This is a genomic window from Arthrobacter sp. UM1 (genome assembly GCF_020483305.1).
GTDB lineage: Bacteria > Actinomycetota > Actinomycetes > Actinomycetales > Micrococcaceae > Falsarthrobacter.
Map to the genome: position 1 here is coordinate 1 of NZ_JACWAB010000001.1, position 226,035 is coordinate 226,035.

The 226,035-nt window shown below is 71.0% G+C and carries 205 protein-coding genes, 10 tRNA genes, 1 rRNA gene, 1 other RNA gene and 4 pseudogenes (1 of these 221 only partly in view); 134 read left to right on the forward strand and 87 right to left on the reverse strand.

Annotated elements, in window-relative coordinates:
• The first annotated feature begins 157 nt into the window (after positions 1-157).
• Positions 158-274 (forward strand): 5S ribosomal RNA (gene rrf / locus H9I38_RS00005).
• Positions 275-503: 229 nt separating this feature from the next.
• Here rrf and H9I38_RS00010 read toward each other — a convergent pair.
• The 3 genes from H9I38_RS00010 to H9I38_RS00020 form a co-directional block, all read right to left on the reverse strand.
• Positions 504-1,163 (reverse strand): TetR/AcrR family transcriptional regulator, encoded by a 660-nt coding sequence (locus H9I38_RS00010; RefSeq protein ID WP_226336591.1) that lies wholly within the window; start codon positions 1,161-1,163, stop codon positions 504-506.
• 47 nt (positions 1,164-1,210) lie between these two features.
• Entirely contained in the window at positions 1,211-2,164 is a 954-nt protein-coding gene (locus H9I38_RS00015; protein ID WP_226336592.1) for a phosphotransferase, read from the reverse strand.
• A 171-nt stretch (positions 2,165-2,335) separates the two neighbouring features.
• Positions 2,336-3,226: a hypothetical protein gene (locus H9I38_RS00020; RefSeq protein WP_226336593.1), complete on the reverse strand. Its 891-nt coding sequence runs from the start codon at positions 3,224-3,226 to the stop codon at positions 2,336-2,338.
• On the opposite strand from H9I38_RS00020, the gene H9I38_RS00025 reads away from it, so the two are divergent.
• The 9 genes from H9I38_RS00025 (at position 3,215) to xerD (ending at position 12,248) form a co-directional block, all read left to right on the forward strand.
• A complete protein-coding gene (locus H9I38_RS00025) occupies positions 3,215-4,018 on the forward strand; it encodes a hypothetical protein (protein WP_226336594.1) in 804 nt (267 codons plus the stop codon). The genes H9I38_RS00020 and H9I38_RS00025 overlap by 12 nt on opposite strands.
• Positions 4,015-4,854, forward strand: a complete 840-nt coding sequence (locus H9I38_RS00030; RefSeq protein WP_226336595.1) for an HAD-IIA family hydrolase — start codon at positions 4,015-4,017, stop codon at positions 4,852-4,854. The genes H9I38_RS00025 and H9I38_RS00030 overlap by 4 nt, the downstream gene beginning before the upstream one ends.
• The gene (locus tag H9I38_RS00035; protein WP_226336596.1) at positions 4,851-5,114 is read left to right on the forward strand and encodes a hypothetical protein; all 264 of its coding nucleotides are present in this window, start codon (positions 4,851-4,853) and stop codon (positions 5,112-5,114) included. Before H9I38_RS00030 ends, H9I38_RS00035 begins: the two co-directional genes overlap by 4 nt.
• Before the next feature lie 10 nt (positions 5,115-5,124).
• A complete protein-coding gene (locus tag H9I38_RS00040; protein WP_226336597.1) occupies positions 5,125-5,949 on the forward strand; it encodes a TlyA family RNA methyltransferase in 825 nt (274 codons plus the stop codon).
• A gap of 95 nt (positions 5,950-6,044) precedes the next feature.
• Complete coding sequence (locus H9I38_RS00045) at positions 6,045-6,986, forward strand: NAD kinase (protein ID WP_226336598.1); 942 nt, start codon at positions 6,045-6,047, stop codon at positions 6,984-6,986.
• Positions 6,983-8,701, forward strand: a complete 1,719-nt coding sequence (gene recN / locus H9I38_RS00050; protein ID WP_226336599.1) for a DNA repair protein RecN — start codon at positions 6,983-6,985, stop codon at positions 8,699-8,701. The genes H9I38_RS00045 and recN overlap by 4 nt, the downstream gene beginning before the upstream one ends.
• Positions 8,702-8,732: 31 nt before the next feature.
• Positions 8,733-10,481, forward strand: a complete 1,749-nt coding sequence (locus H9I38_RS00055; RefSeq protein ID WP_319002155.1) for a CTP synthase — start codon at positions 8,733-8,735, stop codon at positions 10,479-10,481.
• A gap of 1 nt (position 10,482) precedes the next feature.
• Positions 10,483-11,190: an NUDIX domain-containing protein gene (locus H9I38_RS00060; RefSeq protein ID WP_226336601.1), complete on the forward strand. Its 708-nt coding sequence runs from the start codon at positions 10,483-10,485 to the stop codon at positions 11,188-11,190.
• Positions 11,178-12,248 carry a site-specific tyrosine recombinase XerD gene (xerD, locus tag H9I38_RS00065; protein ID WP_226336602.1) on the forward strand — a complete coding sequence of 357 codons (1,071 nt, stop codon included), beginning with the start codon at positions 11,178-11,180 and terminating at the stop codon, positions 12,246-12,248. Before H9I38_RS00060 ends, xerD begins: the two co-directional genes overlap by 13 nt.
• A gap of 12 nt (positions 12,249-12,260) precedes the next feature.
• On the opposite strand, the gene H9I38_RS00070 is transcribed toward xerD, so the two are convergent.
• The 8 genes from H9I38_RS00070 to H9I38_RS00105 form a co-directional block, all read right to left on the reverse strand.
• The gene (locus tag H9I38_RS00070) at positions 12,261-12,674 is read right to left on the reverse strand and encodes a fluoride efflux transporter FluC (protein WP_226336603.1); all 414 of its coding nucleotides are present in this window, start codon (positions 12,672-12,674) and stop codon (positions 12,261-12,263) included.
• Positions 12,671-13,072: a FluC/FEX family fluoride channel gene (locus tag H9I38_RS00075; protein WP_226336604.1), complete on the reverse strand. Its 402-nt coding sequence runs from the start codon at positions 13,070-13,072 to the stop codon at positions 12,671-12,673. The genes H9I38_RS00070 and H9I38_RS00075 overlap by 4 nt, the downstream gene beginning before the upstream one ends.
• Complete coding sequence (locus H9I38_RS00080; protein ID WP_226336605.1) at positions 13,073-13,798, reverse strand: metal-dependent transcriptional regulator; 726 nt, start codon at positions 13,796-13,798, stop codon at positions 13,073-13,075.
• Between the two features lie 112 nt (positions 13,799-13,910).
• Complete coding sequence (locus H9I38_RS00085; protein ID WP_226336606.1) at positions 13,911-14,702, reverse strand: class I SAM-dependent methyltransferase; 792 nt, start codon at positions 14,700-14,702, stop codon at positions 13,911-13,913.
• Positions 14,702-15,640, reverse strand: coding sequence for a histidinol-phosphatase (gene hisN / locus H9I38_RS00090; RefSeq protein ID WP_226336607.1), 939 nt, complete (start codon positions 15,638-15,640; stop codon positions 14,702-14,704). Before hisN ends, H9I38_RS00085 begins: the two co-directional genes overlap by 1 nt.
• A 63-nt stretch (positions 15,641-15,703) precedes the next feature.
• Entirely contained in the window at positions 15,704-16,825 is a 1,122-nt protein-coding gene (locus H9I38_RS00095; RefSeq protein ID WP_226336608.1) for a ribosome small subunit-dependent GTPase A, read from the reverse strand.
• Entirely contained in the window at positions 16,822-18,174 is a 1,353-nt protein-coding gene (gene aroA / locus H9I38_RS00100; RefSeq protein ID WP_226336609.1) for a 3-phosphoshikimate 1-carboxyvinyltransferase, read from the reverse strand. The genes H9I38_RS00095 and aroA overlap by 4 nt, the downstream gene beginning before the upstream one ends.
• Positions 18,171-18,770 carry a DoxX family protein gene (locus tag H9I38_RS00105; protein ID WP_226336610.1) on the reverse strand — a complete coding sequence of 200 codons (600 nt, stop codon included), beginning with the start codon at positions 18,768-18,770 and terminating at the stop codon, positions 18,171-18,173. Before H9I38_RS00105 ends, aroA begins: the two co-directional genes overlap by 4 nt.
• Positions 18,771-18,951: 181 nt before the next feature.
• Here H9I38_RS00105 and H9I38_RS00110 point away from each other — a divergent pair, with 181 nt between their 5' ends.
• On the forward strand, positions 18,952-19,587 hold the full coding sequence (locus H9I38_RS00110; RefSeq protein WP_226336611.1) for a sigma-70 family RNA polymerase sigma factor: 636 nt from the start codon (positions 18,952-18,954) through the stop codon (positions 19,585-19,587).
• Positions 19,588-19,637: 50 nt separating this feature from the next.
• Positions 19,638-19,895, forward strand: a complete 258-nt coding sequence (gene rsrA, locus H9I38_RS00115; protein WP_226336612.1) for a mycothiol system anti-sigma-R factor — start codon at positions 19,638-19,640, stop codon at positions 19,893-19,895.
• 192 nt (positions 19,896-20,087) lie between these two features.
• On the opposite strand, the gene H9I38_RS11030 is transcribed toward rsrA, so the two are convergent.
• The 3 genes from H9I38_RS11030 to H9I38_RS00125 all read right to left on the reverse strand — a co-directional run bounded on the left by H9I38_RS11030 (position 20,088) and on the right by H9I38_RS00125 (position 24,786).
• Positions 20,088-20,162, reverse strand: a complete 75-nt coding sequence (locus H9I38_RS11030; protein ID WP_104061284.1) for a 50S ribosomal protein bL37 — start codon at positions 20,160-20,162, stop codon at positions 20,088-20,090.
• Between the two features lie 99 nt (positions 20,163-20,261).
• Complete coding sequence (locus tag H9I38_RS00120; RefSeq protein ID WP_226336613.1) at positions 20,262-20,864, reverse strand: GDSL-type esterase/lipase family protein; 603 nt, start codon at positions 20,862-20,864, stop codon at positions 20,262-20,264.
• Positions 20,865-20,973: 109 nt separating this feature from the next.
• Positions 20,974-24,786 carry a multifunctional oxoglutarate decarboxylase/oxoglutarate dehydrogenase thiamine pyrophosphate-binding subunit/dihydrolipoyllysine-residue succinyltransferase subunit gene (locus tag H9I38_RS00125; RefSeq protein WP_226336614.1) on the reverse strand — a complete coding sequence of 1,271 codons (3,813 nt, stop codon included), beginning with the start codon at positions 24,784-24,786 and terminating at the stop codon, positions 20,974-20,976.
• 340 nt (positions 24,787-25,126) lie between these two features.
• Here H9I38_RS00125 and H9I38_RS00130 point away from each other — a divergent pair, with 340 nt between their 5' ends.
• A complete protein-coding gene (locus tag H9I38_RS00130) occupies positions 25,127-26,443 on the forward strand; it encodes a hemolysin family protein (protein WP_226337297.1) in 1,317 nt (438 codons plus the stop codon).
• The gene (locus H9I38_RS00135; RefSeq protein ID WP_226336615.1) at positions 26,440-27,495 is read left to right on the forward strand and encodes a hemolysin family protein; all 1,056 of its coding nucleotides are present in this window, start codon (positions 26,440-26,442) and stop codon (positions 27,493-27,495) included. The genes H9I38_RS00130 and H9I38_RS00135 overlap by 4 nt, the downstream gene beginning before the upstream one ends.
• A gap of 53 nt (positions 27,496-27,548) precedes the next feature.
• Here H9I38_RS00135 and H9I38_RS00140 read toward each other — a convergent pair whose 3' ends face one another.
• The 6 genes from H9I38_RS00140 to H9I38_RS00165 all read right to left on the reverse strand — a co-directional run bounded on the left by H9I38_RS00140 (position 27,549) and on the right by H9I38_RS00165 (position 34,122).
• Complete coding sequence (locus tag H9I38_RS00140; RefSeq protein WP_226336616.1) at positions 27,549-28,697, reverse strand: hypothetical protein; 1,149 nt, start codon at positions 28,695-28,697, stop codon at positions 27,549-27,551.
• Positions 28,694-29,638, reverse strand: coding sequence for a hypothetical protein (locus H9I38_RS00145; RefSeq protein ID WP_226336617.1), 945 nt, complete (start codon positions 29,636-29,638; stop codon positions 28,694-28,696). The genes H9I38_RS00140 and H9I38_RS00145 overlap by 4 nt, the downstream gene beginning before the upstream one ends.
• The gene (locus H9I38_RS00150) at positions 29,635-30,483 is read right to left on the reverse strand and encodes a glycosyltransferase family 2 protein (protein WP_226336618.1); all 849 of its coding nucleotides are present in this window, start codon (positions 30,481-30,483) and stop codon (positions 29,635-29,637) included. Before H9I38_RS00150 ends, H9I38_RS00145 begins: the two co-directional genes overlap by 4 nt.
• Before the next feature lie 4 nt (positions 30,484-30,487).
• Positions 30,488-31,711: an arylsulfotransferase family protein gene (locus H9I38_RS00155; protein WP_226336619.1), complete on the reverse strand. Its 1,224-nt coding sequence runs from the start codon at positions 31,709-31,711 to the stop codon at positions 30,488-30,490.
• A gap of 30 nt (positions 31,712-31,741) precedes the next feature.
• Positions 31,742-33,220, reverse strand: a complete 1,479-nt coding sequence (locus H9I38_RS00160) for an Ig-like domain-containing protein (RefSeq protein WP_226336620.1) — start codon at positions 33,218-33,220, stop codon at positions 31,742-31,744.
• 188 nt (positions 33,221-33,408) lie between these two features.
• A complete protein-coding gene (locus H9I38_RS00165; RefSeq protein WP_226336621.1) occupies positions 33,409-34,122 on the reverse strand; it encodes a hypothetical protein in 714 nt (237 codons plus the stop codon).
• A gap of 176 nt (positions 34,123-34,298) precedes the next feature.
• Between H9I38_RS00165 and H9I38_RS00170 the strand changes: the two genes are divergently transcribed.
• The 3 genes from H9I38_RS00170 to H9I38_RS00180 are packed head-to-tail and all read left to right on the forward strand — an operon-like array spanning position 34,299 to position 36,956.
• Complete coding sequence (locus tag H9I38_RS00170; protein ID WP_226337298.1) at positions 34,299-35,300, forward strand: metal ABC transporter solute-binding protein, Zn/Mn family; 1,002 nt, start codon at positions 34,299-34,301, stop codon at positions 35,298-35,300.
• Entirely contained in the window at positions 35,293-36,120 is an 828-nt protein-coding gene (locus H9I38_RS00175; RefSeq protein ID WP_226336622.1) for a metal ABC transporter ATP-binding protein, read from the forward strand. Before H9I38_RS00170 ends, H9I38_RS00175 begins: the two co-directional genes overlap by 8 nt.
• 47 nt (positions 36,121-36,167) lie before the next feature.
• Positions 36,168-36,956 (forward strand): metal ABC transporter permease, encoded by a 789-nt coding sequence (locus H9I38_RS00180; RefSeq protein WP_226337299.1) that lies wholly within the window; start codon positions 36,168-36,170, stop codon positions 36,954-36,956.
• A gap of 73 nt (positions 36,957-37,029) precedes the next feature.
• Here the strand turns inward: H9I38_RS00180 and H9I38_RS00185 are convergent, their stop codons facing one another.
• Positions 37,030-37,455 (reverse strand): Fur family transcriptional regulator, encoded by a 426-nt coding sequence (locus H9I38_RS00185; RefSeq protein ID WP_226336623.1) that lies wholly within the window; start codon positions 37,453-37,455, stop codon positions 37,030-37,032.
• 61 nt (positions 37,456-37,516) lie between these two features.
• On the opposite strand from H9I38_RS00185, the gene H9I38_RS00190 reads away from it, so the two are divergent.
• A complete protein-coding gene (locus H9I38_RS00190) occupies positions 37,517-38,236 on the forward strand; it encodes an MBL fold metallo-hydrolase (protein ID WP_226336624.1) in 720 nt (239 codons plus the stop codon).
• Here H9I38_RS00190 and H9I38_RS00195 read toward each other — a convergent pair.
• Positions 38,209-39,216 carry a PLP-dependent cysteine synthase family protein gene (locus H9I38_RS00195; protein WP_226336625.1) on the reverse strand — a complete coding sequence of 336 codons (1,008 nt, stop codon included), beginning with the start codon at positions 39,214-39,216 and terminating at the stop codon, positions 38,209-38,211. The two genes, H9I38_RS00190 and H9I38_RS00195, sit on opposite strands and share 28 nt — an antisense overlap.
• A 60-nt stretch (positions 39,217-39,276) precedes the next feature.
• On the opposite strand from H9I38_RS00195, the gene H9I38_RS00200 reads away from it, so the two are divergent.
• Together H9I38_RS00200 and H9I38_RS00205 are read left to right on the forward strand one after the other, a co-directional pair.
• Positions 39,277-40,428, forward strand: coding sequence for an NAD(P)-dependent alcohol dehydrogenase (locus tag H9I38_RS00200; protein WP_413463491.1), 1,152 nt, complete (start codon positions 39,277-39,279; stop codon positions 40,426-40,428).
• 33 nt (positions 40,429-40,461) lie between these two features.
• Entirely contained in the window at positions 40,462-40,854 is a 393-nt protein-coding gene (locus H9I38_RS00205; protein ID WP_226336626.1) for an HIT family protein, read from the forward strand.
• Positions 40,855-40,928: 74 nt separating this feature from the next.
• Here the strand turns inward: H9I38_RS00205 and hrpA are convergent, their stop codons facing one another.
• The 4 genes from hrpA to H9I38_RS00225 all read right to left on the reverse strand — a co-directional run bounded on the left by hrpA (position 40,929) and on the right by H9I38_RS00225 (position 47,047).
• Entirely contained in the window at positions 40,929-44,972 is a 4,044-nt protein-coding gene (hrpA, locus tag H9I38_RS00210) for an ATP-dependent RNA helicase HrpA (protein WP_226336627.1), read from the reverse strand.
• A gap of 112 nt (positions 44,973-45,084) precedes the next feature.
• Positions 45,085-46,563: a dihydrolipoyl dehydrogenase family protein gene (locus H9I38_RS00215; RefSeq protein WP_226336628.1), complete on the reverse strand. Its 1,479-nt coding sequence runs from the start codon at positions 46,561-46,563 to the stop codon at positions 45,085-45,087.
• 123 nt (positions 46,564-46,686) lie between these two features.
• On the reverse strand, positions 46,687-46,875 hold the full coding sequence (locus H9I38_RS00220; protein ID WP_226336629.1) for a hypothetical protein: 189 nt from the start codon (positions 46,873-46,875) through the stop codon (positions 46,687-46,689).
• 96 nt (positions 46,876-46,971) lie between these two features.
• Positions 46,972-47,047: transfer RNA gene (locus H9I38_RS00225), tRNA-Arg, on the reverse strand.
• Between the two features lie 82 nt (positions 47,048-47,129).
• Between H9I38_RS00225 and argS the strand changes: the two genes are divergently transcribed.
• The 9 genes from argS to H9I38_RS00270 all read left to right on the forward strand — a co-directional run bounded on the left by argS (position 47,130) and on the right by H9I38_RS00270 (position 59,055).
• Positions 47,130-48,779 carry an arginine--tRNA ligase gene (gene argS / locus H9I38_RS00230; RefSeq protein WP_226336630.1) on the forward strand — a complete coding sequence of 550 codons (1,650 nt, stop codon included), beginning with the start codon at positions 47,130-47,132 and terminating at the stop codon, positions 48,777-48,779.
• Positions 48,780-48,781: 2 nt separating this feature from the next.
• Positions 48,782-50,215, forward strand: coding sequence for a diaminopimelate decarboxylase (lysA, locus tag H9I38_RS00235; protein ID WP_226336631.1), 1,434 nt, complete (start codon positions 48,782-48,784; stop codon positions 50,213-50,215).
• A gap of 104 nt (positions 50,216-50,319) precedes the next feature.
• Complete coding sequence (locus H9I38_RS00240) at positions 50,320-51,633, forward strand: homoserine dehydrogenase (RefSeq protein ID WP_226336632.1); 1,314 nt, start codon at positions 50,320-50,322, stop codon at positions 51,631-51,633.
• A gap of 1 nt (position 51,634) precedes the next feature.
• Entirely contained in the window at positions 51,635-52,735 is a 1,101-nt protein-coding gene (thrC, locus tag H9I38_RS00245; RefSeq protein WP_226336633.1) for a threonine synthase, read from the forward strand.
• A complete protein-coding gene (thrB, locus tag H9I38_RS00250) occupies positions 52,732-53,709 on the forward strand; it encodes a homoserine kinase (protein ID WP_226336634.1) in 978 nt (325 codons plus the stop codon). Before thrC ends, thrB begins: the two co-directional genes overlap by 4 nt.
• Before the next feature lie 344 nt (positions 53,710-54,053).
• Positions 54,054-56,222, forward strand: coding sequence for a transcription termination factor Rho (rho, locus tag H9I38_RS00255; protein ID WP_226336635.1), 2,169 nt, complete (start codon positions 54,054-54,056; stop codon positions 56,220-56,222).
• A gap of 33 nt (positions 56,223-56,255) precedes the next feature.
• Entirely contained in the window at positions 56,256-57,338 is a 1,083-nt protein-coding gene (gene prfA, locus H9I38_RS00260) for a peptide chain release factor 1 (protein WP_226336636.1), read from the forward strand.
• On the forward strand, positions 57,335-58,270 hold the full coding sequence (prmC, locus tag H9I38_RS00265; RefSeq protein ID WP_226336637.1) for a peptide chain release factor N(5)-glutamine methyltransferase: 936 nt from the start codon (positions 57,335-57,337) through the stop codon (positions 58,268-58,270). The genes prfA and prmC overlap by 4 nt, the downstream gene beginning before the upstream one ends.
• Positions 58,267-59,055, forward strand: coding sequence for an L-threonylcarbamoyladenylate synthase (locus tag H9I38_RS00270; RefSeq protein ID WP_413463492.1), 789 nt, complete (start codon positions 58,267-58,269; stop codon positions 59,053-59,055). Before prmC ends, H9I38_RS00270 begins: the two co-directional genes overlap by 4 nt.
• Positions 59,056-59,058: 3 nt before the next feature.
• Here the strand turns inward: H9I38_RS00270 and H9I38_RS00275 are convergent, their stop codons facing one another.
• The 3 genes from H9I38_RS00275 to H9I38_RS00285 are packed head-to-tail and all read right to left on the reverse strand — an operon-like array spanning position 59,059 to position 62,197.
• Positions 59,059-60,123 carry an NAD-dependent epimerase/dehydratase family protein gene (locus tag H9I38_RS00275; protein WP_226336638.1) on the reverse strand — a complete coding sequence of 355 codons (1,065 nt, stop codon included), beginning with the start codon at positions 60,121-60,123 and terminating at the stop codon, positions 59,059-59,061.
• A complete protein-coding gene (locus tag H9I38_RS00280; protein WP_226336639.1) occupies positions 60,120-61,247 on the reverse strand; it encodes a glycosyltransferase in 1,128 nt (375 codons plus the stop codon). Before H9I38_RS00280 ends, H9I38_RS00275 begins: the two co-directional genes overlap by 4 nt.
• A complete protein-coding gene (locus tag H9I38_RS00285) occupies positions 61,244-62,197 on the reverse strand; it encodes a glycosyltransferase (protein WP_226336640.1) in 954 nt (317 codons plus the stop codon). Before H9I38_RS00285 ends, H9I38_RS00280 begins: the two co-directional genes overlap by 4 nt.
• Before the next feature lie 178 nt (positions 62,198-62,375).
• Between H9I38_RS00285 and H9I38_RS00290 the strand changes: the two genes are divergently transcribed.
• From H9I38_RS00290 to H9I38_RS00350, 13 genes and pseudogenes are all read left to right on the forward strand, one after another.
• Entirely contained in the window at positions 62,376-64,202 is a 1,827-nt protein-coding gene (locus tag H9I38_RS00290; RefSeq protein ID WP_226336641.1) for a polysaccharide biosynthesis protein, read from the forward strand.
• Positions 64,203-64,209: 7 nt separating this feature from the next.
• The gene (locus H9I38_RS00295; RefSeq protein ID WP_226336642.1) at positions 64,210-65,241 is read left to right on the forward strand and encodes a UDP-phosphate glycosyltransferase; all 1,032 of its coding nucleotides are present in this window, start codon (positions 64,210-64,212) and stop codon (positions 65,239-65,241) included.
• Entirely contained in the window at positions 65,238-65,696 is a 459-nt protein-coding gene (locus H9I38_RS00300; protein WP_226336643.1) for a hypothetical protein, read from the forward strand. Before H9I38_RS00295 ends, H9I38_RS00300 begins: the two co-directional genes overlap by 4 nt.
• Before the next feature lie 25 nt (positions 65,697-65,721).
• The gene (locus tag H9I38_RS00305) at positions 65,722-65,949 is read left to right on the forward strand and encodes a hypothetical protein (RefSeq protein WP_226336644.1); all 228 of its coding nucleotides are present in this window, start codon (positions 65,722-65,724) and stop codon (positions 65,947-65,949) included.
• Between the two features lie 170 nt (positions 65,950-66,119).
• Positions 66,120-66,914 carry a F0F1 ATP synthase subunit A gene (atpB, locus tag H9I38_RS00310; protein ID WP_226336645.1) on the forward strand — a complete coding sequence of 265 codons (795 nt, stop codon included), beginning with the start codon at positions 66,120-66,122 and terminating at the stop codon, positions 66,912-66,914.
• A gap of 112 nt (positions 66,915-67,026) precedes the next feature.
• Positions 67,027-67,233: an ATP synthase F0 subunit C gene (atpE, locus tag H9I38_RS00315; RefSeq protein WP_226336646.1), complete on the forward strand. Its 207-nt coding sequence runs from the start codon at positions 67,027-67,029 to the stop codon at positions 67,231-67,233.
• 56 nt (positions 67,234-67,289) lie between these two features.
• Complete coding sequence (locus H9I38_RS00320) at positions 67,290-67,844, forward strand: F0F1 ATP synthase subunit B (RefSeq protein ID WP_226336647.1); 555 nt, start codon at positions 67,290-67,292, stop codon at positions 67,842-67,844.
• Positions 67,841-68,650, forward strand: coding sequence for a F0F1 ATP synthase subunit delta (locus H9I38_RS00325; RefSeq protein ID WP_226336648.1), 810 nt, complete (start codon positions 67,841-67,843; stop codon positions 68,648-68,650). Before H9I38_RS00320 ends, H9I38_RS00325 begins: the two co-directional genes overlap by 4 nt.
• Before the next feature lie 109 nt (positions 68,651-68,759).
• Positions 68,760-70,292, forward strand: a pseudogene (gene atpA, locus H9I38_RS00330) (F0F1 ATP synthase subunit alpha); the annotation flags it as partial.
• Between the two features lie 92 nt (positions 70,293-70,384).
• A complete protein-coding gene (locus H9I38_RS00335) occupies positions 70,385-71,281 on the forward strand; it encodes a F0F1 ATP synthase subunit gamma (protein WP_226336649.1) in 897 nt (298 codons plus the stop codon).
• 72 nt (positions 71,282-71,353) lie between these two features.
• Complete coding sequence (gene atpD, locus H9I38_RS00340; protein ID WP_226336650.1) at positions 71,354-72,814, forward strand: F0F1 ATP synthase subunit beta; 1,461 nt, start codon at positions 71,354-71,356, stop codon at positions 72,812-72,814.
• Between the two features lie 2 nt (positions 72,815-72,816).
• Entirely contained in the window at positions 72,817-73,113 is a 297-nt protein-coding gene (locus tag H9I38_RS00345) for a F0F1 ATP synthase subunit epsilon (RefSeq protein WP_226336651.1), read from the forward strand.
• A 42-nt stretch (positions 73,114-73,155) separates the two neighbouring features.
• Positions 73,156-73,620, forward strand: a complete 465-nt coding sequence (locus tag H9I38_RS00350; protein ID WP_226336652.1) for a DUF2550 family protein — start codon at positions 73,156-73,158, stop codon at positions 73,618-73,620.
• A gap of 363 nt (positions 73,621-73,983) precedes the next feature.
• On the opposite strand, the gene H9I38_RS00355 is transcribed toward H9I38_RS00350, so the two are convergent.
• Positions 73,984-74,187 (reverse strand): cold-shock protein, encoded by a 204-nt coding sequence (locus tag H9I38_RS00355; protein ID WP_226336653.1) that lies wholly within the window; start codon positions 74,185-74,187, stop codon positions 73,984-73,986.
• Positions 74,188-74,409: 222 nt separating this feature from the next.
• Positions 74,410-75,105, reverse strand: coding sequence for an endonuclease NucS (gene nucS / locus H9I38_RS00360; protein WP_226336654.1), 696 nt, complete (start codon positions 75,103-75,105; stop codon positions 74,410-74,412).
• A 135-nt stretch (positions 75,106-75,240) separates the two neighbouring features.
• On the opposite strand from nucS, the gene H9I38_RS00365 reads away from it, so the two are divergent.
• Complete coding sequence (locus H9I38_RS00365; protein WP_226336655.1) at positions 75,241-76,017, forward strand: alpha/beta hydrolase; 777 nt, start codon at positions 75,241-75,243, stop codon at positions 76,015-76,017.
• Positions 76,018-76,024: 7 nt separating this feature from the next.
• Here H9I38_RS00365 and H9I38_RS00370 read toward each other — a convergent pair whose 3' ends face one another.
• Complete coding sequence (locus H9I38_RS00370; protein WP_226336656.1) at positions 76,025-77,092, reverse strand: AI-2E family transporter; 1,068 nt, start codon at positions 77,090-77,092, stop codon at positions 76,025-76,027.
• Positions 77,093-77,152: 60 nt separating this feature from the next.
• On the opposite strand from H9I38_RS00370, the gene H9I38_RS00375 reads away from it, so the two are divergent.
• From H9I38_RS00375 to H9I38_RS00395, 5 genes are all read left to right on the forward strand, one after another.
• On the forward strand, positions 77,153-78,187 hold the full coding sequence (locus tag H9I38_RS00375) for a co-chaperone YbbN (RefSeq protein WP_226336657.1): 1,035 nt from the start codon (positions 77,153-77,155) through the stop codon (positions 78,185-78,187).
• 119 nt (positions 78,188-78,306) lie between these two features.
• Positions 78,307-79,071, forward strand: coding sequence for an ABC transporter ATP-binding protein (locus tag H9I38_RS00380; RefSeq protein WP_413463505.1), 765 nt, complete (start codon positions 78,307-78,309; stop codon positions 79,069-79,071).
• A complete protein-coding gene (locus H9I38_RS00385; RefSeq protein WP_226336659.1) occupies positions 79,056-80,636 on the forward strand; it encodes a hypothetical protein in 1,581 nt (526 codons plus the stop codon). Before H9I38_RS00380 ends, H9I38_RS00385 begins: the two co-directional genes overlap by 16 nt.
• Before the next feature lie 104 nt (positions 80,637-80,740).
• Positions 80,741-81,034 (forward strand): DUF3039 domain-containing protein, encoded by a 294-nt coding sequence (locus H9I38_RS00390; protein ID WP_226336660.1) that lies wholly within the window; start codon positions 80,741-80,743, stop codon positions 81,032-81,034.
• Positions 81,003-82,790 (forward strand): DEAD/DEAH box helicase, encoded by a 1,788-nt coding sequence (locus tag H9I38_RS00395; RefSeq protein WP_226336661.1) that lies wholly within the window; start codon positions 81,003-81,005, stop codon positions 82,788-82,790. Before H9I38_RS00390 ends, H9I38_RS00395 begins: the two co-directional genes overlap by 32 nt.
• 22 nt (positions 82,791-82,812) lie before the next feature.
• On the opposite strand, the gene H9I38_RS00400 is transcribed toward H9I38_RS00395, so the two are convergent.
• Together H9I38_RS00400 and H9I38_RS00405 are read right to left on the reverse strand one after the other, a co-directional pair.
• The gene (locus H9I38_RS00400; protein WP_319002156.1) at positions 82,813-83,460 is read right to left on the reverse strand and encodes an isochorismatase family protein; all 648 of its coding nucleotides are present in this window, start codon (positions 83,458-83,460) and stop codon (positions 82,813-82,815) included.
• Between the two features lie 4 nt (positions 83,461-83,464).
• Positions 83,465-84,790 (reverse strand): nicotinate phosphoribosyltransferase, encoded by a 1,326-nt coding sequence (locus H9I38_RS00405; RefSeq protein WP_226336662.1) that lies wholly within the window; start codon positions 84,788-84,790, stop codon positions 83,465-83,467.
• A 118-nt stretch (positions 84,791-84,908) separates the two neighbouring features.
• Here H9I38_RS00405 and clpS point away from each other — a divergent pair, with 118 nt between their 5' ends.
• Genes clpS through rdgB form a run of 6 tightly spaced genes read left to right on the forward strand, consistent with a single transcriptional unit; the run spans position 84,909 to position 89,005 of the window.
• Complete coding sequence (gene clpS, locus H9I38_RS00410; protein ID WP_226336663.1) at positions 84,909-85,220, forward strand: ATP-dependent Clp protease adapter ClpS; 312 nt, start codon at positions 84,909-84,911, stop codon at positions 85,218-85,220.
• Positions 85,213-85,767, forward strand: coding sequence for a DUF2017 family protein (locus H9I38_RS00415; RefSeq protein ID WP_226336664.1), 555 nt, complete (start codon positions 85,213-85,215; stop codon positions 85,765-85,767). Before clpS ends, H9I38_RS00415 begins: the two co-directional genes overlap by 8 nt.
• A 60-nt stretch (positions 85,768-85,827) precedes the next feature.
• Positions 85,828-86,793: a glutamate racemase gene (gene murI / locus H9I38_RS00420; RefSeq protein WP_226336665.1), complete on the forward strand. Its 966-nt coding sequence runs from the start codon at positions 85,828-85,830 to the stop codon at positions 86,791-86,793.
• Positions 86,790-87,575, forward strand: coding sequence for an MBL fold metallo-hydrolase (locus H9I38_RS00425; protein ID WP_226336666.1), 786 nt, complete (start codon positions 86,790-86,792; stop codon positions 87,573-87,575). The genes murI and H9I38_RS00425 overlap by 4 nt, the downstream gene beginning before the upstream one ends.
• 24 nt (positions 87,576-87,599) lie before the next feature.
• Positions 87,600-88,388, forward strand: a complete 789-nt coding sequence (gene rph, locus H9I38_RS00430; RefSeq protein ID WP_226336667.1) for a ribonuclease PH — start codon at positions 87,600-87,602, stop codon at positions 88,386-88,388.
• Positions 88,385-89,005, forward strand: coding sequence for an RdgB/HAM1 family non-canonical purine NTP pyrophosphatase (rdgB, locus tag H9I38_RS00435; RefSeq protein WP_226336668.1), 621 nt, complete (start codon positions 88,385-88,387; stop codon positions 89,003-89,005). The genes rph and rdgB overlap by 4 nt, the downstream gene beginning before the upstream one ends.
• 76 nt (positions 89,006-89,081) lie before the next feature.
• Here rdgB and H9I38_RS00440 read toward each other — a convergent pair whose 3' ends face one another.
• Complete coding sequence (locus tag H9I38_RS00440) at positions 89,082-89,825, reverse strand: VTT domain-containing protein (protein ID WP_226336669.1); 744 nt, start codon at positions 89,823-89,825, stop codon at positions 89,082-89,084.
• 126 nt (positions 89,826-89,951) lie between these two features.
• On the opposite strand from H9I38_RS00440, the gene H9I38_RS00445 reads away from it, so the two are divergent.
• The gene (locus H9I38_RS00445) at positions 89,952-90,968 is read left to right on the forward strand and encodes an exonuclease domain-containing protein (protein WP_226336670.1); all 1,017 of its coding nucleotides are present in this window, start codon (positions 89,952-89,954) and stop codon (positions 90,966-90,968) included.
• Positions 90,969-91,087: 119 nt separating this feature from the next.
• Here H9I38_RS00445 and H9I38_RS00450 read toward each other — a convergent pair whose 3' ends face one another.
• Entirely contained in the window at positions 91,088-91,882 is a 795-nt protein-coding gene (locus tag H9I38_RS00450; protein WP_226336671.1) for an alpha/beta fold hydrolase, read from the reverse strand.
• A gap of 216 nt (positions 91,883-92,098) precedes the next feature.
• Complete coding sequence (locus H9I38_RS00455; protein WP_226336672.1) at positions 92,099-92,896, reverse strand: hypothetical protein; 798 nt, start codon at positions 92,894-92,896, stop codon at positions 92,099-92,101.
• Positions 92,897-92,940: 44 nt separating this feature from the next.
• Here H9I38_RS00455 and H9I38_RS00460 point away from each other — a divergent pair, with 44 nt between their 5' ends.
• From H9I38_RS00460 to H9I38_RS00470, 3 genes are read left to right on the forward strand one after another with little or no spacing between them, the layout of a single operon-like run.
• On the forward strand, positions 92,941-94,194 hold the full coding sequence (locus H9I38_RS00460) for an exonuclease SbcCD subunit D (protein WP_226336673.1): 1,254 nt from the start codon (positions 92,941-92,943) through the stop codon (positions 94,192-94,194).
• Positions 94,191-97,373 carry an AAA family ATPase gene (locus tag H9I38_RS00465; protein ID WP_226336674.1) on the forward strand — a complete coding sequence of 1,061 codons (3,183 nt, stop codon included), beginning with the start codon at positions 94,191-94,193 and terminating at the stop codon, positions 97,371-97,373. The genes H9I38_RS00460 and H9I38_RS00465 overlap by 4 nt, the downstream gene beginning before the upstream one ends.
• Positions 97,370-98,587 (forward strand): MFS transporter, encoded by a 1,218-nt coding sequence (locus tag H9I38_RS00470; RefSeq protein WP_226336675.1) that lies wholly within the window; start codon positions 97,370-97,372, stop codon positions 98,585-98,587. Before H9I38_RS00465 ends, H9I38_RS00470 begins: the two co-directional genes overlap by 4 nt.
• A 34-nt stretch (positions 98,588-98,621) precedes the next feature.
• Here the strand turns inward: H9I38_RS00470 and H9I38_RS00475 are convergent, their stop codons facing one another.
• Complete coding sequence (locus H9I38_RS00475; RefSeq protein ID WP_226336676.1) at positions 98,622-99,362, reverse strand: alpha/beta fold hydrolase; 741 nt, start codon at positions 99,360-99,362, stop codon at positions 98,622-98,624.
• 77 nt (positions 99,363-99,439) lie between these two features.
• Positions 99,440-100,165 (reverse strand): IclR family transcriptional regulator, encoded by a 726-nt coding sequence (locus H9I38_RS00480; protein WP_226336677.1) that lies wholly within the window; start codon positions 100,163-100,165, stop codon positions 99,440-99,442.
• Between the two features lie 265 nt (positions 100,166-100,430).
• Here H9I38_RS00480 and H9I38_RS00485 point away from each other — a divergent pair, with 265 nt between their 5' ends.
• Complete coding sequence (locus tag H9I38_RS00485) at positions 100,431-101,783, forward strand: MFS transporter (RefSeq protein ID WP_226336678.1); 1,353 nt, start codon at positions 100,431-100,433, stop codon at positions 101,781-101,783.
• 118 nt (positions 101,784-101,901) lie between these two features.
• On the opposite strand, the gene H9I38_RS00490 is transcribed toward H9I38_RS00485, so the two are convergent.
• Genes H9I38_RS00490 through H9I38_RS00505 form a run of 4 tightly spaced genes read right to left on the reverse strand, consistent with a single transcriptional unit; the run spans position 101,902 to position 104,959 of the window.
• Positions 101,902-102,633, reverse strand: coding sequence for an alpha/beta fold hydrolase (locus tag H9I38_RS00490; RefSeq protein ID WP_226336679.1), 732 nt, complete (start codon positions 102,631-102,633; stop codon positions 101,902-101,904).
• 2 nt (positions 102,634-102,635) lie between these two features.
• Positions 102,636-102,968, reverse strand: a complete 333-nt coding sequence (locus H9I38_RS00495; protein WP_226336680.1) for a biotin/lipoyl-containing protein — start codon at positions 102,966-102,968, stop codon at positions 102,636-102,638.
• A complete protein-coding gene (locus tag H9I38_RS00500; RefSeq protein WP_226336681.1) occupies positions 102,961-103,950 on the reverse strand; it encodes an alpha-ketoacid dehydrogenase subunit beta in 990 nt (329 codons plus the stop codon). The genes H9I38_RS00495 and H9I38_RS00500 overlap by 8 nt, the downstream gene beginning before the upstream one ends.
• A complete protein-coding gene (locus H9I38_RS00505) occupies positions 103,943-104,959 on the reverse strand; it encodes a thiamine pyrophosphate-dependent dehydrogenase E1 component subunit alpha (RefSeq protein WP_226336682.1) in 1,017 nt (338 codons plus the stop codon). The genes H9I38_RS00500 and H9I38_RS00505 overlap by 8 nt, the downstream gene beginning before the upstream one ends.
• A 142-nt stretch (positions 104,960-105,101) precedes the next feature.
• Here H9I38_RS00505 and H9I38_RS00510 point away from each other — a divergent pair, with 142 nt between their 5' ends.
• Both H9I38_RS00510 and H9I38_RS00515 read left to right on the forward strand, forming a co-directional pair.
• Positions 105,102-105,590, forward strand: coding sequence for an Lrp/AsnC family transcriptional regulator (locus H9I38_RS00510; RefSeq protein ID WP_226336683.1), 489 nt, complete (start codon positions 105,102-105,104; stop codon positions 105,588-105,590).
• A 12-nt stretch (positions 105,591-105,602) separates the two neighbouring features.
• A complete protein-coding gene (locus H9I38_RS00515; protein WP_226336684.1) occupies positions 105,603-106,496 on the forward strand; it encodes a transglutaminase-like domain-containing protein in 894 nt (297 codons plus the stop codon).
• Positions 106,497-106,585: 89 nt separating this feature from the next.
• On the opposite strand, the gene H9I38_RS00520 is transcribed toward H9I38_RS00515, so the two are convergent.
• From H9I38_RS00520 to H9I38_RS00545, 6 genes are all read right to left on the reverse strand, one after another.
• A complete protein-coding gene (locus H9I38_RS00520) occupies positions 106,586-108,073 on the reverse strand; it encodes a malate:quinone oxidoreductase (protein WP_226336685.1) in 1,488 nt (495 codons plus the stop codon).
• Positions 108,074-108,192: 119 nt separating this feature from the next.
• The gene (locus H9I38_RS00525; RefSeq protein WP_226336686.1) at positions 108,193-109,872 is read right to left on the reverse strand and encodes an ABC transporter substrate-binding protein; all 1,680 of its coding nucleotides are present in this window, start codon (positions 109,870-109,872) and stop codon (positions 108,193-108,195) included.
• A gap of 69 nt (positions 109,873-109,941) precedes the next feature.
• Positions 109,942-110,023, reverse strand: a tRNA-Leu gene (locus H9I38_RS00530).
• Between the two features lie 55 nt (positions 110,024-110,078).
• Positions 110,079-110,558 (reverse strand): thioredoxin-dependent thiol peroxidase, encoded by a 480-nt coding sequence (gene bcp / locus H9I38_RS00535; protein WP_226336687.1) that lies wholly within the window; start codon positions 110,556-110,558, stop codon positions 110,079-110,081.
• 108 nt (positions 110,559-110,666) lie between these two features.
• A tRNA-Lys gene (locus H9I38_RS00540) sits at positions 110,667-110,739 on the reverse strand.
• Between the two features lie 123 nt (positions 110,740-110,862).
• Positions 110,863-111,327: a hypothetical protein gene (locus tag H9I38_RS00545; RefSeq protein ID WP_226336688.1), complete on the reverse strand. Its 465-nt coding sequence runs from the start codon at positions 111,325-111,327 to the stop codon at positions 110,863-110,865.
• 297 nt (positions 111,328-111,624) lie between these two features.
• On the opposite strand from H9I38_RS00545, the gene ilvD reads away from it, so the two are divergent.
• From ilvD to metG, 6 genes are all read left to right on the forward strand, one after another.
• Entirely contained in the window at positions 111,625-113,364 is a 1,740-nt protein-coding gene (gene ilvD, locus H9I38_RS00550; RefSeq protein ID WP_226336689.1) for a dihydroxy-acid dehydratase, read from the forward strand.
• A 339-nt stretch (positions 113,365-113,703) separates the two neighbouring features.
• The gene (locus tag H9I38_RS00555) at positions 113,704-115,521 is read left to right on the forward strand and encodes an acetolactate synthase large subunit (protein WP_226336690.1); all 1,818 of its coding nucleotides are present in this window, start codon (positions 113,704-113,706) and stop codon (positions 115,519-115,521) included.
• On the forward strand, positions 115,522-116,037 hold the full coding sequence (ilvN, locus tag H9I38_RS00560) for an acetolactate synthase small subunit (protein WP_226336691.1): 516 nt from the start codon (positions 115,522-115,524) through the stop codon (positions 116,035-116,037).
• A 59-nt stretch (positions 116,038-116,096) separates the two neighbouring features.
• Complete coding sequence (ilvC, locus tag H9I38_RS00565) at positions 116,097-117,122, forward strand: ketol-acid reductoisomerase (RefSeq protein WP_226336692.1); 1,026 nt, start codon at positions 116,097-116,099, stop codon at positions 117,120-117,122.
• Positions 117,123-117,304: 182 nt separating this feature from the next.
• On the forward strand, positions 117,305-118,900 hold the full coding sequence (gene serA / locus H9I38_RS00570) for a phosphoglycerate dehydrogenase (protein ID WP_226336693.1): 1,596 nt from the start codon (positions 117,305-117,307) through the stop codon (positions 118,898-118,900).
• A gap of 38 nt (positions 118,901-118,938) precedes the next feature.
• Positions 118,939-120,501 carry a methionine--tRNA ligase gene (gene metG, locus H9I38_RS00575; protein WP_226336694.1) on the forward strand — a complete coding sequence of 521 codons (1,563 nt, stop codon included), beginning with the start codon at positions 118,939-118,941 and terminating at the stop codon, positions 120,499-120,501.
• Between the two features lie 100 nt (positions 120,502-120,601).
• Here the strand turns inward: metG and H9I38_RS00580 are convergent, their stop codons facing one another.
• The 4 genes from H9I38_RS00580 to H9I38_RS00595 form a co-directional block, all read right to left on the reverse strand.
• Positions 120,602-123,076 carry an FtsX-like permease family protein gene (locus H9I38_RS00580; protein WP_226336695.1) on the reverse strand — a complete coding sequence of 825 codons (2,475 nt, stop codon included), beginning with the start codon at positions 123,074-123,076 and terminating at the stop codon, positions 120,602-120,604.
• Positions 123,073-123,819, reverse strand: coding sequence for an ABC transporter ATP-binding protein (locus H9I38_RS00585; protein ID WP_226336696.1), 747 nt, complete (start codon positions 123,817-123,819; stop codon positions 123,073-123,075). The genes H9I38_RS00580 and H9I38_RS00585 overlap by 4 nt, the downstream gene beginning before the upstream one ends.
• 191 nt (positions 123,820-124,010) lie before the next feature.
• Positions 124,011-124,682, reverse strand: a complete 672-nt coding sequence (locus H9I38_RS00590) for a response regulator (RefSeq protein WP_226336697.1) — start codon at positions 124,680-124,682, stop codon at positions 124,011-124,013.
• Positions 124,679-125,929: a sensor histidine kinase gene (locus H9I38_RS00595; protein WP_226336698.1), complete on the reverse strand. Its 1,251-nt coding sequence runs from the start codon at positions 125,927-125,929 to the stop codon at positions 124,679-124,681. The genes H9I38_RS00590 and H9I38_RS00595 overlap by 4 nt, the downstream gene beginning before the upstream one ends.
• Positions 125,930-126,073: 144 nt before the next feature.
• Between H9I38_RS00595 and H9I38_RS00600 the strand changes: the two genes are divergently transcribed.
• The 9 genes from H9I38_RS00600 (at position 126,074) to thiL (ending at position 135,954) form a co-directional block, all read left to right on the forward strand.
• Entirely contained in the window at positions 126,074-127,138 is a 1,065-nt protein-coding gene (locus H9I38_RS00600; protein WP_226336699.1) for a 3-isopropylmalate dehydrogenase, read from the forward strand.
• Positions 127,139-127,195: 57 nt separating this feature from the next.
• Complete coding sequence (locus H9I38_RS00605) at positions 127,196-128,281, forward strand: branched-chain amino acid aminotransferase (protein WP_226336700.1); 1,086 nt, start codon at positions 127,196-127,198, stop codon at positions 128,279-128,281.
• Between the two features lie 104 nt (positions 128,282-128,385).
• Positions 128,386-129,165, forward strand: coding sequence for a fumarylacetoacetate hydrolase family protein (locus H9I38_RS00610; protein WP_226336701.1), 780 nt, complete (start codon positions 128,386-128,388; stop codon positions 129,163-129,165).
• A 74-nt stretch (positions 129,166-129,239) separates the two neighbouring features.
• Positions 129,240-130,745, forward strand: coding sequence for a glutamate--tRNA ligase (gene gltX, locus H9I38_RS00615; protein ID WP_226336702.1), 1,506 nt, complete (start codon positions 129,240-129,242; stop codon positions 130,743-130,745).
• 115 nt (positions 130,746-130,860) lie between these two features.
• A tRNA-Gln gene (locus tag H9I38_RS00620) sits at positions 130,861-130,932 on the forward strand.
• A gap of 190 nt (positions 130,933-131,122) precedes the next feature.
• Positions 131,123-131,195, forward strand: a tRNA-Glu gene (locus H9I38_RS00625).
• Between the two features lie 208 nt (positions 131,196-131,403).
• Positions 131,404-133,287, forward strand: a complete 1,884-nt coding sequence (locus H9I38_RS00630) for a dynamin family protein (protein ID WP_413463493.1) — start codon at positions 131,404-131,406, stop codon at positions 133,285-133,287.
• The gene (locus H9I38_RS00635) at positions 133,271-134,941 is read left to right on the forward strand and encodes a GTPase (RefSeq protein WP_226336703.1); all 1,671 of its coding nucleotides are present in this window, start codon (positions 133,271-133,273) and stop codon (positions 134,939-134,941) included. The genes H9I38_RS00630 and H9I38_RS00635 overlap by 17 nt, the downstream gene beginning before the upstream one ends.
• Positions 134,938-135,954 (forward strand): thiamine-phosphate kinase, encoded by a 1,017-nt coding sequence (thiL, locus tag H9I38_RS00640; RefSeq protein ID WP_226336704.1) that lies wholly within the window; start codon positions 134,938-134,940, stop codon positions 135,952-135,954. The genes H9I38_RS00635 and thiL overlap by 4 nt, the downstream gene beginning before the upstream one ends.
• Positions 135,955-136,002: 48 nt before the next feature.
• Here thiL and H9I38_RS00645 read toward each other — a convergent pair whose 3' ends face one another.
• A complete protein-coding gene (locus tag H9I38_RS00645; RefSeq protein ID WP_226336705.1) occupies positions 136,003-136,743 on the reverse strand; it encodes an IclR family transcriptional regulator in 741 nt (246 codons plus the stop codon).
• 137 nt (positions 136,744-136,880) lie between these two features.
• On the opposite strand from H9I38_RS00645, the gene leuC reads away from it, so the two are divergent.
• The 6 genes from leuC (at position 136,881) to H9I38_RS00675 (ending at position 143,346) form a co-directional block, all read left to right on the forward strand.
• Positions 136,881-138,350, forward strand: coding sequence for a 3-isopropylmalate dehydratase large subunit (leuC, locus tag H9I38_RS00650; protein WP_226336706.1), 1,470 nt, complete (start codon positions 136,881-136,883; stop codon positions 138,348-138,350).
• Between the two features lie 9 nt (positions 138,351-138,359).
• Positions 138,360-138,959 carry a 3-isopropylmalate dehydratase small subunit gene (leuD, locus tag H9I38_RS00655; protein ID WP_226336707.1) on the forward strand — a complete coding sequence of 200 codons (600 nt, stop codon included), beginning with the start codon at positions 138,360-138,362 and terminating at the stop codon, positions 138,957-138,959.
• A 98-nt stretch (positions 138,960-139,057) separates the two neighbouring features.
• On the forward strand, positions 139,058-140,380 hold the full coding sequence (gene murA / locus H9I38_RS00660) for a UDP-N-acetylglucosamine 1-carboxyvinyltransferase (protein ID WP_226336708.1): 1,323 nt from the start codon (positions 139,058-139,060) through the stop codon (positions 140,378-140,380).
• Between the two features lie 79 nt (positions 140,381-140,459).
• Positions 140,460-141,191: a lysophospholipid acyltransferase family protein gene (locus H9I38_RS00665; RefSeq protein ID WP_226336709.1), complete on the forward strand. Its 732-nt coding sequence runs from the start codon at positions 140,460-140,462 to the stop codon at positions 141,189-141,191.
• Entirely contained in the window at positions 141,188-142,198 is a 1,011-nt protein-coding gene (locus H9I38_RS00670; RefSeq protein WP_226336710.1) for an NAD(P)H-dependent glycerol-3-phosphate dehydrogenase, read from the forward strand. The genes H9I38_RS00665 and H9I38_RS00670 overlap by 4 nt, the downstream gene beginning before the upstream one ends.
• Positions 142,195-143,346, forward strand: a complete 1,152-nt coding sequence (locus H9I38_RS00675; RefSeq protein ID WP_226336711.1) for a D-alanine--D-alanine ligase family protein — start codon at positions 142,195-142,197, stop codon at positions 143,344-143,346. The genes H9I38_RS00670 and H9I38_RS00675 overlap by 4 nt, the downstream gene beginning before the upstream one ends.
• A 66-nt stretch (positions 143,347-143,412) precedes the next feature.
• Here H9I38_RS00675 and H9I38_RS00680 read toward each other — a convergent pair whose 3' ends face one another.
• Both H9I38_RS00680 and H9I38_RS00685 read right to left on the reverse strand, forming a co-directional pair.
• Positions 143,413-143,883 (reverse strand): DUF3515 family protein, encoded by a 471-nt coding sequence (locus tag H9I38_RS00680; RefSeq protein ID WP_226336712.1) that lies wholly within the window; start codon positions 143,881-143,883, stop codon positions 143,413-143,415.
• Positions 143,880-144,974 (reverse strand): LCP family protein, encoded by a 1,095-nt coding sequence (locus tag H9I38_RS00685; protein ID WP_226336713.1) that lies wholly within the window; start codon positions 144,972-144,974, stop codon positions 143,880-143,882. The genes H9I38_RS00680 and H9I38_RS00685 overlap by 4 nt, the downstream gene beginning before the upstream one ends.
• A gap of 187 nt (positions 144,975-145,161) precedes the next feature.
• Here H9I38_RS00685 and H9I38_RS00690 point away from each other — a divergent pair, with 187 nt between their 5' ends.
• The 3 genes from H9I38_RS00690 to rsmD are packed head-to-tail and all read left to right on the forward strand — an operon-like array spanning position 145,162 to position 149,013.
• The gene (locus tag H9I38_RS00690) at positions 145,162-146,157 is read left to right on the forward strand and encodes a DAK2 domain-containing protein (RefSeq protein ID WP_226336714.1); all 996 of its coding nucleotides are present in this window, start codon (positions 145,162-145,164) and stop codon (positions 146,155-146,157) included.
• Positions 146,154-148,349, forward strand: coding sequence for an ATP-dependent DNA helicase RecG (locus H9I38_RS00695; protein WP_226336715.1), 2,196 nt, complete (start codon positions 146,154-146,156; stop codon positions 148,347-148,349). Before H9I38_RS00690 ends, H9I38_RS00695 begins: the two co-directional genes overlap by 4 nt.
• Before the next feature lie 49 nt (positions 148,350-148,398).
• Positions 148,399-149,013 (forward strand): 16S rRNA (guanine(966)-N(2))-methyltransferase RsmD, encoded by a 615-nt coding sequence (gene rsmD, locus H9I38_RS00700; protein ID WP_226336716.1) that lies wholly within the window; start codon positions 148,399-148,401, stop codon positions 149,011-149,013.
• A gap of 7 nt (positions 149,014-149,020) precedes the next feature.
• On the opposite strand, the gene H9I38_RS00705 is transcribed toward rsmD, so the two are convergent.
• The gene (locus H9I38_RS00705; protein ID WP_226336717.1) at positions 149,021-149,863 is read right to left on the reverse strand and encodes a spermidine synthase; all 843 of its coding nucleotides are present in this window, start codon (positions 149,861-149,863) and stop codon (positions 149,021-149,023) included.
• Positions 149,860-151,125, reverse strand: a complete 1,266-nt coding sequence (locus H9I38_RS00710) for an aminotransferase class I/II-fold pyridoxal phosphate-dependent enzyme (RefSeq protein WP_226336718.1) — start codon at positions 151,123-151,125, stop codon at positions 149,860-149,862. Before H9I38_RS00710 ends, H9I38_RS00705 begins: the two co-directional genes overlap by 4 nt.
• 78 nt (positions 151,126-151,203) lie before the next feature.
• Between H9I38_RS00710 and coaD the strand changes: the two genes are divergently transcribed.
• From coaD to ftsY, 6 genes are all read left to right on the forward strand, one after another.
• The gene (gene coaD, locus H9I38_RS00715) at positions 151,204-151,680 is read left to right on the forward strand and encodes a pantetheine-phosphate adenylyltransferase (protein ID WP_226336719.1); all 477 of its coding nucleotides are present in this window, start codon (positions 151,204-151,206) and stop codon (positions 151,678-151,680) included.
• Between the two features lie 161 nt (positions 151,681-151,841).
• Positions 151,842-152,411: a YceD family protein gene (locus H9I38_RS00720; RefSeq protein ID WP_226336720.1), complete on the forward strand. Its 570-nt coding sequence runs from the start codon at positions 151,842-151,844 to the stop codon at positions 152,409-152,411.
• 31 nt (positions 152,412-152,442) lie between these two features.
• Positions 152,443-152,646: a 50S ribosomal protein L32 gene (gene rpmF / locus H9I38_RS00725; RefSeq protein ID WP_226336721.1), complete on the forward strand. Its 204-nt coding sequence runs from the start codon at positions 152,443-152,445 to the stop codon at positions 152,644-152,646.
• A 10-nt stretch (positions 152,647-152,656) separates the two neighbouring features.
• A complete protein-coding gene (gene rnc / locus H9I38_RS00730; protein ID WP_226336722.1) occupies positions 152,657-153,346 on the forward strand; it encodes a ribonuclease III in 690 nt (229 codons plus the stop codon).
• 3 nt (positions 153,347-153,349) lie between these two features.
• Entirely contained in the window at positions 153,350-156,871 is a 3,522-nt protein-coding gene (gene smc, locus H9I38_RS00735) for a chromosome segregation protein SMC (RefSeq protein ID WP_226336723.1), read from the forward strand.
• Between the two features lie 31 nt (positions 156,872-156,902).
• Positions 156,903-158,003, forward strand: coding sequence for a signal recognition particle-docking protein FtsY (gene ftsY / locus H9I38_RS00740; protein WP_226336724.1), 1,101 nt, complete (start codon positions 156,903-156,905; stop codon positions 158,001-158,003).
• 23 nt (positions 158,004-158,026) lie between these two features.
• Here the strand turns inward: ftsY and H9I38_RS00745 are convergent, their stop codons facing one another.
• Both H9I38_RS00745 and H9I38_RS00750 read right to left on the reverse strand, forming a co-directional pair.
• Positions 158,027-159,265 carry an MFS transporter gene (locus H9I38_RS00745; RefSeq protein WP_226336725.1) on the reverse strand — a complete coding sequence of 413 codons (1,239 nt, stop codon included), beginning with the start codon at positions 159,263-159,265 and terminating at the stop codon, positions 158,027-158,029.
• Between the two features lie 95 nt (positions 159,266-159,360).
• Entirely contained in the window at positions 159,361-160,944 is a 1,584-nt protein-coding gene (locus H9I38_RS00750) for a glucose-6-phosphate dehydrogenase (RefSeq protein ID WP_319002157.1), read from the reverse strand.
• Positions 160,945-161,078: 134 nt separating this feature from the next.
• On the opposite strand from H9I38_RS00750, the gene ffh reads away from it, so the two are divergent.
• The 17 genes from ffh (at position 161,079) to H9I38_RS00835 (ending at position 175,038) form a co-directional block, all read left to right on the forward strand.
• Positions 161,079-162,662: a signal recognition particle protein gene (ffh, locus tag H9I38_RS00755; RefSeq protein ID WP_226336726.1), complete on the forward strand. Its 1,584-nt coding sequence runs from the start codon at positions 161,079-161,081 to the stop codon at positions 162,660-162,662.
• 1 nt (position 162,663) lies between these two features.
• Complete coding sequence (locus H9I38_RS00760; RefSeq protein WP_226336727.1) at positions 162,664-163,215, forward strand: hypothetical protein; 552 nt, start codon at positions 162,664-162,666, stop codon at positions 163,213-163,215.
• Positions 163,216-163,235: 20 nt separating this feature from the next.
• On the forward strand, positions 163,236-164,450 hold the full coding sequence (locus H9I38_RS00765) for a hypothetical protein (protein ID WP_226336728.1): 1,215 nt from the start codon (positions 163,236-163,238) through the stop codon (positions 164,448-164,450).
• 206 nt (positions 164,451-164,656) lie between these two features.
• Positions 164,657-165,085 (forward strand): 30S ribosomal protein S16, encoded by a 429-nt coding sequence (gene rpsP / locus H9I38_RS00770; RefSeq protein ID WP_226336729.1) that lies wholly within the window; start codon positions 164,657-164,659, stop codon positions 165,083-165,085.
• Positions 165,086-165,088: 3 nt separating this feature from the next.
• Positions 165,089-165,328, forward strand: coding sequence for an RNA-binding protein (locus H9I38_RS00775; protein ID WP_226336730.1), 240 nt, complete (start codon positions 165,089-165,091; stop codon positions 165,326-165,328).
• 161 nt (positions 165,329-165,489) lie between these two features.
• Positions 165,490-166,005, forward strand: a complete 516-nt coding sequence (gene rimM, locus H9I38_RS00780) for a ribosome maturation factor RimM (RefSeq protein ID WP_226336731.1) — start codon at positions 165,490-165,492, stop codon at positions 166,003-166,005.
• A 2-nt stretch (positions 166,006-166,007) separates the two neighbouring features.
• Positions 166,008-166,811: a tRNA (guanosine(37)-N1)-methyltransferase TrmD gene (gene trmD, locus H9I38_RS00785; protein ID WP_226337313.1), complete on the forward strand. Its 804-nt coding sequence runs from the start codon at positions 166,008-166,010 to the stop codon at positions 166,809-166,811.
• Between the two features lie 180 nt (positions 166,812-166,991).
• Positions 166,992-167,342, forward strand: coding sequence for a 50S ribosomal protein L19 (gene rplS / locus H9I38_RS00790; RefSeq protein WP_226336732.1), 351 nt, complete (start codon positions 166,992-166,994; stop codon positions 167,340-167,342).
• A 54-nt stretch (positions 167,343-167,396) separates the two neighbouring features.
• Positions 167,397-168,017, forward strand: a complete 621-nt coding sequence (gene lepB, locus H9I38_RS00795) for a signal peptidase I (RefSeq protein ID WP_226336733.1) — start codon at positions 167,397-167,399, stop codon at positions 168,015-168,017.
• Between the two features lie 63 nt (positions 168,018-168,080).
• The gene (gene lepB / locus H9I38_RS00800; RefSeq protein WP_226336734.1) at positions 168,081-168,803 is read left to right on the forward strand and encodes a signal peptidase I; all 723 of its coding nucleotides are present in this window, start codon (positions 168,081-168,083) and stop codon (positions 168,801-168,803) included.
• Positions 168,804-168,810: 7 nt separating this feature from the next.
• Entirely contained in the window at positions 168,811-169,479 is a 669-nt protein-coding gene (locus H9I38_RS00805) for a ribonuclease HII (protein ID WP_226336735.1), read from the forward strand.
• A gap of 28 nt (positions 169,480-169,507) precedes the next feature.
• A complete protein-coding gene (locus H9I38_RS00810; protein ID WP_226336736.1) occupies positions 169,508-169,822 on the forward strand; it encodes a DUF2469 domain-containing protein in 315 nt (104 codons plus the stop codon).
• A 121-nt stretch (positions 169,823-169,943) separates the two neighbouring features.
• Positions 169,944-170,297 (forward strand): YraN family protein, encoded by a 354-nt coding sequence (locus H9I38_RS00815; RefSeq protein ID WP_226336737.1) that lies wholly within the window; start codon positions 169,944-169,946, stop codon positions 170,295-170,297.
• Positions 170,294-171,829 carry a YifB family Mg chelatase-like AAA ATPase gene (locus tag H9I38_RS00820; RefSeq protein ID WP_226336738.1) on the forward strand — a complete coding sequence of 512 codons (1,536 nt, stop codon included), beginning with the start codon at positions 170,294-170,296 and terminating at the stop codon, positions 171,827-171,829. Before H9I38_RS00815 ends, H9I38_RS00820 begins: the two co-directional genes overlap by 4 nt.
• Positions 171,822-173,099: a DNA-processing protein DprA gene (locus tag H9I38_RS00825; RefSeq protein WP_226336739.1), complete on the forward strand. Its 1,278-nt coding sequence runs from the start codon at positions 171,822-171,824 to the stop codon at positions 173,097-173,099. The genes H9I38_RS00820 and H9I38_RS00825 overlap by 8 nt, the downstream gene beginning before the upstream one ends.
• A gap of 152 nt (positions 173,100-173,251) precedes the next feature.
• Complete coding sequence (locus tag H9I38_RS00830; RefSeq protein ID WP_226336740.1) at positions 173,252-174,322, forward strand: tyrosine recombinase XerC; 1,071 nt, start codon at positions 173,252-173,254, stop codon at positions 174,320-174,322.
• Positions 174,323-174,492: 170 nt separating this feature from the next.
• On the forward strand, positions 174,493-175,038 hold the full coding sequence (locus H9I38_RS00835) for a DUF3145 domain-containing protein (protein ID WP_226337315.1): 546 nt from the start codon (positions 174,493-174,495) through the stop codon (positions 175,036-175,038).
• 248 nt (positions 175,039-175,286) lie between these two features.
• Here H9I38_RS00835 and fabF read toward each other — a convergent pair whose 3' ends face one another.
• From fabF to aceE, 6 genes are all read right to left on the reverse strand, one after another.
• Entirely contained in the window at positions 175,287-176,522 is a 1,236-nt protein-coding gene (gene fabF, locus H9I38_RS00840) for a beta-ketoacyl-ACP synthase II (RefSeq protein WP_226336741.1), read from the reverse strand.
• Between the two features lie 86 nt (positions 176,523-176,608).
• Positions 176,609-176,854 carry an acyl carrier protein gene (locus H9I38_RS00845; protein ID WP_226336742.1) on the reverse strand — a complete coding sequence of 82 codons (246 nt, stop codon included), beginning with the start codon at positions 176,852-176,854 and terminating at the stop codon, positions 176,609-176,611.
• A gap of 144 nt (positions 176,855-176,998) precedes the next feature.
• Positions 176,999-178,042, reverse strand: a complete 1,044-nt coding sequence (locus H9I38_RS00850) for a beta-ketoacyl-ACP synthase III (RefSeq protein WP_226336743.1) — start codon at positions 178,040-178,042, stop codon at positions 176,999-177,001.
• On the reverse strand, positions 178,039-178,977 hold the full coding sequence (locus H9I38_RS00855) for an ACP S-malonyltransferase (protein WP_226336744.1): 939 nt from the start codon (positions 178,975-178,977) through the stop codon (positions 178,039-178,041). Before H9I38_RS00855 ends, H9I38_RS00850 begins: the two co-directional genes overlap by 4 nt.
• A gap of 79 nt (positions 178,978-179,056) precedes the next feature.
• Positions 179,057-180,244, reverse strand: coding sequence for a PucR family transcriptional regulator (locus tag H9I38_RS00860; RefSeq protein WP_226336745.1), 1,188 nt, complete (start codon positions 180,242-180,244; stop codon positions 179,057-179,059).
• A gap of 7 nt (positions 180,245-180,251) precedes the next feature.
• On the reverse strand, positions 180,252-183,005 hold the full coding sequence (gene aceE, locus H9I38_RS00865) for a pyruvate dehydrogenase (acetyl-transferring), homodimeric type (protein WP_226336746.1): 2,754 nt from the start codon (positions 183,003-183,005) through the stop codon (positions 180,252-180,254).
• 305 nt (positions 183,006-183,310) lie between these two features.
• Between aceE and H9I38_RS00870 the strand changes: the two genes are divergently transcribed.
• Positions 183,311-183,742: a DUF3052 domain-containing protein gene (locus tag H9I38_RS00870; protein ID WP_226336747.1), complete on the forward strand. Its 432-nt coding sequence runs from the start codon at positions 183,311-183,313 to the stop codon at positions 183,740-183,742.
• 133 nt (positions 183,743-183,875) lie between these two features.
• On the opposite strand, the gene H9I38_RS00875 is transcribed toward H9I38_RS00870, so the two are convergent.
• Positions 183,876-185,345: an amino acid permease gene (locus tag H9I38_RS00875; RefSeq protein WP_226336748.1), complete on the reverse strand. Its 1,470-nt coding sequence runs from the start codon at positions 185,343-185,345 to the stop codon at positions 183,876-183,878.
• A 255-nt stretch (positions 185,346-185,600) separates the two neighbouring features.
• Positions 185,601-187,049 (reverse strand): NADP-dependent phosphogluconate dehydrogenase, encoded by a 1,449-nt coding sequence (gndA, locus tag H9I38_RS00880; protein ID WP_226336749.1) that lies wholly within the window; start codon positions 187,047-187,049, stop codon positions 185,601-185,603.
• A 116-nt stretch (positions 187,050-187,165) separates the two neighbouring features.
• Here gndA and H9I38_RS00885 point away from each other — a divergent pair.
• A tRNA-Val gene (locus H9I38_RS00885) sits at positions 187,166-187,238 on the forward strand.
• A gap of 15 nt (positions 187,239-187,253) precedes the next feature.
• Here H9I38_RS00885 and epsC read toward each other — a convergent pair.
• The 3 genes from epsC to msrA form a co-directional block, all read right to left on the reverse strand.
• The gene (gene epsC, locus H9I38_RS00890; RefSeq protein ID WP_226336750.1) at positions 187,254-187,871 is read right to left on the reverse strand and encodes a serine O-acetyltransferase EpsC; all 618 of its coding nucleotides are present in this window, start codon (positions 187,869-187,871) and stop codon (positions 187,254-187,256) included.
• 61 nt (positions 187,872-187,932) lie between these two features.
• Positions 187,933-188,889 carry a cysteine synthase A gene (cysK, locus tag H9I38_RS00895; RefSeq protein WP_226336751.1) on the reverse strand — a complete coding sequence of 319 codons (957 nt, stop codon included), beginning with the start codon at positions 188,887-188,889 and terminating at the stop codon, positions 187,933-187,935.
• Between the two features lie 42 nt (positions 188,890-188,931).
• Positions 188,932-189,465 (reverse strand): peptide-methionine (S)-S-oxide reductase MsrA, encoded by a 534-nt coding sequence (gene msrA / locus H9I38_RS00900; RefSeq protein ID WP_226337317.1) that lies wholly within the window; start codon positions 189,463-189,465, stop codon positions 188,932-188,934.
• A gap of 91 nt (positions 189,466-189,556) precedes the next feature.
• On the opposite strand from msrA, the gene H9I38_RS00905 reads away from it, so the two are divergent.
• Positions 189,557-190,435 carry a Nif3-like dinuclear metal center hexameric protein gene (locus H9I38_RS00905; RefSeq protein WP_226336752.1) on the forward strand — a complete coding sequence of 293 codons (879 nt, stop codon included), beginning with the start codon at positions 189,557-189,559 and terminating at the stop codon, positions 190,433-190,435.
• Positions 190,436-190,514: 79 nt separating this feature from the next.
• Here H9I38_RS00905 and H9I38_RS00910 read toward each other — a convergent pair whose 3' ends face one another.
• The gene (locus H9I38_RS00910; RefSeq protein ID WP_226336753.1) at positions 190,515-191,315 is read right to left on the reverse strand and encodes a YaaA family protein; all 801 of its coding nucleotides are present in this window, start codon (positions 191,313-191,315) and stop codon (positions 190,515-190,517) included.
• 37 nt (positions 191,316-191,352) lie between these two features.
• Between H9I38_RS00910 and rnpB the strand changes: the two genes are divergently transcribed.
• Positions 191,353-191,728, forward strand: an RNA gene (gene rnpB / locus H9I38_RS00915) — RNase P RNA component class A.
• A gap of 115 nt (positions 191,729-191,843) precedes the next feature.
• Positions 191,844-193,340 carry a glyceraldehyde-3-phosphate dehydrogenase gene (locus H9I38_RS00920; protein WP_226336754.1) on the forward strand — a complete coding sequence of 499 codons (1,497 nt, stop codon included), beginning with the start codon at positions 191,844-191,846 and terminating at the stop codon, positions 193,338-193,340.
• A 136-nt stretch (positions 193,341-193,476) separates the two neighbouring features.
• Here H9I38_RS00920 and def read toward each other — a convergent pair whose 3' ends face one another.
• The 3 genes from def to orn form a co-directional block, all read right to left on the reverse strand.
• Positions 193,477-194,049: a peptide deformylase gene (gene def / locus H9I38_RS00925; RefSeq protein WP_226336755.1), complete on the reverse strand. Its 573-nt coding sequence runs from the start codon at positions 194,047-194,049 to the stop codon at positions 193,477-193,479.
• 101 nt (positions 194,050-194,150) lie between these two features.
• Positions 194,151-194,223 (reverse strand) — tRNA-His (locus H9I38_RS00930).
• A 108-nt stretch (positions 194,224-194,331) separates the two neighbouring features.
• On the reverse strand, positions 194,332-194,967 hold the full coding sequence (gene orn / locus H9I38_RS00935) for an oligoribonuclease (RefSeq protein ID WP_226336756.1): 636 nt from the start codon (positions 194,965-194,967) through the stop codon (positions 194,332-194,334).
• A gap of 144 nt (positions 194,968-195,111) precedes the next feature.
• Here orn and mptB point away from each other — a divergent pair, with 144 nt between their 5' ends.
• The 7 genes from mptB to ettA all read left to right on the forward strand — a co-directional run bounded on the left by mptB (position 195,112) and on the right by ettA (position 204,886).
• Positions 195,112-196,830, forward strand: coding sequence for a polyprenol phosphomannose-dependent alpha 1,6 mannosyltransferase MptB (gene mptB / locus H9I38_RS00940; RefSeq protein ID WP_226336757.1), 1,719 nt, complete (start codon positions 195,112-195,114; stop codon positions 196,828-196,830).
• Between the two features lie 27 nt (positions 196,831-196,857).
• Positions 196,858-197,277 carry a DUF3224 domain-containing protein gene (locus tag H9I38_RS00945; protein ID WP_226336758.1) on the forward strand — a complete coding sequence of 140 codons (420 nt, stop codon included), beginning with the start codon at positions 196,858-196,860 and terminating at the stop codon, positions 197,275-197,277.
• A 49-nt stretch (positions 197,278-197,326) separates the two neighbouring features.
• Positions 197,327-197,399 (forward strand) — tRNA-Arg (locus H9I38_RS00950).
• 328 nt (positions 197,400-197,727) lie between these two features.
• Positions 197,728-198,348, forward strand: coding sequence for a single-stranded DNA-binding protein (locus tag H9I38_RS00955; protein WP_226336759.1), 621 nt, complete (start codon positions 197,728-197,730; stop codon positions 198,346-198,348).
• 55 nt (positions 198,349-198,403) lie between these two features.
• A complete protein-coding gene (locus H9I38_RS00960) occupies positions 198,404-202,273 on the forward strand; it encodes a DUF11 domain-containing protein (protein WP_226336760.1) in 3,870 nt (1,289 codons plus the stop codon).
• Positions 202,274-202,738: 465 nt separating this feature from the next.
• Complete coding sequence (locus tag H9I38_RS00965; protein ID WP_226336761.1) at positions 202,739-203,194, forward strand: class F sortase; 456 nt, start codon at positions 202,739-202,741, stop codon at positions 203,192-203,194.
• Positions 203,195-203,203: 9 nt separating this feature from the next.
• Positions 203,204-204,886 carry an energy-dependent translational throttle protein EttA gene (gene ettA, locus H9I38_RS00970; protein ID WP_226336762.1) on the forward strand — a complete coding sequence of 561 codons (1,683 nt, stop codon included), beginning with the start codon at positions 203,204-203,206 and terminating at the stop codon, positions 204,884-204,886.
• A gap of 107 nt (positions 204,887-204,993) precedes the next feature.
• On the opposite strand, the gene H9I38_RS00975 is transcribed toward ettA, so the two are convergent.
• Positions 204,994-205,929 (reverse strand): acyl-CoA thioesterase, encoded by a 936-nt coding sequence (locus H9I38_RS00975; protein WP_226336763.1) that lies wholly within the window; start codon positions 205,927-205,929, stop codon positions 204,994-204,996.
• An 86-nt stretch (positions 205,930-206,015) separates the two neighbouring features.
• Between H9I38_RS00975 and H9I38_RS00980 the strand changes: the two genes are divergently transcribed.
• Together H9I38_RS00980 and H9I38_RS00985 are read left to right on the forward strand one after the other, a co-directional pair.
• Entirely contained in the window at positions 206,016-206,486 is a 471-nt protein-coding gene (locus tag H9I38_RS00980) for an acyl-CoA thioesterase (RefSeq protein WP_226336764.1), read from the forward strand.
• Positions 206,483-207,169: a hypothetical protein gene (locus H9I38_RS00985; RefSeq protein WP_226336765.1), complete on the forward strand. Its 687-nt coding sequence runs from the start codon at positions 206,483-206,485 to the stop codon at positions 207,167-207,169. The genes H9I38_RS00980 and H9I38_RS00985 overlap by 4 nt, the downstream gene beginning before the upstream one ends.
• Here H9I38_RS00985 and H9I38_RS00990 read toward each other — a convergent pair.
• From H9I38_RS00990 to pepN, 4 genes and pseudogenes are all read right to left on the reverse strand, one after another.
• Positions 207,153-207,680 carry a globin gene (locus tag H9I38_RS00990; protein WP_413463494.1) on the reverse strand — a complete coding sequence of 176 codons (528 nt, stop codon included), beginning with the start codon at positions 207,678-207,680 and terminating at the stop codon, positions 207,153-207,155. The two genes, H9I38_RS00985 and H9I38_RS00990, sit on opposite strands and share 17 nt — an antisense overlap.
• The gene (locus H9I38_RS00995) at positions 207,677-208,420 is read right to left on the reverse strand and encodes a mechanosensitive ion channel family protein (RefSeq protein ID WP_226336766.1); all 744 of its coding nucleotides are present in this window, start codon (positions 208,418-208,420) and stop codon (positions 207,677-207,679) included. The genes H9I38_RS00990 and H9I38_RS00995 overlap by 4 nt, the downstream gene beginning before the upstream one ends.
• Positions 208,417-208,917, reverse strand: coding sequence for an OsmC family protein (locus H9I38_RS01000; protein WP_226336767.1), 501 nt, complete (start codon positions 208,915-208,917; stop codon positions 208,417-208,419). Before H9I38_RS01000 ends, H9I38_RS00995 begins: the two co-directional genes overlap by 4 nt.
• 24 nt (positions 208,918-208,941) lie before the next feature.
• Positions 208,942-211,495, reverse strand: a pseudogene (gene pepN / locus H9I38_RS01005) (aminopeptidase N).
• A gap of 122 nt (positions 211,496-211,617) precedes the next feature.
• Here pepN and H9I38_RS01010 point away from each other — a divergent pair.
• Positions 211,618-212,082: a ribose-5-phosphate isomerase gene (locus tag H9I38_RS01010; RefSeq protein ID WP_226336768.1), complete on the forward strand. Its 465-nt coding sequence runs from the start codon at positions 211,618-211,620 to the stop codon at positions 212,080-212,082.
• Here the strand turns inward: H9I38_RS01010 and H9I38_RS01015 are convergent.
• Both H9I38_RS01015 and H9I38_RS01020 read right to left on the reverse strand, forming a co-directional pair.
• The gene (locus H9I38_RS01015) at positions 212,079-212,585 is read right to left on the reverse strand and encodes a hypothetical protein (protein WP_226336769.1); all 507 of its coding nucleotides are present in this window, start codon (positions 212,583-212,585) and stop codon (positions 212,079-212,081) included. The genes H9I38_RS01010 and H9I38_RS01015 overlap by 4 nt on opposite strands.
• A 93-nt stretch (positions 212,586-212,678) precedes the next feature.
• Complete coding sequence (locus H9I38_RS01020; protein WP_226336770.1) at positions 212,679-213,110, reverse strand: Lrp/AsnC family transcriptional regulator; 432 nt, start codon at positions 213,108-213,110, stop codon at positions 212,679-212,681.
• Between the two features lie 149 nt (positions 213,111-213,259).
• Between H9I38_RS01020 and H9I38_RS01025 the strand changes: the two genes are divergently transcribed.
• On the forward strand, positions 213,260-214,288 hold the full coding sequence (locus H9I38_RS01025) for an ornithine cyclodeaminase (RefSeq protein ID WP_226336771.1): 1,029 nt from the start codon (positions 213,260-213,262) through the stop codon (positions 214,286-214,288).
• 169 nt (positions 214,289-214,457) lie between these two features.
• Here the strand turns inward: H9I38_RS01025 and H9I38_RS01030 are convergent, their stop codons facing one another.
• Genes H9I38_RS01030 through H9I38_RS10875 form a run of 3 tightly spaced genes read right to left on the reverse strand, consistent with a single transcriptional unit; the run spans position 214,458 to position 216,675 of the window.
• Positions 214,458-214,715: a hypothetical protein gene (locus H9I38_RS01030; protein ID WP_226336772.1), complete on the reverse strand. Its 258-nt coding sequence runs from the start codon at positions 214,713-214,715 to the stop codon at positions 214,458-214,460.
• 19 nt (positions 214,716-214,734) lie between these two features.
• Positions 214,735-215,622, reverse strand: a complete 888-nt coding sequence (locus H9I38_RS01035; protein WP_226336773.1) for a polysaccharide deacetylase family protein — start codon at positions 215,620-215,622, stop codon at positions 214,735-214,737.
• 21 nt (positions 215,623-215,643) lie between these two features.
• Positions 215,644-216,675 (reverse strand): asparaginase, encoded by a 1,032-nt coding sequence (locus H9I38_RS10875; protein WP_226336774.1) that lies wholly within the window; start codon positions 216,673-216,675, stop codon positions 215,644-215,646.
• A gap of 498 nt (positions 216,676-217,173) precedes the next feature.
• Between H9I38_RS10875 and H9I38_RS01045 the strand changes: the two genes are divergently transcribed.
• The 4 genes from H9I38_RS01045 to H9I38_RS01060 all read left to right on the forward strand — a co-directional run bounded on the left by H9I38_RS01045 (position 217,174) and on the right by H9I38_RS01060 (position 220,561).
• Positions 217,174-218,076 (forward strand): YciI family protein, encoded by a 903-nt coding sequence (locus H9I38_RS01045; protein ID WP_226336775.1) that lies wholly within the window; start codon positions 217,174-217,176, stop codon positions 218,074-218,076.
• A gap of 434 nt (positions 218,077-218,510) precedes the next feature.
• Positions 218,511-219,263 carry an SDR family NAD(P)-dependent oxidoreductase gene (locus tag H9I38_RS01050; RefSeq protein ID WP_226336776.1) on the forward strand — a complete coding sequence of 251 codons (753 nt, stop codon included), beginning with the start codon at positions 218,511-218,513 and terminating at the stop codon, positions 219,261-219,263.
• A 219-nt stretch (positions 219,264-219,482) separates the two neighbouring features.
• Positions 219,483-219,851, forward strand: a complete 369-nt coding sequence (locus H9I38_RS01055) for a prevent-host-death protein (RefSeq protein ID WP_226336777.1) — start codon at positions 219,483-219,485, stop codon at positions 219,849-219,851.
• 245 nt (positions 219,852-220,096) lie between these two features.
• A complete protein-coding gene (locus H9I38_RS01060; RefSeq protein ID WP_226336778.1) occupies positions 220,097-220,561 on the forward strand; it encodes a hypothetical protein in 465 nt (154 codons plus the stop codon).
• Between the two features lie 62 nt (positions 220,562-220,623).
• Here H9I38_RS01060 and H9I38_RS01065 read toward each other — a convergent pair.
• Positions 220,624-220,697, reverse strand: a tRNA-Gly gene (locus H9I38_RS01065).
• Between the two features lie 193 nt (positions 220,698-220,890).
• Between H9I38_RS01065 and H9I38_RS01070 the strand changes: the two genes are divergently transcribed.
• A tRNA-Pro gene (locus H9I38_RS01070) sits at positions 220,891-220,968 on the forward strand.
• 75 nt (positions 220,969-221,043) lie between these two features.
• Positions 221,044-222,372 (forward strand): annotated as a pseudogene (gene tig / locus H9I38_RS01075) (trigger factor); the annotation flags it as partial.
• Between the two features lie 144 nt (positions 222,373-222,516).
• Here tig and H9I38_RS11035 read toward each other — a convergent pair.
• Positions 222,517-222,717, reverse strand: a pseudogene (locus H9I38_RS11035) (hypothetical protein); the annotation flags it as partial.
• A 206-nt stretch (positions 222,718-222,923) separates the two neighbouring features.
• Between H9I38_RS11035 and H9I38_RS01085 the strand changes: the two are divergent.
• The 4 genes from H9I38_RS01085 to H9I38_RS01100 all read left to right on the forward strand — a co-directional run.
• Complete coding sequence (locus tag H9I38_RS01085) at positions 222,924-223,553, forward strand: ClpP family protease (protein ID WP_226336779.1); 630 nt, start codon at positions 222,924-222,926, stop codon at positions 223,551-223,553.
• Between the two features lie 43 nt (positions 223,554-223,596).
• Entirely contained in the window at positions 223,597-224,256 is a 660-nt protein-coding gene (locus H9I38_RS01090; RefSeq protein ID WP_226336780.1) for an ATP-dependent Clp protease proteolytic subunit, read from the forward strand.
• A 183-nt stretch (positions 224,257-224,439) separates the two neighbouring features.
• Complete coding sequence (gene clpX, locus H9I38_RS01095) at positions 224,440-225,717, forward strand: ATP-dependent Clp protease ATP-binding subunit ClpX (RefSeq protein ID WP_226336781.1); 1,278 nt, start codon at positions 224,440-224,442, stop codon at positions 225,715-225,717.
• 88 nt (positions 225,718-225,805) lie between these two features.
• Positions 225,806-226,035, forward strand: the beginning of a protein-coding gene (locus H9I38_RS01100) for a DsbA family protein (RefSeq protein ID WP_226336782.1). 364 nt of this gene lie beyond the right edge of the window; 230 of the gene's 594 nt are visible here — the first part of the coding sequence; the start codon lies at positions 225,806-225,808; its stop codon lies off the right edge, out of view.

Sequence of the window (226,035 nt, forward strand, 5' to 3'; positions counted from 1 at the left end):
TCCGTGTGCTCGCGTCCCTGTGTGGTTCTCGACCAACAACCACACCCCCCCTCCTTGTTGTGTCCGGGCTCGCGCCTGGGTGTGGCAGTGGAGTGGTGCGGGGTGTGCAGGCGGTTTGAAAGGTGTCCCGCCCCCTCGTGGGGGTTGGGTATAGTGTTACGGCTGTCATAGCGTGGGGGAAACGCCCGGTCCCATCCCGAACCCGGAAGCTAAGGCCCACAGCGCCGATGGTACTGCACTCGTGAGGGTGTGGGAGAGTAGGTCGCAGCCGGACAATTCTTTTGTGTGTGGAAGGCCCGTCACCCGGGCGGCCGCCCCCTTGCTGGGTGGCTGTTCTGGGGGCGGGCCTTCCCCCGTTTAACACGAGCTTCGACTGGTGCGCTCGTGTCCTGGGGCGTCGCACCGTCCTGATGGACGGGCCCGGCGGCTGCGCCCAGGGGGGGGCTGGGTACGAGTGCCGAGGCCGCGCACTCGCTACAGTTCAACCGCGTGGGCGGCGGGCCCTAAGACGCGTGCTTGGACTCTTCAGGGGTCAGGACCAGGTCGAGGTACGCGAGCAGGCCGCCGGCTACGTCCACGTGCTCGTCGAGGAGCCATTGCAGCTGCAACCCGTCCCACATGGCCGCGATGCCGGCCGCGGTGGCGGGAATGTCAACGCCCGGCAGCAGTCGTCCTGCTTCCTTCTCTCGGAGCAGGTCGTCGGTGAAGTCCTTCCGGGACTTTCGGAATCGACGCTGGAAATACGGCTTGGCAGGGTGCTCGTCCGTCACCGATTCCCCCACGAGCACGGTGTAGAGGGCGATCAGTCCCGCGATTCGCTCGTTGATGAGGCACTGCCTGCGGATGACATCTCGCAAGGGGAGAGTGCGGTCGACTGGGTGCGGTGTGTCCTCGCCCGTATAGGCGTCGCGCAGCTCCAGTACGGCTTGGAGCAGATGCGTCTTGGTCGGGAAGTGGTGCAGGAGAGTCGCTTGGCTGATGCCCACGCGGTCGGCGACGGCTTGAATCGAACCAGAGTGGTAGCCGTGGCAGGCGAAGACGTCGAAGGCCGCTCGGATGATCTGCTCGCGCCGTTCCCGAGTCTTTCGGTAGGGACCGCGTGGTCCACGGGCGCTCTCCGCCTGAGCCGGTTTGGCGCTGGCTCCATCTCGGGACTGAGTCATGTGCTCAAGGGTACCGATCGCCTGTCGGTGCGCGCTTCACAGCGCGTTCAGCGACCTTCGTGGAGGAGGGGGAGCAGCCACGCGTCTCGGTTGAGGATCTCCGTCTGAAACTCAGATTCCCCGTGCTGTTGTGCCCATTCCAGGCCCCCGAGGAACAAGGCGGCCGAATGGAGTGTGAAGGCACGGCGGTGGGCGTCGTCCCATTCTTCGGCCCTGCCGGTCATCCCGAGCCCGGCGCTGAACGCGCTGTGCAATTCCGGATCGCTTCCGTAGAGCATTTCGAATTCCGCGAATCGCGGTCTGACACCTGCCCTTCCGAAATCGATGAGCCGCACTTCTCCGTCGGGTGTCACCATCCAGTTTCTGGGGGAGTTGTCTGCGTGAGTCGTATAGAGCGGGAGCACTTGTGGCTCGTAGCCCCGGAGGAATGCCGTGCTGGTGGAGCAGACGGTTTCAATCCTCTTCTGCTCCTCAGCCGAGCGGGGCACGTATGCCTCGCCGCTGCGGAACGCCTCGATCCGTCGTGTCAACAGGGAGATGTTTCCGCCGTCGAAGGAGGAATTGCGAGTCTTGGGCTGTCCGTTGAACGCGCGAGTCGCCGTGCCGGCGGCGTGCCAGATGTCCGGATCTTTTGCCTTCGGAGTGTTCAGGGCGATCTCACCGGGCACGTACTCGAGGACGAGTATGCCAAGCTCTCGCGAACTCGCTCTGAGGGCAGGCGCGAACGGCGCACCGGGCTCGATCCACTGCTCGTAGGCCCGGATTTCCCGCAGCATGTGCGGATGGACAGCCGCGAGATGTGGGGAGAGATCCCGGCGTTCGTTCAACGCAGCCCTCGGCCCGGCCGGGTCCTTCGGAGAGGGCCTCGTCGGTGAATTCCATTCCGGCACGGTGTTCTTCACCACCGCGTCACCGAAGATCGAAGAGCAGATCCGTGTCACTGCGAGCCCTTGAATGCCCCAGGAGAGGTCCGCGACGACGTGGAAGGAGCCGACGTTCATCTCCAGCCACGCCAGTTGCGAGGCTGTCCAGGGGCGGCCTGGGCGAGGGCTTTCAGCTGTGCAGGGATCCACTCAAGCACCTTAGCGTCCTCCGATCTGAGTCCCAGATCGGTCGATAGACTAGGGGTTCCGCGCGGGTTCACTGCGCGCCACGATCTCAACGGAGGACATTCACCCATGGCTGGTTTCGGCGATCGAGACTACAACGCCCGCGACGGCCGAGACGGATTCTCTCGCCGAGACGACAGCCGAGGCGGATTCGGCCGTCCGAGGCGCGACGACGACCGCGGTGGCTTCCGTGGCCCGCGCCGGGACGATGATCGGGGCGGTTTCCGTGGACCCCGTCGCGACGACGACCGCGGTGGGTTCCGCGGCGGTCGGGATCGTGATGAGCGAGGCGGTGATCGGCGCGAGTTCCGGCCGCGCCGCGACGACGACCGCGGTGGCTTCCGTGGCCCGCGCCGGGACGACGATCGGGACGGTTTCCGTGGGCCGCGTCGGGACGACGATCGCGGTGGGTTCCGTGGCGGTCGGGATCGTGATGAGCGCGGCGGCGATCGGCGCGAGTTCCGTCCCCGTCGCGACGATGACCGCGGTGGTTTCCGTGGCCCGCGTCGGGATGATGACCGCGGTGGTTTCCGTGGGCCCCGCCGGGACGATGACCGTGGCGGTTTCCGTGGCGCGCGTCGGGATGATGACCGCGGTGGGTTCCGCGGGGGTCGGGATCGTGATGGGCGCGGCGGTGATCGGCGCGAGTTCCGCCCGCGTCGCGAGGACGACCGCGGTGGTTTCCGTGGCCCGCGTCGCGAGGACGACCGCGGCGGCTTCCGTGGGCCGCGCCGGGATGATGACCGTGGCGGTTTCCGTGGTGGCCGGGATCGTGATGAGCGCGGTGGCGATCGCCGCGAGTTCCGTCCCCGCCGCGACGACGACCGCCGTCGCCCCACGGGCCCCAAGGCCCCGTCCATCGACAAGGACGTGACGGGCAAGGAGCTGGACAGGGCCACGCTCGCCGAGCTGCGGACCCTCGAGGCGAAGAACGCGGAGCGCGTGGCGAAGCACCTCGTGATGGCGGGACGCTACCTGGACGACGAGCCTCGCAAGGCGTTCGAGCACGCCTCGGCAGCAGCGTCGAGCGGTGGCCGCGTCTCGCTTGTCCGCGAGGCTGTGGGCGTGGCCGCTTACGCCGCCGGTGAGTACGCCGCCGCCCTCCGGGAGCTGCGCACGTTCCGCCGCATCAGCGGCTCCAGCATCCACCTGCCGCTCATGGCGGACTCCGAGCGCGGCCTGGGCCGCCCCGAGAAGGCCCTGGAGCTCGCGCAGAGCGACGAGGCCAAGGAGCTCGACACGGCAGGCCAGGTCGAGATGGCGATCGTGAGGTCGGGCGCGCTCGGCGACCTCGAGCGCTTCGACGAGGCCCTTGCAGCCCTTGAGATCCCGCAGCTGGACATCAACCGCGGGTTCTCCTTCAGCCCGCGCCTCTTCCGCGCCTACGGGGAGGCCCTCACGAACGTGGACCGTGCCGAAGAGGCGGAGCGCTGGTTCAGCCAGGCCGTCGTCGCGGAGCGGGCCCTCGGTCTGACTGAGGAGGACGAGGACGACGTGGACTTCTTCGACGCAGAGGAGGAGTTCGAGGACGAGGCGCCGTCGGGCACGCGGAAGAGCGAGGACAGCGCGCGCGGCGGCGAGACCGCGGAGCGCGTCGACGAGGACGCCCCGGAGGCCGAGGCCGCCGAGACCCACCCGGGCGGCGCCACGAGCATCCCCCAGCCCGCCGAGCGTGAGCGCGGAGCAGCGGACGAGAACCTTGAGGGCCGTGAGAAGGACCAGGGCGGGGAGACCCCAGGCGCATGACGTTCCGGGACCTGTATGACGGCTTCCTCTTCGATCTCGACGGCGTGGTGTACGCCGGCCAGGGCGCCATCCCGGGGGCGGCCGAGGCGATCTCGGAGCTCAAGGTCAGCGGCTTCGGCATCGGGTTCGTGACGAACAACGCCTCTCGCTCCGAGGCGGCCGTGGCCGAGCACCTGCGCGAGCTCGGGGTGCCGGCCGACGAGTCCTGCGTCTTCGGCTCGGCGCGGACGGGCGTCGAGCTGCTCGGCGAGGAGGTGGAGCGCGGTGCCTCCGTCTACGTCGTGGGGTCCGACTACCTCTCCGGCCTCGTGGCCGAGGCGGGGTACGAGGCCCTCTCCCTCGAGCAGATGGAGCACGGCGCCCGCGCGGACGCCGTCATCCAGGGCTTCGACCCGGGCCTCGGCTGGCGGCACCTCGCCGCGGCGAGCTACGCGATCGCCGGTGGAGCGGCCTGGGTGGCCACGAACAAGGACGCCACGATCCCGCGGGCCGAGGGGATCGCCCCGGGCAACGGCGCGCTCGTGGGAACGGTCGAGACGGCCACGGGCAGGATGCCGGCGGTGGGCGGCAAGCCCCAGGCTCCGATCTTCGAGCGGGCCCAGCGGGAGCTGGGCCTCGAGCGGCCGCTCATGTGCGGCGACCGCCTCGACACGGACATCGCCGGGGCCAACGCCGCCGGCATCGACTCGGCGCTCGTCCTCACGGGCATCGACGGCCGCCAGGACGCGGAGCGCGCGGAGACCGGTCTCCGGCCGACGTACGTCGTCGACTCCCTCACCGCGCTGGTCTCCGGCGACGACCCGGAGCGCCTGCGCCTCGGCGGGGGAGAGCAGTGAACGACGACGGCGCTGCGCGCGAGCCCTCAGCAGACACGTCCCGGGCGGCAGAGAACCGGCCAGAAGAGGACTGGTCGGACGAGGACTGGGCAGAAGCGGACCCGGAGTGGACGCGGAAGGCCGACCGGCTGGAGTCCCGCCTGCGCCGGGGCGAGGTCTCCATGACGGAGGCTGAGGCCGAGCTGCGGCGTCTGCTGGACGACCAGTCGCTTCCGCCGGAGGCCCCGGCGCGCGAATCCGAGCGCGGGCGGATGCGATGAGGGCGCCCCGATGAGGCTGGACCGCGCCCTCGTTGACCGCGGTCTGGCCGTCTCGCGGACGGCTGCGGCGGCGCTCATCGCCGAGGGGCGGGTCGAGCTCAACGGCTCCGTCGCCGCCAAGGCCGGGCAGAAGACGTCCGACTCCGACTCGATCGGCGTCCGCCCCGGTCAGACCCCCGATTTCGTCTCACGGGCCGGTCAGAAGCTATACGGGGCCCTGCGGGCCGTCGGAGACCTCGACGTGCGCGGACTGCGCTGCCTTGACGCCGGCGCCTCCACCGGCGGCTTCACGGATGTCCTGCTGCGGGAGGGCGCGGAGCGCGTCGTCGCCGTCGACGTGGGGCACGGGCAGCTCGTGCCGAGCCTTCGCGGGGACGCGCGCGTGGAGGCCATCGAGGGCCTCAACGTCCGGTTCTTGGAGCCGGAGGAGATCGGCGGGCCGGTGGACCTCACGGTGGCGGACCTGTCCTTCATCTCGCTCACGCTGGTCCTCGAGCCGCTGGTCCGGGCGACGGCGGAGGGCGGCGTGCTCCTGCTCATGGTCAAGCCGCAGTTCGAGGTGGGGCGCGAGCGGATCGGTGCGGGCGGGGTGGTGCGCGAGCCCTCCGAGCGGAAGCGCGCCGTGCGGGCCGTCCTGGAGAAGGCGGAGTCCCTGGGGCTCGAGCTGCGCACGGTCAGCCGCTCCGCCCTTCCGGGGCAGGACGGGAACCTGGAGTACTTCGCCGAATGGGCGCGGCCGGCCGCGCCCGGGAGAGCGGGGCGGAGGCCCGCCCGTAAGATCGGAGTGGACGAGGCGCTGGCGCAGCTCGAGAGCTCCGGCGCCTTCGAGTCCTGACAGCGGACACCTGACAACAGAGAACTGACATCAGGGTCCAGACAGCAGAGCGCACCGCGGACGCCCGGCGAGGCGGCCGCCGAGAAGGGGAGAGCATGAGCGGAGCGGAACAGAGGCGAGTGCTCGTCCGCGCACACCTCGGGCGCCCCGAGGCCCTGCGGGCGGCGTGCGAGACCCTGAGCCAGCTGGAGGCGGCCGGCCTGACGCCGGTCCTGCTCGCGGCGGACGCGGCGGAGTCGCCGCGCCTGACCGAGTCGGCGCCGTCGGCCCTCGTCGTCGAGGCCCTCGCGGACGCGGAGCCGATCGAGGTGTGCATGGTCCTCGGCGGGGACGGCTCGATCCTGCGCGCCGCGGACATCGTGCGGGGGCACGGCATCCCGCTCCTCGGCGTGAACCTGGGGCACGTCGGCTTCCTCGCGGAGAGCGAGAGGGCGGACCTGGCGGAGACGGTGAGGACCGTCTCCGAGCGCCGCTACACGGTGGAGCGGCGCATGGCCCTGGACATCACGGTCTTCGAGGGCGCGCGGCAGGTGCACCGCACGTGGGCTCTCAACGAGGCCGCCATCGAGAAGGAGAACCGCTCCCGGATGATCGAGGTGGTCATCGGAGTGGACGGACGCCCGGTGAGCAGCTTCGGGTGCGACGGCATGTGCGTCTCCACCCCGACGGGCTCGACCGCCTACTCTTTCTCTGCCGGGGGACCGGTGGTGTGGCCGGAGGTGGAGGCGCTGGTCATGACCCCCATCGCGGCGCACGCGCTCTTCGCGAAGCCGCTCGTCATCTCCCCGAGCTCAGAGATCTCCATCCGGATTCTGCAGCGCACGGACGCCCGCGGCGTCCTCTGGAGCGACGGGCGGGACGAGATCGAGCTCGCCCCCGGCTCCCTTGTGAGGATCGTCCGGGCGGACGAGCCCGTGAGCATCGCCCGCGTCAACGCCACGCCGTTCTCCGAGCGGCTCGTGCGCAAGTTCCACCTGCCCACCACGGGGTGGCGGGGCCCCGTCGACGAGTCGAGCGGAACGGAGGAGACCGCGTGATCGAGGAGATCCGGATCAAGGACGTCGGAGTCATCGAGGAGAGCAGCCTCGAGCTCTCGGGAGGGCTCAACGTGCTCACGGGCGAGACGGGCGCCGGCAAAACGATGATCCTCACGGCCCTGTCCATGATCCTCGGTGGCAAGGCGGACGCGTCCCGCGTGCGCGTAGGCTCCGAGAAGGCGAGCGCCGAGGCCGTCGTCGGCGTCTCGACGGCGTCCCGCGCCTGGCGCCGGGCCGAGGAGGCCGGCGCGGTGGACGAGTCCGAGGAGGGGGAGGAGCCCCGCGAGGAGGAGCTCATCCTCGCCCGGACCATGGGCGCGGGCGGCCGTTCCCGGGCCTTCCTCTCCGGGCGCACGGTGCCCGCGGGGGTGCTGGCCGACGTCGGGGGCTCGCTCGTGGCGGTCCACGGCCAGGCGGAGCAGCTGCGCCTCAAGTCCCCGGCGGCCCAGCGCAGGGCACTCGACCGTTTCGGGGGCGAGCGCCTGGCCGAGCTCAAGGAGCGGTACCGCGAGGCGTTCTCCCGCTGGCTGCGTGCCCGGGACGAGTACGAGCGGATCTCTTCCACGTCCCGCGAGCGGCGGGAGGAGGCGCGCCAGCTCCAGGAGGCGCTCGAGGAGATCGATGCGCTGGAGCTGCAGCCGGGCGAGGACGAGTCCCTCAAGGCCGAGTCCATGCGCCTGGAGAACCTGGAAGGCCTGCGCAGCGCGGGCGCCCTCGCGAGCGCGGCCCTCGCGGGGAGCGAGGACGCGGCGGACGCGCCGAACGCCGTCGAGCTCGTGGAGACGGCGCGCCGAGCGCTCGAGGCGGAGAGCGACCCCGCCCTGGAGGCGCTCGCGGAGCGCCTGGCGACGGTGACGGCGGACCTCAACGACGTGGCCGTGGAGATCGCGGCCTTCGTGACGGACCTCGACGTCGAAGGCCCCGGCCGGCTGGACGAGATCCAGGAGCGCCGGGCGGCCATCAACGCCCTGCTGCGCAAGCACGCGCCCTCGGTGGACGAGGTCCTCGCGTGGGCGGACGAGCAGCGTCCGCGGCTCGAGGAGATCGGGCAGGACGACGAGACGCTGGAGCGTCTTGAGCGCGAGCGGGACGAGGCCCTCGCCGAGGCGGAGCGGCTCGCGGACGAGCTGTCCGAGATCCGGCGCGAGGCAGGCCGGACGCTCGCGGAGCGGGTCTCCGAGGAGCTGACGGCGCTCGCGATGCCCTCGGCGGAGCTCTCCGTCTCGGTGGAGCCGCGGGAGGACCTGGACCGCCACGGCCGGGACGAGGTGGCGCTGCTCCTCACGCCGCACGCCGGGGCCCCGGCCCAGCCGCTCGGCCGGGGCGCGTCCGGCGGAGAGCTCTCCCGCCTCATGCTCGCGATCGAGGTGGTCCTCGCGGCGGCGGACCCCGTGCCCACGTTCGTCTTCGACGAGGTGGACGCGGGCGTGGGCGGCAAGGCCGCCGTCGAGATCGGCCGGAGGCTCGCGATGCTGGCCCGGCACGTCCAGGTCATCGTGGTGACCCACCTGCCCCAGGTGGCGGCGTTCGCGGAGACGCACGTGAGGATCCTCAAGGGGGAGTCCGAGGGCGTCACGAGCTCGGACGTCACGCCGCTCGGGGACGAGGAGCGCGTCACGGAGCTCGCCCGCATGCTCGCGGGGCACGAGACCTCGGACGCGGCCCGCGCCCACGCGCAGGAGCTGCTCGAGGACGCCCGCTCCTTCGCCTCCTGAGGAGATCGCCGGGTCCCGAATCGGCGCATTGGTGATAGGCTCGAATTCCGTGGTGCAGCGATCCAAGAACACGTCCAAGTCCGCCCAGACCGTCAAGCAGATCTTCGTGACGGGGGGTGTGGCATCCTCCCTCGGCAAGGGCCTGACGGCGTCCAGCCTCGGCCACCTCCTCCGGGCCCGCGGTCTCAACGTGACCATGCAGAAGCTCGATCCGTACCTCAACGTGGACCCGGGCACCATGAACCCGTTCCAGCACGGCGAGGTGTTCGTGACGGAGGACGGCGCGGAGACGGACCTCGACATCGGCCACTACGAGCGCTTCCTCGACGAGAACCTCTCCGGTGACGCGAACGTCACCACCGGCCAGGTCTACTCGAGCGTCATCGCCAAGGAGCGGCGCGGCGAGTACCTCGGGGACACGGTCCAGGTCATCCCGCACATCACGGACGAGATCAAGCGCCGCATGCGCCTGCCCGCCGAGCCGGTCAAGGGCCGCGAGACGCCGGACGTCATCATCACCGAGATCGGCGGCACGGTGGGAGACATCGAGTCCCAGCCGTTCCTCGAGTCCGCGCGGCAGGTCCGCCAGGACATCGGCCGGAACAACGTCTTCTTCCTCCACGTCTCGCTCGTGCCGTACATCGGCCCCTCGCAGGAGCTCAAGACGAAGCCGACCCAGCACTCGGTGGCGGCCCTGCGCTCCATCGGCATCCAGCCCGAGGCGATCGTCCTCCGCTCGGACCGCGAGGTCCCGGAGGCGATGCGCGCCAAGATCGGCCGGATGTGCGACGTGGACATCGACGCCGTGGTCAACGCCGCGGACGCGCCGAGCATCTACGACATCCCGAAGAAGCTCCACGCCCAGAACCTGGACGCGTACATCGTCCAGCACCTGGGCCTGAAGTTCCAGGACGTGGACTGGACGCAGTGGGACTCGCTCCTCGCCTCGGTCCACTACCCGCAGCACGAGCTCAACGTGGCGCTCGTGGGCAAGTACATCGACCTTCCGGACGCCTACCTCTCCGTGACGGAGGCCCTGCGCGCCGGCGGCTTCGCCAACAGCACCAAGGTCAAGCTGAGCTGGGTTCCCTCCGACCTCTGCGAGACGGAGGCCGGGGCTCGCGAGCACCTCTCCGGCGCGGACGCGATCTGCGTCCCGGGCGGGTTCGGCATCCGCGGCATCGAGGGCAAGCTCGGCGCCCTGCGCTTCGCCCGCGAGAACAAGATCCCCACGCTCGGCCTCTGCCTCGGCCTGCAGTCGATGGTCATCGAGTACGCGCGGAACGTCGTCGGGATCGAGGACGCCTCCTCCACGGAGTTCGACCCGCAGGCGGCCAACCCCGTCATCGCAACGATGGCGGAGCAGGAGCACATCGTCGAGGGCCAGGGGGACCTTGGCGGCACCATGCGCCTCGGCTCCTACGAGGCGAAGCTCCAGAAGGGCTCCGTGGCCGCTGAGGCCTACGGCTCGACGACGGTGCACGAGCGCCACCGCCACCGCTACGAGGTGAACAACGCCTACCGGGAGCAGCTCGAGAAGGCGGGTCTCGTCATCTCCGGCACGTCCCCGGACGGCACGCTCGTGGAGTTCGTGGAGCTGCCGAAGGACGTGCACCCGTACTACGTCTCCACGCAGGCGCACCCGGAGCTGAAGTCCCGCCCGACCAGCCCGCACCCGCTCTTCGCGGGCCTCGTCAAGGCCGGTCTCGAGGCGAAGGCCGCGCGGGGCGAGGGCGCTGAGGGCGAAAAGGCTCCGAAGGCCGGCGGGGACAAGGCCTAGCATGTCCGGCGGCCCCGAGGCCGAATCCGCCCGGCCCGACGACGCCCGGCTCGGATTCCCCGTGCGGGACCGCTCCCGGATCGCGGACGAGCCGAGCGAGCGGCGCATCCTCTCGCGGAGAACTCTTGCGGAGGCCCACGTGCAGACGCTGGTCCGCGAGGAGTTCGAGCTGCGCGCGGGCGAGTCGCTGACGCGGGACTTCGTGGAGCACCCGGGCGCCGTCGTCGTCGCCGCGCTCAACGAGCGCCGGGAGCTGCTCATGATCCGGCAGTACCGGCACCCCGCCAGGATGCTCATGTGGGAGCTGCCTGCGGGGCTGCTCGACGTCGAGGGGGAGAAGCCCCTGGTTGCCGCCCGCCGCGAGCTCGCGGAGGAGGCGGACCTGCGGGCGGAGCGCTGGCACACGCTCGTGGACGTGCACAACTCCGCGGGCGGCTCCACGGAGGCCACGCGCATCTATCTCGCCGAGGGCCTCTCGGCCGTTCCGGAGGGGGAGCGGCACGTCCGGGACGCTGAGGAGTCGGAGATCGAGTACGCCTGGGTTCCCGTCGGAGAGGCCGTGGCGGCCGTCTTCGCGGGTCAGGTGCACAACGTGGGAGCGGAGTTCGGCATCCTCGCCGTAGACCGGCACCTCGCCGGCGGTCCTGAGCTCCGCCCGGCCGACGCGCCGTGGGAGTCCCACCCGGCCCACGCCTCATGGACGGACTGACGGGCGAGAGCGGCGGGGCCGCCGAGCCTGCGGCGTCGGGTCAGAGCCCCGCTGCTGACGAGGCCGCCAGACCGCTCCTCTCGGCGCTCGAGCGCTACCTGCGCCACCTGCGCCTGGAGCGGGGCCTGTCCGAGAACACGGTGACCAGCTACCGCCGGGACCTGCGCCGCTACGCCCTGTACCTCACGGCGCGCGGCGTCACGGCGTTCGAGCAGGCCTCCCGCGACGACGTCCGCGCGTTCGCCGCATCCCTCCGAGACCCCGAGCAGGGGCCGCCGTTGGCGGAGCGTTCGGCGGCGAGGATCGTCGTGGCCGTGCGGGGGCTGCACAAGCACCTCGTGGCCGAAGGGCTCGCCGAGGAGAACCCGGCGGCGCGCGTCAAGCCTCCCGAGCCGCCGAAGCGCCTCCCCAAGGCCCTCACCGTGGGCGAGGTGGAGCGGCTCCTCGCGGTCCCGCGCCTCGACACGCCCCTCGGCCTGCGGGACCGCGCCCTCCTCGAGTTCCTCTACGGCACGGGGGCGCGCATCTCGGAGGCGGTAGGCCTCGCGGTGGACGACGTCGTGACGCTCGACGAGGCCGCGGACTCACCGGGTGACAGCGCGGCGGCGGGCGACGACGACGGCTCCGGCCTCCCCGCGGTTCCCGAGCTCGTGCGGCTGACCGGCAAGGGGGACAAGCAGCGGATCGTCCCGCTCGGCAGCTACGCGCAGAAGGCCCTGCAGGAGTACCGGGTGCGGGCGCGCCCGCTGCTCGCCGCGAAGGCGAAGTCCTCCAACGGGGGAGCCCTGTTCCTCAACGCGCGCGGCGGGCGGCTCAGTCGTCAGTCGGCCTGGAGCATCATCCAGGACGCGGCGGAGAAGGCGGAGATCGCCCAGGAGGTCTCTCCGCACACGCTGCGGCACTCGTTCGCCACGCACCTCGTGGAAGGCGGAGCGGACATCCGCGCGGTTCAGGAGCTCATGGGCCACGCGTCCATCTCCTCGACGCAGATCTACACGAAGGTCACCGTGGACACCCTGCGGGAGGTCTACGCCGTGAGCCACCCGCGGGCCCGGTAGGGATCCAGGGAGTCACGCCCCGCGGGCGAGGGCGGCCGCCGCGACGCCGATCCCCGCCGCCGCCACGCCGCACACGAGCTGCCCGGCGGACTGGAGGAGGGCCGCCTGCTGCTCGGTCCGGTCTCCGCGCTCCCGCCCTGCCTGCCAGCGGGCCGAGGCGCCCACGGCCCACGAGGACCACGTCGTCAGCCCTCCGGCAGCCCCCGCGGCGAGGACCGCGTGCCAGAGCTCCGAGGAGAGGCCGCCCGCCAGTCCGATGAGCAGGGAGCCGCCCACGTTGGCGATCCACTGGCCGAGGGGCTGTCGCCGCACGGCACCGCCCGCGGCCCGCGCCGGCCACCGGACGTCCAGGGCATAGCGCAGGACGCTGCCGAGGCCGCCGGCCACGGCCACGCCGAGGGCGGTGAGGAGAAGGCTCTGGGTCATCGGGCCTCCCGCCCTGCGAATCGGGCGCCCAGCCGCTGTCCCGTCACGGCGGCGGCCCAGGCGGCCGCGACGCTCACGGCGAGGACGAGGATCCCGACCGGCTGGAGGGTGAGGAGCATGACGGCGGAGAAGGTGGTGAACCCGCCGAAGAAGCCGGGGTTGACGAGCGCCTGCACGCGCGGCGATCGCCGGCCCACGACGGGGCCGAGCGCGGCCATCGCGAAGACCCCGGCCGTGTTCGCCGCGACCGTCATGAGGGCAGCTCCCGCGCCGCCGGCGGGAAAGCCGAGCTGGAGCGCCCAGCGCAGGAGGGATCCTGCGGTGCCTCCGGCGAAGACGGCGCCGAGCAGAGCAGGGGAGAGCCGGGCCGGGGAGAAGGCCGAACGGGGAGCCGTCACTCAGCGGCCCCCGGCGTCGTCGGGCTCGACGGCGTCGTCGTGCTCGAAGGGCGCCTGCGGAAGGCGGCAGCCCTCGTGGGGGCCGGAGCGCAGCCACACGTCCTCGTTGACCCCGGCGGCCGCGCGGCCGTCCTCCGCGACGAGGCCGCCCTCCGCCGTGACCCGCACGGAGGCGCCGGGACGGATGCCGGCCTCGGCGAGGGAGCGCAGCACGGTCTCGCTCTGGTCCGAGACGCGCTCGAAGACGCCGGGATGGCCCTCGTCGAGGAGGCTCGCGCGGACGGCCCGCGTCTCCGCGAGGGTGCCGTCCGGCCCGGGGATGCGGTCCCCGTGGGGGTCTTCGCGGGGATGCCCGAGGAGGGCGTCGAGCCGCTCCACGAACCGCTCGGAGACGGCGTGTTCGAGCGCGTCCGCCTCGTCGTGGACCTCCTCCCACGTGTAGCCGAGCTCGCGGACGAGGAACGTCTCGAGGAGCCGGTGCCGCCGGACCACGCCGAGCGCCACGCGGAAGCCCTCCTGGGTGAGGCTCACCGGCGAGTACTTCTCATGGGTCAGCCAGCCGCGCGCCACGAGCTTGCGCACCATGATGGTGACGGACGAGTTGGCCACGCCGAGCTCGGCGGCGATGTCCGAGGACGTCACGGGCGCGCTCGCCCACTCGGAGAGCCCGAAGATCGTCTTGAGGTAGTCCTCCTCGGCCGAGGTGGGGCGGGGGTCGTCGCTCACGCGCTCGTCCTTCCTTCTCTGCCCGGAGCCGGCCGCGGGGCCGGCAAGCGGGGTCTGCCTCTACCGTAGCGGGCCGGGCGGCTGAGAGCGCGGCCACGGGGCGGGTGAGCCGTCAGACCCGGCTGCTGCGCACGAACGTCCACGCGAAGGAGAGGTACGGCAGCTCGAACGGCTCGTCCTCGGGGAAGCCGAGCTCCTCGACGAGGTAGTCGAGCGTCTGCTCCTCGATGCGCCGGCGCTGCTCGGGCGGCGCGGTGCGATAGCTGGAGCGGGTCTTCGCGAGCTCCACGGCCTGCGCCGGCGTGAGCGGCTGGCTGAAGCGCTCCACGACGAGCTCCGGGCTCCGCCACCGCCCGCCGGGCCGCGGAGGCCGCTCCGGCGCGTAGAAGATGTCCCCGGAGCGCATGATCCTCGAGAGCCGCTTCACCCAGGGGACCTCCACGTCCAGCTGGTTCCACACGAGCGCGAGCCGCCCCTTCGGGCGCACGAGCCGCGCGGCCTCCCGTCCCGCCGCGTCCGGATCCGCCCAGTGCCAGGCCTGGGCGTAGGTCACGAGCTCGAAGGCCTGGCTCTCCAGCCCGGTCTCCTCCCCGGCGCCCAGCACGGCGTCCAGCCCCCGCTCCCGCGCGCGCGAGAGCATGTCCTCCGAGACGTCGACGGCGACGACGGCGGCCTCGCGCCCCTGCCCGGCCGCGGCCGCGGCGAGCTGCTCCGTGAAGATCCCTGTCCCCGCGCCGATGTCCGCGATGCGGAGGGGCTCACCGGAGAACAGGCCCTCTAGGCAGGCGTCCGCGATCGCGCGCGGGTAGCCCGGCCGGACGCCGTCGTACTCCTCCGCCCCGGCGCCGAACGCCGCGGCGAGCGCCCGTCGCCGCTCGGCGGAGACGCGGGGGCCGTGGTGCATCAGAGACCGGAGCTGACCGCGCTGCTGCCCGGGGTGCCGGGGCCTTCGGAGGCGCCTGAGCCCTCGGAGGCGCCCGTCTCGGGCGGCAGGGCGGGGGAGAGCGGCTCGCGGTCGGACTCGTCCACGGGCCAGAGGCGCTTGAGGACGTCCTCGTGGAGGCGGCCGTTCGTGGCGAGGGCGTTGCCGCCGAACGGGCCGTCGTTGCCCTCGAGGTCCGTGAAGCGGCCGCCCGCCTCGGTCACGATCGGCGCGAGCGCGGCCATGTCGTGGAGGTTGAGCTCGGGCTCGGCGGCGATGTCCACGGCGCCCTCGGCCACGAGGCAGTAGGACCAGAAGTCGCCGTAGGCGCGGGTGCGCCAGCAAGCACGCGTGAGGTCGAGGAACTCGTCCAGGGTGCCGCGCTCCTCCCAGCCGTGGAGGCTCGAGTAGGAGAACGAGGCGTCCTCGACGCGTCCCACCTCGGAGACGTGGATCCGCCGGGCGGACGTGAGCGAGCGGCCGGTGTACGCGCCGCCGCCGAGGGAGGCCCACCATCGGCGGCCGAGCGCCGGCGCCGAGACGAGGCCCACCACGGGAACCCCCTCGTCCACGAGGCCGATGAGCGTGGCCCAGACCGGGGTGCCGCGGACGAAGTTCGCCGTGCCGTCGATCGGGTCCACGATCCACTGCCGGGCGCCCTGTCCGGTCTCCCCGAACTCCTCGCCGAGCACGCTGTCCCGGGCGCGGGCCCGGCCGAGCTGGGCGCGGATGGCCTCCTCGGCGCCCTTGTCCGCATCCGTGACGTGCGTGGTGTCCGGCTTGGTCTCCACCACGAGGTCCTGGGCCCGGAAGCGCTCCATCGTGAGCGCGTCCACAGAGTCCGCAAGGACATGGGCCAGGCGCAGGTCGTCCGTGTAGTCGCTGGGACGGCGGCTGCCGTCGGCGGGCGTCTGGCTCATGGGTACCCTTTCGTCCTCGGCGGCCCCTGGACCGCCGCTGCTGTGGAGGCTCTCCCTCCGAGCCTACTGGCCGAGCACCTTCTCCTGGGGACCGTCCTCCGACTCGACCCGGAGGAGGCGGCGCAGCGAGGCGAGGCGCTCGGCGCCGGCGGGACCCGCGTGGCCCTCCGCCACCCACGCGTCCAGCGCGCAGCCGGGGTCCTGCGGGGAGTGCCCGCACCCCTTCTCGCAGTCCGCGGCCGCGGGAGCGAGGTCCTCGAACGCCGCGACTACCTGCTCCGGGTCCACGTGGGCCAGGCCGAAGGAGCGCACGCCCGGCGTGTCGATGATCCAGGTGCCCCGCTCCGAGTCAGGCACCCTCAGCATGAGGGCGGAGGAGGACGTGTGGCGGCCCCGGCCGGTGACCGCGTTGACGCCGCCCGTGGCCCGGTCCGCCCCCGTCAGGGCGTTGACGAGCGTGGACTTGCCCACGCCCGAGGGGCCCAGGAGAACCGTCACCTTGCCCTGGCACGCCTCGCGGACCTGCTCCAGGGCGCTTGCAGAGACCTCGGCGCTGCCGCGCGGCGCGTCCTCGTCCGCCGAGTGCGGCGCCGCATCGCCGTCCGAGGCCACGGTGCGGGAGCAGAGGACGCGGAGGTCGAGGCCCTCGTAGGCCGCGAGCAGCTCTGCTGGCTCCTTGAGGTCCGTCTTCGTGATGCAGAGGACCGGCTCGATCCCCGCGTCGAAGGCGGCGACGACGGCCCGGTCCACGAATCCCGTCCGCGGCTCGGGGTTGGCCGCCGCCACGACGATGAGCAGCTGGTCCGCGTTTGCCACGACAGGCCGCTCCACCGGATCCGTGTCATCGGCGCTGCGCCGCAGGAAGGAGGAGCGCTCCTCGATGCGGACGAGCCGGGCGAGCGTGTCCTTGGCCCCCGAGACGTCCCCGACGAGCCCCACGACGTCCCCGGGGACCACGGGCTGCCGCCGCAGCTCCTTGGCCCGGGCGGCGACGACGAGCCGCTCCTCGGGCGTGTCCTCCCCGACGACGGCGCGGTACCGCCCGCGGTCAACGGTGACGACGCGGCCGGGGACGGAGTCCTCGTGCTTCGGGCGGTCCTTGGTGCGGGGGCGGGAGCCCTTCTTGTTGGCGCGGACCCTGACCCTCGACTCGTCCCAGTCCGCGGCGTTGATGCGGCGGCTCATCGGGCGGTCTTCACGAGGGCGTCCCAGGCGGCGGGGAAGTCCGGCATCGTCTTGGCGGTCACGCCGATGGCCTCCACGCGGGTCCCGGGGGCTTTCAGGCCCCATACGGCCGCGGCGGTGGCCATGCGGTGGTCGTGGTAGGAGCGGTGGTCGGCGGCCTGCGGCGAGGCGGTCCCGCGGAGGACGAGGCCGTCCTCCGTCTCCTCGGCCTCGGCCCCGAGCAGGCGGATCTCCGCGGCGAGGGCCGCGATCCGGTCGGTCTCGTGCCCGCGCAGATGCGCGATCCCGGTGAGCCGGGACTCGCCCTCGGCCAGGGCGAGCATCGCGGCGAGGACGGGCGCGAGCTCGGCGGCGTCGTCGACCTCCGCGGGGAGCACGCGCTCGCCTCCCGTGACGGTGAGGGTGCCGGTGAGGGACTCGGCGTCCGGTCCGTCCGCCTCGAGGGAGACGCTCGCGCCGAGCTGGGGGAGGATCTGCCGCCAGCGGTCGCCGATCTGGGTGGTCGAGAGCGGCCAGTTCGGCACGCGCACCGTCCCGCCGGTCACGACGGCGGCCGCGAGGAACGGGCCCGCGTTCGAGAGGTCCGGCTCGATGGCGACCGTCTCCGGCATGCGCAGGGGCGGCGTGACGAGCCACTCGTCCGGGGCGGTCTCCTCGACGGCGGCGCCGAACTCGCGGAGGGTCTGGACGGTCATCTCGACGTGGAGGCGGCTCGGGATCCGGGCGCCCCTGTGACGGATCCGCGCGGGACGGGACTGGGCGCAGACGCCGAGGAGCAGGGCCGAGAGGAACTGGCTGCTCGAGCTCGCGTCCACCTCGAAGGAGAGCTCTCCGGACGGGGTCCCGATGCCCGTGACGCGGAGGGGGAGGTGGGTTGCGTCGTCGTCCTCTCCGAGAGGGTCCACGCGGACGCCGGCGGAGCGGAGGGCGGCGACGAGGGGGCCCATGGGACGCTGCGTGGCGCTCGAATGGGCGGTGAAGTCAGTGGTGCCGGGCAGCAGGGCCGCGACGACGGGAACGAACCGCATGACGGTCCCGGCCTGGTTCACGTCGATGACCCGGTGCGCAGCCGGCGCGGGCCCGAGCCCCACGGGGGTGACCCGGAGGGCGTCTCCGCCCTCCGGCCCCGTGGTCTGCTCGAAGCCCGCGCCCAGCTGCTCGAGCGCATGCCGCATGGCGAGGGAGTCGTCCGACTCGAGGGCGCCGGTCACGGTCACGGGCCGGTCGCCCAGAGCGGCGAGGAGCAGCACGCGGTTCGTCAGGGATTTCGATCCCGGCAGGGACACGGTCCCCTCGACGGGCCGCGAGGCGCTCGGCGCCTCCCAGAGCGGCATGCGCTCGCGGGTCATGCGTTGTGGACGGCCTTCTGCGCCTTGTGGACGGCGTTGTGCGCGCCCTTGGCGACATTGAGGTTGGCCTGGGCGAGCGAGTTCTGGGCGCCGAGCGCCTTGAACTTCATGTCCTGGCCCATGTAGTAGGCCTGGCGCTTGGCCTGCTCGCCGAGGTGCTCGGCGCGCCAGGCGATGCCCGGCTGGCCGTTGGTGTCCGCGGTGGCGAGCATGACGGCGCCGAGGAGGGACAGGTTCTTCAGGAGAGCCTGCATGCGCGTGGCCTTCTCCTCCTTGGTGGAGCCCTTGCCGGCCTCCTTCATCTCCACGAAGGTGTTGACGGCCTGCGTGGTGACGAGGACGCCCGAGGCGAGGCGCGGCAGCTTGCCGGCGGCGAGCAGCACGCCCGCGCCGACCTGCGCGCCGCCGAGGACGCGGGCCACGAGGAGGTTGTTGCGGGCCACGGACTTGGCCTGCGGGGGAGCGACCTTCTCCACCTTGGCGAGAGCCGGGGCGATGTGCCGTGCCGTCTCGTCAGCGTGGCGCAGGCGGTTCACGCCCGAGGCGACGAGGCTCGCTGCGAGAAGGGGACGGGCAACGGAACGAACTGCATTCATGGGGAGGATCTCCATCCATCGAGGCAATATCTGTCCGGCGGGAGCCTCCGGGGAGGCCTGTCCGCCGCTCTGTTGTAACACCCCTGCGCCGGCCCGCCGGAATACCCCGCCGAGCCCGCGCGTTGGGAACTACATGCCCACTACGTTAGCGGAACACGCCGCGTCCGTAACATGGGAGGGGATGACACCCTCGCCCCAGCCTGAGACCACCGCGCGCGACGAGCAGCCGGACCGCGCGTCCGAGACCGAGTCCGAGCGGCGGGCGCGCTTCGAGCGCGACGCCCTCGAGTACATCGACCAGCTCTACTCCGCCGCCCTGCGGATGACGCGCAATCCCTCTGACGCGGAGGACCTGGTCCAAGAGGCGTTCGCGAAGGCCTATTCGGCCTTCCACCAGTACAAGCCCGGCACGAACCTCAAGGCCTGGCTCTACCGGATCCTCACCAACACGTACATCAACATCTACCGGAAGAAGCAGCGCGAGCCCCGCCAGACGAGCGGGGACGAGCTGCAGGACTGGCAGGTGGCGGCGGCCGCCGAGCACACCCCGGGCGGCCTCAAGTCCGCCGAGGCGGAGGCCCTGGACCGCCTGCCGGACAGCAACGTCAAGGAGGCGCTCGCCCGCCTCGGCGAGGACTTCCGCATGGCCGTGTACTTCGTAGACGTGGAGGGCTACGCCTACAAGGAGGCCGCGGAGATCCTCGACGTGCCGATCGGCACCGTCATGTCCCGCCTCCACCGCGGCCGCAAGATGCTGCGGGACTCCCTGATGGACTACGCCGCCGAGCGCGGCATCCGCAAGGCGATGAAGAAGTGAGCGGCCCGCGTCCCCGCACCGGCCACGAGACCTCCGAGGAGAACCGACCCATGAGTGACTGCGAGAAGCTCGGCGACTGCGACGAATCCCGTCTGCAGCGCATCTACGAGTATCTCGACGGCGAGCTGCCCGCCTCCGACCTCGAGGCGGTCAGGGCCCACCTCGAGAGCTGTCCGGAGTGCGCGTCCCAGCACGACCTGGAGTGCGTCATCCGCTCCGTCGTCAAGCGCTCCTGCGGCGAGCACGCGCCCTCGACCCTGAGGGACCGCATCCTCGCCCGCCTCGGCGCCGCCGAGCACCACGAGTAGCGCAGAGCCGGCTCCGCCAGGACGGCTGACAGAGCCGGCGGAGAGCGGCGGCGGAGAGAGCGCAGGCCTCAGGACATGCGAGAGGGCCCCGCGGCGTGTGCCGCGGGGCCCTCTCGCATCTCGGGCCGTGCCGGCCGCCGGGACGGCGACGGCGCTCCCGACCAGGCTCAGAGCCTGGGGCTGAAGCCGTGGCTAAGCGTTGGGACGCTTGCCGTGGTTGGCTCCGCCGCGCTTGCGATCGCGGCGCTTGCGTGCTCGCTTCGACATAGCTGCCTCCTCTAAGGCTCGGACATTCGGACTGTCTGCCATTCTCCCACACGCCGGGGACCCGGCCTAATGGCGCTCCGGCAGGGGAGCGGCGCCCGGTCAGTCGGCCTGGGGCAGCCCCAGCCACTGGTACCAGCCGCGGTGCAGGACGAGCCAGGCCACGAGCCCGTAGGCCGTCTGGCCGAGGCGTCCGCCGTTGGCGTCCAGGTCCTTGCGGAAGTTCTCGTGGCCCACGAGCGGGTTGAACGCGTCCACGTAGACGTGGTTCCTGCGCGTGGTCACGTCCGCGTAGGCGGTGTTGAGCTCGCCGAGCGCCGCGTTGCGCTCCTCGTCCGAGGAGGGCGTGGGCCCCACCACGAAGACGCGGATGTTGTTCTGGCTCGCCGAGTCCAGGATGTTCGCGAGATTGAGGCGGGAGCGGGCCGTGGACTGCGTCTGGTCCAGGTCCCGGTCATTGAGGGAGACGACGAGGCGGTTGTCGGTGTCCGAGCCGCCGAAGCGGCGCCGGGCCTCCTCGAACCACCGGATCGAGAGCTGCTCGACCGTCTCGCCGGGCGCGGGCAGGGCGAAGGCCTCGACGCGAGCGTCCTCGGCCGACGTGCGGGCGAGAACGCGGCCGAACCAGCCGAGGGCGCGGGGGTCTCCAATGCCTGCGAGGCGCTCATCGCCGACGGCGACGATCCGGATCGTCCGATGTTCCACTCAATTCACCTTGTTTCTCTGTGCGTCCGACTGCGGCCGGCGGCCGGGGATGCCGACTGCGCCGTCAACGAAAAGGGGGCAGGCAGCATGCTGCCTGCCCCCATCGTATCTAGGCCCCCGGGAAAGCCTCGCCCACGAGCGTGTCCTGCTCGTTCGTGTGTCGCTTGACCGTGCCGGCCGCCGTGGAGGCGGAGGCCGGGCGGGCGACGATTCCCACCGGGCGGTCCAGCGCCGGGACCAGGTTCATGGACATGAACGGCCACGGGCCCTGGTTCATCGGCTCGTCCTGGACCCACACGACGTCCTCGGCGTTGCCGTACTTGGCGATCTCGGCCTTGATGCCCTCGATCGGCAGCGGGTAGAGCTGCTCGACGCGCACGATGGCGACCGACTCGTCCTTGCTCTTCTGGCGCTTGGCCTCGAGGTCGTAGTACAGGCGGCCCGAGACGAGGAGCACGCGCTTGACCTTGGAGGCCTCGGCCGTGGTGTCCCCGATGACCGGCTGGAACGACCCCTCGGTCAGCGCCTCCACCGGCGTGGCCGCCGCCTTGAGGCGGAGCAGCTGCTTCGGTGTGAAGATGACGAGCGGCTTGACCGCCTTGCCGAGCGCCTGGCGGCGCAGGAGGTGGAAGTGGTTGGCGCCCGTGGACGGGTTGGCGATGACCATGTTGTTCTCCGCCGCGAGCTGCAGGAAGCGCTCGATGCGGGCGGAGGAGTGGTCCGGACCCTGGCCCTCGTAGCCGTGCGGCAGCATGAGGACCACCTTGGAGCGCATGCCCCACTTCTGCTCCGAGGAGGAGAGGTACTCGTCGATGATCATCTGGGCGCCGTTGACGAAGTCGCCGAACTGCGCCTCCCAGACCACGAGGTCCTCCGGAGCCTGCACGGAGTAGCCGAACTCGAAGCCGAGGGCGGCGTACTCGGAGAGCAGCGAGTCGTAGATCTCGAAGTCCGCGGCGTCCGCCGTGACCTTCTCGATCGGGTACCACTCGTTGCCGTTGGCGCGGTCGTGGATGACGGCGTGGCGCTGCACGAACGTGCCGCGGCGGGAGTCCTGGCCCGCCACGCGGACGCGGACGCCCTGCATGGTGAGCGAGGCGAAGGCCGCGATCTCCGCGAAGCCCCAGTCGATGCCGCCCTCGCGCGACATCTGGGCGCGCTTCTCGAGCATCTGCTTGATCTTGTTGTGGACCGTGAAGCCCTCGGGGAAGTCCACGTGGGCCTCGCCGATCTGGGCCAGGGTGTCCTTGGAGATCGCCGTCGAGACCTGCTCGATCGCGTCGTCGTTCGAGGGCTCGGCCTGCTTGACCGCGGGGAGGGCCTCGGTCTGGGCGGCGTGGGTCTCCGCGAAGACCTTCTCGAGGCGCGCCTGGTAGTCCTTGAGCGCCTGCTCGGCCTCTTCCTGCGAGATGTCGCCGCGGCCGATGAGGGCCTCCGTGTACAGCTTGCGGACGGAGCGCTTGGCCTCGATGAGGCTGTACATGAGCGGCTGGGTCATCGAGGGGTCGTCGCCCTCGTTGTGGCCCCGGCGGCGGTAGCAGATGAGGTCGATGACCACGTCCTTGTTGAACTTCTGCCGGTACCGGAACGCGAGCTCGGCCACGCGAACCACGGCCTCCGGGTCGTCCCCGTTGACGTGGAAGATCGGCGCCTGCACCGTCTTGGCCACATCCGTGGCGTAGACCGAGGAGCGGGAGTTGCTCGGCGCCGTCGTGAAGCCGATCTGGTTGTTGACCACGACGTGGACGGTGCCGCCGGTCTTGTAGCCCTTGAGCTGCGAGAGCTGCATGGTCTCCATGACCACGCCCTGGCCCGCGAAGGCCGCGTCGCCGTGGACGAGGATCGGCAGGACCGGGTAGGTGTTCTCCGGCGCGCCGAGCTGGTCCAGCTTGGCGCGGGTGATGCCCTCGAGCACCGGGTTGACCACCTCGAGGTGGGACGGGTTGGCCGCGAGGTAGATCTTCGTCTCGTTGCCGGCGTCCGAGGTGTAGGTGCCGGAGGAGCCGAGGTGGTACTTCACGTCGCCCGAGCCCTGGACCGTGTTCGGGTCCGTGCGGCCCTCGAACTCGCGGAAGACCTGCGCGTAGGTCTTGCCCGCGATGTTGGTGAGGACGTTGAGGCGGCCGCGGTGGGCCATGCCGATGGCGACCTCCTCCATGCTGTCGTCCGCCGCCTGGGACGCGAGGGAGTCGAGCAGCGGGATGAGGGACTCGCCGCCCTCGAGGGAGAAGCGCTTCTGCCCCACGAACTTCGTCTGGAGGAAGGTCTCGAACGCCTCGGCGGCGTTGAGCTTCGTGAGGATGCGCATCTGCTCCTCGCGGCTCGGCTTCGAGTACGGGTGCTCCAGCTCGTCCTGGAACCACTGGCGCTGCTCCGGGTCCTGGAGGTGCATGTACTCGATGCCGGTCGTGCGGCAGTAGGCGTCCCGGAGGACGCCGAGGATGGTGCGCATCGGCAGCATCGGCTTGCCGCCGAAGCCGCCCGTGGGCCACTCGCGGTCCAGGTCCCAGAGGGTCAGGCCGTGGGTCTGGATGTCCAGGTCCGAGTGGCGGCGCTGGACGTACTCGAGCGGGTTCGTGTCCGCCATGAGGTGGCCCCGCACGCGGTAGGCGTGGATGAGCTGCTGGATGCGGGCGACCTTGTTGATCTCGTCGTCCGGATCCACCTGGATGTCAGCGGACCAGCGGACCGGCTCGTACGGGATGCGGAGCGCCTCGAAGATCTCGTCGTAGAAGCCCTGCTCGCCGAGGAGGAGGCCGTGGACGATCTTGAGGAACTCGCCGGAGCCGGCGCCCTGGATGACGCGGTGGTCGTACGTCGAGGTGAGCGTGATGACCTTGGAGATCGCGAGACGGGCGAGCGTCTTCGGGGACGCGCCCTGGTACTCCGCCGGGTACTCGAGGGCGCCGGCGCCGATGATGGCGGCCTGGCCCTTCGAGAGGCGGGGGACCGAGTGCACGGTGCCGATGCCGCCCGGGTTGGTCAGGGAGATCGTGGTGCCCGCGTAGTCGTCTGCGCCGAGCTTGCCGTCCCGGGCGCGCTTGACCAGCTCGTCGTACGCGTGCCAGAACTCCGAGAAGTTGAGCGTCTCGGCCTTCTTGATGTTCGGGACCACGAGGAGGCGGCTGCCGTCCGGCTTCGGCATGTCGATCGCGAGGCCGAAGTTGACGTGGGCCGGCTGGACGGCGGAGGGCTTGCCGTCCTTGACCTCGTAGGAGACGTTCATCGACGGCATCTGCTTGACGGCCTTGACGATCGCGTAGCCGAGCAGGTGTGTGAAGGAGACCTTGCCGCCGCGGGCCCGGGCGAGGTGGTTGTTGATGACCACGCGGTTGTCGATGAGGAGCTTGGCTGGGACCGCGCGCACCGTGGTCGCCGTCGGAACCGTGAGCGAGGCGTCCATGTTCGTGGCGATGGCCTTGGCCGGCCCGCGCAGAGGGGTGACCTTGTCCTCTTCCGTGGACTCGGCCTTCTCCGACTTCTGCAGCTGCGCCGGGATGGGCTTGGGCGCTTCTGCCGGGCGGGAGGACTTGGTGGGCTCCGCGGGGGCGACGGCGGGGGCGTCTCCCGCGACGTCGGACTGGGAGCTGTGGGCCGAGGAGTCCGCCTCGGAGGCCTTCTGCCGGTTGGCCTCATCCTTCTGCGCGTCCGCGGCCTTGGCGCCCTCGGCCTTGTGCGACTTCGCCTCGCCGGAGGCCGCGCTCTTCTGCTCAGCGGGAGCCGGGGCCTTCGCCTGCGGCGAGGACGCCGCCTTCTGCGCAGCGCTGGACTCCGAGGAGTTGGAGCCCATCGACTCGAAGATCGACCACCACTTCTTGTCGACCGAGTTCTTGTCCTTCAGGTACTGCTCGTACAGCTCGTCGACGAGCCACTCATTTCCGCCAAAGTCGTCTGGCAAGCGGTGGCCTTCATTCGTGGGCACTGTGTCTTCGCCTCTCCCGTTGTGGTGTCGCTCTGCAACTCGGGCGCCGCCCGCACCCTCGCGGGGCGCCGCTTCCGAACAGTCTAGTGAGTTCCGGCGGGAAGTGGCGACCGTTCAGCCCAGGGAGATTCAGCCTGTGTTCCGCCTTCGGCGGAGAGGGACGGGTGCCGACGGCGGGAATTCCCTATACTGGCGGAACTATGGATGACCCTCCGCGAGTCTCTTTGTCTGTTCCCTCACATTCCCCCGCCGCTTCCGGCCCCGCCGCCCCGCGTCGCACCGACGCAGCGGCCCCCTGTGCGACCCCGTCTGAGGTGAGGTCCGCGTGAACGAGTGGGTCATGATCGGGATCGGACTGGTCCTCGTCATCGGGACCGGGTTCTTCGTGGCCGTGGAGTTCGCGCTCGTCGCCATCGACCAGTCGAGCGTCCAGCGGGCCATCGACGACGGCGACGAGGGCGCCAAGCCGCTCATGCGCTGCCTGAAGACCCTCTCCACGCAGCTGTCCGGGTGCCAGCTCGGCATCACCCTGACCACGCTGCTCACGGGCTACTTCTTCGAGCCGGGCATGTCCGTGCTCATCGGGAAGGCCATGGGGGGCCTGCCGCTCAGCGCCGGTCTCGAGCGGACGCTCAGCTTCATCGTCTCGATGGTGCTCGCCACGTTCGTGTCCATGATCCTCGGCGAGCTCGTGCCCAAGAACCTGTCCATCTCGAAGTCCTTCGAGATCGGCCGCCGCCTCGCGCCGGCACAGCTCGCCTTCACCGCCGTCTTCCGCCCCCTCATCGCCCTCATGAACGGCTCCGCGAACCGCGTGCTCAAGAGCATGGGCCTCGAGGCCAAGGAGGAGCTCTCGAGCGCGCGCACGCCGCAGGAGCTCCAGTCGATGGTCCGCCACTCGGCCGAGGCGGGGACGCTCGACGAGGAGACGGCGACCTTCCTCTCCCGCACGCTCGCCTTCTCGGACCGCGTGGCCGCGGACGTCATGACGCCCCGCGTCCGGCTCGAGACCATCGGCCACGACGACTCGGTGGCCGACGTCATCGCCACGGCGAGGCGCACGGGCTACTCGCGGTTCCCGATCATCGGCGAGTCCACGGACGAGGTCCTCGGGGTGGTGCACGTCAAGAAGGCCGTCCAGGTCCCGCGTGAGCGCCGGGCCGAGGTCTCGGCGATGGCGATCCGCCAGGAGATCGTCGTCGTCCCCGAGACGGTGGAGCTCGACGAGCTCCTCACGCAGCTGCGCGAGTCCAACCTCCAGTTCGCGCTCGTCCAGGACGAGTACGGCGGCACGGCCGGCGCGCTCACCCTCGAGGACCTCGTGGAGGAGATCGTCGGCGAGGTGGCGGACGAGCACGACCGCATCAAGCCGGGCGTGCTCCAGTCCGTCCGGGGCGACTGGTACTTCCCGGGCCTCATGCGCCCGGACGAGATCTCCGCGCAGGTGCCCGTGCTGGACATCCCCGTGGGGGCCTCCTATGAGACCGTGGGCGGCTTCGTCATGAAGGAGCTCGGCCGCGTGCCCGTGCGGGGCGACGCCGTGGAGCTCGAGGAGGGCGTTCTCACGGTGGAGCGGATGGACGGCCGGCGTGTGGACCGGGTGAGGTTCCACGAGGTCGAGCGCGTCTCGGCCGAGGACGAGGAGGCGCGAGCATGAGCAACCTGATCGGCATCATCCTGCTCGTCCTGCTTCTGGCGGGCAACGCCTTCTTCGTCGCGAGCGAGTTCGCGCTCATGAGCGCCCGGCGCTCGCAGATCGAGCCGCTCGCTGACGAGGGGAACCCGCGGGCCCGCACCACGCTGCTGGCCATGGAGAACGTCTCCCTCATGCTCGCGTGCGCGCAGCTCGGCATCACCGTCTGCTCGCTGCTCATCCTGCTCGTCGCCGAGCCGGCCATCCACCACATCCTCGAGGCGCCGATGCACTGGGCGCACGTGCCGGAGGAGTTCTCGAGCGGCATCGCGCTCGTGCTCGCGGTCTTCCTCGTGACCCTGCTGCACGTCATCGCCGGGGAGATGGTGCCGAAGAACCTCGCCGTCGCCATCGCCGACCGCGCGGTGCTCTTCCTCGCGCCCGCGCTCGTCAGCATGTCCCGCGCGCTCAAGCCGATCATCTGGCTGCTCAACGCGACGGCGAACGGCGTGGTGCGCCTGCTCGGGACCGAGCCGAAGGACGAGGTGGCCTCGACCTTCACCAAGGACGAGCTCGCGAACATCGTGGAGGAGAGCCGCAAGGGCGGCCTCGTCGAGGACGACGCGGGCGTCATCTCCTCGGCGCTCGAGTTCTCGGCGCTGCGGGCCTCGGACGTCATGGTCCCGCTCGAGGACCTGAGGACCGTGCCCGCGGACTGCACGCCGCACGAGTTCGAGGCCGCCGTGCGGGAGACCGGCTTCTCCCGTTTCGCGGTCACGGAGGACGGGGAGCTCACCGGCTACCTGCACCTCAAGGACATCATGGGCATCAGCGAGCTCCACTACGACCACTCGATCTCGGAGAACCGCATCCGGACGCTCGCGAACGTCTCGCTCGAGGACGAGATCGAGGAGGCCCTCAGCCGCATGCAGAAGACCGGGGCGCACATGGCGCGCGTGCTCACGGACGAGCGCGAGACCGTGGGCGTGGTCTTCCTCGAGGACGTCATCGAGGAGCTCGTCGGCGAGATCCGCGACGCCACGCAGTCCGGCGTCCGCCCCTCGCGCCAGGGCTAGCCGGCGCGCGGCCGTCCCGCCGGGCCGGGGCTGACCGCCCCGGCCGCGTCAGCTCAGCCGCGCCGGCGGATGAGGTAGACGGCCGCCCCGAGGGCGACGACGGCGGCCGCCGTCAGGCCTGCGGGCGCCCAGGAGCGCAGCGCGTCCGAGGACTGAGTGGAGTGCGCCCCCGTATCGGCGCCGTTCACGCCGTACGAGGGATCGGACGAGGGCTCCGCGGCTGGCTGAGAGGCGGCCGGCGCGGGAGCCGGTGCCGCAGAGGTGCTCGGTGCCGCAGGGGTGCTCGGTGCGGGTGCCGGGGGAACGGGGGACGCCGGGGCAGACGAGCTCGGCGCCGTCGTCGGCGTCTGGCTCGGGGCAGCGGTCGGCGCGGTCGTCGGAGCGGCGGTCTCGGTCGGGGCTGTTGTCGGCGAGGTGGTCGGAGCGGCCGTGGGAGGGGCGCTCTGCGTCGGCGAGGCGGTGGCGGTGGGGTCCGGTGCCGGCACGGGATCCCCGAGGATCACCTGATAGATCGGCCCGCTGTTGGTGTTGTACTTGACGGGGTCGCAGCCCGGGATCTGCTCGGTGCGGAAGCTGATGTTGAGCGACGCCCAGGCGGAGGGACTCTGCGTGACGGGGATGGTGATCTCAGTCTGCGTGCTCTGAACGGCGCTGGCGTCGAGGAGCGTCGGGGTCTCCGAGGTGATGCGGACGCACTCAGGATCGAAGGTGTCGTAGCGTCCGGCGGTGAGCTGAGACACGGGGACCGTGGCCACAGCCTGCCCGGGCGTCCCTGTGTACTGAGGGCGGAGCACAATGACGTCGGAGGGCGGACTGTCGAGGTTCACGTAGCGGACGTTGACGACGGCGACGTTCGTGGCGTAGTTGACCGAGGCGTTGTTCGACTGCACGATCTGGTTGATGTCCGGGTAGTCGAGGAGCTCCTGAACCGAGTGGAACTCCAGGTACATGCCCGGGGCGGAGACGCTGACCGAGCCCAGATCCCCCTCTTGGATGGTGACGCCGGCGGAGGAGCCCATGATGTTGTCCAGGTTGAAGGCCTGGGAGATGTCGCCGGTGTACCAGGACAGAGGCCGGTGGGGCGTGCCCGTGGAGCCGGAGGAGGCCGTGGTGGGGTTCGCGCCGGCGAGGGTGGCGGTGACCGGAGCCGCCACGGCTGCGGCGAGGAGTCCTGCGGCCAGGATGCGCTTCTTGCTGTTCATGGTGTTTCCCTGCTTTCTGGAGAGGGGAGGCAGAGCTCCAGGGTGGTCTCGGGGTGGATCTCGCACATGTACTCGAGGTAGCCGCGGACGGCGTTGTCCGCCTCGACGGCGTGATGGCGGCCGAAAGGAGGCTCGGCCCGCCACAGGTCCTTGTCGAAGAGCGCCCGCGAGGCGATGTCAAGGGGTCGCAGCGAGTCGTGGAAGACGGTGCAGGCGCGGAAGTCCTCGTAGGAGTCCATGAGCGTGGTGAACGCCATCCTGAGGTCGCTCGAGGCCGAGATGCCCTCGTCCCGGAGAACCAGGGGCGTGACCCACATGTCCGTCATCCAGGTCCGGCCCACGCTGCTCGTCTCGAGAACGGGCTGGGCGGCTTCGCAGGCGGCATAGACGCGGTCGAAGATCTCCGGCGCCGGGTCCTGGATCAGCCACTGCGCCCCGGGCGCGTTCCCCGCCGCCCGGTAGACGGAGAGCTCAGGAACCCTGCACGCCGTGGCCAGGTCCGAGAGGAGCTGCTGCTCGCCCATGAGGATGAAGGGCCTCAGGGAGGCATAGGACTCGGTCGGCGAGCCGAGCCAGCTCTCCGGTCCCAGCCGCTCCGCGCTGAAGCCGATCGGGCCGGTGAAGAGGAGGTCCGAGTCGCAGTAGTAGTAGACGCCGCGCTGCCGGGAGGGGTCTTCGCGGAGCCAGCGGGCGATGAGATACGGCCGGATGCTCGTGGGGTAGCGGGTGAGCGGGCGGTCGTCGTCGTACACCGTGAGCGAGAGGCCGAGGCGCTCGGCGAGCGCCCGGCACTCGGCCGCGTCCTCGGCGGCGGAGCGGGCGTCGGTGTAGGCGATCCAGCAGATCTCCTCGGCCACAGCGTGCTGGGACGCGCTGCGGGCGAGGATCTCGATCTCCCAGCGGTAGCCGGCGAGCGCGGGGCTGACGACGAGGATCTTCACGCGCGTCCTTCGTCCGGGGCGGGCGAGGAGGCCTGCGCGGCCTCGAGGCGGGCGCACATCGCGAGGAAGCGCTCGCGGTGGGCGCTCGGGACGCGGGAGGCGACGGCGGCGGTCAGGTCCCGCTCGAGGGGCGCCTGGCCGGCGACGGCGATGCTCCAGCGCTCGGCGGTCTTGCGGTCCAGCCCCTGCTCGGCGAAGACGCGGGCGGCGGTCTGCGCCTCGGAGGTCTGCGCCTCGGCCGACATGCTCGCCGACTCGGGGTTGACCTCGTAGCTCGTGAGGGCCTCTCCGAGGAGACCGAGCCGCGCTCCGGCGCGGGACATCTCCAGCCAGAGCGCCCAGTCCTCGGCTCCGTCCACGAGGGGGTAGCCCGCGCGGGGCAGGAGGGAGCGGCGGAGGAGGACGGACGGATGGGGGACGGGGTTGTGGAACCAGAGGAGGGCGCCCATGGTGGCGGGGTCGATCTCCGGTGCGGCCCGACCGGGCAGGGCCTGCCCCTCGGGCGTGTGGAAGCGCAGGGCGGTCCCGCAGACGTCGAGCCGGTCCATGTGCTCGAGCTGCGCCGCGAGCCGGTGCGGGGCCATGACGTCTCCCGCATCGAGGCGCGCCGCGAACTCGCTGTCCGAGGCCTCGAGGCCCCGGTTGAGGCTGCCGGCCACGCCGAGGCGGCGCTCGTTCCGCAGCAGGGTCACGCCGGAGGGGGCCTCGACGGGCTCCGCGCTCGCGTCGTCGACGAGCACGGTCTCCACGTCCGCGAGCGTGCTCTCCCGGACGCTCTGGAGGGTGCGCGCAAGGACCTCGCGGGGGCGGTCCCGGACCGGGATGAGAACGGTGATCAGAGGCATGGCATCACGCAGCGATCGCCCGGTACACGCCGAGGTCGGGGCTCTGGGCGCTGAGGCTGAGCTTCGGCGTGCCGTCCGGCGCGAAGACGGTGAACACCTCGGCGTGGCTGCGCCCGAGCCCCCAGCCGACGGCCACGAGCCCGTCCTCGAGCACCCGCGTGCTCCCGCCGAACCGGCTGACGCGCCCCGGAAGCGCGTAGGAGCGGACCTCGGTGCAGCGGCGGTTCTCCTCGTCGAGCGCGACGACGAGTCCGCGGCTCTGCTGCGCCCCGTTGTCGAAGAGGACGAGGGCGCCGTTCTGCACCCTCGCGTCGTGCTGGACGCGGAAGGAGGGAGCGCCGGCGAACTGGTTGCCCTTCCCGCCGAGGACCCAGAGCACCTGGCCGCTCGTCCGCGAGACCTTGATGACGGCGTTCGCGCTGCGGAGGCTGAGGATGAGGCCGCCGTCCTCGTGGAGGGCCAGGGAGTTCAGGTGCCAGGCGTCGTCGGCCCCCTCGATCCGCACGGCCTTCGGCGCGGCGAGTTCCAGGACCTCCGGGTGCTCGGTGCCGAGCCACTCGAAGACCACCCTCCCGTCCTTGACCTCCTGCACATACGGCGCCCACACGGGCCGTCCCCGCACACTGGTCTTGACGTAGTCCTGGAGGATCCAGTGCGAGCGGCTGAGCAGGACGATGTCATGCATCTCCGCGAGGAGCGACGGCCCGGGATGCCTCTGCGTGGGCGTCCGCCGGATCGTCGCGATCTCCTGGAGGCGCCCGTCGGCGAGGACGAACTCGCCGCGGCGGAAGGACTGGGGGTTGGGCGAGCCGTCGTCCACCTGGCGGAAGTACGTGCAGAGCCGCTGGCCGCCGATGTCCCAGGGCAGGAGGTTGGAGAGCTCAGCCGCGGCGCTCGCGGTGTGCGCCACGCGCGAGCCCGCACCGGTGAAGACGGCCGCGAAGGACGTCCCGGCCGGGCGAGGCGCTCCCGAGGGAGGGGACACCGCCGGCTGGAGCGGATAGAAGGAGGTGTAGACCTTCCGGGAGCCCAGCACGGAGACGTCGCCCGTGGCCTTCAGCGAGGGGAGGGGGCTGGCGGGACGCGCGGCCGGGGAACTCGACGCCCCGCTGCGGCCCCGGCTTCCCCCAGCGCACGAGCTCAGTCCGGCCGCCATCGAGATCGCCGCGCCCGCGCTCGCGGCGCGCAGCGCCGTGCTCAGGGCACTGCGTCGGGAGACGGCGGCCATGCGGCTCCTTCGGGTCGGGGCGGGCAGGGGTCAGCTGTTGCGGCGGCGGAGGATGTAGGCGACGGCTCCGGCGGCGACGACGGCGGCCGCGGCTGCGAGGGCGCCGATCCAGGTGCGCTGGCGGGCCTCGGCCTGGGCCTGATCCTGGGCGTGGGCGCCCGTGTCGGCGCCGGTGACGCCGTAGGCCCCCGGGTCAGAGGACGGGGCCGTGCCCGTTCCGCTCGAGTCTGTGGTGCCGGTGCCGGTGGATCCGGTGCCGTTGGATCCGGTGCTGCTGGACCCGGGCGCGGGCGTCGTCGGCTGCGAGGCTGAGGGCGCTGGCGCCGTCGGGCTCGGCGAGGCCGCCGGCGTGCTCGGGGTCGGGGAGCCGGTGGGCGAGCCGCTCGGTGCGGGCGAGGTGGGGCTGGCGGTCGTCGTCGGGCTCGGGGCCGGGGACGGCGGGGTGGTGGCTCCGCCGGGGACGGTGATGGTGACGGTCGCCGTCGTGGTGTGGCCGTCGCGGGCGTCGGTGATGGTGTACGTGAAGGTGTCCGTGCCGGAGAAGCCGGTGTTCGGCGTGTAGGTGTAGGTGCCGTCGTTGTTGTAGGCCACCGTGCCGTGGGCCGGGGCGGTGTTGGCCGTGATGGCGCCCTGGGCGGTCTGCCCGATGGTGTCGTTGTCGGTCGCCTTGACGGTGACGGGGGTGTTCTGGGGCGTGGTGGCGGCGTCGTCGGCGGCCAGGGAGGGCCGGTAGACGATGATGTTCTGCACGGCCTGCGCCTGGCAGCCGTGGATCATCGGGTCGACGAGTCTCCCGCCATCAGCGCATTCCTCGTAGACCCATCCGCTGGACCCCGGAGAGCTCGGATCGGGGCGCAGAACGGGCTGAAGCTGCTCCGTGGCCACCTCGGGCACGGACAGGTGGTACTTGGCTCCCCAGATGGCGGAGTCCTGGCCCTCGGGCAGGAGCTCGTTGAGCTGCGAGTAGTCCACTCGACGGCCGTCGGCGGAGACAGCCAGATGTCCAGGACCATCGCTGAAGTAGACGATGAGGTCGTCCACGGCGCCGGGCCTCTGGCAGATGACGTTCTGTGCGTACGACTCGTCACGGGCGTTGAGCCGGAGGCCGTTGAATGCCGTCACCTGGGACAGAGGGTCGAAGGTGCCGCTCGCGCTGCTGGCCAGCGAGACGTACTGGTCCGCCAGCTGGGCCACGGGGACGTGTCCCCCGCCTCCCCCGGCTGGGCCCACGGTTCCTGCCCACCGAGCCGCGTCCACGGGCGGGGCCGTGACCATGCCCTCGCCCACGAAGGCGCACACGCAGTCTTGGCTGCCTGTTTCGCCCTTGGGGTAGAAGACGGACGAGCCCGGGCCGTCAGCGGTGGCGCCGGTGGGCGCCGGGGCCGGGGCCGTCAGAGTCGCGGGAGCCGCCAGGGCCGAGGGTGCGGCAAGGGCGGCCACGCCCACGCTCAGGGAGGCGGCGGCGAGGACGGTGCGGGCCTGGGACAGGAGGCGGGGAGAGGGGGACATGCGGTCTCCGGGGGATGCGGCTGCGATGAGGGATGCCGGGTGCAGCGGAGGGAATCAGTTGAGATGAATTCTATCCGTTTTTCTGTGATGCGGCCAACGTCCCATCCGGCCGCCGCCGCATTCGCCGGCGTCTTCGGGAGCCAAGGGGAGGAGGCGAGCGGGCCTCGGGGGCGCCGCCGGCTCGGCGCCTAGTCCGTCACCCGCTCGAAGTCCCAGGCGATCACGATGTTCTGCACCGGCTCCGCGCCGTTCTGGGAGGGCTGAAGACAGCCGACGGTGAAGAGGCGGCCCGCCTTGGGGGAGCGGCTCCACTCCTGGGAGAGGGCGGCGAGGGAGCCTGAGCCGGCTCGCCTCGGCGTCATGAACCCCGTGGCTCGGTACACGAGCCAGCGGGTTCCGGAGGCCTTGGTCCGGACCCGCATCTCGTCCCCGCGGCGGAGGGCGAAGGACTGCGAGCGCCAGTCGTAGAGGCCGTCGAAGGCTGCGAAGCCCTCCTGGGAGGTGTGGCCCGCGATGAGCGACATGCCCGCTGCGTGCGATCCCGGGAGCGTCCAGCTGCTGCCCGCGCGGGTGTAGGGGCATGCCTCGTCCACGGCGTCCAGCCGAGGCCAGATCGCGCCCTCCGCGTTGAGCGGGCAGGTCTCGTCCCGCACGACGACGCGGGCGTGCTCCCGCGTGGCCGGAGACGCCTCCAGACGGGGCCAGGCCAGCTCCAACGGAGCGCTCGAGGGGATGTCCCGCGAGACCGGGGTGAACGTGGCCGGCGGCGCTGTCGTCTTGGCAGCCCGGGCCGCGCCGGGAGAGCTCTCCGAGGCCGGGCGCGGGGTGAGCCAGTAGACGCCCCCGGCCGCGAGCGCGGCGAGGAGGAGTGTGATCGCCCAGAAGCGGACCGCTCGTGCCATGCGGCAGAGTCTACAGGCGCTCGAGTCGATGGCGGCCGGCGCGGGGTCCGCGGCTCAGCGCGTGAGGCGCGCGGCCCAGAATTGCGGCTGTCCCGGTGGGGCCCGTAAGCTGATTATCTGAAAACGAGTCGCATTAGAGTCCGCGTCCCCGCGTCGAGACGAAAGCAGTGATCCTCATGTCCCCGCTCCGGGCAAGCTCCCCGTCCGTCCTCTCGCGCCGCAGCGCCCTCTCCCTGTTCGGAGCGGGCGGTCTCGCGCTGGGCGTCGCCGGCTGCGGAGGCGGCTTCTCGGACGCGTCCGGCTCGGCCCAGGGCGGACGGCTCCCCGTCGTCGCCTCCACGGGCGTCTGGGCGGCGGTGGCCTCGGCCGTCGGGGGAGAGCGGGTGGACGCGAAGGCAGTCATCCCGGCCTCTCAGGACCCGCACTCCTTCGAGCCGACGGCCAAGGACCGGCTCGCGGTGAAGCGGGCGGAGGTCGTCATCGTCAACGGCGGGGGATACGACACGTTCATGGACGCGCTCGTCGCGGACTCGGGGAAGAAGGACACCCTGGTCAACGCCGTCACGGACTCGGGCCTGCCGGGCGCGGACGAGGCCTCGCACGCGGAGGAGCACGGCGAGGAAGACGGGCACAGCCACGCGCACGGTGAGTTCAACGAGCACGTCTGGTACAGCCTTCCGGTCCTGGGCCGCGTGGCCGACGCCGTCGCGGACGCGCTCGGGAAGAGGGACTCCGTGCACGCGGAGGAGTACACGAAGAACGCCGCGGCCTTCCGGGAGCGGCTCAGCTCGCTCGAGGCGCGGGTGAAGGACCTCCGCTCGGCCGCACGCGGCAAGAAGGCCATGCTGACCGAGCCCGTGCCGGGGTACCTGCTCGCGGACGCCGGGCTCAAGGACGCCACGGACGAGCGGATCCCGAAGGCCGTCGAGGACGGCTCGGACATCCCTCCCCGCGTGCTCGAGGCCGCGCGCCGCCAGCTCGAATCGGGCTCGGTGGCGCTCCTCGCCGTCAACGTGCAGACCTCCTCTTCGCAGACCAAGGCCCTCGAGGCGGCCGCCCGGAGCGCCCGGGTTCCGGTCCTCTCCTTCGGCGAGACGATGCCAGAGGGGCAGGAGGACCTCCTGGCCTGGATGTCCTCGAACGTCGACTCCCTGTCCAAGGCGCTCGGCCGTGGCTGAGGCGCAGACCGCGCTCAGCCTCCGCGATGCCTCCCTCTCCTTCGGCGGCAGGACGCTGTGGGAGGGCCTCTCCGCCGATGTGAGACCCGGCGAGTTCATCGCGGTCCTCGGAGCCAACGGCTCCGGCAAGTCCACGCTCCTCAAGGCGATCCTGGGGCTCCAGCCGCTCAGCGGAGGCCGGATCGAGGTGGGCGGGGCGCCCGCGCGCAAGGGCAACAGGAAGGTCGGCTACATTCCTCAGCAACGCCTCTTCACCGCAGAGACTCCTCTGCGCGGCCGGGACCTCGTGGGCCTCGGGGTCGACGGCGCCCGCTGGGGCCTGCCCCTGCGCGGCGCGGCGCAGCGCCGCCGCGTGGACGAGCTGCTCGAGCACGTCGGCGCCGCCTCCGTGGCGGACCGGCCCATCGGGACGCTCTCCGGCGGCGAGCAGCAGCGGCTCCGCGCGGCCCAGGCCCTCGCGTCCTCGCCGGAGCTGCTCCTCTGCGACGAGCCGCTCCTCAGCCTCGACCTCGCCCACCAGCGGGGCGTCAGCGATCTCATCGGAGAGCAGGCCCGCCGCGGCACGGCCGTGCTGTTCGTGACCCACGAGATCAACCCGATCATCCGGCACGTGGACCGCGTGCTCTACCTGGCCAACGGCGGCCACCGCATCGGCACGCCGGACGAGGTGCTGCGGACCGAGGTGCTCAGCTCGCTCTACGGGAGCCGAGTTGACGTGGTCCGCGTGGGCGGGCGCATCATCGTGGCCGGGGGCCAGGACAGCGCCCACCACGTGCACGGGGAGGGGCCCGGACACGGCCCGGAGGAGGCGATCGCGTGAGTCTGAACGACGTCATCTCCTTCCAGGACTACGGCGAGCTCCTCCAGATGCTCTACCCCTCGGTCATCGCCGGTGCGGTGCTCGGGGTCGTCGGCGGCGTCGTCGGCGTCTTCGTCATGGCCCGGAACCTCGCGTTCGCGGTGCACGGGATCGCCGAGCTCTCCTTCGCCGGAGCGGCGGCGGCGCTGCTCTTCGGCGGGAGCGTCGTGACGGGGTCCATCGCGGGCTCGGTCATCGCGGCCCTCGTCATCGGCTCGCTCGGGGTGAAGGCGCACGAGCGCAGCGCCGCGATCGGCGTCCTCATGCCGTTCGGCCTCGGCCTCGGCATCCTGTTCCTCTCGCTGTACCAGGGGCGCAGCGCCAACAAGTTCGGCCTGCTCACGGGGCAGATCGTCTCCGTGGACGGCCCGCAGACCGTCACGATGGCGGTGGGCGGAGCCGCCGTCCTCGCGGCGCTCGCGCTCATGTGGAGACCGCTCATGTTCGCCTCGGCGGACCCCGAGGTGGCCGAGGCCCGCGGTGTCCCCACGGGGGCGCTCTCGATCGCGTTCATGCTCGTCCTCGGCGTCACGGTGGCGCTGTCCATCCAGGTGGTCGGGGCGCTGCTCGTCCTCGCCCTCCTCGTCACGCCGGCGGCCGCAGCGGGCCTCGTGGCGAGCCGGCCTCGCGCCGTCGTCGGGCTCTCGGTGCTCTTCGCCGTGGTGTCGGTGTGCGGCGGCATCCTGCTCGCGCTCGGGTCCGTCGTGCCGATCAGCCCGTTCGTCACGACCATCTCGTTCGCGATCTACCTCGTCTGCCGCGTCATCGGCCGCCGCAGGGGGCGCGTCCGCCGCTGACCGGCGGGCCGCCACAGGCGCGGCTGCCCGGGGAGAGCTGTCCAGCGTCAGCTGCTCTGAGGGAGGGGCGGTCTCAGGACTCCCGCGGCTCGGTGCGGGCCTTGCGCTGGCACTCTCCGCACTCGCCGAAGATCTCCATGGTGTGCCGCACGTTGGCGAAGCCGTGCGTCTGCGCCGCGGCCGAGACGAGCTGCTCGACCTCGGGCGCCTCGAGCTCCACGGCCTTGCCGCAGCGCTCGCAGACGAGGTGGTGGTGGTGCTCGTCGGCGGCGCACTGCCGGTAGACGTTCTCGCCGTCCTCGCGGCGCACCGTGTCCAGCAGACCGTCCTCCGTCATCTGCGTGAGGATCCGGTAGGTCGTGGCAAGCGAGACCTTGGCGTCGTGGTCCACGAGATAGCGGTGCAGCTCCTGCGCGGAGACGAAGTCGGGGAGCGTCTCGAGGGCTTCGGCGACGGCGACGCGCTGCTTGGTCACCCGCTGTCCGGTGCTCGTGGTCATGGCGTCCACCCTACCAACGGCGGCCTGTGCGCACGGCGGGGGCCGCGTCTAGCCTGGGGGCATGAGCACCCTCACCCTGACGAAGCATGCGCACGCGCTCGTGACCCTCGAACGGGACGGCGCCAAGGCCGTCGTCGATCCGGGGAACTTCGCTTCGGACGCCGAGCTCGACGAGGCCTTCGCCGGCGCCACCCTCCTTCTCATCACGCACGTCCACCCCGACCACGTGGACGTTTCCCGCGTCGTCGAGCGCTTGGCGGCCCGCCCGGGGCTTCCGGTCCTCGCGCCGCAGCCGGTCCTCGATGCGCTCGAGGAGGCAGGGGCGGATCCCGCGGCCTTCACGGAGGCCACCGGGGAGGGGCGGCGGGAGCTCGGCGGGTTCGGGATCCGCGAGCACGGCGGCCAGCACGCCCTCATCCACCTGCTCATCCCGCTCGAGCGGAACGTGGGCTACCTCATCGACGGCGCCGTCTTCCATCCCGGGGACGCGCTCTCCATCCCGCCGTTTGCCCAGGAGGCGCGCATCCCCGTGCTCCTCGCGCCGACGTTCACGCCGTGGGCCCGCCTTCAGGAGGTCATGGACTTCATCGCGGCGGTCAACGCGGAGCGGGCCCTGCCCATCCACGACGGCCCCCTCACCGGGCCCGGCAGCGAGTTCGCCACGGGCGTCGTGGACAAGGTGGCCTCGCGGTACGCCACGCGGCTCGAGCACTGGGTGCCCGGGGACACCCGGACGGTGGAGTCGGGCCGGGGTCAGCGCTCCTCGAACAGCCCCGCGTAGCGCTCGCCCGAGTCGCAGGCGAGCGTGGCGATCGCGCCGGTCTCGCCCGCCTCGGCCATCTGCCGGGCGATCCGCATGACGCCCGCCGTGTTGGTGCCCGTCGAGGGCCCCGCGTCCAGCCCGAAGAGCGTGCGGTTCTCTCGCATCCAGGCGAAGGACTCCTCGTCCGGGATGCGGAACATCCGGTCGACGACGGCGGGGACGAAGCTCGGCTCGACCCGGGCCCGCCCGATCCCCTCGATCCGGGAGGGGCGGACGTGACGGTTCTCGTCCGAGACCTCGATGCCGTTCAGCTCGGCCCAGTGCGGGTAGAAGGCCGAGCCCTCGGGGTCCACGACGGCGAGGCGGCTCTCCGAGCCGCAGTAGCGGACGTGTCGGCCGATCGTGGCGCTCGTGCCGCCGGTGCCGGCTCCCACCACGATCCACGCCGGGCAGGAGCCCGTCATCTCGCGGGCTTGGGAGAGGAGCTCCTCGGCCAGGTTGTGGTTGGCCCGCCAGTCTGTGGCCCGCTCGGCGTAGGTGAACTGGTCCAGGTAGCAGCCGCCGGTCTCCCGCTCGAGCCGCTCGGCGGCGGCGTACACCGCCGTGGCGTCGTCCACCAGCTCGCACCGGGCTCCGTAGGACTCGACAAGGCGGATCGTCTCCGGAGACGTGCTCGCGGACATCACCGCGACGAAGGGCAGGCCGAGCTCCCGGCAGAAGTGGGCCTCTGAGATGGCCGTGGACCCGGAGGACGCCTCGATGACGGGGGTCCCGGGGCCGATGCGCCCGTTGACGAGGGCGCTGAGCAGAAGCGAGCGGGCGAGCCGGTGCTTGAGGCTGCCCGTGGGGTGCGCCGACTCGTCCTTGACGAGGACCTCGATGCCCGGGAAGCCGTCCAGGCTGTGCCGGGTCATGGGGGTGGGAACGGAGGTGTCCGCGTCCCTGCGGAGGAATGCCACGGCCTCGGCGACGAAGGTCCGCTCTGCGGTACTGCTCATAGTCCGATCCTTTCACGGGCGCCGAGAGCGGGGACAGGGGCCGGTGGCATGATGGGGGCCATGACACCCCAGGCGAAGTCGTCCCTGCCCAAGACCACCGTGGAGAAGGCCGCCCGCGAGCTCGGAGGGCCCCGGGAGCCCGGAGGCCGGACGGTCCCCGCGTTCGGCGGGGTCGCCGCGGACCGCCCGCTCGAGCGCATGGAGATCGAGCGGCGCGAGCCGGACGCGCACGACGTCGAGATCGAGATCGAGTACTGCGGGCTCTGCCACTCGGACGTCCACTCCGTCCGCGGCGAGTGGGGCGAGGTCCGCTACCCCTACGTCCCGGGGCACGAGATCGTCGGGCGCGTGAGGCGCGTCGGCGCCGAGGTGAGCGGCTTCACCGAGGGCGAGCGCGTCGGCGTCGGCTGCCTCGTGGACTCCTGCCGCGAGTGCGAGTCCTGCCGGGAGGGCCTGCAGCAGTACTGCACGGGCAGCGAGCTCGGGGGAGGCGTGCCCACGTACGGCGCCGAGGACTACCGCCACGGCGGCGAGCAGACCCAGGGCGGGTACTCCACTTCCGTCGTCGTCAACGAGGGCTACGTCCTGCGCATCCCCGAGGGCATGGACCCCGCCTCGGCCGCGCCCCTGCTCTGCGCCGGGATCACCACGTACTCGCCGCTGCGCCACGCGGGGGTCGGGACGGGCACGCGGGTCGGCGTCGTCGGCCTCGGCGGGCTCGGGCACATGGCCGTGAAGATCGCCAAGGCGATGGGCGCGGAGGTCACCGTCTTCTCACGCTCGGACGGCAAGCGCGAGGCCGCCCGCGAGCTGGGGGCGGACGCGTACGTGAACTCGAGCGACGAGCAGGCCATGAAGGGAGCCCGGCGCAGCCTGGACGTCGTCATCGACACGGTGGCGGCTCCGCACAGCCTGGACGGCTACCTCGCCGCCCTCGCCCGGGACGGGCGTCTCACCCAGGTGGGGCTGCCGTCCGAGCCCATGCCGCCGGTGAACCCCGCGCACCTCATCATGCGCCGCGTCTCCTACGGGGGATCGCTCATCGGCGGACTCCCGGAGACCCAGGAGATGCTGGACTTCTGCGCGGAGCACGGCATCGCCGCGGACATCGAGACGGTGGAGGCGGACGGCGTCAACGCCGCATACGATCGAATGGTGGCGGGCGACGTGAAGTACCGGTTCGTGCTCGACGTCGCGAGCCTGCGCCGCTGAGCACGCCCCGCCAGAGCCGAGGGAAGGACACACATGAGCACCATCTTCACCAAGATCATGAACCGCGAGATCCCGGGCCGGATCGTCCACGAGGACGAGCGCTGCGTCGCGTTCCTCGATATCGCCCCGCAGACCGAGGGACACGTCCTCGTGGTCCCGCGCGAGGAGATCGACCACTGGACGGACATGCCGGAGGACCTGGCCGCGCACGTCTTCGGCGTGGCGCAGCGCATCGGCAAGGCCCAGCGCCGCGCCTTCGGCTCGAAGCGCGTGGGCCTCGAGATCGTCGGGTTCGACGTCCCCCACGCCCACGTCCACGTCTTCCCCACGAACGAGATCGCGGACCACGACCTGGGCCGGGCCAAGCCGGCCTCGGACGAGTCCCTGGACGCGGCGGCGGAGAAGCTCCGCGCGGCGCTCGCCTGACGCAGAGCGCGCCTGACGCAGCGCCTGCTTGACGCAGAGCCCGCCTGACGCCGCGAGGCGGGGCCGCCGGCGGCTCAGAACCCCTTGAGCTGCTGGCGGACCCGCTTCTCCGAGACGGTGTAGGCGGTCCGCAGGGACTGCGCGAAGAGGCTGACCCGCAGCTCCTCGATCATCCAGCGCACGTGGGCCAGCCGCACCGGGACCGGCCGGGTCTTCGGCACGCGGGAGACGGCCGCGTCGTACTCGTCCTCGAGCGCCTGGACCACGTCCATCGAGGCCGCGTCCTTGGCCATCGCGCTCGGCGCCTTCTCCAGCCGCATCTGGGCTGCCTGAAGGTAGCGCGGCAGGTGCTGCAGCTGGTCGAACCCCGTGGCGGCCACGAACCCCGGGTACACCAGCTGCTCCAGCTGGGACTCGACGTCGGAGTAGAGGGGCACGAGCGCCGGCGTCGGGCTCTTCACCGCGATCGAGAGCGCCATCGCCCTCGCGAGCGTCTTCTCCACGATGGCCGTCACCTGGAACACCGTGTCGATGAGGTCCGCCCGCATCTCGTTCGCGAGCGCCCGGAACGCCTCCCGGCTGCGGGGCAGCCGCTCGGGCTGCCGCGTGAGGAGCTTGTCCACGGCGGCCTGCGTGCAGTCGTCCACGAGGCCCGCCACCGAGCCGTGCGGATTCTGGCTGAAGGTGAGGCGCTCGCGGTTGCTGAGGTGGTCCACCACGTACCTCTGCGGCGAGGGCAGGGTGAGCACGAGCAGGCGGATGAGCCCGGCCCGGTGGGCCGCCTCCGCCTCGGCCTTCTCCGAGAAGATCCTCACGCCCGCGGTCGCGCCGCCGCCGAGCGCCCGCTCGTCCACGAGGGCCGGGTATCCCGTCACCGCGTGGCCGGACACCTCGCTGCCGACCTGCGCGGGCAGCTCGGCCAGGTCCTCGGGCCACTGCGTCAGCCCCGAGCGCTCGCGGGCGGCCGAGTTCCCGCCCGGGCCGCCCGGCTTCGCCCCCGGCACCCCGGCCGCGGGGGCTCCGGGCTTCGGCGCTCCCGCGCCCGACGACGACGGCGTGCCCGACCGCCCCGCAGACCCGCTCGCCGCGGGGGAGTCCTTCCGACCGCCCTGGCCCTTGGGCCCCCGCCGCTTCTTGGCGCCGGAGACGTGGGCCTTGAGCTGCTCCGGGTCCACGGACGCCGCGATGGCGGTCCGGACCTGCGGTGCGAGGTCGTCCTGCAGCTGAGCGAGGTCCATCGACTCGCCGAGCATCCGCCCCTGCGCGTCGAGGACCCGGTAGGTCATGCGCAGGTGGGCGGGGACGCGGGCCCAGTCGAACGCCTCAGGGGCGAGCATGTGCCCCTTGAGCCGGCGGAGGGTCAGCGCGAGCGACTCGGGCAGGGAGTCCCGGGACGGATCGGCGTCCTCCGCGAGGCGGGCCACCGTCTGCCGGGCCACGTCCGGAGCCGGGACGAAGTGCTTGCGCTCGGACTTCGGCAGGGACTTGATGAGAGCCGTGACGAGCTCTTCCCGCAGACCGGGGATGAGCCACTGGAACGGTTTCGGGTCCAGCTGGTTGAGGATGACCACGGGGACGTGGACCGTGACGCCGTCGGCCGGGTTCGCCGTCGCGCCCGGCGCGACGGGGTGGAAGACGTACGTGAGGTCGAGGTCCACGCCGCCGAACGGCCACGTCTTCGGGAAGTCGGACTCGTCGAGGTCGTCCGCCCCCTCGCCGGCGGCGAGGTCCCGGTCCAGGTTCAGCAGCTCGGGGTCTTCGCGGGAGGCCTGCTTCCACCAGGAGTCGAAGTGGCGCTCCGAGACCACGGACTCGCCCACGCGCCGGTCGTAGAACTCGAAGAGGGCTTCGTCGTCCATCCGCAGGCCCGCGCGGCGGGATCGGGTCTCGAGCTCCTCGAGCTCGGCGAGCACGCCGCGGTTGTGGTGGAAGAAGCGGTGGCGGGTGGTCCAGTCTCCCTCGACGAGCGCGTGCCGGATGAAGAGCTCGCGGGCGAGCTCCCGGTCGATCCGCCCGTAGTTGACGCGCCGCTGGCTGACGAGCGTCACACCGTAGAGGGTCACCTTCTCATACGCCATGACGGCCCCGTTGCGCCGGGACCAGTGCGGCTCCGAGTACTGACGCTTGACGAGGTGGGGCGCCACGAGCTCCACCCACTCCGGCTTGATCGCGGCCACCGTGCGCGCCCACAGGCGGGAGGTCTCCACGAGCTCCGCCGCCATGACGAACTCGGGCTTCTTCTTGAAGAGCGAGCTTCCGGGGAAGATGCCGAACTTGACGCCCCGGGCGCCCTGGTACTCGCGCTTGTTCTCGTCGTACGCGCCGATCTGGCCGAGCAGGCCCACGAGGAGGCTCTGGTGCACCTCGTCCTCCCGGCCTGCCGGGTCCACCTCGCCGCCCGGGACGCGGATCCGCATCCGCTTGAGCACGGTCCGCAGCTGCTGGACGAGCTCCATCCACTCGCGCACGCGCAGGTAGTTGATGTGCTCCGCCTTGCACAGGCGGCGGAACGCGCTGGAGGAGAGCTCGGACTGCTTCTCGCGGAGGTAGGCCCAGAGGTTGAGCAGGCCCATGAAGTCGGAGCGGTCGTCGTCGAACCGCTTGTGGAGGGCGGTGGCCTTCTCCTTGGCGGACTCGTCCTGGCTCGGGCGCTCTCGGGGGTCCTGGATGGACAGGGCCGCGGCCAGCACGGTCATCTCGCCGAGGGCGTTCCGGTCCCGGGCCTCGAGGAGCATGCGCGCGAGCCGCGGGTCGAGCGGGATCTGGGAGAGCTGCCGGCCCAGGCGGGTCAGGCGCCCGTTCGGCTCGAGCGCGCCGAGCTCGCGCAGCAGGGCCACGCCGTCCGTGACGGCCCTCGACGCGGGCGGCTGGACGAACGGGAAGGCCGAGACCTCCTTGGCCCCGCGGGCCACGCCGATGCTCGCCATCTGGAGGATGACCGAGGCGAGGTTGGTCCGGAGGATCTCCGGGTCCGTGAACTCGGGGCGGGACTCGAAGTCCTCCTCTGAGTACAGGCGGATGGCGATGCCGTCGCTGACGCGGCCCGAGCGGCCGGAGCGCTGGTTGGCGCTCGCCTGGCTGATGCGCTCGATCGGCAGGCGCTGCACCTTGGTCCGCGGGGAGTACCGGGAGATGCGCGCGGTGCCGGTGTCGATGACGTACTTGATGCCGGGCACGGTGAGCGAGGTCTCGGCCACGTTGGTGGCGAGGATGATCCTCGGCGAGCCGCTGGGCTTGAAGATCCGGGACTGCTCCGCGAGGGACAGGCGCGCGTAGAGGGGGAGGATCTGCGTTCCGGCGAGCCGGCGGCTGCGCTCCACGTGGCCCTCGAGCATCTGGGCGGCCTCGCGGATCTCCCGCTCGCCGGAGAAGAAGACGAGGATGTCGCCGGGCGCCTCCTTCGAGAGCTCGTCGACGGCGTCGCGGACGCCGTCGAGCGGGTCCCGGTCCTCCTCGAGCTCGTCGTCCATGTCCTCCTCGGACTCGGCGACGAGGGGGCGGTAGCGGATCTCCACCGGGTAGGTGCGCCCGGAGACCTCGACGATGGGGGCCGGCTTCGGCTCGCCGTCGTCGTCCTTCTCGCCGTCCTCCGGAGCGAAGTGGGCGGCGAAGCGCTCCGGGTCGATCGTCGCGGAGGTGATGACCACCTTGAGGTCCGGGCGCTCGGGGAGGATGCGCTTGAGGTAGCCGAGGAGGAAGTCGATGTTGAGACTGCGCTCGTGGGCCTCGTCGATGATGATCGCGCCGTACCCGCGCAGGAGCGGGTCGTGCTGGATCTCCGCGAGGAGGATGCCGTCCGTCATGAGCTTGACGCGCGTCTGCCTCGAGGACTCGTCCGTGAAGCGGACCTGGTAGCCCACGGTCTCGCCGAGCTTCTCCCCGAGCTCGTCCGCGATGCGCTCGGCCACGGAGCGCGCGGCGATGCGGCGGGGCTGGGTGTGCCCGATGATCTTCCCGCCGTCGGCGAGCCCGAGCTCCAGCAGCATCTTGGGCAGCTGGGTGGTCTTGCCCGAGCCGGTCTCGCCAGCCACGATGACCACCTGGTTCCCGCGCACCGCCTCCATGATGTCGTCGCGGCGAGCGGAGACGGGCAGCGAGGCGGGGTACGTGATGTCCATGGCACGCGCCAGTCTAGTCGGCGGCGGCATCCCGCCGGCGGCGGAGCCGGCGCTCTCGCCGTCGGCGGAACCGGTGACCTGAACCGGTGACCGGAACGGGGACGGACGCGGCTCAGACGCCCGCGAGCAGGCCGTTGAGCGCCTCCGTCGTCGAAGGGTGCGTGTAGATCCCGTCGCGGAGGTCATCCGCGGTCAGCCCGTGCCGCATGGCCGTCGCGATGAGGTTGACCACCTCCTGCGCGTCGATGCAGAGCAGGCTCGCGCCGAGGATGCGCCGGGAGGCGCCGTCGACCACCACCTGCATGAACCCCCGCGGCTCGCCGACCGCCTTGGGGCGCGGCATGACCGCGATGTCCTTCACCTCGGCCCGCGCCACCCGCACGTCCCAGCCGTGCTCGGCGGCCTGCTCCCGGGCCTCGGCCGCGGTGAGGCCCACGCGGGCGAACGGCGGCGTGAGGAAGGCGGTGCTGGGCACCGGCCCGCGGTTCTCCAGCGAGCGGCCGCGCTCGCCGAGGCCGCGCAGGAGCTGGTCCCGGACGATCCGGTGGTCGTCGAAGGACGTGTACGTGAACTGCGGGCCGCCGTGGACGTCGCCCACTGCCCACACGCTGTCCGCGCTCGTGCGGAGGAAGGAGTCGACGACGACGGCGCCGCGCCCGTCCGTCTCCACGCCCGCGGCCTCGAGGCCGAGCCCCTCGGTGGCGGGCACGCGTCCCGTCGCGATGAGCAGGGCGTCCGCCTCGAGCGTCTCCCCGGGTCCGTGCTCGCCGCCCGCGAGGCGCAGCACCAGGGGAGAGGCGTGGCCGGCGCCCGTGTCCACGGACTCGACGGCGGCCCCGTGGCGGACGCGCACGCCGATGCCCGTCAGCACCTCCTCGAGCGCCGCGGAGGTCTCGGCGTCCTCGTGCGGGGCGATCCGCTCGCCGCGGTCCAGGACGGTGACCTCGGAGCCGAACTCGGCGTACATGTTGGCGAGCTCGAGGCCGATGAAGCCGGCGCCGAGCACCGCGAGGCGGGCCGGGAGGCGGTCCCGGTCGATGAGCTCGGTGCTCGTGAGGATCCGCGGGTCCTCCAGAGGCTTCTCCGGAAGGCCGGGGATCGAGGGGATGCGGGGGACCGAGCCGGTGCCGATGACCACGTGGTCCGCGGTGATCGTGAGCTCGTCGTCGCCCGCTGTGACTCGGACCGTTCGCTCGCCGGTGAAGCGGGCACGCCCGGTGACGACGACGGCGCCGGGCTTCTCCACCATGGCGAGGTTGGCCGCGTTCATCTTCTCCCGGAGAGCCCGCTTGCGCTCGAGGGCGGAGGAGTAGAGGGACTGGGCGTCCGCCTCGTCCGAGGCGCCCCGCCGGGACGCGCTCGCCTCCGCATCGTGGAGCAGGGTCTTGGTGGGGACGCAGCCGATGTTGATGCACGTGCCGCCGTACATCGCGGGGCTCTGCTCCACGAGGGCGACGCTGCGGCCGGCGGCGGCCAGGCCCATGGCGAGGGTCTTTCCGGCCTTGCCGAATCCGATGACGAGGGTGTCGACGTGCGAGGGCGCGTCCATGAGGTTCTCCTGCTCTCCTGCGGGACGGGGTTTCCAGCACATCCGAACACAGATCCCCGGCGGGGTATTCCCGCCGGGGATCGGAAGGCTCGGAGGCGGCGCCGTCCGGGAGAGGCGGCCCCGTTCGGGCGAGGGGCCGGATGCCGCCGGAGAGGCGCCGCCGAGTCAGTTGTCGGTGCGGTGGCCGCTCTCGCGGGCGTCGGTCTCCGCGCCGATGCCGTCGTCCCCGGGCTCGCCCTGGGCGCCGGCCTCGTTGAGGAAGGACTGCTCCTCCTCGGGGGACATGCCGATCCGCGCCTCGCGCTCGCTGCGGCCGTTGGGCTGGTTGGCGTCTTCTGCGTGGTTCGTGGTCATGCCTCGCACTGTACTCCGCGCGGCGGGCGGCGCAAGGGGCAGGGGGACGCACACAGAAAAGCAGCCGGCGCCCGTCACGGGCGCCGGCTGCTGGCGTGGTGCCCGCGACAGGATTCGAACCTACGACCTTCTGCTCCGGAGGCAGACGCTCTATCCACTGAGCTACGCGGGCGGGGCACCTCGACGAGGTGCAGATACGAGAGTAGCAGTTCCGCGGTCGGACAGCCTAAACGCAGACACCTAGAATGGAATCCGTGACTCCTGAACAGCTCTCTGCCGCCCTGTCCGCCGCCCTCCGCGCCGCCGTCGAGGAGGGAGCCGTCCGCCTCCCGGAGGGGGAGGAGGCCCCTGAGGTCCGCGTGGACCGTCCCAAGTCCCGCGAGCACGGGGACTGGGCCACGAACATCGCGATGCAGCTGGCCAAGAAGGCCGGGATGAGCCCCCGCGCGCTCGCGGAGGAGCTCGCACCGCGCTTCGGGCAGATCGAGGGCGTCGCCTCCGTGGACGTTGCCGGCCCCGGGTTCATCAACCTGACGCTGGACGCCGCCTCGGCGGGCCAGCTCGCCGCGGCCATCCTCGAGGCCGGCCCGGAGTACGGGCGCAACGAGTCGATGAAGGGCCGCGTGGTCAACGTCGAGTTCGTCTCCGCGAACCCCACGGGCCCCCTGCACATCGGGCACACCCGCTGGGCGGCGCTCGGCGACGCCCTCTCGCGCGTCCTCGCCGCTTCCGGCGCCGAGGTCACCCGCGAGTACTACATCAACGACGCCGGAAGCCAGATGAACGTCTTCGCCGGCTCGATCCTCTCCCGTCTGCGCGGGCGGGACGTGCCGGAGGGCGGCTACCCGGGCGCCTACGTCCAGGACCTCGCGGACGCCGTCCGGACGGCTCACCCCGCCGTGGACGAGCTGACGGACGAGGCCGCCCTGCCGGTGCTGCGCCAGGAGGGCTACGCCCTGCAGATGCAGGACATCAAGGACACCCTCGCGGACTTCAACGTGGAGTTCGACACGTACTTCTCCGAGACCACCCTCCACGAGGGCGGCCAGGTGGCCCAGGCCGTGGACCGCCTGCGGGAGCAGGGCCATGTCTACGACGACGGAGGGGCCGTCTGGCTGCGGACCACCGACTTCACGGATGACAAGGACCGCGTCATGATCCGCGCGAACGGCGAGCCCACGTACTTCGCCGCGGACGCCGCCTACTACCTCTCCAAGAAGGACCGCGGCTTCACGGAGAAGATCTACCTCCTCGGCGCGGACCACCACGGCTACATCGGCCGCCTCAAGGCCATCGCGGCCGCGGCGGGGGATGACCCGGCCGTGAACATCGAGGTCCTCATCGGCCAGCTCATCAGCGTCAACGGCGCCCGGCTCTCCAAGCGCGCGGGCAACATCATCGAGCTCAAGGACCTCATCGAGTGGCTCGGCTCGGACGCCCTGCGCTACTCGCTCGCCCGGTTCCCGGCCGACTCGCCGATGACCATCGACCCGGACCAGCTGCGCTCGCGGACCAACGACAACCCGGTGTTCTACGTGCAGTACGCGCACGCCCGCTCGAAGTCGGCCGCGCGCAAGGCCGAGTGCGCCGGCGTGACGGGCGAGGGATTCGATCCCGCGGAGCTCTCCTCCGCGGGGGACGAGGCCCTGCTCGCCACGCTGAGCCGGTTCCCCGCCGTCGTCGCCGAGGCCGCCCGCTTCCGCGAGCCGCACCGGATCGCGCGCTTCCTCGAGTCCCTCGCGGGCGCCTACCACTCCTGGTACGGGGAGAACCGCATCACGCCGGTCGGGGAGGCCGAGGTCGAGCCGTCCCATCAGGCGCGGCGCGTGCTCAACGACGCGACGACGCAGGTCTTGGCCAATGGACTCGAATTGCTCGGCGTCTCGGCGCCGGACAAGATGTGACTATGCCCCAGAACCCGCATCCTCTCGCCCCCGCCTGGCTCACGGAGCCGGATGACCTCACCGCACTCCGCCCCGCCGAGTGGGCCGGGGACGTCCGCCGGGAGAAGGAGGGGCCCGCCGAGGGGCAGCTGACCGCCGCCGGCGTGAGCGTCCGCCGGCTCGCGGAGGAGCACGGGACTCCGCTGCTCGTGCTGAGCGAGGCGGACGTGCGCCGCCGCGCCCGCGCCTTCAAGGAGGCCTTCGGGGCCGCGTTCCGCGCCATCGGCACGGAGGCTGACGTCTTCTACGCGGGCAAGGCGTTCCTGTCCGTGGAACTAGGCCGCTGGATTCTGGACGAGGGCCTCAACCTGGACGCCTGCTCGGCCGGCGAGATGCTCGTCGGCCGGAAGGCCGGCTTCCCCGGGGAGCGGATGGGCCTGCACGGCAACAACAAGTCCCGGGCGGAGATCCGCCGGGCCCTGGACTGGGGCGTGTCCCGGATCGTGACGGACTCGCTCGCCGAGCTCGCGCTCGTCGAGGAGGTCGCGCGGGAGGCCGGCGCGGTCGCGCCGGTCATGCTCCGGCTCAAGCCCGGCGTCCACGCCCACACGCACGAGGCCATCGCCACGGCGCACGAGGACCAGAAGTTCGGCCTCTCCATGGCGGCGGAGGGCGGCGGCCGGAGCGAGGCCCATGAGGCCGCGGCGCGGGCCCTCGCGAGTGACAGCCTCGAGCTCCTCGGCGTCCACGCGCACATCGGCTCGCAGATCTTCGAGCCGGCCGGCTTCGAGCTCTCCGCCACGAAGCTCATCACGTTCCTCGGGGAGGTCCGGGACGCCCACGGCGTCGAGCTCGCGGAGCTGGACCTCGGCGGCGGCTACGGCATCGCCTACACGGAGGCGGATGACCCGCGTCCCGTGGAGGACATCGCGGAGGCGAGCGCCGCAGTGGTCCGGGACATGTGCGCGGCCCTGCACCTGCGGGTTCCCCGCGTCTCCGTGGAGCCGGGGCGCGCCATCGTCGGCAGCGCCGGGTTCACGCTCTACGAGGCCGGCACGGTCAAGGACGTCCGCGTCGAGGCGGACGGCGGAACGGCGGTGCGCCGCTACGTGGCCGTGGACGGCGGGATGAGCGACAACCCCCGCCCCGTCCTCTACGACTCGGACTACACCGCGGTCCTCGCCTCGCGGGCCACCACCGCCCCTGCGGCGCTCTCGCGCGTCGTCGGCAAGCACTGCGAGTCGGGGGACATCGTCGTCAAGGACGTCTACCTCCCGGAGGACGTGCAGGCGGGGGACCTGATCGCCGTTCCCGGCACCGGCGCCTACTGCTGGGCGCTCTCCAGCAACTACAACTACCTGCCCCGCCCGGCCGTGGCGGCGGTGGCCGCGGGGGAGTCCCGCCTCATCGTCCGCCGCGAGACGGAGGAGGACCTCCTCGCCCGGGATCTCGGCTGAGCCCCTCGGCTGAGACGCCGGCTGGGCTCTCGGCGCGGCCGGCCCGCGCGGTGCTCCCGGATCCGCCCCCTCTCCACCCACGCTCGAGACCAAGAGAGAAGGACATGCCAACCACCACCCCGACCCTGAACGTCGTCCTCCTGGGATGCGGCACCGTGGGCGCGGAAGTCGCCCGCATCCTCGCCGAGGACGAGGCCGAGCTCACCGCGCGCACGGGCGCCCGCCTCGCGCTCGCGGGCGTGGGCGTCCGGGACACGTCCAAGGACCGAGGCCCGCATGTCAGCCCCTCGATCGTGACGGACCGGCTGGACGAGCTCGTGGACCGCGCGGACGTCGTCGTCGAGCTCATGGGCGGCCTGGACCCGGCCGGCGGGCTCATCGAGCGCGCGCTGCGGGCGGGCAAGACCGTGGTCTCCGCGAACAAGGCCCTCATCGCCGCCCGGCTCGGCCAGCTCTCCGCGGCCGCCGCCGAGTCCGGGGTGCAGTTCTCCTACGAGGCCGCCGTCGCGGGCGCCATCCCGATCCTCCGCCCCATCCGCGACTCCCTGGCGGGAGACCGGATCACCTCGATCATGGGCATCGTCAACGGCACCACGAACTACGTGCTGGACTCCATGACGACGACGGGCGCCGGGTTCGAGGAGGCCCTCGCCACGGCGCAGGAGCTGGGCTATGCGGAGGCGGACCCCACAGCGGACGTGGACGGCCACGACGCCGCGGCCAAGGCGGCCATCCTCGCGTCCCTGGGCCTGCACACGACCTTCCCGCTCGAGGAGGTCCACACCGAGGGCATCCGCAGCGTCACCGCGGAGGACATCGCCTCGGCCAAGGCGGCCGGGTACGTCATCAAGTTCCTCGCGATCGCCGAACGGGTCTCGCGGGGCGCGGAGGAGAGCGCCGCCGTCCGCGTCCATCCCACCCTCATCCCGGAGGACCACCCCCTCGCGAGCGTCCGCGGCGCCTTCAACGCCGTCTACGTCCAGGCGGAGAACGCCGGGGAGCTCATGTTCATGGGCCAGGGCGCCGGCGGCGCCCCCACGGCGTCCGCGGTCATGGGAGACCTCGTCTCCGCCGCCCGGCGCGTGGTGGCCGGCGGACCCGGACGCACGGAGACCGCCGACCGGGCCCTGCCGGCCCTCCCGTTCGAGCAGACCCGGACCCGCTTCGCGGTCTCCGTGGCCGTCGAGGACGAGCCGGGCGTGCTCGCGGACATCGCCCGGGTCTTCGCGGACCACGGGCAGTCCATCGAGTCCATGGTCCAGACCCGCGGCCTGGACGGGGAGCAGAGGCCGGTGGCCGAGCTCCGCATCATCACCCACGACGGGCTGGAGGGGGACCTCCGGGCCACGGTCGACGACATCCACGGGCTGCCGGCCGTCACCCGCCGCCCCACCTTCATGCGCGTAGGAGGAAACTGACATGGCCCACGTCTGGCGCGGAGTCGTCCGCGAGTACGCCGAGAGGCTTCCCGTCACCGAGGAGACCCGTGTGATCACCCTCGGGGAGGGCGGAACCCCGCTCATCGAGGCGCCCAAGCTGTCCGCGCACACGGGCAACCGGGTCCTCCTCAAGTTCGAGGGCATGAACCCCACGGGCTCCTTCAAGGACCGCGGCATGACCATGGCCATCACGGACGCGGTCGCCCGCGGCGCGGAGGCCGTGGTCTGCGCGTCCACGGGCAACACGTCGGCGTCCGCGGCGGCGTTCGCGGCCCAGGCGGGGATCACCTGTGCGGTGCTCGTGCCGAAGGGCAAGATCGCCCTGGGCAAGCTCTCCCAGGCGATCGCCCACGGCGCGGAGCTCATCCAGCTCGAGGGCAATTTCGACGACTGCCTCACGGTCGCCCGGAAGCTCTCGGAGAACTACCCGGCCTACCTCGTCAACTCCGTCAACCCGGCCCGCATCCAGGGCCAGAAGACTGCGGCCTTCGAGGTCGTGGACGTGCTCGGCGACGCGCCGGACTACCACTTCCTCCCCGTGGGCAACGCCGGCAACATCACCGCGTACTGGAAGGGCTACACCGAGTACGCCCAGGACTGGACGGCGGAAGACGGCCGCGTGCTGCCCGCCGTGTCCACCAAGCGCCCCGTCATGATGGGCTTCCAGGCTGCGGGGGCGGCGCCGCTCGTGGCGGGCTACCCCATCACGGAGCCGGAGACCATCGCCACGGCCATCCGCATCGGCAACCCCGCCACGTGGGACGGGGCCGTGGCCGCACGGGACGAGTCCGGAGGCGCCATCGACGCGGTGACGGACGAGGAGATCCTCGAGGCCCACCGCTGGCTCTCCTCCCGAGAGGGCGTGTTCGTCGAGCCGGCCTCGGCCGCAGGCGTCGCCGGTCTCCTCAAGCTGCACGAGGCGGGGCAGGCGCCGTCAGGCGCCACGATCGTCATCACCGTCACCGGCCACGGCCTCAAGGATCCGCAGTGGGCGCTCAAGACAGCCGACGGCGAGGACATCGAGCCCACCGTCGTGGAGAACGACGTCCACCAGGTCGCCACCGCCCTCGGCCTGGCATGAGCGGCTCGCCCAGGCTGCGCCTCGGAGCGGGCGTCGTCGTCGCATCGCCGGCCACGAGCGCGAACCTCGGCCCGGGGTATGACTCCCTCGGCCTCGCCCTGGAGCTGCGGGACCGGGTCAGCGTCTCGGTCTCGCGGGAGGGGCGGGGTGAGCCCCGCGCCTCCGTCGTCGTGCGGGGGCACGGGACGGGGATGCTCCCCGCGGACGAGAGCCACCTCGTGGCCCGCCTCATCCTCGAGGCCTGGGCGGAGCGCGGCGCAGACGTGAGCGGGCTGCGCCTGGAGATCGAGGCGGAGAACGTCATCCCGCACGCGCGGGGGCTCGGCTCCTCGGCGTCGGCCGCGGTCACGGCCTTCTCGGCGGCGGACGCGCTCTTCGCTGAGGAGGACCGTCTCGGCGCCGAGTGGGTGTTCCAGCGCGCGAGCCGCTGGGAGGGCCACCCGGACAACGTGGCCCCCGCCGTCTTCGGCGGACTCACCGTCTCCTGGCCGGAGGACGCGCCCTCCCGCGGCGAGGACAGGCCGCGGTTCCGCACCCACCGGGCGGAGGTGAGCCCTGGCGTGCGCGCCGTCGTCGGGATCCCCGGTTTCGAGGTGTCCACGGACGCCGTGCGGAGGGCCCTGCCGGAGGAGGTGCCCCACGGCGTCGCGGCGGACAACTCCGCGCGCGCCGCCCTTCTCACCCTTGCCCTGACCTCCGCCCCCGAGCTGCTGCTCGAGGCGACGCGGGACTTCCTCCACCAGGACGCGCGCGCCGCCGCGATGCTGCCCTCCCACGAGGCCATGACGAGCCTGCGCGCCGAGGGCGTGCCCGCCGTCGTCTCGGGCGCGGGGCCCACGGTTCTGGCCCTCGTCCGCTCCGATGACGAGCGTGACGCCGCGCTCGCCGAGTTCTCCCGGCGCGGCTTCGAGTGCGTGACGCCGGAGTTCGCCCGTGTCGGTGCTAGGGTGGAGGAAGCAGCCGCTTCCCGGTGAGCCCCTCAGAGGCGCGGGACGTGGCCAGATCCGGTTTTTGACGGGCACTGCGAGCCTGACACGCGCTGCCTTCGCCCTCCAGCTGAGCCAGCCGCTCCGGCGGCCTTCTTCACGGTGACCCAGCGTCTTCGCGAGTTCAGCCGAAGGAGAGGCTCCGCACAGGACGCACGGCGCAGGAAAGCCTGCGCCGCAGCCCGCCATGCACCTTCCGGAATCTCTTCTTGCGAGGCCTTCGAACCTGCCAGGGCGTCTGACGCCCGTCCCACGGCTTGTCCGCTGGTCCCCGATGACACCCATGCGCCCCGAATCTGACGAGGGCGCCCGACGAGGGGGAAGGAACCTTCGTGACCGAATCCACCGACCTCGAAGCAGGCACGGAATCGAACGCCCCTGCGCGCTCCAGCGCAGGCGCCGGACTCGCGAGCCTCAAGCTCGCCCAGCTTCAGAATCTTGCGGCCCAGCTCGGCATCACGGGCTCCAAGCGGATGCGCAAGTCGGATCTCGTGAGCGCGATCCAGGACCACCAGCGCGGATCCTCGATCGTGGCCAAGGACGCCGCTGAGAGCCGCGCCGCAGCCGAGAAGTCCGGCCAGCAGGCCGAGGCGAAGGGCGGTGCTGACCAGAGCGGCGCCGACCAGAGCGAGGCGGGCCAGCCCCAGGGCGGCGAGAAGCCCTCCCGCCGCTCCCGCGGCTCCAAGAAGGCGGAGGCCAGCGCCCAGACCGAGTCTGAGGGCGCCGAGCGCTCCGCGGACGCCGAGGCCGCGGGTTCCGCCCAGGGCTCGGACGGTGAGCAGCAGGACGGCGGCTCGCGCCGCGGCCGCGGCCGTCGCCGCGCCTCCTCCGAGCAGGGCGCCCTCTCCGAGAGCGGCCAGGGCGGCTCGGCGGAGAAGGACGAGTCCCGCGAGCAGAACGGCCGCGAGAAGCAGGGAGGCCGTGAGCAGGGCGGCGCAGACCAGCAGTCCGGCGGCGAGCAGCAGAACGGCCGCGAGCAGGGCGGCAAGGACCAGAACGGCCGCGGCGAGTCCTCCGAGAAGGACGGCGAGCGCTCCGGGCGCGGCCGCAACCGGCGCAACCGCCGCAACCGCGGCGAGGGCGACCAGGACGGCCAGGGCTCCGAGGGCGGCAAGAACAACGACGGCGGCCGCAGCGACAAGTCCGAGAAGCAGGACAAGTCGGACCGGAACGACCGCAACGACCGCAACGACCGCGGCGGCCGTGACAACGACGACGAGGGCGGCGGAGGCCGCCGCTCGCGCCGCAACCGCCGGGACCGCAACCGGAATGACCGGAACGAGCGGCGCCGCCGCGGCGGACACCCGGATGTGGACGACACGGAGCTGACCGAGGACGACGTCCTCCTGCCCGTGGCCGGCATCCTGGACATCCTGGACAACTACGCGTTCGTCCGCACCTCCGGCTACCTCCCGGGCTCCAAGGACGTCTACGTCACGCTGAACCAGGTCAAGAAGTACAACATGCGCAAGGGCGACGCCGTCGTCGGCGCTGTCCGCGCCCCGCGGGACGGCGAGGAGCAGAACCGCGGCAACTCGAACCGCGCGAAGTTCAACGCGCTCCTGCGCGTCTCGACGATCAACGGGCGCCCGGCGGACGAGAACCAGGACCGCGTCGAGTTCAACAAGCTCGTCCCGCTCTACCCGCAGGAGCGCCTGCGCCTCGAGACCGAGCCGAAGAAGGTGGGCACGCGCGTCATCGACCTCGTCTCGCCGATCGGCAAGGGCCAGCGCGGCCTCATCGTCTCCCCGCCGAAGGCCGGCAAGACGATGATCCTGCAGTCGATCGCCAACGCGATCACGACGAACAACCCGGAAGTCCACCTCATGATGGTGCTCGTCGACGAGCGCCCCGAGGAGGTCACGGACATGCAGCGCTCGGTCAAGGGCGAGGTCATCGCCTCGACCTTCGACCGCCCGGCGGACGACCACACGACCGTGGCCGAGCTCGCCATCGAGCGCGCCAAGCGCCTCGTGGAGATGGGCAAGGACGTCGTGGTGCTCCTCGACTCCATGACCCGCCTGGGCCGCGCCTACAACCTCGCGGCGCCTGCCTCGGGCCGCATCCTCTCCGGCGGTGTGGACTCGGCGGCGCTCTACCCGCCGAAGCGCTTCTTCGGCGCGGCCCGCAACATCGAGAACGGCGGCTCGCTCACCATCCTGGCCACCGCGCTCGTGGAGACGGGCTCCAAGATGGACGAGGTCATCTTCGAGGAGTTCAAGGGCACCGGCAACATGGAGCTCCGCCTCTCGCGCCAGCTCGCGGACCGCCGCATCTTCCCGGCCGTGGACGTCAACGCGTCCGGCACGCGCCGCGAGGAGAACCTGCTCTCCCAGGAGGAGGTCAAGATCATGTGGAAGCTCCGCCGCGTGCTCTCCGGCCTCGAGACCCAGCAGGCGCTCGAGCTTCTGACCAACAAGATCCGCGAGACGAACTCGAACGTCGAGTTCCTCATGCAGGTCCAGAAGACGACGCTCGGCTCCAAGGGCGACGACGACTGATCCGTCGGCCGTCGCGCCAGGGAAGAGGGAACCATGTTCGAATCAGTGAAGGGCCTGCTCGACGAGCACGCCGAGCTCCAGGTCCGGCTCTCGGACCCGGCCGTCCACGCGGACGCGTCGCTCGCCAAGAAGCTGGGGCGCCGCTACGCGCAGCTCACCGGCATCGCCGAGGCCCACAAGCGGTACACCCAGCTCACGGACGACCTGGAGGCCGCTCGCGAGCTGGCGGACGAGGACCCGGAGCTCGCCGCGGAGATCCCGCAGATGGAGGAGGACCTCGAGACGGCGCAGGAGCGCCTGAGGCGACTGCTCATCCCGCGGGATCCCAACGACGCCCGTGACGTCATCATCGAGGTCAAGGGCGGCGAAGGCGGCGACGAGGCGGCGCTCTTCGCGGGAGACCTGCTGCGGATGTACGACCGCTACGCCTCCTCCCGGGGCTGGAAGACGGAGATCATCTCCGCCACCGAGTCGGACCAGGGCGGCTACAAGGACGTCCAGATGGCCGTCCACGGCAAGTCCAACGATCCGGCGGAGGGCGTCTACGCCTCCCTTAAGTTCGAGGGCGGCGTCCACCGCGTCCAGCGCGTCCCCGTGACGGAGTCGCAGGGCCGCATCCACACGTCCGCTGCGGGCGTGCTCGTCCTCCCCGAGGTGGACGAGCCGGAGGAGATCGACATCCACCAGAACGATCTCAAGATCGACGTCTACCGGTCCTCGGGCCCGGGCGGCCAGTCCGTCAACACGACGGACTCCGCGGTGCGCATCACGCACCTGCCCACGGGCATCGTCGTCGCCATGCAGAACGAGAAGTCCCAGCTGCAGAACCGCGAGGCCGCCATGCGCGTCCTCCGCTCGCGGCTCCTCGCGCACCAGCAGGAGCAGATCGACGCGGAGAACGCCGAGGCGCGCAAGTCGCAGATCCGCACCATGGACCGCTCGGAGCGCATTCGGACGTATAACTTCCCGGAGAACCGCATCGCGGACCACCGCACGGGCTACAAGGCCTACAACCTGGACCAGGTCCTCAACGGGGACCTCCAGGCGGTCATCCAGTCCTGCATCGACGCGGACGAGGCGGCCCGGCTCGAGGCCCTCGGCGACAGCCAGCAGTGACCTCACCGGCCCCTTCCGGCACCGTGCGCCCGGGCGCCTCCCTCGCGGAGGCCGCCCGGGCGCTCGAGTCTCTGCTCGTCGAGGCCGGCGTGGACTCGCCGGGTGCTGACGCCCGGGCCCTCCTCGGCGAGGCGCTCGGGATGAGCCCGGGGGAGCTCGCCCTCGCCCGCGTTCGCGGCCGGGAGCTCGCGGACCCCGAGCGTGAGCAGCTCATGCGCATGGCCGCGCGGCGAGCCGCCCGCGAGCCGCTCCAGCACATCCTCGGCCGGGCGCCCTTCCGGCGCCTCGAGCTCCGCGTGGGCCCCGGCTGCCTGGTGCCCCGCCCGGAGACGGAGCTGCTCGTGGACCTCGTCGCGGCGCACCTGGACCGGCGCCGTGCCGCGGGGGAGCGCGGCCCCTTCTCGGTGCTGGACCTCGGCACGGGGTCCGGCGCGATCGCGGCGGCCCTCGCCACGGAGCGCGACGACGTCCGCGTGACCGCCCTCGACGTCTCCCCGGAGGCCCTGCACTGGGCGCGGATCAACCTGGAGGGGCTCAACCGGGGCGGCCTCGGCGTGGAGCTCGTCGAGGCGGACGCCACGGTGGGCCGCCCGGAGTTCGAGCGCGCGTTCGACGTCGTCGTCTCCAACCCGCCCTACGTGCCCGAGTCCGAGCGCCCGGAGCAGCCGGAGGCGCTCGCCGACCCGGAGCGCGCCCTCTACGGGGGCTCCCCGGACGGCCTGCGCATCCCGGTGCTCATGGCCGAGCGGGCCGCCGAGTGGTGCCGCCCCGGAGGGCTCGTGGCCTTCGAGCACGCCGAGACCCAGGGCCGGCCCCTCCGGGACCGCTTCGAGGAGCTCGGCTTCGAGGGCGTCCGCACGGACCGCGACCTCGCGGGACGGGACCGCATGACCTCCGGGGTCATGGCTTCGAGTGAGAGGATGGATCCGTGAGCCAGATTTTCGACATGAACGACTCCTCCCAGCGTAGAGAGGGCCTCGCGGCCGCCTCGAGCGCGATCTCGAACGGGCGGCTCGTCGTGATGCCCACGGACACCGTGTACGGCATCGCCGCGGACGCCTTCGCCCCGCACGCGGTGGGCCTCCTGCTCACGGCCAAGGGCCGCGGCCGCTCCATGCCATCGCCGGTCCTCATCCACCGCCCCGAGGCCCTCGACGGCATCGGCGCGGAGATCTCGGAGGAGACCCGGGCCCTGACCAAGGAGTTCTGGCCGGGCGCGCTCACGGTGATCGTCCACCAGCAGCCGAGCGTCAACCTCGACCTCGGCGACGCCATGGGCACCGTGGCCGTTCGGATGCCGGAAGACGACGTCGCCCTCGACCTCCTCGCCTTCACCGGCCCGCTCGCCGTCTCCTCGGCGAACCGCACCCGCCAGCCGGCGGCGACGACGGCGGCCGAGGCCGAGGAGCAGCTCGGCGAGACGGTGGACGTCTACCTGGACCACGGCGAGCGCGGCGCGGGGGAGCATCAGCCCTCCACGATTGTCGACGCCACGGGGGAGACGCTGCGCGTGGTCCGCCAGGGCGCGATCGGCCTCGAGCGGCTCCGGGAGGTGGTGCCGAGCCTCCTCGGCCTCGGCGAGGAATCTGAAGAGGAGCCCGGAGAGGAGCTCCGCGAGGAGTCCGCCGGGCAGCCCGCCGAGGAGGCAGCGCCGGAGACCCCGGAGACGGACGCCGCCGAGCAGCCCGGAACTCCGGAGCGCGGCTCGGAGCACTAGCCTCTAGGGCTGCTCACCCCGCGTGCCGCCGCCGGAGACGGCCTGACCGGCCTGGGCCAGCACGTCGAGGACTTCGCGAGCACCTGCGAGCTCTGCCGCGCGAGGCCACGCGTCCTCTTGGGCCTGCCCGAACCAGAGCAGCTCGGCCCGTCGCGTCACAGCCGCAGCGCGCTGTCCCACGCGTCCGGCCGCGTGCGCGGCGCGCCCCGAGCCGTCTCCGCGGGCCGCGCCGCTGCCCAGGGCTGTTCCGAGGGCGTGCCCGGCTCGGACGGCGAGCCTCGCCAGCGTCCGGGGGATGTGCATCGGGACAGCCGAGCCGTGTCCCCGCGCCGCCCGGATGGCCGAGAGCGTGGTGGCTCCTTCCCACGGCTGCAGGACGGTTTCCGGAACGGAGCGGCTCTCGGCGAGATCCTCCGCGATCCCCGTGACGAGTCTCGCCAGCGAGGCCGCGCTCGTGAGCGGGGTGGGCGCGTCCTCCGCGCAGCCGGCCCAGCGAGAGCGGGCGAAGGCGGCGAACCGCTGCGTCGTCGGGCGCTCGGGGCCCTGGACGCTCGTGGCGCGCAGGACGCACGCGGGCATCCGGCCGTGCTCGCGGACAAGCCGCTCGCCGAGCGCCTTGGAGGCGGAGTAGTCGGAGAACGGCGCGGTCTCCGGCCGGGCGTGCAGAGTGCCCGCGCCGAGCACGGCAGCGGAGGAGAGGTGCAGCAGCGGAGCGCCGGACTGGACCGCGAGCATCGCCGGAAGGAGGGCGTTGGCCCCCATGAGCGAGGAGAGCTCGTGCCCCTCGGGGGAGGCGAGCCCGGCGGCGTTGACGATGACGTCGGACTCGGTGCCCAGCAGTCTCAGCCGCTCGGCCTCCTCCGAGCCGGCGAGCGACTCGAGCTCCTGCGCGCACGCACCCGCCCACGCCGCAAGCGATGCGCGCTTCCATGCTCGGCCGACGCCTGAGGGCGCTGGGACGTCGAGGCGGGGCGCCTGAGCCGTGAGCACCGTGTGCCCGCGTCGCTCGGCCTCGGCGCGGACGTGACGTCCCACAAATCCCGAGGCGCCGAGAAGCCCGATGATCACGAGCCCGCCCCCTTCGGAGCGGATTCGGACGCACGGCCGCCGCGGGCGTCCGGCTCCGGACCGGACTCCCCGCCGAGCTCCCGGCGGAGCGAGCGCGCCGCCCCGAGACCGCGGGCGATGCTCCGCACCGAGGCTCCGGCCCGCCGGGCGGTGGCGCCGAGCGAGGGGCGCTCCGGCCCCCGCAGCTGCGCAGGGACCTCCACGAGCGCGAGACGGGCGAGCTCCTTGGCCACGGTCAGGGCTGTGCCCGCCCCGAACGCAGCCGGGCTGAGCGTCCCCGCCGCCGCGAGGTGCTCCCGCATGAGGGCGCGGTTGCGCACGGCGTAGTAGCGGGAGAGGTCCGAGGCGTCGTTGAGGTGGCGCGGGCCCAGGTCCACGCTCGAGTGGACGCGGGTCTTGCGCAGCAGCGGCTCGTCCGTCACGATCACCCGCACCCGCCGCGAGGCCTCGTACCCGTAGACCGTGTCGTCCGAGTTGATGAAGAAGCGGCTGTCCGGCAGCCCCACGAGGTCGGCCGTCCGCGCCGAGACGAGCGCTCCCTCGAAGCACGCCACGTTCGTCTCCGCCTCCGGGGCGCTGCGCTCGGGCTCGGGAAGCGGGAGGTGGATGCCGGTGGCGGGGTCGAACCGGTGGCGCCAGAAGAACGGCGCGCCCTCGGCCGTGAGCCGCGTGCCGTGGACGAGGTCCGCCTTGAGCCCGCGCTCGCTCAGCCGGGCGAGGCCGCCGGGGATGAGCTCCACGTCGTCGTCCATGAGCCACAGCCAGCGCCGCCCGCGCTCCGCGATTCCGTCCAGAGCCGACGACAGCGCGATCTCCATGCCGGCCCGGAACCCGCCGGAGCCGCCCGTGTTGCTCGCCATCCGGTGCGCGAAGACCGGCACGTCCTCGCCGTTCTCCCGGGCGAGGCGCCCGTCGAGGCCCGCGAGGAGCGCGTCGGTCCCGTCCGTGGAGGCGTTGTCGACGACGACGACCGCGGCCACCGGGCTCGGATCGGCGGCGATGGACTCGAGCAGCCGCGTCAGCATCGCGCGCCGGTTGTAGGTGGTGACCACGGCGATGGTCGAGGAGGGGCAGAGGGCGGGGGAGCCGGCGTAGGGAGCCGTGAGGGGGCGGGGGAAGCTCACGCGCGGTCCCCGTCGTCGTCCCGCACGCGGGCCGCCGGGGCCCGGAAGCCGCGGCCGCGCAGTCCGTCGAGGAAGGGACGGGCCCAGGCCCGGAAGCCTTCCGCGTCCCGCGTCCTCGCGAAGTGCACGGGGTAGCCCACCGCGTCGGCGATGAACGACTTGACCCGGCGGTGGCGGCGGATGAGGTAGCCGCGGTTGCGGAAGAAGTTCTCCCGCTTCATCTCGCTGTCCGGGATGAGCACGTGCCAGCGGTCGCCGAGCACGTGCCGCACCTCGCCCCAGCCCGTGGGATGGGTGAGGGCCGTGCTCGCCACCGTGCCGAACGGGACGCCTGCCTTGCGCAGCCGGACCATGAAGTCCGTCTCGTCCCCTCGGATGAAGAGCTTGAGGTCTGGGAGCCCCACCCGGAAGAAGACCTCCCGGCGCACGAGCGCACCGTTGAAGAAGTGCCCCACTCCCGGGAGGAAGCCGGCCCGCTCCACGGCGGTCCGCTCGAACTCGAGGCGGCCGTCGATCCGGAAGCCGAAGGAGAGGCGGCTCGCGTCCTCGGGGGCGGCCACGATGGGCAGGACCGCGTCGAGATCCCGCTCCTCGGCCTCCCGGGCCAGGGTCTCGAGGCAGGCGGCGTCCTCGGGGTGGGCGTCGTCGTCGAGGATCCACACCCACTCCGCGCCGGAGGCGAGGGCGTGGAGGATGGCGAGCGAGAACCCGCCGGCGCCCCCGAGGTTCGCCTCGCTGCGCACCCAGTCCAGCTCGGTGCCGCGCTCGGAGAGGCGCTCGCGCCGTGCCTCGGCGACGGCGGACGCGGGGCGCGTCCCCGAGTCCACGATGGAGATCCGGGCGATCGGATGGGACTGGGCTGCGAGCGCGTCGAGGAGGGCTCCGACCTCCTTCGGGCGGTCGAAGGTCACGGCGGCCACGGAGACCCGTGCCTCCCGGGTGAGTGCCATGGGGCTCGCTTTCGTCAGGGGCCGGACGCCGAATCGCGTCTACGGGCGCGTCGTGCAGGGGACCGTGCGGAATTCAACGGACTGCTTGTCTAATATTGGCGGGGTGGCACACCAGTCTCAAGTGGCCGCAGAGAGTGTGGGCGCTGGGACGCCCGACGTCGAGGAGAGAAGCACCGCCATGAGCCCTCTGACCCGTTCGTTCGCACCCGGGGAACGGCCGGTCCGGTGGCTTGTCTACCAGCGGATCATCGACGCCCTCTGCTGGGCCGTGGCCGTCATCCTCGGCCTCGTCCTGCGCTACGAGCTCACCGTGGACACGATCGACTGGGCAGGCTACGCCGTCTTCACGGGGATCGCCGTCCTCGCCCAGCTCGTCGTGGGCCATCTGGCGGGCCTGTACCGGGGCAAGTACCCCTTCGGCAGCTTCGACGAGCTGCGGCTGCTCATCGTCGTCATCGGCACGGTGGCGGCCGTCCTCGTCGTCACGAGCATCTTCTTCGGTCTCGCGCTCGACATCCCCCGCTCGTCCGGGATCATCGCCTTCCCGTTCGCGTGCCTCTTCATGGGCGCGGCCCGCTACCTCAAGCGGATGTACGTGGAGGGGCGGGCCCGTCCGGCGGCGGCCGCCCAGCGCGTGCTCGTCTTCGGCGCGGGATTCCTCGGCAGCGGCCTCGTCAACCAGATGATGAAGGACCCCTCGGGCCAGTTCCAGGTGGTCGGGCTCGTCGACGACGACCCCCACAAGAAGTACCTCCGCGTCGCCTCCGTGCCGGTCGTCGGCACCCGGAAGTCCCTGAGAGAGCTCGTCGAGCGGCACAGGGCGGACGCCGTCGTCGTCGCCGTCGCCCACGCCGACCCGTCTCTCCTGCGCTCGCTGACCGAGAGCATCGCGGGCACGGGCGCCCGCCTCATGCAGATGCCCCGCCTCGCCGAGATCCTCGATCCGGGCGAGGAGGACCTCTCGCGGCAGCTCACCGAGGTGCGGATGGAGGACCTGCTCGGACGCACGCCCGTGGACCTCGACGTGCCGAGCCTGCGCTCCTACATCGAGGGGCGGCGCGTCCTCGTCACGGGCGCCGGCGGCTCGATCGGCTCGGAGATCTGCCGGCACGTCGCCGAGCTCGGCCCGTCCGAGCTCATCCTCCTCGAGCGGGACGAGTCCGCGATGCAGGCCACCGCCATCTCGCTGACCGGCTCCGGCCTGCTCACCGGCTCGGAGACCGTCCTGGCGGACATCCGGGACTCGCGGGCCCTCGAGGAGGTCTTCACGTCCCGGCGCCCGGACGTGGTCTTCCACGCGGCGGCCCTCAAGCACGTGCCCCTGCTGGAGCAGTACCCGCTCGAGGCGTGGAAGACCAACGTGCTCGGCACCGCCAACGTCCTCATCGCGGCGATGAACGCCGGAACGGGCACGTTCGTCAACATCTCCACGGACAAGGCCGCGGACCCCTCGACGGCCCTGGGCCACGCCAAGCGCCTCGGCGAGCGCCTCACGGCCTGGGCGGCGCAGGTGAGCGGGGGCCGCTACGTCTCGGTCCGCTTCGGCAACGTCCTCGGCTCGCGGGGCTCGGTGCTGCCGCTCTTCGCCCAGCAGATCGAGCGCGGCGGTCCGGTCACCGTGACCGACGAGCGCGTCGAGCGCTTCTTCATGACCATCCCCGAGGCCACGAGCCTGGTGCTCCAGGCCGGCGCGGTGGGCCGCGGTGGAGAGGTCCTCATCCTCAACATGGGCCAGCCGGTCAAGATCATCGACGTCGCCCGCCAGCTCATCGCACTCTCCGGCCGCGAGATCGAGATCGAGCTGACCGGCCTCCGCCCCGGCGAGAAGCTCACCGAGGTGCTCGTGCGGGAGGATGAGACGACGACGACGCCGTTCCACCCCCTCATCTCGCACGCCGCGGTCAGCCCCCTGTCCCCGGACGAGCTGGACCTCGACCTCTTCCGGCAGGGCCGCGCTTCCCAGCCCGCCACGGAGACCCTTCGCGTGGCCCGGCGGGACCGCTAAGTCCGCGATGACCTCAGACGCCGTCCTCGCCCTCGCCGCCGTCGCGGCCCTCGGGATCTCCGTGCTCTCGCCGACCCTCCTGCGCCCCTGGCTCGAGTCGATGGGCGTGGTCGACGTCGCGAGCGCGCGCTCGTCCCATGTGGGGACCGTGGTCCGCGGCCTGGGGATCGCGTGCGCGGCGGCGTTCGTCCTCGTCTTCGCCCTCGTCCTGGCGCTCTCCCCGTCGGTGCGCGAGCAGCCACTCGCCTGGGCTGTGCTCGTCTCGGGAACGGTGTGCGGCGGTCTCGGGTGGGCCGAGGACCTCTGGGGGGTGGGGGTCGGCCCGCGCTTCCTCGTGCAGGTCCTGCTCGGCGTGGGCGTCACGGCGTGGATGGCGGACGCCGCGGGCGTCTCGCCCTGGTTCGCTGCCGTGGGGGCCGTGGGCGTGCCCGCACTCGTCAACGCCGTGAACTTCATGGACGGAGTCAACGGGATCTCCGGCCTGTACGGTCTCGTGGCGGGAGGCTGGTTCGCCCTGCTCGGGGCGGAGTCGGGCCTCACGTGGCTCACCGTCGGAGGCCTCGTCGTCGCCGCCGCCTACGTGGGCTTCCTCCCGTGGAACTTCGGCTGGTTCCGGTGGCCGGCCTCCTTCATGGGGGACGCGGGCTCCTACCTGCTCGGGGGAGCGCTGGCCGCGATGGCCTTCGGGGCTTTCTTCGCCGGGGTGCACGTCGAGTCCGTGGTGGCGCCCTTCCTCGTGTACCTCGCGGACACCGGCTTCACCCTGGCGCGGCGCATCCTCGAGGGGAAGCCGTGGACGCAGCCCCACCGGGAGCACGTCTACCAGCGCCTGACGGATGTCGGGATGAGCCATGTCGGCTCCGCCCTCACCGTGGTGGGGTGCACCGCGCTCGCCTGCTGGTTCGGCTCGCTCGGCGCGGCGGCGGGCGACCAGCCGGTCAACCCGGCGGCCTTCGCCACCGTCCTGCTCGTCCTCGTCTACCTCAGCCTGCCGTGGGCCCTCGGCCGCTTCGCAGGCCGGAAAGGAAGCGCCTCATGACCGGAGCCGCACAGCGCGGTCTCTCTGACGGCCGCAGGGATGCGGCGCTCGCCCTCTCTCGCCAGCACTGGGGCCAGCTGAGGGACGGCACGGCCGCATCTCTGGCTCTCGCCGTGCTGGCCTGCTCCCTCTGGCTGACGCCGGACCGGGCGGCGGCTCCGTCCGCGATGCTCGGGATCGGGATCGTCTGGGCCTCTTTCGCCGTCTCGGCCGTGATCCTGGCGCTCGCCGCCCGACGCGCTCCGGACTCGCTCGTGCTGCTCGGGATGGGGCTGTACGTGCTCAAGTTCTTCGTGGTGGCCGTCCTCTTCCTCATGGTCGGCATCCCTTCCTGGGCCTCCGGGATCTGGGTGGGAGCCGGGGCTCTCGCGGCGGTGGCGGCGTGGCAGCTGGTGCAGTTCCGCTCCGTCGGCGCCTCCCGGGTGCCGCTCTACTCGAGCGATGAAGACGCGTAGGGCGCGGATCGGGGAGAATCAGGGTATGGCAAAGTACCTCCTTCAGTACGTTCTTGGCGGTGTCCTCGCATGGTTTTTGATAGGCTGGGGGCTGGATGCGTTGTTCGGGATGAACTTCCTGAAGTTCGTTGGCCTGGCGGTTGGAATCGCAGGCGGAATCTACATGGCCAAGCTTCGTCAGCAGCTTGACGAGCGTGAAGCCGGTCCCTCGGCTGCGGAGAAGCAGTCGTCCGCGGAACCGGATGCGCGCTGAACGTCAGGATGGGTGACACCGAGGCGCTGGTCGGCCCGCTCGAAGGCGAGCGGATCGGCAGGCCGAGTGGAGCCGCGCGGATGACGTTCGCAGCGCTCCTTCGACCACATGCTGGCGCCCTGCGGCGCTCGGATGTTGCCCGATGATGGACACAGCAGAGAGGAAACGCGTTGCTCGCGCTTGCACTCCCGGCCGAGGGGGAGAAGTTCACGCCTCCCACCTTGGATGACATGCACCTGCCCCCGCTCTTCCACATCGGGGACTTCGCGTTCTCGAAGCAGATGCTGCTGATGATCCTCTCGGTGGTCCTCATCGTGGCGTTCTTCCGGCTCGCCATCCGCAAGGGCTCCATGGTCCCCGGCAAGCTCCAGTTCATCGGAGAGTCCGGCTACGAGTTCGTCCGCAACAGCCTCGGACGCGAGATCATCGGCCAGGGCTTCCTCAAGTGGGTTCCCCTGCTGTTCGCGATCTTCTTCTTCGTCCTCGTGAACAACCTCTTCGGGCTCATCCCGGTCCTCCAGCTCCCCACCTTCTCCCACGCGGGCAGCGCCTACGCTCTGGCGGCTGTGGTGTACCTGACCTGGATCGGCGTCGGCATCAAGAAGCACGGCCTCGGCTTCTTCAAGCTCATGGTCGTTCCCTCCGGCGTTCCGTTCGCCCTCCTCTTCATCCTGGTGCCCATCGAGATCCTCTCCAACTTCGTGGTGCGCCCGCTGACCCACTCGCTGCGACTCATGGCCACCATGCTCGCCGGCCACATGATCGTGACGCTCGCCGGCACCGGCGCCCACTACCTCATCGCCGTCCAGGAGAACCTCTTCCTCAAGGGCACGGGCATCCTCGTCATCGGCGGATCCGTCGCCATGGGCCTGCTCGAGGCCCTCATCATGGTCCTCCAGGCGTTCGTGTTCACTCTGCTCACGGCCATCTACATCCAGGGCGCGGAGCACGCGGACAACCACTGACCCGCTCGCCTGACCCGGCGAACGCTTCTCAAGTTTCATAGTTTTCCCCCACCATGGGGGAAGGACCTCCCTACACCTCCAGGGAAATCCCTTGGTACCGAAAGGAAAATCAATGACTGGCTCCCTCAACCTCGTCGGTTACGGTCTCGCCGCCATCGGTTCGGCCATCGGCGTCGGCCTCATCTTCGCCGCGTACATCAACGGCGTCGCCCGCCAGCCGGAGTCCCGCCCGGTCCTCAACCAGATCGCCCTCCTCGGCTTCGCCCTCGTTGAGGCCCTTGCCATCCTCGGCCTCGTCTTCGCCTTCATCATCAAGTAAGCCCCGAGGAACCCCAGAGCTCCCCGGAGCTCGTTGACCCTAAGGAAGGGTGAACTATGAACGGATCGCTTCTGATCCTGGGCGAGGGCGCGAGCAACCCGCTCATTCCCAACTTCTGGGAAGTGCTTGTCTCGCTGGTCACCTTCGGCGTCCTCCTGTTCCTCGTCATCAAGTACGTGGCCCCGGCCTTCGAGAAGGCCTACCAGGCCCGCGTGGAGGCCATCGAGGGCGGTCTCGAGCGCGCTGAGAAGGCTCAGGCCGAGGCGGATGCCAAGCTCGCCGAGTACGAGCGCCAGCTTGCTGACGCCCGTGTCGAGGCCAACCGCATCCGCGAGGACGCGCGGAGCGAGGGCGCCCAGATCCTCGCCGAGCTCAAGGAGAAGGCCGCCGCTGACGCCCAGCGCATCACCGAGCAGGCCCACCTCCAGATCGAGTCCGAGCGCCAGGCCGCCGTCGTCTCGCTCCGCAGCGAGGTCGGCACGCTGGCCACGCAGCTCGCGAGCAAGATCGTGGGGGAGGCCCTCAATGACGACGCCCGCTCGCAGCGGGTCGTGGACCGCTTCATCGCGGACCTCGAGACCGAGTCGAACGCAGGTGCAGCGCGGTCATGACGTCTGTTTCGAGTGAATCACTGGCATCGGCTCGGGCGTACCTCGAGAGCCGCCGGTCTGAGCTGACGCTGGAGACGGCCAAGGAGTTCTTCTCCGTCCTCAACGTCCTCGACGCGAACCCGGGTCTCCAGCGCGCGCTGACGGATCCCTCGCGCGAGCCGGCGGACCGCGCGGCGCTCTTCGGCCGGGTCCTCGGATCGCAGGTCTCGGAGACGGTCTCCGCAGCCGCGCAGCATGTGGCGTCCGCTCGCTACTCCTCGCTGCGGGACTTCGTGGACACGTTCGAGACCCTCGGCGTGGACGCTGCCGCGTTCGTCGCCGAGCGCGAGGGCGAGTCCGGTATCGGACGCCTGGAGAACGAGCTGTTCGCCTTCGCCAACACGGTGGAGGAGAGCCACGAGCTCCAGGGCGCGCTCAGCCGTGCCACCGCCTCCGGGGAGGCGCGCCGCACGCTGGCCCGTCGCCTGACGGAGCGTGACTCCGAGCCGGCCCAGGTCTTGCTCGAGCAGGCGGTCATGCACCCGCGTGGCCTCAAGGTCGTCACCCTCGTGGAGCGCTTCGCGCAGTATGTGGCAGCCCGCCACAACCTGTGGGTCGCCCACGTGGAAACGTCGCAGGAGCTGACTCCGGAGCAGAGTCAGCGTTTGGCCGAGTCCCTCACCCGGGTCTTCGGCCGCGAACTGAAGATCAACGCGACGACGCTCCCGTCGCTCATCGGCGGCGTGCGAGTGACCGTGGGAGACGAGGTCATCGACTCCTCCGTCGTCGCCCGCATCAACCGCCTCAAGCAGCGGCTAGCGAGCTAGTCACCACCTGGCGTCGGCGGACCGCCGGCGCCCAAGCTACACACGTCGATCCGATCCGCTCTCCCCAGAGCGGCGCAGGATCCCTAGATACGGAGAGCAGGGAGCACAGATGGCCGAATTGACCATCAATGCCGATGACGTCCGCAATGCGTTGAACGAGTTCGCGGCGTCCTACGAGCCCGGCACGGCAGACCGCGTCGAGGTCGGCCGCGTCATCACCGCGAGCGACGGAATCGTTCGCGTCGAGGGACTTCCGTCCGTCATGGCGAACGAGCTCGTTCGCTTCGAGGACGGCACGCTGGGCCTCGCCCAGAACCTCGACACCCGCGAGATCGGCGTCGTCGTCCTCGGCGACTACACGAACATCGAGGAGGGCCAGGAGGTCCAGCGCACCGGAGAGATCCTCTCGATCCCGGTGGGCGACAACTTCCTCGGCCGCGTCGTGGACCCCCTCGGCCAGCCGATCGACGACCTGGGCGAGATCGTGCCCGAGGGCCGCCGCGCCCTCGAGCTCCAGGCCCCGGGCGTCACCGAGCGCAAGTCGGTGCACGAGCCGCTGCAGACCGGCATCAAGGCGATCGACGCCATGATCCCGATCGGCCGCGGACAGCGCCAGCTCATCATCGGCGACCGCCAGACGGGCAAGACCGCCATCGCGGTGGACGCCATCATCAACCAGCGCGCCAACTGGGAGTCGGGCGACGTCAACAAGCAGGTCCGCTGCATCTACGTCGCCATCGGCCAGAAAGCCTCGACCATCGCGGCCGTGCGCCAGACCCTCGAGGAGAACGGCGCGCTCGAGTACACCACGATCGTCGCCTCCCCGGCGTCCGATCCGGCCGGCTTCAAGTACCTCGCCCCCTACGCGGGCTCGGCGATCGGCCAGCACTGGATGTACGGCGGCAAGCACGTCCTCATCGTCTTCGACGACCTCTCGAAGCAGGCCGAGGCCTACCGCGCCGTCTCCCTCCTCCTCCGCCGTCCGCCGGGACGCGAGGCCTACCCGGGCGACGTCTTCTACCTGCACTCCCGCCTCCTCGAGCGCTGCGCGAAGCTCTCGGACGAGCTGGGCGCGGGCTCGATGACGGGTCTGCCGATCATCGAGACGAAGGCCAACGACGTCTCGGCGTTCATCCCGACCAACGTCATCTCCATCACCGACGGCCAGATCTTCCTGCAGTCGGACCTCTTCAACGCCAACCAGCGCCCGGCCGTGGACGTCGGCGTCTCGGTCTCCCGCGTCGGCGGCGCCGCACAGGTCAAGGCCATGAAGAAGGTCTCCGGCACGCTGAAGCTCTCGCTGGCGCAGTACCGCGACATGCAGGCGTTCGCGATGTTCGCGTCGGACCTCGACGCGGCCTCCCGCCAGCAGCTGACCCGTGGCGCCCGCCTCATGGAGCTGCTCAAGCAGGGCCAGTACAAGCCGTACCCGGTCGCCGAGCAGGTCGTCTCCGTGTGGGCCGGCACGAACGGCCACCTGGACGAGGTCCCGGTCTCCGAGGTCGGCCGCTTCGAGGCGGAGCTCCTCGAGCACCTGCGCCACCGCAGCCAGGTGCTCACCACGATCGAGCAGACCGGCAAGCTGGAGGACTCCACGCTGGACGAGCTCAAGTCCCAGATGGACGAGTTCAAGCGCGGCTTCCAGCCGAGCGAGTCGTCCTCCAAGTAGGCCGCTGACACGGCCGTCCGCGGCGCCTTCGGGCGCCGCGGGCAGCCCGTCGAGAAAGGAACAGCATGGGAGCCCAGATCCGGGTCTACCGCGAGAAGATCAAGTCGACCCAGTCGATGGCCAAGATCTTCAAGGCCATGGAGCTGATCGCGACGTCCCGCATCGGCAAGGCGCGCCAGCGCGTCTCGGCCAGCGGTCCGTACGCGGACGCGATTTCCCGCGCCGTGGCCGCCGTGTCGGCGCAGACCGACATCGACCACACGCTGACGACGCAGCGCGCTGACGTCAAGCGCTCGGCCGTCCTGATCATGACGAGCGACCGCGGCCTCGCCGGCTCGTACTCCTCGTCCGTCATCAAGGAGGCCGAGGCCCTCATCGAGGATCTGCGCTCCCGCGGCCAGGAGGTCGACGTCTACCTCTACGGCCGCAAGGGGCAGGCCTACTTCGACTTCCGCCAGCGGGAGTACAAGGGCTTCTGGAGCGGACACACGGACGCTCCGGTGCACGAGACCGCCGTCGAGATCGGGGAGAAGCTCCTCGAGGAGTTCGTCAAGGGCGCGGAGGAGGGCGGCGTCGACGACGTCCACCTCGTCTACACCCGATTCGACTCGATGGTCACGCAGGAGCCGACCTCCGGGAAGCTCCTTCCGATGACCAAGGAGCAGCAGGAGGAGGCCGAGGCAGGCTCCAAGGGCCCGCTCCCGCTCTTCGAGTTCGAGCCGGACGCGTACAGCGTCCTCGACGAGCTCATGCCCCGCTACATCGAGTCGAAGGTCTATGTGGCCATGCTTCTCGCAGCGGCCAGCGAGCTGGCGGCCCGCCAGCGCGCCATGAAGGCTGCAGGCGACAACGCCGGCGAGCTCATCAAGAAGTTCACGCGACTGCGCAACAACGCCCGCCAGGCGGAGATCACGCAGGAGCTGTCCGAGATCGTCGCCGGCGCAGACGCGCTCAGCGCCTAGCCATCGTCCCGCCGCGGCGGCCAGCGCCCGGCTCCACTGACCACAATTGCCAACAACAGAGAAGTGAGAGAGATGACTGCCCCAACTGCTGAGCATGTTGAGCTTGCAGCTCCTTCTGGTGCCACGGGACGCATCGTCCGTGTCATCGGCCCGGTTGTCGATGTCGAGTTCCCCTCGAACGCGATGCCGGAGATCTACAACGCACTGACCACCACCGTGACCATGCACGGTGAAGAGCACAAGATCACCTTCGAGACGTCGCAGCACCTCGGCGACAACCTCGTCCGCGCGATCTCCCTGCAGGCCACGGACGGCCTCGTCCGCGGCGCCCTCGTCCAGGACACGGGCGACTCGATCTCCGTCCCGGTGGGCGACGGCGTCAAGGGCCACATCTTCAACGTCCTCGGCGACTCCCTGGACGTCGACAACTCGGAGATCCAGGTCTCCGAGCGCTGGCCGATCCACCGCAAGGCTCCGAGCTTCGCTCAGCTCGAGGGCTCCACGGAGATGCTCGAGACGGGCATCAAGGTCATCGACCTCCTGACGCCGTACATCAAGGGCGGCAAGATCGGCCTCTTCGGCGGCGCCGGCGTGGGCAAGACCGTTCTCATCCAGGAGATGATCACCCGTGTCGCCCGCAACTTCGGCGGCACGTCCGTGTTCGCCGGCGTCGGCGAGCGCACCCGTGAGGGCAACGACCTCTGGGTCGAGATGGAGGAGGCGGGCGTCCTCAAGGACACCGCCCTCGTGTTCGGCCAGATGGACGAGCCGCCGGGAACGCGCCTGCGCGTCGCCCTCTCGGCCCTCACGATGGCCGAGTACTTCCGCGACGTGCAGAAGCAGGACGTGCTCCTCTTCATCGACAACATCTTCCGCTTCACGCAGGCGGGCTCGGAGGTCTCCACCCTCCTCGGCCGCATGCCGTCCGCGGTGGGCTACCAGCCGAACCTCGCTGACGAGATGGGCCTCCTCCAGGAGCGCATCACCTCGACGCGCGGCCACTCCATCACGTCGATGCAGGCGATCTACGTCCCTGCTGACGACTACACGGACCCGGCGCCGGCCACCACGTTCGCGCACCTCGACGCGACCACGGAGCTCTCCCGCGAGATCGCGTCCCGCGGCCTCTACCCGGCCGTGGACCCGCTGACCTCGACCTCCCGCATCCTGGATCCGCAGTACATCGGGCACGACCACTACAACACGGCCGTGCGCGTCAAGCAGATCCTGCAGAAGAACAAGGAGCTCCAGGACATCATCGCCATCCTCGGCGTGGACGAGCTCTCCGAAGAGGACAAGGTCACGGTGTCCCGTGCCCGCCGCATCCAGCAGTTCCTCTCGCAGAACACCTACACGGCGAAGCAGTTCACCGGCGTCGAGGGCTCGACCGTCTCCATCAAGGACACGATCGAGGGCTTCAAGGCCATCTGCGACGGCGACGTCGACCACATCGCCGAGCAGGCGTTCTTCAACGTCGGCGGCATGGACGACGTCGAGCGCCAGTGGGCCGAGATCCAGAAGTCGACCAACTGATCATGGCTGCGAAGGAACTCCACGTAGACATCGTCGCGCCGGACTCCTCCGTCTGGTCCGGCCCGGCCTCGATGGTGCGCGTGCGCACCAGCGAGGGCGAGGTCGGCATCCTCCCGGGGCACCAGCCCATGCTGGCCGTCCTCGGCGAGGGCGAGCTGATGGTGGCCGGTGCCAACGGCCAGCGCGAGTTCTTCCACGCCAACGGCGGGTTCATGTCCGTCGAGGGCGAGGACGGCCGAGTCATCGTGGTGGCAGACGACTGCAAGCCGGTGGATGCGCCGGCCGCCAGCAGCCTCTGACGCCGGGACGCGGTGAAACGCTGACCCGAACAACACAGAATCATGGGCTTTCCGCACCTCGTCATCCTGCTCAGCGTCATTGCGGGGCTGGTGGTCGGCGGGGTTCTCGGACGGCGAATGGCGATGAGGGTGCGCCGCAGGCAGCTGCGGGGCACCCTCGCCGCGTTCCCGGCCCTTCTGTCCACGCCGTCGGGATGGGTTGAGGGGACGCTGCGGTACCGTGCCGAGGAGCTCCAGTGGTTCAGGGACTCCTCGGTCACGCCGATTCCGGAGGTGCGCCTGGAGCGCCATCTCCTCGAGATGGACCGCCTCAGGCCAGAGGACGAGCTCGTGCGCAGCCTGGAGAAGGCCCACCCGAATGAGGTCGACAGCGGGTGGGTCGTGGCCCGCTTCAGCTCGCCGTCCCGAGAGACTCCAGTGCATCTGGCCCTGGGGTTCGACGAGTCCGCGGGGATCTGCGCATGGCTCGAGGCATGGGGGACGGTCGGCCGCGGCCACTGGCGCTGACCCTCGCGGAACTGGCGTTCTCCGCTCGGTCGCCCCGTCGAAGGAGCGCACTGTCGAGAGAGCAGACTGCCCGGCTGACAGCGCGGACCGCACAGTCGACTCGGCACGCAGTCGACGCGGCGCTAGCCTGAGACAGCATGCAGTTGAGACACCTCGGCGGACGCAGCACGGGCCTGGGACAGCACAGCGAAGCCCCGGCCTCCATCGGGAGGCCGGGGCTTCACTGTGTATCGGTGCTCTGTGTCCGGCTCGCTGTCCTCTTCCGCTTTCAGCCGAGCATCGTCGCTTGGCGCAGAACTCGGACGCGGATCAGAGAGAAGAGCCCTGAGGGGCCCGCCTCACGGCCGGGGGAGAGGGCTCAGATCAGAGGGGCGTGACACCCATGGCCTGCGGGCCCTTGGTGCCCTCGCCGATCTCGAAGCTGACGCGCTGCTCCGGGTCGAGGGTGCGGAAACCGTTGGTGGCGATCTCGGAGTAGTGGACGAACACGTCGTCGTTCGAGCCGTCCGGCGTGATGAAGCCGAAGCCCTTCTCCGGGTTGAACCACTTGACTGTGCCTTCAGCCATGATGCTCCTTCAAGCATGGGCCGCCTCAGGGAGACGGCGGGGTGGGGATGCAAAGCGAGAAGGAATGCTGGTATTGCTTTCGTGCCTCACGCTTCAGAACCGGCTCAGATCGTGCCCGTTCCTCGTCAACACTTTCACGGAGAAGGGAAGATTGTCAAAATTCTTGCCTCCGTATCGTGGCCTGCGCAATACATAGAGAATTCAAAATGAATAACGGAGCAATTAGAAAAGTCGGCTGTCGGAATCGTCCACGCCGCGCATTTCGTCGTAGTCGAGCGAGAGGCACTCGATGCCCCGGTCTTCGGCGAGGACGCGGGCCTGCGGCTTGATCAGCTGGGCGGCGAAAACTCCCCGCACCGGGGCGAGCCGAGGGTCCCGATTGAGGAGGGCGAGATAGCGGGTCAGCTGCTCGACGCCGTCGATATCACCGCGCCGTTTCAGTTCCACGGCAACGGTGGAGCCCTCTCGGTCTCGGGCGAGGATATCCACGGGGCCGATCGCCGTGGGATATTCCCGTCGGATGAGGGAGAAACCGTCTCCGAGCCGGTGGATCTGCTCGGCGAGCAGCCGCTGGAGGTCTGCCTCGACGCCGTCCTTGATGAGCCCCGGATCGAGCCCGAGCTCGTGCTCCGAGTCATGGTGCATCGCGTGGATGTGGATGATGAGCTTGTCGTCGCTCTTGCCGTGCTGGACGATCCAGGACTCGACCGAGTCCTCGCCCACGCCCGTCTCCTCCGGGGAGGCGATGCGCGTCGTCGCCGGCGGGGACATCCAGTTGAGGGGCTTGTAGGAGCCGCCGTCGGAGTGGATGAGCACCGAGCCGTCGGCCTTGACCATGATGAGGCGCTTGGCGCGGGGGAGGTGGGCCTTGAGGCGGCCGACGTAGTCCACGGAGCATTCAGCAATGACGAGTCGCACGGTCCACCACTCTACTGAACGGCGGAGGGCCTGACGCCTGAGGGGCAGGCGGCGGGCCTGCCTGCGCGGGACCTGTGACCTCCGGACGCCTCCGCGCGGGACTGGCTCGGGCTGGCGCTCGCCTAGCATGGAGGGATGAGCGAGAACGAGACGGAGACCGGCGCCGCGCCGGGCGAGGAGATCAGGTCCAACACCGTGCTGGCGGCCCGCCGCGAGGACATCGAGCTGACCACGGAGGACGGGCTGACCCTCGTGGGAGAGCTCGCCCTGCCCGCGGACTCCGATCCGGTGGCCACGCTCGTCATGTTCCACCCCCTGCCCACGCACGGCGGCTTCATGGACTCCCACGTCTACCGGAAGGCGGCGCTGCGCCTGCCCGCGCTGGCGGACCTGGCCGTTCTGCGCTTCAACACCCGCGGGACGAGCTCGCCCCGGGGCACGAGCGAGGGCTCCTTCGACGAGGGCGTCGGCGAGCGGTACGACGTCGAGGCGGCCCTGCGGTTCGCCGTCGAGCGCGGGCTCCCGGAGATCTGGGCGGTGGGATGGTCCTTCGGGACGGAGCTGACGCTCAAATACGTCTCGCAGCCGGAGAACGCGAAGCTCGTGCGCGGCGCGGTGCTCATCTCGCCTCCGCTGCACCGGGCGGAGGACGCCGATCTGCGGCGCTGGGCGGAGACGGGGCTGCCGCTCGTCGTGATCGTCCCGGAGCACGACGACTACCTCCAGCCGCCCGAGGCCCGTGAGCGCTTCGCGCTCGTGCCGCAGGCGCAGGTCATCGAGTTCGAGGGCTCCAAGCACCTGCTCGTCGGGGAGAAGCACGTCAAGCGGGCCCTGGAGACGATGGCGGCCGCGGCGCTCGGCCTCGAGTCCGTGGACCTTCCGACCGAAGTCCCGGCCGGGCTGGAGGGCTAGAGGCCGCTCACTTGCGGTCCTGCCGCGGCACCACGACCTCGCGGAGCAGGTGCATGACCGCCGCCGCCGTCGGGATCGCGATGAGGGCTCCGAGGACGCCGAGGAGCGAGCCGCCTCCGATGACCGCGATGACGGCCACCGGTCCCGGCACCTTGACCGCCCGCTGCATGATGCGCGGGGAGATGAAGTACGCCTCCACCTGGAGGTAAATGAAGTACGCGATGGCGAACGCGAGCGCCGTTCCCCAGCCCTTGGTGAGCGCCACGAGGGAGACGACGACGAGCGCCGTCGGCGGACCGACGAGGGGCACGACGGCGAGCAGGACCACGATGCAGAAGAACAGCCACGGATACGGGACGCCCACGATCGCCATGACGATGAGCGCGTAGACGCCGTTGAGCAGGGCGACCGTGGACTGGCCGAGCACGTAGGAGCCGACAGAGGCCGTGATGTCCTCGGTGAGCTCCGTGACCCGCTCGCGCCGGGACGCCGGCACCAGGCTGTAGAACGCGGCCTTCATGGACGGGAGCATGACGAGGAAGTAGAGGGTCAGCACGAGGACGATCAGCGTGCCGAACAGGCCGTTGACCACGGCCGTGCCGGCGGCGATGACCTTGTCCAGAATGCCGCCTGCGCCCGTTGCGTTGGACGTGAGGTGGCTGACGCCCGCGTTCAGCTGCTCCTTGATCCCGTACGACTTGTCCAGCTGCTGGAACGTGGGGGAGTGGGACATCTGGTCCACCGTGGCCGGCAGCGACTGGAAGAAGAGGGTGAGCTGCTGGACCGTGATCGGCGCGACGAGGCTGATGAAGGCGGCGACGAGCCCCGCGACGGCCAGGAAGACGATGAGCACGCCTGCGCCGCGCGGGACCCCGCGGCGCACGAGGAAGCGCACCACGGGATCCAGTCCCAGGGCGATGAAGAGGGCGGCGGTGATCCAGAGCGGCAGCGGGCCGGTGTGGATGACGATGTAGTACAGGCCGAGGGCCAGGCCGACGCCGAGCGTGCCGAGGAAGCCCATGGCGACGGGGCTGAGGCGGTGCCGCCCAGGCCTGTCCACTGAGTATGAAGTCACGGTCCCACGGTAGTCGACCGTCCTGGGACACGGCCCCGGGCTCCGCGATAGATTGTCAGCATGTCCATGAACCACGGTGCAGTCCCCTCGTCCTCGTCCCGCCGCCCCGCGGCCTCCGGCCAGGCGTCCGGCGCCCCGGCAGACCCCGGGCTGAGCAGCGCGGCCCTGCGCGGCGCTGTGGACCTCTCCGCCCTGGCGAACCGCTCGGCGGCGCAGCAGGCGTCCGGGCAGCAGCCGGGTGCCGCCGGCGGGGGAGAGGGCGGGCGCAAGCCGCGCTTCGTGGTGGACGTCAATGACGCGAGCTTCGAGCAGCTCATGCAGCTCTCGGGGCAGGTCATCTGCCTCGTGGGCCTGTACGCGGACCAGGTGCCCGGATCCCAGGAGGCCATCGACGCGCTCGTGCCGCTCGTGGCCAAGCAGAACGGCCGGATCGCGCTCGGCCGCGTCCGGGGCGAGGACGCCCCGAGCGTCTTCCAGGCCTTTCAGCTTCAGGCCGTGCCGGCCGCCGTCGCGCTCATCAAGGGCCAGCCGGTGCCGATCTTCCAGGGCAACCCGCCCCAGGACTGGGACTCGATCTTCGCGCAGCTCATCCAGCTCGGCGACGAGCACGGGGTGACCGAATCCATCCCGGACAGCGGAGACGGCGGAGAGGACGGGGACGAGGACGCTCCGGAGCCCCAGCTCTCGGCGGAGGAGCAGGCGGCCCTGGACGCCATCGGGCGCGAGGACTACGCCGAGGCGGAGCGCCTGTACGACTCGATCCTGGCGAACTCGCCGGCCGACGAGGCCGCCAAGCAGGGACGCCTCAACGCGCAGCTGCTCGGGCGCCTGCACGGCGCCGACGTCTCCGCGGCACGGGGGCGGGCCGCGGCGGACCAGGACGACCTCGAGGCCCAGCTTCTCGTGGCGGACGCGGACGTGACCAACGGCCACGTGGAGGACGCCCTGACCCGCCTCATCCGCTTCATCGCCTCGCACGGCGGAGAGGATCGCGAGGCGGCGCGCGCCAGGATCGTGGACCTCTTCACGCTGATCGGCGGGGACCACCCCGCCGTCGGCGAGGCCCGGCGGAAGCTCGCCGCCGCGCTGTTCTGAGCCGCACCAAGGGACGCGCAGGTCATCCGTTCGGATGACGGTCGGGCGGAGATCTCCGCGCGAGATCCGACTTCCGGGCGACGACGCCGCACTCAGCTGATTCATAGACTGGGGGCATGATGCAGACCGCTGCCCTCCCGGCCCTCCAGATCCAGGGGATGACGCGCGCCTTCGGCCAGCAGCTCGCCGTGGACTCCGTCTCCCTCGACGTGCCCTCAGGCTCCTTCTACGCCCTCGTGGGGCCCAACGGAGCGGGCAAGACCACCCTGCTCTCGATGGCCACGGGACTGATCCGTCCGAGCGCCGGCACGGCCGCGGTGTACGGGCAGGACGTGTGGGCCTCCCCGATGGAGGCGAAGCGTCTGCTCGGCATCATGCCGGACGGCCTGCGCCTCTTCGACCGTCTGACGGGGCGGCAGCTCCTCGAGTTCACGGGCCGCCTCCGCGGCCTGGACAAGGCCACCGCGGCGGAGCGGACCTCTGAGCTTCTGGCCCTCATGGACCTGGAGCCCGCCGCGGCGAAGCTCGTCACGGACTACTCGGCCGGCATGACCAAGAAGGTCACGCTCGCCTCGGCGCTCATCCACGGGCCGCGGCTGCTCGTGCTCGACGAGCCCTTCGAGGCGGTGGACCCCGTTTCCGCCGCGAACATCCGGGACGTCCTGGCGCGGTTCGTGTCCGACGGCGGAACGGTCATCGTCTCGAGCCACGTCATGGACCTCGTCCAGCGCATGTGCGACCACGTGGCGATCATGTCCGCCGGCCGCGTCCTGACCGCCGGCACGGTGGACGAGGTGCGCGCCGGGCGGGACCTCGAGTCCACGTTCATCGACCTCGTCGGCGGACGGCACGAGGGAGGGAGCCTCTCGTGGTTGGGACGCTGATCCGCCTCTCGCTCCAGCTGCAGAAGAACCAGCTGACGCGGAGCGTCTCGGCCGTCATCGCTCTCGTGCTCTTGGGGCTGTACGCCCTGGGCGCGCTCGTCTTCGCGATCGGGGCCCTCTTCGGCCTCGGGTTCGTCGAGGACCCCGAGCTGCGGTTCTCGATCCTCGCCCTGCTCGGCTCGGCTCTCGTGTTGCTTTGGGCGCTCGTGACGCCGTTGTTCGTGGGTGTGGACCAGACGCTCGACCCTCGCCGCTTCGCCACCTTGCTCGTTCCTCGGCGGGAGCTCGTGACGGGCCTGCTGCTCGCCGGGGCCATCAACCCGCTCGGCATCGCCACCCTGCTTGTCGGCCTCCTCTGGGGCGCGGCCTCGGCCCGGAGCTTCGCCGGCCTCCTGCTCGGCAGCGTCGGCGGGCTGCTCGGCGCCCTCCTCTCCCTCGCCCTCGCTCGGCTGACCTCGACGGCGCTCTCGGCCCTCCTGCAGAGCCGCCTGTTCCGCGAGTCCTCCATGCTGGCCGGATTCCTTGGTCTCATGTTCCTCGGGCCCGTCATCGGCGTCGGGGGCTTCGTGGCGCAGAGCCCCGAGCTGCGCTCCGGCATCGGCGGGGTCCTTGCCTGGACGCCGATCGGAGCGCCGTGGGTCGTCGGCGCGGACGCGCTCGCCGGCAGCTGGGGCGCCGCTCTGGCCCGCCTCGGCATCGCGCTGGCCTCGCTCCTCATCGTCCTCTGGGTGTGGGGCCGCGCCCTCGAGCGCGAGCTCGCCGAGGCGGGAGCCCCGGCCAAGGAGAGCAGGACCCGGTCGTCGTCGAGCACCTCGGGAGTCATCGGGCGCCTCGGCCGCGGTCCGCTCGGGGCCATGACGGCCCGGAGCCTCGTCTACTGGGTCAAGGACCCCCGCTACTCGTTCTCCCTCGTGGCCATCCCGCTCGTCATCGGCATGATGGTCTTCCAGTCGGCCACCGTGGGCGGGCCGGCCGGGCTGTTCATGATGTTCCTCCTCGGGTTCCTCACCGCGTGGGGACTCGCCATGGACACCTCCTATGACTCCACGGCGCATTGGATCTTCGTGGCCGCGGGCGTTCGCGGGCGGGACGAGCGCCTGGCCCGGGTGCTCTCCTATGCGGTGATCGGCGGAGCCACGATGCTCCTGGCCGGTGTTGTCCAGGGGGTTGCGCGGCACAGCGCCGCCGAGGGCGCCCTCACGGCTCTCTTCGGCGTCGGGGTCTGGTGCATCGCCGCCGGGGCCGGAGTGCTCCTCTCGAGCTTCTTCGTCCAGGAGACGGTGCGCCCCAACGAGTCCGTCTTCACCACGCGCAGCGGCGGTCCGGTGGCCGTGGCCATCCAGTTCGGCGGCCTGGCCGGGATCGCCCTCCTCTCCCTGGCCCCGGGGCTGCTCATCGGAATCGGGCTGGGCACGGACCGGCCGCTCATGGCGTGGGGCGGAGCCGGGCTCGGGCTGCTCATCGGCGGGATCGTCCTCGCCGTCGGGCTGAATCGGGCCGGGGTCCTCTACGACCGGCGGCAGGCGTACCTGCTGGAACAGCTCGTGCGCTTCGACCACAGCTGAGCCGGACCGCGGCCAGGACGGGCAGCGGGGCAGCAGCCGAGACGGCGCAGCGGGGCCGCGGGCTGAGGGTGAGCGGCCGGGCCCCGAGCGGTAGAATGGAGCGCATGAGCCTGCCTCCCGATCCCTTCGAGTCCTCGCCTCTCTCCGAGCCCTCGCACGGCGGGGGAACCGCTACGCTCGAGCGCGAGGAGCAGCGGCAGTCGGCGGAGCCGGGGGACCATGAGCGCTACGCGCACTATGTCCAGAAGGACAAGATCATGGAGTCCGCGCTGACGGGCAACCCGGTCATCGCGCTCTGCGGCAAGGTCTGGATCCCGGGCCGGGACCCGGAGAAGTTCCCCATCTGCCCGGACTGCAAGAAGATCTATGACCAGATGCAGGGCGGGGACGATTCCTAGCGAGGCGGCCTCGGCTCCCTCTCATCCCGTCCCTCCGGTCCCGGAGGGGCTGCGCCAATGGCAGGCCGAGGCCTTCACGCGCTATTTCCAGCTGCGCCGTCGGGACTTCCTGACGGTCGCCACGCCCGGAGCGGGCAAGACCACCTTCGCCCTGACCGTGGCCCGCACCCTCTTCGACCTGCGGATCGTGGATCGCCTCTACGTCGTGGCGCCCACGGACCATCTCAAGCGCCAGTGGGCGGACAACGCGGCCCGCTTCGGCCTGCCCATCGACCCGAACTTCAAGAACTCGGACGGCCAGCACGGAAAGGGGTACCAGGGCGTGGCCGTGACCTACGCCCAGGTGGCGAGCAAGCCGATGCTGCACCGGGCCAAGACCGAGGCGGCCAAGACGCTCGTCATCCTGGACGAGGTGCACCACGGCGGAGACGCGCTCAGCTGGGGAGACGGCATCCGGGAGGCCTTCACGCCGGCCACGTGCCGCCTCAGCCTGACGGGCACTCCGTTCCGCTCGGACACCGCCGCCATCCCCTTCGTTGAGTACGAGCCGGACGCGGAGGGGATCCGCCGCTCCAAGGCGGACTACACCTACGGATACGGGCACGCGCTCAAGGACGGGGTGGTCCGCCCCGTCATGTTCATGGCGTACGCCGGGTCCATGCGGTGGAAGACGAGCACGGGGGACGAGATGTCCGCGGGGCTCGCGGACGAGGTGACCAAGGACGTCGCCGCCCAGGCCTGGCGCACGGCGCTCAACCCCCACGGCGAGTGGATGCCGGCTGTGCTCGCGGCCGCGGACAAGCGGCTGACCGAGGTCCGCCGCACGGTGCCGGACGCCGGCGGGCTCGTCATCGCCACAGACCATGAGACCGCGCGCGCCTACGCCGGGATCCTCAAGGGGGTCACGGGGGAGTCCGCCACGGTGGTCCTCTCGGACGACAAACAGGCCTCGCGCTCCATCGAGGAGTTCGCGGAGGGGACGAGTCGCTGGATGGTCGCGGTCCGCATGGTCTCCGAGGGCGTGGACGTTCCGCGCCTCTCGGTGGGCGTCTACGCGACGAGCACGTCCACGCCCCTCTTCTTCGCCCAGGCCGTGGGCCGCTACGTGCGCATGCGCCGCCGCGGAGAGACGGCCTCGGTCTTCCTCCCCTCCGTGCCCATCCTCATGGCGCTCGCGAACGAGCTCGAGGCGGAGCGGGACCACGCGCTGGACCGCCCCACGGACCCGACGGACCCGGACTTCATTTCGGAGGAGGACCTCCTCGACGAGGCCAACCGGGAGGAGAAGGCCTCGGACACCCTCGAGCGCCAGAAGTTCGAGGCGCTCGACTCCCAGGCGTCGTTCGACAAAGTGCTCTTCGACGGCACGGAGTTCGGCCTCGGCGGAGACGTGGGCAGCGACGAGGAGATGGACTTCCTCGGGATTCCCGGGCTGCTCGACGCCGAGCAGGTCAACATCCTGCTGCGGGAGCGGCAGCACGAGCAGATCCGCCGTCAGAAGAGGAGACCCGCCGCGGAGGCGGAGCCCCAGGGCGCTGTGGACCACCGCCAGCTCAAGGAGCTGCGGAACCAGCTCGCCAAGAGCGTCTCGGCCTGGGCCGCGCGCTCGGGCATGGCCCACGGCGTCATCCACTCGGAGCTGCGGCGGCTGACGGGCGGACCGCCTGTGGCGCAGGCCAACGCCGAGCAGATCCAGGCGAGGATCGAGCGGCTTCAGGACTGGTTCGTGGGCCGGAAGAGGCCGGGCCAGGCCTGAGGGCCGCTCGGCTCGATCGGGCTCAGAGGATGCGCACGCCCGCGTCGGCGAGCTCGGCCTCGGCCGTCCGCGCGGTCTCCTCGGAGATCGCCGCCGTGAGCGGCCCGAGGACCACGGTCTCGAAGCCGAGCCGCCGGGCGTCGAGCGCGGTCTGCGTCACGCAGTAGTCGAAGGCGAGCCCGCAGATGAGAACCGTGTCCACGCCGTGGTCCAGCAGCCACGTGTTGAGGCGGGGACGGTCCTCCGGGCGCTGCCGTGGATCGTCGAGCCGCCCTTCGAACCCGGAGTACGCGGCCTCGAACTCGCCCTTCTTGAACGCCGCGTCCAGCCGCGGCAGAGAGAGCTCGGGGCACAGCTGGGCTCCGGGCGTTCCGACTACGCAGTGAGGCGGCCAGCTGTCCCGGAAGTCGGGCGTCTCGGAGAAGTGGGAGCCCGGGTCGATGTGCCAGTCCTGGGTGGTCACGACGAGCCCGAACGAGCGCGGCGCGGCCAGACACTCGGTGATCCGGCGCGCCGTCTCGCGTCCGCCTTCGACGGCGAGGGCGCCGGACTCGCAGAAGTCGTTCTGGACGTCCACGACGAGCGTCGCGGTCCTCTGCGGGTCCACGGTCATCTCGCTGAGCGAGAGCAGCTCGGTCAGCTCGGCCACGGGTCCGGGGCGCAGAATCATGGGATCAGTCCTCGTAGAGGGTCGGGATGACGGGGTCTCCGGCGGCGAGCCGGGTGTGGGCCGCGGGCAGCTCGGCGAGGGAGGCGCGGTGGCGCTCCGCGGCGCGCACGACGGCGTCGGGGCCCGTGTGCGCGTCGTCGATCTCTCCGCGGTCCACGAGCTGGGTGAGGAGCGGGCGGTCGTCGAAGTCGCTCGCCGGCGGGTGGCCCACGCCGATGACCTCGGCCGTGGCCACGCCCTGCTCGTTCTTGCGGCGCAGCGCGTACTTGCGCCCGCCCACGGAGGCCTTGTCCTTGGCCTTCTTGGCCACGGAGACCCACTCGCCGCTCTCGTCCTGGCGGGCGACGAGCTTGTAGACCATCGAGGCCGTGGGCGCGCCCGATCCGGTGACGAGCTGCGTGCCCACCCCGTAGGCGTTGACGGGGGCGGAGGCGAGCGCCGCGATCGCGTACTCGTCGAGATCGCTCGTCACGACGATGCCGGTCTCGGTGTTGCCGAGCGAGTCGAGCAGGCGCCGCGCCCAGCCGGCCTGGGTGACGAGGTCGCCCGAGTCGAGCCGGATCGCGCCGAGCTCCGGCCCGGCGACCTCGACGGCGGTGCGGATGCCCTGCTCGACGTCGTACGTGTCCACGAGCAGCGACGTGCCCGGGCCGAGCGAGGCCACCTGCGCCTCGAACGCGGCCTTCTCGGAGTCGTGGAGCAGCGTGAACGAGTGCGCCGCCGTGCCCGCCGTCGAGAGCCCGTAGCGGCGGCCGGCCTCGAGGTTCGACGTCGTCGCGAATCCCGCGATGGCAGCGGCGCGCGCGGAGGCGACGGCCGCGTCCTCGTGGGTGCGCCGGGACCCCATCTCGATGCAGGGGCGGCCGCCGGCCGCCACGGTCATGCGGGAGGCGGCGGAGGCGATGGCGGAGTCGTGGTTCATGATCGAGAGCAGAAGCGTCTCGAGGACGCACGCCTCGGCGAACGTGGACTCGACGATGAGCAGGGGAGAGTTCGGGAAGTAGGCCTCGCCCTCGGCGTAGCCGAAGACGTCTCCGGTGAAGCGGAAGCCCTCGAGGTAGGCGACGGTCTCCTTGTCGAAGACGCCGGAGTCGGAGAGGTAGCGCAGCTCGTCCTCGCCGAAGCGGAAGTCCCGCAGCGCCTCGAGGAAGCGGCCCGTGCCGCCCACCACGCCGTACCGGCGCCCGTTGGGCAGGCGCCGGGCGAAGGTCTCGAAGACGCTCCTGCGGTGCGCCGCGCCGGAGCGGAGGGCGGCCTGGAGCATCGTGAGCTCGTAGTGGTCTGTCTTGAGCGCGGTGGAGGCGAACGCCTCGCCGGGGGACGGCGCCATGGTGGAACCTCTTCTGCGTGGACGGCTGAGCGGCCCCGGGGCACGGCCTCCGGCGCGGATGACGCGGGGAGCGAAAAGCCGGTGACCATCGGGGCGGGCATTCCCTAGCATAGAGACTATGACGGACGGAGAGCGGGAGACATCCGGCGGCCTCGGCACGCTGAGCCGGGAGGACGCGGACCTGGGGCTGGACTCGCCCTGGCAGGTGGTCGTGTGGAACGACCCGGTCAACCTCATGGACTACGTGGCCTTCGTCTTCCGCTCCTACTTCCACTACAGCGCGGCGGAGGCGGACCGCCTCATGCTCGCGGTGCACGAGGAGGGGCGCGCCGTCGTCGCCTCCGGCACTCGGGAGTCCTGCGAGCGGGACACCCAGGCGATGCACCGCTACGGCCTCCAGGCCACCTATGAGAGGGCCGACCGTGGCTGAGCGGTTCCGCTACCGCCCGGGCGCGGACGGCGGGAGCGTCGTCGGGCGCCTCGAGCCGGAGGAGATCGCGATCCTCGAGCGGGTGCTCGCGGACGTCGAGGAGCTGCTCGCGCCCGAGGGCGGGGAGGACCAGGACCCCCTCGTCGAGCTGACGGGGTATTCGCCGGCCGCCGAGACGCCCCAGGACGGCGCCCTGCGGGCCCTGCTGCCGGACGCCGCGGAGGACGACGAATCCGCGGGCGAGTTCCGCCGGCTCACCGAGTACTCCCTGCGGACGGACAAGATCGCGGACCTTCGCGCCGCGCGGATGCTCATCGCGGCCGAGTCCCTGCGCCTCAGCCTCGAGGACGCGGAGACGCTCGCGCGCGCGTTCAACTCCGTGGCGATCGTGCTCGCCGAGCGGCTCGCGATCCGATCGGACGAGGACGCTGCCGCGGTCTCCGAGATCGAGGACCCGCAGGACGACGACGAGTTCATGGCCGTCCTCTACAACTTCGTGGGATGGATCCGGGGCGGCCTCTCCGCCGCTCTCATCGACGCCTTGTGACAAACTCAACAGGGGCTCGGGGAGTCCCGTGAGCGGGCCTGCGCCTACGCTGGAACACTAATGAACTCTCGCAGCCTCCCGGACGCGCCGAGCGCTCGTCCGGCCGTCTCCGCAGCGGCCCCCATCGGGATCTTCGACTCCGGTGTGGGCGGGCTGACCGTGGCCAGGTCGCTCATCGACCTCATGCCCCATGAGTCCGTCCTCTACGTCGGGGACACCCAGAACAGCCCGTACGGGCCGCTGCCCATCGCGGAGGTCCGGGCCAACGCGCTCGGCATCATGGACCAGCTCGTCTCCAGCGGGGTCAAGGCGCTGGTCATCGCCTGCAACACCGCCTCGGCCGCCGTGCTCGGGGACGCGCGGGAGCGCTACACGGGCCGGTACGGGATCCCCGTCGTCGAGGTCATCCGCCCGGCGGTCCGGCGCGCGGCCGCGGCGACGAGGAACGGCCGGATCGGCGTCGTCGCCACCGCCGGCACCGTGCGCTCGCGGGCCTACGAGGACACGTTCGCCGCCGCCCCGCACCTCGAGGTCTTCTCCGCGGCGTGCCCGCGGTTCGTCGAGTTCGTCGAGGCGGGCGTGACGAGCGGGCCGGAGCTCATCCGCACGGCTGAGGAGTACGTCGCGCCGCTCAAGGAGGCCGGTGTGGACACCCTCATCCTCGGCTGCACGCACTATCCGCTGCTGACGGGCGTGCTCTCGCTCGTCATGGGGGAGGACGTCACCCTCATCTCCTCGGCGGAGGAGACGGCCAAGGACGTCTACCGCTCGCTCGTGCGGGAGGGCATCCAGGCCCCGGACACCGCCGAGGCCGCGCGGGAGTTCATGGCGACCGGTTCGGCCGCCGAGTTCGAGGTCCTCGCCCGCCGCTTCCTGGGGCCCGAGGTGGCCTCGGTGACGCGCGTCGAGGACGTGCACGCGATCTATCCGACTGCGAGCATCGCGCGGATCACGCCCGCGATGCTCGAGGCCGCCGCCCGCCTCAAGGGCGGCGAGTCAGGCCAGGGCAAGGGGGCCCGAGCATGAGACTGACCGTCGTCGGCTGCCAGGGGAGCTTCCCCGGCCCGGAGTCACCGGCGTCCTGCTATCTGCTCCAGGCGGAGGAGGGGGAGAGGACGTGGAACCTCCTCTTCGACCTCGGCTCCGGGGCGCTCGGCCACGTGCAGAGGCACCTGGACCTGGCCGACATCGACGCGATCTTCCTGAGCCACCTCCACCCGGACCACTGCATGGACGTCTGCGGACTGCACGTGGCGGTCCACTGGAACCCGGACGGGCAGCCGGAGCGGAGGATCCAGATCCACGGGCCCGCCGAGACCGCGGACCGCCTGGCGACCGCCTACGGGATGCCGCTCGATCCCGGCATGCACGAGGACTTCCGGTTCGTGCCCCTCGCGGCCGGCCGGCCCGTCCGGCTGGGCCCGCTCACCGTGGAGCCCTTCGCCGTCCGCCACCCCGTGGAGGAGGCCTACGCCTTCCGCGTCACCGAGACGCAGCCGGACGGCACCCAGACCGTCTTCACCTACTCCGGGGACACGGACTCCTGCGAGGGGCTCGTCGAGGCCGCGCGAGACGCGGACTGCTTCCTCTGCGAGGCCGCCTTCCACGAGGGCCGCGACGACGCGATCACGGGCGTCCACCTCACCGGCCGGCGTGCCGGGCAGGCCGCTGCGGACGCCGGGGCCCGGCGCCTGCTCCTCACCCACCTGCCGGTGTGGAACAGCCCCGTGCGCTCCCTGGAAGAGGCGCGCGAGGCGTACGACGGCGAGACGGCCGTCGTCGCCGCCGGGGTCTCCTACCGGATCTGAGGAGCGCCTCCCTAGGATGGAGGCATGACTGAATCCACCACTGCCCCCGCACCCCGAGCCGACGGCCGCGCCCACGACGAGCTGCGGCCCGTGACCATCGAGACCGGCTGGTCCAAGAACGCCGAGGGCTCTGCTCTCGTCAGCTTCGGGGACACGCGGGTGCTCTGCACCGCGTCCCTCACGGAGGGCGTGCCCCGGTGGCTCAAGGGCCAGGGCACCGGCTGGCTCACGGCGGAGTACGCGATGCTCCCGCGCTCCACGAACACCCGCAGCGCCCGCGAGTCCGTCAAGGGCAAGCTCGGCGGCCGCACCCATGAGATCTCGCGGCTCATCGGGCGCTCCCTCCGCGCCGTCGTGGACCTCGCCGAGCTCGGCGAGAACACGATCGTCCTGGACTGCGACGTGCTCCAGGCCGACGGCGGCACCCGCACCGCCGCGATCACCGGCGCGTACGCGGCCCTCGTCGAGGCCGTCCGGTTCGGACAGTCCAACGGCATGATCCCCGCCCGGGCCGAGGTCCTCACGGACTCGGTCTCCGCGGTCAGCGTGGGCATCGTGGACGGCCGCCCCGTCCTCGACCTCCCGTATGTGGAGGACGTCGCGGCCGAGACGGACATGAACGTCGTCGTCACCGGCGGCGGGTCCTTCGTGGAGGTCCAGGGGACCGCCGAGGGCGCGCCGTTCGACCGAGACGAGCTCAACTCCCTCCTCGACTTGGCGCTCACCGGAACCGAGCAGCTCGCTCGCATCCAGGCGGAGGCGCTCGGCGCCCAGGTCGTCGTGGGCGCGCCAGCGCGCGAGGAGGACGCGTGAGCGGCGCGCGGCTCGTCCTCGCCTCCCACAACAAGGGGAAGCTGCGGGAGCTGCGGGCGATGATCGCCGAGCAGGCCCCCGAGCTGGACGTGGACTCCCTCGTGGTGGACGCCGCGGCGGCCGGCGCCCCGGACGTGGCCGAGACCGGCGTGACGTTCGAGGAGAACGCGCGGCTCAAGGCGGAGGCCATCGCACAGGAGACGGGGCTCGCCGCGCTCGCGGACGACTCCGGGCTCTGCGTGGACGTGCTCGGCGGGGCCCCGGGCTTCCTCTCGGCCCGCTGGTCCGGCCGCCACGGCGACGACGAGGCCAACCTGCGCCTGCTCCTCGCCCAGCTCGCGGACGTCCCGGACGGACACCGGGCCGGGGGCTTCGAGTGCCGCGCCGCGCTCGCGGTGCCGGGCGCCGAGACGGCGGTGACGCAGGGCAGCTTCCGCGGCGTCATCCTGCGCGAGCCCCGGGGAGAGGGCGGATTCGGCTACGATCCGATCCTCCAGCCGGACGGCCGCGAGGAGAGCGCCGCCGAGCTCGATCCGGCCGAGAAGAACCGGCTCAGCCACCGCGGCGCGGCCATGCGGGCCATGATGCCGAGGATCCTCGAGGTCCTGAAGGCGTGAAGACAGAGCGAGGCCCCTTCCCGCGCGGGAAGGGGCCTCGGCGTTCTCAGCGGCAGGCCGGGAGCCAGACGGGGAGTCAGTCCCGGGCGCGCTCCGAGCCTGCGGTGTGGGAGCCGTCCTCGCGCTCAGCGGCCGAGTCGGCCGGGTAGGCGGAACGGCCCTGGCGGCGGGCCTTGACGATCTCGAAGACGATGGGCAGCACGGAGACGAGGACGATGAGGATGAAGATCCCGTCCAGGTGGTCCCGGACGAACGGGACGCGGTCTCCGAGGATGAAGCCGAGCATCGTCACGCCCACGCCCCAGAGGGCTGCGCCGATCACGTTGTAGCGGATGAAGGTGCTGTAGTGCATTTTGGCCACGCCCGCGATGACCGGCGTGAACGTGCGGACGATCGGCACGAAGCGTGCCAGGATGACGGACTTGCCGCCGTGCTTCTCGAAGAAGGCGTGCGCCTGCTCCACGTGCTCGTGGCGGAAGAGCCTCGACTCCGGCTTGTTGAAGACGGCCGGCCCGGCCTTGCGGCCGATCGCGTACCCCACCTGGTCTCCCGCGAAGGCCGCGATGAAGACGAGCAGGGCCAGCAGCACGATGTTCACCTTGATGGTGCCGGTGGCCACGAGCAGGCCCGCCGTGAAGAGCAGCGAGTCTCCGGGCAGGAAGAAGCCGACGAGGAGACCCGTCTCGGCGAACACGATGCCGAGGATGAGGAGGATGACCCACGGGCCCACCCGGGGGTCCGCGAGGAAGACCTGGGGATCGAGCCAGCTCGGGAGGAAGCCGGCGAGGGGGAGGGACGTGTCTGAGATCAGGGAAGTCATGGGCACCGAGTCAGGATACCGGCCCAGCCTGACAAGAGCCCGAGCGGCGCGGCGCACGGCCGGACATGGGCGGACGGGGCGCTCGGCGCACCGGCTCGGCAGCGAACCGGGCATAGGGTGGATCGGGTGAGCGTGGACTTCGTCGCCGTCGACTTCGAGACGGCCAACGGCTTCAGGGGCTCTCCGTGCGCCGTCGGGCTCGTCAGAGTGGCGGGAGGCCGCCCGGAGGCCGAGTGGGAGAGTCTCATCGCGCCGCCGGCGCCGGCCGACGTGTTCGACCCTCGCAACGTCCGCATCCACGGGATCCTCCCCGAGGACGTGCGGGACGCGCCCGCCTTCCCCGAGGTGCTCGAGCGGATCCTCGCGTTCTCGGAGGGCCTGCCCCTCGTGGCCCACAACGCGGCGTTCGACCTGGGCGTGCTCCGCGGTGCGGCCGAGCTCACCTCCTCGCGGCTGCCGAGCCGCCGCTCCGCCTGCACGGTGCAGATGTCCCGGGCGTCCTTCTCTCTGCCCTCACACTCGCTGCCCTTCTCCGCCGAGGCCGCCGGGCATCCGATGACCCACCACCACAACGCTCTCGCCGACGCGCGGGCGTGCGCCGCCGTCGCCCTCGAGGCTGTCCGGCGCACCGGGGAGGGGACGCTCGAGGCGGCGCTCCGCCGCCTGGGCGTTCCGATGTCGCAGCTCGCTCCCTACGATCCCGCCGAGGGGCTCTCCTCCGCGACTGAGCGGGCGCTGCGCTCCGTTCCCGGCCCGTCGGGGGAGGAGGGCGCGCCGGCCGAGTCCTTCGAGCTGCCGTCCCGCCTCGATCCGGTCTCCCCGAATCCCGACGCCGACCCGGCCAATCCGCTCTTCGGCCAGCGGGTCCTCTTCACGGGGCCGCTCGGCCTGTCCCGGGCCGAGGCCTGGCGGCGGGCGGCCGAGTGCGGCGCGGAGCCTGTGGGGGTGCTCTCCCTGTCCACGGACGTCCTCGTCGTCGGCGGGGGATTCGCGAGCGACGACGTCCGGGGCGGCGGGCGTTTCACCTCCTCCACGCTGGAGAAGGCGCTCAAGCTGCAGGCGAGGGGGTTCCGGCTCGAGATCGTGACCGAGGGCGAGTTCATGCAGCGGGTCGGCGGAGCCTGGCCGCCCCATGGCGCGTAGGCGCCCTCGCCAGGAACAGTGATCGACGGGACCGCACGTCTGGGCGCTCCGTGCGGCGCTCGCCGTTCGACGGGGAAGTTGTGAGCGCCCGCTCAAGGTGGGCCCGCTCGCGGTGTCGGCTACTGCTGCAGGAAGTCGATCAGGGCCTCGTTGGCTGCGGCGGGATCATCCATATTGGAGTTGTGCGCGGCGTTGAGAAGGGTAACCAGGATGGTTTCAGCGTTCCGGTCCGTGAGTCGCTGCATGGCTTTCCTGATGTTGCCCGAGCGATCCTGCTCGCCCACGAGTGCCAGAGTCGGGACGCTGAGCCGATATGCGGGGTCGGGCGCCAGGCAATCCGCCCAGAAGCCCATGATCTCGATGAACCGGCGCTTCCCCACCTGGCGCAGACAGGATTCGGCGTAGTCGACAGTTGCGGCCGACCGGCCGCAGACACGAGCGGATTGCCGGACGAGAGCGTTCCAGGGGCAGACGGACAGGACCGCCTTGGTGCAGCGCAGCGCGAGCTTCTCACGAAGGGTCAGAGGGCCGTGATTGTCGGTGCAGTCAATCAGAACCAAGCGGGCGACACGGTCAGGGTGACGGTCAAGGTAGGACTGGGCGAGGTTGCCTCCCATTGACTGACCGACCAGCGTGACTGCGTTCGGCCCAAGAGTGCTGATGAGAGCATGGAGGTCCTCGCACATGTCCGGGTAGCGGAACTCGTCGTTCAGCTTTGACTGACCATGGCCGCGCGCATCCCAACAGACCGCCCCGACGTCGCTTGGCAGCGCCGCGAGCTGCGCGTCGAACATGTGTCCGTCCATGCCCGCGCCATGCAGAAAGACGACCCAGCGGCCGTGCTGAGCTTCTCGACGCCGGTAGTGCACGACGCATCCGGGGCGGTCGAGCACCATTTCTCGAAGGTCCGACATGTCTGACATACTCCCGCCTCAGGCATGGCTTCTTCCTTGTCCGTCATTCCACCACATGCCCACGTCGGCGATTCGTCGCCCTGTGCTGGACACAGTCCGGTGACAACTCGCCCCTGACCGACACGACCGGGATGACGTCGGTCTGAGTCGACTCCCTCCCATCATGTGGGCCCTGAGTCGGGCCGGAATGGTTCGCTCTGGCCGCGGCCGGCGAGGTCAGCCCGCCACGCCGTAGGCGGCGTCGATGCGCGCCGCGGCCGGGGCCAGGACGGCGTCGCGGAAGGAGAGGGCCTCGGGGGCCTCGCTCAGGTGGCGGCCGATCACGGAGCTCGCGGCCGTCCAGGGATTCGGCCGGCACGTGCTGGCGTCGGCTTTCGAAGCGGCCTGGACTTCCGAGCCCCCGCTGGGCGCCGTGCCGCGGAGGGCCCGGGCCAGCCGGAGGACGGAGTCGGCCGCGGACTCGAGCGTCTGCTCGCCGGACTCCGAGATCGCGGCGACGTCCCGGCCCACGCGGGCGAGCGTGTCCTCGTCGAGGTGCGCCATGAGGGCCACGGGGAGCAGGCGCAGAAGAGCGGAGTCGTCGCGGAGCTGCGGATCGAGCTCGGCCGGCGTCAGGGGGTGGGACCGGGTTCCCATCCGCTCGACTCTCATGGCGGCGGCGAAGCGCGGGAACCGCCGCTGCACGCTCTCAGCGGGGATCGCGCGGGCGAGGGAGCCGTCCGAGGCGGAGGCGGCCCAGTGCTCGAGGTCGTCGTCGAGCCCGCGCCGCAGCTGCGGGGGAGCCGAAGGGTCCAAGGGGAGGCCGAGGAGGCGGGAGACGCGCAGGGAGGCGAGCCACGCGCACGCGGCGGGGTCGGCTCCGACGCCGTCTCGCGCCCACTCGAGGACCTCGGCGACGGCGTCCATGCCGACGGCGAGGAGGACGCCCGCCGCGGGGTCGAGCGCAGGAGGAACCGCAGCCGGGCCCAGGGCGGACAGATCGGCGGAGGGCGACTCGCTCGGCTCGTTCAGCATGCGTGCAACCTTATCGTGTCCACCCCTCGTGAAATTCTTGGATCATGCGGATCTTGCACACGTCTGACTGGCACCTCGGGCGCCGTTTTCACGAGGTGGACCTCGAGGAGTCCTTCCGGGCCTGGGTGGACTGGGTGGTCGCCACGGTGGAGGAGGAGAGCGTGGACGTCCTCGTCATCGCGGGGGACGTCTATGACCGTGCGCTTCCGCCCGTCTGGGCGGTGGAGCTGTTCAGCGCAGCCTTGTCCCGCGTCCGGGCTCTTGGGGCCCAGGTGGTGCTCACGGCCGGAAACCATGACTCGGCCTCCCGGCTCGGCTTCGGCGCCGGGATCCTGGGGCGCGGAGGCGTGCACATCGGCGCGGACGTGGAGGCGCTGGACCGGCCGGTCACGCTGACGGGGGCGGACGGGGCCTCCGTGGACTTCTTCCTCATCCCGTACCTGGACACCATGGCCCTGAGGACGGCGCGGCCCTCGTGGCTGCCGGAATCGGAGGGACGCCCGGATGATGCGGACATCCACGCCGCGGCGCTGGAGCGGGTGCGGGCGGCGTTCAGCCCGGAGCGGCCCGCCGTCGTGCTGGCCCACGCGTTCGTCCGCGGCGGTGAGGCGAGTGAGAGCGAGCGGGAGATCCGCACGGCGGCTCTCGGGCTGCGGACCACGCCGCAGCCTGCGGAGCGGGCTGAGGAGACGCCCGGCGGTCAGGCCGAGGAGAGGCGGGCGGAGCGCCAGGGCGGTCTCGGCGAGATTCCGGGCGCGCTGTTCCAGGGCGCCGCGTACACCGCCCTCGGCCACCTGCACCGCCGCCAGACCCTGGGCGAGCGCCTGAGGTACTCGGGCTCACCGCTGCCGTTCTCGATGAGCGAGGAAGGCTATGCCAAGGGCGGGTGGATCGTCGACCTGTCCGCTGACGGGGCGGTGGACGTCCGGCCGGCGGACTTCAGCGGCTTCCGCCCCGTCAAGCGGATCACGGGAACGCTGGAGGAGCTCCTCGCGGATCCCGCGCTCTCGCAGTGGGAGGACGCGTTCGTTGCTGCGGTGCTGACAGACGCGGAGCGTCCGCGCGAGCCCATGCGGGCGCTGCAGACGCGCTTCCCGCACGCGGTGGAGCTCTCCTTCTCCTCGCTCACGCCCGTGGAGACGCGGGAGTACACGGAACGGGTCCGGACGGCGCGCTCACGGGGGGACGTGGTCTCGGCGTTCTACGAGTTCGTCCGCTCCCGCCCTCTCAACGAGTCCGAGTCGGAGGTTCTGGCCGAGGCTCTCCGCCACGCCGCAGCGAAGGAGGCGTCGGCATGAGGATCCACCGGCTGGCCATGACCGGCATCGGCCCTTTCGCGGGCCGCGAGGAGATCGAGTTCGAGCAGTTCGCGCAGGACGGGCTCTTCCTGCTGCGGGGAGAGACCGGCGCGGGCAAGTCCACGGTGCTCAACGCGCTGGTCTATGCGCTCTACGGTTCCACGGGGTCGGGCTCCGGCCGCCTCGTCTCGGACCACAAATCGGTGGAGACAGAGCCGTCGGTGGAGCTGGAGTTCTCCATCGGGGGTCACCGGTTCCTCATTGAGCGCACTCCGGAATGGTCCCGTCCCAGCAAGCGCGGCTCCGGGATGGTCCGCCAGCGCAGCAAGGGGGCCCTCTTCAGCTGGGAGAGCGGCCAGTGGGCCTCCACGAGCACGTCCCAGCAGGAGATCGGGGCCATCGTCCTGGAGACGGTGGGGCTCACGCGGGAGCAGTTCACGCAGGTCATGCTCCTGCAGCAGGGGCAGTTCCAGGCATTCCTCTTCGCCACGGCGGAGCAGAGGAAGACCGTCTTGGAGAAGATCTTCGGCGCCGAGCCGTACGCCTGGATCGCAGAGTGGCTCAAGGAGAAGGCGGCGTCAGCCCAGGCGGGTCTCCGCGAGGAGCGGGTCGCCCTGGAGAACAGGCTCGAGGCCCTCGAGGAGCTGGCCGAGCGGCTGGGCTGGGAGCAGCCCGTGGACACCGCCGAACACCGTCAGCGCCTCGTGGAGGAGGCGCGGCAGCGGCGGGAGGACGCCGCTCTGACGGCCTCCGGTCTGCGTGCCAAGGCAGAGGCCGCTGACGCAGAGGACCGCCGGCACCGGACGCGTCTCGAAGACGCGGCGCGCTGGGACGCGGCGCTGACGGCTGCGTCAGAGCTCATTCAGCAGGCTGAAGAGGCCGTTGACGCCGAGCACAGGCTCGCAGAGCACGCGCGGGCCCTGCGAGCCGTCGAGGCCGAACGAGCCGCATCTCGCGCTGCCGCGGCGTCTGAAAAGGCTGCCGCATCGGTGCGGGAGGCCCTGCAAGCTCGTGCTGAGGTCATCCGGGATGCCCCTGCCTGGGCCCAGGGGCGGGAATGGACGGACCCGGGCGTGCGGGACAAGTGGGCTGAGGCCGAGCGCGCTGCGCGGAGGGACGCCGAATCGCTTCCACCGCTCATGGCGGACGTGCGGGCTGCCGAGGAGCGCTGCCGGCTGAGCCGAACGGCCATGGAGGACGCCGAACGCGAGCGAGCCTCCGCCGCGGAGAGCGCGGAGCAGGCCCGGAAGAAGGCCGAGGAGCTCGGTACCGGCGCCGCAGAGCTCGAACCGGCTCAGAAGGCCGTGGAGCAGGCGAGGAAGACGCTGGACACCGTCCGGAGGCGGGAGCGGGCCCAGGAGGAGGCGGCTCAGGCCGAGACGGAGAAGACCGAGGCCTTGAACGCCTCCACGGCCGCGGCTCAGGCCGTTGCCGAAGGGCGTGCTGCCTACGCCCGGCACGCGGCGGGGAGACTCGCGGCCAAGCTGGAGGAGAACGCGCCGTGCCCCGTGTGCGGCTCGGCAGAGCACCCGGACCCCGCAACGGCTCCGAGCGGCGCTGGCGCTTTGACGGCAGAGGACCTGGACCGGCTCGAGGAGGAGAGCGCCTCTGCCCTGACCGCGGCACGGGAGGCGGAGACCGCAGCCGCGCTGGCCCGGCAGTCCTACGAGCATCTCCGCGAGTCGGCCGGGGAGCAGAGCGTGACGGAGGCCGAGGCAGAGGTGGACGCTGCCGTCGAAGCCGAGAAGAAGGCACGGTCGGACCTCGCTCGCGCCGCCGAAGGAGAGAACGCTGCGCGGAAGGCCGAGGAGACGCTCAAGAAGGCCGAAGTCCGAGTCCAGAAGGCCGCAGCCGAACTCGCGGCCGCCGAGGAGAACGCATCCCTGAGACACGCGTCCCTCGGAGAGGCCCGAGAGAAGGTCGACGGGCATGCCCGCGCCTTCGGGCGCGAAGACGGAGCTTCGGAGCAGCCCGAGCACCTGCTGCCCTTGCTAGACCGGGCTCGTGCGTTCTGCCGCTCCGTCGGGGACGCCGTGGCGGAGGGCGAGCGCGCCACGGCGCTCGCGGACGCCGCGGCGGAGAGAGCCGCGGAGGCGAGCGCCCATGCGGAGTCGCTGAGGGTCTCGGCCGGATTCCATGAAGAGGGACAAGCGGAGCAGGCTCTGCTGGAGGACTCGGCGTCAGAGGAGCTTCGCGCGGTCCTCCGCACTCGTGAGCGTCGGCTCGATCTCCTGAGCGGTGAGGCCGCCCGGCCGGCTGAGGCCGCGTGGGAGGGAAGCCAGACGCCGCACGACCTCCGACGCCTCCTCGACCAGATTCTGGCCCGCTGCGGCGGAACAGCCTCGAACGCGTCCCAGGAAGGAAGCGGCGCGGACGCGGGAAGCGCTCGAGAGGCGCTCCTCAGGCGTCTCCAGGAGTTCGTCATCCAGGTGTCGGCCGAGGCCGGCCGTTCCACGGCTCACCGGGTCGGCGCCGCCCATGCTCGGCTCGTTCTGCGGGGCCTCAGTGAAGAGGCCATCCGCCGCGAGGCCAGGGCCTCGGAGATCGCGGACCAGGCCTCCCGCGGCGCGGCCGCCGTCGCAGAGATCGAGGCTCGCCTCGGGGAGTCCCTGGCCGAGGCAGACCTGCTCCAAGGCCTCGCCGACACCGCCAACGGTCTCGGCCAGGACAACCCCCGCCGCATGAGCCTGCAGATGTTCGTGCTCGCGTCCCGTCTGGAGGAGATCGCGAACGCTGCGAGCCGCATCCTCCAGCCGATGACGAGCGGCCGCTATGTGGTCCGTCTCGACGACGACCGCGTGGGAAACCAGAAGTCCGGCCTGGGGCTCAAGATCCTGGACGACTGGACGGGACAGGAGCGCTCTCCGTCCAGCCTGTCCGGGGGAGAGGTGTTCATGACGTCCCTCGCGTTGGCGCTGGGACTGGCCGACGTCGTACAAAGGGAGTCCGGGGGAATCTCCCTGGAGACGCTCTTCATCGACGAGGGGTTCGGCTCCCTGGACGCGCGGACGCTGGACGTCGTCATGGAGCAGCTGGACGAGCTCAAGAAGAACGGCGGACGCCGGATCGGCGTCGTCTCCCACGTCGCGGACATGCACGAAAGGATCGGCAACCAGGTGGTCGTCACCAAGACCAAGACGGGCTCATCGCTCTCCACTCGCGTGGGAGGAGCGGAGTGACCGCATCCGCCGGCATCCGAGGGGTGCTGCGGGCCGCGGCCCCGGCATTCCTTCTGAGCGCATCGCTCGGGCGCGTTCCCCAGGCCATGATGGCCGTCTGCGTGCTCACCTTCCTTCCCTCCGTAGGGGCCGACTTCGCGCTTGCGGGCCTGGCGGCGGGCGCCGTGGGCATCGGCTCGGCCCTCGGGGCCCCGGTCTTCGGGATGCTCGTGGACAAGACGGGGCCCAAACGGGTCCTCGTCGCCTTCGCCGCCCTCCAGGCTGCGGCGTTCCTGGGATTCATCGCCTCGGCGCCGGCGCTCGCGGGTCAGGGCGGAGGCTGGGCCACCGCGCTGCTTCTGCTCCATGCAGGCCTCATCGGGGCGGCGTGTCCTCAGATCGGTGCCGTGGCCCGCGTCGTCTGGCGGCAGAAGTTCGGCACCGGCCCCCAGATGGGTGCGGCGATGTCCTACGAGAGCACCGTGGACGAGCTTTCGTTCGCACTGGGACCCGTCCTGGTGGGACTCTGCGCGAGCTTCGTCAGCCCGTTCGCGCCGCTCGTGCTCTCGGCAGTCCTCGTCATCTCCATGGTCCTCGTCCTCGTCGGACGGATCCCGGCAGTGCAGATGGACCACGGCAGCGCCGGACCGCGCAGGCTGACGGGCGCGCCCGCAGCAGTCGTGGCCCTCTGCGCCCTGGCCATGGTCTCGATGGGCACTGTCTTCGGCGGCACGCTCACCTCGCTCCTGCCGTTCGCCACGGCGCGGGGGATTCCCGACGCCACGGGTCTCCTGTACGGCGGCATGTCCCTGGCCTCCGCGATCTTCGCCCTCTCCATGCCGCTCTGGTCTCAGAAGGTCCCGCCGATACCCCGGTGGATCGGCCTCGGCGCTGCCCTCCTGGTCACCGCGTTCGCCGTGGGCCGCGTGGACGGAGTCGTGGCAATGGTGGTGGCGCTCTTCATCCTCGGCATTCCCGTTGGGCCCACCATGGTCACGGTTTTCGAGACAGCCGGGCTCGTGGCGCCCTCCGGCATACTCGCCACGGTCATGACGCTGCTCGGCAGCGGAATCGTCGTGGGAACCGCCCTGTCCTCGGCGGCAGCGGGTGCGCTGGCCTCAGCGGGAGGAAGCGCGGCCGCATTCATCGTGCCCTTGGTCGGTGCGGCGGGAATCCTCGTGACGGGGGTTCTTCTTGCGCTGTTCGGGAGGAGAGCTCTCACCGAGCAACGTTGACCCCGGGCAGGGCAACGCCCTGAGAACGGTGGGGTCAGCTGTGGTCAGCCGCAGCCACCCGCTCCAGTGCAGACGTGAGCCCGCGGCGGACCTCCCCGCTCGGCAGGAGGCTCACGTGATCGCGTCCCTCCACGGTGAGGGAGACGGGCGTCCAGGCGGGCGTCGGTGCCGCCGTGCCAGACACGGCAGCGGCATCCACGAGCACCTGCGGGTCGAGGGCCAAGGAATCGTCAGACCCGCGGGCGGCGAACACGAGGCCAGCGGGTGCGCCGTGCTTCTCGAGCACCTGGCGAACCTCGAACGGGGTCGCTCCTGCGGCGCGGATCAGCGGCGCGAGACGCTCGGCAGCGCCCTGGGCCTCGAGCAGCCCCTCGAGAAAGCGCGTCTCCGGAGTGTTCTCGCCGCGGGCGAGAGCAGCCAGGTGATCCTCCGCCGGGACTCCGGCAGCTGAGACAGACCTCACCAGGCTCGGCTCGGCGAGGGCCAGCGTCCACGCCACAGTGGAACCGAGCGAGTAGCCCACGAGGTCAACGGGCCCGCCGTGGTGCTCCGCCGTGCGTCGCAGCTGCTGCAGCGCCCACTCGTCCAACTCCGCACGGGACTCGGACGCGGGGAGAGCGCTCGAGCCGTGGCCGGGCAGATCCGGTGCTGTGGGCGTCCAGCCGGCGCGTTCAAGCGAGCGGATCCACCCGGGCCGGCCGAAGGTCTGCTCCGCGTCTGAGGCGAAGCCGTGGAAGAGGAGAGCACGGCCCCGAGTCTGGTCTGAGCCGCCCACGCCACGAGCTCCAGCTGAGCCGCCCATGCCACGCGCTCCAGCCGAGCCGCTCATGCCACGAGCTCCAGCCGCCCCGCTCATGCGTCGGCCTCCAGCCGACGGGCGACGTCCCGAGCGGCGTCCCGGACGGCCGACGCATGCTGTTCCGTGAGGTCCCGGGTGGACAGGTAGACGGTGGCGATCGCGGCCGGAAGCCCCTGGCCCAGCGGGATCGGCGCGGCACAGGAGCCGAGGCCGTCGATCACCTCGTCGTGGGAGACGGCGTAGCCGCGGCGGCGCGCCTCGTCCGCCTCGGGGCGGTAGGGCGTCTCCGGCCGGAACTCGGCCCATTCGGCGGGGGAGAGGCCGGACATGATCGCGAGACCGGGTGCGCCGTGGTCCAGTCCGTGGCGGGTGCCCGGGCGCTGGGCCAGTGCCGCTCCGGCGGCCACCGCCTCGACGGACTCCAGGGTGATGCACTCGGATCCTTCTGCGACCACGAGGAACGCCGTCGCCCCCGTCTCCGCGCTGAGGCGGTGCAGAGCCGGCACGGCGAAGCGCCGCAGCCCGGACTCCACGCCCTGCGCCAGTGCGGCCAGCCCGTGGTCGGCCCGATACCGGCCTTCCTCGTCGGCCCGGACCAGCCCGTGGGCCTCCAGGGTCTTGACCATGCGGTAGACCACCGAGCGGTGGACGCCGAGGCGCGAGACCACCTCGTTGACGGTGGCGCCGCGCGGGGAAAGCGCGATGACCTCGAGGACGCGCAGGCCGCGGCTCAGGGTCTGCGAGGGCACAGAGGGGGTCTCGTCGGCTGGGGTGTGCACGCTCCGATCCTCTCAGACACCTGCCCGTTCCGCCCGCGTTGCGCCCCCGCCCCGTCCCTGCCCAGCCCGCGTCCCGCTCCTCGGACACGGAGGAGTCGCACTCTGTGCGGAGTCTCACACTTCGTATACGATGTGGGGAACCTCACTTCCGATTTCAGAAAATATCCGTCATCACCGCCGGCCGGCGAGTGGGACAGTCCCTTCTGAAGCCGGACCGGCCCGCAGACCCCATGGGCCGTGACCCCACAACCCCGGGAAGGCCGTCATGACCTCCACCACCGCACCCGTCTCCCGCGAAGAGCGCAAGGTCCTCGCGGGAACGCTCGTCGGCACCACGATCGAGTGGTACGACTTCTTCATCTTCGCTCAGCTCTCCGCAACACTCCTCGCGGCGCTCTTCCTCAAGCCGCTCGAGGCGAGCAACCCGGCCCTCGCGGGCATCCTGGCGTTCGCACTGGTGGGCATCAGCTTCCTGTTCCGCCCGCTCGGCGCCATCATCGCCGGCCGTGTCGGCGACCGGATCGGCCGCAAGCCCACGCTCGTCGCCACCCTCATCCTCATGGGCGTGGCGACGGCGGGCATCGGCTTCCTGCCCACCTACGCCCAGGCCGGGGTGATCGCTCCCGTGCTGCTCATCCTCCTGCGGATCGTCCAGGGCTTCTCCGCCGGCGGCGAGTGGGGTGGCGCGGCGCTCATGGCCGTGGAGCACGCCCCCACGGGCAAGCGCGGCCTGTTCGGCGCCTACCCGCAGATCGGCGTCCCGCTCGGCATGATCCTCGCCACGGGCCTTCTCTTCGGCCTGCGCACCTCGATCTCCCCGGCGGACTTCGCGAGCTGGGGCTGGAGGATCCCGTTCGTTCTCTCGATCCTGCTCATCCTCGTGGGATACCTCATCCGCCGCCGTGTGGAGGATTCCCCGGTCTTCAAGGAGCTCTCCGAGCGCCGGGCCGAGTCCAGCGCCCCGCTCACCGAGCTGCTCAAGCACCACTTCAAGCCGGTGGCGCAGTCCGCTCTCATCTTCATCGCCAACAACGCCGCCGGGTACCTCGTCATCGCGTACTTCATCAGCTACGCCACCAAGGTCCTCAAGATGGAGCCCTCGCCCGTCATCGGGATGACGGCGCTCGCCTCGTTCTCCTGGCTCGTCTTCACGCTCGTGGGCGGCAGCCTCTCGGACCGCCTGGGCCGTGTGAGGACGTTCCTCCTCGGCTACGCCATCGTGGCGGTCTGGATCATCCCGTGCTTCCTCCTCGTGGAGACGAAGAGCCTAGGGCTCTACCTCCTGGCCCTCGTGGTGCTCTCCGCGGGACTCGGCCTCTCCTACGGCCCGCAGTCGGCGATGTACGCGGAGATGTTCCCCGCGCGCATCCGCTACTCGGGCATCTCGATCGGCTACGCCATCGGCGCGATCTTCGGCGGCGCTTTCGCCCCGATGATCTCCGAGGCGCTGTTCGTCGGCACGCACTCGTCCGTGTCCATCGGCGTCTACATCATCGTCCTCTGCGTCATCTCCGTGCTCGGCCTCCTCTGGGCCGGCGAGACGAAGGGGCGGGATCTCTCGATCGACGCCGCCGATCACCACTACGTCAAGGGAGCCTCGGGGGAGCAGGTCCGCTGAGCGGCACCTCGCACCCTGAGCGCGTGAGCGTCCCGCCGCGCTGAGCGCGGGCCGCGGGCAAGCGGGAAGGGCCCCGCCGGATCGGTTCCGGCGGGGCCCTTTCGCGTGCTCGGGGGACTCAGCTCTCCAGCAGTGCGAGCGCCGCGTCCTTGAACTTCCGCGAGGACACGGCGTTCATGTGGTTCCGCCCCGGGATGACGAGCTCCTCGGCGCCCGGCACGAGCTCGACGAGCGCGTGGGCGTCCTGCGCGATCTCGTCCTTCTCGCCGTACGCGATGAGCGTCGGCATCCTGGGCGGGTTGGCCCCGGCGAAAGGGCGGGCCGTGATCGCGTCGAGCAGCGCGGCGAGGCGCGGGTTCTCGGCGGGGTTGAGGCCCGCGGCCGCGAGGACCTGGTGCCGCTCGTCGTGCGCAGGGTCGGTGCGCGGCAGGCCGCCGATGACCACGCGGTCGACGACGTCGGCCGCCTCCCACGCCAGCCGTCCGCCGAAGGAGTAGCCGATGACGGCGCGCCGCCAGGGCTCGTCCGCCGAGGCGGCGCGGGGCGCGGAGTGCTCTTCGATGAGCTCGCGCAGCGCGTCCCCGATCCAGGGCGCCGTGGCCGTGACGGCGTCGGGATCGGCGGCGGCCTCCTCGGCGTCGGGATGCCCCGGGAGCTCGACGAGCCACACGCGTGCCGGCGCGTCGCCGCTGTTGACGAAGGGCTCGAGGGCGCGGAGCCAGCCGCTGCCGTCGAAGGTCCCCCGCCCGGTGGACCCGAGGCCGTGGACGAGCCAGACGTCCCGCCCGGGGTCGCCCTCCGGCGAGGGGCGCCGGCCGGCGACGAGGCGGGCTGCTGCGGTGAGCGCCATCGTCAGTCCTCGTCCAGGTTCGCGTTGAGGCGCACGCGGCGCTTCTTCTTCTTCTTCTCCTCAGGGACGACGCCGATGATCCCGGCCTGCTCGTCCGCGACGGTGAAGGCGATGAGCTCCTCGCCGACCTTGATGACGTCCCCGTCCTCGCCGCCGAGGCGCGCGACGACGCCGGCCTGCGGGGAGGGCAGCTCAAGGGCGGACTTCGTCGTCTCGACCTCGACGATCGGCTGGTTGCGCTCGACCTGGTCGCCCACGGAGACGAGCCATTCGAGGATCGTCGCCTCGATGAGGCCTTCGCCCAGGTCGGGGAGGGGGAAAGAGAGTTCAGCCACGGCGGTACTCCAATGTTCGCTGGATTCCAAAGAGGATGCGGTCGATGTTGGGCAGGTACTCCTCCTCGAGGTCGCCTGCCGGGTAGGGGACGTCGAACCCTGTGACGCGCTCGACGGGCGCCTTGAGGGTGTCGAAGCAGGACTGCGAGGCGAGCGCCGCGATCTCCGCGCCGAGGCCCGCGGTCTGCGGGGCCTCGTGCACGACGACGGCGCGCCGCGTCTTGCCGACCGAGCGGGCGATCGCGTCCGCGTCGATGGGCTTGAGCCACCGGAGGTCGAGCACCTCGGCCTCGATCCCGTCCTCGGCGGCGAGCTCCGCCACCTCGAGGCAGGTGGAGACCTGCGCGCCCCAGGAGATGAGCGTGACGTGCCGTCCCTCGCGGGCCACGCGGGCGCCGGTCAGGTCGCCGGGGTTCTCGAGGTCCACCTCGCCCTTGTTCCAGTAGCGGGACTTGGGCTCCATGAAGACCACGGGGTCCTTGGCGTTCGCGCCGGTCACGGCCTTGAGAAGGTGGTAGGCCTCGTGGGGCGTCGAGGGGGAGACCACCTTGAGGCCCGGCGTGTGCGCGAAGAGCGCCTCGAGGGACTCGGAGTGCATCTCCGGCGCGTTGATCCCGCCGAAGCTCGGGATGCGGAGCGTTACCGGCATGGGGAACGCTCCGCGGGAGCGGTAGTTCATGCGGGCGAGCTGAGTGACGATCTGGTTGACGGCGGGGTAGCTGAAGCCGTCGAACTGGATCTCGGGAATGGGGTGCCAGCCGGCCATCGCGAGGCCCACGGAGAGTCCCACGATCCCGGACTCGGCGAGCGGGGTGTCCCGCACTCGCTCCTCGCCGAACTCGGCTGCGAGCCCGTCGGTCACGCGGAAGACGCCGCCGAGCACGCCGACGTCCTCGCCGAGGACGATCGACCTCGGGTCCTCCGCCATCGTCTCGTGGAGCGCGCGGTTGACGGCCTTCTGGAGGGAGAGGGTCTCAGTCACGGTCGGTCTCCTCCTGCCATGCGGCCTTCTGGGCCGTGAGGGTCTCGGTGGGCTCCTGGAAGACGAAGTCGAAGATCTCGTCCCCGGGGCGGTGGGGCGCGTTGACGGTCTTCTCCCGCAGGTCCTCGACCCACGCGCGGGCCTCCTCGGCGAGCCGGTCCGCCTCGGCCTGCTCCACGCCGGCGGCGAGCGCCTGCTGCGTCGCGACGTCCACGGGGTCCACCGCGCCCTGCTCGTACTCCTGCTGGAGCGAGCGGTACCGTCCGGGATCGTCCGAGGTCGAGTGCGGTCCGCGCCGGTAGGTCATGACCTCGACGACGACGGGCCGCTGCGACTCACGCGCCTCGTCGAGCGCCGCCCGGGAGGCGGTGATGACGGCCTCGACGTCGTTCCCGTCCGCCCGGTATGCGCTCATCCCGTAGCCGGCCGCGCGCTCGCTCACGAACCCGCCGGCCACCTGCTTCGCCGTCGGCGTCGAGATGGCCCAGCCGTTGTTCTGGACGTAGAAGACCACGGGCGCGCCCATCGTGGCCGCGAAGTTCATGGCCTCGTGGACGTCGCCCTGGGAGGACGCGCCGTCCCCGAGGAAGGCGACGGCCACGGAGTCCTCGCCGTTCATCCGCTGGCCGAGCGCCCAGCCGACGGCGTGGAGGCAGGAGCCGGCGACGACGGCCTGGAAGGGGGCCAGCCGAGTCCTCCCGGAGTCGTAGAGGCCGCCGTGCCAGAGCCCCTGGTGGGTGGCCATGTAGGCGGGCATGTCGACGCCGAGGGCGAGCGCCACCCCAGCCTCGCGGTAGGTGGGGAACGCCCGGTCCTGCGGGCCCATGGACCAGCCGATGCCGATCTGGGCGGCCTCCTGGCCGAGACACGGGGCGTAGCCGGGGATGAGCCCCTGCCGCTGCCACCGGATGGCGCCCTCCTCGAGGGCCCGGGACTTCAGGATGAGGCCCAGCACCTCGAGCGCGCTCTCGCGGTCGAGGTGCTGTGTGCTCGGAGTCACAACTGTCATGGAGGTCACCGTAGTGATCCTCCGAGCGCGTATGCAAAGTGGTGAGTCAATCCCGGTCAGATTGTCATGAATGCCCTGTTTTATCCTGAAAAGAGTGTGCAGAATGCTCACTTTTTCAGCTCTCAGGGGCTAGACTTGCCGCATGGCACGCACTGTGGACCACCTCGACGACCGTCTCATCCGCCTCTTCACCGAGAACCCCCGCCAGAGCGTCCTCGAGGCCTCCCGGCTCCTCAAGGTCGCCCGGGGAACGGTCCAGGCACGCCTGGACCGGCTCTCCCGCAACGGCGTCATCGCCGGCTGGGGGCCGCGCATCGACCCTGCGGCGCTCGGCTACGGGGTCAAGGCCTTCGTCTCCCTCACCATCAACCAGAAGCGGGGGCACAGCGCCGTGGCCCGCGAGCTCCACGCCGTCCCCGAGATCCTCGAGCTGCACACGGTGACGGGGGACGCGGACCTGCTCGCCGTCGTCGTCGCCCGGAGCAACCCGGACCTCCAGCGCGTCCTGGACCGGCTGGCGGAGTCGGGGGACGTGCAGCGCGCCTCGAGCGTCATCGTGCTCGAGTCGCTCTTCGAGCAGCGGGCCGAGGGGCTCATCGGGACGGGCGGCGCCGAGGCCGCCGAATCGTGAGACCGTATGTAGGTGACTGAATCACCGAAGGACACGACAGCAGCTCAGGACGCCCCCGCGCCCGCCGTCGCCTCCGTCTCAGCGCGGATGGAGTGCGAGCTGGCCCCCGGCACGGTCACCGTGGCCTCCGTCGCCTTGGCGCGCGGGCACGCCCGGATCCTCGAGGAGAGCCTCGCCGTCACCCTCGACGGCGAGCCGCTCGAGCCCCTCGAGGTCCGCGCCGAGAACGGCGGCCTCCTCCACCGCATCGAGACCGAGCAGGGCGGAACGCTCAGCCTCACGTACTCGGCCCGCGCCGAGCACGGCTTCCTCTTCCGCGACGGCGACCCGCGCGTGGACCCCGAGGAGGAGATCCGCGCCGTGCGCCCCAGCCGGTACGCCCCCTCGGACGTCCTCCTGCCCTCGAGCTTCGCGGAGCTCCCGGCCTCCGACTACCCGGCCGACGACCCGCAGAAGCTCGTCGACGCCGTCGGCGAGTGGGTCAACCGACAGATCGCCTACGTCTCCGGCAGCTCGCGCTTCACCGACGACGCCCGCGACACCTACCTCGCCCGCCGGGGCGTCTGCCGGGACTTCGCCCACCTCGTCGTCTCGTTCCTGCGCTCGCGGAACATCCCGGCCCGCGTGGCGAGCGTGTACGCGCCGGGCCTGCGCCCCATGGACTTCCACCTCGTCGCCGAGGCGCTCGTGGACGGCCGCTGGCGCGTGGTGGACGCCACGCGCCTCGCGGACTCCGACACCCTCCTGCGCATCGCCACCGGCCGGGACGCCGCGGACACCGCGTTCCTCTCCACGATCGGCGGCTCCCTCACCCTGAAGTCCCTCACCGTGAGCGCGGAGCTCGAGGGGGAGGGCGACGGCGACGGCGCGGCGGCCGACGCCGGAGAGTCCGGGGCGGACGCCTAGGAGGCGAGGGCCCGCGCAGCACGCGAGAAGGCCCCGCCCGCGTTCCGTGGAGGACGCGGGCGGGGCCTTCGCTGTGCGGGGAGGCTGAGTCAGCCCAGGTTGAGGGCCTTCGAGGTCTGCTCCTCGACCTCCGCGAGCAGGCGCGGATCGCTGTTGAGGTCCCGGCCGAGGCTCGGGATCATCTCGCGGAGCTTCGGCTCGTAGTCCTCGTACTTGGCGGCGAACGCCCGCTTGAGGAGCTCCACCATGATGGGAGCCGCAGTGGACGCGCCCGGCGAGGCGCCGAGCAGGGCGCCGAGCGAGCCGTCCGCGGACGTGATGAGCTCGGTGCCGAACTGCAGGATGCCGCGCTTCTTCGGGTCCTTCTTGATGACCTGGACGCGCTGGCCGGCGGTGATGAGCTCCCACTGGTCGCCGCGCGCACTCGGCGCGAAGTCCCGGAGGGAGGCGTTCTTGGACTCGCGGGACTTGGCCAGCTCCGTCACGAGGTACTTGGTCAGGTCCATGTTGTCCTTGGCCACGGCGAGCATCGGGACGATGTTGTTCGGGCGCAGCGAGAGGGGCAGGTCGAAGTACGTGCCCTTCTTGAGGAACTTCGTGGAGAAGCCGGCGTACGGCCCGAACATGAGGGCGCGCTTGCCGTTGACGAAGCGCGTGTCGAGGTGCGGGACGGACATGGGCGGGGCGCCCACCTGGGCCTGGCCGTAGACCTTGGCGCGGTGCTGGCTGATGACGGACTCGTCCGTGCAGCGGAGGAACTTGCCGGAGATCGGGAAGCCGGCGAAGCCCTTGCCCTCCGGGATGCCGGACTTCTGCAGCAGGTGCAGGGCGCCGCCGCCGGCGCCGACGAACACGAACCGCGTGCGCACCCGGGACTTCTCCCCGGAGGAGCGGTCCTTGAGATCCGCGGTCCAGGTGCCGTCCGAGTTCTTCGTGAGGTCGGTGACCTCCGTGCCGTAAGCGATGTCCGCTCCGGCGCGGTCCAGGGTGGCGACGAGCTTGCGGGTCAGCGAGCCGAAGTCCACGTCCGTGCCGTGGGGGAAGCGGGAGGCGGCGAGGCGCTGCCCCGGTTCGCGTCCCTCGATGAGCAGCGGGGCCCACTCGCGGATGACCTCCGGGTCCTCCGTGTGCTCCATCTCGTGGAAGAGCGGCTGCGTCCGGAACGCCTCGTAGCGGGCGCGCAGGTAGTCCGCGTGGGCGTCTCCCCAGACGAAGCTCATGTGGGGGAGCGCGTTGATGAAGGAGTTCGGATCCGTGAGCCGGCCCGAGTTGACGAGGTACGTCCAGAACTGACGCGAGACGTGGAACTGCTCGTTGATCTTGATCGCCTTGGAGGGGTCCACCGTGCCGTCCGCGTTCTGCGGGGCGTAGTTCAGCTCGCAGAGGGCGGCGTGGCCGGTGCCGGCGTTGTTCCAGGGATCGGAGGACTCCGTGCCTGCGGAGGACTCGCGCTCCACGAGGGCGATCGAGAGCGAGGGGTCCACCTCCTGGAGCATCGTGCCGAGCGTGGCGCTCATGATGCCGGCCCCGATCAGGAGGACGTCTACGTTCTTTTCCGTGGAGTGGTCAGCGCTCAACTCAAATCCTTACCAGGGGGTGATTCGTCTTCGATTCACGCCTCAGCCTACTCGCGAGGCGGCGGGCAGGTGAAACGCCGCGAGGCGCTCGGAGCGGGCGAGGCGCAGGCGCCCGCGGGTCAGGAGAACCGGACGCCGCTGAAGACCTCGTCCAGCACCGGAGAGGCGGGCAGCCCGTTGACGTCCGGCGCCGAGGCCAGCGCGGAGACGGGGACGACGAGCGGCACAGCGGGGACCGCGTGCGCGATGAGGTTCCCGATCTTCTCGTAGGCCGCCAGGCGGTCGTCAGGGTCCGCGATGGCCAGTGCGGCGGAGAGCCTCGAGGTGAGCTCGGGGCTGTCGAGGCCGAACTCCTCCCGGGCGTTCATGAAGAGCGCGTTGACGAAGTACCCGGGGTCGAGGAACCCGCCGTTCAGCCCCATGAGATGGAATCCGCGCGAGCGCCGGCGGAGCATCTGCGTCGTGAAGCCCTCGGACCAGGGGATGGGCACCGGCTTGATGTTGATGCCGGCGGCCTGCAGCTGCCGGGCCACGATGGCGTAGGCCTTCTCCGGGTAGGGAAGGTAGATGCGGGGCGAGCCCGTCGGGTAGACGAACTCCACCTCCTCGCCCCGGTAGCCCGCCTTGTGCAGGGCGTCCTGGGCGTCGGACTGCGTGAGAGGGACTTCGGGATCGGTGAAGAGCTTGTTGTTCACCCCGAGGCGGGGAGGGAAGAAGCTCTCCGCGATCTTGGTGCCGCTGAGGAACTGAGAGGAGACGAGCTGCTGCTTGGTGACGATCTGCGCCACGAGCTGCCGCACCTGCCTGCTCTTGAGGGCCGGGTGCGCGGCGTTCATGCCGAGGTAGAGGAGCGAGTAGGGGTCCCGGGTCTGCAGGTGCTGGGCGTTGCGGGCGAGCGTCGCGGCCATCCGCGGGGTGACGAGGTCGAACGCGTCGATCTTTCCCGACATGAGGGCCGAGAGCCGCTCCCACTCGTCCGGGTGCACCGAGAAGTCGATCCCGGTGGCGGCGATCGGCGTGCTCTGGTTCTTCTGGAAACGGGTCAGCGAGACGCCCTTCTCCGAGACACGGGACACGGCGAACGGTCCGGTGCCGGAGGGGGTGAAGTCCTGCGGCGCGGTCTTGAGTCCGGCGCCCTCCGCGCGCCTCGCCTTGGTCTGGGCGGGGGAGAGGATCCCGAACCCGATCTGCGAGAGCGCGGGGACCAGTCCCGCGATTCGCTCCGTCGTCTTGAGGACGACGACGTCCTCCGCGAGGATGTCGCATCCCACATACAGGGAGCTGCGCGCCTCGCCGGCGTGGGCCCGGAAGAGGGAGCGGAAGTCGTTGGACGGGTGCGCCGTGTAGACCTCCCGCGGCAGGTGGTACAGGCGCTCGAAGGTGTCCCGGACGGCGGCGGCCGTGAGCCTGCTGCCGTCGTGGAACTCGACGCCGGAGCGCAGCCGGAGCTCCACGGACGTGCCGCCGTCGAGCAGGCGGTAGGAGGTGGCGAGCCGGGGCGCCGAGGCGCCCGTGGCCGGGTCCGTCCCGATGAGCGTCTGCACGCACTGGCGGATGACGCGCTGCGACTCGATGTCGTCCGCCACCGCCGGGTCCAGCGTGAAGACGGGGGCGGGAAGGCCGAAGCGGAGGCGCCGCTCCACGAGGCGCGCGCCGCTCGAGGGCGGCTCCACCTTGGGTGCGCATCCCGCGAGGGCGGGGGCCGAGGCGGCCAGCGCGGCGAGACCGAGGGCCCTTCGGCGGGAGACGGGGCTCCCGGCGCGCTCCGTCGAACGGCGCGGCGCGGGGGTCTCGGTCACAGTGTCTCCTCGTTCCGACGACGACGGCAGCGCGGGCCGCCCGTCAGGCGCCGGGGCGGCGGCGCAGGGTGCGCGAGGGGGGACTTGAACCCCCACGCCCGAAGGCACTGGAACCTAAATCCAGCGCGTCTGCCTGTTCCGCCACTCGCGCGCGAGCAATCAGAATACATGACAGCCCGCGGCACTCCGCGGGCTGTAGAGAGGGATTACGAGTCGATCCCGAGCTCTCGGCGCAGCCGGGCGACGTGTCCCGTGGCCTTGACGTTGTAGAGCGCCTTCTCGATGCGGCCCTCGGCGTCGATGACGAACGTGGAGCGGATGAGCCCCTCGTAGGTCTTCCCGTAGTTCTTCTTCTCGCCCCACGCGCCGTAGGACTCGGCGACGCTGTGGTCCTCGTCGGAGAGGAGCGGGAACGTGAGCCCCTCCTTCTCCGCGAAGGCCTTGTTCTTGGCGGGCGCGTCCGGAGACATGCCGAGGACCGTGATCCCTGCGGAGGCGAAGGAGCGGAGGTCGTCCCGGAAGTCGCACGCCTGCGTGGTGCACCCGGGGGTGGCCGCCTGCGGGTAGAAGTAGAGGAGGACCCGCTGGCCCCGGAGGCCGGAGAGGGAGACGGACGAGCCGTCCTGGTCCGTGGCCGTGAAGTCGGGGGCGGTCTGTCCGGGCTCGAGTCGTGCTGCAGTGCTCATGGTGCCACTGTACTGGCGCAGGGCGGCGCGAGGCACGGGATCCGTGCCGAGGAGAAGGGCATGAGAAAAGGGCCCCGCCTTCTCGCGGAGCCCTTGTTCTGCTGGCCGTGCGCCCCCCGGGACTCGAACCCGGAACCCATTGATTAAGAGTCAATTGCTCTGCCAGTTGAGCTAGAGGCGCATTCGCTGTGAGGCTCGAACCCTTCGGTCCATTGCCCTCGCAACGAAGAACTACTCTACGCGAGTTCAGCGGCAACGCCAAATCGGGAGGCTGAGCGCCGTGTCCTCGCAGGGCGGGATGGCGTCAGAGCGCGGGGTCCAGCTGGGCCTGGCGCACGTCTGCCTCGAAGATCCGCATGAAATCAAGGAAGTCGGCCACGTCGTCGGACTGCTGGAGGGCGAGCTCGGGGCCGTCGTCGTGCACCGGGACCACGTCGTCGACCCGGAACTCCACCGTCTCGCCCCGTGTTGTGATGATCCCCACAGAGGCTCCGGCGACATCCGCGACGACATGGGTCACGTCCGTCTCGGCGATCTGAAGGATCGCCGGCTGCTCCTCGTCCTCGGAGAGGCCGGGGACGTACGGGCAGACGAGGATCTCGCGGGGGACGGGGCGGTAGCCGATGAGGTAGTCGCGCCCGTCGCACGCGCCGAGGCCTCGGCCGACCAGGATGTTGTAGTCGCCGAAGTTGAAGACGCGGGCGTCGAAGTTGCTCCGGAGCAGGGCCTTGGCGCGCGCGTCCGGGGAGACTGACAGTTCTGGAGACATGGGACTCTCGGTGTGGGAATGAGACTCCGCTCACACTACGGGGGCAACCTGGGGGTTGGCCCGAACCGAGGTGACAATCCGGTCACGAATGAGACGGGTGCAACCGGCGCGGAACTGGACAGCCTACGCGACGGAGCCTGTCCTGGCCAGGGGTGCTCCCAGGGCGCATCCGGAGGCCGCGTCCCCTCGCTCCCTTCTCACGCCCGGCTCGCGCCAGGTTGGCGAGCGGTCTCGCCATGTGGTCCCGCGGTCCGGGTCGCGGCGCGCCCCGGCGGGCGCCGGTTCTAGACTGGCCGCATGAGTGCACCGAACCCGAGCCAGAACAGCTCCGGGGCCGCGGCCCCGGAGGAGTCAGACATCAAGCCCCGCTCCCGCGCGGTGACCGACGGCGTCGACTCGGCGCCCTCGCGCGGCATGCTCCGCGCCGTCGGCATGGGGGACGACGACTGGGTGAAGCCCCAGATCGGCATCGCGAGCTCGTGGAACGAGATCACTCCGTGCAACCTCTCGCTCAACCGGCTGGCCCAGGGCGCCAAGGAGGGCGTCCATGCGAGCGGCGGATACCCGTTGCAGTTCGGGACCATCTCCGTCTCGGACGGCATCTCCATGGGCCACGAGGGCATGCACTTCTCCCTCGTCTCCCGCGAGGTCATCGCGGACTCGGTGGAGACGGTCATGGAGGCCGAGCGCCTCGACGGCTCGGTGCTCCTCGCGGGCTGCGACAAGTCCCTCCCCGGCATGCTCATGGCCGCGGCGCGCCTCAACCTCGCCTCGGTCTTCCTCTACGCCGGCTCGATCATGCCCGGCTGGGTCAAGCTCGAGGACGGCAGCGAGAAGCAGGTGACGCTCATCGACGCCTTCGAGGCCGTGGGCGCCTGCAAGACGGGGCGCATGAGCGAGGGGGACCTCGGCCGCATCGAGCGCGCCATCTGCCCGGGCGAGGGCGCCTGCGGCGGCATGTACACCGCGAACACCATGGCGGCCATCGGCGAGGCCCTCGGCATGTCCCTGCCGGGCTCCGCCGCGCCCCCCTCGGCGGACCGCCGCCGCGACGTCTTCGCCCACAAGTCGGGCGAGGCCGTGGTCAACCTCCTGCGCAAGGGCATCCGCGCCCGGGACATCCTGACCAAGAAGGCCTTCGAGAACGCGATCGCCGTGACCATGGCGTTCGGCGGCTCGACGAACGCCGTGCTCCACCTCCTCGCGATCGCCCGCGAGGCCGGGGTGGACCTCCAGCTGGAGGACTTCAACCGGATCGGGGACAAGGTCCCGCACCTCGGCGACCTCAAGCCGTTCGGCCAGTACGTCATGACGGACGTGGACCAGGTGGGCGGCGTCCCGGTGGTCATGCGCGCCCTCCTCGACGCGGGCCTCGTCCACGGGGACGCGCTCACCGTGACGGGCAAGACGGTGGCCGAGAACCTCGAGGCCATCAACCCGCCGGACGTGGACGGCAAGATCCTCCGGGCCATGGACAACCCGATCCACGCCACGGGCGGCATCACCGTCCTCACGGGGTCCCTCGCGCCCGAGGGCGCCGTGGTGAAGTCGGCGGGCTTCGACGCGGAGTCCTTCGAGGGCCGCGCCCGCGTCTTCGAGCGCGAGCAGGGGGCGCTCGACGCCCTCGGCAGCGGCGGCATCGAGCCGGGGGACGTCGTCGTCATCCGCTACGAGGGCCCCAAGGGCGGGCCGGGCATGCGCGAGATGCTCGCGATCACCGGCGCCATCAAGGGCGCCGGGCTCGGCAAGGACGTCCTGCTCCTCACGGACGGCCGCTTCTCCGGCGGCACCACGGGCCTCTGCATCGGGCACATCGCGCCGGAGGCGTCCGACGGCGGCCCCATCGGCCTCGTCGAGGACGGGGACCGGATCCGCGTGGACATCGCCGCGCGCACGCTGGACCTCCTCGTGGACGAGGACGAGCTCCAGCGCCGCCGCGAGCGCTTCGAGCCGCTCCCCGCCCGGTACACCTCGGGCGTGCTGGCCAAGTACGCCAAGCTGGTCCACTCCGCGAGCGACGGCGCGTACTGCGGCTGACCTTCCAGAGGGCCCGTCTCGCCAGGCGGTCCCGCGGGGCCCCCATGTGCTCACCATGTGAGACGTGGGGGCCCCGTTTTGGTGATTCACCTCGCATCGAGCACTATTGAAGCCATGAGACCGAACAGCATTCTCGTCTCCGTCATTTAGACGGTCGCGCACGAGCCCGGGAGAACAGGATCCGCCCAGAGCGGTCCTCCGGACACGTGGAGCGACCGTCAAAGCCCGCTACGCCGCAATGAGGTGTGAGGGCTTTTTTTGTTAGGCCGGCGTCTCGCTTCATGCGGGGCCGGCGGAGCAGCCGACACAGACACGTCGAACCGAGGAAAGCGACAGCACATGAGTGAGCACCAGGCCGCCCCGGCCGCACGCTCCGGCCAGGGCGCCGCGCAGCAGCCCCAGCCGAAGCCCGAGCGCATGACGGGATCCGAAGCGATCATCCGGTCCCTCGAGCTCCTCGGCGTCACGGACATCTTCGGCCTCCCCGGGGGAGCGATTCTCCCCACCTACGACCCGCTCATGGACTCCGAGCGGCTCAACCACGTCCTCGTCCGCCACGAGCAGGGCGCGGGCCACGCGGCCCAGGGCTACGCCATGGTCACCGGCAAGGTGGGCGTCTGTCTCGCCACCTCCGGCCCGGGCGCCACGAACCTCGTCACGGCCATCGCGGACGCCCACATGGACTCGGTTCCGCTCCTCGCCATCACGGGCCAGGTGTTCTCCAGCTTCATCGGCAGCGACGCCTTCCAGGAGGCGGACATCGTGGGCATCACGATGCCCGTGACCAAGCACTCCTACATCGTGAGCCGCGCGGAGGACATCCCGCGCGTCATCGCGGAGGCGTACCACATCGCCGCGACGGGCCGGCCGGGCCCGGTCCTCGTGGACATCACCAAGGACGCGCAGCAGTCCCTCATGGACTTCACCTGGCCGCCGGAGGTGGACGTCCCCGGCTACAAGCCCGTGGTCCACGCGAACCACAAGCAGGTCAAGGAGGCCATGGCCCTCCTCGCCGCCTCGAGCAAGCCCGTGGCCTACGTGGGCGGGGGCGTCATCAAGTCCCACGCCTCGCAGGAGCTGGCGGAGCTCGTCCGCTCGCTCAGCATCCCGGTGGTCACCACCCTGACGGCGCGCGGCTCGTTCCCCGACTCGGACCCTCTGCACCTCGGCATGCCGGGCATGCACGGCAGCGTCTCCGCGGTGCTCGCCCTCCAGGAGGCGGACGTGCTCCTCGCCGTCGGCGCCCGGTTCGACGACCGCGTGACGGGCGTCCTCTCCACGTTCGCGCCCAAGGCGAAGGTCATCCACATCGACGTCGACCCGGCGGAGATCTCCAAGAACCGCCACGCGGACGTGCCGATCGTGGCCGATGCGAAGTCGGCCCTCGCGGGACTCTCCAAGGAGGCGGCCAAGCTCAAGGAGAAGCCCAACTACGGGCCGTGGCTCGCCGCGGTGCAGGGCCTCAAGGCCCAGTTCCCGCTCGGCTACACGGAGTCCACGGACGGGCTGACCGAGGCCCAGCGCGTCATCGAGCGCATCGGCGCGCTGTCCGGCCCCGAGGCGGTCTACGTGGCGGGCGTGGGGCAGCACCAGATGTGGGCGGCCCAGTTCATCGAGTACGAGCGCCCGCACCAGTGGCTCAACTCCGCGGGCCTCGGCACCATGGGCTACGCCGTCCCGGCCGCCATGGGCGCCAAGGTGGGCAGCCCGGACCGCGTGGTCTGGGCGATCGACGGCGACGGCTGCTTCCAGATGACCAACCAGGAGCTCGCCACCTGCGTCATCAACCAGATCCCCATCAAGGTGGCCATCGTCAACAACTCGTCGCTCGGCATGGTGCGGCAGTGGCAGAAGCTCTTCTACAACGAGCGCTACTCGCACACGCACCTCAACACCGGCCACGGGACCCAGCGCGTCCCGGATTTCGTCAAGCTCGCCGAGGCCTACGGCTGCGTCGGCCTGCGGTGCGAGAAGGCCGAGGACATCGACGAGACGATCAAGAAGGCCCTCGAGATCAACGACCGCCCCGTCGTCGTCGACTTCGTCGTCAGCCCGGACTCCATGGTGTGGCCCATGGTCCCGGCGGGCGTCTCCAACGACCAGATCCAGATCGCCCGTGACCACACGCCGGTGTGGGAGCAAGAGGAGGACGTCTAAATGGCCAAGCACACGCTGTCTGTGGCGGTCGAGGACGTCCCGGGCGTCCTGACTCGGGTGTCGTCGCTCTTCGCGCGGCGCGCCTTCAACATCCACTCGCTCGCCGTGGGCCCCACCCAGGTGCCCGGCCAGTCCCGCATCACCGTGGTCGTCGATGCGGACGACAAGGCGCTCGAGCAGGTCACGAAGCAGCTCAACAAGCTCGTCAACGTGATCAAGATCGTGGAGCTGCAGCCGGAGAACTCGGTGCAGCGCGATCACATGATGATCAAGGTCAAGGCCGACGCCGTCAACCGCATCCAGGTGACGCAGGCCGCCGAGCTCTTCCGCGGGCACATCGTGGACGTGGCTCCGGACTCGTTGACCATCGAGGCCACCGGCACCCCCGAGAAGCTCAACGCGCTCCTCGGGATCCTCGAGCCCTTCGGGGTGCGCGAGTACGTCCAGTCGGGCATGCTCGCCATCTCCCGCGGGCCCAAGGCGATGGCAGACAAGACCAAGTCCGAGAAGCGCTGAGGCCCCGCCTCGGCCGCCGGACCAGAACCCACGAACCCAACCCCGACACCGGAGGAACCATGACTGAGATGTTCTACGACGACGACGCGGACCTGAGCCTGATCCAGGGCAAGAAGGTCGCCATCATCGGCTACGGCTCGCAGGGCCACGCCCACGCCCTCAACCTCCGCGACTCCGGCGTCGACGTCCGGATCGGCCTCGCCGAGGGCTCGAAGTCCAAGGCCAAGGCCGAGGCGGAGGGCCTGCGGGTCCTCTCGGTGGCGGACGCCGTCGCCGAGTCCGACGTGGTCATGATCCTCACGCCGGACCAGGTCCAGCGGACGGTCTACGCGGAGTCGATCGAGAAGAACCTCAAGCCGGGCAACGCGATCTTCTTCGCGCACGGCTTCAACATCCGCTTCGGCTACATCGAGGCCCCGCAGGGCGTGGACGTGGCCATGGTCGCCCCGAAGGGCCCGGGCCACACGGTGCGCCGTGAGTTCGAGGCCGGCCGCGGCGTGCCGGCGCTCATCGCCGTCGAGAAGGACGAGTCCGGGCACGCGAAGGACCTCGCCCTCGCCTACGCGAAGGCGATCGGCGGCACCCGCGCCGGCGTCATCGAGACGACGTTCACGGAGGAGACCGAGACGGACCTCTTCGGCGAGCAGGCCGTGCTCTGCGGCGGCGTCTCCCAGCTCGTCCAGTACGGCTTCGAGACCCTGACCGAGGCCGGCTACAAGCCGGAGATCGCCTACTTCGAGGTCCTCCACGAGCTCAAGCTCATCGTGGACCTCATGATCGAGGGCGGCATCGCCAAGCAGCGCTGGTCCGTCTCCGACACCGCCGAGTACGGCGACTACGTCTCCGGCCCGCGCGTCATCGACCCGCACGTGAAGGAGAACATGAAGGCCGTCCTCAAGGACATCCAGGACGGCACGTTCGCCAAGCGGTTCATCGACGACCAGGACAACGGCCGCACCGAGTTCATGGAGCTCCGCAAGAAGGGCGAGTCGCACCCGATCGAGTCGACCGGCCGCGAGCTCCGCGGCCTCTTCGCCTGGCTCAAGGCGGACGACGACTACAACGAGGGCAGCGTCGCCCGCTGACGTCCGGGCCGCGTCCCGGCCCGACGACTTAGCGACAACGGGGTCGCCGCAGCCTCCTGCCGAGCGCTGCGGCGGCCCCTGCCGCTTCAGAGCCTTCCCGCCATCGCCCGCCCGGTCTCCCGGGCCGCGCCTTCCGAGACCCCGACGCACCGCTGACGACCACGCACCGAAGGAACACCGCTGTGACAGACCCCAAGCCCACCGTCCTCCTCGCCGAGGAGCTCAGCCCCGCCACCGTCGAGGCCCTCGGCCCCGACTTCGAGATCCGTTCGACGAACGGCGCGGACCGCGAGGCCCTGCTCCGCGACATCGCCGACGTCGACGCGGTGCTCATCCGCTCCGCCACCCAGATCGACGCAGAGGCCCTCGAAGCGGCCTCCCGCCTCAAGATCGTGGCCCGCGCGGGCGTGGGGCTCGACAACGTGGACGTCAAGGCGGCCACCGAGCACGGCGTCATGGTGGTCAACGCCCCCACGTCCAACATCGTCTCCGCCGCGGAGCTCACCTGCGGCCACATCCTCAGCCTGGCCCGCCGCATCCCCGCCGCCCACCGCTCGCTCACGGGCGGCGAGTGGAAGCGCTCGGCGTACACCGGAACCGAGCTGTACGAGAAGACGCTCGGCGTCATCGGCCTCGGCCGCATCGGCGCGCTCGTGGCGGCGCGCATGCAGGCCTTCGGCATGAAGGTGGTGGCCTACGACCCGTATGTGACGGCGGCGCGCGCCGGCCAGCTCGACGTGCAGCTGGCCGAGCTGGACGAGCTGCTGGAGCAGGCGGACTTCGTCACCATCCACATGCCGAAGACTCCGGAGACCGTGGGCATGCTGGGCGCCGAGCAGTTCAAGCGCATGAAGCCGAGCGCGTTCGTCGTCAACGTCGCGCGCGGCGGCCTCGTGGACGAGTCCGCCCTGGCCGAGGCCCTCGAGGCCGGCGAGATCGCGGGCGCGGGCATCGACGTCTTCGCCCAGGAGCCGAGCACCGACCTCCCGTTCTTCTCGCACCCGCGCGTCGTCGTCACCCCGCACCTCGGCGCCTCCACGGCGGAGGCGCAGGAGAAGGCGGGCGTCGCCGTCGCGAAGTCGGTGCGCCTCGCGCTCGCGGGCGAGCTCGTCCCGGACGCGGTCAACGTGGCCGGCGGCGTCATCCACGAGGACGTGCGACCGGGGATCGACCTGGCCGAGCGCCTCGGCCGCCTCTTCACGGCGCTCGCGAGCGGGCAGGTGGCGCAGATCGACGTCGAGGTGGCCGGCGAGCTGCACGACAAGGACGTCAAGGTCCTCGAGCTCTCCGCGCTCAAGGGCATCTTCCGGGACGTCGTCTCGGAGCACGTCAGCTACGTCAACGCCCCGGTCATCGCCGAGGGCCGCGGCATCGACGTCCGCCTGACGACGACGGCGCAGAGCGAGGACTACCGCAACACGATCACGGTCCGCGGAACCCTCCAGGACGGGACGCGCTGCTCCGTGCGCGGCACGCTCACGGGGCCGAAGCAGCTCCAGAAGCTCGTCGGCGTCAACGGCCACGATCTCGAGATCGGGCTGAGCGAGCACCTCCTCGTCATGCAGTACGAGGACCGTCCGGGCGTCATCGGGGCCTTCGGCCGCATCCTCGGGGAGAACGGCATCAACATCGACGGCATGCAGGTGGGCCGCAGCCGGGAGGGGGACCGGGCCCTCGCGGTGCTCGCGGTGAGCTCCGCCGTGCCGGAGCCCCTGCACGAGGAGCTGCGCAGCGCCGTCGAGATGGACCTCTTCCGCGAGGCGAACCTCGAGGACTGACCGGGGAGGGGGCGGCCCTGCGCCGCTACGATGGAGGGGTGACTGACCCAGTGAAGCCTGCCTACTACCTGACCACGGCCATCGCGTACCCCAACGGGGACCCGCACATCGGCCACGCGTACGAGTACATCTCGGCGGACGCGATGGCCCGGTTCAAGCGGCTCGACGGCTACGACGTCTTCTTCATGACCGGCACGGACGAGCACGGCCAGAAGATGGAGCAGACCGCGCAGAAGCTCGGGCTCACGGCCCGGGAGCTCGCGGACCGCAACTCGGCCGTGTTCAAGACGATGCATGACGAGACTCTGGCGACGTCCTACGACCGCTTCATCCGCACCACGGACGAGGACCACTACCGGGCCGCCCAGGAGATCTGGCGCCGGATGGACGAGGCCGGGGACATCTACCTCGACTCGTACGCCGGCTGGTACTCGGTGCGGGACGAGCAGTACTGGGCGGAGGACGAGACGGAGGTCCGCGAGGACGGCGTCCGCTACGCCACCGCCACGGACACGCCCGTGACGTGGACGGAGGAGGAGAGCTACTTCTTCCGCCTCTCGAAGTACGCGGAGCCGCTGCTCGAGTTCTACAAGGCCAACCCGGACTTCGGCGGCCCGCGCTCGCGCTTCAACGAGGTCATCCGCTTCGTGGAGGGCGGTCTCAACGACCTCTCCATCTCCCGCACGTCCTTCGACTGGGGCGTCCCCGTGCCGGGCGATCCGAAGCACGTCATGTACGTGTGGGTGGACGCGCTGACCAACTACATGACGAGCGTCGGCTTCCCGGACGTCGAGTCCGAGTCCTTCCGGAAGTACTGGCCGGCTGACCTGCACGTCATCGGCAAGGACATCTCCCGCTTCCACTGCATCTTCTGGCCGGCGTTCCTCATGAGCGCGGGGATCGAGCTGCCCAAGCGGGTCGTCATCCACGGCTTCCTGCACAACAACGGCGTCAAGATGTCCAAGTCGCTCGGCAACACGGTGGCCCCGGACGAGTGGGTCGCGCGGTACGGACTCGACGCCGTGCGCTACTTCCTCCTGCGCGAGGTGCCGTACGGCTCGGACGGCAGCTACAGCCACGAGGCGCTCGTGGCCCGCAAGAACTCGGACCTCGCGAACAACCTGGGCAACCTCGCACAGCGCTCGCTCTCGATGGTCGCCAAGAACTGCGGGGCGGCCGTGCCGACGCCGGGGGAGCTGACCCCCGAGGACCAGCGCATCCTCGCCGCGGCGGACTCGCTCCTCGAGACGAGCCGCGCCGCCTATGACCGGCAGGAGTTCCACCGCGCGCTCGAGGCGACGTGGACCGTGCTCGGGGACGCCAACGCCTACTTCGCCGAGCAGGCCCCCTGGGTCCTGCGCAAGACGGACCCCGCCCGCATGGAGACGGTCCTCTACGTGACGCTCGAGGTGCTCCGGAAGGTCGCGCTCCTCGCGCAGGCCGTCATGCCGGTCTCCGCGGGCCGCCTCCTCGACGCCCTCGGCCAGGAGTCCGAGGACGCCCGTCTGCTCGAGGCGTGGAGCCGGGAGATCGCCCCCGGCCATCCGCTGCCGAAGCCGCAGCCGATCTTCCCCCGCCACGAGGAGCCGGAGGAGGCATAGCCTCCGCGGCGCCGCCGCCCGTGCACGCACGGCGAAGGGCGCCCCGCTCGCTCGAGCGGGGCGCCCTTCTCGCTGTCGGCTGCAGGCCGCCAGCCGAGGGTCATGCGGCGGCGAGTCCCTGCGTCGGGGTGACCCGCCCGGCCCGGGCGGCCGGGACGAGGCTCGCGAGGAGCGCGACGGCGAAGGCGAGCCCCACGGTGGCGCCCAGGGCTCCCCAGTCGAGGACCGGAGCGGACGGACCGGCAGAGCGGGCCGCCGGAATCGCGGCCTCGGCTCCGGCCCACCCGTAGACCACGCCCAGGGGGAGGGCCACGGCCAGGGCGGCGGCGGTGAGACCGAGCGACTCCCAGGTCACGATCCGCGCCACCCCGGAGCGCCGCATGCCGAGCGCCCGGAGCAGCGAGCTCTCCCGGGTCCGCTCCCGCTGCGACATGCCCAGGGTGTTGCTCACGCCGATGAGGGCGATGAGGATCGACATGCCGAGCAGGGCGAGGGCCACCGTCACGAGGACGCTGATGCCCTTCTCCATCGTCGTGCGGAGGGCGAAGCCCCCGTCCACCGCGACGCGCGGCACGCCGAGAGCGGTGGCCGTCTTCGCCCGGATGGCGTCCACCTCGTCGTCCTGGACGGAGTCCTTGAGACGGATGGCGAGAACCGGCTGTGCGGCGGCAGGCCGGCCCGCCGCGGCGGAGATCCGCTCGCCCGTGCGGTGGTTGACGACGAGGAGCCGCGTGTTGCTCACCGTGACCGGCTCCCCGAGGCGGACTGCGGACGGCCCCGAGCCGATCGTCGTCGGGAGATCGCGTCCCGTCCCGCTCACGGAGGAGACGCCGTAGACGCGGTTGTCCTCGAGCCCTGCGATGTCGCCGCGGGCGACCTGCCCGGGGTCCCCGGCGGGGAGGGCGTAGAGGACCGAGCCCTGCGGGTCGGCCGGCCGCCCCGCGCCGTCACCGGCCGTGGCGTTCCCCTGGCCCGTGGGACGCTCCCACACGGGCAGGAGCCAGCCGGCGCTCTGGACGCCGTCGATCGCGCGAACGCGGGCGAGGGCGTCCGGACGGGCGGAGCGCACGCTCACGGCGAGGTCGAAGGGCTCGTCGTGCGCGAGCCCCGCCATCGTGGTGCTCCGCGCCGTGGAGACGCCGGTGAACAGCATCGTGACGAGCGTGACTCCGATGAGCAGCGCCGCCGCGGTGGAGGCGGAGCGGCTCGGGTTCGCTACGATGTTCCCGCGGGCCATCCTGGCGCTCGGCGAGCGCCGGACGGCGGCGGGCACGAGGGCGGCGAGCCGCGCGGCGACGCCTCGGAACGCGACGAGCAGCGCGACGGCGGAGAGCACGCCGAGAAGAAGGCCGAACACGAGGGAGTGGCGGAGAGAGAAGAAGACCATGGCCGCCGTGGAGAGAGCGAACACGGCCGTGCTCACCGCGGGGAATCGCGTCCGCCCGAGCGGGGCGGTCACGGAGGACTCGTCTGCGGTGACCGCCTGGAGGGGGCGCACGCGGCGGACCAGGCGAGCCGCGGGGAGCGCGCCGAGCACAGCGGCGCCGATCCCGATCGCCCAGGGGGCTAGGACCGTGACGGCCGTCGGCTCGAAAGGCACGCCCGCGAGGGGAGGAACGGCGAGAGGCACGAGGCGGACGGCGCCGAGCCCCAGCAGCACGCCGACGGAGCCCGAGACCGCGCCGAGCAGAACGGCCTCGGCGAGCAGAGCCCGGACGGACGCGCCCTGCGTGGCGCCGACGAGACGCAGGAGAGCGAGCTCCCGCGTGCGGCGGGCCGTGAGGACGGACATGCTCGTCGCGATGACCATGACCGCCACGAGGAGCGCGATGACGGCGAAGAGGAGGAACGGAAGCGTGCTCGAGCGCCCCTTCTGGCTGGCCCGCTGGGCGTCGAGGTAGTCGGAGCGCGACTCGGCCGTCAGGCCGGCCGGGACGTCCGCCTCCCCGAGCCCCGCGCCTCGGACGAGCACGAGCGTGCTCGGCCAGAGCGGCTGCGAGGCGGGGACGGACCCCTCGGCCACGACGCCCGTCCCGAAGACCCCCTCGGAGGCGGTCGAACCCACGACCCGGAGCGAGCGGGGCGCCGGCTCCGGCCCCTCGCGGCCGTCCGCGGACGGATCCGCGACGTGAGCCTGGACCGAGTCGCCGACCCGCAGGCCGAGCGCGGACAGGGAGTCCTCGTCGAGGGCGATCTCCCGAGGGCCCTCGGGGAGGCGGCCCGACGAGACGCTCTGGCGACCGAAGGCCTCCGGCCGTGCCTCGGCGGCCGTCACGGTGCGGTCCGCCTTCTCGGTCTGCAGCGTGAGCTGCTCAGAGCGGAGCACGAGCGCCTGGCCGCCCGCGGCGGCGGCCTTCTTCTCGAGGGCCGCGGCCGCCTCGTCCGTCATGTGCCCGCTCACCACCGTGTCGGCCCCTCGGGTCTCCTCGGCGCTCTTGACGACGCCGCTGCTCACGATCAGATCGCCGACGCCGAACGAGACGGTGAAGAACGCCACCGAGAGGGCGATGACGACGGCGAGCGGCCCCCAGCGCCGGGCGTTGGCGCGGACGCTCGCGCGCAGCAGCGGCCTCACAGCTCGATCCTTCCGTCCCGCATCCGGATGACGCGGTCCGCGACCGAGGCGGCGGCGTCGTCGTGGGTGACCATGACGAGGGTCCGGCCGTCCTCGTCCACGATCTGGCGCAAGAGCCCGAGCACGGCACGGCTGGAGGCCGAGTCGAGTGCCCCTGTGGGCTCGTCGGCGAAGACGACGTCCGGGGAGCCGAGGAGGGCCCGGGCGATGGCCGCGCGCTGCTGCTGGCCTCCGGAGAGCTCGCCCGGGCGGTGGCCGAGCCGCTCCGCGATGCCGAGGCGCTCGGCGAGGGCCTCGAGGCGGCCCCGCGGCACGGCGCGGCCGGCGAGGCTGAAGGGGAGGGCGATGTTCTCCGCGGCGGTCAGCGTGGGCACGAGGTTGAAGGACTGGAAGACGAACCCGAGCCGGTCCCGGCGCAGGGCCGTGAGGGCGTCGTCCGAGAGGCCGACGATCTCGGTTCCGGCCACGAGGATCGAGCCGCTGTCCGCGGCGTCCAGCCCTGCGAGGCAGTGCAGGAGGGTCGACTTGCCGGAGCCCGAGGGGCCCATGACCGCCGTGAACGTCCCCGAGGGGATCTCGAGGCTGACGCGGTCGAGCGCGGTGACGCGCGCCTCGCCCCGGCCGTAGGCCTTGGTCAGATCGCGCGCTGCGAGCGCGGGGCCGGTCCAGGGCGGTGAGGCCGGAGAGTGCTGCGGGGAGCCGCCGCGGCGGGGCGCTCGCGGAGCGGCGGGAGAGGCGGGCATGCTGTTCCTTCCGGAGGGGATCCGCGGGGCTTTCCTCCGCGGCTCTTCGAGCCTATGGATCCCCGGGCTGCCGCACATCGGGCCCCGGAATGAACGCGGACGAGGGGCGGTCATCCCGGAGGATGACCGCCCCTCGTCTCGGAGACGGAGGCCTCTGCGCTCCGTCGGGAACGCCGCCGGCCTGCTCGGGGTCAGGCGGTGACGACCCCGGCCTTGTAGCCGAGCACCACGAGGTGGACGCGGTCCCTCGCCTCGAGCTTCTGCAGGATGCGGCTGACGTGCGTCTTGACGGTCGGCTCGCTCACGAACAGCCGCTCCATGATCTCCCGGTTGGAGAGGCCTTCGGCCACGAGCTCGAACACCTCCCGCTCCCGCGGGGAGAGGCGCTCCAGCAGGGCCGCCTCGCCGGGAGCCGGGGAGGGCGGCGCGGGCTCGGCCATCCGGGTGAGGAGGCGCTTCGTCGTCGTCGGCGAGATGACCGCGTTGCCCGCGTGCACGGTGCGGATGCCCGCGAGCAGCTCCTCCGGGGGAACGTCCTTGAGGAGGAAGCCGGAGGCGCCGGCGCGGATCGCGTCGAGCGCGTACTCGTCGAGGTCGTAGGTGGTGAGGATGAGCACGCGCGGCGTGGTGGTGCCGCGGGCGGCGGCTGCGGCGACGACGTCCCGCGTGGCCTCGATCCCGTTGCGGCGGCGCATCCGCACGTCCATGAGGACCACGTCGGCCTCGACCCGCTCGAGCAGGGGCCCGATCTCGTCGCCGTCGGAGGCCTCGGCCGCCACCTCGAGGTCCGGCTGGGATCCGATGAGCATGGCGAGGCCTGAGCGGATGAGCGGCTGGTCGTCGACGATGATGCAGCGGATCACAGGGAGGCCTTTCTCGAGGCGGTGTCAGGGGTGCAGGGGAGGACGGCGTCCACGCGGAAGCCGGTGGAGGTGGGGCCGGCGCGCAGGCGGCCGCCGTAGAGGGAGACGCGCTCGGCCATGCCGCGCAGGCCGAGGCGGGAGCCCTCGCCGATGGGCGCGGCGGCGGGCGTCCCGTGCTCCCCGAGGGAGCGGCTGCGTCCGGTGAGCCTCGCCTCCGTCCGCTCCCAGGCGAGTTCCAGCAGCACGGCCGGGCGGGGCCCGGCGTGGCGGACGGCGTTGGTGATGATCTCCTGCGCGGCCCGGTAGAGGACGAGCTCGGCGCCGGGCGGAAGCTCCTCCCGCCGCGGCGTTCCGGTGACCGTGAGCGCGGCCTCCACGCCCTGCTGGCGGCTTGAGCGGACGAGCTCCTCGAGCGAGTCGAGGTCGGGCGCCGCCGAGTGCTCCGCCTCCCCGTCCGAGCGCAGCACGCCGAGCAGCGAGCGCATCTGGGCGAGGGATTCGCGGGCCGTCCCCGCGATGACCCCGAGCGTCCGCGGGCCGGCGGCGGGATCCGCCTGGGCGGCGTAGCGTCCGCCGTCCGCCTGCGTCACGATGACGGCGAGGGAGTGCGCCACGATGTCGTGCATCTCCCGCGCGATCCTCGCCCGTTCGTCCTGCGCGGCGAGCCTCCGCTCCTGCGCGGCCTCCCGCTCGAGCCGCAGGGCCCGGTCCTCGGCGGACCGGAGGGCGAGGCGCCGCGAGCGGGCCACGTCCCCGAGCGCCCAGCCCGAGAGGCCGACGGCGAGCGTCGAGAAACCGAGCACGACGACGGCGACAGGGGGAGTCTCGGTCCAGATCGCGAAGCGGAGGACGCTGAGGACGACAGCCCCGGCGACGATCCCGGCGAAGGCCGCCCGGCGCACCCGCTGAGACCCCAGGGAGGCCGCCGAGTGGGCCACGAGCACCACGAAGGGCGCCGCGGCGAGGGTGTAGACCGCGTCGATGCCGATGGGGACGATGAAGACGGCGCCGAGCAGGCCGGTCCACACGGCGGCGTCGGTGCGGCGGCGGCGCACGACGCTCGCGCCGACGAGCAGGAGCAGACCGAGGAACCCGAGGTCGAACAGTGCGCTCCGGCCTCCGCCCCCGAACGTGCTCTGCGCGATGAACACGGGAACCATGAGCAGGCTGAGCAGTCCGGCGGCCACGGCGTCCACAGTGAGCGCACGGCGCTCCAGGACATGGGAGATGCGGTGGGTCAGGGACACCCTTCGAGGGTATCCGCGCACGGGCCGGCGCGCGTCAGTCCGGGGAATGACTCTGCTCGCTGAGGCGACGGGCGCGTCCGGGCGGAGCGTCTCGCATGTCAAGACGGCTGTGACCGCATGGCGGACACGGCCTACGGTGGGGGCATGACAGCACAGCGCGTGAACCTCGCACTCATCGGCGGAGACGGCATCGGGCCGGAGGTGACGGACCAGGGGCTGCGCGTCCTCGAGACGGTCCTCTCGGGCGAAGGCGTGGACCTCGACGTGACGCCGTACGAGCTCGGAGCGGAGCACTGGCTCGAGACGGGGGAGACCCTCTCGGACGAGACGCTGGAGCGCCTCAAGCGGCATGACGCGATCCTCTTCGGCGCCGTGGGCGCGCATCCCGGCGACGCCAAGGTGCCCTCGGGGCTGCTCGAGCGGGAGATCCTCCTGCGACTGCGCTTCGCCCTGGACCACGCGGTCAACCTGCGGCCGTCCGTCCTCTACCCGGGCATCGAGTCTCCGCTGGCGGAGGCGGGGGAGATCGACTTCGTCGTCGTCCGCGAGGGCACCGAGGGCCCGTACGCGGGCAACGGCGGCGTCCTGCGCGGCGGGACCCCGCACGAGATCGCCACCGAGGTCTCCCTCAACACGGACCACGGCGTCCGCCGCGTGGTGCGGGACGCCTTCGAGCGCGCCCGCTCCCGCCGCGGGAAGCTCACGCTCGTCCACAAGCACAACGTGCTCGTCCACGCGGGAGGGCTGTGGAAGCGGGTCGTCGCCGAGGTGGGCCGGGACTTCCCGGACGTGGAGACGGACTACCTCCACGTGGACGCGGCCACGATCTTCATGGTGACGGACCCCTCCCGGTTCGACGTCATCGTGACGGACAACCTTTTCGGGGACATCCTCACGGACCTCGCGGGCGCGGTGACCGGAGGGATCGGCCTCGCCGCGAGCGGAAGCATCAACCCGGGCCGGGAGCTCCCCTCCATGTTCGAGCCCGTGCACGGCTCCGCACCGGACATCGCGGGGCGCAACATCGCGGACCCGCGGGCGGCGATCCTCTCGGCGGCGCTGCTGCTCGACCACCTCGGCTTCGAGCGCCTCGGGGACCGGGTGCGGGCCGCGGTCCGGGATGACGTCATCGAGCACGCCGCGCGGGGCGGGGGAGGGAAGCGCTCGACGCGCCAGATCGGCGATGCGGTGGTCTCCCGCCTGGCCTAGTCTGTACCTGACCGCGGTTTTCACAACCCCCTGCGACGACTGAGAGCGAGTGGATCGATGCCGATCACGTTCGAGCGCAAGCTCACCTCCACGCCCACCAGCCCCGAGCGCCGTGCCGAGATCCTGGCCAAGCCGGCCTTCGGCTCGGTCTTCACGGATCACATGGCGGTCATCGACTACACGGAGGAGAAGGGCTGGCACAACGCCCGCATCGAGCCGTACGGCCCGCTCTCCCTGGACCCCGCGGCGGCGGTGCTCCACTACGGCCAGGAGATCTTCGAGGGCCTCAAGGCGTACAAGAACGAGGACGGCGTCGTCGGCCTCTTCCGCCCCGAGGCCAACGCGGAGCGCATGCGCCGCTCGGCCGACCGCCTCGTCATGGCGGACCTCCCCGTGGAGACGTTCGTGCAGGCGGTCAAGGAGCTCGTGGACGTCGAGTCGGACTGGATCCCGACGGGCGACGGCGAGTCGCTCTACCTCCGCCCGTTCATGATCGCCACGGAGGCGTTCCTCGGCATCCGCCCCTCGAAGTCCTACACCTTCTGCGTCATCGCCTCGCCGGCTGGCAACTACTTCGGCGGGGAGCTGCGCCCGGTCAAGATCTGGGTGGAGCGGGAGTACGCCCGCGCGGGCCGGGGCGGCACCGGCTCCGCGAAGTGCGGCGGCAACTACGCCTCCTCCCTCAAGCCGCAGATCCTCGCGGCGCAGCGCGGCTGTGACCAGGTGGTCTACCTGGACCCGCTCAACGACAACGCGATCGAGGAGCTCGGCGGCATGAACGTCTTCCTCGTCGTCGACGGCGACACGGTGGTCACCCCCGCCCTCTCCGGCTCGATCCTCGAGGGCGTCACCCGCTCGTCCGTGCTCACGCTCGCGCGGGAGAAGGGCCTCAAGGTCGAGGAGCGCACGGTCACCCTCGACGAGTGGAAGCGCCTCTCCGCCGAGGGCCGCCTCTCCGAGGTGTTCGCGTGCGGCACCGCGGCGGTCATCACCCCGATCGGCGCGATCTACGACGGCGACGAGGTCATCGGCGATCCGGAGGCTCCGACCGGTCCGGTGACGAGCGATCTCCGCACGACGCTGCTCGGCCTCCAGACCGGAGTCGTCGAGGACACCCACGGCTGGGTGACCCGGGTCAAGTAGCGGCCCGGCCGGACGCGCGGACTGTTCGCGCGCCCGGAGAAGGGGCACGGCGACTGTGCGGCTGCACTGATTTCCGCACGAGAGCGGGCGATACGATGGGACACATGCGTATCGCCCGTTTCGTCGTTGATGGCCAGGACCCCGTCTACGGAGTCGTCGAGGGGGAGGAGGGGGCCGAGTCCCTCACCCAGATCGTCGGGGACCCCTTCTACCAGGGGATCCAGCCCACCGGCACCGTGCACCGGATGGAGGACGTGCGTCTCCTCGCGCCCGTCATCCCGCGGAGCAAGGTGATCGGCATCGGCTCCAACTACGCGGACCACGCCCAGGAGATGGGCAAGGAGTCCCAGCGCCCCTCGCCGCTCATGTTCCTCAAGCCCAACACCTCGGTGGCGGGCCCGGGCGATCCGATCACGCTGCCCTCCTTCTCCGAGGAGGTCAGCTTCGAGGCGGAGCTGGCCGTGGTCATCGGGCGCATCTGCAAGGATGTTCCGCCGGAGCGGGTGCCCGAGGTGGTCTTCGGCTACACCGTGGCCAATGACCTCACGGCGCGGGACGCCCAGCGCACGGACGGGCAGTGGGCGCGGGCCAAGGGGTTCGACGGCGCCTGCCCGCTCGGCCCTTGGATCGAGACGGAGCTGGACCCGGACGACGTGCGCGTCACCGGCGAGCTCGGGGACGAGCTGCGCCAGGACGGCCAGACCTCGGACATGGTCTTCTCGGTGCAGGAGATCGTCTCCTTCGCCTCGAGCGCCTTCACCCTGCTGCCCGGGGACGTCATCCTGACGGGCACCCCGGCCGGAGTGGGCCTCCTCGAGGAGGGGGACACGTTCACCGCCGCCGTCGAGGGCATCGGAGACCTGACCAACACCTTCCGCCGCTGAGCCGAGCCCCCGGGCTTCCCGACACAGCCCACACCACCGGAACACCACACTGCACACCACGCGAGATTGAGACGATGACTGACTCCTCCCTGATCCACCCGGCGCCCGAGTCCGAGGGCGTGCGCGTCCGCTTCTGCCCCTCGCCCACGGGCACCCCGCACGTGGGCCTCATCCGCACGGCCCTCTTCAACTGGGCCTACGCCCGGCACACGAAGGGCACGCTCGTCTTCCGCATCGAGGATACGGACGCGGCCCGCGACTCCCAGGAGTCCTACGAGCAGCTGCTCGAGGCCCTGCGGTGGCTCGGCATCGGCTGGGACGAGGGCATCGAGGTCGGCGGCCCCCACGGCCCGTACCGCCAGTCGGAGCGCGGGGCGATCTACCAGGACGTCATCGCCAAGCTCCGCGAGGGCGGCTTCGTCTACGAGTCCTACTCCACCCCGGAGGAGATCGAGGCCCGGCACCGCGCTGCCGGCCGGGACCCGAAGCTCGGCTATGACGGGTTCGATCGAGACCTGACGCCCGAGCAGATCGAGGCGTTCCGCGCCGAGGGCCGCGAGCCGGTCCTGCGCCTGCGCATGCCGGACGAGGACATCGTCTTCACGGACCTCGTCCGCGGGGAGATCGCCTTCAAGGCCGGCTCCGTCCCGGACTTCGTCGTCGTGCGCGCCAACGGGCAGCCGCTCTACACGCTCGTCAACCCGGTGGACGACGCGCTCATGGAGATCACGCATGTGCTGCGCGGCGAGGACCTGCTCTCCTCCACGCCTCGGCAGATCGCTCTCTACGACGCCCTCGTGAAGGTGGGCGTGGCCAAGTTCACGCCGCAGTTCGGGCACCTGCCCTACGTCATGGGGGAGGGGAACAAGAAGCTCTCGAAGCGGGATCCCCAGTCCAACCTGTTCCTCCAGCGGGAGCGCGGCTTCATCCCGGAGGGCCTGCTCAACTACCTGGCCCTTCTCGGCTGGTCCCTCTCCGCTACGGAGGACATCTTCTCCCAGGAGCAGCTCGTCGAGGCGTTCGACGTCCACGACGTCCTCTCCAACCCGGCCCGGTTCGACCAGAAGAAGGCCGAGGCCATCAACGGCACCCACATCCGCCTGCTCGAGCCTGCGGACTTCGCCTCCCGCTTGGCGCCCTACCTCCACGCCGCTGGTCTCATCGGCGAGACGCCGACTGCCCGCGAGGAGGAGATCATCCGTGAGGTGGCGCCGCTCGTCCAGGAGCGCATCGCCCTGCTCGGGGAGGTGCCGGAGATGGCCGGGTTCCTCTTCAAGGCGGACGAGGAGATCGAGGTCGCCCAGGACGCCCTCAAGGGCATGCCGGAGAACGCGTCGGAGATCTGCGAGAAGTCCGCGGACGTCCTCGCGGGCCTGGACGAGTTCACCGTGGAGTCCGTCGAGGCCGCTCTGCGCAGCCTGCTCATCGAGGAGATGGAGCTCAAGCCGCGCAAGGCGTTCGGCCCGCTCCGCGCCGCCCTGTCCGGCCGCCGGGTCTCTCCGCCGCTGTTCGAGTCCATGGTCATCCTGGGCCAGGAGTCGAGCATCCGCCGTCTCAAGGCCTTCGCGGCCTCCCGCTGACGCCGGGGCATCGGGCCGGAGTCACCGCACTCCGGCCCGATTTGCATGTCCCGGTGGTGCCGTGTAGAGTTATTACTCGTTGCGAACGGCGGTGCGAGCCGCGGTTTACAAACATTGGGATATGGTGTAATTGGCAACACTACGGTTTCTGGTACCGTCATTCTAGGTTCGAGTCCTGGTATCCCAGCGAAACTTTCTCCCGTTTCCGTCCTCGAGGGGACACTGCTGAGAAATTGACGGGAAAAGGATCAAGACAGCGAATTTGGACTCTCACAGAGAATCTGGTAAGCTAAAGAGGTTGGTTCGGCGAGATGCTGGGCTGATCAAAGGATAAGGTTTCCGCTCATTCCCTGGAATGAAAAGAAACGCGAATGTACGGCCCCATCGTATAGCGGCCTAGTACTCCGCCCTCTCACGGCGGCAACGCGGGTTCGAATCCCGCTGGGGTCACAAAATCAAGGACCGCGTCTCTTCGGAGGCGCGGTTTTCTTTTTCCGCTCGCCGGGGCTCGGGGATCTCTCGCCGTTTCAGGCCGCCCCGGTTCGCAGTCGCCCCAGTTCGCCGCCGCTCCGATCCGCGCCCCGCCCCGGCAGCCTCCTTCGGAGAACGCCGGCTCTCCCTGACCCGGGATCGGCTCCCGTTTGGCAAGATGGGTGCCGTGACTATCTCAAAACAGGGCACCCCCGAGCCCCATGACTCCCCGCGAGAGGCACCAGACGCCGGCGCCGAACGGCCTCAGGCCACCGGATCCAGCTCCCTCCGCCGCCCGGCGCAGCCGCTCGGCCCTCTCCTCGAGCGGCTCCGCGACGCGCTGGCCACCGTGGACACCTCGCTGACCACGGCCAGCTCCGAGCGCACCCGGCAGGAGGCCGCCGGCATGCTCGAGCAGCTGGACGACTACGTCCTTCCCCGCTTCGCCTCGCTCGACGCGCCGCTGCTCGCCGTCGTCGGCGGCTCCACCGGCGCGGGCAAGTCCACGCTCGTCAACTCGCTCATCGGCCGTCCGGTCACGCGCGCGGGCGCGATCCGCCCCACGACGCGCCAGCCCATCCTCCTCCACCACCCGGGCGAGGAGGAGTGGTTCGAGTCCTCCCGCATCCTCCCGAGCCTCGCTCGCGTCCGCGGACGCTACGCGGACCCCGCCGCCGAGCCCCTTCCCGCGAACCGGGCCGGCGAGGAGCCGGACGCCGCGGCCATCGGGTCCCTGACCCTGCTCGCCGAGGAGCGCGTGCCCGAGGGCGTGGCGCTCCTCGACGCACCGGACATCGACTCCCTCTCCGACGAGAACCGCAAGCTCGCCGGCCAGCTCCTGGCCGCCGCGGACCTCTGGATCTTCGTCACGACGGCGAACCGCTACGCGGACGCCGTGCCGTGGGCCCTGCTCAAGAACGCGGCCCAGCGGGACATCACGCTCGCCGTCGTCCTGGACCGGGTTCCCGCGGGGGTCGTGGACGAGATCGCCCCCGATCTCAAGCAGCTGCTCGCCCAGGAGGGCCTCTCGGACGCGCGGCTCTTCGTCGTCGAGGAGGCCCAGCTCGACTCGCTCAAGATGCTTCCGCAGGGTGCCACGGCGGAGATCGAGGACTGGCTGTCCGAGCTCGCCCGGGACTCGCAGTCCCGCGCGGCGGTGGCCCGCCGGACGCTCGAGGGCGTGCTCAACCAGCTCGCCGACCGGGTCGAGGGGCTCGCCGGAGGACTCGAGGAGCAGGAGTCCTCGCGCAGCCGCCTCACGGAGATCTGCCACGAGAACTACGCGATGGCCGTCGAGGACGTGGTCCGCAGCACCCAGGACGGGAACCTGCTGCGCGGCGAGGTGCTGGCCCGCTGGCAGGACTTCATCGGCACGGGCGAGTTCTTCCGGAACCTGGAGAGCGAGATCGGACGTCTGCGGGACCGGATCGGCGCGTTCATCACGGGCCGGCCGGCCCCGGCCGTCGAGGTCGAGACGGAGATCGAGTCCGGCCTGCACGCCGTCGTGGTCGCAGCGGCCGCGAAGGCGGCGGAGCGGACGGACACGATGTTCCGCCAGGAGCCCGCGGGCCGCTCCCTCGTGGAGGGCCGTGACCTCTCGAGCTCCAGCCCGGGCTTCGGCGAGCGGGCCTCGAGCGAGATCCGCGGTTGGCAGGGCGATCTCCTCGAGCTCATCCGCACTGAGGGCGAGGGCAAGCGGCGCACCGCGCGCATCTCCAGCTTCGGAGTCAACGCGGTGGGTGTGGCGCTCATGCTCGTCGTGTTCGGCTCGACAGGCGGGCTGACGGGCGCCGAGGTCGGCATCGCCGGCGGCACGGCCGTGCTCTCCCAGCGCCTCCTCGAGTCCATCTTCGGCGACGACGCGGTGCGGCGCCTCGCCCAGCAGGCCCGGGAGCAGCTGGCCATGCGGATGCGCGCGCTCATGGCGGAGGAGTCGGGCCGCTTCCTCCAGCTCGTCCCCGGAAACGAGGACGAGGACGCCATGACCGCCGTCCAGGCCCGCTCTGCGGCGCGCGATCTGCGCGCGGCCGCCCTCGCATCGAAGGAGGAGCGCCATGGCGAAAACCGTTGACCTGACGGACCGGCTCGAGGCCCTCGAGGAGGCCCGGGCGCTCGGAGAGGACCGCCTGAGCACGGAGGTCCTCGAGCGCGCGGGCCGCGTGTCCCAGGCGGCGGGGGAGCGGCGCCGCCTCTCCTCGGACCACACTGTGGTGGGCTTCTTCGGCGCGACGGGCAGCGGCAAGTCGAGCCTGTTCAACGCCGTCGTCGAGGAGCAGATCGCCCGCTCCGCCGCGACCCGGCCGACGACGAGCGAGCCGCTCGCCGTCGTCTGGGGCCGCGACAACTCCGAGCCCCTGCTCGACTGGCTCGGCGTGCGTCAGCGCCACGTGCGCCCGGACGGGGACGTGCTCTACTCCTCGGACCGCAGGGCCTCGAACGAGGAGCCCACGGGGCTCATCCTCCTCGACCTCCCCGACTTCGACTCCACGGAGCGCGCCAACCGCGAGGTGGCCGAGAAGCTGGCCGGGCAGGTGGACGTCCTCGTGTGGGTCATGGACCCGCAGAAGTACGCGGACGCCTCGGTCCACCTCGACTTCATCCGCCCGCTCGCCGGGCACGGCGCGGTCATGCTCGCCGTGCTCAACCAGATCGACCTGCTGCCGGCGGACGAGGTCCACCGGGTGCTCTCCTCGCTCCAGGGGCTCTTGCGCTCCGACGGCGTGACCGGCGTGGAGGTCATCCCCGCCAGCGCCCGGACCGGCGAGAACGTGGACCGGGTCCGCAACGCCATCCGGCGCTTCGCGGACGCGAAGGACGCACGGGACGCGCGTCTCACCGCGGACGTCGACGGCGCCGCCGCGGGGCTGGCGCAGTCCTGCGGCGAGAGCGACCCCGCCGGGGTGAGCAAGCGCTCGGTCGCCGAGCTCTCGGAGGACCTCGCCAAGGCCGCCCGTGTGGACGTCGTCACCGACGCCGTGGAGAAGTCCTTCCGGCACCGGGCCCACGCGGCCACCGGGTGGCCCGTCGTCAAGTGGATCGGCCGGTTCCGGCGGGATCCGCTCCAGAGGCTCAACCTCCACCGCTCGGACGTCAATCCGGACGTGAACCGGACCTCGCTGCCGCCGCTCGGCGCGGCCGAGTCCGCCCGAGCCGACTCGGCGGTGCGCCGGTTCGCGGACACCGCCAGCGAGGGGGCGCCGGAGGCCTGGCGCTCCTCGATGCGGCGCGCGGCCCGCTCGCACAGCGACGTCCTTCCTGACCATCTGGACCGGGCGCTCGCGTCAGCCGACCTCCACGCCGGCCGCCGCGCCTGGTGGTGGCCGATCTTCTCCGTGCTGCAGTGGCTCGCCCTCGCGAGCCTCGTGATCGGTCTCGGCTGGCTCGGCGTCATCGCCGCGGCGGGCTACTTCCAGTTCCAGCTGCCCCCGACTCCGCGGGTCGAGGGATTCGCGGTTCCCACGCTGCTCGTGGCCCTCGGCGCCGCCCTCGGCATCCTGCTCGCCCTGCTCGCCGGAGCCATCGCGATGCTGGCTGCGAAGTCCAAGGCCCGCAGGGCCCGGCGCAAGCTCCGGGGAGAGATCGGAAAGGTGGCGGAGACGGACGTCGTGGCGCCTCTCAACGAGGAGCTCGAGCGGTACAGCCGCTTCCGCGGGGCCGTCGGCCGGGCCACAGCCCCTGCGGCCCGCGGACGGCTGGCTGGCCTGCGCGGGCGCCGCGCCCGATGAGCGACGCGCAGGGAGCGAGCTCCTCGGGCGGCGAGGCGGGCCTTCTGGCTCGCATCCTTCCCATTCTCGCGGGGGAGGAGCGCGCCACCGCGGGCTTCCCCTTCCTCGGCCCCGGCGACGACGCCGCGTTCGTGCCCCTCGCAGGCGGCGCTCTCGTCACCGTGGACGCCGTGGTCGAGGGCCAGGACTTCCTCTGGAGATGGCCGTGCGGTCTGGAGCACGACCCGCGGGACGTGGGCTACAAGTCCGTGGCCCAGAACGTCTCGGACGTCAACGCGATGGGCGGCGTCCCCCGCTGGGCTGTGGTCTCCCTCCAGTTCCCGAAGGGCACCCCGGCAGAGCGGCTCGAGGGGATCGCCCGCGGCATGCGGGAGGCCCTCGACGAGCTCGCGCCGGAGTGCCGGATCGTCGGCGGAGACCTGGGCCGGGCGGGGGAGACGGCCTCCACCGTGACCGTTCTCGGCGAGGCCGGGCCGGAGGGGCCGAAGACGCGCTCGGGCGCCCGCCCGGGTGACGTCGTCGCCGTCGCCGGCGACCTCGGCCGGGCGGCAGCGGGCCTCGCGCTCCTGCTCGGGGACCGGGAGATCCCGGAGCGCCTCATGCCCTGGGTGCGCGCTCAGTTCCGCCCTGTCCCACCGATGCAGGCGGGCCCCGCGGCGACGACGGCGACGGCGATGATGGACGTCTCAGACTCGCTCGCGCGCGACGCGAACCGCTTGGCCGAGGCCTCGGGGGCGGCGCTCGCCCTCGACGCAGACGCGCTCGCCCAGGATGCCGATGCGCTCATGGAGCCGGCCGCCTTCCTCGGCGCAGGCCGCGAGCTGGCGCAGGAGTGGGCGCTGATCGGCGGAGAGGACTTCGCCCTGCTGGCCGCGTTCCCCTCGCGGGAGGACTGCCCGCAGGGGTTCCGGGTGATCGGGGAGGTCCGGGAGGCGCGGCCCGGCGCGCCCGCGGTGACCCTCTCTGGCCGCGAGCTCACGGCCGAGGGCTGGGACCACCTCGAGCGGGACTGACGCCGCGCCGCAGCAGCGCTGACACGCCGCAGCGGCGCGCCGCTCCGGTCAGGAGCCGGACTCGCCGCTCGGCTTGCGCAGCGCCTGGGTGATGGCCGCGGCGGCGTTGACCACGGCCTCGGCGTGGAGACGGCCCGGCTGGCGCGTGAGGCGGTCGATGGGCCCCGAGATGGACACGGCCGCGATGACCCGCCCCGAGGGGCCCCGCACCGGCGCGGAGACCGAGGCGACGCCGGGCTCCCGCTCGCCGAGGCTCTGGGACCAGCCGCGTCGGCGGACCCCGGCGAGGACGGCCGGCGTGAAGCGGGCGCCCTCGAGCCCCTCGAGCAGGCGGGAGTGGTCCTCCCAGGCGAGGAGGATCTGTGCCGCGGAGCCGCCCTTCATGGAGAGCTTCGTGCCCACGGGGATCGTGTCCCGGAGGCCGATGGGCCGCTCGGCGGAGGCGACGCACACGCGGGCGTCTCCCTGGCGGCGGAACACCTGCGCGGACTCGCCGGTCACCGTGCGGAGCTGGTTGAGCACGGGATTCGCGGCGGAGATGAGCCGATCCTCGCCCGCGCCGGAGGCGAGCTCCACGAGCCGGCTGCCGAGGACGAATCGCCCGTGCATGTCCCGGGCCACGAGCCGGTGGTGGATGAGCGCGAGCGCGAGCCGGTGGACGGTGGGGCGGGCGAGGCCCGTCGCCGAGACGAGCTCGGCGAGCGAGGTGGGCCCTGCCTCCAGGGCGTTGAGCACTGCTGCGGCCTTGTCGATGACTCCGACGCCGCTCGATTCGCGGGGTGTGTCCATGTGCTGATACTAGAGTCCAAAGTGTGAGATTCACAAACCCGGGCCGTGCCCGCGGCGTGGACCCGTGGTTCAGTGAGAGTGCGCCGCCCCGCTGGGACGGCCTCGTTTCCAGCCCTTGTGAGGAATGGTCGACAGTCATGACACAGCACGCAGAAGCAGGCTCCCCGGCCGGCGCCCGCCCCGAGCGCCCGCTGACCCTGGCCGAGAAGGTGTGGAGGGAGCACATCGTGGTCGAGGGGGAGGGGGACGCTCCCGACCTCCTCTACATCGACCTCCACCTTCTGCACGAGGTGACGAGCCCCCAGGCGTTCGACGGCCTGCGCCAGGCCGGGCGCCGGCTGCGCCGCCCGGACCTCACGATCGCCACGGAGGACCACAACACGCCAACGCTGGAGATCGACAAGCCCATCGCGGACCCGGTCTCCCGCCTGCAGATCGAGACTCTGCGCCAGAACTGCGAGGAGTTCGGCGTCCGTCTGCACCCACTCGGGGACGCGGAGCAGGGGATCGTGCACGTCGTCGGCCCCCAGCTCGGCCTGACGCAGCCCGGCATGACCATCGTGTGCGGAGACTCGCACACGTCCACGCACGGCGCGTTCGGCTCGCTCGCCATGGGCATCGGCACGAGCGAGGTGGAGCACGTCATGGCCACCCAGACGCTCGCGCTCAAGCCCTTCAAGACGATGGCGATCACGGTCAACGGCACCCTGCGCCCTGGCGTGACGAGCAAGGACCTCATCCTCGCCGTCATCGCCAAGATCGGCACGGGCGGCGGACAGGGGTACGTCCTCGAGTACCGCGGCTCGGCCATCGAGGCCCTCTCGATGGAGGCGCGGATGACCATCTGCAACATGTCCATCGAGGCGGGGGCCCGCGCAGGCATGATCGCGCCGGACGAGACCACCTTCGAGTACGTCAAGGGCCGCGAGCACGCCCCGCAGGGCGAGGACTGGGATGCCGCCGTCGAGCACTGGCGCTCCCTCCGGACGGACGAGGGCGCGGAGTTCGACGCCGAGGTGGTCATCGACGGCGACTCGCTCGAGCCGTTCGTCACGTGGGGCACCAACCCGGGCCAGGGCGTGAGCCTCAGCGAGTCCGTCCCGGATCCGCTGGAGATGGACGACGTCGCCCGCGACTCCGCCGAGCGCGCCCTCGCGTACATGGGCCTGACCCCGGGCACCCGCATGAAGGACATCGCCGTGGACACCGTCTTCCTCGGCTCCTGCACCAACTCGCGGATCGAGGACCTGCGGGCGGCCGCGGAGATCGTCCGCGGGCGCACCAAGGCGGAGAGCGTCCGCATGCTGGTCGTCCCCGGCTCGGCGCGGGTCCGCCTGGAGGCGGAGGCGGAGGGCCTGGACCGGGTGTTCAAGGACTTCGGCGCGGAGTGGCGGTTCGCCGGCTGCTCCATGTGCCTCGGCATGAACCCGGACCAGCTCTCCGAGGGGGAGCGCTGCGCGTCCACCTCGAACCGCAACTTCGAGGGCCGCCAGGGCAAGGGCGGCCGGACCCACCTCGTCTCGCCCCTCGTGGCGGCGGCGACGGCGGTCGCGGGGCGCCTCGCCTCGCCGTCGGACATCCTCGAGTCAGCACCGGCAGGAGCGTAGGAGAAGACCATGGAGCCCATCACCACCGTCGACGGCGTCGGCGTCCCCCTGCGCGTGTCCAACGTGGACACGGACCAGATCATCCCGGCCGTCTACCTGAAGCGCGTCACCCAGACCGGGTTCGAGGACGCCCTCTTCGCGTCCTGGCGCCGGGACCCGGAGTTCGTCCTCAACCGTCCCGCGTACGCCGGAGCGCAGGTGCTCGTGGCCGGACCGGACTTCGGCACCGGATCGAGCCGCGAGCACGCCGTCTGGGCGCTCAAGGACTACGGCTTCAAAGCCGTCCTCTCCTCCCGCTTCGCCGACATCTTCCGCGGCAACGCGGGCAAGAAGGGGCTGCTCGCGGCCGTCGTCGAGCAGCAGGACATCGAGCGGATCCAGAAGGAGCTCGAGACGAGCCCGGGCGCGCACGTCCGCGTGGACCTCGCGTCCCAGACGGTGAGCTGCGGGGCCGTGGAGACGTCCTTCCAGATCGATCCGGACACCAAGCGCCGGCTGCTCGAGGGCCTGGACGACATCACCCTCACGCTGACCCGCGAGGAGGACATCGAGCGGTTCGAGTCCTCGCGCCCCGGGTACAAGCCCCGGACTCTGCCTTCAGCGAACTGAACGGGATCCGTCCTATGCTGGACTCCTATGACCCGGACGCCGGCCCAGTCAGCGCGTCCGGGCGCATCCCCAGCAGCGGTAAGGAAGAACTCGTCAAGATGGCCAGTGTGATGACAATTCGCGGAGGCAAGGCCCTGCGCGGCACCGTCTCCGTGCGCGGAGCCAAGAACCTCGTGCCCAAGGCGATGGTCGCGACGCTCTTGGGCGACACGCCCTCCACCCTGCGCAACGTGCCGGAGATCAAGGACGTGGAGGTCGTGACGAGCCTCCTGCGCCTGCACGGCGTCGAGGTGACCACGGACCCCGAGACCGGGGATCTGCACATGGACCCGTCCAAGGCGAAGAGCGCCACGAGCGCGGAGATCAACACGCACGCGGGTGACTCGCGCATCCCGATCCTCTTCTGCGGCCCGCTCATCCACTCGATCGGCCAGGCCTTCATCCCGGACCTCGGCGGCTGCAAGATCGGGGACCGCCCCATCGACTACCACCTCGAGGTGCTCCGCCAGTTCGGCGCCGTCGTGGACAAGACGCCCGAGGGCATCTCCATCACCGCCCCGCGCGGCCTCAAGGGGGCCAAGCTCGAGCTCCCGTACCCCAGCGTCGGCGCCACCGAGCAGGTGCTCCTCACCGCGACGCGCGCCGAGGGCATCACCGAGCTCAAGGGCGCCGCCGTGGAGCCGGAGATCCTCGACCTCATCGCGGTGCTCCAGAAGATGGGCGCCATCATCACGGTCCAGACGGACCGGGTCATCCGGATCGAGGGCGTCCCGGCCCTGCGCGGCTACAACCACCGCGCCCTGCCGGACCGCAACGAGTCGGCCTCCTGGGCGTCCGCCGCGCTCGTCACCCGGGGAGACATCTACGTGGAGGGCGCGGACCAGCAGGACCTCACCGCGTTCCTCAACACCTTCCGCAAGGTCGGCGGCGAGTTCGATGTGGACGACAAAGGCATCCGCTTCTACCACCCGGGCGGGGAGCTCAACCCGCTGGTCCTCGAGACGGACGTGCACCCGGGCTTCATGACGGACTGGCAGCAGCCGCTCGTCGTGGCCCTGACCCAGGCGGACGGCGTCTCGATCGTCCACGAGACGGTCTACGAGAACCGCTTCGGCTTCACCGAGGCCCTGCGCCGGATGGGCGCCACGATCCAGGTGCACCGAGAGTGCCTCGGCAGCATCCCGTGCCGCTTCGGCCAGCGGAATTTCCTCCACTCCGCCGTCATCTCGGGTCCCACCCCGCTCAAGGGCGCGAACATCGACGTGCCGGACCTCCGCGGCGGGTTCAGCCACCTCATCGCGGCCCTCGCGGCCAACGGAACCTCGCGCGTGACGGGCATCGAGGTCATCAAGCGCGGCTACGAGCGCTTCGAGGAGAAGCTCCGGGCCCTCGGCGCGGACTTCGACGTCGAGAAGCTCTGACGCCCCTGACGTGAGACGATGAAGGTGCCGCCGGGCTCCGGCGGCGCCTTCGTCGCGCCCCAAGGAAAGTGTGGTTCTGATGTCCGGCTCGCCCAAGATCGAGCGCGCGTTCAACAACGTCGCGGCCCTCGTCCGGCCGTATCTCGACTCCGTCTTCCGCAAGACCTGGAACGGTCAGGAGAACGTGACGGGCCGCAAGGGCATCATCGTGGTCTCGAACCACCTGACGCAGATCGACCCGCTCGTGGTGGGCCACTTCCTCTACGACCAGGGCCTCATGCCGCACTTCATGGCGAAGCAGTCCATGTTCGGCTGGCCGCTCGTCGGCTCCGTCATGCGCTCCACGAACCAGGTGCCGGTCTTCCGCGGCAGCGCTGACGCGGTCAAGGCCATCGCCGTCGCCGAGGAGATCGTGGCGAACGGGGAGGCGCTCGTCGTCTACCCGGAGGGAACGCTGACGGAGGACCCGGGCCTCTGGCCGATGCGCGGCTACACGGGCGCCGCCCGCCTGGCCCTCGCCACCGGCGCGGACGTGGTGCCGATCGCCCACTGGGGAGACCAGGCCAAGTTCGCCACCCGCCTGACCAAGCCGAAGCGCACGCTGCGCCGGGCCCCGGTCTCCGTCTCCGCGGGCCGGCCCGTGGACCTCGCGGACTTCCGGGACAAGCCCGTCACGCGCGAGCTCCTCGAGGAGGCCACGGAGCGGATCATGGACGCGCTGACCGCCGAGCTCGCCGGCCTGCGCGGCGAAGAGCCGCCCGCAGAGCGGTTCGACCTGCGCGCCGCGCGGAAGCGGAGCTCGGACCGATGACGCGCATCGCCGTGCTCGGCAGCGGCTCCTGGGGGACCGCGTACGCCAAGGTGCTCTCCGACTCGGACCCGCAGGCCGAGGTGGTCATGTACGCCCGCCGCCCGGAGGTGGCGCGCGCCATCACGGAGGAGCACCGCAACCCCTCCTATTTCGAGGACATCGTCCTGCGGGACTCCCTGAGCGCCGTGACGGATCCGCGCGAGGCGGTGGAGGGGGCCGACGTCGTCGTCGTCGCCGTGCCCGCGCAGTCCGCCCGGACGCTCATGGGGGAGATCGCGGGGTCGCTCGCCCCGGACGCGGTCGTGGTCTCGCTCATGAAGGGCCTCGAGCGGGGCACTCACCTGCGCATGTCCCAAATGCTCACGGAGACGCTCGGCATCTCGCCGGAGCGGATCGCGGTGGTCTCGGGGCCGAACCTCGCGCGAGAGATCGTCCAGGAGCAGCCGACGGCCTCCGTCATCGCCGCGGCCAACCCGCTGGTGGCCGCGCGGCTCGCGGAGATGTCGACGACGTCCTACTTCCGCCCGTACACGAACACGGACGTCGTGGGCGTGGAGATCGGCGGGATCGTGAAGAACGTCATCGCCCTCGCGGTCGGGATCTGCGACGGCCGGGGGATGGGGGACAACACGAAGGCGTCCGTCATGACCCGGGGCCTCGCCGAGACGACCCGCCTGGCCCTCGCCCTCGGCGGAAGCGCCCAGACGCTCGCGGGCCTTGCGGGCATGGGTGACCTCGTGGCCACGTGCTCCTCGCCGCTCTCCCGCAACAACTCCGCCGGACGCCTCCTCGCGGAGGGCCTCACGGCCGAGGAGGCGGCCGAGCGGATGGCGCAGACGGCGGAGGGCATCAAGTCCGCGTCCGCCGTGGCAGAATTGGCGGCTCAGTACGATGTCCAGATGCCGATCACCCAGGCCGTGGTGGCCGTGGTGGACGGAGCGCTCACCGTGGACGAGATGGGAGCGCGGCTCATGGGCAGAGACCTCAAGTCGGAAGGCGAATTGTGACGAACACGTCCGAGACGGGCACCGTGGACACCGGCGCGGCGAAGAAGACCGTGGCGGTCTTCTTCGGCGGAGTCTCGAGCGAGCACTCCGTCTCCTGCGTGAGCGCAGTCAGCGTGCTCCGGGCCATCGACCGGGAGCGGTTCGACGTCATCGCCGTCGGCATCACCCGGGACGGCCAGTGGACGCTTGTGGATCCGCAGTCCGTGGACTACCGCTTCGCCCCGGACGCTCCGCTGCCCGAGGTGGCGGCGGGGGAGAGCCTCGTGGCCTTCTCGCCCGAGGCGGGCTCGCGAGAGCTGCTCGAGCTCCGGGACGGGCAGTACCGTTCCGCGGGAGTCGTGGACGTGGTCCTGCCGATCATCCACGGGCCGTTCGGCGAGGACGGAACCCTCCAGGGGCTCTTCGAGCTCGCCGGGGTGCCGTACGCGGGAGCGGGCGTCTTCGCCTCCGCCGCAGGCATGGACAAGGAGTTCATGAAGCTCGTCTTCCGCCACGCCGGCCTCCAGGTGGGGCCGTTCGAGGTCATCGGAGACCGTGAGTGGCGCCGGGACGCAGACGCGGCGCTCGCGCGCCTCGACGGGCTCGACTACCCTCTCTTCGTCAAGCCGGCCCGCGCCGGCTCCTCCCAGGGGATCACCCGCGTGGACAGCCCCGAGGGCCTCCGGGAGGCCGTGGAGACGGCCCGGGAGCACGATCTCAAGGTCATCGTGGAGCAGGGCATCGTCGGCCGGGAGATCGAGGTCGCGGTTCTCCAGGGCCGCGGCACGAACGCCACGCGCGTGAGCCTTCCCGGCGAGATCGCGGTGGACGAGGCCGGATCACACTCCTTCTACGACTTCACGGCGAAGTACATCGAGAACGACGCCGCCCAGCTCTCCTGCCCGGCCGTCATGCCGGAGGAGGCCGTCGAAGAGGTCCGCCGTCTCGGGGTGACGGCCTTCGAGGCGCTCGACGGCGAGGGCCTCTCCCGCGTGGACTTCTTCTACACGCCGGACGGGCGGTTCGTCATCAACGAGATCAACACCATGCCGGGCTTCACCCCGATCAGCATGTACCCGGCCCTCTGGAGCAAGTCCGGGATCGACTACCCGAGCCTCATCTCCGAGCTGCTGGACCTGGCGCTCGAGCGTCCGCTCGGCCTCCGGTAGGCGAGGGCGTCCGCTCCGCCTGCGGTAAGCCGGGGCGCCCGCTGGGTCTGCGCTAGACGCAGCCGGTCAGAGGCAGCGGCGCTTCTGCGGCAGCTCGCCGGCCGCCGTCGAGAGCCCCGGGAGCACGTCCGAGGACGGAACCTTGTCCGCGTCCATGACCACCTGCATGGCGGGCTCGCGCCCGTAGGTGGTGGCCGTCCACGTGTGGGACGGCGTGCCCGTGTTGCGGGCCTCCTTGACCACCCAGTCGATGCCGTCCACGGAGAGGCACTTGTCCGTCGTGGGCGCCGGAGTCTCCGCGCCGCAGCTGACCACCACCCTGGCCGGGTCACCGTAGGCGGTGGTCCCCTGGGACGTGGTGGTCCGGCGCGATCCGCCCGCCACCGTGTCCGGGGTCTTGAGCATCGCGTTCGCGCAGGCCGGGTCCGCCGCCTTCGGGGCGGGGCTCGTGACGACGGCGGCCGAGCACCCGCTCAGGAGAAACGCGGATGCGAGCGCGGCGGCCGAGGCGCCCGCGAGTCGGGCCCGCCCGCTCACTTGCCCTTCTCGTGGTTCTCGGGCGAGGAGAGCCAGTCGTGCATCTTGTCCTCCTTGAGGGCCTTCTGGACGCTCGCCAGCCCCTTCTCGTCCACCTGGACGATCGACTGTCCGTCATCCGACCATCCGATGCCCGCCGTCGGCATCGTCGCGAACTCGATGTCCGAGGTCTTGAGGCCGCGGAGGGAGAGGGCGAGCTTGGTCATGTCATCGAACGTGAACTGTTTGTCGATGGAGATGTAGGGGCTCGTCTCGTCCACGACGCTCTGGATCTTGCGGGGATCCGTCATCGTGTCCTTGGTGATGAGCTTGGCCATGATGGCGCGCATGACGGCCTGCTGGTTGCGCACGCGCTGGTAGTCCCCGTTCGCGTACACCTTGCGCTCACGGCTGAAGGCGAGGGCGAGCCCGCCGTCCATGTGGTGCTTCCCGGGCTCGAGGACGAACTGCGATCCGTTGGAGCGCGTCATGGGCGTGCGCTTCTCCACGTTGACGTCGAGGCCTCCGAGCGAGTCTCCGAAGGCCTTGAAGGAGCCCATGTCCACGACGGCGACGTGGTCGATCCGGGTCTTGAGCAGGTTCTCGATCGTCTGGACCTCGAGCTTCCGCCCGCCGTAGGCGTAGCCGGCGTTGACCTTGGACTTGCCGTGGCCGGGGACGTCCACCCAGAGGTCCCGCATGATGCTCATGACGGTGACGTGCTTCCGGTCCCCGGAGATGTTGACGAGCATGATCGAGTCGCTGCGCTCGTCCGCGCCGCCGCCCGGGACGGCGTCCTTCTTCTCCACCGGCTGCGGCCGCTTGTCCGAGCCGAGGAGCAGGATGTTCATCGACTTGCCGTCCTTGGAGGGGCGGCTCGCCTCGTCCGGGAAGACGTCCTCCAGCTTGTGGGACTTGGACTCGAAGGAGTGCTTGAGGTTCCCGTAGTAGACGGCGCCGATGCCGGCGAGGACGGCGATGATGAGCGCAAGGGCTCCGAGGGCGATCCACACCCCCTTGCGGCGTGACGCGCGGCTCCGCGGTGGGCGGCCCGCCGCGCGGCGGGGCGCTGAGGAGCCCTGCTCCTCCGGGTGGATCTCGGTGTCCGACATGAAGTGAAACGTCCGTTCTGGGGGTCACAGTGGGTCGGCGCGCCGGGCTGGGGCGTGGGGGCCCCGCGCGCAGACGTAGCGGCCAATATACCAACGGAGGCTGACCGGACACTGGACGCAGGGCCTCGCCTGATAGCGTCTGAAGCTGACGTGTCAGGCTGTTCGGCGTAAGGGCGGAGGACCCCACATGGCGGAGAAGACCGCGCGCCAGCGCAAGCTTCCGGAGGCGGCCGCCGTCGCGGCGTGGATCGGCGAGTCGGTCCGCCGCCTCGAGCAGTTCGAGTCGCTCGTCAACGGCATCAACGTGTTCCCCGTCAAGGACCGGGACACGGGCACCAATCTCCTGACCACCGTCCGCGCCGGCCTCGGGGGAGTCGCCGAGGGCGGCGCCGGCGCCACGACCTGGGGCGAAGCCCTGAGCGCGGTCGCGGAGGCTGCGAGCCGCAAGGCCCTGGGGAACTCGGGCACCGTCTTCGTCATCGTCCTCTCCACGCTCGCGGACCGGCTGTCCGAGGTCCGCCGCCTCGACGCGGCCGCGTGGGCCTCGGCGCTCTCGGCCGCAGACGTCCGCGCGTCCAGCGCGATCTCGGACCGGGCCCCGGCGAGCGTGTTCGACGTCATCGCCGCCGCGGCCGCGTGTCCCGCACGCCCCGACTCCGGGCTGGGCGGCCTGCAGGAGCTCGTCGCCGAGCAGACCGCGGCCGCCGCGGAGGCCGTCCGGCGGACCCACGGCGGCAGCGAGGCGCTCGCCCGGTACGGGGTCATCGACGCCGGCGCCGTCGGGCTCCTCGTCATCATGGAGGCGTTCCGCTCCGTCGTCGTCGGCGAGGAGTTCCGGGAGGAGACGGTCACGTCGCTGCCGGGGCTCAGCATCGCCCCGGAGCGAGAGGGCGCCGGCGAGCCGGCGGCCGCGCCCGTGCACGGCGTCGAGGTGGTGTGCACCGTGAGCGCCAGCCCGCTCGACGCCGCCGTCCTGCGCGCCTCCCTCGACGCCCTGGGGGACAGCGTCATCATGACTCCGCTCGGACGGACGGCCGCGGACCCCTCGCAGCGCGTGCGCTGGCGGATCCACGTGCACGTCGAGGAGAAGCAGACCGCCCTCGAGGCGATCGAGGCCGTGGCCGTCCCCGAGGACGTCAGCGTCTCCTCGCTGAGCGAGCACGGCGTGCGGCACCGCTCGTGAGCATCGGGCTGACCACGGAGCTCGCCGAGGTGCTCGGCAAGCGGGCCGCCGGCCCTCTCGCCTCCGAGCTCGGGCTCGAGACGGTCGAAGACCTCCTCGACCGGATCCCGCGCAGCTATGTGGCGCTCGGAGAGCGCTCCTCGCTCGAGGACCTGCCCATCGACACGGACGTCTCCGTCGTCGCCGAGGTGGCCGCACTCTCCACGCGGCGGCTCCACACCCGCAAGGGCACGATGACCGAGGTCACCGTGACCGACGGCGAGCACGAGCTCACCTTCTCGCTCTTCGGCCACTACAAGGCCCACAGCGGCCTCGAGGTGGGCGCGCTCGGGCTGCTGAGCGGCACCACCTCGCTCTACCGGGGTCGGATCACGCTGAAGAGCCCCAAGTTCGCGGCCCTCGGGTCCGAGGAGGAGGCGGAGCGGATCGGCGCCGTGCCCATCTACCCGTCCTCGTCGAAGGTCCCCAGCCGCGCGGTGGAGCGGGCCGTGGCGCTCGTCCTCGCGAGGCTGGGCCTCGAGTCCGTGGTGGGCGAGGGGGACCTTTCCGCGCTCGAGTCCATGGCGGATCTGCCCGATCCGATCCCCGAAGAGGTCCGCAGGCGCCACGGGCTCGTGCCCCTGGCCGAGGCCTACGCTCGGGTCCACCGCCCCGCGCGCCCGGAGGACGCGGCCCCCGGCCGGCGGAGACTGCGCTGGCAGGAGGCGTTCGTCCTCCAGACGGCCCTCGCCCAGCGCCGGCACGCGGCGGCCGCACGCCGAGCGCAGCCCCTCGAGCCCCGAGCTGACGGCGTCCTGGCCCGGTTCGACGCCGCGCTGCCCTTCACCCTCACCCCGGGCCAGAAGTCCGCGGGGGAGCGGCTCGCCGAAGGACTCGCCTCGGAGCGGGCCATGAGCATCCTCCTCCAGGGCGAGGTGGGCTCCGGCAAGACCCTCGTGGCCCTCCGCGCCATGCTCCAGGCCGTGGACGCCGGCGCCCAGGCCGCGCTGCTCGCGCCCACCGAGGTGCTCGCCCTCCAGCACGCCGAGAGCATCCGCTCGCTCCTCGGCTCCCTGAGCGACGACGGCACGCTCTTCCACCAGTCCGATGCGGACGCCGTGCGGGTCGTGTGCCTCACCGGCTCGATGCCGGCCGCCGCGCGCAAGGAGGTCCTCCTCCAGGCGGCTGCCGGGACGGCGGGGATCGTCGTCGGGACGCACGCCCTCCTCTCCGAGGGGGTCTCCTTCGCGGACCTCGGGTTCGTCGTCGTCGACGAGCAGCACCGGTTCGGCGTGGAGCAGCGGGACGCCCTGCGCCGGGACCGCGAGCGGCCCGTCCACATGCTCGTCATGACCGCCACGCCCATCCCGCGGACCGTGGCCATGAGCGTCTTCGGAGACCTCGAGCTCCTCACCCTCGAGGGCCTGCCGGGCGGGCGTTCCCCCATCCAGACCTTCGTGGCCCCGCTCGCCGACCACCCCTCGTGGGAGCCCCGCATCTGGTCTCGGGCCCGCGAGGAGCTCGACGCCGGGCGGCAGGTGTTCGTCGTCGCCCCCAAGATCACCCCGGCCGAGGCGGACGCCGCGGAGGCGGCGGGCCCCAGCGCGAGCGTCGAGGAGACCGCCGCGTGGCTCGAGTCGAGCCGAGTCCTCGGAGAGCACCGGATCGAGGTGCTCCACGGCGCTCTGCCGCCGGCCGAGAAGGCCGAGGCCATGGACCGCTTCGCCCGCGGCGAGTCCGGGGCCCTCGTCTCGACGACCGTCATCGAGGTCGGCGTCGACGTCCCCAACGCGAGCCTCATGGTCATCCTCGACGCGGAGCGGTTCGGCATCTCCCAGCTGCACCAGCTCCGCGGACGCGTGGGGCGCGGGACCCACCCGGGGACGTGCCTGCTCGTCACCCGCCTCGAGCACGGGCACCCGAGCCGGGAGAGGCTCGACGCCGTGGCCGCGACGACGGACGGCTTCGCGCTCGCGGAGGCGGACGTGAGGCTGCGCAAGGAGGGGGACATCCTCGGCACGGCCCAGTCCGGGAGCAGGCGCACGCTCAAGCTCCTCTCCCTCTCCCGGGACGCGGAGACCATCGCCGAGGCGCGGCAGGACGCGGCAGACCTCGTGGAGGCCGACCCCTCGCTTGAGGGCTGCCCCGAGCTGGCGCGCCTCATCGACGAGCGGCTGGGCGAGGACCGGACGGCGTTCCTCGACCGCGGATAGGCGCGGATAAGGTGGGGGAGCACCCCGTCCGCCCTGGAGAAGGAGTCCCATGTCCCGCATCATCGCCGGAGTCGCCGGGGGCCTCAGGCTCGCGTCCGTGGAGGGGCAGGGGACCCGCCCCACAACGGACCGCGTCAAGGAGGCCGTCTTCTCCCGCCTCGAGTCCTACGACCTGCTCCAGGGCGCGGCCGTCCTGGACCTCTACGCCGGCTCGGGCGCGCTCGGCCTCGAGGCCCTGAGCCGGGGAGCGGCGCGGGCGGACTTCGTCGAGTCGCACGCGGGCGCGGCCCGCACGTGCCAGCAGAACGTCCGCACCGTCCTCGCCCGGGTCCCGGGGGCCTCGGCGCAGGTGCACCGGATGAAGGCCGAGTCCTACGCGGCGGCGGCCGGCCGGCCCGTGGACGTGGTCCTCGCGGATCCGCCGTACGACGTCTCCAACGAGGCGGTCACGGGCCTTCTCGCCGACCTCGTGCCGCGGCTCGCGCCGGGCGCCGTCGTCGTCCTGGAGCGAGGCAAGCGCACCGGGGAGCCCGAATGGCCCGCCGGGCTGGCTCTCGACGCCGTCAAGCCCTACGGCGAGACCGTGGTCTTCTTCCTCGACGCCGAGCCTTCAAGAGAGGCGGACGCGGAGGGCAGCGACGAAGGCGCGGCTCCTCAGGCCTAGATCCCGCTCAGAGGCCGAGCGCCTCGTCGAGCTCCAGTCCCCGCCCGGCCCATGCCGGATGAGGTCCGGCGGCGGCCCAGCGGTCCGCGAAGCCCTCCTCGAAGCCGCCGGGCGCCACGAGCGCGATCGAGTTGCCCGGCACCGTGCGGCCCAGCATCTCCGGCTCGGTGCCCAGCACCACCCGGGACTCGTCGCCGGCGGCACGCCTCAGGTGGGCGATCTGCCGGGCTGTGAAGTCGAGCGGCGGGTCGTCCCCGAGGTTCACGGCGAGCAGGCCGCCGGGCCAGGCCTCCCCGCGCGCGTCCGCGCCCGGCTCCCACAGCAGGCGCAGGAGCAGCGCGTAGAACCCCTCCTCGGCCAGGTGGGCGGGGGAGTCCGCGCCGGTGAAGATGTCGACGACGACGAGGTCGAACGCGCTTCCGCCCTGTGCGGCGGTCTTCTCGGCCCACGCGCGGCCGTCGGCGGACACGCACGCGAGAGCTCCGCTGAACGGGAGGCGCTCCAGGACGAACGGCAGGAGCCTCGGCTCGAGGTCCACCGCTGTGTGCTCCCCGCCGGGCCGCCTCGACTCGAGGGCCCGCGCCAGGGTGAGGGCGCCGGCCCCCACGTGGGCGACCCGCAGCGGCGCCCCGGCGGGGAAGAAGGCCTCGATCCCGTTGCGCATGCGGTCGAGGTACGCATAGAAGACCGAGTCGGGGTCCGCCGTGTTGACGTGGGACTGCTCGTGCTCCCCGATGAGAAGCACGTGCGCGCCGGGCACCACCGTGTCCTCCTCGATCCGGGCGTGGGCGTCCGTGAAGCGCAGAGGGACGGAGGCCGGCGCTCGGCCGGGGCCTGCCGCCTCCGTCACCCGCTCCTCCGGGCGTCGGCGGCGCGGACGAGCCGGTCCACGCCGTCGTCGATGACCCGGATGGACTTGCAGAACGCGAACCGGACGAGGCCGCCGCAGGCGTCCGAGTCCGGCGCGGTGAAGGCGGTGACCGGGATGCCCGCCACGCCCGTCTCGGCGGGCATGGCGAGGGCGGCGGACTCGGCGCGGCGGGGGTCGGACGGATCGGCGAGCCACGCCGGCGGCTCGGCGAGGGCGAAGAACGTGCCCTCGGGGGCGACGGGAGTCCAGCCCGCCCGCTCGAGGCCGGTGACGAGGGCGTCCCGCTTGTCCTGGAGGCTGAGGCGCGCGGACTCGATCCAGCCGCGGTCGTCCTGGAGGGCTCCCGCCACCGCGACCTGATAGGCCGGGCTCGTGCAGAAGCTCAGGTACTGCTTGACGGCCCGGACCCGGCCGATGAGCTCTCGGGGGCCGGAGATCCAGCCCGTCTTCCAGCCCGTGACGGAGAAGGTCTTGCCCGAGCTGGAGATGCTGAGCGTGCGCTCGGCCGCGCCGGGAAGGGAAGCCATGGGCACGTGTGGCCGCGCGAACCACTGGTGCTCGTAGACCTCGTCCGTGAGGATGAGGGCGTCCCATCGGTGGGCGGCCTCGAGGATCGCGGCGCGCTCCTCGTCCGTGAACTGCATCCCCGTGGGGTTGTGGGGGTCGTTGACCACGATGACGCGCGTCCGATCGGAGCAGGCCTCCTCGAACGCGTCGAGCGGCACGCGGAACCGGCCTCCGTCCCGCTCGAGGGGGATGCGCACGTGCACGCCCTGGGCGAGAGCCACGTGGGCGCCGTACTCGTCATAGGAGGGGTCGAAGGTGATGACCTCGTCTCCCGGGCTGACCAGGGCGATGAGGGCCGCCGCAAGCGCCTCCGTGGCGCCCGCGGTGGCGAGGACCTCGGTCTCCGGGTCGAGGTCGATGCCGTACCAGCGGCTCTGGTGGGCGGCCACGGCCTCGCGCAGCTCGGGGAGGCCGTTGCCGTTCGAGTACTGGTTGCGTCCGCCCCGGATGGCCTCGACGGCGGACTCGAGGAGCCAGTCGGGGCCGTCCGCGTCGGGAAAGCCCTGGCCCAGGTTGAGGGCGCCGTGCTCCAGCGCCGCCGCGCCGACCCGCTCGAAGATTGTGGCCCCGGGCGCTCCGTCGGGGCCGAGGAGCCCGGCCCCCTCGCTGGCACGCAGCCAGGGAGGCCGCTGCTCGCGGCCGCTGACGGGGGCGTAGTCGAGTCGAACAGTCATGAGGGGTCCTTCCGACGGCGTCGTCCTCCTCAGCATACGAGGGCGTGCTCCCGGCCTCGGTTCGGTAGCGTGGTGTCCATGCGCCGCGCAGTCTGCCCCGGATCCTTCGACCCGCTCCACATGGGCCACGTCGAGGTCATCGCCCGGACGGCGGGCCTCTTCGACGAGGTCGTCGTCGCCGTCGCCACCAACTACTCCAAGACGAGCATGTTCAGCCTCGAGGACCGGATCGAGATGGCCTCGGAGGTGTTCCGAGGGCTGGACGGCGTGTCGGTCGCGCCGATGGGCGCCGGCCTGCTCGCGGACTTCTGCCACGAGATCGGCGCGAGCGCCGTCGTCAAGGGCCTGCGCAACGGCTCGGACCTGGACTACGAGGTCCCGATGGCCGTGACCAACCGCGCGCTGCGGGGCGTGGAGACCGTGTTCCTCCCGGCCGAGCCCCGGTTCGCGCACGTCTCCTCGACCATCGTCCGCGAGGTCCACTCCCTCGGGGGCGACGTGCGGGACATGGTTCCCGGCGTCGTCGCCCGGCGCCTCGGCGCGAAGAGACGGTGACGACGGCGACCCGGCGCGCCGTCGCCCGGCCGATTTAGCCGCAGTGCGCGCGGCCGGGTAAGATGGGTCATTGGTTTGCTGTTTTCTGACGTGCCGGATCCGGCCCTGCCCTGACGGGGAAGGCCAGCGGCACGCATCTCGCGCGAAGGGAGTTGAACGCCGTGGCGAAGAACGCTGAGTCCGGCCAGGGCTCCTCCGCGCTCACGCTCAGCGTCAAGGACCTGAGCCGGAGCCCGGGCACCGGGCGCGAGGTGCAGGAGACGGTGGCCACTCCGAAAGATTTCGGTGTCGCGCTGGTGCGCGTTCCCGAGGGCTCCCCGATGGAGCTCTCGCTGCGGCTCGAGTCGGTCCACGAAGGCATCCTGGTCTCGGGCACCGCTGTCGCAGACGTCGTCGGAGAGTGCGGTCGTTGCCTCGACCCGCTCGACTACGAGATGGAATCGCACATCCAAGAGCTCTACTACTTCGAGGCTCCTGCCCCTCAGGGCGGAGACGAGGACGACGAGCACTACCTGGTCGAGGACGATGAGATCGACCTCGAGCCGGCGCTCCGCAACGCGGTCGTCGCAGCGCTGCCGTTCCAGCCAGTGTGCCGGGATGACTGCGCGGGGCTGTGCGCCCAGTGCGGCGCCCGGCTGGACGAGGACCCGGGCCATCGCCACGAGGTCATCGACCCGCGGTGGGCGGCGCTCCAGCAGCTCCGGGAGCCCGGCGCAGACACCGCACCGTAATCACAAGCCGTTCTAGAGAAATGAGTTAGCCGTGGCTGTTCCCAAGCGGAAGATGTCTCGCTCCAACACTCGCGCACGCCGCTCCCAGTGGAAGGCTGCCGTGCCGAACCTCGTCAAGACCGTGGAGAACGGTCGCGTCTCCTACAGCCTCCCGCACCAGGCCAAGGTCGTCACCGACTCGGCCGGCACCGCCCTGTACTACGAGTACAAGGGCCGCAAAGTCGCGGACGCCTGATCCAGGCTCCGTGAGCGGGTATCACGAACTTCTGAAGCGTCTCGGTGTCTCTCTGGACACCGAGACGCTTCGTCTTGCCCTGACCCACCGCTCGTTCGCGTACGAGAACGGCGGGATCGCCCACAACGAGCGCCTCGAGTTCCTCGGGGACTCCGTCCTCGGCCTCGCCATGACGGCGCGGCTCTACGACGAGTTCCCGGACCACACCGAAGGGCAGCTCGCGAAGCTGCGCGCCGCCGTCGTCTCCTCGAAGGCCCTCGCCCGGGTGGCGCGGGACATCGGGCTGGGGGACTACGTGCGCCTCGGCGAGGGCGAGCTGAAGACGAACGGGCGGGACAAGACCTCCATCCTCGCGGACACCATGGAGGCCGTCTTCGGGGCGGTCTACCTGGACTGCGGGCTGGAGACGGCCCGGGACCTGGTCCTGCGGCTCGTCGGCCCGCTTGTGCATGACAAAGACGCCATCGGCGCCGGCATGGACTGGAAGACCATCGTCCAGGAGCATGCGGCGGCCCACGGACTCGGCGTCATCGAGTACGTCGTCGAGGGCGAGGGCCCGGACCACGCCCGCACCTTCACGGCCGTGCTGCGGATCGGCGGCGTTGAGTACGGCAGCGGCCAGGGCCGGTCCAAGAAGGACGCCGAGCGCCAGGCCGCCGAGAAGACCTGGGAGCAGCTGGACCCCCAGCGCACCGTCTGAGGCATGTATCTCAAGCAGCTCACGGTGAGGGGCTTCAAGTCCTTCGCCTCGGCCACGACCTTCCGCTTCGAGCCGGGCGTCACCGCGGTGGTGGGCCCCAACGGCTCCGGCAAGTCCAACGTGGTGGACGCCCTCGCCTGGGTCATGGGCGAGCAGGGCGCCAAGAACCTCCGCGGCGGGAAGATGGACGACGTCATCTTCGCCGGCACCTCCTCCCGTGCGCCGCTGGGCCGCGCCCAGGTCACCCTGACCATCGACAACTCGGACGGCCTGCTGCCCATCGAGTACTCCGAGGTCACGATCTCGAGGACCCTCTTCCGCAGCGGCGGATCCGAGTACTCGATCAACGACCGCCCCTCCCGTCTCCTCGACATCCAGGAGCTCCTCTCCGATTCCGGCCTCGGCCGCGAGATGCACGTCATCGTGGGGCAGGGCCAGCTCGACCGCGTCCTGCACGCGACGGCGGAGGACCGCCGCGGGCTCATCGAGGAGGCGGCCGGAGTCCTCAAGCACCGGCGGCGCCGGGAGAAGGCCTACCGCAAGCTCCAGTCGACGGACGCGAACCTCGCCCGCCTCGCTGACCTCACGGGAGAGGTGGCCCGCTCCCTCAAGCCGCTCGAGCGGCAGGCCCGTGTCGCCCGCCGGGCCCGGGACATCCAGGCGGACCTCAAGGATGCAGAGGCCCGCCTCGCCGCGGACTCCCTCGCCTCCGCCTCGGCAGACGAGGCCTCGACGGCCGCCCAGCGGGACGAGGCCCAGGCGGACGTCGACCGCCTCGCCGCGGACATCGAGGCCTTCGAGGCCCAGGCGCCCGGCGTGGCCCAGGAGTTCTCCGAGGCCCAGCGCCGTCTCGAGGCGGCCCGCAGCCGCCTGGGAGCGGCGCGCAGGGCGGTCGAGCGGCTCGGCGTCGTGGCCGAGCTCGCCGCCTCCCGGGGCGAGGCGCTGTCCGACGCCCAGAACACCGGCGAGGCCGAGCGCGAGGCGAAGCGGATCGCGGAGCAGCTGGCCGAGGCCGAGCAGGACGAGCAGGATGCGGCCGCCGAGGCCGAGCGGCTCCGCGGCGAGGCCGCTTCTGCCCAGACCGCGTCCCAGGCGGCCGAGCGGGCGCTCCGCGAGGCGGACGCCGTCGTCGCCCAGCTGCAGCGCGAGCAGGCGGCCGCGCGCGAGGAGCTTCTGCGCGTCCGGGGCGCCGCGGAGGCGGTCACGGGACGGGTCCAGTCCGCCCGCAGCGAGCTCGAGCGCGCCCAGGCGCTGGCCGACGACGCGGCCGCGGCGGAGAACGCCGCCCACCGGGCCCTCGCGGACCTGGAGACGGAGGATGACGAGGGCGCGGATGCGCCGCAGGACCCCGCCGCCGCCCAGCGGACGGTCACCGCGGCCCAGGCCGCGCGCGTCAAGGCCGAGAAGGCCCTGGCGGAGGCCCGCTCCTCGGCCCGCGGCGCGGAGTCGGCGGCCGCAGGGCTGGACGCCCGCGCCTCGACCCTCGCCTCGACGCTCGAGGCCATGCAGCCGGACGGGCAGTCCGCTGCGCCCGAGGGGGCACGGCCGTTCGCGGAGGGGCTCGTCGTCGATCCTGCGTGGACGCAGGCGGTCGGGGCCCTCCTCGGCGCGGCCGCGAGCCTGCCCGTGGCTCCCCGCGGCGATTCGGACGCCGCGATCGTGTTCGAGGACGCCTTCCCGAGGGCAGACGCATCGACGACGCCCGAGTCCGGCAACGGCGGGAGCGTGCGCGCGGCGCTCGACGTCGCCCGGCACGAGAGGCACCTGTCCGTCCTCGAGACCCTGCTCGCGGGCACCGCGGTGGCGGCCGACCGCGCAGAGGCCCTCGAGGCCCTGGAGGCGGAGTCCGGCCTGAGAGCCGTGGCGCTGGAGGACGGACTCGTCGTGACGCGAGCCGGCCAGTGGAGGCCGTTGGAGGGGCAGGGCAACGCCGTGGACCTCGCCGCCCAGCTCGCCGAGGTGGAGCGGAAGCGGGACGCGGCTGCGGAGGAGTCCGAGCGGCTCGCCTCCGAGGTCGAGCGCGCGGAAGCCGAGGTCGCCGCCCGGCGGGAGGAGGAGCAGACGGCTCGTGCCGCCGCCTCCGAGGCGCAGACCCGCCATGCCGTCCGCTCCGCGGCCAAGGACTCCGCCAAGAAGAACGCCGCCCAGGCCCGCTCCCGCTCCGAGCAGCTCCACGCCGCGGCCGAGCAGTCCGCGGCCCGGCTCTCCGAGCTCCTCGCCTCCCAGGAGGAGGCCGAGCGCAGGGTGGAGCTCCTCGAGGAGGTCCGCGCGGGGGAGTCGGAGGAGGACGGCCTGGAGCCGGCGCGCCGAGCCGCCCACGAGGCCCGGGACGCCGCGGGGGACGCCCAGCGCGCCGCCACGGACGCGGCGCTTGCGGCCCGCAGCGCGGAGGAGCGCCACCGCGCCCTGAGGCACCGGGCGGGAGAGCTCCGCTCGGGGCTCGAGCGCAGCGAGAAGGCCGCCCGCGCCCAGGCCGCCGCCGAACGGCGCCGCCGGATCCTGCGCGCCCGCGCGGAGCGGGTCGAGGCCCTGGCGAGCGGCGCCGTCGCGGCCGCCGAGGCCGAGCGCGAGGAGGCCCGCGGCGAGCACGGGGAGGCGGAGGAGCGCTTCCGGGAGGCCCAGCGGGCCCACGAGGACCACCAGCGGCGGGGCCGCGCTCGGCGGGAGGAGCACGGACAGCGGGCGGCCGCCCTCGCCACCGCTGAGGCCCACCTCGTCCACCAGAGCGCGCGCCGGGAGGAGCTCGAGCGGGCCGCTCTCGAACAGCACGGCCTGAGCCCCGAGGAGCTGCTGCGCTCCTACGGCCCGGACGTCCTCCTCGAGGACGGGACCGCCTTCGACCGCGCCGAGCAGTCCTCCCGCCTCCGCCAGGCGCAGAAGGACATGCAGGCGCTCGGCAAGGTCAACCCGCTCGCCCTCGAGGAGTTCGCGGCGCTCGAGCAGCGGCACTCGTACCTGGCCGGGCAGCTCGCGGACCTCCGCGGCTCGCGGGCGGACCTGCTCAAGATCATCCAGGACGTGGACGAGACGATCGAGCGCGTCTTCGCCTCCGCCTTCGAGGACACCGCCCGCGAGTTCGTGGACGTCTTCGGGCGCCTCTTCCCGGGCGGCGAGGGGTCGCTCGTGCTCACCGAGCCGGACGACCTCCTCTCGTCCGGCCTCGAGGTCAACGCTCGCCCCGCCGGCAAGAAGGTCAAGCGCCTCTCGCTGCTCTCCGGCGGCGAGCGCTCCCTCACGGCCATCGCCCTCCTCGTGGCCATCTTCAAGGCGCGCCCCTCGCCGTTCTACGTCATGGACGAGGTCGAGGCGGCGCTCGACGACGCGAACCTCGGACGCCTCATCGGCCTCTTCCGCGAGCTGCGGGACTCGAGCCAGCTCATCATCGTCACGCACCAGAAGCGCACCATGGAGGTCGCGGACGCGCTCTACGGCGTGAGCATGAGGGGAGACGGCGTCTCGCTCGTCGTGAGCCAGCGCATGGCCCGGGAGGACCAGCCGGAGGGCGGCGAGACCGGGCGGGGATGAGCTCCCCGGCCCAGTGTGCGATTCTGGGAGGGTGAATGACCTTCTCCTGCCGATCATCCTTGGAATCGTCGCGCTGCTCGTCGTCGCGGGCGTCACGACGGCGCTCGTCGCGGGCCGCCGTCGCGGCCCCCGCTACGAGACCCCGCGGGACGCGGACGACGTCGACGGCCTCGGCTCAGCGCCGTCCGGCACCGCCACGCTGGAGCGGCCGGACGCCGCGCAGGGCCGTCTCCAGCGTCTGCGCTCCCGCCTCGTGCGCTCGAACAACACGATGGGCCGGGCCCTGCTGTCCCTGCTTTCGAGCGACAAGATCGACGAGGACGTCTGGGACGAGATCGAGGAGACGCTCCTCCTCGCGGACATGGGCACCTCGGCGTCGCTCGAGCTCGTGGACCGCCTCAAGGACCGCGTCAAGGTCGAGGGCAGCCGGGATCCGGAGCGCGTCCGCACCATGCTGCGCGAGGAGCTCCTCGCCATGGTGGGCCCGGACATGGACCGCTCGGTCGCGATGGAGACGGCTGGCGAGAAGCCCGCGGTGGTCCTCGTCGTCGGCGTCAACGGCGTCGGGAAGACGACGACGGTGGGCAAGATCGCCCGCGTCCTCGTCGCCGAGGACAAGAAGGTCCTCCTCGGCGCGGCGGACACGTTCCGCGCCGCGGCGGCCGAGCAGCTGACCACGTGGGGCGCCCGCGTGGGCGTGGAGACCGTCTCCTCCCACGAGGGCGCGGACCCCGCCTCGGTGGCCTACAACGCGGTGGCGCGCGGGGTCGAGGAGGAGTCGGACGTCGTCCTCATCGACACGGCCGGCCGCCTCCAGAACAAGGCCGGACTCATGGACGAGCTCGGCAAGATCAAGCGCGTCGTGGAGAAGACCCGCCAGGTGGACGAGGTCCTCCTCGTCCTCGACGCGACCACGGGGCAGAACGGCCTCGTCCAGGCCAAGGTGTTCTCCGAGGTCGTCAATGTCACGGGCATCGTCCTCACCAAGATGGACGGCTCGGCGAAGGGCGGCATCGTGGTGTCCATCCAGCGGCAGCTCGGCGTGCCGGTCAAGCTCATCGGCCTCGGCGAGGGCGCGGACGACCTCGCTCCGTTCGAGCCCGAGGCCTTCGTCGACGCGATCATCGACTAGCCCGTCAGCTCGCCGCCAGCCGGTCAGGCCGCTGCGGAGGCCCGATCCTCCGCGCGGACCCGCATCCAGAGCAGGATGCAGAGGGCCGGGACGGCGGCGAGCAGGGAGAAGCCCCAGCCGAAGCCGGCCGCGTCCGCAATGGCCCCGCCCAGGACGGGCCCCAGGATGGTGCCCACGTCCGTGGCCATCTGCGGCAACGCGATGGCGCTTCCGCCGCGGCGGCTCCCGACGACGTCGGCGAGCGTCGCCTGCATCGCCGGCTGGTAGACCGCCTGGCCGATGCCTCCCACGAGCGATGCGGCCACGAGGAGCAGCCCGTTGGGCGCCCAGCCGATCAGGGCGAAGGCCGCCGCGACGCCCGCAAGGCCCATCATCGCAGGGCGCGGACGTCCCAGGGTGTCGGAGAGCTTCCCGGAGACCGGCAGCATCGCGAGCGTGCCGACGGCGAATGCGGTCATCGCCACGCCCGTCAGCGTGGTGCCGTTGAGCGCGCCGAGCGGGTCCCAGCCCGCTGAAGGCCGGCTCGCCACGAACCCCGCGAGCAGGGGGAGCATGGCCACGCGCAGGCCCATGACCACGAGGCCGTTGGAGAACCCGGAGGCGACCACGGCCTTGTAGCGCAGCTCGCGGAGAGCCTCCCGGAAGGAGAGCGCTTCGGCGGGGGCCTTCTTCTCCTGCTCGCCGGCGGCGGAGGCGAGCCTGCGCTCGGAGCGGATCGAGCCGGCCATGAGCGCGGCGGCCACGAGGAGCGTGCCCGTGTAGACGATGAACGGCGCCCTCAGCCCCAGCTCCGCCACAAGTCCGCCGAGGGACGGGCCCACGATGCTTCCCGCGAGGAACGCTCCGCCGAACGCCGCGCTGGCCCGCCCTCGGATCTCGGGCGGGGTGATGCGGATGAGCAGGCCCGTGGCGGCGATGGTGAACATCGTGGAGCCGATGCCGCCGAGACCGCGCAGGAGCACGAGCAGCCAGAAGGTGGGCGCGAAGGCGGCTCCGAATGTCGAGGCCGCGACGATGAGGAGGCCGCTCATGTAGACGACGGCCTCGCCGCGGGCGCTGACGAGCTTGGACGCCGTCGTCGCGAAGAGGAGGCGGGCCAGCGCGAAGGCGGAGACGACGAGTCCGGTGAGCGAGAGGCTCACCCCGTAGGAGTGCGCGAGCACCGGAAGGACGGGCGAGAGGATGCCGTAGCCGAGCGCCACGGAGAAGGAGCACGCGAGGAGCACGTGCATCTGGCGGGAGAAGCGGGGGCGGTCACTCACTTCAGCCAGCCTACCCGGGCAGGGCGGCTCGGCCTCCGCCCGCCTGCGGCCAGGCCCGGCCGCGTTCAGGCTGCGGGGCCCGGCCGGATCGGCCGTCAGTCGCGGTGCGGCTCCTCGTGGTCCGCGGGGGTCTCGATGGGGGACCACTCGCAGGAGGAGGCCCAGCCCTTCGGGCCGTTCGAGCCGGCGGGGTACTCGTCGAGCGGAACGTGGCCCTTCTCCCAGGCGTGGAGCACCGGCTCCACGATCCGCCAGCAGTCCTCGGCGATGTCGCCGCGGACGGACAGGAGGGGATCGCCCATGAGGACGCCGTCGAGCACCTCGCCGTAGGGCAGGAGGGTCGAGGTGTTCATGTCCGTGCTGAGGGTCGCGCGGTCCAGGGTGAAGATGTCGCCGGGGCCGTTGACGTCGATCTCGAGCTGGAGCGTCTCGGGCGTGAAGCCGATCCGCAGCCGCGTCGGCTCGTCCACGCCGTGGAAGCCGGTGGACAGGTGGGGGACCGGCTTGAAGGTGATGATCGCCTCCTTGCGCATCTTCCCCAGCGCCTTGCCGGAGCGCAGGATGAAGGGCACGCCGGCCCAGCGCATGTTGTCGATCTCGATCTCGAGCTCGGCGAGCGTCTCCGTCTCGTTGGAGGGATCCACCCCGGGCTCGTCCACGTAGTTGGGGATCTGCCTCCCGTCGATGGACCCGGCCGTGTACCGGGCTCGGCGGGTCGTAGCCGCGTACCCCGGTTTGACGCGCGCGGCGCGCAGGAGCGAGCCGATGTGGTCGCGGAGGTTGCGCTCGCTGAGCGAGGCCGGGGCGTTGAGGGCGAGCAGCGCCATGACCTGGAGCAGGTGGGACTGGATCATGTCCCGCAGCGCTCCCGCGTGGTCGTAGTACCCGGCGCGGTTCTCGAGCGCCAGGTCCTCGTCGAAGAAGATCTCCACCTTCTCGATGTGCAGGTTGGACCAGACCGGCTCGAGCAGGCGGTTGGCGAAGCGCAGGCCGAGGATGTTGAAGACCGTGCCCTTGCCGAGGAAGTGGTCCACGCGGTAGACGTCCCGCTCCGGCACGAGCGAGGCGAGGACGTCGTTGAGCTCGCGCGCGCTCTTGGCCGAGGAGCCGAACGGCTTCTCGAGGACCAGTCGGGTGCCCTCCGGCACGCCCGTCTCGGTCAGCTCTTGGCAGGCCTTCTGGCTCACCGCGGGCGGGAGCGCGAAGTAGACGGCCACGGGGCCGTCGAGGGACTCGATGAGCGAGTGGAGCTCGCCCGGCGCCGTGACGTCCAGCTCGTGGTAGCTCGTGGAGGCCTCGACGGCCTCGAGGACCTTCCTGCCCTCCTCGGTCGCCTTCTCCGCGGCCTTGCCGAAGACGTCCTTGACGCGCTCGTGCCACTGCTCCTCGCCGAACCCCGGTCCGCCGGCGGCGGCGAGCTGGAGATGCGGGACCTTGCCCGTGGCGAGCAGACCGGCGAAGCCGGGGAGGAGGAGGCGGCCGGTCAAGTCTCCGGAGGCGCCGAGGATGAGCAGCGTCTTGGCGGGGTTCGCGCCCGGACGGCGCTGCGGGGCGCGGGGAGCGACGTCGGCGGGGTGCGCCACCGTGGAGTCGCTCGGCTCTTGACCTGCCGCGTCGCGAGCGGCCTGGTCTGCGGGGGACGTGGTCTGTGCGGTGTTCTTCGAGGGATGCTCAGTCACACCGCTTACTCTGCCACGCGGCCTGCCGGGGAGCGAGGCCCCTGTGCGCGGGAGGGCGCCGGCGCGCCCGGGGGTTGGTAGGCTGGAGAGTTGAACTCTCCCGCCTGTCCACCGATACCGAGGTAGCGCTTCTCGTGTTCAATTCCCTGTCCGATCGCCTCAGCGAGACCTTCAAGAGCCTGCGCGGCAAAGGCCGCCTGACCGAGGCGGACATCGACTCGACCGTCCGCGAGATCCGGCGGGCTCTGCTCGACGCCGACGTCGCCGTCGCCGTCGTGCGCGAGTTCACCTCGCACGTCAAGGAGCGCGCGCTCGGCGCGGAGGTCTCCCAGGCGCTCAACCCGGGCCAGCAGGTCGTCAAGATCGTCAACGACGAGCTCGTGCGCATCCTCGGCGGCAACACCCGCCGCCTGAGCCTCGCCAAGAACCCGCCGACCGTCATCATGCTCGCCGGCCTCCAGGGCGCGGGCAAGACCACGCTGGCGGGCAAGATGGCCAAGTGGCTCAAGGGCCAGGGGCACTCGCCGGTGCTCGTGGCGTGCGACCTCCAGCGCCCCAACGCGGTCAAGCAGCTCCAGGTCAACGGAGACCGCGCCCAGGTGCCGGTCTTCGCCCCGCACCCCGGCGTCTCGAGCGAGTTCGAGGCGGCCACGGGAGACCCCGTCGCGGTGGCCTCGGAGGGCATCGCCTACGCGAAGCAGAAGCTGCACGACATCGTCATCGTGGACACCGCGGGCCGTCTCGGCGTGGACGCCGAGCTCATGCAGCAGGCGGCGGACATCCGGGACGCGGTCCGCCCGGACGAGATCCTCTACGTCATGGACGCGATGATCGGCCAGGACGCCGTCAACACGGCCATGGCGTTCAACGAGGGCGTGGACTTCACGGGCGTGGTCCTCTCCAAGCTGGACGGCGACACCCGCGGCGGCGCCGCGCTCTCCGTGGCGCACGTGACCGGCAAGCCGATCATGTTCGCCTCCACGGGCGAGGGCATCGGGGACTTCGAGCAGTTCCACCCGGACCGCATGGCCAACCGCATCCTCGACATGGGCGACATCCTCACGCTCATCGAGCAGGCCGAGGCCTCGTGGGACAAGGGCGAGGCCGCCCGCATGCAGAAGAAGTTCGAGGACCAGGAGGACTTCAACCTCGAGGACTTCCTCGCGCAGATGCAGCAGATCCGCAAGATGGGCTCGATGAAGAAGATGCTCATGATGATGCCGGGCGCGGCGCAGATGCGGCAGCAGCTTGAGCAGTTCGACGAGCGGGAGATCGACCGCGTCGAGGCGATCGTCCGCTCCATGACCAAGCACGAGCGCGTGGCGCCGAAGATCATCAACGGCTCCCGCCGCGCCCGCATCGCCAAGGGCGCGGGCGTCTCCGTCTCCGCGGTGAACTCCCTCCTCGAGCGGTTCGCGCAGGCGCAGAAGATGATGCGCAAGGCGGCCCAGGGCGGCGGCATGCCCGGCATCCCGGGCGCCATGGGCGGCCACGGGCCGGGCAAGCGCAAGCAGCAGGCGGCCAAGAGCGCCAAGGGCTCCAAGAAGAAGGGCGGCGCCAAGCCGCGCACCCTCGCGGAGCGCCAGGCGATGCAGCGCGGCGAGCAGGTCCGCAGGCCGCAGGCCCCGAGCGGCTCCTCGTTCGGCGGCTCGTCCGACGAGTTCGACCCCTCGCAGCTCAACCTCCCCAAGGGCTTCGAGAAGTACCTCAAGAACTAGCGTGGCCGCGTTCCTCGACACCGTCTTCGCCCTCGTCTTCACAGACGGCGGCGAGGTCTGGGCCGCCCGCCTCGCGGACGCGCCCGAGTCCGAGCCCTGGTCCCTCCCGGCCGGCCCGTCCGGCCCAGAGGGGCCGCGCGCGATGGCGGAGCACTGGTGCGAGCGCCTCACCGGCCGCCGAGGCACCGCCGGCGAGCTCCTCGCCGTGAGGTTCGACGGCGAGCGCACGGCCTTCGCCTTCGAGGTCTTCCCCGAGGACTCCGCCGAGTCGGGCCCGGTGGAAGCCGGGCCTGCCGAAGGCGTCGTCGCCCGGTCCTACCGGCCGGATGAGCTCGAGGGCCTCCTCGGAGGCTTCGAGCGGGGCGTGTTGACCGCCTCGCTTCGCGCGCTCGAGAGCGCGCGCGTGGTGGAATGGAACGACGGCGGAGAGCGCCGCGCGCGCCGGGTCCCCTCCTGGACGCGCATGATGCCGACTCTGCCCGTGCCCTTCGGCCCGAAGCCGCTCCAGGCTCCGGGAAGGGCGTCCCGCAACCGCACAGGCCGCAGCCGATGACTCAACGCAAGGATCTCTCAGTGGACGTATGTTTCTTCGACGTCATGGTGACGTTCAAGGGCGAGCGCGGGGCCTCCGCGGCGCAGGCCGTGGCGGAGGCCTTCAACGAGGCCGGCGCCGTGGTCGGCCAGTACACCCCGCTCGACGAGCGCGGCGTGACGGCCCTCAACTACCTCGTGCTCGGAACCAGCGAGAACGGCGCCCTCACCGCGGACGCGGACGGCCGCCTGGCGCACGCGACGGACATCAAGCACCTGCTCAAGCGCATCTCGAGCGCCACGGGCGCGCGCGTGGTCTACGTGACCAAGCTCGCCGAGACGGCGCATGACGTGGAGGAGTTCGCGGACATCGAGGACGCGGACGCCGCCCAGGACCTCGTCTTCCGCGAGGCCCGGAGCGTCGCCGTGGGCCAGGTGACCCGGGACTGGGCCCGGGCGGTCTCGGCGCAGGCGTACCAGGACGTCCACCTCGCCAAGCAGGACGGCCAGGACGTGGCCCTCATCGACGGCGGGCTCGACGTCTCCCAGCTCCCGCCGCTCGAGACCACCTCGGCGTTCGTCTACTCGACGCCGCTCGCGATGCTGGCCCGCCTGTACCTCCCGGGCCGCTCGCTCGGGGAGCCCGTCCACGAGGTCAACTTCACCTGGTTCGCGGAGACGGACCCCCTGCGGACCTTCCCCGCCGAGTCCGAGGTCTCCCGCGTGTGGGACGAGGCCCTGGCGCGGCTGCGCTCGGCCGAGCCCCTCGCCGAGGAGCTCTCGGCCAACCCCGAGACGGCCCCGCCCTCGGACGCGGGCGAGCTCTGGTCTTCGGCCGCGGACCCCGCCATCGTCGAGTCGGTCCTCACGGCGGTCGGCCTTCCGGGCCGCGCCGTGCGCCTCGCCCAGCACGAGGGGCGGGCGGAGAACCTCCCGGGCGTGAGCACGGTGCGCTCCTCGAGCGATGAAGTGGAGGCCCTGCGCGAGGGCCCGGCGGACGAGCAGGAGCAGGAGAAGCGGCGCAGCGTCGTCGTCGAGTCCCCGGACCGGACGCTCGCCGTGGGATGGGCGCGCTTCGGCGCCTTCGTGGTGCTCGCGCTCGTCTGCGCGTGGCTCGCGGCCGCGGTGTTCTCGTCCGTGCCGTCCATCGGCATGTGGGTGATCGCGGTGGTGTTCGCGGCGATCGCGGTGGGCCAGGGCGTCCGAGCCGTCAGGCTCTCCAGGGCGCGCAGCGAGGCGTCCGAGCACTCGGACTGACCCGTTCTCCGTCCCCTTCGCCGGGAGGGAATCGCCGGATCGCGCGGGTTACGCGGTTCCGGGGTTTGTCTGGCAGAATGAGACGGTACTTGGAATGCGCAGCTCCCTCTCTCTGACGCATCTCCACGTCTTCGTTCCCGAACGTAGCGGTTCGCCCCACGAGCGTGAAAAGGGAACGGTTACCTAACCAAGGAGTGACCACAACAGTGGCCGTTAAGATTCGTCTCAAGCGGATGGGCAAGATCCGCGCGCCGTTCTACCGCGTCGTCGTCATGGACTCGCGCGCCAAGCGCGATGGCCGTGCCATCGAGGAGATCGGCAAGTACCACCCCACCGAGGAGCCCTCGTTCATCGAGATCAACTCGGAGCGCGCGCAGTACTGGCTCGGCGTCGGCGCTCAGCCGACCGAGCAGGTCGCCGCCCTCCTCAAGGTGACGGGCGACTGGCAGAAGTTCAAGGGCGAGGCCGGTGCCGAGGGCACGCTCAAGGCCAAGGCTGAGAAGCAGGCCTTCGTGGCCCCCGAGAAGGACTCCGTCATCCTCCCCGCCAAGAAGGAGGAGCCGAAGGCCGAGGAGTCCTCTGAGGAGGCTCCGGCCGAGTCGGCTGACGAGACCGCGGACAACACCGAGGCCTAGTCCGTGATCGTCGACGCACTGGACCACCTCGTCAAGGGCATCGTGGATGCCCCGGAGAAGGTGGCCGTCAACCTCAAGGAGAATCGCCGCGGCGAGCTCGTCGAGGTCCGCGTCCACCCGGATGACCTCGGGCGCGTCATCGGCCGTCAGGGGCGCACCGCGAAGGCGCTGCGCACCGTGGCCCACGCGCTCAACGGCGGATCGATCCGGGTCGACATCGTCGACACGGACCGCCGGCGGTAGGAGCACAGCTTCATGACAAGCCCCGCAGGGTCTTCGGATCCTGCGGGGCTTGTGCTTTCACAGGCCCCGCAATCGCGTGGGAGCGGCGCCCCGAACCCGCCGCGCCGGCGAGCGGGAAGGCACAGGACGGGGGAGAGCCCCGCAGGAGAGAAGGACACAACGTGCAGGTAGCAGTCGCGCGCATCGGCAAGCCCCACGGCATCCGCGGCGAGGTCACCGTCCAGGTGCTCACGGACGCACCGGAGGACCGGTTCGTCCCCGGCGCCGTCTTCGAGCTCGCCGGCGTCCCCGGAACGTCCTCCCTCACCGTGGAGAGCGCCCGCTGGAACAAGTCCATCCTCATCCTGGCGTTCGAGGAGATCCCGGACCGCAACGGCGCCGAGGCGGTCCGCGGCGGCCGCCTCATGCTGGACCCGGAGGCCGAGGGCGGGGCCGAGGCCGAGGACGAGTTCTACGAGCACGAGCTCGCGGGCCTCCGGCTCGTCGAGGACGGGCAGGACATCGGCGAGGTGACGGGGCTGCGCACGGGCGCGGCCCAGGACCTCCTCGTGGCCGAGATCGGGGGGCGCGAGGTGCTCATCCCCTTCGTCGCGCAGATCGTCCTCGAGGTGGACGTGGAGGGCGGCCGCGCCGTCGTCGCGCTCCCCGAGGGCCTCGTGGAGCTGGCGGACGGATGAGCATGCGGATCGACGTCCTCTCCATCTTCCCCGAGTACCTCGCGGCGCTGGACCTCTCCCTCATCGGCAAGGCGCGGCAGAAGGGCCTCTTGCACATCGGCGTCCGGGACGTGCGGGACTTCGCGCTGGACCGCCACCGGACGGTGGACGACACGCCCTACGGCGGCGGCGCCGGCATGGTCATGAAGCCGGAGCCGTGGGCCCAGGCGCTCGAGTCCGTGCTGGAGGGCGCACCCGAGGCACAGGCGGGTGAGGCGGATCCGCGCCCGGTGCTCATCGTCCCGTCTCCCGCCGGCCGGGTCTTCGACCAGGCCTTCGCCTACGAGCTCGCGGAGGAGCCGCACCTCGTCTTCGCGTGCGGCCGCTACGAGGGGATCGACGAGCGCGTCCTCGATTGGGCGCAGGAGCGCTTCCGCGTCATGCCGGTCAGTCTCGGCGACTACGTGCTCAACGGGGGAGAGGTGGCCGTGCTCGCCATGGTGGAGGCCGTCGGGCGGCTCGTCCCGGGCGTCGTCGGCAACCCCCTCTCACTTGTGGAGGAGTCCCACTCGGACGGCCTCCTCGAGTACCCCGTCTACACGAAGCCGGCTGAGTGGAGAGGGCACGCCGTCCCGGAGGTGCTCCTCAGCGGCAACCACGCCGCCATCGCGGAGCACCGGCGCCACGAGCAGCTGCGCCGCACCGCCGAGAGGCGGCCCGAGCTCCTCGACGGCCGCTCGACGGCGGACCTCAGCCGCTCGGATCTCGAGGTCGCGGAGTCGGCCGGATTCGCCGAGGCGGACGGCGTGCTCACACGCCGCGCGTGATCTATACTTGAACGATGTGCCCCCGCGGGCGCGTCTCTGCCATGGGGGAGCCGCGTCAACGCGAGAGGGCGCCCCTGCCCGGGAATCCGCTGGCAGGGCTTAGAGCACTGGTGTCCGGCTGCGGCTGGGACACCGCCGATCGAGCGTCAGACCTGTGGCTGGTGGCTCAAGGAGAATCAGATGCACATCCTCGATTCTGTGGACGCAGCGAGCCTGCGCACTGACGTCCCGGCGTTCCGCCCGGGTGACACCGTCAAGGTGCACGTCAACATCATCGAAGGCAAGAACTCCCGCGTTCAGGTCTTCCAGGGCTTCGTCGTCGGCCGCCAGGGCCACGGCGTGCGCGAGACCTTCACGGTCCGCAAGGTGAGCTTCGGCGTCGGCGTGGAGCGCACGTTCCCGGTGCACACCCCGGTCATCGAGAAGATCGAGGTCGTCTCCAAGGGCGACGTCCGCCGCGCGAAGCTCTACTACATGCGCGGTCTGCGCGGCAAGGCTGCCAAGATCAAGGAGAAGCGCGAGAGCAAGTAAGACTCTCCCGCATCGCCCGCACCCGTGCGCCCGGCAACCGCGCCCTCTGCACGCGTGCGGCCTGATCGCCCGAAGCGTCCCCATCGGCTCGTCCGGTGGGGGCGCTTCTGCGTCTTCGCCCTCCTTGCGGCGTTCGCGCTCCTGACGCTCGTGCGGGCGTTCGTCGTGGACGTCTACTCGGTGCCCTCCGAGTCGATGGAGCCGGCGCTGCGGCCGGGGGACCGGATCGCCGTGCTCAAGTGGCCGTGGCAGCGGACGGCGAGGACGGACGACGTCGTCGTCTTCGACGGCCGCGGCAGCCTCGCGCCGGAGTCCCCGGACGGCGCCCGTCGGACGGCCGCGTGGCTCGTGGGGCGCAACGAGGGGGACCAGTTCGTCAAGCGCGTGGCGGCGGTCGGGCCGGCTCGCGTGACGTGCAAGGGGGCCGACGGCGCTCTGCTGCTCAACGGCCAGCCCGCGGGCGCGGCGTCAGCGCCGCTGACCGGGGCGGAGAACTGCGGACGGAAGCGGTTCGACTCGCTTGTCCCCGAAGGGCGCCTGTGGCTGCTGGGGGACAACCGCGCTCACTCCACAGACTCGCGGGACCTGCTCGGCGCGCCCGGCGGCGGGGCGGTGCCGGATGCGCGCGTGGTCGGGAGGGTCATCGCCGTGTGGCACACGGGCGGCGGGAGCTGACACCCCGCCGGCACAGAGGGTCCTCTGGGGTGCTCCCAGGATGGCTTCGCTAAGCTGGGAGGCATGCCTTCGAACGTGCCTGACTCGACCCGTGCCTCGGCCCGCTCCGCTGAGAAGGAGAAGCAGCCGCGGACGTGGGGAGCCCGCCTCCGCGAGTACGGCACGATCATCGCCGTCGCGCTCCTGCTCTCCTTCCTCTTCAAGACCTTCATCATGCGGGCGTTCTACATCCCGTCCGGCTCGATGGAGAACACTCTGCAGGTGGGGGACCGGGTGTTCGTGAACAAGATGATCCAGAAGAAGGACATCAAGCGCGGGGAGATCGTCGTGTTCCACGATGACGCCAACTGGCAGCCCGTCAGCGGCCCGGAGAACCCCCTGCGCAAGAGCCTGGAGTTCATCGGCGTGCTCCCCGCGGACAGCAGCCACTACCTCGTCAAGCGCGTCATCGGCGTGCCGGGCGATCACGTGAAGTCCACCGCGGACGGCAAGATCAGCGTCAACGGCAAGACGATCGACGAGCCGTACCTGTACCCGGGCAACCGGGGCACGGACATCCCGTTCGACGTCACGGTGCCCGAGGGGAAGCTCTGGGTCCTGGGCGACCACCGCTCGAACTCCGCGGACTCCCGGTACCACATGAACGAGCCGAGCCACGGCTTCATCCCGCGGGACTCGGTGGAGGGCACGGGCTGGTTCATCGCCTTCCCGTTCGACCGTGCAGGCGGGCTCTCCGGCGGGGACAAGGCCTTCGAGGGCGTGCCCTCGCCGAGCACGCAGAAGTAGAGGCGGCATGGCACGGAGCGCTGCACCGGACCTCTCCGTGGAGCGCGAGCTCATGGAGCGCTTCGGCGGACCCGTCATCGGCATGGACGAGGCGGGGCGCGGCGCCATCGCCGGCCCGGTGGCGGTCGGCGCCGTCTGGGTGGACCCGGCATCCGCAGGCGTTCCGAGCGCGGAGCTCGAGGGCGTTCGGGACTCCAAGCTGCTCTCTCCGGCGCGGCGCGAGGCGCTGTACGCGGGCCTGAAGGAGGGCGCCGTCGGTGCGGTGGGACTGGCCGAGGCGTCCGAGGTGGACGAGCACGGGATCGTCTCCGCGCTGCGGCTGGCGGGGATGCGGGCGCTGGAGCAGCTGCCGGCGGCGGCAGCGGTGCTCCTCGACGGCAGCCACGACTGGCTCTCCACGCCGGTTCAGGAGGACCTCTTCGCCGCACCCGTGGCGGGCCCGGAGCTGCCGGTGTCCGTCAAGACGAAGGCGGACATGGCCTGCTGGTCCGTGGCCGCCGCGAGTATCCTGGCAAAGGTCGAGCGAGACCGCCTCATGGAGAAGCTCGCGCAGCGGCTCCCCGGCTACGGGTTCGAGCGGCACAAGGGATATGGGACGGCCGAGCACAGCGCCGCCGTCCGCGAGCGCGGCCTGACCGGCGCGCACCGGCGCAGCTGGGCCATCGGCGGCGCGTGAGCGCGGTCCCCACGGAAAGGAGAACGGCATGAGCAACGAGGAGCTCGAGAACTACGAGTCCGACCTGGAGTTCTCCCTCTTCCGGGAGTACAAGGACGTGGTGCAGCTCTTCCGCTACGTCATCGAGTCCGAGCGGCGGTTCTACCTGGCGAACGAGGTGGACGTGCAGGTGCGCTCGGCCGAGGGCGAGGTGTACTTCGACGTCCGCCTCTCCGACGCGTGGGTGTGGGACGTGTACCGCTCGTCGCGTTTCGTGAAGAACGTGCGGATCCTGACGTTCAAGGACGTGAACGTGGAGGAGCTCGCGAAGTCCACGGACGAGCTCAAGCTGCCGGGGGTCTGACCCGGGCCTTCCTCCACAGGCGGGGCTCTCCGGCCTGCGCGGGAGAGTTGTCCACGTTCCGCCGCTTTCCGGCCTGAGGCAGGGCCCTCCGGTGATGTCCTTCTGTGCGAAGGGGGATGTCATGGCCTGGAATCAGAAGCTCGGCAGGGCCGGGGAGCAGCATGTTGCGCGGTGGCTGGAGGACCACGGGGTGATCGTGGTCGCCCGGAACTGGAGGGGGACCGCCGGGGAGGCGGACCTCATCGGGGATGACGGCGCGCGCCTGCGCGTGGTGGAGGTCAAGACGCGCTCCAGCGGGGCGTGCGGCCATCCGCTCGAGGCGATCGACTCCGGGAAGTACCGGAGGCTGTGGAAACTCGGGAACGAGTTCAGAGACGGGTACGCGTACCCGCGGGACATCGTGGTGGACGCGGCGGCCGTGTCCCGGAGGGACCAGCGCTGGACGGTCGAGTACCTCGCGGACGTGCGGCCGTGAGCGGGCAGGGCAGGGCCTTCTCCGTGGCCATCGAGGGCGTCGTGGGCCGCATGGTGGAGGTGGAGGCGGACATCGGGGCCTCGTTGCCGGGGTTCGTGCTCCTCGGGCTGCCGGACGCGTCCCTGCTTGAGGCGAAGGAGCGGATCCGGGCCGCCGTGCGGCACGTCGGCCATCCGCTGCCCGCCCGGAAGATCACGGTCAACCTTCTGCCTGCGGGCATGCCGAAGCGGGGACCCGGCTTCGATCTCGCGATCGTGGCCGCGACCCTGCAGGCCCAAGGGGAGATCCGGCCGAGCGGCAAGACGGTGTTCCTCGGCGAGCTGACCCTGGACGGGCGGCTGCGGCCCATCGGCGGCGTCCTGCCTGCGGTGCTCGCCGCGGTGAAGGCCGGGCACACCGCGATCATCTGTCCGCGCGCCAATCATGCCGAGGCCGCGCTCGTTCCGGGGGCCGAGGTGGCCTCCTTCGACTCGCTGGACCAGGTGCTCGCCGTCTTCGGCTCTGACCGGGTCCGTCCGGAGCCCGTGTCCCCGCGTCCGGCTCCGGCGGAGGTCTCCTCGGGGGCCGAGGCGGCGGACTTCGCCGAGGTCCTGGGCCAGCCGGAGGCGTGCCGCGCCGCTCTCGTCGCGGCGGCCGGCGGCCACCATCTGCTGCTCGCTGGGCCGCCGGGAGTGGGGAAGACGATGATCGCCGAGCGTCTGCCCGGCATCCTGCCCGAGCTGAGCCCGCAGGAGGCCCTCGAGGTGAGCGCCGTCCACTCGGCGAGCGGGCTGGGGTTCCGCGAAGGACTCCTCCGCACCCCGCCGTTCGAGCGTCCCCACCACACGGCGACGGCGGCCGCGCTGCTCGGCGGGGGATCGGGCTGGGTGCGGCCGGGAGCGGCGTCCCGAGCGCACCGGGGAGTCCTGTTCCTCGATGAGGCCTGCGAATTCCAGCGGAATGTCATCGACGCTCTCCGTCAGCCGCTGGAGTCCGGGGTCATCCGCGTGGACCGGGCGCGGTTCTCCGTGGAGCTGCCCGCCGCGTTCCAACTGGTGATGGCCACGAATCCCTGTCCGTGCGGCATGCAGGGCGCCGAGGGGCGGACGTGCACGTGCACCTCGCTCATGCGCCGCCGGTACCTGGGGCGCTTGTCCGGACCGGTGCTGGACCGCATCGACGTGCGCGTGGCTCTGAGGCCGCCGGCGGAGTCCCTTCTCGACGGACCCGGAGCGGCGATGACCAGCGCCGAGGCCCGGGCATCGGTGGCTGCGGCACGGAAGCGGGCACAGGCGAGGCTGCTCGACCTGGGCCACGAGGCCAACGCCCTCGTCTCTGGCCGGGATCTCCGCGGCCCTCTCCGCCTTCCACGAGAGGCGACTGAGGTGCTGGACCGGGCGCTCGCCAGCGGGCTGGTCTCGCCTCGGGGGTATGACCGGATCCTGCGGGTGGCCTGGACCATCGCGGACCTGGACGGCGAGAGCCAGCCCGGAGCCGAACAGGTGGCCGAGGCAGGTCTGCTGCGTGAGGCGGAGGGAGTGAGCCTTGGATAACAGCACGGCAGCGGACAGCACGGAGATGCAGAGGATTGTCGAGGCCCGCGTGAGGATCGGGTCGGTCTGCGAGCCGGGGGACGTGGTGGCGCAGTGCCTCGTGGCCGTGTGCGGCCCGGTCGAGGCGGACCGGCACATCCAGGGATCGGCGCCAGGGCCTCTCGTCTGGGCCGACATCGAGGAGGCTCTCCGCACAGCGGGGTACTCGTCTCCCCGTCAGGCCTACCGGGCGGCGCTGGCCCGATGGTCGCAGAGGACCGGGCGGATCGGGGCGAGCGCGGTGCTGAAGGAGATGGCGGCGGTCGGGACGCGCTTCGTTCCGCCGGAAGACCCGGCGTGGCCGCCCGGGCTCGCGGACCTCGGTCTCAGCGCGCCCTTCGGTCTCTGGGCGCGAGGCCCCTCGGGCGCGGGGGACGGGGACGCCGTGCGGGCCAGGCTCCAGGCCTCGTCTCGCTCGATCTCCATCGTGGGCGCGCGGGACGCGACCGGCTACGGACGGTCCGTGACGCACAGCCTGGCGGCCGCAGCCGCAGAGGCGGGTCTCACGGTGGTCTCCGGAGGGGCCTTCGGCATCGACAAGCAGGCGCACGTCTCCGCGATGGCGAGAGCCCGCCGGATCAGCGCCGATCATCCTCCGACCATCGCGGTTCTGGCGGGAGGCATCGACAAGCTCTACCCGGCCGCCCACACCGAGCTCCTCGAGGACGTCTGCACCGATGGCCTGCTCGTCTCTGAGGCGACCCCGGGAGCCGCGCCCACGAGGTGGCGGTTCCTCCAGAGGAACCGGCTCATCGCAGCGCTCGGACGCGCTCTGGTGGTAGTCGAGGCCCGTCAGCGCTCCGGAGCGCTGAGCACGGCGAACCACGCCTTGGCGATCGGCCGAGACGTGGGGGCCGTTCCGGGCAGCATCGAGCAGCAGGCCTCGGCCGGGTGCCATCAGCTCATCGCCGAGTCAGGAGCCCACCTTGTCAGCAGCCCGGGGGCCGCTCTCAGGCTGCCCGTGGACGCCGAGATGCAACGCATCGTGCCGGAGAGCGTGGCTGCACGCTTTGACCCGGGAGCCGCACCTCCCCGGTCCACAGACGGGATGAGCGAGGAGCAGCAGGCGGTCTACGAGGCCACGCCCGTCCGAGCTGCGGCCGAGATCGACAGCATCGCCCGCGTGGCCTGCGTCCCCATCGGGAGGGTACGGGCTGTGCTGGGCGAGTTCGAGATGGCCGGGCTGGTGACTCGGTCAGCCGGACGCTGGGTGCGGTGCTCGCGGCGGTAGGCAACGGCGTTGCGCAACGCGAGCCGGGCAGTCCGTGGTCCTCCTCCATACGACGTCCTGCCGTGAGCGATTCGGCGCAGCGGACGAGATGAGCGCATGTCGTGATTCCTCGAGCCTGACAGGTGCTCTGCCCGTGGGAAGATGTCAGAACCATGGCAGGAGGCGATCTCACCCCAGACACGGCCGCCCGTGGCGCCCAGGACGCAGGCGGCGGACAGGAGTCTGCCGTGCCTGCCGCCTGGCAGATCGAGGCGTTCGACCGCTACCTCCGCTACGAGCTGGACCTCTCTCCGCGCACGGTCACCGCGTACAGCGCGGACATCCGGCAGCTCGCAGGGGACTGCGCAGGGATGGGGATCACCGACCCGGCCGAGGTCGAGCCCATCGACCTCAGGGAGGCGGTCCAAGGGCGTTTCGAGTCCGGACACTCGCCGCGGAGCATCGCTCGCAGCGTCTCCAGCGCCAAGAAGTACTTCGACTGGCTCGTGCTCCAAGGCGTGAGGGACACCGACCCGAGTACACGGCTTTCCGCCCCGAAGCTTTCGCAGCGTCTCCCCGCCGTGGTCAGCCGCCGGGACATGCAGTCCGTGCTCGAGGCGCGTCCAGAGCAGCACAGGGTTGAAGAGCACGCTCCCGAAGCGCCAGGTGCCGAGGCGGCCGGTTCCAAGGACGCCACAGCGCAGGAATCGACTCCACAGGAGCCCACGTCGGCCGAGCACGCTCTCGCCCTCCGTGACGCCGCCCTCCTCGAGGTGCTCTACGGGACCGGGATGCGCGTCGAAGAGCTGTGCGGCATGGACGTGAGCTCCGTGGACACGGACCGTGGCATCGCCCGCGTCGTCGGAAAGGGAGACAAAGAGAGGGCTCTGCCGCTCGGGCGGCCTGCCCTCGATGCCCTCGACGCATGGCAGCGGGAGGGCCGTCGTCTCCTGGCGAACGAAGGGGAGATGGCGCTGTTCGTGGGCGTCCGCGGCAAGCGGATCGGCCAGCGGCAGGTCCGGGACGTGGTCAATCGAGCGCTCGCCGCACTCGGGACCACGAGCGCTCGCGGTCCGCACGCCCTGCGGCACACTGCGGCCACGCACATGCTGGACCAGGGCGCTGACCTGCGCAGCATCCAGGAGCTGCTCGGCCACGCCTCTCTCACGACGACGCAGATCTACACGCACGTCTCCGTCGACCGTCTGAGGCAGGCGTACCGCCAGGCCCATCCCCGCGCCTGACACGCCGCAGAATCTGCGCGTGCCTCCGGCGCGTCGCTTGCCCGTCGCACAGCGGGGTCGGCAAGATGGAGGGTGCAACAGTGCACACATCGAGTTCCGGATCAGGCCCGTGGGGAAGACGTGCCTAAGGAGGGACCCACGTGAGCACATCATCGTCGTCGAACAAGGCCATGGGAGCCCGCGCTGCGCAGCGCGGGGGACACCAGGCCCAGTCGTCCGCGTCCACACGCGGCACGCTGTTCATCCATTCGGCTCCCAATGCCATGTGCCCGCACATCGAGTGGGCCATCGAGTCCGTGGTGAGCCGCCGCACGGCCTGCGCATGGAAGCCGCAGCCCGTGGCGCCCGGCATGGTCCGCGCTGAGCTCGCCTGGGAGGGCCCCGCCGGTTCGGGCTCCCTCCTCGCATCGGCTCTGCGCGGCTGGCCGCACATCCGCTTCGAGGTGACGGAGGAGGCCTCCGCCGGGAACGACGCCGGCCGTTGGTCCCACACCCCGGAGCTCGGCATCTTCCACGCCACCACGGACGTCCACGGCAACATCATGGTCTCCGAGGAGCGGATCCGCTTCGCCTACGAGCAGGGCGCCGGAGACCCTGCCGTCATGTACCACGAGCTCTCGCTGGCACTCGGCGAGGCCTGGGACGAGGAGCTCGAGCCCTTCCGCCACGCCAACGAGGAGACGGACACCGTCCGCTGGCTCCACCGGGTCGTGTAGCCCTCCCTCGCGGGTCTCGCAGCGGAGGCGCAGACAAGCGGCGTCGGCGAGCAGGACAGACAAGCAGCTTCGGCGCGCAGCACACACGCGCAGGACAGACGCGCAGGACAGACGACCAGGACAGACGACCAGTACAGACGAAAGAGCGGGCCGCGCTCCCTTGGGGAGCGCGGCCCGCTCTTCTCTTCGCCGGGTTCAGCCCCTCAGACCGGCACCGGGGCCGGCGACGTGTGGAACAGGCCGGCCCGTCAGACGCTGCGGATCGCGGCGACGGCGTTGTGTCCGCCGAAGCCGAAGCTGTTGCTGAGCGCCAGGACGTCGCCCTGCGGCAGGGAGCGGCGCTCCGTCACCACGTCGAGCGGGATGGCCGGGTCCTGGTTCTCCAGGTTGATCGTGGCCGGCATCTCCCGGTTGTACACCGCGAGCGTGGTGAGCACGGCCTCGACGGCGCCCGCGGCGCCGAGGAGGTGACCCGTCTGGGACTTGGTCGCCGAGACGGCGATGTTGTTGACGTGCTCGCCGAACGTCGCCTTGAGAGCCGTGTACTCGGGCACGTCGCCCACCGGGGTGGAGGTGGCGTGCGCGTTGACGTGGACCACGTCCTCCGGACGGGCGCCGGCGTCCTCGAGCGCGGCCCGCAGGGCGCGCGTGGCGCCGAGGCCCTCGGGGTCCGGAGCCGTGATGTGGTGGGCGTCCGCGGTGACGGACGTGCCCGCGAGCTCGGCGTAGATCTTCGCGCCGCGGGCCTTCGCGTGCTCCTCTGACTCGAGGACGAGCGCGCCGGCGCCCTCGCCCATGACGAAGCCGTCACGGTCCACGTCGTACGGGCGGGAGGCGCGCTCCGGCTCGTCGTTGCGGCGCGAGAGGGCCTGCATGCTGGAGAAGGCCGCGAGCGTGATCGGGTGGATGGCCGATTCCGCGCCGCCGGTGACGACGACGTCCGCCTTGCCCGAGCGGATCATCTCCAGGGCGAGGTCGAGCGCCTCGGTGCCGGACGCGCAGGCGGAGACCGGGGTCCGGGCCGCAGCGCGGGCGCCGAGGTCCAGGGAGATGGTTCCGGAGACGGAGTTCGGCATGAGCATCGGCACCGTCATCGGCATGACGCGGCGCGGGCCCTTCTCGCGGAGCGTGTCCCAGCCGTCCAGCAGCGTCCACACGCCGCCGATGCCCGTGGCGAACGCGACGCCGAAGCGCTCCGGGTCCACCTCGGGCGTGCCGGCGTCGGCCCAGGCCTCACGGGCGGCGATGACGCCGAGCTGCGTCGAGGGATCCATGCGCTTCAGCTCCACCCGCGAGAGGACCTCGGAGGCGGGGGTGGTGACGCGGCCCGCGATCTTGGCCGGCAGCTGGTATTCCTCGACCCAGTCGTCCGTGAGGAGGTGGATGCCCGCCGTGCCAGCGGTCGCGTTCGTCCACAGTTCTTCGACGGTGCCGCCGATCGGGGTCGTCGCACCGAGTCCGGTGATCACTACTTTGCGAGACATGGCTTGTTCCTTACAGCGGTCATGAAGTCGAGGGAGGGGAAAGGTGAGGGGGTGCGCCGCCCGAGGAGGCGGCGCACCGGGCCGGACTACTTGCCGGCGTTCTCGATGTAGTCGACAGCGTCGCCGACCGTCTTGAGGTTCTTGACGTCCTCGTCCGGGATCTGGACGCCGAACTGCTCCTCGCAGTTCACGACGATGGTCATCATCGAGATCGAGTCGATGTCGAGGTCCTCGGCGAAGGACTTCTCCGGCTTGACGTCCTCGACCTCGATGCCGGTCTCCTCGTTGACGATGGTGGCGAGACCGCTGAGGATTTCTTCCTTGGTAGCCATGATGGGCTCCTTCTTCTCTGAGATGTGGACGCCGGGCGGCGTCCGTGTGGATCGGCGGGGAGGCTGAGCGCCGTCCCGCCTGCCGGCCTCGCAGCCGGCCCCGAGGATGGCCTCGGAAGGGTGTGGGGCTGGCCCGCCCGCGGGCTAGGCCTTCGGCTCGCCCGGGAGGACGACGACCTGGGCGCCGAACACGAGTCCCGCGCCGAAGCCGATCTGCAGCGCGAGCTTCCCGGCGAGCTCCGGCTTCTCGTCCAGCATCCGGCGCATGGCCACGGGGATCGAGGCGGCCGAGGTGTTGCCCGTGTCCTCGATGTCCCGCGCCACGTGCACGGACTCGGGGAGCTTGAGCTGCTTGACCATCTCGTCGATGATCCGCATGTTCGCCTGGTGGGGGATGAACGCGCCGAGCTCCTCGGGCGCCACGCCGGCGTCCTCGAGCGTGCGGCGGGCCACCTTGGCCATCTCCCAGACCGCCCAGCGGAACACGGAGGGGCCGTCCTGGCGGAGGGTGGGCCAGACGGCCGCCGGATCGGAGATCTTCTCCATGTCGAGGAGCGAGTGCGTCATGCCGATCGCGTTCCACTTGTTCGCCTCGGAGCCCCACATCGAGCGGCTGATCCCGGGCGTCTCGCTCGGGCCGATGACGACGGCGCCGGCGGCGTCCCCGAGGAGGAAGCTGATGGTGCGGTCCGTCGGGTCGATGAAGTCCGAGAGCTTCTCGACGCCGATGACGAGCACGTGCTCCGCCATGCCGGAGCGCACGAGCGCGTCTCCCTGCGCCACGCCGTAGCAGTAGCCCGCGCAGGCGGCGGAGACGTCATAGGCCGGGACGGTCGGGATCCCGAGCCGCCCGATGAGCTGGGTAGCCGCCGAGGGCGTCGCGTACGGGTGCGTCACGGTGGAGACGACGACGGCGCCGATCTGCTCCGCGGACAGGCCCGCGTGCTCGAGGGCGGACCGCGCGGCGCTCTCCGCCATGTCGACGACGCTCACCTCGGCCGTGGCCCGGCGTCGCGTGACGATGCCCGTGCGCTGGCGGATCCACTCGTCGCTCGAGTTGATCGGCTCGATGAGCTCGGAGTTCGGGACCACGCGCTCGCCGCGGTACGCCCCCACGCCGAAGATGCGGGAGTGCTCCCGGGGTGTGTACTGGGTCAGCCGGGGCTGCTCGTTCAGCTGTGCGCTCATGCGTCAGAGCCTTCTTCCTGGGTGCGGCCCCCGGCGTGGGCGGCGGCGAACTCGCGCGCCGCGTCCAGCTCGTCAGGGGAGTTGAGGGTGAACCGCTCGGCGGACTTCAGCCCGCGCTTGGCAAGGCCCGCGAGCGTGCCGGCCGGGGCCACCTCGAGGACGCCCGTGACGCCCTGCCGCTCCATCTCCGCCATGCAGAGGTCCCAGCGGACCGGGTTGACCACCTGGTCCACGATGAGGTCCAGGTACACCTTGCCGTGCTCCACGGCCGAGCCGTCCTTGTTGGTGAGGAGGACCTTCTCCGGGTCCTGCGTCACGAGGCCCTCCGCCACGCGGGTGAGGTGCTCGACGGCGGAGCCCATGTACCTCGTGTGGAACGCGCCGGCCACCTTGAGCTCGACGGCGCGGGCGCGAGCCGGCGGGTTCTCCAGCAGCTGTGCCACGGCGGACCGGCTGCCCGCGGCCACGATCTGGCCCGGGGCGTTGACGTTGGCCACGAAGGCGCCGGCCGACTCGATCGCGGCGAGGACCTCGTCCTCCTTGCCGCCGAGGATCGCGGCCATGGTGGTGTCCTCCTCAGCCGCGGCGGAGGCCATGAGGCGCCCGCGCTCGCCCACGAGGGCAGCCGCGTCGTCGTCGGACAGAACGCCTGAGAGGGCGGCCGCCGTGATCTCGCCGACGGAATGGCCCGCGTAGAGGTCCGCCTCGACGCCGAGCGCGCCGGCGGAGACGATGCCCGCGGCGACGATGAGCGGCTGGGCGATGGCCGTGTCCTTGATCGTGGCCTCGTCCGAGACGGTGCCGTGCTCGGCGAGGTCCGTCTTGGAGGCTTCTGACAGTTTCTCCACCTGCTCGCGGACGCTCTCGTCCTCGAGCCACGGGTTGAGGAAACCGGGAACCTGGGAGCCCTGACCAGGGCAGACAATGGCTAACACGAGATCAAGCTTTCCAAACCTGGGCCCCTCGCACTGTCATTGCGATGGACCAACATGACGGGAACTGTTTGTAGGAAGTCTACAACCCGCTCGAGGCGGGGCGGGCGAGCCTTCCCGCGATGAGACCCGCGTGGAGCACGAAGGCCTCTCGCGGGTCCAGGGGGTCCCATCCCGTCTCCTGCCGGATGCGCTTGAGGCGGTAGCGGACGGTGTTCGCGTGCACGTAGAGCGCGCGGCTCGTGGCCTCCATCGAGTGGCCCTTCTCGATGAACACCCCGAGGGTCTCGATGAGCCCCGGATGCGGCTCGAGCGGCGCGAACACGGACTCCACGAGGGCGCGCGCCGCCGACTGGTCCCCGTTGAGGAGGCGCTCCGGCCACAGCGCCTCCGAGGAGACGGGCCTCGGTGCCGACGGCCACGCCCGTGCCGCCGCCATCCCCGCGAACGCGGCCTTGGCGGAGGCGCTCGCCTCGGGGAGCGTGCTCGCCTCCGGCCCGTAGACCACGGGCCCCTCGGCGAAGCACTCGGCCACGGCGGCGAGCGCGCGGTCCCGGTTCTTCAGGCCGCTGAGGACGAGGATCAGCCGGTCTCCCTGCACCCCCACGAGCGAGTCCGAGGCGTGCGCGGCCACCCGGCGGCGCACGGCCATGACCTCGGTGCTGTCCTCGTGCTCCGCGGAGGGGCCGACGACGACGGTCATCGGCTGCGCCGTCGAGAACCCGACCGCCGAGATGCGGCTGCGCAGCGCGTCCGAGTTCTCGCCGCGGATGATCGCGTCCACCACGAGCGCCTCCATGCGCGTGTCCCAGGCGCCTCGGGCCTCGGCCGCCCGCGCGTAGACGTCCGCGACCCCGAAGGCCACCTCGCGCGAGTACTTGAGCACGGCCTCGCGCAGGGCGGGGAGCTCGTGCTCCTCGACGACGGAGGGCGCGTAGGCCTCGACCGAGTCGACGACGACGCGGACGAGCTGGAGCGCCTGCTGCAGGCTGACGGAGCGGGTGAGCTCGGCGGGGGAGTTGGAGAAGATCTCGCCGACCGTCCACCCGTCCGACGTGGGCTCCTCATACCACTCGACGAAGGCCGAGATGCCGCGCTGGGCGATGAGCCCGAGCTGCGAGCGCTCGCGCGGACGGAGCCCGCGGAACCAGGAGAGGGAGCGGGTCAGCTTGATGATGGCCGCCGTGGACATGCGGCCGAGGTGGGAGCGCAGAAGCGCCGCAGTGCGGTCCGAGGGTGCGGACTGCACTGCGGCGCTCTGTTCGGACACGGTCAGATCAGGCGTCGCCGCCGACGGTGCCCGTGGTGCCCTTGTTGACGTCGTCGATGCCGTACTGCTCGTACGCCTTGCGCCAGGTGCCCTCCGGCACCTCGCCGCGGCGCTCGAGCATCTGGAGCGTCTTGACGACCAGCGAGGCGGTGTCCACCTTGAAGAAGCGGCGGGCGGCGGCGCGGGTGTCCGCGAAGCCGAATCCGTCCGCGCCGAGCGAGGCGAACTCGTTCGGGATGAACTGGCGGACCTGATCCGCGACGGCGTGCATGTAGTCCGTCGTGGCGATGACCGGGCCCTCCGCGCCCTCGAGCTGCTGGGCGATGAACGGCGTGCGCTTCTCGCCTGTGGCGAACTCGTGGGCCTCGGCGGCCACGCCGTCGCGGCGCAGCTCGTTCCAGCTCGTCACCGACCAGACGTCGGCGGAGACGCCCCACTCGTCCGCGAGGATCTTCTGCGCCTCGAGCGCCCACGGCACGGACACGCCCGAGCCGAAGAGCTGGGCCCGGGGGCCGTCGTTCTCCGCGCGCTTGAGGAGGTAGATGCCCTTGAGGAGGCCGTCCACGTCGAGGTCCTCGGGCTCGGCCGGCTGGAGGATCGGCTCGTTGTACACCGTGAGGTAGTACATGACGTTCGGATCCTCGTGCTTGCCGCCGTACATGCGCTCGAGGCCGGCGCGCATGATGTGCCCGATCTCGTAGCCGTAGGCCGGGTCATAGGCCACGACGGCCGGGTTGGTCGAGGCGAGGAGCGGCGAGTGGCCGTCCGCGTGCTGGGTGCCCTCGCCGGTCAGCGTGGTGCGGCCCGCGGTGGCGCCGATGATGAAGCCGCGCGTCATCATGTCCGCGGCCGCCCAGATGCCGTCGCCCGTGCGCTGGAACCCGAACATCGAGTAGAAGATGTAGATCGGGATGAGCGGCTCGCCGTGCGTGGCGTAGGACGTGCCCGCCGCCGTCATCGCCGAGACCGAGCCGGCCTCGTTGATGCCCGCGTGCAGGATCTGGCCCTTCTCCGACTCCTTGTAGGCGAGGACGAGCTCGCGGTCCACGGAGAGGTAGTTCTGGCCCTTCGGATTGTAGATCTTGGCCGTCGGGAAGAACGCGTCCATGCCGAACGTGCGCGCCTCGTCCGGGACGATGGGGACGACGCGCTTGCCGAACTCCTTGTCCCGCATGAGGTCCTTGAGCAGGCGCACGAACGCCATGGTGGTGGCGGCCTGCTGCTTGCCCGAGCCCTTGCGGGCGATCTCGAACGTCTTGTCCGAGGGCATCTTCACCTCGTCGTGCTTGACGCGGCGCTCCGGCAGGAAGCCGCCGAGCTCGCGGCGGCGCTCCAGGAGGTACTTGATCTCCGGAGCGTCGGGGCCCGGGTTGTAGTACGGCGGGTTGTAGGGGTCCGCCTCGAGCTGCTCGTCCGAGATCGGGATGCGCAGGTGGTCGCGGAAGGACTTGAGGTCCTCCAGCGTCATCTTCTTCATCTGGTGCGTTGCGTTGCGGGCCTCGAAGTGCGGGCCCAGGCCGTAGCCCTTGACCGTCTTGGCGATGATGACGGTCGGCTTGCCCTTGAACTCGGTGGCGGCCTTGTACGCCGCGTAGACCTTGTGGTAGTCGTGCCCGCCGCGCTTGAGGTTCCAGATCTGCTCGTCCGTGAGGTCCGCCACGAGCTCCTTGGTCTGCGGCGTCTTGCCGAAGAAGTGCTCGCGGACGAAGCCGCCGGACTCGCCCTTGTACGTCTGGTAGTCGCCGTCCACCGTGGTGTTCATGATGTCCACGAGGGAGTTGTCCCGGTCCTTCTCGAGGAGGGCGTCCCACTCGCGGCCCCAGAGGACCTTGATGACGTTCCAGCCGGCGCCGCGGAAGAAGGCCTCGAGCTCCTGGACGATCTTGCCGTTGCCGCGCACCGGGCCGTCGAGGCGCTGGAGGTTGGCGTTGATGACGAAGGTCAGGTTGTCCAGGTTCTCGTTGGCCGCGAGCTGGAGAAGGCCGCGCGACTCGGGCTCGTCCATCTCGCCGTCGCCGAGGAAGGCCCAGACGTGCTGGTCCGAGGTGTCCTTGAGGCCGCGGTTGTGCAGGTAGCGGTTGGTCTGCGCCTGGTAGATGGCGTTCATGGGCCCGATGCCCATGGAGACCGTGGGGAACTCCCAGAAGTCCGGCATCATGCGCGGGTGCGGGTAGGAGGAGAGGCCGTTCGGCGCCTTCGAGGCCTCCTGGCGGAAGGCGTCCATCTGCTCCTCGGTCAGGCGGCCCTCGAGGAACGCGCGGGCGTACATGCCGGGGGAGGCGTGGCCCTGGAAGAAGACCTGGTCTCCGCCGCCCGGGTGGTCCTTGCCGCGGAAGAAGTGGTTGAAGCCGACCTCGTAGAGGGTGGCCGCGCCCGCGTACGTGGAGATGTGGCCGCCGACGCCGATGCTCGGCTTCTGCGCGCGGTGCACCATGACCGCGGCGTTCCAGCGCATCCAGGCGCGGTAGCGGCGCTCGATCTCCTCGTCACCCGGGAACTGGGCCTCCTGGTCCACCGGGATGGTGTTGACGTAGTCCGTGGTGGTCACCATGGGGACGCCGACGCTGCGAGCGCCCGCCCGCTGCAGGAGCGACCGCATGATGAACTGCGCGCGCTCGGTGCCCTCGGACTCGATGAGCCCGTCCAGCGACTCGATCCACTCGGCCGTCTCCTGGGGGTCCGAGTCGGGAAGCTGGTGAGTCAGGGCGCTCACGATGTGAGCGTGTTCTTCGCCTGCAGTCACTGTGTAACCCTCTTTCATGCACATTGCGAGTGGAGCGGCTCTGTCTCCGCCCAGGGGGCTGTGGAGCCGCTGGGACTCTCCGGTGCAGTCGGCTTGGCGGCCCGCGTGCGCGGGCAGATCTGCGTGGACAGTCCACCCCCCACTCTATCCCCACGCGAGGCCCCGCCGCGGCGTGATCAGCGCCGCTATGAGACGCCCCACAGTCGCCGGATCCGGGGCTGTCCGCCCGCGCAATCCGGGTCCGCGGACGCGGACAGGTTAGATTAGGCGTAGGCAGGGCGCCTGAGTCTGGGCGCCGAACCGACATGACTTGGAGGCACGAGGTGAACCCACAGGGTTCCGCGACGAACGATTCCATCCGCCAGGAGCTCGACTTCCCGGACGACTGCCTGGTTCAGGAGTTCGGGTACGACGACGACGTCGACTTCGCGCTGCGCGACGCGATCGAGGAGATCACGGGCGAGGAGCTCTTGACGGAGGAAGACCACGAGGTCGTGGACGTGGTGCTCGTGTGGTGGCGCCAGGGCGACGGCGACCTGGTCGACATGCTCGTCGACGCCCAGGCCACGCTCGACGAGGGCGGCGTCGTGTGGCTCCTCACCCCGAAGAAGGGGCGCGAGCTGCACGTCTCGGCCACGGACGTCGCGGAGTCCGCTCCGACGGCGGGCCTGCACGTGACGCGCACGGCGGGCCTCAGCGAGGACTGGTCCGCCACGCGGCTGGTCGGACGCCGCGTGGGCGCCGAGCGCAAGTAGGCCGCGCAGAGCCAGCGCGAGAGCAGGCAGCGCGCGAGCGCGGGGCCCGCGAGAGAAGAAGGGCGGTCCTCCCGAACCGGGAGGACCGCCCTTCTCGCGTCTGCCCCTGAGGGGCCGGGCTGCGCCCGAGACGCTACGGCGTCGCGACGTCGTCGTGCTCGAAGGCCTCCGTGTCCACGTTGCGGCGGACGACGAACCATCCGGCGACGAGGAGGACGGCCACGGTCGGCACGCCGGCGAGGACCGCGAGGCGGGCGTGGAGGTCCTCGCTGAACGCGAGCATGACGAGGACCATCGCGAGGAACGCGAGGCCGAAGATGTTGAGCGCCGGGGCCCCGCGGAGCTTGAAGTCCGGGCGGTCCATCTCGCCGCGCTTGGCCTTGCGGACCATGGCCCAGTGGGAGAGCAGGATCATGGACCAGACGCCGATGATGCCGATGGTCGCGATCTCGAGGACGATCTCGAACGCCTCGGACGGCCAGAAGTAGTTGATGGCGATGCCGACGAGCCCGAATCCGGCGGTCGTGAGGATGGCCGCGAACGGGACGTGGGTCTTGCTCATCTTCTGCAGGTAGCGCGGCGCGGTGCGGGCCATGCCCATCGAGTGCAGCACGCGGCCCGTGGAGTAGAGGCCCGAGTTCATCGAAGAGGCCACGGCGGAGATGAGGACGACGTTCATGATGTCCGCCATGTGCACCGGGCCGAGGTGGAAGCCCACGCGGTCGAGGACCGTGACGAAGGGCGATTCGCCGGCGGTGTACTGGCTCGAGGGCAGCAGGAGCGCGAGGAGCGCGATTGTGCCGATGTAGAACGTCAGGATGCGCCACAGGACCGAGCGGACGGCGGAGGGCATGACCTCCTTGGGGTTCTCCGACTCGCCGGCGGCCACGCCGATGAGCTCCATCGCGGCGAAGGAGAAGATGACGCCGGACATGAGGGTGAAGGCCGGGAGGACGCCGTTCGGGAAGAAGCCGGACTCGGTGATGTTGTGCAGGCCGGCGGTCGCGTGGTGTGCGGAGTCGCTGAGGTCGGCGCGCGTCACGATGAAGTAGATCGCCACGAGCATGAAGGCGATGATGGTGGCCACCTTGATGATGGAGAACCAGAACTCCATCTCGCCGAAGATCTTCACGCCGATGAGGTTGACGGCGAGGACGATGGCGAGCGCGATGAGCGCCAGGGCCCACCTGGGCATGGTGTCGCCGATCGCGGGCCAGAAGACGAGGAACCCGGCGATGGCCGTGGCGTCGGCCACGAGCGTGAACGCCCAGTTGAGGAAGTGGAACCAGCCTGCGGCGTAGGCGGCCGGCTCTCCGATGAACTCGCGGGAGTAGGCCACGAAGGCGCCCGGGGTGGGGCGGTGGAGGACCATCTCGCCGAGCGCGCGCACCACGATCATCGCGACGGCGCCGCAGATGGCGTAGGACAGGATGAGCGAGGGGCCCGCCGAGTGGAGGCGGCTGGCCGAGCCGACGAACAGGCCCGAGCCGATGGCGCCGCCGATGCCGATCATCTGGATGTGGCGGTTCTTGAGGTGCTTCGCGTAGCCGTCGCCGGCGGGGGGGTGCGTCTCCGCGGCCCGCTGTTGTGTCGTGTGAGCCAAGTCGAACGGTCCTCGTGTGGTGGTCGGATGGGACAGAAAAAGGCACCTGGAGTGGTGCCGCTCACTCACAGTACTGGCAATCACCCCTGCCACAAACGCGGGCGCCGCCGAGCGGGGTGCGGCTCACAGGTTTCCCGGTCTGGGTGTTCCGCGCCACAGCGGGGAGAATTCAGGCCTCACGGGGCCGGGACGGGAAGAGCCCGCCGCATCACTCCGTGATGCAAATCACGGGTGCGGCGGGCTCTCGCGGACGGACTAGTGGGTGTCTGCCGCCTCCACCTCGCTGAGGTCCCCGCTCCACTGGGTGTGGAACGTCCCCTCTGCGTCCACGCGGCGGTACGTGTGGGCTCCGAAGAGGTCCCGGAGGCCCTGGGTGAGCGCAGCGGGAAGGCGCTCCGCCCGCAGGGCGTCGAAGTAGGAGAGGGAGGAGGACATGACCGGCGCGGGAACGCCCGTGAGGGCCGCATGGGCCACGATCCGCCGCCAGGACGGCAGCGCGTCCTCGAGGGCGCCCCGGAACTCCTCGGCGAGGAGGAGGCTGACGGGCTTGGCGCCGTCCGCGTACGTCTTCATGATCGTGTCCAGGAGGTCCGCGCGGATGATGCAGCCCGCGCGCCACAGTCCGGCGATCCGCGAGATGTCCAGGGTCCACCCGTACTCGTCCGCGGCCTTGAGGAGCATGTCGATGCCCTGGGCGTAGCTGACGAGCTTGGTGGCGTAGAGGGCCTTGCGGACGTCTTCGACGAACGCCTCGCGGTCCTCCGGCGCCACGTCCGGCTCGAAGGCGGAGCCGAAGTCCTTGTGGGCGGCGGCGCGCTGCTCAGGCTGGGAGGAGAGGCCGCGGGCGAAGACGGACTCGGCGATGGCGGAGACCGGCGCTCCGATCTCGAGGCCCGAGATGACCGTCCAGCGGCCCGTGCCCTTCTGCCCGGCCGCGTCCACGATGACGTCGACGAGCGGCTTGCCCGTCTTGGCGTCCGTCTGCTTGAGGACGCGGGAGGTGATCTCGATGAGGTAGCTCTCCAGCTCGGTGGCGTTCCAGCGCTCGAAGACCTCGGCCTGCTCGGCGGGCTCGAGGCCGGCGGCCTGGCGCATGAGGTCGTACGACTCGCCGATGACCTGCATGTCCGCGTACTCGATACCGTTGTGGACCATCTTGACGAAGTGCCCGGCGCCGTCCGTCCCCACCCAGGCGCAGCAGGGCTCTCCGCGGAAGTCCGCGGCGATCTTCTCCAGCATCGGTCCGAGGGAGCGGTAGGACTCCTCCGAGCCGCCCGGCATGATCGAGGGGCCGTTGAGAGCGCCCTCCTCGCCGCCGGAGACGCCGACGCCCACGAAGTGCAGCCCCTTCTCCGCGAGGGCGGCCTCGCGGCGGCGCGTGTCCGCGTAGTGGGAGTTGCCTGCGTCGATGACGATGTCTCCCTCGTCCAGCAGCGGAACGAGCTGCTCGATGACCGCGTCCACCGGGGCTCCGGCCTTGACCATGACGAGGACCCGGCGGGGGCGCTCCAGCTTCTGGACGAGCTCTTCGAGGGAGTCGGCGCGGACGAAGTCCCCCTCGGAGCCGTGCTCCTCGAGGAGAGCGTCGGTGCGCTGCGGGCTGCGGTTGTGGACCGCCACCGTGTAGCCGTTGCGGGCGAAGTTCCGGGCCAGATTGGCTCCCATGACCGCGAGGCCGGTGACGCCGATGTCCGCGAGTTTCATGCTGCAGCTCCTGAAGAGGGTCTCGAACCGAGCCGCCGGGGGAGTCCGGCGGATTGGGGGCGTGCCCTTCTCCAGGCTATAGTCAGATGTCCGGCGGCGTCAGCCGCTGTCCACAGGGGCCTTTAGCTCAGCTGGTAGAGCGTCAGTCTTACACACTGAATGTCATCGGTTCGATCCCGGTAGGGCCCACTCCCACGGCTGCGCTTACGGCAGCTGCGCCTGCGTCTCCTCGTCGTCCTCCGCCGCGTACTCGGCCGGGTCCACGCACGGCTGCGGGTGCTCCGGAGCCTGGTCCTTGCGGTTCTTCGCCGGGATGCCCGTGAGCACGGCCCCGGAGGCGGAGTCCTTGACGACGACGGCGTTGGCGCCGATCGCCGAGTCGTCCCCGACCGTCACCGGGCCGATCACCTTGGCCCCGGCCCCGATCGTGACGCGCGAGCCGATGGTGGGGTGGCGCTTGACGCGCTCGAGCGAGCGGCCTCCCAGCGTGACGCCCTGGTAGATGAGGACGTCGTCCCCGATCTCGGCCGTCTCCCCGATGACCACGCCCATGCCGTGGTCGATGAAGAACCGGCGCCCGATCCTCGCGCCCGGATGGATCTCGATGCCCGTCAAGGCCCGCGTCACCTGCGAGACCATCCGCGCCGCCGGGCGCAGCCGCCTCTTCTGCCACATCTGATGGGCGAGACGGTGGGACCAGATGGCGTGCAGTCCCGAGTAGATGACGAGATTGTGCGCGTCGGACCCCGAGGCGGGGTCCTGGCGGCGCGCGGTCTGGAGGTCCTCGCGCAGGGCGCTGAGGATCTTGGCGGGCAGCTTCACGGTGCGGAGTCTCTCCTCGGTCGGTCTCGGTCTGGGCCGGCGGGGCGCGCGGACCCTGGGGTCAGCGCAGGTCCTCGTAGAGCGCGGTGGAGATGTAGCGCTCGCTGAAATCCGGGACCACGGTCACGATCAGCTTGTCCCGGTACTCCTCGCGGCTCGCCATCTGCAGCGCGGCGAACACGTTGGCGCCGGCCGAGATGCCGCCGGCGATGCCCTCGAACCGGCCGAGGTCCCGCGCGGTGGTCAGGGCGTCGTCGAGCTCGACGTCGAACACCTCGGAGTAGACGTCCCGGTCGAGGACGTCGGGGACGAAGTTGGCCCCGAGGCCCTGGATCTTGTGGGGGCCGGCCTTCCCGCCCGAGAGGATCGGGGAGTCCGCGGGCTCCACCACCGCGATCTTGACCTCCGGCGCCCGCTCGCGGAGCACCCGGCCTACGCCGGTCACCGTGCCGCCCGTGCCGACTCCCGCGACGAACGCGGCGAGCTCGCCGTGCGTGTCCTCGAGGATCTCCTCGGCTGTGGTCTCGGCGTGGACGCGGGGATTCGCCTCGTTCTCGAACTGGCGCGCGAGCACCGCGTTCGGCGTGCTGGCCACGATCTCCTCGGCCTTCTCCACCGCGCCCCTCATGCCGTCGGCCCCGGGGGTGAGGACGATCTCGGCGCCGAACGCCTTGAGCATGATGCGGCGCTCCACGGACATGGTCTCCGGCATCGTGAGGACCACGTTGAAGCCCCGCGCGGCGCCCACCATCGCAAGTGCGATGCCGGTGTTGCCGCTCGTGCCCTCGACCACCGTGCCGCCGGGCTTCAGCTGCCCCGAGGCCATGGCCGCGTCGATGATCGCGGCGCCGATGCGGTCCTTGACGCTGTTCGCCGGGTTGGCGGACTCGAGCTTCACAGCCACCCGGCCGGGCAGCCCCTCCGTCAGCCGGTTGAGCATGACCAGGGGAGTGCCCCCGATGAGCTCCGTGACGTCCTGGTAGATCCGGCCGTGTGCCGGGCGCTTCACATCTCCCACGCGAGTGCTCCTCAAGTCGTGTCTCGAATCGTCTAGGTCAGGTCAGGCCGGCTGCGGACGGATCCAGTCCTCGAAGGCCCGGCGCGCCTTCGAGAGCTTGGGATTGACGATCACCTGGCAGTATCCCGCATCCGGGAACTCAGCGTAATAGTTCTGGTGGATCGGCTCGGCCTCGAAGAACTCGCCGAGGGGCTCCAGCGCGGTCACGATCGGGTCGTCCCACAGCCGCGCGGCGCGCTCGCGGGCCGCCTCGAAGTCCCCCGCGTCCCGCTCGCTCGCGGCGAAGACCGCGCTGCGGTACTGCGTGCCGACGTCGTAGCCCTGGCGGTTGAGCGTCGTCGGATCGTGCATCGCGAAGAACATGTCCAGGATCACCGAGGCGGGGATGACCGATTCGTCGAAGGAGACCCGCACGGCCTCCGCGTGGCCCGTCCTTCCGGAGCAGACCGACTCGTACGTCGGATGGGGCGTCCTGCCGCCGGTGTAGCCGCTCGTCACCTCGGTCACGCCCCTCACCTCGCGGTAGAGGGCGTCGAGGCACCAGAAGCAGCCGCCGCCGAGGACGAGCGTGCGGATCGGACGGGTCTGGGTGTCGGTGTTCTCAGCCATCACTGCCTGCAACGCCCGGGCCGCCCGGCTCATTCCCGCCTGTGGCATCATGCCTCACATGAGCCAGAACCCGCGCCCGGACGCCGAACAGCCCCGCTTCTCCGACCTCGTGGACCTCGTGGACGGCCTCTGGCCCTTCAGCCTCACCGAGGACTGGGACAGGACCGGCCCCGTCGCGGGCCGCATGCAGCGTCCCGTCTCGAAGGTGCTCGTCGCCGTCGACCCGGTGGCCGAGGTGGTGGACGAGGCCCTCGAGGGCGGCTACGACGCCCTCCTCACCCACCACCCTCTCCTGCTGCGCGGAGTCAGCTCCGTCTCGGACGAGGGGTACAAGGGCGAGCTGCTCACCCGCCTCATCGAGGGCGGGTGCGGTCTCATCGCCGCCCACACCAACGCGGACCAGCCGGAGGGCGGCGTCTCGGACCTCCTGGGGCAGGTCCTCGGGCTCCGGGACATGGAGCCCCTCGTGCCCGCGAAGGGGAACGACGACGTCGAGGCGCCCGCGGGCATCGGCCGCGTGGGAACGCTCGAGCAGCCGATGGCGCTCGCGGCCTTCGCCCGCCGCGTGGCCGGGGCCCTGCCGAGCGTGGCCGGCGGCGTCCGGGTGGCGGGCGACGCCCAGGCCGAGGTGCGGCGCGTGGCGCTGTGCGGAGGCGCGGGGGACTCCCTCTTCGACGAGGTGCGCGCGAGCGGAGCGGACGTCTTCGTGACGTCGGACCTGCGCCACCATCCCGCTTCCGAGGCCCGCGAGGAGGCCAGGGGCGGCACGCCCTATCTCATTGACACGGCGCACTTCGCGAGCGAGTGGGTGTGGGTGCCGTTCGCGGCCGAGGCTCTGAAGCGGGCCGCCGCGGAGCGCGGCTGGGAGATCGAGACGACGGCGAGCGAGGCCGTCACGGACCCCTGGGACTTCGTGCTCGTGCCGGACCGCCGCTAGGGACGCCCCGGGGCCAGGCCGCTCTTGACTGCACCGCGCCCCTCGGGACCGAGCCTCTTCAGGGCGGACCTGCTCCCGTTCAGGACTGCGCGAACGAGTGGTCCTCCGGGAGGACGAGCGTGAGCGAGCGGGGCTTCGAGCGGTGGGCCTCGCCCAGTCGGACCTCCCACCCGCGCGGAGCGAACTGGGACTTGGCCCAGTCCCGGAGGGCCTGGGCGGAGCCGAGCCGCTCCCCGGACTCGAGGAGGGCGCGGACCGCCTGGCCGCGCGTGTGCTTGGCGAAGTGGGAGACGACCGCGAGCCGGTCCCCGCGCCTCTGGACCACGTCGAGGCCCACCCACTGCGAGGGCTCGGGCTTGAACATCCCCGCGTAGGTTCCGCTGCGGGCGTCGACGACGAGCCCGCCGCTGCAGTCCTCGGCGAGCGGCTCGGCGAGGTGCCGGGACCACCAGGTGGCCAGGGGAGAGCCGAGCGCGGGGGTCTTGAGCGTCCCCGAGGCCCGGTAGGCCGGGATCCGGTCCGTGAGGCCGAGAACGCCGAAGGCGGCCGAGAAGACCCGGACCTGGGCGTGGGCTCGGCGCTTCGCGGCGGGGGAGAGGTCCTCATACCCGAGGGCGTCGTAGAGGACCCCTTCATAAACGGAGGCCGCAGCGGCCGCGGGCGCGGTGCGCCAGGACGCGTTGGCCCTGACGAGTGGCAGGAGCTTCTCGGAGACGCCGAAGCGGGCGGCGGCGTCGTCGTGCTCTGACGCCGAGGCGATGGCCTCGAGGGCCTCCTCGCGGGAGTCCGCCAGCTCCGGGAAGGAGAGGGCGTCCAGCCGGACGGGCGTGCCGCGCGCGGGGGCGCGCTTGGTCTCGGAGGGCGGGAGGAAGAGGCGCACCGGTTCATCGTATCGAGCCGTAGAATGGACTGCTGGACGGGACGCGAGGACGATCGCGGCGCCTGAGGGCGTCGAGGAAAGTCCGGGCTCCGCAGAGCGCCATGGTGGGCAACGCCCACTCGGGGAGACCCGCAGGCCAGTGCCACAGAGAACAGACCGCCCGCTCGGCTCGTCCGGCGCGGGCAAGGGTGAAACGGCGGTGTAAGAGACCACCAGTGCCGGGGGCGACCCCGGCAGCTCGGTAAACCCCATGGGGAGCAAGGCCAGACAGGGCGCGTTCGAGGGCTGCTCGCCCGAGCGTCCGGGTAGGCCGCTAGAGCCGCTCAGCAATGGGCGGTCCAGAGAGATGATCGTCACCGTGACGCTGGCGACAGCACACGGCACAGAACCCGGCTTACATCGCGTCCCGTCCCTCGATCCCGATGCGCCCCCGGTAGACTGAGGGGGCGATTCTCCGCGCGGCAGCGCCGCCGCGGCGAGGCTGACGTGCACAGCGAGGTGCACGCCCCCACCGAGGAAGGAACAACGATGTCCCTGAACCCCGAGTCCGAGCCGGACGTCTCCGAGAACACCGCGGGTCTCGACTCCGCAGACACGCTCAACGAGTGGATGGACCGCGAGTCCCACGCCGAGGCCATGATCCCGCTCCTCGGCACCCTCTACCGCCGCAACAACGTGGTCCCCTCGATCCACGGCCGCGCGCTCATCAACCGCTCCGCGATCGGCATCCTCAAGCTGCACCGCTTCGCGCGGCAGATCGACGGCTCGCCGCTCGACATCGCCGAGACCCTCCCGCTCGTCAAGGAGCTCGCGGAGATGGACCTCGCGGCGTCCTCGATCGACGTGGCCCGCCTCACCGTCAAGTACGGCAAGGAGGGCAACGGCCGCTCGCTCAAGGAGTTCCTCGCGGACGAGCTCGCCGAGATCGCCGGCAAGGGCGGAGAGGGCGCCCGCGAGCCGCGGGACGTGGTCCTCTACGGCTTCGGCCGCATCGGCCGCCTCGTGGCCCGTCTGCTCATCGAGCACGCCGGCGGCGGCTACGGGCTGCGCCTGCGCGCCGTCGTGGTCCGCCCCACCGGCAAGAACGACCTCGCCAAGCGCGCCTCCCTCCTGCGCCGCGACTCGGTGCACGGCCAGTTCGACGGCACCATCACGGTGGACGAGGACAACAACACGATCCGCGCGAACGGCACGCTCATCCAGTTCATCTACGCCAACGACCCGGCGTCCGTGGACTACGAGCAGTACGGCATCAAGAACGCGATCGTGGTGGACAACACCGGCAAGTGGCGGGACGAGGAGGGGCTCGGCCAGCACCTGAAGTCCAAGGGCGTGTCCCAGGTGCTCCTCACGGCTCCCGGCAAGGGCAGCCTCAAGAACATCGTGCACGGCGTCAACCACAAGGACATCGAGGAGACGGACTCGATCCTCTCCGCGGCGTCCTGCACCACGAACGCCATCACCCCGGTGCTCAAGGTCCTCAACGAGAAGTACGGGATCGTCCACGGCCACGTGGAGACCGTCCACTCGTACACGAACGACCAGAACCTCATCGACAACTTCCACAAGGGCGACCGCCGCGGCCGCTCCGCCGCGCTCAACATGGTCCTCACGGAGACGGGCGCCGCGTCCGCCGTCGCGAAGGCTCTGCCCGAGCTCAAGGGCAGGCTGACCGGCAACGCGATCCGCGTCCCCACGCCGGACGTCTCGATGGCCATCCTCAACCTCCAGCTCGAGACCGAGGTGGAGAAGGACGAGGTCAACGCCCACCTGCGGGACATCAGCCTCAACACGCCGCTGCGCAAGCAGATCGACTACACGTCCAGCCCGGAGATCGTCTCCACGGACTTCGTGGGCTCCCGCCAGGCGGGCGTCGTGGACGGACTCGCGACCATCGCGCAGGGCAAGAGCCTCGTCATGTACGTCTGGTACGACAACGAGTTCGGCTACTCCTGCCAGGTCCTGCGCTGCCTCGAGACGATGGCGAACGCGAGCTTCACGCTCTACCCGCCGCTCGAGAGCTGACCCCCGGCGTCTCGCGTCCAGCCGGCGCGAGACGTCCCGGACAGCGTGAAGGCCGGCTGCTCGGATCCTCTCGGAGGCGAGCGGCCGGCCTTCGGCGTTCCGACGACGACGGCGGGCGCGTCCCCGCCCGGCCGGATCAGTGGCCGAACGGGTCCTCGTCCTCGCCCGGCGTCCACGTGTTGCCCGGCACGAGCCAGTGGCGGTTCTTCATGAACTTGAACGCCCGCTTCTTGTAGCGGTCCTCGAGGCGGTCCACGTAGAGCTTGCCGTCGAGGTGGTCCGTCTCGTGCTGCATGACGCGGGCGAACCAGCCGGTCGCCTCGAAGTCCAGCGGCTCGCCGTTGCGGTCCAGGCCCGTCACGCGCACCCACTCGGCGCGCTTGAGGGGGTAGGTGGCGCCGGGGACGGAGAGGCAGCCCTCGGACTCCTCGTCCGGGTCGGGGAGCACCTTGGAGACCTTGCCCAGCTGGAGGCGCGGGTTGATGACGACGCCGCGCTCGGGGACGCCGTCGTCGTTGGCGAACTCGTAGGTGAAGAGGCGCAGGCCGACGCCCACCTGGGTGGCGGCGAGCCCCACGCCGTGGGCGGCGTCCTGGGTCTCGAACATGTCGTCGATGAGCGTCTGGAGATCGTCGTCGATCACCGTGACCTCGCGGGTGACGGCGTGGAGCACGGGCTCGCCGTAGATGGTGATGGGGCGAATCGTCATGGGTCCTCCGTGGGGCGTGAAAAAAGACCGCCTCCTGCGGGGGAGGCGGTCTTGTTCTGCGCTCGAGCCCGGCCGGGCGACCGTGCATGCGTGCGCTGCGGGGTGAGTAACGGGGCTTGAACCCGCGACCTTCTGGACCACAACCAGACGCTCTACCAACTGAGCTATACCCACCGTGGAGTGCGTTTCAGCTCCTCCGACGGCGACCGCCGGGGCGCTGAGCAGCGTGTTCAATCGTACACGACGAACGGGCTGAAGACCTAAACGGGCGGCTCGGCCGCGTCAGGAGTCCTGGGCGGAGGCCGAGCCCGCGGGGCTCTCCAGCACGGAGGCCGCGATGCGCTTGGCCGACTCGGAGTCGGGGCCCGGCTCGGGCACGAACACGGCCTCGCGGTAGTACCGCAGCTCGTTGATCGAGTCGAGGATGTCGCCCAGTGCGCGGTGATTGCCGGTCTTGGCCGGGGACTGGAAGTAGGCCCGCGGGTACCAGCGGCGGGCGAGCTCCTTGATCGTGGAGACGTCCACCACCCGGTAGTGGAGGTGCTCGATGACCTTCGGCATGTCCCGCGCGAGGAAGCTCTTGTCCATGCCCACCGAGTTGCCACCGAGCAGCGCCTTGCCGGGCTCGGGGCAGTGGCGCCGGATCTCCGCGAGGACGATCTCCTCGGCCTCCTCCATGCCGAGCCCCTCGGGCAGCTCGGTGAGCAGACCCGAGCTCGTGTGCATCTGGCGGACGAAGTCGTTCATGTGCGCCATCGCCTTCTCGCTCGGCCTGATGACGACGTCGACCCCCTCGCCGAGAACGTTGAGCTGCGAGTCCGTCACGACGACGGCGACCTCGATGAGCGCGTCCTCCACGAGGTCCAGCCCGGTCATCTCGCAGTCGATCCACACGATGTTCTCTTGAGAAATAGCCACGGGACCACAGTACGGGACGGGCCCGGCGGCAGGCTCGCGGCGGGGTCCCCTTGGTAAGATTCAAAAACCTGTGCGGCGTGCGGGAAACAGCCCCGTGCCCGTCCGTGCAGGCCGTCCGACTTCTCCGACTTCACGAGGACATCCGTGGCCAACCAAGCGCGATCCATGAGCGGGCTCAACGTCGCCCGCCAGCAGGGTCGCCCCGGCGCACAGCCGCTGCGCCGCGGCCTGGGGCACCGGCTGCACCGCCGCTTCTCGGAGCAGGGGGAGGCCGAGGGGCGTCCCTGGGTGGCCATCTGGCAGGGCTTCGCCGGATCGATGATGCTCCTCGCGGCCTCCTTCGGCGTCGGCTGGGTCTCCAACTCGTCTTATGTCCTCACCTCGCTGCCGCCCGTCATCTGGATGCGGTACGAGCTTCCCGGCGTGATCACCTCGGTTGTGGTCCTCGTGCTCGGCGGCATGCTGCTCGTGCGCTCGTGGCTGCGGCTCGGCAGCCGGCTCGGCGACTTCAGCGGGCCGGGCGACAAGCGCACCGTCCGCTGGGCCACGGCTCTCTGGGTGGCGCCGATGTCGCTCAGCCTTCCCCTCTTCAGCCGGGACGTGTTCGCGTACATCGCCCAGGGGCTCATGGTCACCAACGGCCTCAATCCTTACAAGGACGGCTACTCGCAGATCACGGGCTACCTCCAGATCGGGGCGGACGACCTCTGGTCCCAGTCGCCGACCCCGTACGGTCCCGTGTGGCTGTGGATCGAGTCCTGGGCCGTGTTCTTCGGGCAGGGCGAGCCTCTGCCGAGCATCGCGGTGTTCCGCCTCATCTCCCTCCTCGGGTTCGTCATGATGTGGTGGGGCGTGGCCAAGCTCGCCGCGGTGCACCGGGTCAACGTGGCGCGGGCGGAGTTCCTCTCCGTGACCAACCCGCTCGTGCTCACCACCTTCGTGGCCAGCATCCACAACGACGCGCTCATGATGGGCTGCGTCATGGTGGGGCTCTATCTCATCGCGAGGAAGTACCGGCTGCTCGGCATCATCGTCTTCACGATGTCCATCGGCATCAAGCCGATCACGATTCTGCTGCTGCCCTTCATCGGGCTCATGTGGGCGGGGCGGGGAGCCTCGTGGCCCAGGAAGATCGCCTTCGCCGCGCTCACGATGGCCCTCAGCCTGGGGGTCATGGCCGTGCTCGGCTACCTCGTCGGCGGCGGCTTCGGCTGGGTCTCCGCGCTCAAGACGCCCGGCAGCGTCTGGATCTGGTACGCCCCGGTGGGCCTGCTCGGATTCCTCGTGGCCATGATCGGCAATGCGCTCGGGCTCAACGGCGCCAGCCTCACGGACGCGGTCAATCTGCTGGCCAAGATCGGCGCGCTCGTCGTCGTCGCCAAGGCGTTCCTCACAGGGGAGGACTCCCGGCTCATCCGGCGGATGGCGGTGGCGCTCGCCGCCGTCGTGCTCTCCGCCTCGATGATCCAGGGGTGGTACGTCGTGTGGCTGCTGCCGCTCTTCGCGGTCTCCGGGGTGCGCTCGGACTGGCAGTACAAGGTGCTCTCCTTCGTCACGCCGTTCTTCGTGGCGTACTCGCTGTGCGATCAGCTGGACGTCTTCCCGTACCTGGGGAACATCGACCTGACGAGCGCCCGGAACCTCGCGGCTGTGATCGTCATCGCGTTCTGCGTCTACCTCGTGGCGCTCGACGTGAAGACCAAGCACCTCTTCGACGTCCACTGGCCGCGGACCGGCGATTTCGTCCGGTTCGGCAAGCGAGCGGCCTCGCGGACCGGGAGCGAGATCAAGCGGCTGCGCGGCCAGGACGGCCAGGCCGACGTTCCGGCACGCCCGGCCGAGCCGCCTCACACTCGGGAGTAGGAGCCGCCGTTCTGTAGGGTGGGGCCTATGGACAGCAACGGCATGCCGAACTACGAGTCCACGTACCTCGCCACGTTCCAGGTGGGCGGCTGGGACGCAGACCCGTACACCGTCTCGGGCTCGAACTCGGATCTCTCCCAGGTGCAGTCCACCAAGGACTTCGAGGGGGACATCGAGGGCGTCAGCTACGGCCGGATGCTCATGGCCGGCAACTCGATCGGCGCCGGCTACGTGGCCTCCGAGGTGTTCGTGGGCGCCGTGGGGGACCGCACCGGCTCGTTCGTCTTCCAGCACTGGGGCCTCGCCGAGGGCGCCGCGGCCGCCTCGAGCGGCAACATCGTCCCCGGCTCCGGCACGGGCGAGCTCGCAGACATCTCCGGCCACCTCACCGTGTGGCAGGATGCCGACGGCGTTCACCGCATCCGCCTCGAGATCCCCCAGCGGTAGACTGGACGGGGCCCGCGAGGGCCCTTTCGGGGCAGCACTCGCCTCCAATGCCTCAGTAGCTCAGGGGACAGAGCAGGAGCCTTCTAAGCTTTTGGTCGCAGGTTCGAATCCTGCCTGGGGCGCTCAATTCCGGGGTTCCCGGCCCACCCGACAGCGGGCCGGGGCCCCAAACTCACCGAAAACTCACCGTTTACTCCAGCCATCCGCTGATCCTTCCTTCCTTTCAGCAGGCACGCGAGCCGGGCCGCCTCCGCCGATGCGGAGGCGGCCCGGCTTTTTCTGCCTCCGCGTCCTCCACAGGACGGCTTCGTGCGGCCGTCGAGCGGAGTTGTCCACGTTCGGCAGGCCCCCGGCTCGGGGGCGGGCTCCCGACTGCCACGGTGTTCCTGGAAGCGCTCCGGCTTCCCTGATCCGAGTCCTCGTGAGGGCTCCCGCTACGGAAGGAACACCATGTCCAACGTCACTCTCTACGGGACCGTGGGGACGTCCGTCGAGTCCGGAACCACGGCCACGGGCCATCCCACCGCGCAGTTCCGGCTGGCTCTGAACCACCGCTACTTCCAGAGCAAGTCCAACGAGTGGATCACCGGCCCCACATCGTGGGTCACCGTGCTCGCCTACCGGCGCCTGGCGCAGAACCTGCACACGTCGGTGGGCAAGGGAGACCGCGTCATCGTCACCGGACGGCTCTCCGTCCGGGAGTGGCAGGCGCAGGACGGCTCTCGGGGGCGCACGGTGGAGATCGTGGCCGAGAGCGTGGGCCCGGACCTGCGGTTCATGACCTGCAATGCGCGCAAGGCGGACTCCGGCGCCGACCTCCCGGGGCACAGCTCGGCGCAGGACGCGTCTGCGGAGCATCTGGCGTCTGAGCACGGAGGCGATGGCCTCGGCGAGGCGGAACTCGGCCAGGGCGCCCACGACGCGCGGGAGTGTTCTTCGTCGTCGGCCGGCTGCGAGGCCGGCGGACCCAGCGGCCTGACCGCCGGGGGCGGTTTCGAGGAATCCGGGGCCGCACCGGACTTCGGGCTGAGCCCGGACGAGCGCCGCGCTTCCTCCCTGTCCGCGGCGTGAGCCGAGATCTCCCGCCTGACTCCCACCGACCTGCTCACCACTGAGGACTGCACTCATGAACACTGACACCTCTCGCCCCGCCCCGAGCCGCCGACGTCCCCTCGAACGGCGGACCCGTGCGGCACGCCGGGCCGCGGCCGGACTCGCGCTCGGGGCGGTCATCGCCGGCGACGCCGGGATGGCCTCGGCCGCACTGGCCCCGCAGAGTCCCGGGTTCGCGCCCGTGGAGGCCCGCCACCTCCAAGACGCCGCCGGTGAGTGGCTCGGCCTCGCGCCGGGGGCTGTGGTGGCCAACAACCAGATCGTCCAGATCAACCTCAAGGTCAACGCCAACAGCTCCGACGGCTCGCGGCGCGAGCTGCCCACCTCGGCGCGGGTGACCCTGACGAACGGCGTCTTCCCGGCCAGCACGTCCGCCATCCCCGGGGTCCGGGTGGCCGAGGACCGCAAGACGGCAGACGTCGACTTCGGGCGCGTGCCCGGCGGCGGCGCTCGGCAGCTGGCCCTGGACGTCATGGCGTACGGAGACGCCGGGTCCGAGCTCTCCGCCGTCGTGACGCCGAATGTCGCCGCGCCGATCCGCCTGCCTGCGCTTCGCGTCAACGCGGTGAGCAGCGCGGGGCTGACCCTGGCCGGGGGCGGCTACCACTGGGGGATGGCCAAGGGAACGCGGGATGAGTCCGTCGACACGCACGTGGGACTCTCGGTTCCCTCGAACGGCGCGCCGCTCGCTCCGCGCATGAGCTTCGAGCTCTCCGCCGAGGGACCGGAGGGCGACGAGTTCGAGCTGCTCCGCCCCGACCCTGCCGATCCCGTGCTGTTCACGGGGCACGGCCCCTTCCCCCACGGCCTTCCGGCCCGCCCGGCGGTCAAGGTCGTCAAAGACGAGAAAGCCCGGGTCTTCCGCGTGACCGTGGACGGGCTGACTCCTCCGGAGACGGAGAAGGGCGGACCGGCGGGACAGGCTGCCGGTACCGGGTCCGAGGGGGTGCGCTGGCTCTCCGCGTTCCGTCTCCGCTTCAAGTACGCGAACGCGGACCGCCGAGCGGAGAAGCGGGACAAGGAGTACGAGGTCCGTCTGACGGCCAAGAACGTCGAGTTCCGCACTGCGGCCGGCGATCCCGTGGCCGAGACGTCCCACGGCAATGCCACGACCACTCACCGGGGCACGTCCTCGCCGGGCACCGTGGGGGTGCAGTACCTGCCGCTCTCGGTCCCGGAGCTCGTGCCGGATGAGCGGAATGCCGCCCTCACGATGCGCAAGGGCTCGGGCTGGCTCGAGGCCCAGCCGGGAGACCAGGCGATCGTGGTGGCCAAGAGCGGGCTGAACCGCCACACGACGCCCCAGACTGCAGGGCAGAGGACGGCGGTCACGATGTATCTGCCCATCGACACCGGATACACCCGGTTCGCGGGGGACAAGATCGGCGTGATGCGCTCCGGCAGCCCCATCGCGTTCTACGAGAGGCGGAACCTGCCGCCGTTCATCAAGTGGTCCACGGACCCGGTCACCTCGTACACCGCCGACCTGAGCGCCTTGAGGTACACCAGCGGCGGAGCGATGCCGGACAACGCCACCGTCGTCGCGCTCGAGAACCCGCCGGAGGCATACCGGAGTGTCACCAACCCGGCCCCGGACCCGCACCTGCGCGTGGACAACCTCTATGTCCCGGTCGAGTTCACCGCGGACCGCCTCAACCGCGACTTCGACGGGCGGGTGCTCCTGCCGGTCGGGTTCCAGATCGGCTCGGGGGCGGGCGCCGCCCGCGCGGACGGCGAGTTCAGGAGGCCGTCTGTCACAGGCGTCACGGCTTCCCTGACTGCCCCCGTGGGACGCCACCCGGAGGTCACCGGACGGACGTACACCCTCGACATCGTCAACCTCTCTCCCTTCCACACCGCGTCCACGGTGACGTCCTCCAAGGAGCGGCTCAACGCGGGAGAGTCCGCCGACATTGAACTCGGCGACGGCGCCGTGTCCCGCCATCCGAGTCTGGCTCCGAACCGCAACGATCCCCACCGGCTCAAAGGCACGGCCGTCTTCCCCGCCACGCTCGAGGTGGACCGCTCCTCGCTTCCTCAGGGAGCGGAGCTCCGCACCGCTGAGGACGGAACGACCAGCCTCTCCTACGAGGTGCAGGCCAAAGCCAACACGCCTGCCGTGACCAAGGTTCGCGTCAAGGCCAAGACCAACGGGGCCGTGGCGCACATCCGCCACACCACCCAGAACGTCTCCGCGTTCGTCAACCAGAAGCTGGACAGCATGAGCGCCAGCTCGTCGCTCGAGCTGCCGCTCGCGGGAGTGAACGCCACTGTTCTGGAGAAGCGCCCCTTCGCCGAGAGCATGGCCTTCGACGGCGAGAACGCCTGGGTCATCGAGGAGAGGAACCAGACGGCCGGTACTGCGGACCGCGTCGCAGTGGTGGACATCCTGCCCTACAACGGAGACCAGAACGGCACACGGTTCTCGGGGACAGCCCTCTCCACGAAGCCCGTCACCGCCGGACCCGGCGTCCGAGTGCTCTACACGGACGCGGATCCCGCCACCCTCGAGAGGGACCCTGCCGCCGAGAGCAACGCCGGCCGTTCCCTCGACAGCCCGGCCTCGCACTGGAAGGACGACGTGCCGCCGTCGGGCTACACCGGAGTCCTGCTCCTCGCCGAAGGGCAGAAGAGCGGAAGTGCCCTCACCGCCTCGATCCCGTTCAAGGCGGCAGGAAACCTGCCCGGCGACCGGTACGACAACACCGCCTGGGCGCGCTCCGGCACGGGCGGAGTCAACACCGAGCTGAAGATGATCCGTTCCGCCCAGGCCGTCTCGCCCAAGGAAGCCGCGGTCCTCCAGATCCACAAACGGCCCGCGGAAGGCGCGCAGCCTCGAGCCGGGCAGGAAATCGCCTACGAGATCGTGGTCCGCAACGGCGGCACCACGCCGGCCACGGACGTCTCCGTCACCGATCACGGAGGAGGCGGGATCGACCCCGCCTCCATCCGGATCGAGGGTGCTGACGCGGCCTCGCCCGCCCGCCTCGAGATCGGAACACTCGCAGCAGGCGAGACGCGCACTCTCCAGGCCACGGCCCTCATCCTTCCAGGCCACGAGGGCAAGGAGGCATCCAATCGAGTCACCGTGGAGAACCCGAGACACCCTGCCGCTCCCGATCCCGCGTCCTGCACCCCGAACCTCACCGCAGAGTCCGACACCGACGGTTGCGACGTCAGCACGCTCCCCGTGCCCACCGCAGCCAGACTCCACATCGACAAATCCGTCACCGCCTCCGGCCCCCACACGCCCGGACACGAAGCCGAGTTCACCGTCCGGGTGCGCAACAGCGGGCAGACCTCCGCCGAGAACGTCACGGTGACTGAGCACGGCGGTGAGAACCTGGACCCGGCGACCATCGCGTGGGGCGCAGCGCCGGAGGGCACCACCGTCACAGGGGAGCGCTGGCTCATCCCCAGTCTCAAAGCAGGAGAGACCAAAGAGATCCGAGTCAGAGCCCGCACCCGCGTCCCGAACGGGGCGGGGACTTCCGAGACGGCCGCGCGCAACCGCGTCAGCGTCGACTCTCCAAGCGTGCCCCGGCCGAACGGCGACGACCCCGCCACACGGACCTGCACGCCCAACGCGGACCTGGACAGTGACGGCGACGCCTGCGACGAGGAGAGCATTCCCCTCGCGGCCCCCGCGCTCGCGGTGACTCCGCCGTCCCCGCAGGCCACTGCAACCGGGCCCCTGCCGCCCAATGAGCCTGACGAGCCGACACCGCTCCTGCTCTCCACAGGCCACGCGGGGGCAGCCGGCGGCGCCGCGCCAGGCGGTCTCATCGGAGCCGCCGTGAGCGCCGCGGTCCTCGCCGCGATGGCCGGGGCGCTCGCGGTCATCCGGCCCTTCCGCATGAAGTCGGAGCGCACTGACTCCTGAGACCGCGATAACCCGGGGCCTGCCGGGAAATCCCCGGCAGGCCCCGACCCACACTGACGTCCGAGTGAAAGAGCCGTGGATGACATGACCGAAGCACGTCGAGCCCGAGGGACCCGCGCACCCCAGCCCTGCCGCAAGCGCTCGCGGTTCCGATGGACCGCGCTCGCGGTCGTGTTCATCGTCGGAGCGGCTGCGTTTTTCGGAATCGGAGGAGAGACCGCAGTCCGGTGGGCCCAGTCGTTCGTCTCCGGGCTCTGGGGCGGCTCTGAGAGGAGCGCGTCCGGCGAGCGGGTGGCTGTCGCGCCGGACGGCACCCGGACGGCTCCGGCCGCGGCACGGGAGTTCCGCGGGGCTGAGTGCGGCGAGCTGTCCCCTCGGCGCGAAGCACGCCCGGAAGGCGGGAGCTGGGCAAGCCCCGCGCTCGGTCAGGGAGGCAGGCTCCTCGAGCGCCGGGGAGGGAGCGCGGTGAACCTGCCTGATGCGCCGGACGGGATCATCTGGAGGGACGGAGCCGAGCTCGAGGACTCTTCCGGTGCCGTCCTCACAGCGGGGCACGTGGACGACGACGAAGGCCGTCTCTCGCCTTGGGGCAGCCTCCACAGGCTGAAGCCCTGCGACCGGGTCTACGTGGCAGGGGAGAGCGGCCGCGTCCACGAGTTCGCCGTCACGGATCTGTATACGACTCCACAGCGAGACCTGCCCGTGGAGGACGTCTTCCGCAGGAGAGGGCCCAAACGACTTGTCATGATCACGTGCTCAGGCCCCACGGTTCAGGACGCCGGAGGCCCGTTCCGCTTCCGGTACCAGCACAACCTGATCGTGCAGGCCGTCCCCGTGCCCGAGCGGCGGGCCGAGGGAGAGTCGAGAAGCACACCCGCTTCCGCCGCGGCGGAATGGCGGGCCTCCACGGGCACGCACTAGGCTGGGCGCATGGCCGAGTTCATCTACACCATGTCCCATGCCCGGAAGTCCGTGGGCGAGAAAGTCATCCTCGACGATGTGAGCATGTCGTTCTTCCCCGGTGCGAAGATCGGCGTCGTCGGTCCCAACGGCGCAGGAAAGTCGACCATCCTCAAGATCATGGCGGGGCTCGACACCCCCTCCAACGGCGAGGCCCGCCTGAGCCCCGGATACAGTGTCGGCATCCTCCTCCAGGAGCCGCCGCTCAACGAGGAGAAGACCGTGCTCGGAAACGTCCAGGAGGGCGTCGCCGAGATCTACGGCAAGGTCCAGCGCTACAACGAGATCTCCGAGGAGATGGCGAACCCGGACGCGGACTTCGACGCCCTCATGGAGGAGATGGGCAAGCTCCAGGAAGCCATCGACGCGGCTGACGCCTGGGACATCGACAACCAGCTCGAGCAGGCCATGGACGCGCTGCGCTGCCCTCCGGGCGACGCGGACGTGAAGGTCCTCTCCGGCGGCGAGCGCCGCCGTGTGGCGCTCTGCAAGCTCCTTCTCCAGAAGCCGGACCTCCTGCTCCTCGACGAGCCCACCAACCACCTCGACGCCGAGTCGGTCCTCTGGCTCGAGCAGCACCTCGCCACCTACCCGGGCGCGGTCCTCGCGGTGACGCACGACCGCTACTTCCTGGACCACGTCGCAGAGTGGATCTGCGAGGTGGACCGCGGCCGCCTGTACCCGTACGAGGGCAACTACTCCACGTACCTCGAGAAGAAGCGCGCCCGCATGGAGGTCCAGGGCAAGAAGGACGCCAAGCTTGCCAAGCGCCTCGCCGACGAGCTCGAGTGGGTCCGCTCCAACTCCAAGGGACGCCAGACCAAGTCCAAGGCCCGCCTCGCCCGCTACGAGGAGATGGCCGCCGAGGCGGAGCGGACCCGGAAACTGGACTTCGAGGAGATCCAGATCCCGCCGGGACCGCGCCTCGGCTCGCAGGTCATCGAGGCCTCGGACCTGAAGAAGGGCTTCGGGGACCGCATCCTCATCGACGGCCTCTCGTTCTCCCTGCCGCGCAACGGCATCGTCGGCGTCATCGGACCGAACGGCGTCGGCAAGACAACCCTCTTCAAGACGATCGTGGGACTCGAGTCCCTCGACGGCGGCGACCTCAAGGTCGGCGACTCCGTCAAGATCTCCTACGTGGACCAGAGCCGCGGCGGCATCGACCCGAACAAGTCGCTCTGGGAGGTCGTCTCCGAGGGGCACGACTTCATCCAGGTCGGCAACGTCGAGATGCCGTCCCGCGCCTACGTCTCGGCGTTCGGGTTCAAGGGACCGGACCAGCAGAAGAAGGCCGGGGTCCTCTCCGGCGGTGAGCGCAACCGCCTCAACCTCGCGCTCACCCTCAAGCAGGGCGGCAACCTCCTCCTGCTCGACGAGCCCACGAACGACCTCGACGTCGAAACCCTCGGCAGCCTCGAGAACGCGCTGCTCGACTTCCCGGGCTGCGCCGTCGTCGTCTCCCACGACCGCTGGTTCCTCGACCGCGTCGCAACGCACATCCTCGCCTACGAGGGAACTGAGGAGAACCCGTCGAACTGGTACTGGTTCGAGGGCAACTTCGAGGCGTACGAGGCCAACAAGGTGGAGCGCCTCGGCCCCGAGGCGGCCAAGCCGCACCGCGTCACCCACCGCCGTCTCACGCGCGACTGACGCACACTGAAACGCGGAAGGCCCCCGGGATCGGATCCCGGGGGCCTTCCGCGTCTGCGCGGCACTCATGGCGCGCGGCGCGCCGGCGGCACGCAGGCGGGCCCGCTTCAGTCCGCGAGGTGCATGAACTTCTCCGGCACGCGAATCATCCCCTCCTGGCCCACGGACGCCACGAGCAGGCCGTCCCGGGTGTAGATGCGGCCGGTGCCGAGGCCTCGCGCGCCCGTCGCGTTGGGGGAGTGCTGGACGTAGAGCAGCCAGTCGTCCACGCGGACGTCCCGGTGGAACCACATCGCGTGGTCCAGGCTCGCGATGGACATGCCCGGGATCGCCCAGTTGAGCCCGTGCCGGCGCAGGACCGGCTCGAGCAGCGTGTAGTCGCTCGCATAGGCGAGGGCCGCTCGTTGCACGGCCTGCGGTCCCTCCAGAGCGGTGAACGTCTTCATCCACACGGCGTTGTCGGGGCTGATCTCCAGCTTCTCGCTCGGCAGGTACAGGGGCTCCTGGACGTGCCGGACGTCGAAGGGACGCTGCTCGGCCCAGAACTTCGCGGCGGGGTGGTCGATCGAGCCGAGGAGCTCGGCCGTCGAGGGCAGGGACTCCGGGTCGGGGGCGTCGATCGGGACCGGGTCGTAGTGGTCCACGCCTTCGTCGTAGTCCTGGAAGGACGCGATCATCGAGAGCAGCGTCCGTCCGTCCTGGAAGGCGTGAACGCGCCGCGCGGAGAAGGAGCGGCCGTCGCGCAGATTCTCCACGCCGAACTCGATGGGCCGATCCGCGTCCCCGCCGCGCAGGAAGTATCCGTGCATCGAGTGGATGTAGCGGCCGTCCGGCATGGTGTCGTTCGCCGCCATGATGGCCTGGCCGATCACCTGGCCGCCGAACACGCGCGGTCCGGGGTTCGGAGCCACGGCGCCCTCGAAGAAGTCCTCGCCGGACTCCTTGACGCCCAGGTGGCGCAGCTGGAGCACCTTGCGCAGGTTCTCCGTCGGGTCGAACGGGAGGCCGGGGGTCGTGTCCGTGTTATCCGTCTGTTCGTTCACCTTGCCATTCTAACGACGCCAGCGGCGGCGATAGGCTCGACTGAAGACGCATTCAGCGGATCCCGCCACACGACCCGAGGAGAGCGATGCACACGATCACCATCCAGATGCGCTGGGGAGACATCGACCAGTACCGGCACGTGAACAACGTCCGCTACGCGCAGTACCTCGAGGACGCCCGTGTGCTGCTCATGCACCAGCCCATCGCCGACTTCGCACCGGACCACCCGCGAGCGGCCGAGTCCATCTGGGACCTGCTCAAGCCGGACAACGTCGCGTTCATCGCCCGCCAGGAGATCGAGTACCGCGAGGCCACCGAGTACTCCCCGGAGCCGCTCGAGGTCCTCATCGGCGTGAGCTCCATCGGCGGATCCAGCTATGACTTCGCCTACGAGGTCCGCCAGGACGGCCGTCTCAAGACGGTCGCGGAGGTGAGCGTCGTCGTCGTGGACAAGGACTCGGGACGGCCCGCCCGCATCACCCCGGAGCTCAAGAGCGTCCTCGAGGCCCTGCGCTGCGACCCTGCGCCGCTGCGCCGCCGCCGGAGCGGAGCATGAGCCGCCCGCTGCTGAACCTGGGGGACCGGGAGACGGCGCTGGACCTCGCGTCCTTCCTCCGCCGCGCCCGTGCGCTCGACGACGACGGCGCCCGCCTGACCCTCGTCCCCGGCGAGGGCGCTGACGCGCCGGCCCGGCTCGACGTCACGGTCCCCGTGCTCACCCGCTCCGGACTGCTGGACGCCGGTCCAGAGGTCTTCGCGGTCCGCTCGTGGAGCGTGCCCCCGGGCCACCCGGCCGCGGACGCCGTGTTCGAGCACGGCGCGCTGCTGGACCGCCTCGAGCGGGGAGACGGCACCGAGTGGCCGCTGCCGCCGTCCGAGATCCACCGCGCGTGGGCCGGACAGGCGGTCCCCCGGTCCGGCTGGGCCCGTGCGGGAGTGCTCGAGCCTGCGGCCCTCAAGGACGCAGACGCACGGGGCACGCGGGAGATCGCGGAGGCCCTTCCCGAGGCGCCGGGGCAGGCGGTGCTCGCCCAGGCTCGGCGGGCCGTGTGGGGCCGTGCGGACGAGGCGCTCGGCGGACTGCCCGGCGCCGTGGGCTTCGCCGCGGTCAAGCTCGGCTTCCTCTCAGCGGGGAGCTCGGAGCCGGTCCCGGTCCTCACCCGGCAGGACCACGTCCTGGTGTCGGGACGGTACGGGAGCGTCGTCGTGCGGATTCCGGGGCTCAGCCCGGAGCGTTGACGAGGGAGTGGGCCGCCCGGTCCAGGTAGTCCCAGAGCGTGGCCTCGTGCAGGGGAGAGAGCTCCAGCGAGTCCACGGCCGTGCGCATGTGCGCGAGCCAGGCGTCGCGCGCCCAGGAGTCGATCGTGAACGGCATGTGCCGCATCCGCAGACGGGGGTGGCCGCGCTCCTGGCTGTACGTGGTGGGGCCGCCCCAGTACTGCTCGAGGAACATGAGGAGCCTGCGGCGCGCCGGACGGAGGTCTTCCTCGGGGTACATGGCCCGGAAGCGCTCGTCCTTCTCCACCTCGTCGTAGAAGACGTCCACGAGCTTGGCGAACGTCTCGTGACCGCCGATCTGCTCGTAGAAGGTCGCCGCGGGGGCGGCCCAGTCGTCCTTCTCCACGGCGCGGAGGCCCAGGTTACGGCGCGGAGCGGCCTGAGAGGCAGGCTTCCCGCCCGGCTGCGACCCGGGCCGCGGTTCGGGCTGGCGTTCCGGCTGCGAGGCGTCGGCGCTGGTCTGATCCGTCATCGCGGGTCCTCCTGGGTCCTGTTCTGGGGTGCGGTCGTGCGGTGAGGCCCCTCGGTCGCCTCGGTCCGCGGAAGGCGGCCGGTGGGCGGGGCCGAGGACGCGCTCGGGTCCTCGGCCGGCCTGGTCACCGGGATGGCTGTGGTGGCTGTGCCCTGCGAGCGGTTGGCCACGCGGAGGATCTCCCCGTTGCGCAGGTACCAGATGGCGCCGTCCTCGGCCTCGACCGTGGTGATCCGCAGCGACATGGCCCGCACGCGGCCCACCACCTCGCTCGTCTCGATGAGGTCGCCGATGCCGAACTGGTCCTCGAGCGTGATGAAGATGCCCGCGAGATAGTCCCTCAGGATCTGCTGGAAACCGAAGCCGACGGCCACTCCGACGATGCCGACGCTCGTGAGCAGGGGAGTCGCCGGGTACTCCCACACCTGCAGCAGGGTGAGCAGCGAGACCACGACGACGACCACGGTCACCGCGTTGGTGAGCAGCGAGGCGATCGTCGTCGTCCTCCGCTCCCGGCGCTGGGACTCGCGACGGCGCTGTGCCGGCGTGGAGCCGCGCAGGGCCATGAGGCGCACGAAGCCCGGCGCACCGGCCACGGCCCGGAGCATTCGGTGGATGAACAGCCTCGAGGCCAGGATGATGAGCACGGCCACGAGGAGCACCACGGCGGTCTGGACCACCTGCTGGCTGACCGTTCCCAGCCAGGCGGCCGCGGACGGAGTCGGCTCGGGCCCGTTCATGCCCGGTCCTCCGCGGCGGCATCGGCCCCGGCCGCCCCATGCCCAGCGGACTCGACCCGCACGGGGAAGGAGACGCTGCGGGCGATGAAGCACACCGCGTGCGCCCGCTCGTGCAGCCGCTCGAGGACGTCCGCCTCCAGGGGCTCGGCCGCGGTCACCTCGGGCCGCAGGACAACCTCCTCGAACTGGCCCGAGTGGTCCGGGTTGAGGGCCATCCGCCCGACGGCGCGGTCTGTGTACCCCGTCACCGTCACGCCCTCGAGCACCGCCTGGTGCAGGAAGGAGAGCATGTGGCAGGAGGAGAGCGCGGAGACGAGCAGCTGCTCCGGGTTCCAGCGCTCCGCGTCCCCGTGGAAGGCGCGGTCCGCGGACACCGCCAGCTCGCCGGGGCCCTCGGCCGAGGCCGTGTGCGCCCGGGAGTAGGAGCGGTAGTCCGCGGTGCCCCGGTCCGAGGACCAGGCGGTGGTGATCTCGAAGAGATGGTCGGTGACGCTCATGTCCTCGAGCCTATCGGCCGAACCTCAGCGCTCGCCGGGGAAGGCCTCCTGGATCCGCAGGGCGCGCTCGAGCCCGTCGTGGGACTCGAGCAGCATGCGCTTGAGCGCCGCGTCCGAGTCTCCGATCCGGTCGATGTAGGCGCGCGAGGCGGCCACGGTCTCCGGGGAGACGGCCCGCATCGGGTAGAGGCCCCGGGCGAGGGTCTGCGTGACCTCGTGGGAGAGCTTGCCCTTGATCTCGTCCAGCCGGCGGAAGTACTCGTCCGCGAAGCGGGCGTGCTCCCGCGAGTCCAGGCCGCCCTGGAAGCCCGCCGCAGCCATGCGGAGGGTGAGGTTGGGGATCGAGCGGTCCGTGAAGAGCCTCTCGAACGTGCGCGCCCGGCTCTCCTCGCCGAGGATGCCCGCACGGGCGGCGGCCGCCTGCTCCGCGCCGCTCGCCGTGTCGTCCGCCGCGAGCATCTCCGCGATGTCCTCCTCGCCGGCGGCCCCCGCCGAGACGAGCGACTGCAGGAGCGTCCACTTCATCGACTCGTCCAGCTCGAGGCCCTCGAGGACCCGGCGGCCCTCGTAGACCTCGCGCACGATCCCGGCGTGCTTCCCGTCCTTCGCCGCGAACGCGAAGAACTGGGCCAGCTGCAGCTGCATGTCCGAGCCCGGCTCCGCCGCCTCGAGGGCCTCGAGAGCGCGGGCGGCGGTCTTCTCCGCCACGGCCGCGCGGTCCGCCGGCGCCACGTAGGTCTGCAGGGCGGTGCGGGCGTTGCGCAGGGTCATGGAGACCACCGCCGACGTCGTCTCCCGCGGGACGTTCGAGAGCACGATCTCGAGGAAGTCGCGCGGATCGATCTCCGCGTCCCGGGTGCCCTCCCAGGCCGCGCCCCAGAGCAGGACGCGCGCAAGCGAGTCCTCGACGTCCGCGAGCCGCTCCTTGGCCACCGCGAAGGAGGACTCGTCGAGGCGGATCTTGCCGTACCCGAGGTCGCCGTCGTTGACGAGCACGATGTCCCCGGCGGCCGCGCCGACGAGCTCCGGAACCTCGGTGCGCTCGCCGTCGACGTCGATCTCCGCGTGCGCCGTCCGGCGGATGACCCCGCCCTCGTCGGTGTAGACGCCCACGCCGATCCGCTGCGGCCGCAGGGTCGGGTACCCCTCCGGGGCGCTCTGCACGACGGCGAAGGAGGAGTACTCGCCCCCGGAGACCTCGAACTCCGCCCCGAGCGTGTTGACGCCGGCGGTCTGGAGCCACGCGCGGCCCCACGAGGAGAGATCGCGGCCCGAGGACGCCTCGAGCTCGCGCAGGAGGTCCGGCAGCTCGGTGTTGCCCCACGCGTGCTTCGTGAAGTACTCCCGCACGCCCGCCATGAACTGCTCCTGGCCCACCCAGGCCACGAGCTGGCGCAGCACCGAGGCGCCCTTGGCGTACGTGATGCCGTCGAAGTTGACCTGCACGTCGTCGAGGTCGCGGATCTCGGCGACGATCGGGTGCGTCGTCGGCAGCTGGTCCTGCGAGTACGCCCACCACTTGTCCGTGGCGGAGAACGCCGTCCACGCCTCGGAGAACTCCGTGGCCTCCGCCGCGGAGAGGGTGGCACATGAACTCGGCGAAGGACTCGTTGAGCCAGAGGTCGTTCCACCACTTCATCGTGACGAGGTCGCCGAACCACATGTGGGCGAGCTCGTGGAGGATCGTGATGGCGCGGCGCTCCCGCACGGACTCGGGCACCTTGCCGCGGAAGACGTAGGACTCCAGATAGGTCACCGCGCCGGCGTTCTCCATCGCGCCCGCGTTGAAGTCGGGGACGAAGAGCTGGTCGTACTTCGTGAACGGGTACGGCGTCCCGAACTGCTCCTCGTAGAACGCGAAGCCCTGCCGCGTCAGCTCGAACACGTTCTCCGCGTCCATGTACCGGGCCATCGACCTGCGCGTGTACACGCCGAGGGCGATCTCCCGGCCGCTCGAGCTCGTCAGCGAGGAGTGCACGCCCGTGTACGGGCCCGCGATGAGCGCCGTGATGTAGGAGGACATGCGCGGCGTCGGCTGGAAGTCCCAGCGCGAAGCGCCCTCGTGCGCGCGGACCGGCTCCGGAGTCGGCTCGTTGGAGACCACCTCCCAGTGCTCCGGCGCGGTCACGGAGAACGCGAACTCGCTCTTGAGGTCCGGCTGCTCGAACACCGCGAACATGCGGCGCGAGTCCGGCACCTCGAACTGCGTGTACAGGTAGACCTCCCCGTCCACCGGGTCCACGAACCGGTGCAGGCCCTCGCCCGTGTTCATGTACAGCGCGTCCGCGTCCACCACGAGCTCATTCTCCGCCTGGAGGTCCGGCAGCTGGATGCGCACGCCGTCGGAGACCTCCGCCGGGTCCAGCTCGCGCCCGTTGAGCGTGACCGAGCGGACCGAGTCCGTGACCGCGTCGATGAAGGTGGACGCCCCCTCCCGCGCGGAGAAGCGCACCGCCGTGCGGGAGCGGAACACCTTCTCGCCGACCGTGAGGTCGAGCTCCACCCGGTAGTCGTGGACGTCGGTGACGATCGAGGCGCGCTCGACGGCCTCGGCGCGGGTCAGGTTCATTCCAGGCATGAAGGCTCCCTTGGGACGTGGATCACAGATGTTCAAGAGTCATTGAGCATTCTGCCACCCGCGGCGCTCGCGGGATACTGTGGGGGAGTCCGCGCCCGACGACGTCCACTGGGGAGAAGCGCATGCGAGTCCACATCGCCACCGACCACGCCGGCCTCGAGCTGAGCCACGCCCTCATCGAGCACCTCTCCGCGCAGGGCTACGAGATGGTGGACCACGGCCCCCAGTCCTACGATCCGCTCGACGACTACCCGGGATTCTGCATCGCGGCCGCGCAGGCCGTCGTCGCGGACCAGGAGGCCGGCGTCGACGCCCTCGGGATCGTCCTCGGCGGCAGCGGCAACGGCGAGCAGATCGCGGCGAACAAGGTGCCGGGCGTCCGCGCGGCGCTCGCGTGGAGCGAGGCCACGGCCAAGCTGGCCCGGGAGCACAACGACGCGAACGTCGTCGCCGTCGGCAACCGCCAGCACACCATTGAGGAGGCCACCCGGATCATCGAGTGGTTCCTCGCGGAGCCGTTCAGCGGGGACGAGCGCCACGTGCGGCGGATCGGCCAGATCGCCGAGTACGAGCTCGAGCGGGGCTAGACCCGCGGCGGATCGGCGGGGCGCGGCTTCCGGTAGGCGTCCCGCATGTGGTCGCTCGTGAGGAAGTCCGCGATGCCGATCATGACGATGCTGAACACGATCTGCTCCGTCACCATCCACGCCGGGTAGAGGCCCGGAATCGCGCTGAGGACGAGCGTGATGACGGGGAAGATCTGCGAGAACAGCCGCAGGCGCATGTACGCCCAGCGCCAGCCGAGCGAGGCCCGCCAGCCGAAGTAGAAGAGCGTGGCCGTCATGCCGAGCACGACGACGGTGCGCATCCACACCGCGAAGGGGACGCGGTGTCCTTCTCCGGCGAGGACGAGCGCGAAGACGACCGCCCCTGCGCCGAGGAGCAGCTCGAATCCCAGGAGCCAGAAGACCCAGGTGTAGGCGCGGCGGGTGCGCGCGTGGAGGCGGCTCTCCTCGGGGATGCGGTACTCGGCGTCCTTGCCGCCGGCGAGGCGGTCGAGCTTGAGCAGGAGATCGGATGTGGACGGCATGAGGCCACGCTATCGGGGCCTGGGGCCGGCGGGACGTCAACCGAACGGGTGAACCGGGCGGAGCGCGCCGTGCCCAGGGGCCGGCGACCGCCGTCAGCGCATGACGGAGCTGAGCAGGAGGCTCGTCTCCGAGCCGACGATCCCCTCGATGCCGCGGAGCCGGCGCAGAAGGGCGTCGAACGCCCCGAGCGACTCGCAGCGCACCTCCGCCACGAGGTCCCAGTTCCCGTTCGTCGTGTGGAGGGCGGAGATCTCCGGGACTCCGCTGAGCCGTGCGATGACCTGGTCCGTGGTCTGCCGCTCCACCTGGAGCATGCAGACGGCGCGAACCGCCTCGGCGTCGGCGTCGTCTCTCACGCGCACCGTGAAGCCCACGATGACGCCCCGGTTGGTCAGCGAGTCGATCCGCTTGGTCACCGTGGCGCGGGAGACCCCGAGCTCCTCGGCGAGAGCCGCGATGGGGGCGCGGCCGTCCCTCCGCAGGGCGGCGAGGAGGCGGTGGTCGAGGTCGGTCAGGGAAGCCATGATCACAATGCTAATGACTCCTGTGCACTCTGTTCATCCGGGTGTCACTCTGCGAACGCTTTGGCCATGACGAACGGCAGGAAATTTCACTAGTCTCGGTTCCGTTCTCTAGATTCCGCATGTTTTCCCTGCCTGAAGGAGGCTGAGCGATGACCCAGTTCGTCGACGTGACCAGCATGTCCCGCTGGATCCAGCGCGAGGGCGTTGAGAAGATCATCGGCACGATGGTCGAGTACCTCGAGCGCGACTTCTCCCGCTGGGAGAAGTTCGACAAGATCCCGCGCGTGGCAAGCCACACGCCGTTCGGCGTCATCGAGCTCATGCCCACCTCGGACGGCGAGGAGTACTCCTTCAAGTACGTCAACGGGCACCCGTTCAACCCGGCTCGCGGCTTCCAGACCGTCACGGCGTTCGGCGTCCTGGCGGACGTGGACAACGGCTACCCGACGTTCCTCGCGGAGATGACCCTGCTCACCGCCCTCCGGACCGCAGCGACCTCCGCGATGGTCGGCCGGAAGCTCGCCCGCCAGGACTCGAAGGTCATGGCGATGATCGGCGCGGGCTCCCAGGCAGAGTTCCAGGCCCTCGGCTTCCGCGCCGTCCTCGGCATCGAGACGCTGCGCGTCTTCGACATCGACCCGAAGGCCGTGGAGAAGCTGCGCCGCAACCTCGAGCCGCTCGGCTTCGAGATCACCGTGGCCGCGTCGGTGGACGAGGCCGTCGAGGGCGCCGACATCATCACCACCTGCACCGCGGACAAGGCGCAGAACACCATTCTGAGCGACGCGCAGGTCAAGCCCGGCGTCCACCTCAACGCCGTCGGCGGCGACTGCCCGGGCAAGACCGAGCTCGAGGCCGGCATCCTCCGCCGCGCCGACGTGTTCGTCGAGTTCCCGCCGCAGACCCGCATCGAGGGCGAGATCCAGCAGGTCGAGGCCGACTTCGAGGTCACGGAGTTCTGGAAGGTCCTCACCGGCAAGGCGGAGGGCCGCACCTCGGACGAGCAGATCACCCTGTTCGACTCCGTCGGCTTCGCCATCGCCGACTTCTCCGCCCTGCGCTGCCTGCGGGACTGGACCAAGGACACGGACCTCCAGGCCTACATCGAGCTCGTCGCGGACCCGGAGGACCCGAAGGACCTCTACTCGCTCGTCAACGCGCTCAAGCCCGTCGGCTGACGGAGGCCTCGCGGCGGGCGTCGGCTCGCCCCGAGAGAGACGAGGAGCCCGGTCCCAGGCATTGTGCCTGTGACTGGGCTCCACGCTGTCCGGCAGGGTCTCCGCGCCGGCTGCTCCTCGGCGGTGACGTCCGCGTCGAGAGGGGGTGCCTGCTTCGAGAGGACGCTGCCTACTTCGAGAGGGCGTCGACCGCGTCAGAGATCGTCGCGCCCGGGTGCTCCTCCCGGTAGCGCTTCAGCTCCGCGGGGCTCGCGGTGTTCCTGCGCCTGGGCGGCCTGCCGAGCGCCGACGACGGCGTGAAAGCCCAGAGGAGGACCGCTCCGGCCGCGAAGACCAGCGCCAGGACGGTGCTGTGCAGGATGAAGCAGGCCACGGCCGCCATCGCGAGCGCGGCGAACAAGACGGCTGTTGAGGTGTGCTTGCCCATGGCTCCACTCTCTCAGGCCTCAGGACGTCTCACGCGGAAAGCGCTGGGCGAAGTCGCGGGCGACGTCCCGCATGAACGCGAATTCGACGCCGTCGTGCCCCGCGATGTGGTCGAAGAGCCGCTCGAGCATGAGCAGGTTCTGCGGCCGGCCGGAGACGTCCGGGTGGATTGTGATGGGGAAGACGCCGTAGTCCATCTCCCGGTAGACCCAGTCAAACTGGTCCCGCCAGAGGGTCTCGATGTCCCGCGGCGAGACGAAGCCGTGCGAGTTGGGGCTCGACTTCACGAAGAGCATGGGCGGCAGGTCGTCGAGGTACCAGGAGGCGGGGATCTCGATGAGGTCGGTCTCCTCGCCGCGGACGAGCGGCTTCATCCACTCCCTGGCCGAGGCCGCGTCGTAGTCGATCTTGGTCCACGAGTCGCCGACTCGCACGTAGTACGGCGTGTGGTCGTTGTGCATGAGCGAGTGGTCGTAGAGGAATCCGCGCTCCAGGAGGATCTCGTTGGTCACCGAGGAGAACTCCCACCACGGCGCGACGTACCCCACGGGCTTGGTCCCGCTGCGGCGCTCGATGAGGTCCGTGCAGTAGTCGAGGATCTCTGTCTCCTGCTCGCGGGTCATCGCGATCGGGTTCTCATGCGCGTAGCCGTGCACGCCGATCTCGTGACCCGCGGCCACCACCTCGTCGAACTGCTCGGGGAACGTCTCCACCGAGTGACCGGGCCAGAACCAGGTGACGGGCATCTCGCGGCGCTGCGCCAGCTGCAGCAGCCGCGGCACGCCGATCTCGCCGGCGAAGAGCCCTCGGGAGATGTCCCCAGGAGAGTCCTCTCCGCCGTACGAGCCGAGCCAGCCTCCCACGGCGTCGACATCGATTCCCACAGACACGTAGATCTTCTTGGACATGTGCGTTCCTTTCGGGGATGGTCAGCGCAGCTCGCTGAACCGTCGGGTGAAATCGGTGAGGCTTGGCCTGCCGGCGAGCAGACACGCGGCGAGAATCCGAGCCTGGAAGGGATTGAGGCGCCCCGCGCTGACGGCTCCGGCGGCGATGAGGTCCACCCCGCCGCCGTTCCCGTAGACGGGGAGCACGGGACCGGCGAGCGCGCGGCTCGCGAGGACGACCGGGAGGCCTCGGCGCGTCAGGTCGGCTACGGCCTCTGCGAATCCCGGACCCGCGTTGCCCAGACCCGTGCCCGCGAGGACGACGCCTGCTGCACCGCGCTCCGCCGCGTGGAGAAGCGCCTCAGGGGCCGACCCCGGGAACGCGGTGACGATGTCTACTCGGGTCTCGCCGAACGCCGCCGGCGGCAGCGGAACGCGGCCTTTGCGCTCGGGACGCGCGACGACGTCGATCTCCTCCCCGGCGAATTCGGCGACGACGGCGCCGCCCTCGAACGGCTGGCTGGCCAGGGTATGTGCCTTGCGGGCGCCTCGCGCTGACTGGACGAGACCGTCGAAGCACACGAGCGCCCCCATGCCGCGAAAGCGCGGGTCGGCAGCCACCGCGATGGACTGGCGGAGGTTGCGGGGGCCATCGGTGTCCGCGTGGTCGGCGGCGCGCTGGGCGCCTGTGAAGACGACGGGCGTCTCGGTGTCGTTGACGAGGTCGACGAGAAACGCGGACTCCTCGAGCGTGTCTGTGCCATGGGTGACGACGATGCCGTCCACGTCAGGATCCCCGGCGCTTCTGAGGACCGCCGCGGCGATCTCGCGCAGCTCGCCCAGACCCAGGCGGTAGCTGCCGACGGTCAGGACGTCTTCAGACGTGACCTCGAGGCCGCCTCTGCCGGGTTCCGCCGTCGATCCCGCGTTCGCCGCGAGCTCGCCGACCCCGACAGAGGCCACCGAGCCCTTCGGAAGGGCGTGCCCTCGGTCGCCGTCGTGCTCTGGGGCGTCGTGGCCGCCGGAGCGGGACGCGATGGTGCCGCCGGTGCCGAGGATGTGGACGTGGGTCACGATGTTCTCCTCCCGTGGCCGTGATCACGCGGTGGCCGCGTCAGTGCGATCCGGAGCGACGTCACAGCGCGCACCCTGCGTGATAGGCCACACACAACACGAATACCAACGTGGTCTCCGCCCCTCAACCTTCAGCTCGGAGGGCGGACGGCGCGGACCCGCCGCCAGGGGCGTCCCGCGGTCCGGCTGCAAAGCCACGATGACGGCGAGGATCGGACCGACGTAGGGGACCGAGAGCGCTACGAGGAAGAGGACGCCCATTTCCGTGCGCGAAAGGCGTGTCCGTCGCAGGAAGATCACAACCAAGGCGGCCAGGGCGAAGGCCGGCATGCCGCCCACGAGCAACGTGGTGATGAGGGAGGAGAAGGGGTCCGGTTGCGGGTTCATCCGACCTCGATTCCGTGGCGCCAGAGTGATCCTGTGGCGTGAATCATAACATGCGTGCGCGCAACGGTCGGAGCTGTGGTTTTGTGGAGGGAAATGAGGAAGAGTCGGTTCATGGACTCCGCACCCCGCGTCTTCGTCATCACGCTCACGTACATTCGCCCGCTCGAGGAGATCGACGAGGCCCGCCAGGCACACCTGGAGCACCTCCGCCGTGCGTTCGCCTCCGGCCTTTTCCTCATGGCCGGCCCGCAGGTTCCCCGCACAGGAGGTGTGATCATCGCCCGCGGGGACCGCGAGACCGTGGACGCCCACATGGCGGCCGACCCGTTCGTCACGCTCGGGCTCGCAGACGTCCACGTCACAGAGTTCGCGGCGACGTGGACGGCGGAGGCCTTCCGATCCGCCCGCTATGTCCAGGCGGACTCCGAGGAGGAGGCAGTGAAGCTGCTCGACTCCCTTGAACTGGGACAAGTCTCCCCGGGGAGCGGGATAGGGAGGTCCTTGCAGAGGAGCCTCCGGGCCGGAGCGCGGCGTCTGAAAGCGGCCGCCCACCGGCTGGGGCTCGTTCCGAGGAGACCGGACCCCGTCATGGTCGTTCTCGTCTTCGAGGAGGACGAGGACATTCCGGAGACACGGGCAGAACGTTTTCGCCTCCGGGCCGTCCATGGAAGCGAAAATGAGGCCGATGCCGCGCTCTCGCGTCTGGAGGCTGAGGAAACCAGGGCTTCCTTCTGCATGTACGGTCTTCAGATTCACGACGTAGACCGGCCCCTCCAGCAAGGGGATGTCCTTCATGCGATCTGGGAGGGCGCCGAGACGGAGGCCGAAAGCCGTGAGCCGCGAGATCCGGCGCCCAGCCTGGTCTACGCTGACGAATCCGAAGCCGATGAGGTCTATGCGCGGATCCTTGAGTCCGAACCGCGGGAAGCGCCCCGGCGTCACAGGCTCACTGTCGGCTGGACCGACTCCGAGCGGTCGCACCCTGAGAGCTCGGATGGCGGAGCGGAGGGTTGACGGTCGGCCTGGTGGCCGAGTTAGGATGACGCCTATGTGGACGCCGACTTCTCGCTGCGGATCGTGCCGCCGTCGTCGTCCCGCCGGTCTCGTCTGGATCGAGTGAGCGGCGGGCCGCGCTGACGCCAGCGGCCTGGTCGCGTGCGCGCACAGTGCTCCTTCACCCTGCCCGGTGGAGTCGAAGCCAGCGCGCTGAATCCGAAGGCGGATGACCCTGAAGGGCGTTTCTCGCACTTGTCCGGTCCGTGCCTCCCGAGGCGTGCGTCCTCGGCGGCCTCTTTGACCGCTCTCTGCGTGTTCCGTCTCGTTCAGCGCCTTCCGCCTCGTGGTCCCGGCTCTTGCTGTCGCAGTGCATTTCCTTTTCGACATCACGACTACGCGTCGTCTCCCGGCGGGGCGGCGCCTCGGCCGATCACGGCCAGGAAAGGACCATCATGAAGCGATTCGAAGGCAAGCGGATCGTCCACACCGGCGGAGCCTCCGGAATCGGGCGGGCCACAGTGCTGCGGCTGCTCGAAGAGGGCGCCACCGTCTTCACCGTCGACGTCTCGGAGGCTGGGCTCGCGGAGACCACATCGGCGGCCTCCGGCCTCCAGGGGAAGCTCGTCACGCACCCTGCCGACCTCGCGAGCGAAGAGCAGATCGTCACCGCCGCCGAGGCGGCGGTCGAGGCCCTCGGCTCGGTTGACGTTCTCATCAACGGGGCGGGCGCAATGCGCCCGAAGGCTGCGGGCGCGTCCGAACGAGCTGCGTTCCAGTGGCTCCTCGATGTGAACTACCTTGCCCCCGTCACGCTCATCCGCGAGCTTCTGCCGCACATTCCGGACGGCGACGGCGTCGTCGTCAATGTCACCTCCACGTCCGCAACGAAGGCGCACCCTGGGATGACGGGGTACGCCGCCTCTAAGGGCGCGCTGCTGGCGTATTCGGTCTCCCTTGCGGCTGAGCTGGCCCCGCGCCGCATCCGCGTGGTTCCGGTCTCGCCGGGCGGCATCTCCACGCCGCTCTCGGCGTCGGTCTCCGCAACGGAGGGGATCGACTTCGAGTGGTTCTCCCGGATCCACCCGCTGTGGGGCGAGATGGGCAAACCGCGAGACATCGCTGCCGCCATCGCCTTTGCGGCGTCGAGCGACGGCGCGTTCCTCAACGGCGTCGAGCTCCGAGTCGACGGCGGAGCGCACACCTGATGGGGAAGGAATGAGTGATCGGGGCCGGCGGGACGAGAGCCTCGCCGGCCCCGAGCTTCCTCGATTCTGATCTGCGGACTCCTCGAGTTCAGAACACGTTCAGAACTCCGTGCTATGTTGACGGCTATGTCAGCCCCTCAGCTTCACCGGAAGACCTTTGCCTCCTCTGAGCTCAGCCGCAACACGGCCCGTGTCTTCCGTGAGGCTGAAGAAGCCCCCGTGGACCTGGCGCGCAGAGACGGGGAGGCGATGCGTCTCATGACGGCGGCTGAAGATGATCGCCGTACGCGGCTCCTCAGGCTCGCTGCTCAGATCATCGCGGTGACGACGAAAACGGATGGGACCCTTGCCGAGCGTATGGGCTACGGCTTTCCCTGGATGGCCGCCCTGCCCGAGCAGGCTCGTGTGTCTTGTGCCGAAGAGCTCGTGGAGTCCGCACGTGCGTCGTTCGCCACCGACCAGCCTCACTGTCTGGAAAAGACCGTCGATGAGTGGTGTGAGACGGCGCGTGCGCTGGCCGCTGGCCTGACTCCAGAGTCGGATCGCGACGACGAAGAGCTGGACGAGCCTGTGGAGCTGTCCCTTTGAGCGGAGACAATGCGTCAGAGGCGCCGTACAAAGTCGTCTTTCTCCGGAAGAAGGCCAAGCAGACCTGGGATGAGTGGAAGCGATCGAACAGGTCGGAGGCGAAGGCGGTCGTCGAAAACCTGACCACGAGTCCTTTCACTCACACGCCTGGGATCACGTACCGCCTGCGCGAACCCGCTTAGACGTCCGCCCGATATCGGCTATTGCCGAAGACTGAGACCGCAACACGAAGGGAAACACACACCGTGCGAGGGTTCGTCCGACGCCTGCTGGGGTTGCCTGGCTCGAAGAGAGAGGAGTTTCTCGGGCGGATGGTGTTCTTCGTCTACGAGGAGCAGCCCGAGGGGGTTCACCACCTGCTCGGAGCCTTCTCCAGCGCCGCCGAGGCCGAGGAGCTCGTCTCCCGCCGGGAGTCTGTGGTACCTCGGGATTCCTTGGGCTGGTACCACATGTCATTTCAGGACCATGACGAGCCGTTACCCAGCGGTGATCCGGTCTTCGCCGTCTGGTTCGGTGCCGAATCGCAAGAGGAGAAGGACGAAGAGGTCGATCCTTCACCCAGCATGGTGTTCGTCGAACGCGAGCATGCGCAAGAGGTCTGCGACCGGCTCAACGAGGGGACGCCATTCGAGCCGACCCGGCTTGTAGAGCTTACCCTCGGCGAAGTCCGCCCCATCGGATTCCATGCCGAGGAGCAGGCGAAGCCATAGGGAGTCTTCCCCTCGAACAGCAGAAACCCCGCCAGATCAACGATCTGACGGGGTCTGTCTTATGGAGGGGATGACGGGAATCGAACCCGCGTCATTAGTTTGGAAGACTAAGGCTTTACCATTAAGCTACATCCCCGCGAACGGGACCGGTGCTGACCGGAACGCTGCTCAAGAACAGTAGCAGAACGGCGGCGAGCTCCCAAACCCGGGCCGCCGGGACGAGGCGGGACGGCCCTGAAGGCCCGCGAGAGCGCGGCTCGCGCCCGTGTGGGGGGATTCGGCCAATCTCGCGGGCGCGCGGTAGAGTCAAGGGTTGTATGACCGCGAGACGGGGTGTAGCTCAGCTTGGCTAGAGCGCGCGCTTTGGGAGCGTGAGGCCGCAGGTTCAAATCCTGTCACCCCGACCAGAACGCCGGTCGGCGGTCCTCCGCTGCACTGGCCGTTCGCAGACCCGATACCAAAACGTTCAGGAGATCATCGACGTGAAAAGCGCTGTCGAAACCCTCAACCCGACCCGCGTCAAGCTGACGGTCGAGGTGCCGTTCGAAGAGCTGAAGCCGAGCATCGACAAGGCCTACAAGCAGGTCGCCGAGCAGATCAGCATCCCCGGCTTCCGCAAGGGCAAGGTCCCCTCCTCGGTCATCGACCAGCGCATCGGCCGCGGCTACGTCTACGAGCAGGCCATCAACGAGGGCCTCAACGGCTGGTACGCGAGCGCCCTCGAGGAGCAGGACCTGCAGCCGCTCTCCCGCCCCGAGGTGGACATCACGGATGCGCCGGACCCGGAGAAGAAGTCCGGTGACCTCAAGTTCCAGCTTGAGATCGACGTCCGCCCGACGGTCGAGCTCCCGAGCCTCTCCGACCTCGAGGTCGAGGTCGACTCCGTCAAGGTCGAGGACAAGGACGTGGACGCCGCCCTCGACGAGCTCCGCGGCCGCTTCGGCACCCTGAAGACCGTGGACCGCCCGGCGAAGAAGGACGACTTCCTCACCATCGACCTCACCGCGAAGGTTGACGGCGACGAGGTGGACTCTGCCGCTGACCTCTCCTACCAGGTCGGCTCCGGCACGATGCTCGAGGGCATGGACGAGGCCGTCACGGGCCTCTCCGAGGGCGAGGACGCCATCTTCACCACGAAGCTCGCCGGCGGCGAGCACGCCGGCCAGGACGCTGAGGTCAAGGTGGTCGTCAAGGCCGTCAAGACCCGTGAGCTCCCGGAGGCCGACGACGACTTCGCGCAGATGGCCTCCGAGTTCGACACGATCGCCGAGCTCCGCGAGTCCACCAAGACGCAGGTCGAGCAGCAGAAGCGCATGGAGCAGGGCGTTCAGGCCCGCGACAAGGTCATGGACGCCCTCATCGAGAAGGTGGAGGTCCCGGTTCCGGACTCCTTCATCGACGAGCAGGTGGACCAGCACTTCCAGCAGGACGGCTCCGAGGGCCACGACAGCGAGGACCACCGCAAGGAGGTCCGCGAGAACACCGTGGCCGCCTTCAAGCGCGAGGTCATCCTCGACGCGGTGCTCGAGCAGAACGACGTCGAGGTGGGCCAGCAGGAGCTCATCGACTACATCTTCCAGACGTCGCAGCAGTACGGCATGGACCCGCAGCAGTTCGCACAGATCATCGACCAGGCGGGTCAGCTGCCGATGGTCATCGCCGATGTCCGCCGCAACAAGGCCCTGAGCAAGGTCGTCGAGTCCGCGAAGGTCAAGGACTCCGCGGGCAACGCCGTCGACCTCTCCGAGGTCCTCGGCACGCAGGAGGAGGCTGCGGAGGGGTCCGAGGACGCCGCCGAGGCGAAGGACGAGAAGAAGGCGGACGCCAAGAAGTCCGCCCCGAAGAAGTCCACGGCCAAGTCCAGCGCCACGAAGTCCGAGGACAAGAAGCCTGCGGCCAAGAAGTCCACGGCGAAGTCGAGCACCTCGAAGACCAGCACGGCGAAGTCGAGCACCTCGAAGACCAGCACGGCCAAGTCGAGCACGGCGAAGTCGAGCACGGCGAAGACGGGTGCCAAGAAGACCGCTGCGAAGAAGGCTGAGGACAAGAAGGCCGAGGACGCCGAGTAAGACCGGCTGCCCGGCCTGCCCCGCACGAGCGGGAAGCCAGCGCGAGCGGGGCGGGATCCACACGGGTCCCGCCCCGCTCGCTCGCATTCCAGGGCCGCCCGGCCGGATCCGGAGCGGTCCGGTGCGGGGCTGCGCCCCATGCGCCAACAGCGAAACGCCCGCCGCCCCTCTCAGCGCGCGCGGGAAAAGCCGATAGTGTCCATATCAAGAACACCGGGCGGAGTCCGGCTCGCGGCCTGTCCGCGAACGGCGGCCCCGGCCACGGTCTGTCGGCTGACGACGAGGAGAACATGATGACCGAAGCGACACAGACACCCAAGGCGGCCCAGGAGACGGCGCTCGCCACGCGGGACGACTACATCTACAACCGCCTCCTCAAGGAGCGCATCATCTGGCTCGGCTCGGATGTGCGCGACGACAACGCGAACCTCATCTGCTCCCAGCTCCTCATGCTCTCCGCAGAGGACCCGGAGGCGGACATCTACCTCTACATCAACTCGCCCGGCGGCTCGATCACCGCGGGCATGGCGATCTACGACACGATGCAGTTCATCCCGAACGACGTCGTCACCGTGGCCACGGGCCTCGCCGCGTCGATGGGCCAGTTCCTGCTCTCCTCGGGCACCAAGGGCAAGCGCTACGCCACGCCGCACACCCGCATCCTCATGCACCAGCCGCTCGGCGGCATCCAGGGCACGGCCACGGACGTCCGCATCCAGGCCGAGCTCATCATGGACATGAAGCGCGTCATGGCGGAGCTGACGGCCGAGCAGACGGGCCAGCCGCTGGAGCGCATCCTCGAGGACAACGACCGGGACAACTGGTTCACCGCAGAGCGCGCCCTCGAGTACGGCTTCTTCGACAAGATCGCCTACAAGGCTGCGAACGTGTCCGGCGGCGGTGGAACGGACGAGGACGCCTGAGGCGCCGTCTGACCCCGTCCCGAACGACTTCCAGGAGAGAAGAATGAACAACCACGCAGGCGTCAGCTTCCCGATGCCCTCCAACCGCTACGTCCTCCCGCAGTTCGAGGAGCGCACGCCCTACGGCTTCAAGCGCCAGGACCCGTACACCAAGCTCTTCGAGGACCGGATCGTCTTCCTCGGCGTGCAGGTGGACGATGCGAGCGCCGACGACGTCATGGCGCAGCTGCTCGTGCTCGAGGCCCAGGACCCGGACCGAGACATCACGCTCTACATCAACTCCCCGGGCGGCTCCTTCACCGCGATGACGGCGCTGTACGACACGATGCAGTACATCCGCCCCGAGATCACCACGGTCTGCCTGGGCCAGGCGGCCTCCGCCGCGTCCGTCCTGCTCGCGGCCGGCACGCCCGGCAAGCGCCTCGCGCTCCCGAACGCCCGCGTCCTCATCCACCAGCCGGCCATCGGCGGCGGACAGGGCCAGGCCTCGGACCTGGACATCCAGGCCCAGGAGATGATGCGCATGCGCGAGTGGCTCGAGCAGACCATGGCCCTCCACACGGGCAAGGACGCCGAGGCCATCTCGCGGGACATCGAGCGGGACAAGATCCTGACCGCCAAGGAGTCCCTGGAGTACGGCATCATCGACCAAGTCCTGGACTCCCGCAAGGTCCGCAAGCCGGCCATCAACACGCCGGAGTAGACGGCGGTGCAGACCGGACTGGGGGAGTGCTCTCGGTCCGGTCCACGGCGCGCGACGGCGCGAGGCGCGGCTCCCCGCCGGGTCTCTCCGCCGTCCGCGCGGCCACCTGCCGTAGGGTAGACGGTGCGGACTCGGCGCACCCCTGCGCCGCACGCACAGTTTCCCCGTCAAAGTGAGGTTTCAATGGCGCGCACGAACGAGAGCGCTGACCTGCTCAAGTGCTCCTTCTGCGGAAAGAGCCAGAAGCAGGTCCGCCGGCTCATCGCCGGCCCCGGGGTCTACATCTGCGACGAGTGCATCGAGCTCTGCAACGAGATCATCGAGGAGGAGGTCGCCGAGATCACGGATCTCGGCCCCTCCGAGTTGCCGAACCCCCGGCAGATCTTCGATTTCCTCGAGGAGTACGTCGTCGGCCAGACGGGCGCGAAGCGCGCCCTCGCCGTCGCGGTCTACAACCACTACAAGCGGATCCACTCGAGCTCCGAGCAGCGCACCAAGGCGGCCGCGCTCGCGCCGGACCTGGACGAGGTGGAGCTGTCCAAGTCCAACATCATGCTCATCGGCCCCACGGGCTGCGGAAAGACGTACCTGGCGCAGACGCTCGCCAAGCGGCTGAACGTCCCGTTCGCCGTCGCGGACGCCACGAGCCTCACGGAGGCCGGCTACGTGGGCGAGGACGTGGAGAACATCCTCCTCAAGCTCCTCCAGGCCGCGGACTTCGACGTGAAGAAGGCCGAGCAGGGCATCATCTACATCGACGAGATCGACAAGATCACGCGGAAGTCGGAGAACCCCTCGATCACGCGGGACGTCTCCGGCGAGGGCGTGCAGCAGGCGCTCCTCAAGATCATCGAGGGCACGGTGGCCTCGGTCCCGCCGCAGGGCGGGCGCAAGCACCCCAACCAGGACTTCATCCAGATCGACACGAGCAACGTCCTCTTCATCGTCGCCGGCGCGTTCGCCGGGCTCGAGGACATCGTGGGGGACCGGGCCGGCCGCAAGGGCATCGGCTTCGGCGCCACGCTCAAGGAGAACGTGGTCTCCGGCGAGTACGGGGACGTGCTGCCCGAGGACCTGCTCAAGTTCGGGCTCATCCCGGAGTTCATCGGCCGCCTTCCCGTCATCACCACCGTGAACAAGCTGGACGAGGACGCCCTCATCCAGGTCCTCACGGGGCCGCGGAACGCGCTCGTGAAGCAGTACCAGAAGATGTTCGCGCTGGACGGCGTCTCGCTGGAGTTCGAGCAGGACGCGCTCACCGAGATCGCGCAGAAGGCCTTGGAGCGCGGAACGGGCGCCCGCGGCCTCCGCTCCATCCTCGAGGAGACCCTGGCGGGGCCGATGTTCGAGATCCCCGGCCGCGATGACGTCGAGCGCGTCACGGTGACGCGGGACAGCGTCCGGGGCGAGGCCGAGCCCTCCCTCGAGCTGGGCGGCAAGAAGCGCCGCAAGAGCGCCTAGCCGCTCCCTGTTCGCTCGAAGCGGGACGCTGGAAGGCCCCGCCGGTCAGTGCTTCAATGTTGGAGGACCCCGATGAAAGGACTCCGCCATGACCGACCGCGTTGACTTCTGGTTCGACCCGCTCTGCCCCTTCGCCTGGGTGACCTCCCGCTGGATGAAGGAGGTGGAGAAGGTCCGCGACGTCGAGGTGGACTGGCACCTCATGTCCCTCGGCATCCTCAACGAGAACAACGAGGACAACCACCACCACGGCGACTCCAGCTCCATGTGGATGGTCCGCGTGGTCCAGGCCGCTGTGGACGAGAACCCCGCGAACGC

Bases quoted from the DNA above. Each gene is read 5' to 3' on its own strand.
- H9I38_RS00390 (WP_226336660.1), top strand. From the start codon at position 80,741: ATGAGCCTGCCTCCCGATCCCTTCGAGTCCTCGCCTCTCTCCGAGCCC.
- H9I38_RS00450 (WP_226336671.1), bottom strand. From the start codon at position 91,882: ATGTCGGACCTTCGAGAAATGGTGCTCGACCGCCCCGGATGCGTCGTG.
- H9I38_RS01035 (WP_226336773.1), bottom strand. From the start codon at position 215,622: ATGTCCAAGAAGATCTACGTGTCTGTGGGAATCGATGTCGACGCCGTG.
- ettA (WP_226336762.1), top strand. From the start codon at position 203,204: ATGGCCGAGTTCATCTACACCATGTCCCATGCCCGGAAGTCCGTGGGC.
- prfA (WP_226336636.1), top strand. From the start codon at position 56,256: ATGTTCGAATCAGTGAAGGGCCTGCTCGACGAGCACGCCGAGCTCCAG.
- H9I38_RS00815 (WP_226336737.1), top strand. From the start codon at position 169,944: ATGGCCTGGAATCAGAAGCTCGGCAGGGCCGGGGAGCAGCATGTTGCG.
- H9I38_RS00600 (WP_226336699.1), top strand. From the start codon at position 126,074: ATGACAGCACAGCGCGTGAACCTCGCACTCATCGGCGGAGACGGCATC.
- H9I38_RS00110 (WP_226336611.1), top strand. From the start codon at position 18,952: ATGACACCCTCGCCCCAGCCTGAGACCACCGCGCGCGACGAGCAGCCG.
- H9I38_RS00980 (WP_226336764.1), top strand. From the start codon at position 206,016: ATGCACACGATCACCATCCAGATGCGCTGGGGAGACATCGACCAGTAC.
- ilvD (WP_226336689.1), top strand. From the start codon at position 111,625: ATGAGTGCACCGAACCCGAGCCAGAACAGCTCCGGGGCCGCGGCCCCG.
- H9I38_RS00710 (WP_226336718.1), bottom strand. From the start codon at position 151,125: ATGACTGTTCGACTCGACTACGCCCCCGTCAGCGGCCGCGAGCAGCGG.
- H9I38_RS00010 (WP_226336591.1), bottom strand. From the start codon at position 1,163: ATGACTCAGTCCCGAGATGGAGCCAGCGCCAAACCGGCTCAGGCGGAG.
- H9I38_RS00850 (WP_226336743.1), bottom strand. From the start codon at position 178,042: ATGAGCGCACAGCTGAACGAGCAGCCCCGGCTGACCCAGTACACACCC.
- H9I38_RS00170 (WP_226337298.1), top strand. From the start codon at position 34,299: ATGTCCCCGCTCCGGGCAAGCTCCCCGTCCGTCCTCTCGCGCCGCAGC.
- H9I38_RS00215 (WP_226336628.1), bottom strand. From the start codon at position 46,563: ATGTGCTGGAAACCCCGTCCCGCAGGAGAGCAGGAGAACCTCATGGAC.
- H9I38_RS00920 (WP_226336754.1), top strand. From the start codon at position 191,844: ATGTCCCTGAACCCCGAGTCCGAGCCGGACGTCTCCGAGAACACCGCG.
- H9I38_RS00380 (WP_413463505.1), top strand. From the start codon at position 78,307: ATGCAGACCGCTGCCCTCCCGGCCCTCCAGATCCAGGGGATGACGCGC.
- H9I38_RS01030 (WP_226336772.1), bottom strand. From the start codon at position 214,715: ATGGGCAAGCACACCTCAACAGCCGTCTTGTTCGCCGCGCTCGCGATG.
- H9I38_RS00905 (WP_226336752.1), top strand. From the start codon at position 189,557: ATGAGCCAGAACCCGCGCCCGGACGCCGAACAGCCCCGCTTCTCCGAC.
- H9I38_RS01025 (WP_226336771.1), top strand. From the start codon at position 213,260: ATGACCCAGTTCGTCGACGTGACCAGCATGTCCCGCTGGATCCAGCGC.
- H9I38_RS00985 (WP_226336765.1), top strand. From the start codon at position 206,483: ATGAGCCGCCCGCTGCTGAACCTGGGGGACCGGGAGACGGCGCTGGAC.
- rph (WP_226336667.1), top strand. From the start codon at position 87,600: ATGACTGAATCCACCACTGCCCCCGCACCCCGAGCCGACGGCCGCGCC.
- H9I38_RS00350 (WP_226336652.1), top strand. From the start codon at position 73,156: ATGGGCTTTCCGCACCTCGTCATCCTGCTCAGCGTCATTGCGGGGCTG.
- H9I38_RS00845 (WP_226336742.1), bottom strand. From the start codon at position 176,854: ATGGCTACCAAGGAAGAAATCCTCAGCGGTCTCGCCACCATCGTCAAC.
- bcp (WP_226336687.1), bottom strand. From the start codon at position 110,558: ATGAGCACTGCAGCACGACTCGAGCCCGGACAGACCGCCCCCGACTTC.
- hisN (WP_226336607.1), bottom strand. From the start codon at position 15,640: ATGAGCCAGACGCCCGCCGACGGCAGCCGCCGTCCCAGCGACTACACG.
- H9I38_RS00320 (WP_226336647.1), top strand. From the start codon at position 67,290: ATGAACGGATCGCTTCTGATCCTGGGCGAGGGCGCGAGCAACCCGCTC.
- smc (WP_226336723.1), top strand. From the start codon at position 153,350: ATGTATCTCAAGCAGCTCACGGTGAGGGGCTTCAAGTCCTTCGCCTCG.
- H9I38_RS01045 (WP_226336775.1), top strand. From the start codon at position 217,174: ATGGACTCCGCACCCCGCGTCTTCGTCATCACGCTCACGTACATTCGC.
- H9I38_RS00305 (WP_226336644.1), top strand. From the start codon at position 65,722: ATGGCAAAGTACCTCCTTCAGTACGTTCTTGGCGGTGTCCTCGCATGG.
- H9I38_RS00460 (WP_226336673.1), top strand. From the start codon at position 92,941: ATGCGGATCTTGCACACGTCTGACTGGCACCTCGGGCGCCGTTTTCAC.
- H9I38_RS00425 (WP_226336666.1), top strand. From the start codon at position 86,790: ATGAGACTGACCGTCGTCGGCTGCCAGGGGAGCTTCCCCGGCCCGGAG.
- H9I38_RS00365 (WP_226336655.1), top strand. From the start codon at position 75,241: ATGAGCGAGAACGAGACGGAGACCGGCGCCGCGCCGGGCGAGGAGATC.
- H9I38_RS00180 (WP_226337299.1), top strand. From the start codon at position 36,168: ATGCTCTACCCCTCGGTCATCGCCGGTGCGGTGCTCGGGGTCGTCGGC.
- H9I38_RS00465 (WP_226336674.1), top strand. From the start codon at position 94,191: ATGAGGATCCACCGGCTGGCCATGACCGGCATCGGCCCTTTCGCGGGC.
- H9I38_RS00030 (WP_226336595.1), top strand. From the start codon at position 4,015: ATGACGTTCCGGGACCTGTATGACGGCTTCCTCTTCGATCTCGACGGC.
- H9I38_RS00375 (WP_226336657.1), top strand. From the start codon at position 77,153: ATGTCCATGAACCACGGTGCAGTCCCCTCGTCCTCGTCCCGCCGCCCC.
- H9I38_RS00490 (WP_226336679.1), bottom strand. From the start codon at position 102,633: ATGGCGCTCACCGCAGCAGCCCGCCTCGTCGCCGGCCGGCGCCCCTCG.
- H9I38_RS00955 (WP_226336759.1), top strand. From the start codon at position 197,728: ATGTCCAACGTCACTCTCTACGGGACCGTGGGGACGTCCGTCGAGTCC.
- H9I38_RS00015 (WP_226336592.1), bottom strand. From the start codon at position 2,164: ATGAACGTCGGCTCCTTCCACGTCGTCGCGGACCTCTCCTGGGGCATT.
- H9I38_RS00295 (WP_226336642.1), top strand. From the start codon at position 64,210: ATGACCTCAGACGCCGTCCTCGCCCTCGCCGCCGTCGCGGCCCTCGGG.
- H9I38_RS00605 (WP_226336700.1), top strand. From the start codon at position 127,196: ATGCCGATCACGTTCGAGCGCAAGCTCACCTCCACGCCCACCAGCCCC.
- H9I38_RS00440 (WP_226336669.1), bottom strand. From the start codon at position 89,825: ATGACTTCCCTGATCTCAGACACGTCCCTCCCCCTCGCCGGCTTCCTC.
- murI (WP_226336665.1), top strand. From the start codon at position 85,828: ATGAACTCTCGCAGCCTCCCGGACGCGCCGAGCGCTCGTCCGGCCGTC.
- rsmD (WP_226336716.1), top strand. From the start codon at position 148,399: ATGTCCCGCATCATCGCCGGAGTCGCCGGGGGCCTCAGGCTCGCGTCC.
- H9I38_RS00185 (WP_226336623.1), bottom strand. From the start codon at position 37,455: ATGACCACGAGCACCGGACAGCGGGTGACCAAGCAGCGCGTCGCCGTC.
- H9I38_RS01010 (WP_226336768.1), top strand. From the start codon at position 211,618: ATGCGAGTCCACATCGCCACCGACCACGCCGGCCTCGAGCTGAGCCAC.
- H9I38_RS00095 (WP_226336608.1), bottom strand. From the start codon at position 16,825: ATGAGCCGCCGCATCAACGCCGCGGACTGGGACGAGTCGAGGGTCAGG.
- H9I38_RS00045 (WP_226336598.1), top strand. From the start codon at position 6,045: ATGAGCGGAGCGGAACAGAGGCGAGTGCTCGTCCGCGCACACCTCGGG.
- H9I38_RS01090 (WP_226336780.1), top strand. From the start codon at position 223,597: ATGAACAACCACGCAGGCGTCAGCTTCCCGATGCCCTCCAACCGCTAC.
- H9I38_RS00285 (WP_226336640.1), bottom strand. From the start codon at position 62,197: ATGGCACTCACCCGGGAGGCACGGGTCTCCGTGGCCGCCGTGACCTTC.
- def (WP_226336755.1), bottom strand. From the start codon at position 194,049: ATGACGATTCGCCCCATCACCATCTACGGCGAGCCCGTGCTCCACGCC.
- H9I38_RS00510 (WP_226336683.1), top strand. From the start codon at position 105,102: ATGGCACGCACTGTGGACCACCTCGACGACCGTCTCATCCGCCTCTTC.
- H9I38_RS00335 (WP_226336649.1), top strand. From the start codon at position 70,385: ATGGGAGCCCAGATCCGGGTCTACCGCGAGAAGATCAAGTCGACCCAG.
- H9I38_RS00405 (WP_226336662.1), bottom strand. From the start codon at position 84,790: ATGGCGCCGTCCCCCGGCGAGGCGTTCGCCTCCACCGCGCTCAAGACA.
- H9I38_RS00345 (WP_226336651.1), top strand. From the start codon at position 72,817: ATGGCTGCGAAGGAACTCCACGTAGACATCGTCGCGCCGGACTCCTCC.
- H9I38_RS00290 (WP_226336641.1), top strand. From the start codon at position 62,376: ATGAGCCCTCTGACCCGTTCGTTCGCACCCGGGGAACGGCCGGTCCGG.
- coaD (WP_226336719.1), top strand. From the start codon at position 151,204: ATGCGCCGCGCAGTCTGCCCCGGATCCTTCGACCCGCTCCACATGGGC.
- xerD (WP_226336602.1), top strand. From the start codon at position 11,178: ATGGACGGACTGACGGGCGAGAGCGGCGGGGCCGCCGAGCCTGCGGCG.
- H9I38_RS00060 (WP_226336601.1), top strand. From the start codon at position 10,483: ATGTCCGGCGGCCCCGAGGCCGAATCCGCCCGGCCCGACGACGCCCGG.
- H9I38_RS01000 (WP_226336767.1), bottom strand. From the start codon at position 208,917: ATGAGCGTCACCGACCATCTCTTCGAGATCACCACCGCCTGGTCCTCG.
- H9I38_RS00150 (WP_226336618.1), bottom strand. From the start codon at position 30,483: ATGCCTCTGATCACCGTTCTCATCCCGGTCCGGGACCGCCCCCGCGAG.
- murA (WP_226336708.1), top strand. From the start codon at position 139,058: ATGGCCAGTGTGATGACAATTCGCGGAGGCAAGGCCCTGCGCGGCACC.
- ilvC (WP_226336692.1), top strand. From the start codon at position 116,097: ATGACTGAGATGTTCTACGACGACGACGCGGACCTGAGCCTGATCCAG.
- H9I38_RS00585 (WP_226336696.1), bottom strand. From the start codon at position 123,819: ATGCCCGCCTCTCCCGCCGCTCCGCGAGCGCCCCGCCGCGGCGGCTCC.
- H9I38_RS00945 (WP_226336758.1), top strand. From the start codon at position 196,858: ATGGACAGCAACGGCATGCCGAACTACGAGTCCACGTACCTCGCCACG.
- leuD (WP_226336707.1), top strand. From the start codon at position 138,360: ATGGAGCCCATCACCACCGTCGACGGCGTCGGCGTCCCCCTGCGCGTG.
- H9I38_RS00070 (WP_226336603.1), bottom strand. From the start codon at position 12,674: ATGACCCAGAGCCTTCTCCTCACCGCCCTCGGCGTGGCCGTGGCCGGC.
- H9I38_RS00085 (WP_226336606.1), bottom strand. From the start codon at position 14,702: ATGCACCACGGCCCCCGCGTCTCCGCCGAGCGGCGACGGGCGCTCGCC.
- H9I38_RS01050 (WP_226336776.1), top strand. From the start codon at position 218,511: ATGAAGCGATTCGAAGGCAAGCGGATCGTCCACACCGGCGGAGCCTCC.
- aroA (WP_226336609.1), bottom strand. From the start codon at position 18,174: ATGACCCGCGAGCGCATGCCGCTCTGGGAGGCGCCGAGCGCCTCGCGG.
- H9I38_RS00325 (WP_226336648.1), top strand. From the start codon at position 67,841: ATGACGTCTGTTTCGAGTGAATCACTGGCATCGGCTCGGGCGTACCTC.
- H9I38_RS00690 (WP_226336714.1), top strand. From the start codon at position 145,162: ATGGCGGAGAAGACCGCGCGCCAGCGCAAGCTTCCGGAGGCGGCCGCC.
- H9I38_RS01015 (WP_226336769.1), bottom strand. From the start codon at position 212,585: ATGCCGTCCACATCCGATCTCCTGCTCAAGCTCGACCGCCTCGCCGGC.
- H9I38_RS00995 (WP_226336766.1), bottom strand. From the start codon at position 208,420: ATGAACGGGCCCGAGCCGACTCCGTCCGCGGCCGCCTGGCTGGGAACG.
- leuC (WP_226336706.1), top strand. From the start codon at position 136,881: ATGACACAGCACGCAGAAGCAGGCTCCCCGGCCGGCGCCCGCCCCGAG.
- H9I38_RS00835 (WP_226337315.1), top strand. From the start codon at position 174,493: ATGGGAGCCCGCGCTGCGCAGCGCGGGGGACACCAGGCCCAGTCGTCC.
- thiL (WP_226336704.1), top strand. From the start codon at position 134,938: ATGAGCGACGCGCAGGGAGCGAGCTCCTCGGGCGGCGAGGCGGGCCTT.
- H9I38_RS00610 (WP_226336701.1), top strand. From the start codon at position 128,386: ATGCGTATCGCCCGTTTCGTCGTTGATGGCCAGGACCCCGTCTACGGA.
- lysA (WP_226336631.1), top strand. From the start codon at position 48,782: ATGCCCCAGAACCCGCATCCTCTCGCCCCCGCCTGGCTCACGGAGCCG.
- thrC (WP_226336633.1), top strand. From the start codon at position 51,635: ATGGCCCACGTCTGGCGCGGAGTCGTCCGCGAGTACGCCGAGAGGCTT.
- H9I38_RS00140 (WP_226336616.1), bottom strand. From the start codon at position 28,697: ATGAACAGCAAGAAGCGCATCCTGGCCGCAGGACTCCTCGCCGCAGCC.
- H9I38_RS00205 (WP_226336626.1), top strand. From the start codon at position 40,462: ATGAGCACCATCTTCACCAAGATCATGAACCGCGAGATCCCGGGCCGG.
- H9I38_RS00635 (WP_226336703.1), top strand. From the start codon at position 133,271: ATGGCGAAAACCGTTGACCTGACGGACCGGCTCGAGGCCCTCGAGGAG.
- H9I38_RS00355 (WP_226336653.1), bottom strand. From the start codon at position 74,187: ATGGCTGAAGGCACAGTCAAGTGGTTCAACCCGGAGAAGGGCTTCGGC.
- fabF (WP_226336741.1), bottom strand. From the start codon at position 176,522: ATGTCTCGCAAAGTAGTGATCACCGGACTCGGTGCGACGACCCCGATC.
- rsrA (WP_226336612.1), top strand. From the start codon at position 19,638: ATGAGTGACTGCGAGAAGCTCGGCGACTGCGACGAATCCCGTCTGCAG.
- rplS (WP_226336732.1), top strand. From the start codon at position 166,992: ATGCACATCCTCGATTCTGTGGACGCAGCGAGCCTGCGCACTGACGTC.
- H9I38_RS00240 (WP_226336632.1), top strand. From the start codon at position 50,320: ATGCCAACCACCACCCCGACCCTGAACGTCGTCCTCCTGGGATGCGGC.
- H9I38_RS00805 (WP_226336735.1), top strand. From the start codon at position 168,811: ATGGCACGGAGCGCTGCACCGGACCTCTCCGTGGAGCGCGAGCTCATG.
- trmD (WP_226337313.1), top strand. From the start codon at position 166,008: ATGCGGATCGACGTCCTCTCCATCTTCCCCGAGTACCTCGCGGCGCTG.
- H9I38_RS00395 (WP_226336661.1), top strand. From the start codon at position 81,003: ATGACCAGATGCAGGGCGGGGACGATTCCTAGCGAGGCGGCCTCGGCT.
- H9I38_RS00195 (WP_226336625.1), bottom strand. From the start codon at position 39,216: ATGAGCAGTACCGCAGAGCGGACCTTCGTCGCCGAGGCCGTGGCATTC.
- H9I38_RS00155 (WP_226336619.1), bottom strand. From the start codon at position 31,711: ATGGCCGCCGTCTCCCGACGCAGTGCCCTGAGCACGGCGCTGCGCGCC.
- H9I38_RS01020 (WP_226336770.1), bottom strand. From the start codon at position 213,110: ATGGCTTCCCTGACCGACCTCGACCACCGCCTCCTCGCCGCCCTGCGG.
- H9I38_RS00135 (WP_226336615.1), top strand. From the start codon at position 26,440: ATGAGCAACCTGATCGGCATCATCCTGCTCGTCCTGCTTCTGGCGGGC.
- H9I38_RS00165 (WP_226336621.1), bottom strand. From the start codon at position 34,122: ATGGCACGAGCGGTCCGCTTCTGGGCGATCACACTCCTCCTCGCCGCG.
- H9I38_RS00130 (WP_226337297.1), top strand. From the start codon at position 25,127: ATGATCGGGATCGGACTGGTCCTCGTCATCGGGACCGGGTTCTTCGTG.
- gndA (WP_226336749.1), bottom strand. From the start codon at position 187,049: ATGAAACTCGCGGACATCGGCGTCACCGGCCTCGCGGTCATGGGAGCC.
- H9I38_RS00300 (WP_226336643.1), top strand. From the start codon at position 65,238: ATGACCGGAGCCGCACAGCGCGGTCTCTCTGACGGCCGCAGGGATGCG.
- ilvN (WP_226336691.1), top strand. From the start codon at position 115,522: ATGGCCAAGCACACGCTGTCTGTGGCGGTCGAGGACGTCCCGGGCGTC.
- H9I38_RS00040 (WP_226336597.1), top strand. From the start codon at position 5,125: ATGAGGCTGGACCGCGCCCTCGTTGACCGCGGTCTGGCCGTCTCGCGG.
- gltX (WP_226336702.1), top strand. From the start codon at position 129,240: ATGACTGACTCCTCCCTGATCCACCCGGCGCCCGAGTCCGAGGGCGTG.
- H9I38_RS00645 (WP_226336705.1), bottom strand. From the start codon at position 136,743: ATGGACACACCCCGCGAATCGAGCGGCGTCGGAGTCATCGACAAGGCC.
- H9I38_RS00545 (WP_226336688.1), bottom strand. From the start codon at position 111,327: ATGTCTCCAGAACTGTCAGTCTCCCCGGACGCGCGCGCCAAGGCCCTG.
- H9I38_RS00400 (WP_319002156.1), bottom strand. From the start codon at position 83,460: ATGATTCTGCGCCCCGGACCCGTGGCCGAGCTGACCGAGCTGCTCTCG.
- H9I38_RS00485 (WP_226336678.1), top strand. From the start codon at position 100,431: ATGACCTCCACCACCGCACCCGTCTCCCGCGAAGAGCGCAAGGTCCTC.
- H9I38_RS00960 (WP_226336760.1), top strand. From the start codon at position 198,404: ATGAACACTGACACCTCTCGCCCCGCCCCGAGCCGCCGACGTCCCCTC.
- aceE (WP_226336746.1), bottom strand. From the start codon at position 183,005: ATGAAAGAGGGTTACACAGTGACTGCAGGCGAAGAACACGCTCACATC.
- H9I38_RS00190 (WP_226336624.1), top strand. From the start codon at position 37,517: ATGAGCACCCTCACCCTGACGAAGCATGCGCACGCGCTCGTGACCCTC.
- H9I38_RS00220 (WP_226336629.1), bottom strand. From the start codon at position 46,875: ATGACCACGAACCACGCAGAAGACGCCAACCAGCCCAACGGCCGCAGC.
- H9I38_RS00160 (WP_226336620.1), bottom strand. From the start codon at position 33,220: ATGTCCCCCTCTCCCCGCCTCCTGTCCCAGGCCCGCACCGTCCTCGCC.
- atpE (WP_226336646.1), top strand. From the start codon at position 67,027: ATGACTGGCTCCCTCAACCTCGTCGGTTACGGTCTCGCCGCCATCGGT.
- H9I38_RS00685 (WP_226336713.1), bottom strand. From the start codon at position 144,974: ATGTCGGACACCGAGATCCACCCGGAGGAGCAGGGCTCCTCAGCGCCC.
- H9I38_RS00990 (WP_413463494.1), bottom strand. From the start codon at position 207,680: ATGACGGATCAGACCAGCGCCGACGCCTCGCAGCCGGAACGCCAGCCC.
- H9I38_RS00505 (WP_226336682.1), bottom strand. From the start codon at position 104,959: ATGACAGTTGTGACTCCGAGCACACAGCACCTCGACCGCGAGAGCGCG.
- H9I38_RS00830 (WP_226336740.1), top strand. From the start codon at position 173,252: ATGGCAGGAGGCGATCTCACCCCAGACACGGCCGCCCGTGGCGCCCAG.
- H9I38_RS00665 (WP_226336709.1), top strand. From the start codon at position 140,460: ATGTCCGGCTCGCCCAAGATCGAGCGCGCGTTCAACAACGTCGCGGCC.
- H9I38_RS00670 (WP_226336710.1), top strand. From the start codon at position 141,188: ATGACGCGCATCGCCGTGCTCGGCAGCGGCTCCTGGGGGACCGCGTAC.
- lepB (WP_226336734.1), top strand. From the start codon at position 168,081: ATGCCTTCGAACGTGCCTGACTCGACCCGTGCCTCGGCCCGCTCCGCT.
- thrB (WP_226336634.1), top strand. From the start codon at position 52,732: ATGAGCGGCTCGCCCAGGCTGCGCCTCGGAGCGGGCGTCGTCGTCGCA.
- H9I38_RS00455 (WP_226336672.1), bottom strand. From the start codon at position 92,896: ATGCTGAACGAGCCGAGCGAGTCGCCCTCCGCCGATCTGTCCGCCCTG.
- H9I38_RS00200 (WP_413463491.1), top strand. From the start codon at position 39,277: ATGACACCCCAGGCGAAGTCGTCCCTGCCCAAGACCACCGTGGAGAAG.
- H9I38_RS00810 (WP_226336736.1), top strand. From the start codon at position 169,508: ATGAGCAACGAGGAGCTCGAGAACTACGAGTCCGACCTGGAGTTCTCC.
- H9I38_RS00105 (WP_226336610.1), bottom strand. From the start codon at position 18,770: ATGAATGCAGTTCGTTCCGTTGCCCGTCCCCTTCTCGCAGCGAGCCTC.
- atpD (WP_226336650.1), top strand. From the start codon at position 71,354: ATGACTGCCCCAACTGCTGAGCATGTTGAGCTTGCAGCTCCTTCTGGT.
- H9I38_RS01085 (WP_226336779.1), top strand. From the start codon at position 222,924: ATGACCGAAGCGACACAGACACCCAAGGCGGCCCAGGAGACGGCGCTC.
- clpS (WP_226336663.1), top strand. From the start codon at position 84,909: ATGACGGACGGAGAGCGGGAGACATCCGGCGGCCTCGGCACGCTGAGC.
- hrpA (WP_226336627.1), bottom strand. From the start codon at position 44,972: ATGGACATCACGTACCCCGCCTCGCTGCCCGTCTCCGCTCGCCGCGAC.
- H9I38_RS00555 (WP_226336690.1), top strand. From the start codon at position 113,704: ATGAGTGAGCACCAGGCCGCCCCGGCCGCACGCTCCGGCCAGGGCGCC.
- clpX (WP_226336781.1), top strand. From the start codon at position 224,440: ATGGCGCGCACGAACGAGAGCGCTGACCTGCTCAAGTGCTCCTTCTGC.